The organism is Streptomyces hygroscopicus subsp. hygroscopicus (genome assembly GCF_030269125.1).
Lineage (GTDB): Bacteria > Actinomycetota > Actinomycetes > Streptomycetales > Streptomycetaceae > Streptomyces > Streptomyces hygroscopicus_C.
Genome location: NZ_BSSM01000015.1, coordinates 1 through 209,494, shown reverse-complemented (window position 1 = coordinate 209,494; position 209,494 = coordinate 1). Strand labels below are relative to the sequence as shown.

Annotated in this window: 204 protein-coding genes, 4 tRNA genes and 2 pseudogenes; 139 read left to right on the top strand and 71 right to left on the bottom strand. The window is 71.6% G+C overall.

Annotation, left to right across the window (positions count from 1 at the left end):
* The 4 genes from QSK45_RS29355 to QSK45_RS29340 form a co-directional block, all read right to left on the bottom strand.
* Positions 1–486: 2-oxoacid:ferredoxin oxidoreductase subunit gamma family protein (locus QSK45_RS29355; RefSeq protein WP_285561896.1), on the bottom strand; the 486-nt coding region annotated here is incomplete at its 3' end.
* Positions 487–758: 272 nt separating this feature from the next.
* A complete protein-coding gene (locus tag QSK45_RS29350; protein WP_285561909.1) occupies positions 759–1,418 on the bottom strand; it encodes a response regulator transcription factor in 660 nt (219 codons plus the stop codon).
* A gap of 255 nt (positions 1,419–1,673) precedes the next feature.
* Entirely contained in the window at positions 1,674–3,080 is a 1,407-nt protein-coding gene (locus QSK45_RS29345) for a sensor histidine kinase (RefSeq protein WP_285561895.1), read from the bottom strand.
* Between the two features lie 168 nt (positions 3,081–3,248).
* Positions 3,249–4,484, bottom strand: a complete 1,236-nt coding sequence (locus tag QSK45_RS29340; protein WP_285561894.1) for a sensor histidine kinase — start codon at positions 4,482–4,484, stop codon at positions 3,249–3,251.
* Between the two features lie 265 nt (positions 4,485–4,749).
* Between QSK45_RS29340 and QSK45_RS29335 the strand changes: the two genes are divergently transcribed.
* The 11 genes from QSK45_RS29335 to htpX all read left to right on the top strand — a co-directional run bounded on the left by QSK45_RS29335 (position 4,750) and on the right by htpX (position 16,628).
* Positions 4,750–5,172: an NADH-quinone oxidoreductase subunit A gene (locus QSK45_RS29335; RefSeq protein WP_285561893.1), complete on the top strand. Its 423-nt coding sequence runs from the start codon at positions 4,750–4,752 to the stop codon at positions 5,170–5,172.
* On the top strand, positions 5,163–5,765 hold the full coding sequence (locus QSK45_RS29330; protein ID WP_285561892.1) for an NADH-quinone oxidoreductase subunit B: 603 nt from the start codon (positions 5,163–5,165) through the stop codon (positions 5,763–5,765). The genes QSK45_RS29335 and QSK45_RS29330 overlap by 10 nt, the downstream gene beginning before the upstream one ends.
* Positions 5,762–7,669 carry an NADH-quinone oxidoreductase subunit C gene (locus QSK45_RS29325; RefSeq protein ID WP_285561891.1) on the top strand — a complete coding sequence of 636 codons (1,908 nt, stop codon included), beginning with the start codon at positions 5,762–5,764 and terminating at the stop codon, positions 7,667–7,669. The genes QSK45_RS29330 and QSK45_RS29325 overlap by 4 nt, the downstream gene beginning before the upstream one ends.
* Entirely contained in the window at positions 7,666–8,634 is a 969-nt protein-coding gene (locus QSK45_RS29320) for a complex I subunit 1/NuoH family protein (RefSeq protein WP_285561890.1), read from the top strand. The genes QSK45_RS29325 and QSK45_RS29320 overlap by 4 nt, the downstream gene beginning before the upstream one ends.
* Entirely contained in the window at positions 8,634–9,257 is a 624-nt protein-coding gene (locus tag QSK45_RS29315; RefSeq protein WP_285561889.1) for a NuoI/complex I 23 kDa subunit family protein, read from the top strand. The genes QSK45_RS29320 and QSK45_RS29315 overlap by 1 nt, the downstream gene beginning before the upstream one ends.
* The gene (locus tag QSK45_RS29310) at positions 9,254–9,892 is read left to right on the top strand and encodes an NADH-quinone oxidoreductase subunit J family protein (protein ID WP_285561888.1); all 639 of its coding nucleotides are present in this window, start codon (positions 9,254–9,256) and stop codon (positions 9,890–9,892) included. Before QSK45_RS29315 ends, QSK45_RS29310 begins: the two co-directional genes overlap by 4 nt.
* The gene (nuoK, locus tag QSK45_RS29305) at positions 9,892–10,266 is read left to right on the top strand and encodes an NADH-quinone oxidoreductase subunit NuoK (RefSeq protein ID WP_285561887.1); all 375 of its coding nucleotides are present in this window, start codon (positions 9,892–9,894) and stop codon (positions 10,264–10,266) included. Before QSK45_RS29310 ends, nuoK begins: the two co-directional genes overlap by 1 nt.
* Positions 10,263–12,257, top strand: a complete 1,995-nt coding sequence (locus tag QSK45_RS29300) for an NADH-quinone oxidoreductase subunit 5 family protein (protein ID WP_285561886.1) — start codon at positions 10,263–10,265, stop codon at positions 12,255–12,257. Before nuoK ends, QSK45_RS29300 begins: the two co-directional genes overlap by 4 nt.
* A gap of 6 nt (positions 12,258–12,263) precedes the next feature.
* Complete coding sequence (locus tag QSK45_RS29295; protein WP_285561885.1) at positions 12,264–13,892, top strand: NADH-quinone oxidoreductase subunit M; 1,629 nt, start codon at positions 12,264–12,266, stop codon at positions 13,890–13,892.
* Complete coding sequence (locus QSK45_RS29290; RefSeq protein ID WP_285561884.1) at positions 13,889–15,451, top strand: NADH-quinone oxidoreductase subunit N; 1,563 nt, start codon at positions 13,889–13,891, stop codon at positions 15,449–15,451. Before QSK45_RS29295 ends, QSK45_RS29290 begins: the two co-directional genes overlap by 4 nt.
* A gap of 313 nt (positions 15,452–15,764) precedes the next feature.
* Positions 15,765–16,628, top strand: coding sequence for a zinc metalloprotease HtpX (gene htpX / locus QSK45_RS29285; RefSeq protein WP_285561883.1), 864 nt, complete (start codon positions 15,765–15,767; stop codon positions 16,626–16,628).
* Positions 16,629–16,751: 123 nt separating this feature from the next.
* Here the strand turns inward: htpX and QSK45_RS29280 are convergent, their stop codons facing one another.
* Both QSK45_RS29280 and QSK45_RS29275 read right to left on the bottom strand, forming a co-directional pair.
* Entirely contained in the window at positions 16,752–17,309 is a 558-nt protein-coding gene (locus tag QSK45_RS29280) for a DoxX family protein (protein WP_285561882.1), read from the bottom strand.
* A 118-nt stretch (positions 17,310–17,427) separates the two neighbouring features.
* Entirely contained in the window at positions 17,428–17,829 is a 402-nt protein-coding gene (locus QSK45_RS29275; protein WP_285561881.1) for a YccF domain-containing protein, read from the bottom strand.
* Positions 17,830–18,102: 273 nt separating this feature from the next.
* On the opposite strand from QSK45_RS29275, the gene QSK45_RS29270 reads away from it, so the two are divergent.
* Positions 18,103–18,369, top strand: a complete 267-nt coding sequence (locus tag QSK45_RS29270; RefSeq protein ID WP_285561880.1) for a GlsB/YeaQ/YmgE family stress response membrane protein — start codon at positions 18,103–18,105, stop codon at positions 18,367–18,369.
* Positions 18,370–18,443: 74 nt separating this feature from the next.
* Here the strand turns inward: QSK45_RS29270 and QSK45_RS29265 are convergent, their stop codons facing one another.
* The gene (locus QSK45_RS29265) at positions 18,444–18,932 is read right to left on the bottom strand and encodes a YajQ family cyclic di-GMP-binding protein (protein WP_285561879.1); all 489 of its coding nucleotides are present in this window, start codon (positions 18,930–18,932) and stop codon (positions 18,444–18,446) included.
* Between the two features lie 224 nt (positions 18,933–19,156).
* On the opposite strand from QSK45_RS29265, the gene QSK45_RS29260 reads away from it, so the two are divergent.
* Positions 19,157–19,238 (top strand) — tRNA-Tyr (locus tag QSK45_RS29260).
* A 195-nt stretch (positions 19,239–19,433) separates the two neighbouring features.
* On the opposite strand, the gene QSK45_RS29255 is transcribed toward QSK45_RS29260, so the two are convergent.
* Together QSK45_RS29255 and QSK45_RS29250 are read right to left on the bottom strand one after the other, a co-directional pair.
* Positions 19,434–19,559, bottom strand: a complete 126-nt coding sequence (locus QSK45_RS29255) for a hypothetical protein (protein WP_285561878.1) — start codon at positions 19,557–19,559, stop codon at positions 19,434–19,436.
* A 49-nt stretch (positions 19,560–19,608) separates the two neighbouring features.
* Positions 19,609–19,935, bottom strand: coding sequence for an alpha/beta hydrolase (locus tag QSK45_RS29250; protein ID WP_285561877.1), 327 nt, complete (start codon positions 19,933–19,935; stop codon positions 19,609–19,611).
* A gap of 219 nt (positions 19,936–20,154) precedes the next feature.
* Between QSK45_RS29250 and QSK45_RS29245 the strand changes: the two genes are divergently transcribed.
* Both QSK45_RS29245 and QSK45_RS29240 read left to right on the top strand, forming a co-directional pair.
* Positions 20,155–20,379 carry a hypothetical protein gene (locus QSK45_RS29245; protein ID WP_285561908.1) on the top strand — a complete coding sequence of 75 codons (225 nt, stop codon included), beginning with the start codon at positions 20,155–20,157 and terminating at the stop codon, positions 20,377–20,379.
* An 18-nt stretch (positions 20,380–20,397) separates the two neighbouring features.
* Positions 20,398–20,610: a hypothetical protein gene (locus tag QSK45_RS29240; RefSeq protein WP_046419406.1), complete on the top strand. Its 213-nt coding sequence runs from the start codon at positions 20,398–20,400 to the stop codon at positions 20,608–20,610.
* 28 nt (positions 20,611–20,638) lie between these two features.
* On the opposite strand, the gene QSK45_RS29235 is transcribed toward QSK45_RS29240, so the two are convergent.
* Complete coding sequence (locus tag QSK45_RS29235) at positions 20,639–21,295, bottom strand: SDR family oxidoreductase (protein ID WP_285561876.1); 657 nt, start codon at positions 21,293–21,295, stop codon at positions 20,639–20,641.
* 74 nt (positions 21,296–21,369) lie between these two features.
* The gene (locus QSK45_RS29230) at positions 21,370–22,620 is read right to left on the bottom strand and encodes an amidohydrolase family protein (protein ID WP_285561875.1); all 1,251 of its coding nucleotides are present in this window, start codon (positions 22,618–22,620) and stop codon (positions 21,370–21,372) included.
* A gap of 1,195 nt (positions 22,621–23,815) precedes the next feature.
* Here QSK45_RS29230 and QSK45_RS29225 point away from each other — a divergent pair.
* From QSK45_RS29225 to QSK45_RS29190, 8 genes are all read left to right on the top strand, one after another.
* Positions 23,816–23,888 (top strand) — tRNA-Thr (locus QSK45_RS29225).
* 46 nt (positions 23,889–23,934) lie between these two features.
* A tRNA-Met gene (locus tag QSK45_RS29220) sits at positions 23,935–24,007 on the top strand.
* Positions 24,008–24,097: 90 nt separating this feature from the next.
* Entirely contained in the window at positions 24,098–24,262 is a 165-nt protein-coding gene (gene rpmG / locus QSK45_RS29215; RefSeq protein WP_003948671.1) for a 50S ribosomal protein L33, read from the top strand.
* Positions 24,263–24,375: 113 nt separating this feature from the next.
* Positions 24,376–24,828 (top strand): MaoC family dehydratase N-terminal domain-containing protein, encoded by a 453-nt coding sequence (locus QSK45_RS29210; RefSeq protein ID WP_285561874.1) that lies wholly within the window; start codon positions 24,376–24,378, stop codon positions 24,826–24,828.
* A gap of 7 nt (positions 24,829–24,835) precedes the next feature.
* Positions 24,836–25,264 carry a MaoC family dehydratase gene (locus QSK45_RS29205; RefSeq protein WP_285561873.1) on the top strand — a complete coding sequence of 143 codons (429 nt, stop codon included), beginning with the start codon at positions 24,836–24,838 and terminating at the stop codon, positions 25,262–25,264.
* A gap of 126 nt (positions 25,265–25,390) precedes the next feature.
* A complete protein-coding gene (locus tag QSK45_RS29200; RefSeq protein ID WP_285561872.1) occupies positions 25,391–25,975 on the top strand; it encodes a TetR/AcrR family transcriptional regulator in 585 nt (194 codons plus the stop codon).
* A gap of 127 nt (positions 25,976–26,102) precedes the next feature.
* Positions 26,103–27,605 carry a DHA2 family efflux MFS transporter permease subunit gene (locus QSK45_RS29195; RefSeq protein ID WP_285561871.1) on the top strand — a complete coding sequence of 501 codons (1,503 nt, stop codon included), beginning with the start codon at positions 26,103–26,105 and terminating at the stop codon, positions 27,603–27,605.
* A gap of 64 nt (positions 27,606–27,669) precedes the next feature.
* Positions 27,670–28,725 (top strand): UDP-N-acetylmuramate dehydrogenase, encoded by a 1,056-nt coding sequence (locus QSK45_RS29190; protein WP_285561870.1) that lies wholly within the window; start codon positions 27,670–27,672, stop codon positions 28,723–28,725.
* 32 nt (positions 28,726–28,757) lie between these two features.
* Here QSK45_RS29190 and QSK45_RS29185 read toward each other — a convergent pair whose 3' ends face one another.
* Together QSK45_RS29185 and QSK45_RS29180 are read right to left on the bottom strand one after the other, a co-directional pair.
* Complete coding sequence (locus QSK45_RS29185) at positions 28,758–29,789, bottom strand: adenosine deaminase (protein WP_285561869.1); 1,032 nt, start codon at positions 29,787–29,789, stop codon at positions 28,758–28,760.
* A 138-nt stretch (positions 29,790–29,927) separates the two neighbouring features.
* Entirely contained in the window at positions 29,928–31,154 is a 1,227-nt protein-coding gene (locus QSK45_RS29180) for a pyridoxal phosphate-dependent aminotransferase (protein ID WP_285561868.1), read from the bottom strand.
* Between the two features lie 262 nt (positions 31,155–31,416).
* On the opposite strand from QSK45_RS29180, the gene QSK45_RS29175 reads away from it, so the two are divergent.
* The 10 genes from QSK45_RS29175 (at position 31,417) to QSK45_RS29130 (ending at position 44,776) form a co-directional block, all read left to right on the top strand.
* Positions 31,417–31,489 (top strand) — tRNA-Trp (locus QSK45_RS29175).
* Between the two features lie 106 nt (positions 31,490–31,595).
* Positions 31,596–31,883, top strand: a complete 288-nt coding sequence (secE, locus tag QSK45_RS29170) for a preprotein translocase subunit SecE (RefSeq protein ID WP_285561867.1) — start codon at positions 31,596–31,598, stop codon at positions 31,881–31,883.
* Positions 31,884–31,963: 80 nt separating this feature from the next.
* Positions 31,964–32,842, top strand: a complete 879-nt coding sequence (gene nusG / locus QSK45_RS29165; protein ID WP_285561866.1) for a transcription termination/antitermination protein NusG — start codon at positions 31,964–31,966, stop codon at positions 32,840–32,842.
* Positions 32,843–33,011: 169 nt separating this feature from the next.
* A complete protein-coding gene (gene rplK / locus QSK45_RS29160) occupies positions 33,012–33,446 on the top strand; it encodes a 50S ribosomal protein L11 (RefSeq protein ID WP_046419431.1) in 435 nt (144 codons plus the stop codon).
* Positions 33,447–33,544: 98 nt separating this feature from the next.
* The gene (gene rplA, locus QSK45_RS29155) at positions 33,545–34,270 is read left to right on the top strand and encodes a 50S ribosomal protein L1 (protein ID WP_145482786.1); all 726 of its coding nucleotides are present in this window, start codon (positions 33,545–33,547) and stop codon (positions 34,268–34,270) included.
* 166 nt (positions 34,271–34,436) lie between these two features.
* On the top strand, positions 34,437–35,378 hold the full coding sequence (locus QSK45_RS29150; RefSeq protein WP_285561865.1) for an SCO4651 family lipoprotein: 942 nt from the start codon (positions 34,437–34,439) through the stop codon (positions 35,376–35,378).
* 318 nt (positions 35,379–35,696) lie between these two features.
* Positions 35,697–36,227 carry a 50S ribosomal protein L10 gene (gene rplJ, locus QSK45_RS29145; protein WP_285561864.1) on the top strand — a complete coding sequence of 177 codons (531 nt, stop codon included), beginning with the start codon at positions 35,697–35,699 and terminating at the stop codon, positions 36,225–36,227.
* A 111-nt stretch (positions 36,228–36,338) separates the two neighbouring features.
* The gene (gene rplL / locus QSK45_RS29140) at positions 36,339–36,728 is read left to right on the top strand and encodes a 50S ribosomal protein L7/L12 (RefSeq protein ID WP_285561863.1); all 390 of its coding nucleotides are present in this window, start codon (positions 36,339–36,341) and stop codon (positions 36,726–36,728) included.
* Positions 36,729–37,293: 565 nt separating this feature from the next.
* The gene (gene rpoB, locus QSK45_RS29135; RefSeq protein ID WP_285561862.1) at positions 37,294–40,779 is read left to right on the top strand and encodes a DNA-directed RNA polymerase subunit beta; all 3,486 of its coding nucleotides are present in this window, start codon (positions 37,294–37,296) and stop codon (positions 40,777–40,779) included.
* 97 nt (positions 40,780–40,876) lie between these two features.
* On the top strand, positions 40,877–44,776 hold the full coding sequence (locus QSK45_RS29130) for a DNA-directed RNA polymerase subunit beta' (protein WP_285561861.1): 3,900 nt from the start codon (positions 40,877–40,879) through the stop codon (positions 44,774–44,776).
* A 66-nt stretch (positions 44,777–44,842) separates the two neighbouring features.
* Here QSK45_RS29130 and QSK45_RS29125 read toward each other — a convergent pair whose 3' ends face one another.
* The 13 genes from QSK45_RS29125 to QSK45_RS29065 all read right to left on the bottom strand — a co-directional run bounded on the left by QSK45_RS29125 (position 44,843) and on the right by QSK45_RS29065 (position 56,355).
* A complete protein-coding gene (locus tag QSK45_RS29125; RefSeq protein ID WP_285561860.1) occupies positions 44,843–45,118 on the bottom strand; it encodes a hypothetical protein in 276 nt (91 codons plus the stop codon).
* Entirely contained in the window at positions 45,115–45,393 is a 279-nt protein-coding gene (locus tag QSK45_RS29120) for a hypothetical protein (protein WP_285561859.1), read from the bottom strand. The genes QSK45_RS29125 and QSK45_RS29120 overlap by 4 nt, the downstream gene beginning before the upstream one ends.
* A gap of 26 nt (positions 45,394–45,419) precedes the next feature.
* Positions 45,420–46,328, bottom strand: a complete 909-nt coding sequence (locus tag QSK45_RS29115; RefSeq protein WP_285561858.1) for a peptidoglycan-binding protein — start codon at positions 46,326–46,328, stop codon at positions 45,420–45,422.
* Positions 46,329–46,422: 94 nt separating this feature from the next.
* Positions 46,423–46,791 (bottom strand): ATP-binding protein, encoded by a 369-nt coding sequence (locus QSK45_RS29110; RefSeq protein WP_285561857.1) that lies wholly within the window; start codon positions 46,789–46,791, stop codon positions 46,423–46,425.
* A 16-nt stretch (positions 46,792–46,807) separates the two neighbouring features.
* Positions 46,808–47,536 carry a hypothetical protein gene (locus QSK45_RS29105; RefSeq protein ID WP_285561856.1) on the bottom strand — a complete coding sequence of 243 codons (729 nt, stop codon included), beginning with the start codon at positions 47,534–47,536 and terminating at the stop codon, positions 46,808–46,810.
* A complete protein-coding gene (locus QSK45_RS29100; protein ID WP_285561855.1) occupies positions 47,536–48,681 on the bottom strand; it encodes a hypothetical protein in 1,146 nt (381 codons plus the stop codon). The genes QSK45_RS29105 and QSK45_RS29100 overlap by 1 nt, the downstream gene beginning before the upstream one ends.
* Before the next feature lie 22 nt (positions 48,682–48,703).
* Entirely contained in the window at positions 48,704–49,723 is a 1,020-nt protein-coding gene (locus QSK45_RS29095; protein ID WP_285561854.1) for a hypothetical protein, read from the bottom strand.
* A gap of 23 nt (positions 49,724–49,746) precedes the next feature.
* Positions 49,747–50,814: a hypothetical protein gene (locus tag QSK45_RS29090; RefSeq protein ID WP_285561853.1), complete on the bottom strand. Its 1,068-nt coding sequence runs from the start codon at positions 50,812–50,814 to the stop codon at positions 49,747–49,749.
* A gap of 13 nt (positions 50,815–50,827) precedes the next feature.
* Positions 50,828–52,057 (bottom strand): hypothetical protein, encoded by a 1,230-nt coding sequence (locus QSK45_RS29085; RefSeq protein ID WP_285561852.1) that lies wholly within the window; start codon positions 52,055–52,057, stop codon positions 50,828–50,830.
* A gap of 49 nt (positions 52,058–52,106) precedes the next feature.
* Positions 52,107–53,027 (bottom strand): phage distal tail protein, encoded by a 921-nt coding sequence (locus tag QSK45_RS29080; protein WP_285561851.1) that lies wholly within the window; start codon positions 53,025–53,027, stop codon positions 52,107–52,109.
* A gap of 26 nt (positions 53,028–53,053) precedes the next feature.
* The gene (locus tag QSK45_RS29075) at positions 53,054–54,322 is read right to left on the bottom strand and encodes a phage tail family protein (protein WP_285561850.1); all 1,269 of its coding nucleotides are present in this window, start codon (positions 54,320–54,322) and stop codon (positions 53,054–53,056) included.
* Positions 54,319–55,515, bottom strand: coding sequence for a phage tail protein (locus QSK45_RS29070; RefSeq protein WP_285561849.1), 1,197 nt, complete (start codon positions 55,513–55,515; stop codon positions 54,319–54,321). Before QSK45_RS29070 ends, QSK45_RS29075 begins: the two co-directional genes overlap by 4 nt.
* A gap of 30 nt (positions 55,516–55,545) precedes the next feature.
* Positions 55,546–56,355 carry a hypothetical protein gene (locus QSK45_RS29065; protein ID WP_285561848.1) on the bottom strand — a complete coding sequence of 270 codons (810 nt, stop codon included), beginning with the start codon at positions 56,353–56,355 and terminating at the stop codon, positions 55,546–55,548.
* Positions 56,356–56,515: 160 nt separating this feature from the next.
* On the opposite strand from QSK45_RS29065, the gene QSK45_RS29060 reads away from it, so the two are divergent.
* Positions 56,516–56,893 (top strand): DUF3592 domain-containing protein, encoded by a 378-nt coding sequence (locus tag QSK45_RS29060; protein WP_285561847.1) that lies wholly within the window; start codon positions 56,516–56,518, stop codon positions 56,891–56,893.
* Positions 56,894–57,222: 329 nt separating this feature from the next.
* On the opposite strand, the gene QSK45_RS29055 is transcribed toward QSK45_RS29060, so the two are convergent.
* Complete coding sequence (locus QSK45_RS29055) at positions 57,223–57,426, bottom strand: hypothetical protein (protein WP_285561846.1); 204 nt, start codon at positions 57,424–57,426, stop codon at positions 57,223–57,225.
* Between the two features lie 396 nt (positions 57,427–57,822).
* Here QSK45_RS29055 and QSK45_RS29050 point away from each other — a divergent pair, with 396 nt between their 5' ends.
* Positions 57,823–58,650, top strand: a complete 828-nt coding sequence (locus QSK45_RS29050) for a hypothetical protein (RefSeq protein ID WP_285561845.1) — start codon at positions 57,823–57,825, stop codon at positions 58,648–58,650.
* A 28-nt stretch (positions 58,651–58,678) separates the two neighbouring features.
* On the opposite strand, the gene QSK45_RS29045 is transcribed toward QSK45_RS29050, so the two are convergent.
* From QSK45_RS29045 to QSK45_RS29025, 5 genes are all read right to left on the bottom strand, one after another.
* Entirely contained in the window at positions 58,679–59,053 is a 375-nt protein-coding gene (locus QSK45_RS29045) for a hypothetical protein (protein ID WP_285561907.1), read from the bottom strand.
* Positions 59,054–59,118: 65 nt separating this feature from the next.
* On the bottom strand, positions 59,119–59,409 hold the full coding sequence (locus QSK45_RS29040) for a hypothetical protein (RefSeq protein WP_285561844.1): 291 nt from the start codon (positions 59,407–59,409) through the stop codon (positions 59,119–59,121).
* A 100-nt stretch (positions 59,410–59,509) separates the two neighbouring features.
* Positions 59,510–60,109, bottom strand: a complete 600-nt coding sequence (locus tag QSK45_RS29035) for a phage tail tube protein (RefSeq protein ID WP_285561843.1) — start codon at positions 60,107–60,109, stop codon at positions 59,510–59,512.
* Between the two features lie 123 nt (positions 60,110–60,232).
* The gene (locus QSK45_RS29030) at positions 60,233–60,646 is read right to left on the bottom strand and encodes a phage tail termination protein (protein ID WP_285561842.1); all 414 of its coding nucleotides are present in this window, start codon (positions 60,644–60,646) and stop codon (positions 60,233–60,235) included.
* Between the two features lie 407 nt (positions 60,647–61,053).
* On the bottom strand, positions 61,054–61,530 hold the full coding sequence (locus tag QSK45_RS29025) for a helix-turn-helix domain-containing protein (protein ID WP_285561841.1): 477 nt from the start codon (positions 61,528–61,530) through the stop codon (positions 61,054–61,056).
* 255 nt (positions 61,531–61,785) lie between these two features.
* Here QSK45_RS29025 and QSK45_RS29020 point away from each other — a divergent pair, with 255 nt between their 5' ends.
* From QSK45_RS29020 to QSK45_RS28985, 8 genes are all read left to right on the top strand, one after another.
* Positions 61,786–62,121, top strand: a complete 336-nt coding sequence (locus QSK45_RS29020; RefSeq protein ID WP_285561840.1) for a WhiB family transcriptional regulator — start codon at positions 61,786–61,788, stop codon at positions 62,119–62,121.
* Positions 62,114–62,809: a hypothetical protein gene (locus tag QSK45_RS29015; RefSeq protein ID WP_490993630.1), complete on the top strand. Its 696-nt coding sequence runs from the start codon at positions 62,114–62,116 to the stop codon at positions 62,807–62,809. The genes QSK45_RS29020 and QSK45_RS29015 overlap by 8 nt, the downstream gene beginning before the upstream one ends.
* Positions 62,806–63,003 (top strand): MerR family transcriptional regulator, encoded by a 198-nt coding sequence (locus tag QSK45_RS29010; protein ID WP_285561839.1) that lies wholly within the window; start codon positions 62,806–62,808, stop codon positions 63,001–63,003. Before QSK45_RS29015 ends, QSK45_RS29010 begins: the two co-directional genes overlap by 4 nt.
* Positions 63,004–64,716: 1,713 nt before the next feature.
* Positions 64,717–65,088 (top strand): 30S ribosomal protein S12, encoded by a 372-nt coding sequence (rpsL, locus tag QSK45_RS29005; RefSeq protein WP_003948652.1) that lies wholly within the window; start codon positions 64,717–64,719, stop codon positions 65,086–65,088.
* A gap of 2 nt (positions 65,089–65,090) precedes the next feature.
* Positions 65,091–65,561, top strand: coding sequence for a 30S ribosomal protein S7 (gene rpsG / locus QSK45_RS29000; protein WP_003992340.1), 471 nt, complete (start codon positions 65,091–65,093; stop codon positions 65,559–65,561).
* Between the two features lie 39 nt (positions 65,562–65,600).
* Positions 65,601–67,727 carry an elongation factor G gene (fusA, locus tag QSK45_RS28995; RefSeq protein ID WP_285561838.1) on the top strand — a complete coding sequence of 709 codons (2,127 nt, stop codon included), beginning with the start codon at positions 65,601–65,603 and terminating at the stop codon, positions 67,725–67,727.
* Positions 67,728–67,883: 156 nt separating this feature from the next.
* Positions 67,884–69,077, top strand: coding sequence for an elongation factor Tu (gene tuf / locus QSK45_RS28990; RefSeq protein WP_285561837.1), 1,194 nt, complete (start codon positions 67,884–67,886; stop codon positions 69,075–69,077).
* Positions 69,078–69,205: 128 nt separating this feature from the next.
* On the top strand, positions 69,206–70,123 hold the full coding sequence (locus QSK45_RS28985) for a hypothetical protein (RefSeq protein ID WP_285561836.1): 918 nt from the start codon (positions 69,206–69,208) through the stop codon (positions 70,121–70,123).
* Positions 70,124–70,227: 104 nt separating this feature from the next.
* Here the strand turns inward: QSK45_RS28985 and QSK45_RS28980 are convergent, their stop codons facing one another.
* Positions 70,228–71,163: a hypothetical protein gene (locus QSK45_RS28980; protein ID WP_285561835.1), complete on the bottom strand. Its 936-nt coding sequence runs from the start codon at positions 71,161–71,163 to the stop codon at positions 70,228–70,230.
* Between the two features lie 559 nt (positions 71,164–71,722).
* Here QSK45_RS28980 and QSK45_RS28975 point away from each other — a divergent pair.
* On the top strand, positions 71,723–72,394 hold the full coding sequence (locus QSK45_RS28975) for a serine/arginine repetitive matrix protein 2 (protein WP_285561834.1): 672 nt from the start codon (positions 71,723–71,725) through the stop codon (positions 72,392–72,394).
* A 60-nt stretch (positions 72,395–72,454) separates the two neighbouring features.
* On the opposite strand, the gene QSK45_RS28970 is transcribed toward QSK45_RS28975, so the two are convergent.
* On the bottom strand, positions 72,455–72,898 hold the full coding sequence (locus QSK45_RS28970; protein WP_490993631.1) for an ATP-binding protein: 444 nt from the start codon (positions 72,896–72,898) through the stop codon (positions 72,455–72,457).
* A 129-nt stretch (positions 72,899–73,027) separates the two neighbouring features.
* On the opposite strand from QSK45_RS28970, the gene QSK45_RS28965 reads away from it, so the two are divergent.
* The 39 genes and pseudogenes from QSK45_RS28965 to truA all read left to right on the top strand — a co-directional run bounded on the left by QSK45_RS28965 (position 73,028) and on the right by truA (position 97,103).
* Positions 73,028–73,873 (top strand): helix-turn-helix domain-containing protein, encoded by an 846-nt coding sequence (locus tag QSK45_RS28965; protein WP_285561832.1) that lies wholly within the window; start codon positions 73,028–73,030, stop codon positions 73,871–73,873.
* Positions 73,870–74,049, top strand: coding sequence for a DUF397 domain-containing protein (locus QSK45_RS28960; protein ID WP_285561831.1), 180 nt, complete (start codon positions 73,870–73,872; stop codon positions 74,047–74,049). The genes QSK45_RS28965 and QSK45_RS28960 overlap by 4 nt, the downstream gene beginning before the upstream one ends.
* Positions 74,050–74,365: 316 nt before the next feature.
* Positions 74,366–74,827, top strand: a complete 462-nt coding sequence (locus tag QSK45_RS28955; protein WP_285561830.1) for a hypothetical protein — start codon at positions 74,366–74,368, stop codon at positions 74,825–74,827.
* 7 nt (positions 74,828–74,834) lie between these two features.
* A complete protein-coding gene (locus tag QSK45_RS28950) occupies positions 74,835–76,658 on the top strand; it encodes an alpha/beta hydrolase (RefSeq protein ID WP_285561829.1) in 1,824 nt (607 codons plus the stop codon).
* A gap of 25 nt (positions 76,659–76,683) precedes the next feature.
* Positions 76,684–77,214 carry a hypothetical protein gene (locus QSK45_RS28945; protein WP_285561828.1) on the top strand — a complete coding sequence of 177 codons (531 nt, stop codon included), beginning with the start codon at positions 76,684–76,686 and terminating at the stop codon, positions 77,212–77,214.
* 435 nt (positions 77,215–77,649) lie between these two features.
* Positions 77,650–77,835, top strand: a pseudogene (locus QSK45_RS38640) (DUF397 domain-containing protein); the annotation flags it as partial.
* 47 nt (positions 77,836–77,882) lie between these two features.
* On the top strand, positions 77,883–78,122 hold the full coding sequence (locus QSK45_RS28930; RefSeq protein ID WP_285561910.1) for a hypothetical protein: 240 nt from the start codon (positions 77,883–77,885) through the stop codon (positions 78,120–78,122).
* 31 nt (positions 78,123–78,153) lie between these two features.
* Positions 78,154–79,251 (top strand): hypothetical protein, encoded by a 1,098-nt coding sequence (locus QSK45_RS28925; protein WP_285561827.1) that lies wholly within the window; start codon positions 78,154–78,156, stop codon positions 79,249–79,251.
* Positions 79,252–79,898: 647 nt separating this feature from the next.
* Positions 79,899–80,207, top strand: coding sequence for a 30S ribosomal protein S10 (gene rpsJ, locus QSK45_RS28920; RefSeq protein ID WP_003948644.1), 309 nt, complete (start codon positions 79,899–79,901; stop codon positions 80,205–80,207).
* A gap of 16 nt (positions 80,208–80,223) precedes the next feature.
* Positions 80,224–80,868, top strand: a complete 645-nt coding sequence (gene rplC, locus QSK45_RS28915; RefSeq protein ID WP_285561826.1) for a 50S ribosomal protein L3 — start codon at positions 80,224–80,226, stop codon at positions 80,866–80,868.
* A gap of 8 nt (positions 80,869–80,876) precedes the next feature.
* Positions 80,877–81,536 (top strand): 50S ribosomal protein L4, encoded by a 660-nt coding sequence (rplD, locus tag QSK45_RS28910; RefSeq protein ID WP_285561825.1) that lies wholly within the window; start codon positions 80,877–80,879, stop codon positions 81,534–81,536.
* Entirely contained in the window at positions 81,536–81,955 is a 420-nt protein-coding gene (gene rplW / locus QSK45_RS28905; RefSeq protein ID WP_070026316.1) for a 50S ribosomal protein L23, read from the top strand. Before rplD ends, rplW begins: the two co-directional genes overlap by 1 nt.
* 40 nt (positions 81,956–81,995) lie before the next feature.
* The gene (gene rplB, locus QSK45_RS28900; RefSeq protein ID WP_285561824.1) at positions 81,996–82,832 is read left to right on the top strand and encodes a 50S ribosomal protein L2; all 837 of its coding nucleotides are present in this window, start codon (positions 81,996–81,998) and stop codon (positions 82,830–82,832) included.
* Positions 82,833–82,844: 12 nt separating this feature from the next.
* Positions 82,845–83,126 carry a 30S ribosomal protein S19 gene (rpsS, locus tag QSK45_RS28895; RefSeq protein WP_030641188.1) on the top strand — a complete coding sequence of 94 codons (282 nt, stop codon included), beginning with the start codon at positions 82,845–82,847 and terminating at the stop codon, positions 83,124–83,126.
* Positions 83,127–83,171: 45 nt separating this feature from the next.
* Positions 83,172–83,519, top strand: coding sequence for a 50S ribosomal protein L22 (gene rplV / locus QSK45_RS28890; RefSeq protein WP_019329637.1), 348 nt, complete (start codon positions 83,172–83,174; stop codon positions 83,517–83,519).
* Positions 83,519–84,340, top strand: a complete 822-nt coding sequence (rpsC, locus tag QSK45_RS28885; RefSeq protein ID WP_014674374.1) for a 30S ribosomal protein S3 — start codon at positions 83,519–83,521, stop codon at positions 84,338–84,340. Before rplV ends, rpsC begins: the two co-directional genes overlap by 1 nt.
* Positions 84,341–84,345: 5 nt before the next feature.
* Positions 84,346–84,765, top strand: coding sequence for a 50S ribosomal protein L16 (gene rplP / locus QSK45_RS28880; RefSeq protein WP_046418010.1), 420 nt, complete (start codon positions 84,346–84,348; stop codon positions 84,763–84,765).
* On the top strand, positions 84,765–84,989 hold the full coding sequence (gene rpmC / locus QSK45_RS28875) for a 50S ribosomal protein L29 (RefSeq protein WP_007494763.1): 225 nt from the start codon (positions 84,765–84,767) through the stop codon (positions 84,987–84,989). Before rplP ends, rpmC begins: the two co-directional genes overlap by 1 nt.
* The gene (rpsQ, locus tag QSK45_RS28870) at positions 84,989–85,273 is read left to right on the top strand and encodes a 30S ribosomal protein S17 (RefSeq protein WP_018543912.1); all 285 of its coding nucleotides are present in this window, start codon (positions 84,989–84,991) and stop codon (positions 85,271–85,273) included. Before rpmC ends, rpsQ begins: the two co-directional genes overlap by 1 nt.
* 134 nt (positions 85,274–85,407) lie before the next feature.
* Positions 85,408–85,776, top strand: a complete 369-nt coding sequence (gene rplN / locus QSK45_RS28865) for a 50S ribosomal protein L14 (protein ID WP_003998823.1) — start codon at positions 85,408–85,410, stop codon at positions 85,774–85,776.
* Between the two features lie 2 nt (positions 85,777–85,778).
* Positions 85,779–86,102, top strand: coding sequence for a 50S ribosomal protein L24 (gene rplX, locus QSK45_RS28860; protein ID WP_285561823.1), 324 nt, complete (start codon positions 85,779–85,781; stop codon positions 86,100–86,102).
* The gene (gene rplE, locus QSK45_RS28855) at positions 86,102–86,659 is read left to right on the top strand and encodes a 50S ribosomal protein L5 (protein WP_285561822.1); all 558 of its coding nucleotides are present in this window, start codon (positions 86,102–86,104) and stop codon (positions 86,657–86,659) included. The genes rplX and rplE overlap by 1 nt, the downstream gene beginning before the upstream one ends.
* A 5-nt stretch (positions 86,660–86,664) precedes the next feature.
* The gene (locus QSK45_RS28850) at positions 86,665–86,850 is read left to right on the top strand and encodes a type Z 30S ribosomal protein S14 (RefSeq protein WP_003948630.1); all 186 of its coding nucleotides are present in this window, start codon (positions 86,665–86,667) and stop codon (positions 86,848–86,850) included.
* 211 nt (positions 86,851–87,061) lie between these two features.
* Entirely contained in the window at positions 87,062–87,460 is a 399-nt protein-coding gene (rpsH, locus tag QSK45_RS28845; RefSeq protein WP_014674378.1) for a 30S ribosomal protein S8, read from the top strand.
* 24 nt (positions 87,461–87,484) lie between these two features.
* Positions 87,485–88,024: a 50S ribosomal protein L6 gene (gene rplF, locus QSK45_RS28840; protein ID WP_046418025.1), complete on the top strand. Its 540-nt coding sequence runs from the start codon at positions 87,485–87,487 to the stop codon at positions 88,022–88,024.
* A gap of 3 nt (positions 88,025–88,027) precedes the next feature.
* A complete protein-coding gene (rplR, locus tag QSK45_RS28835; protein ID WP_285561821.1) occupies positions 88,028–88,411 on the top strand; it encodes a 50S ribosomal protein L18 in 384 nt (127 codons plus the stop codon).
* A gap of 41 nt (positions 88,412–88,452) precedes the next feature.
* Positions 88,453–89,058: a 30S ribosomal protein S5 gene (gene rpsE / locus QSK45_RS28830; protein ID WP_285561820.1), complete on the top strand. Its 606-nt coding sequence runs from the start codon at positions 88,453–88,455 to the stop codon at positions 89,056–89,058.
* Positions 89,058–89,240, top strand: coding sequence for a 50S ribosomal protein L30 (gene rpmD, locus QSK45_RS28825; protein WP_003974250.1), 183 nt, complete (start codon positions 89,058–89,060; stop codon positions 89,238–89,240). The genes rpsE and rpmD overlap by 1 nt, the downstream gene beginning before the upstream one ends.
* 2 nt (positions 89,241–89,242) lie before the next feature.
* Entirely contained in the window at positions 89,243–89,698 is a 456-nt protein-coding gene (gene rplO, locus QSK45_RS28820) for a 50S ribosomal protein L15 (RefSeq protein ID WP_037657572.1), read from the top strand.
* Between the two features lie 189 nt (positions 89,699–89,887).
* Positions 89,888–91,201: a preprotein translocase subunit SecY gene (gene secY / locus QSK45_RS28815; RefSeq protein ID WP_285561819.1), complete on the top strand. Its 1,314-nt coding sequence runs from the start codon at positions 89,888–89,890 to the stop codon at positions 91,199–91,201.
* Entirely contained in the window at positions 91,201–91,866 is a 666-nt protein-coding gene (locus QSK45_RS28810) for an adenylate kinase (RefSeq protein ID WP_285561818.1), read from the top strand. Before secY ends, QSK45_RS28810 begins: the two co-directional genes overlap by 1 nt.
* Before the next feature lie 103 nt (positions 91,867–91,969).
* Positions 91,970–92,806: a type I methionyl aminopeptidase gene (gene map, locus QSK45_RS28805; RefSeq protein WP_285561905.1), complete on the top strand. Its 837-nt coding sequence runs from the start codon at positions 91,970–91,972 to the stop codon at positions 92,804–92,806.
* A 170-nt stretch (positions 92,807–92,976) separates the two neighbouring features.
* A complete protein-coding gene (gene infA / locus QSK45_RS28800; protein WP_003948620.1) occupies positions 92,977–93,198 on the top strand; it encodes a translation initiation factor IF-1 in 222 nt (73 codons plus the stop codon).
* A gap of 60 nt (positions 93,199–93,258) precedes the next feature.
* Positions 93,259–93,372 carry a 50S ribosomal protein L36 gene (gene rpmJ / locus QSK45_RS28795; RefSeq protein WP_003998809.1) on the top strand — a complete coding sequence of 38 codons (114 nt, stop codon included), beginning with the start codon at positions 93,259–93,261 and terminating at the stop codon, positions 93,370–93,372.
* A 192-nt stretch (positions 93,373–93,564) separates the two neighbouring features.
* Positions 93,565–93,945 (top strand): 30S ribosomal protein S13, encoded by a 381-nt coding sequence (gene rpsM, locus QSK45_RS28790; protein WP_009300593.1) that lies wholly within the window; start codon positions 93,565–93,567, stop codon positions 93,943–93,945.
* Positions 93,946–94,011: 66 nt separating this feature from the next.
* The gene (rpsK, locus tag QSK45_RS28785) at positions 94,012–94,416 is read left to right on the top strand and encodes a 30S ribosomal protein S11 (RefSeq protein ID WP_003956432.1); all 405 of its coding nucleotides are present in this window, start codon (positions 94,012–94,014) and stop codon (positions 94,414–94,416) included.
* Between the two features lie 129 nt (positions 94,417–94,545).
* Positions 94,546–95,568 carry a DNA-directed RNA polymerase subunit alpha gene (locus QSK45_RS28780; RefSeq protein ID WP_003966937.1) on the top strand — a complete coding sequence of 341 codons (1,023 nt, stop codon included), beginning with the start codon at positions 94,546–94,548 and terminating at the stop codon, positions 95,566–95,568.
* Positions 95,569–95,696: 128 nt separating this feature from the next.
* On the top strand, positions 95,697–96,167 hold the full coding sequence (gene rplQ, locus QSK45_RS28775) for a 50S ribosomal protein L17 (RefSeq protein WP_285561817.1): 471 nt from the start codon (positions 95,697–95,699) through the stop codon (positions 96,165–96,167).
* A gap of 81 nt (positions 96,168–96,248) precedes the next feature.
* Entirely contained in the window at positions 96,249–97,103 is an 855-nt protein-coding gene (truA, locus tag QSK45_RS28770; protein WP_285561816.1) for a tRNA pseudouridine(38-40) synthase TruA, read from the top strand.
* Position 97,104: 1 nt separating this feature from the next.
* Here the strand turns inward: truA and QSK45_RS28765 are convergent, their stop codons facing one another.
* Entirely contained in the window at positions 97,105–97,998 is an 894-nt protein-coding gene (locus QSK45_RS28765; RefSeq protein WP_285561815.1) for a hypothetical protein, read from the bottom strand.
* Positions 97,999–98,274: 276 nt separating this feature from the next.
* Between QSK45_RS28765 and rplM the strand changes: the two genes are divergently transcribed.
* From rplM to glmM, 3 genes are all read left to right on the top strand, one after another.
* Complete coding sequence (gene rplM / locus QSK45_RS28760) at positions 98,275–98,718, top strand: 50S ribosomal protein L13 (RefSeq protein WP_146463583.1); 444 nt, start codon at positions 98,275–98,277, stop codon at positions 98,716–98,718.
* 42 nt (positions 98,719–98,760) lie between these two features.
* Positions 98,761–99,273, top strand: coding sequence for a 30S ribosomal protein S9 (rpsI, locus tag QSK45_RS28755; RefSeq protein WP_010036632.1), 513 nt, complete (start codon positions 98,761–98,763; stop codon positions 99,271–99,273).
* A 197-nt stretch (positions 99,274–99,470) separates the two neighbouring features.
* Positions 99,471–100,829 carry a phosphoglucosamine mutase gene (gene glmM / locus QSK45_RS28750; protein WP_285561814.1) on the top strand — a complete coding sequence of 453 codons (1,359 nt, stop codon included), beginning with the start codon at positions 99,471–99,473 and terminating at the stop codon, positions 100,827–100,829.
* Between the two features lie 101 nt (positions 100,830–100,930).
* On the opposite strand, the gene QSK45_RS28745 is transcribed toward glmM, so the two are convergent.
* The 3 genes from QSK45_RS28745 to QSK45_RS28735 form a co-directional block, all read right to left on the bottom strand.
* Positions 100,931–101,860 carry a DUF389 domain-containing protein gene (locus QSK45_RS28745; RefSeq protein ID WP_285561813.1) on the bottom strand — a complete coding sequence of 310 codons (930 nt, stop codon included), beginning with the start codon at positions 101,858–101,860 and terminating at the stop codon, positions 100,931–100,933.
* A gap of 28 nt (positions 101,861–101,888) precedes the next feature.
* On the bottom strand, positions 101,889–102,857 hold the full coding sequence (gene coaA, locus QSK45_RS28740; RefSeq protein WP_285561904.1) for a type I pantothenate kinase: 969 nt from the start codon (positions 102,855–102,857) through the stop codon (positions 101,889–101,891).
* Positions 102,858–102,990: 133 nt separating this feature from the next.
* Positions 102,991–104,520: an FG-GAP-like repeat-containing protein gene (locus QSK45_RS28735; protein WP_285561812.1), complete on the bottom strand. Its 1,530-nt coding sequence runs from the start codon at positions 104,518–104,520 to the stop codon at positions 102,991–102,993.
* Between the two features lie 163 nt (positions 104,521–104,683).
* Here QSK45_RS28735 and glmS point away from each other — a divergent pair, with 163 nt between their 5' ends.
* Positions 104,684–106,531, top strand: coding sequence for a glutamine--fructose-6-phosphate transaminase (isomerizing) (glmS, locus tag QSK45_RS28730; protein ID WP_285561811.1), 1,848 nt, complete (start codon positions 104,684–104,686; stop codon positions 106,529–106,531).
* Between the two features lie 35 nt (positions 106,532–106,566).
* Here the strand turns inward: glmS and QSK45_RS28725 are convergent, their stop codons facing one another.
* The gene (locus QSK45_RS28725; protein ID WP_285561810.1) at positions 106,567–107,373 is read right to left on the bottom strand and encodes an SDR family NAD(P)-dependent oxidoreductase; all 807 of its coding nucleotides are present in this window, start codon (positions 107,371–107,373) and stop codon (positions 106,567–106,569) included.
* Between the two features lie 49 nt (positions 107,374–107,422).
* Here QSK45_RS28725 and QSK45_RS28720 point away from each other — a divergent pair, with 49 nt between their 5' ends.
* The 5 genes from QSK45_RS28720 to tsaE all read left to right on the top strand — a co-directional run bounded on the left by QSK45_RS28720 (position 107,423) and on the right by tsaE (position 112,721).
* Entirely contained in the window at positions 107,423–107,794 is a 372-nt protein-coding gene (locus tag QSK45_RS28720) for a holo-ACP synthase (RefSeq protein ID WP_285561809.1), read from the top strand.
* Between the two features lie 51 nt (positions 107,795–107,845).
* Entirely contained in the window at positions 107,846–109,276 is a 1,431-nt protein-coding gene (locus QSK45_RS28715; RefSeq protein ID WP_285561808.1) for an NAD(P)H-hydrate dehydratase, read from the top strand.
* Positions 109,277–109,683: 407 nt separating this feature from the next.
* Positions 109,684–110,853, top strand: coding sequence for an alanine racemase (alr, locus tag QSK45_RS28705; RefSeq protein WP_285561807.1), 1,170 nt, complete (start codon positions 109,684–109,686; stop codon positions 110,851–110,853).
* A 127-nt stretch (positions 110,854–110,980) separates the two neighbouring features.
* Complete coding sequence (locus QSK45_RS28700; protein WP_285561806.1) at positions 110,981–112,228, top strand: alpha/beta fold hydrolase; 1,248 nt, start codon at positions 110,981–110,983, stop codon at positions 112,226–112,228.
* A complete protein-coding gene (tsaE, locus tag QSK45_RS28695; RefSeq protein ID WP_285561805.1) occupies positions 112,191–112,721 on the top strand; it encodes a tRNA (adenosine(37)-N6)-threonylcarbamoyltransferase complex ATPase subunit type 1 TsaE in 531 nt (176 codons plus the stop codon). The genes QSK45_RS28700 and tsaE overlap by 38 nt, the downstream gene beginning before the upstream one ends.
* Positions 112,722–113,119: 398 nt before the next feature.
* Here the strand turns inward: tsaE and QSK45_RS28690 are convergent, their stop codons facing one another.
* The gene (locus QSK45_RS28690; RefSeq protein ID WP_285561804.1) at positions 113,120–113,680 is read right to left on the bottom strand and encodes a hypothetical protein; all 561 of its coding nucleotides are present in this window, start codon (positions 113,678–113,680) and stop codon (positions 113,120–113,122) included.
* Positions 113,681–113,793: 113 nt separating this feature from the next.
* On the opposite strand from QSK45_RS28690, the gene tsaB reads away from it, so the two are divergent.
* The 4 genes from tsaB to QSK45_RS28670 are packed head-to-tail and all read left to right on the top strand — an operon-like array spanning position 113,794 to position 116,279.
* Entirely contained in the window at positions 113,794–114,450 is a 657-nt protein-coding gene (gene tsaB / locus QSK45_RS28685) for a tRNA (adenosine(37)-N6)-threonylcarbamoyltransferase complex dimerization subunit type 1 TsaB (RefSeq protein ID WP_285561803.1), read from the top strand.
* A gap of 17 nt (positions 114,451–114,467) precedes the next feature.
* Positions 114,468–114,944, top strand: a complete 477-nt coding sequence (gene rimI, locus QSK45_RS28680; protein WP_285561903.1) for a ribosomal protein S18-alanine N-acetyltransferase — start codon at positions 114,468–114,470, stop codon at positions 114,942–114,944.
* Positions 114,937–116,025 carry a tRNA (adenosine(37)-N6)-threonylcarbamoyltransferase complex transferase subunit TsaD gene (tsaD, locus tag QSK45_RS28675; RefSeq protein ID WP_285561802.1) on the top strand — a complete coding sequence of 363 codons (1,089 nt, stop codon included), beginning with the start codon at positions 114,937–114,939 and terminating at the stop codon, positions 116,023–116,025. Before rimI ends, tsaD begins: the two co-directional genes overlap by 8 nt.
* Positions 116,022–116,279 carry a hypothetical protein gene (locus QSK45_RS28670; RefSeq protein ID WP_285561801.1) on the top strand — a complete coding sequence of 86 codons (258 nt, stop codon included), beginning with the start codon at positions 116,022–116,024 and terminating at the stop codon, positions 116,277–116,279. The genes tsaD and QSK45_RS28670 overlap by 4 nt, the downstream gene beginning before the upstream one ends.
* A gap of 178 nt (positions 116,280–116,457) precedes the next feature.
* Here QSK45_RS28670 and QSK45_RS28665 read toward each other — a convergent pair whose 3' ends face one another.
* From QSK45_RS28665 to QSK45_RS28655, 3 genes are all read right to left on the bottom strand, one after another.
* A complete protein-coding gene (locus tag QSK45_RS28665) occupies positions 116,458–118,515 on the bottom strand; it encodes a condensation domain-containing protein (RefSeq protein ID WP_285561800.1) in 2,058 nt (685 codons plus the stop codon).
* Between the two features lies 1 nt (position 118,516).
* Entirely contained in the window at positions 118,517–120,241 is a 1,725-nt protein-coding gene (locus QSK45_RS28660) for a class I adenylate-forming enzyme family protein (protein WP_285561799.1), read from the bottom strand.
* A gap of 63 nt (positions 120,242–120,304) precedes the next feature.
* The gene (locus tag QSK45_RS28655; RefSeq protein ID WP_285561798.1) at positions 120,305–120,481 is read right to left on the bottom strand and encodes a thiazolylpeptide-type bacteriocin; all 177 of its coding nucleotides are present in this window, start codon (positions 120,479–120,481) and stop codon (positions 120,305–120,307) included.
* A gap of 286 nt (positions 120,482–120,767) precedes the next feature.
* On the opposite strand from QSK45_RS28655, the gene QSK45_RS28650 reads away from it, so the two are divergent.
* Complete coding sequence (locus QSK45_RS28650; protein WP_285561797.1) at positions 120,768–121,397, top strand: hypothetical protein; 630 nt, start codon at positions 120,768–120,770, stop codon at positions 121,395–121,397.
* A 127-nt stretch (positions 121,398–121,524) separates the two neighbouring features.
* On the opposite strand, the gene QSK45_RS28645 is transcribed toward QSK45_RS28650, so the two are convergent.
* The 5 genes from QSK45_RS28645 to QSK45_RS28625 form a co-directional block, all read right to left on the bottom strand.
* Positions 121,525–122,304 carry a COG4705 family protein gene (locus tag QSK45_RS28645; protein ID WP_285561796.1) on the bottom strand — a complete coding sequence of 260 codons (780 nt, stop codon included), beginning with the start codon at positions 122,302–122,304 and terminating at the stop codon, positions 121,525–121,527.
* Positions 122,305–122,439: 135 nt separating this feature from the next.
* Entirely contained in the window at positions 122,440–124,743 is a 2,304-nt protein-coding gene (locus tag QSK45_RS28640; RefSeq protein ID WP_285561795.1) for a beta-xylosidase/alpha-l-arabinosidase, read from the bottom strand.
* Positions 124,744–124,777: 34 nt separating this feature from the next.
* Positions 124,778–125,677, bottom strand: coding sequence for a carbohydrate ABC transporter permease (locus QSK45_RS28635; protein WP_395483624.1), 900 nt, complete (start codon positions 125,675–125,677; stop codon positions 124,778–124,780).
* Between the two features lie 4 nt (positions 125,678–125,681).
* Positions 125,682–126,596, bottom strand: a complete 915-nt coding sequence (locus QSK45_RS28630) for a carbohydrate ABC transporter permease (RefSeq protein WP_285561794.1) — start codon at positions 126,594–126,596, stop codon at positions 125,682–125,684.
* Positions 126,593–127,930, bottom strand: a complete 1,338-nt coding sequence (locus QSK45_RS28625; protein ID WP_285561793.1) for an ABC transporter substrate-binding protein — start codon at positions 127,928–127,930, stop codon at positions 126,593–126,595. The genes QSK45_RS28630 and QSK45_RS28625 overlap by 4 nt, the downstream gene beginning before the upstream one ends.
* Positions 127,931–128,036: 106 nt before the next feature.
* On the opposite strand from QSK45_RS28625, the gene QSK45_RS28620 reads away from it, so the two are divergent.
* Both QSK45_RS28620 and QSK45_RS28615 read left to right on the top strand, forming a co-directional pair.
* Positions 128,037–129,074, top strand: a complete 1,038-nt coding sequence (locus QSK45_RS28620) for a LacI family DNA-binding transcriptional regulator (protein ID WP_285561792.1) — start codon at positions 128,037–128,039, stop codon at positions 129,072–129,074.
* Between the two features lie 114 nt (positions 129,075–129,188).
* Positions 129,189–130,226, top strand: coding sequence for an LCP family protein (locus QSK45_RS28615; RefSeq protein WP_490993629.1), 1,038 nt, complete (start codon positions 129,189–129,191; stop codon positions 130,224–130,226).
* Positions 130,227–130,252: 26 nt separating this feature from the next.
* On the opposite strand, the gene QSK45_RS28610 is transcribed toward QSK45_RS28615, so the two are convergent.
* The gene (locus tag QSK45_RS28610; protein ID WP_285561900.1) at positions 130,253–131,488 is read right to left on the bottom strand and encodes a class I SAM-dependent methyltransferase; all 1,236 of its coding nucleotides are present in this window, start codon (positions 131,486–131,488) and stop codon (positions 130,253–130,255) included.
* 91 nt (positions 131,489–131,579) lie between these two features.
* On the opposite strand from QSK45_RS28610, the gene QSK45_RS28605 reads away from it, so the two are divergent.
* The 4 genes from QSK45_RS28605 to groL all read left to right on the top strand — a co-directional run bounded on the left by QSK45_RS28605 (position 131,580) and on the right by groL (position 135,587).
* Entirely contained in the window at positions 131,580–132,482 is a 903-nt protein-coding gene (locus QSK45_RS28605; RefSeq protein ID WP_285561791.1) for a polysaccharide deacetylase family protein, read from the top strand.
* A gap of 122 nt (positions 132,483–132,604) precedes the next feature.
* Positions 132,605–133,198 (top strand): polysaccharide deacetylase family protein, encoded by a 594-nt coding sequence (locus tag QSK45_RS28600; RefSeq protein WP_285561790.1) that lies wholly within the window; start codon positions 132,605–132,607, stop codon positions 133,196–133,198.
* Positions 133,199–133,526: 328 nt separating this feature from the next.
* Complete coding sequence (gene groES, locus QSK45_RS28595) at positions 133,527–133,835, top strand: co-chaperone GroES (protein WP_070026284.1); 309 nt, start codon at positions 133,527–133,529, stop codon at positions 133,833–133,835.
* A 123-nt stretch (positions 133,836–133,958) separates the two neighbouring features.
* Positions 133,959–135,587 (top strand): chaperonin GroEL, encoded by a 1,629-nt coding sequence (gene groL / locus QSK45_RS28590; protein WP_285561789.1) that lies wholly within the window; start codon positions 133,959–133,961, stop codon positions 135,585–135,587.
* A 60-nt stretch (positions 135,588–135,647) separates the two neighbouring features.
* On the opposite strand, the gene QSK45_RS28585 is transcribed toward groL, so the two are convergent.
* The 3 genes from QSK45_RS28585 to QSK45_RS28575 form a co-directional block, all read right to left on the bottom strand.
* The gene (locus tag QSK45_RS28585) at positions 135,648–136,355 is read right to left on the bottom strand and encodes an ester cyclase (protein WP_285561788.1); all 708 of its coding nucleotides are present in this window, start codon (positions 136,353–136,355) and stop codon (positions 135,648–135,650) included.
* Positions 136,356–136,438: 83 nt separating this feature from the next.
* Positions 136,439–137,212 carry an SDR family NAD(P)-dependent oxidoreductase gene (locus QSK45_RS28580; protein WP_285561787.1) on the bottom strand — a complete coding sequence of 258 codons (774 nt, stop codon included), beginning with the start codon at positions 137,210–137,212 and terminating at the stop codon, positions 136,439–136,441.
* A gap of 63 nt (positions 137,213–137,275) precedes the next feature.
* Entirely contained in the window at positions 137,276–137,944 is a 669-nt protein-coding gene (locus QSK45_RS28575; protein WP_285561786.1) for an MOSC domain-containing protein, read from the bottom strand.
* An 80-nt stretch (positions 137,945–138,024) separates the two neighbouring features.
* Here QSK45_RS28575 and QSK45_RS28570 point away from each other — a divergent pair, with 80 nt between their 5' ends.
* The gene (locus tag QSK45_RS28570) at positions 138,025–138,927 is read left to right on the top strand and encodes a LysR family transcriptional regulator (RefSeq protein ID WP_285561785.1); all 903 of its coding nucleotides are present in this window, start codon (positions 138,025–138,027) and stop codon (positions 138,925–138,927) included.
* Positions 138,928–139,062: 135 nt separating this feature from the next.
* Here QSK45_RS28570 and QSK45_RS28565 read toward each other — a convergent pair whose 3' ends face one another.
* Positions 139,063–139,392 carry a WhiB family transcriptional regulator gene (locus tag QSK45_RS28565; RefSeq protein ID WP_285561784.1) on the bottom strand — a complete coding sequence of 110 codons (330 nt, stop codon included), beginning with the start codon at positions 139,390–139,392 and terminating at the stop codon, positions 139,063–139,065.
* A gap of 381 nt (positions 139,393–139,773) precedes the next feature.
* Here QSK45_RS28565 and QSK45_RS28560 point away from each other — a divergent pair, with 381 nt between their 5' ends.
* The 4 genes from QSK45_RS28560 (at position 139,774) to QSK45_RS28545 (ending at position 144,297) form a co-directional block, all read left to right on the top strand.
* On the top strand, positions 139,774–140,385 hold the full coding sequence (locus QSK45_RS28560; RefSeq protein ID WP_003948568.1) for a response regulator transcription factor: 612 nt from the start codon (positions 139,774–139,776) through the stop codon (positions 140,383–140,385).
* Between the two features lie 448 nt (positions 140,386–140,833).
* The gene (locus QSK45_RS28555; protein ID WP_037657637.1) at positions 140,834–141,421 is read left to right on the top strand and encodes a sigma-70 family RNA polymerase sigma factor; all 588 of its coding nucleotides are present in this window, start codon (positions 140,834–140,836) and stop codon (positions 141,419–141,421) included.
* Between the two features lie 129 nt (positions 141,422–141,550).
* The gene (gene guaB, locus QSK45_RS28550; RefSeq protein WP_285561783.1) at positions 141,551–143,056 is read left to right on the top strand and encodes an IMP dehydrogenase; all 1,506 of its coding nucleotides are present in this window, start codon (positions 141,551–141,553) and stop codon (positions 143,054–143,056) included.
* Positions 143,057–143,172: 116 nt separating this feature from the next.
* A complete protein-coding gene (locus QSK45_RS28545; protein WP_285561782.1) occupies positions 143,173–144,297 on the top strand; it encodes a GuaB3 family IMP dehydrogenase-related protein in 1,125 nt (374 codons plus the stop codon).
* A gap of 82 nt (positions 144,298–144,379) precedes the next feature.
* Here QSK45_RS28545 and QSK45_RS28540 read toward each other — a convergent pair whose 3' ends face one another.
* Positions 144,380–144,928 carry a hypothetical protein gene (locus QSK45_RS28540; protein WP_285561781.1) on the bottom strand — a complete coding sequence of 183 codons (549 nt, stop codon included), beginning with the start codon at positions 144,926–144,928 and terminating at the stop codon, positions 144,380–144,382.
* Positions 144,929–145,090: 162 nt separating this feature from the next.
* Positions 145,091–146,299: a nucleotide sugar dehydrogenase gene (locus tag QSK45_RS28535; RefSeq protein ID WP_285561780.1), complete on the bottom strand. Its 1,209-nt coding sequence runs from the start codon at positions 146,297–146,299 to the stop codon at positions 145,091–145,093.
* A 280-nt stretch (positions 146,300–146,579) separates the two neighbouring features.
* Here QSK45_RS28535 and QSK45_RS28530 point away from each other — a divergent pair, with 280 nt between their 5' ends.
* The 6 genes and pseudogenes from QSK45_RS28530 (at position 146,580) to QSK45_RS28505 (ending at position 158,027) form a co-directional block, all read left to right on the top strand.
* A complete protein-coding gene (locus QSK45_RS28530) occupies positions 146,580–148,289 on the top strand; it encodes a glycerol-3-phosphate dehydrogenase/oxidase (protein WP_285561779.1) in 1,710 nt (569 codons plus the stop codon).
* 494 nt (positions 148,290–148,783) lie between these two features.
* Positions 148,784–150,694: a serine/threonine-protein kinase gene (locus QSK45_RS28525; RefSeq protein WP_285561778.1), complete on the top strand. Its 1,911-nt coding sequence runs from the start codon at positions 148,784–148,786 to the stop codon at positions 150,692–150,694.
* Between the two features lie 170 nt (positions 150,695–150,864).
* Positions 150,865–153,432, top strand: a complete 2,568-nt coding sequence (locus tag QSK45_RS28520; protein WP_285561777.1) for a serine/threonine kinase C-terminal domain-containing protein — start codon at positions 150,865–150,867, stop codon at positions 153,430–153,432.
* Positions 153,433–153,595: 163 nt separating this feature from the next.
* The gene (locus QSK45_RS28515) at positions 153,596–155,257 is read left to right on the top strand and encodes a serine/threonine-protein kinase (protein ID WP_285561776.1); all 1,662 of its coding nucleotides are present in this window, start codon (positions 153,596–153,598) and stop codon (positions 155,255–155,257) included.
* A gap of 121 nt (positions 155,258–155,378) precedes the next feature.
* Positions 155,379–157,055 carry a serine/threonine-protein kinase gene (locus QSK45_RS28510; protein WP_285561775.1) on the top strand — a complete coding sequence of 559 codons (1,677 nt, stop codon included), beginning with the start codon at positions 155,379–155,381 and terminating at the stop codon, positions 157,053–157,055.
* A 97-nt stretch (positions 157,056–157,152) separates the two neighbouring features.
* Positions 157,153–158,027 (top strand): annotated as a pseudogene (locus QSK45_RS28505) (protein kinase domain-containing protein).
* A 33-nt stretch (positions 158,028–158,060) separates the two neighbouring features.
* Here the strand turns inward: QSK45_RS28505 and QSK45_RS28500 are convergent.
* Complete coding sequence (locus tag QSK45_RS28500) at positions 158,061–158,966, bottom strand: AraC family transcriptional regulator (RefSeq protein WP_285561899.1); 906 nt, start codon at positions 158,964–158,966, stop codon at positions 158,061–158,063.
* Between the two features lie 80 nt (positions 158,967–159,046).
* On the opposite strand from QSK45_RS28500, the gene QSK45_RS28495 reads away from it, so the two are divergent.
* The 4 genes from QSK45_RS28495 (at position 159,047) to QSK45_RS28480 (ending at position 164,731) form a co-directional block, all read left to right on the top strand.
* Positions 159,047–159,952 (top strand): MBL fold metallo-hydrolase, encoded by a 906-nt coding sequence (locus QSK45_RS28495; RefSeq protein WP_285561774.1) that lies wholly within the window; start codon positions 159,047–159,049, stop codon positions 159,950–159,952.
* A 46-nt stretch (positions 159,953–159,998) separates the two neighbouring features.
* Positions 159,999–161,120 carry a serine/threonine-protein kinase gene (locus tag QSK45_RS28490; RefSeq protein WP_285561773.1) on the top strand — a complete coding sequence of 374 codons (1,122 nt, stop codon included), beginning with the start codon at positions 159,999–160,001 and terminating at the stop codon, positions 161,118–161,120.
* Between the two features lie 136 nt (positions 161,121–161,256).
* A complete protein-coding gene (locus tag QSK45_RS28485) occupies positions 161,257–162,870 on the top strand; it encodes a succinic semialdehyde dehydrogenase (protein ID WP_285561772.1) in 1,614 nt (537 codons plus the stop codon).
* 28 nt (positions 162,871–162,898) lie between these two features.
* Positions 162,899–164,731: a GMC family oxidoreductase N-terminal domain-containing protein gene (locus tag QSK45_RS28480; RefSeq protein ID WP_285561771.1), complete on the top strand. Its 1,833-nt coding sequence runs from the start codon at positions 162,899–162,901 to the stop codon at positions 164,729–164,731.
* 571 nt (positions 164,732–165,302) lie between these two features.
* Here the strand turns inward: QSK45_RS28480 and QSK45_RS28475 are convergent.
* Complete coding sequence (locus QSK45_RS28475; protein WP_285561770.1) at positions 165,303–165,581, bottom strand: chorismate mutase; 279 nt, start codon at positions 165,579–165,581, stop codon at positions 165,303–165,305.
* A gap of 336 nt (positions 165,582–165,917) precedes the next feature.
* Between QSK45_RS28475 and guaA the strand changes: the two genes are divergently transcribed.
* On the top strand, positions 165,918–167,492 hold the full coding sequence (gene guaA / locus QSK45_RS28470) for a glutamine-hydrolyzing GMP synthase (RefSeq protein WP_285561769.1): 1,575 nt from the start codon (positions 165,918–165,920) through the stop codon (positions 167,490–167,492).
* Between the two features lie 13 nt (positions 167,493–167,505).
* On the opposite strand, the gene QSK45_RS28465 is transcribed toward guaA, so the two are convergent.
* Positions 167,506–167,973: a pyridoxamine 5'-phosphate oxidase family protein gene (locus QSK45_RS28465; RefSeq protein ID WP_285561768.1), complete on the bottom strand. Its 468-nt coding sequence runs from the start codon at positions 167,971–167,973 to the stop codon at positions 167,506–167,508.
* A 140-nt stretch (positions 167,974–168,113) separates the two neighbouring features.
* Between QSK45_RS28465 and QSK45_RS28460 the strand changes: the two genes are divergently transcribed.
* The 3 genes from QSK45_RS28460 to QSK45_RS28450 all read left to right on the top strand — a co-directional run bounded on the left by QSK45_RS28460 (position 168,114) and on the right by QSK45_RS28450 (position 171,139).
* Positions 168,114–168,908: a class II aldolase/adducin family protein gene (locus tag QSK45_RS28460; protein ID WP_285561767.1), complete on the top strand. Its 795-nt coding sequence runs from the start codon at positions 168,114–168,116 to the stop codon at positions 168,906–168,908.
* Between the two features lie 272 nt (positions 168,909–169,180).
* Positions 169,181–170,461 carry a hypothetical protein gene (locus QSK45_RS28455; RefSeq protein ID WP_285561766.1) on the top strand — a complete coding sequence of 427 codons (1,281 nt, stop codon included), beginning with the start codon at positions 169,181–169,183 and terminating at the stop codon, positions 170,459–170,461.
* Between the two features lie 165 nt (positions 170,462–170,626).
* Positions 170,627–171,139 carry a DoxX family membrane protein gene (locus QSK45_RS28450; protein ID WP_395484903.1) on the top strand — a complete coding sequence of 171 codons (513 nt, stop codon included), beginning with the start codon at positions 170,627–170,629 and terminating at the stop codon, positions 171,137–171,139.
* Positions 171,140–171,367: 228 nt separating this feature from the next.
* On the opposite strand, the gene QSK45_RS28445 is transcribed toward QSK45_RS28450, so the two are convergent.
* Together QSK45_RS28445 and QSK45_RS28440 are read right to left on the bottom strand one after the other, a co-directional pair.
* On the bottom strand, positions 171,368–171,577 hold the full coding sequence (locus QSK45_RS28445; RefSeq protein WP_285561764.1) for a hypothetical protein: 210 nt from the start codon (positions 171,575–171,577) through the stop codon (positions 171,368–171,370).
* Positions 171,564–173,183, bottom strand: a complete 1,620-nt coding sequence (locus tag QSK45_RS28440; RefSeq protein ID WP_285561763.1) for a PspC domain-containing protein — start codon at positions 173,181–173,183, stop codon at positions 171,564–171,566. Before QSK45_RS28440 ends, QSK45_RS28445 begins: the two co-directional genes overlap by 14 nt.
* A 221-nt stretch (positions 173,184–173,404) precedes the next feature.
* Here QSK45_RS28440 and QSK45_RS28435 point away from each other — a divergent pair, with 221 nt between their 5' ends.
* Entirely contained in the window at positions 173,405–174,694 is a 1,290-nt protein-coding gene (locus tag QSK45_RS28435; protein ID WP_285561762.1) for an ATP-binding protein, read from the top strand.
* Positions 174,691–175,437, top strand: a complete 747-nt coding sequence (locus tag QSK45_RS28430; protein WP_285561761.1) for a LuxR C-terminal-related transcriptional regulator — start codon at positions 174,691–174,693, stop codon at positions 175,435–175,437. The genes QSK45_RS28435 and QSK45_RS28430 overlap by 4 nt, the downstream gene beginning before the upstream one ends.
* 141 nt (positions 175,438–175,578) lie before the next feature.
* Here the strand turns inward: QSK45_RS28430 and QSK45_RS28425 are convergent, their stop codons facing one another.
* Entirely contained in the window at positions 175,579–176,643 is a 1,065-nt protein-coding gene (locus QSK45_RS28425; RefSeq protein WP_285561898.1) for a C40 family peptidase, read from the bottom strand.
* 328 nt (positions 176,644–176,971) lie between these two features.
* Between QSK45_RS28425 and QSK45_RS28420 the strand changes: the two genes are divergently transcribed.
* The gene (locus QSK45_RS28420; protein WP_285561760.1) at positions 176,972–177,325 is read left to right on the top strand and encodes a hypothetical protein; all 354 of its coding nucleotides are present in this window, start codon (positions 176,972–176,974) and stop codon (positions 177,323–177,325) included.
* Positions 177,326–177,405: 80 nt separating this feature from the next.
* Here QSK45_RS28420 and QSK45_RS28415 read toward each other — a convergent pair whose 3' ends face one another.
* Entirely contained in the window at positions 177,406–178,377 is a 972-nt protein-coding gene (locus QSK45_RS28415) for an SLAC1 family transporter (protein ID WP_285561759.1), read from the bottom strand.
* A 547-nt stretch (positions 178,378–178,924) separates the two neighbouring features.
* Between QSK45_RS28415 and pcrA the strand changes: the two genes are divergently transcribed.
* The gene (gene pcrA, locus QSK45_RS28410; RefSeq protein WP_285561758.1) at positions 178,925–181,429 is read left to right on the top strand and encodes a DNA helicase PcrA; all 2,505 of its coding nucleotides are present in this window, start codon (positions 178,925–178,927) and stop codon (positions 181,427–181,429) included.
* A gap of 79 nt (positions 181,430–181,508) precedes the next feature.
* Here the strand turns inward: pcrA and QSK45_RS28405 are convergent, their stop codons facing one another.
* A complete protein-coding gene (locus QSK45_RS28405; RefSeq protein WP_285561757.1) occupies positions 181,509–183,008 on the bottom strand; it encodes a M23 family metallopeptidase in 1,500 nt (499 codons plus the stop codon).
* A 229-nt stretch (positions 183,009–183,237) separates the two neighbouring features.
* Entirely contained in the window at positions 183,238–184,092 is an 855-nt protein-coding gene (locus tag QSK45_RS28400; RefSeq protein WP_285561756.1) for an esterase/lipase family protein, read from the bottom strand.
* A gap of 222 nt (positions 184,093–184,314) precedes the next feature.
* Here QSK45_RS28400 and icmB point away from each other — a divergent pair, with 222 nt between their 5' ends.
* Positions 184,315–184,737: a coenzyme B12-dependent isobutyryl CoA mutase small subunit gene (gene icmB / locus QSK45_RS28395; RefSeq protein ID WP_285561755.1), complete on the top strand. Its 423-nt coding sequence runs from the start codon at positions 184,315–184,317 to the stop codon at positions 184,735–184,737.
* A gap of 27 nt (positions 184,738–184,764) precedes the next feature.
* Here icmB and QSK45_RS28390 read toward each other — a convergent pair whose 3' ends face one another.
* Positions 184,765–186,456, bottom strand: coding sequence for a DUF5691 domain-containing protein (locus QSK45_RS28390; protein WP_285561754.1), 1,692 nt, complete (start codon positions 186,454–186,456; stop codon positions 184,765–184,767).
* Positions 186,457–186,518: 62 nt separating this feature from the next.
* Positions 186,519–187,859: an SWIM zinc finger family protein gene (locus QSK45_RS28385; protein WP_285561753.1), complete on the bottom strand. Its 1,341-nt coding sequence runs from the start codon at positions 187,857–187,859 to the stop codon at positions 186,519–186,521.
* A 132-nt stretch (positions 187,860–187,991) separates the two neighbouring features.
* On the opposite strand from QSK45_RS28385, the gene QSK45_RS28380 reads away from it, so the two are divergent.
* The 5 genes from QSK45_RS28380 (at position 187,992) to sucD (ending at position 195,784) form a co-directional block, all read left to right on the top strand.
* Entirely contained in the window at positions 187,992–189,134 is a 1,143-nt protein-coding gene (locus QSK45_RS28380) for an ATP-binding protein (RefSeq protein ID WP_285561752.1), read from the top strand.
* Positions 189,131–191,935: a DUF5682 family protein gene (locus QSK45_RS28375; RefSeq protein WP_285561751.1), complete on the top strand. Its 2,805-nt coding sequence runs from the start codon at positions 189,131–189,133 to the stop codon at positions 191,933–191,935. Before QSK45_RS28380 ends, QSK45_RS28375 begins: the two co-directional genes overlap by 4 nt.
* Complete coding sequence (locus QSK45_RS28370) at positions 191,932–193,107, top strand: VWA domain-containing protein (protein WP_285561750.1); 1,176 nt, start codon at positions 191,932–191,934, stop codon at positions 193,105–193,107. Before QSK45_RS28375 ends, QSK45_RS28370 begins: the two co-directional genes overlap by 4 nt.
* A 586-nt stretch (positions 193,108–193,693) precedes the next feature.
* Positions 193,694–194,872, top strand: coding sequence for an ADP-forming succinate--CoA ligase subunit beta (gene sucC, locus QSK45_RS28365; RefSeq protein WP_285561749.1), 1,179 nt, complete (start codon positions 193,694–193,696; stop codon positions 194,870–194,872).
* A 27-nt stretch (positions 194,873–194,899) separates the two neighbouring features.
* Entirely contained in the window at positions 194,900–195,784 is an 885-nt protein-coding gene (gene sucD / locus QSK45_RS28360; RefSeq protein ID WP_285561748.1) for a succinate--CoA ligase subunit alpha, read from the top strand.
* A gap of 91 nt (positions 195,785–195,875) precedes the next feature.
* Here the strand turns inward: sucD and QSK45_RS28355 are convergent, their stop codons facing one another.
* On the bottom strand, positions 195,876–196,934 hold the full coding sequence (locus QSK45_RS28355) for a sigma factor-like helix-turn-helix DNA-binding protein (RefSeq protein ID WP_285561747.1): 1,059 nt from the start codon (positions 196,932–196,934) through the stop codon (positions 195,876–195,878).
* A 113-nt stretch (positions 196,935–197,047) separates the two neighbouring features.
* Here QSK45_RS28355 and QSK45_RS28350 point away from each other — a divergent pair, with 113 nt between their 5' ends.
* Positions 197,048–198,649, top strand: coding sequence for a cell division protein PerM (locus QSK45_RS28350; RefSeq protein ID WP_285561897.1), 1,602 nt, complete (start codon positions 197,048–197,050; stop codon positions 198,647–198,649).
* 13 nt (positions 198,650–198,662) lie between these two features.
* Here QSK45_RS28350 and QSK45_RS28345 read toward each other — a convergent pair whose 3' ends face one another.
* Positions 198,663–199,502: a hypothetical protein gene (locus tag QSK45_RS28345; RefSeq protein ID WP_285561746.1), complete on the bottom strand. Its 840-nt coding sequence runs from the start codon at positions 199,500–199,502 to the stop codon at positions 198,663–198,665.
* Positions 199,503–199,782: 280 nt separating this feature from the next.
* Between QSK45_RS28345 and purN the strand changes: the two genes are divergently transcribed.
* Both purN and purH read left to right on the top strand, forming a co-directional pair.
* Positions 199,783–200,412, top strand: coding sequence for a phosphoribosylglycinamide formyltransferase (gene purN, locus QSK45_RS28340; RefSeq protein ID WP_285561745.1), 630 nt, complete (start codon positions 199,783–199,785; stop codon positions 200,410–200,412).
* Positions 200,409–201,971 carry a bifunctional phosphoribosylaminoimidazolecarboxamide formyltransferase/IMP cyclohydrolase gene (purH, locus tag QSK45_RS28335; RefSeq protein WP_285561744.1) on the top strand — a complete coding sequence of 521 codons (1,563 nt, stop codon included), beginning with the start codon at positions 200,409–200,411 and terminating at the stop codon, positions 201,969–201,971. The genes purN and purH overlap by 4 nt, the downstream gene beginning before the upstream one ends.
* A gap of 178 nt (positions 201,972–202,149) precedes the next feature.
* On the opposite strand, the gene QSK45_RS28330 is transcribed toward purH, so the two are convergent.
* The 3 genes from QSK45_RS28330 to QSK45_RS28320 form a co-directional block, all read right to left on the bottom strand.
* Positions 202,150–203,682, bottom strand: coding sequence for a protein kinase domain-containing protein (locus QSK45_RS28330; RefSeq protein WP_285561743.1), 1,533 nt, complete (start codon positions 203,680–203,682; stop codon positions 202,150–202,152).
* The gene (locus QSK45_RS28325) at positions 203,679–204,422 is read right to left on the bottom strand and encodes an FHA domain-containing protein (protein WP_285561742.1); all 744 of its coding nucleotides are present in this window, start codon (positions 204,420–204,422) and stop codon (positions 203,679–203,681) included. Before QSK45_RS28325 ends, QSK45_RS28330 begins: the two co-directional genes overlap by 4 nt.
* A gap of 129 nt (positions 204,423–204,551) precedes the next feature.
* Positions 204,552–205,076: a hypothetical protein gene (locus QSK45_RS28320; protein WP_285561741.1), complete on the bottom strand. Its 525-nt coding sequence runs from the start codon at positions 205,074–205,076 to the stop codon at positions 204,552–204,554.
* A 274-nt stretch (positions 205,077–205,350) separates the two neighbouring features.
* Here QSK45_RS28320 and QSK45_RS28315 point away from each other — a divergent pair, with 274 nt between their 5' ends.
* From QSK45_RS28315 to QSK45_RS28300, 4 genes are all read left to right on the top strand, one after another.
* Positions 205,351–206,205, top strand: coding sequence for a bifunctional methylenetetrahydrofolate dehydrogenase/methenyltetrahydrofolate cyclohydrolase (locus tag QSK45_RS28315; RefSeq protein ID WP_285561740.1), 855 nt, complete (start codon positions 205,351–205,353; stop codon positions 206,203–206,205).
* Positions 206,195–206,665 (top strand): DUF3017 domain-containing protein, encoded by a 471-nt coding sequence (locus tag QSK45_RS28310; protein WP_285561739.1) that lies wholly within the window; start codon positions 206,195–206,197, stop codon positions 206,663–206,665. Before QSK45_RS28315 ends, QSK45_RS28310 begins: the two co-directional genes overlap by 11 nt.
* Positions 206,666–206,840: 175 nt before the next feature.
* Positions 206,841–208,013, top strand: coding sequence for a DUF2690 domain-containing protein (locus QSK45_RS28305; RefSeq protein ID WP_285561738.1), 1,173 nt, complete (start codon positions 206,841–206,843; stop codon positions 208,011–208,013).
* Positions 208,014–208,320: 307 nt separating this feature from the next.
* The gene (locus tag QSK45_RS28300) at positions 208,321–209,310 is read left to right on the top strand and encodes a malate dehydrogenase (RefSeq protein WP_285561737.1); all 990 of its coding nucleotides are present in this window, start codon (positions 208,321–208,323) and stop codon (positions 209,308–209,310) included.
* Positions 209,311–209,494 lie beyond the last annotated feature (184 nt).

Below are 209,494 nucleotides of genomic sequence, written 5' to 3'. Positions count from 1 at the left end.
CGGGTGCAGGCCGTAGCCGTCCAGCGAGCCGTCCTCCAGCGGCGAGGCGTCGTAGCCCACCTTCTGCAGGGCCCGCTTGGTGAACTCGTCCGTGTTCACGATGATCTCGGCGCCCCGCGGCAGATCGTCGACGTTGGCCTTCAGCGCGGCCGGGTTCATCGCGACGAGGACGTTCGGCGCGTCGCCCGGCGTGAGGATGTCGTGGTCGGCGAAGTGGAGCTGGAACGAGGAGACGCCGGGCAGGGTGCCGGCGGGTGCGCGGATCTCGGCGGGGAAGTTCGGCAGGGTGGAGAGGTCGTTGCCGAAGGAAGCGGTCTCCGAGGTGAAACGGTCACCGGTGAGCTGCATGCCGTCACCCGAGTCCCCCGCGAACCGGATGATCACCCGGTCCAGGCGGCGCACATCCTTCGTGCCGCCCGGTTTGCGCTGCTCCCCGACGACGGATCCGTCGGTCTGCTCCGTTGGGCTGCTGACCTGGCTGGTCACTGAACTGGACCTCCTTCGAGGCGGCTGTCCGGGGCGTGGTCGTCCCACGGACCATCCCAGGATCAACCCTACGTCGGTTAGGGTCGCCTTCCCGAGGTCATCCGCAGATTGGGATGATGTTTCGAGACGACGGGTCGCGCTGACATGTCAGGGCTTCCTTCCCCGGTTCCACCCTCCGCTCTCCTGCCGGGTACCCCCTCTTTCCCACGGAAGCCGGATCCTCTGACACGACCCTGACGCCAGGACCCCCGACCCGGTGCCGGCGACGCCCGTCAGGAGTTCAGGTAGGTGAGCACCGCGAGCACCCGCCGGTGGTCCCCTTGGCTCGGCGCCAGCCCGAGCTTGAGGAAGATGTTGCTGACGTGCTTCTCGACCGCTCCGTCGCTGATGACCAGCTCCCGGGCGATCGCCGAGTTCGTGCGCCCCTCCGCCATCAGCGCCAGCACCTCGCGCTCGCGCGGGGTGAGCTTGGCCAGCACGTCCTGCTTGCGGCTGCGGCCCAGCAACTGCGTGACCACCTCCGGGTCGAGCGCCGTACCGCCCTCGGCGACCCGCACCACCGCGTCCACGAACTCCCGGACGTCCGCCACCCGGTCCTTGAGCAGATAGCCCACGCCCCGGGTGGAACCCGCCAGCAGTTCGGTCGCGTACCGCTCCTCCACGTACTGCGACAGCACCAGCACCCCGAGACCGGGATGCGTCCTGCGCAGGGACACGGCCGCCCGCACCCCCTCGTCGGTGTGCGTCGGCGGCATCCGCACGTCCGCCACCACCACATCCGGCAGCGCGCCCTCGCCGGCCAGGTCGGCGATGGTCTTCATCAGCCCCTCCGCGTCCCCGACCCCGGCCACCACCTCGTGTCCCCGGTCGGTCAGCAGCCGGGTCAAGCCCTCCCGGAGCAGCACCGAGTCCTCGGCGATGACCACCCGCACCCTGTCCTCCACGATCCTTCGCCCCCGTCCTGCCCGGTCCCACGGCGACGTCCGCCGGGGACGCGCCTTCGTACGAGGACCAAGCATTCCAGGAATCGGCACACAGCGTGCCACGCCCTGTGGATAACTGGTCGAGCGCCGGTGTATCCGCTGGTCAAAAGCTAGTTGGCCGTCAGGCGGCCGTTGGCCGGGACGCCGATCCTCCGCCGGTGGGGCTCTGGCCTGCCACTGCTCGGCCGCTGCTCGCGGCGCTGGTCAACCGCGCCAGGGCAGCTCCGCTATCACCCGGGTCGGCCCGCCCGCCGGGGAGTCCACCAGGAGGATGCCGTCCACCGCGTCCAGGCGGCCCCTGAGTCCCGCGAGGCCCGAGCCGGCGGCGGCGTCCGCGCCGCCCACGCCGTCGTCGGTCACCTGGAGCATCAGCCGGTCCTCCGAGCGCCACACATCGACCGTGGCGGAGCGCGCCCCGCTGTGCTTGGCGACGTTCTGCAACAGCTCGCAGACCGTGAAGTAGGCGATGCCCTCGATGGCCGGCGCGGGACGGGACGGCAGATCGACCTCCACCCGGACCGGCACCGTGCACCGGGACGCCACCGCCGACAGGGCCGCGTCCAGGCCCCGGTCGGTCAGCACGGCCGGATGGATCCCCCGGGCGAGGTCGCGCAGCTCCTGGAGTGCCGTCTTCACCTCACCGTGGGCCTCCTCCACCATGCGCGCCGCCGCCTGCGGGTCCTCCCGCATCTTCTCCTTCGCCAGCCCCAGGTCCATCGCGAGACCGACCAGCCGGGCCTGGGCGCCGTCGTGCAGGTCGCGCTCGATGCGGCGCAGGTCGGCGGCGGCCGTGTCCACCACGACGCCCCGGTCCGACTCCAGCTCCACCACCCGCTCCGACAGCAGCGACGGGCCGAGCAGCCCCCGCACCAGCAGCCCGTCCACCGTCGTCAGAGCACGCACCAGCCAGGGCATGGCCAGCGTGAACAGCAGCCCGACCAGCGTGGTCACGGTGATCTCGAAGGGGTTGTCGAGATAGATGCGGTGGTGATCGTCGCCGTACAGCTGGACACCGCCCTGGCCCACGTACGCCGGGAAGACCCAGAACCACAGCGGGTAGGTCAGCAGGCCCCAGCCCAGAGTCCAGAGGGTCACCGTGACCGTGAAGGTGAACACCGCCCAGGGGAACTGCACCAGCGTGTACAGCAGGCTCCGCCAGGAGGCGCCGCTCTTGAGGACCGCGCCCATCCAGGCCAGGGCGCCGGGCTTGCGCACCCGCAGCGGCTCCGGACCGGGCACGTCCAGGTCCAGCAGCGCCCGCGCCCGCGCCCGCTCCAGCGCGCCGAAGCCCCGGCAGCCGGCCAGGGCAGCGGCGAGGACGGGCACCCCGAGGAAGGTCACCAGCAGGCCCGCGCCCAGCGACACCATCGTCACCGTCCACGTGAACAGCACCACCGAGACCGGCAGGCTCAGCAGGACGTGACCCAGCTCCCGCCAGGCACGGGCCTCGAACGGCGCCCGCAGCGCGAGGGGGATCCGGGGACGGCGGCCGCGTCCGGGGATTCCAGGGGTCCCGGCGGGACGGCCGAGGTGCGGGCCGTATGCGTACCGGCCTTCGTCGCCGGGCTCGTACCCCCGGCCGTACCCGCCGTGTCCGTACTCCGTGGCCATCGATGTCGTCCCGTCTCCTCGTCCCAGCGGCGGTTTCAGCCGTACCTCAAGAGTCGTGCGCCGCGCCGTTCCGGACCATGGAGTCCGTCGGCGTCCTCGACCGGGGGTTTTCCCCACCCCCACCCGGTCCCAGGGGGCCGAAGGACGTCCGCGGAGCGCCCCTCGCCGCTACTTCTCCCGGTCCCGCCACGGCAGTTCGGCCGTGACCACCGTCGGGCCGCCGGCCGGGGACTCGACCGCGAACAGGCCGTCCACCGCGCCGAGCCGCTCCGCCAGGCCCCGCATTCCGCTGCCGCCGTCGAGACCAGCGCCGCCCCGGCCGTCGTCGTGGACCTGGATCAGCAGCCGGTCCCCGGCGCGCCACACGTCGACCGAGGCGGACCGGGCCGCGCTGTGCTTGCTGACGTTCTGCAGCAGCTCGGAGACGGTGAAGTAGGCGATGCCCTCGATGGCCGGCGCCGGACGGTCCGCGAGGTCCACGGTCACCTTGACCGGTACCGTGCAGCGGGAGGCGACCGAGGACAGGGCGGCGTCCAGGCCCCGGTCCGTGAGGACGGCGGGATGGATGCCGCGGGCCAGGTCGCGCAGCTCCTGGAGGGCCAGCTTCACCTCGCCGTGCGCCTCCGCCACCATCGCCGCGGCGGTGTCCGGGTCCTCGAGCAGCTTCTCCTTGGCCAGGCCCAGCCCCATGGCCAGGTTGACCAGCCGGGCTTGGGCGCCGTCGTGCAGGTCGCGCTCGATGCGGCGCAGGTCGGCGGCGGCCGTGTCCACCACGACGCCGCGGTCCGACTCCAGCTCCGCTATGCGGCGTTCCAGCTCGTCGGACGGGGACAGCAGGCCGCGCACCATCGCCCGGTCCACGCCGGCCAGGCCCCGGGCGACGTACGGCAGCACGGGCCACAGCACGAACAGCGAGATCAGCACGGTGCAGAAGGTGAGGATGCCCCAGGGAAGCCGGATCGCGTCGTACAGCAGCGTGCGCCAGCCCACCGGGTCCTTCAGCGCCATCCACGCCCGCTGGAACATGCTCCCGCCGCGGGCGAGGGGCAGCGGCGACGGCTCCTCCACCCGGACCCCGAGCAGCGCCCGCGCCCGCGCCCGCTCCAGCTTCCCCAGCTGCCGGGAACCCAGCAGCGACAGAGCGAGCAGGGGCAGGCCGACCACGGTGAGGGTGAGGGCGCCGCCGACGGACAGCACGGTGATCGCGTAGACGAAGCCGAACACCGCCATCGGCAGGTTCAGCAGGAGGTGCGCGATCTCCTTCCAGGTGTGCACCGGGTAGGCCGGCCTCGGGGGCGGGAAGCGGTCGGTGTCGTCGGGCCGGCCGGATATGCCGGGGCGGTCGGGGCCGTCGTACCGGTCGGGGCCGTCGTACCGGTCGGCGGCGGAGCTGGGAGCGGTCATACCGGACAGCCTGCCGAATGCGGCACCCTCCGCGCCATGCGGTACGCCGCCCTCCGCCCACGGGGGAAAACCCCACCCCAGGCCACGTCAGAGGCCCTCCGCACGGGGCCGTGCGCGCCGGCCCCGGGGAAGCGAGGCGCCGTACCCGCCGCCGTACCCGTGCCGCCCCGGCGTCTCCCGGCGTGACTGCCTGCTTACCGTCTCTTTATCAGGGCCTAGACTCCCGTGCGTACAGGTCACGAGGTCAGGGAGCGAGGGACGGACGGTGCGGGAGACGCTGGGGGACTCGACCATCGCCGCGACGCACGTCGTCACCGCGGCCGGATACTTCCGGTCCTACTCGGCCGTGGGGCTGCTCGCCGTCGTCGGCGTGCTGTTCGTCGCGGTCGCGTTCGGCGCCGGCCGCCTGCTGCGCCCCGTAGTGCCCACCCCTGAGAAACTCCTGACCTACGAGTGCGGCGTCGACCCCGTCGGCGAGGGCTGGGCCCACACCCAGGTCCGCTACTACGTCTACGCCTTCCTGTACGTGATCTTCGCGGTCGACTCGGTCTTCCTGTTCCCCTGGGCGACGGTCTTCGCCGCCCGCGGCTACGGTGCGACGACCCTCGTGGAGATGTTCACCTTCCTCGGCTTCCTCGCCGTGGGCCTGCTGTACGCATACAAGAAGGGCGTCCTGGCATGGACGTGACCCCGGACCCCGTTCACCTCCCGGAGCCCAAGCGGCTGGGGGCGCTGGCCCGGCTGGCCCCCGAGCCCATGAAGGTGGTCCTCAACTGGGGCCGCCGCTACTCGCTCTGGGTCTTCAACTTCGGCCTCGCCTGCTGCGCGATCGAGTTCATCGCCGCGTCGATGGCCCGGCACGACTTCATCCGGCTCGGAGTCATCCCCTTCGCGCCGGGGCCCCGCCAGGCCGACCTGATGGTGGTCTCGGGCACGGTCACGGACAAGATGGCCCCCGCCGTCAAGCGACTGTACGAACAGATGCCCGAGCCGAAGTACGTCATCTCCTTCGGAGCCTGCTCCAACTGCGGCGGCCCGTACTGGGACTCGTACTCCGTCACCAAGGGTGTCGACCAGATCATTCCCGTGGACGTGTACGTGCCCGGCTGCCCGCCGCGTCCCGAGGCGCTGCTCCAGGGCATCCTCAAGCTCCAGGAGAAGATCGCCGCCGAGTCGCTGGGGGAGCGGTACGGCCACGGGGCCGGCCGGCCGTCCGCGGCCGCGCTGCAGAGCGGCCTGGTACGGCCGGCCGCCCCGGCCGGCGAGGAGGGCGCGCGATGAGCACGGCCGGCTGGCTGCCCGCCCCCGCGGAGGAACTGTTCGGCGCGGAGGCGGTCGCCGAGGAGTCGTACGAGGTCCTCACGGTGGACGTTCCGCCGTCCGCCTGGCTCACCGCGCTGGAGACGGCCCGTACGACGCTGACCTGCACGTACTTCGACTGGCTCAGCGCGGTCGACGAACCGGGCACCGGCTTCCGCGTGTCCGCCCACGTCGTGGCCCTGAACCCGGTCCGCCGCCTCCTCCTGCGCACGACCGTGCCGCACTCGGTGCCCGTGCTGCCGTCCGCCGTCGGGGTGTACGCCGGGGCGGCCTGGCACGAACGCGAGACGCACGAGATGTTCGGCGTGACCTTCGAGGGCCACCCGGGGCTCGAACACCTTCTCCTCCCCGAGAACTTCGAGGGCCACCCCCTGCGCAAGGACTTCGTCCTCGCCGCCCGCGTCGCCAAGGCGTGGCCCGGCGCGAAGGAACCGGGCGAGTCCGAGCACGGCGGCCCCAAGCGCCGCCAGATGCTGCCGCCGGGCGTTCCCGACCCCAACGAGTGGGGGCCCCTGAAGGGTCAGCTCCCCGCCGCCCCGGCCCGCGCCGCCGGTGACCGCCCGGTACGACGCACCCGCACAGCGGCGGAGGGCTCGGCGGGCCGGCCGGCCGCGACGGAGGACGCCGCCCCGGCTCGCCCCCGGCGGACGCGGAGCGCGAGCGAGGGCTCGGCGAGCCAGGCGGCGGAGAGTGCCGCCGCCGGTGCTCCGGCCCGGCCGCGGCGGACACGGAGCGCGAGCGAGGGTTCGGCGAGTCAGGTGGCGGGGGAGCGTGGGGAACCGGCGGCCGAGGAGGGTGCGGCTGGTGCCGGGGCGGGCCCCGCTGCCGGTGCTCCGGCCCGGCCGCGGCGCTCACGGAGCGCGAGCGAGGGCTCGGTGAGCCAGGCGGCCGGGGGTGATGCCGCGCAGGCCCCGGTGGAGGGTCCCGCGGCCGAGGCTCCGACGGCGCACGAGCCGGCCCCGGCGCCGGCCCGTCCCCGTCGCGCCCGCAGCGCCTCGGAGGGCTCGGCCTCGCAGCGCGCCCCGAAGCCCCCGGCGACCGAGACGGGGGAGGAGCCCTCGGGTGCCGGCGGCGCCGAGCGCCCCGCCCGCCGTACGACGCCGCGCGGCTCGGACGCCCCGTGGCACCACGCCCGCCCCGCGTTCGACGAGCCCGCCGAGCCGGAGACGCGCGAGGTGGCCGAGCGAGGTGCCGTGGAACCGCACGGGGCCGCCGGGCGGCAGACCGTCTCCGAGGCGCCTGAGCAGGGTGCCTCGCCGTCCGCCGGGCAGCCGCGTACGGGCCCCGGGCAGCGCCGGTCGCCGGAGCCCGCCCGGGAGCCGGAGCCCGCAGATCCGGGTGAGGCGGCCGAGGCGCGGCCCGCGTCCGAGCCGCTGTCCGCCCCCGGGGCGTCGGAGCGGCGGGGAGCGTCGGACCGGCCCGGGGCGCCGGAGGCCGACCCGGCGTCGGAACCCATGGGTCCCCGCGATGCGGCCGAGGCGCGGCCCGCGCGCGAGCCGTCGGAATCGCCCGAGGCGCAGCCGGCGTCGGAGCGGTCCGAGGGCCCGCGGCCTGTCGAGCCCGCCGAGCCGGGACCTGTCGGGCCCTCCGAGCCGCGGCCTGGCGAGCCTGCCGAGCCGGGGCCCGCGCCCGAACCGTCGCGGTCGGCCGGGTCGTCGCGATCGCCCGAGCCCTCGGAGTCCCCCGAGCCCTCGGAGTCCCCCGAGCCCTCGGAGTCCCCCGAGCAATCGGAGTCCCCCGAGCCCTCGGAGTCCCCCGAGCCGTCCCGGCCGGCCGGGTCCGAGCCCGCCACCGGCCAACCGCCGACCGCCCCCGACCACCACCCCGAAGTCCCCCCGACCAATCCCCCAGGAGGCCCGCAGTGAACGGCGCACTCGACGTCGCCCTGCGGCTCGTGGCCGTGTTCGTCGTGTTCCTCGCCTTCCCGCTGATCGTGGGGCAGACCGAGCACAAGGTGATGGCCCATATGCAGGGGCGGCTCGGGCCGATGTACGCGGGCGGGTTCCACGGGTGGGCCCAGTTGGTCGCGGACGGGGTGAAGTTCGCGCAGAAGGAGGACGTGGTGCCGGCGGAGGCCGACCGCCGGGTCTTCCAGATCGCGCCGGCCGTGGCCCTGCTGCCGTACCTGCTCGTCCTGCTCGTCATCCCGATCGGCCCGGGTGAGGGCGCCGTCGGACAGGCCCTGGACGCGGGCGTGTTCTTCGCGCTCGCGGTGATGGGCGTCGGCGTGCTCGGCTCGCTCATGGCCGGGTGGGCGAGCGCCAACAAGTTCTCCCTGCTCGGCGGCCTGCGCACCGCCGCCCAGCTGCTGGCCTACGAACTGCCGATGCTGCTCGCCGCGGCCTCCGTCGCGATGGCCGCCGGCACCGTCTCCCTGCCGGGCATCCTGCACGCCTTCCACTGGTGGTGGCTGCCCTGGCAGCTCATCGGCGCGGTCGTCTTCTTCGTCGCCGGACTCGCGGAACTGCAACGCCCGCCGTTCGACATGCCCGTCGCCGACTCGGAGATCATCTTCGGCGCGTACACCGAGTACACCGGACTGCGCTTCGCCCTGTTCCTGCTCGCCGAGTACGCCGGCATCGTCGTCCTGTGCGGCCTGACCACCGTGCTCTTCCTGGGCGGCTGGCACGGCCCCTGGGGCGCCGACGGGCTCGGCTGGGTCTGGACGCTGCTGAAGGCCGCGATCCTCGCCTTCGTCGTCATCTGGCTCCGCGTCACCTATCCGCGGATGCGCGAGGACCAGCTCCAGAAGCTGTCCTGGACCCTCCTCGTCCCCCTCTCCCTCGTCCAGATCGCCCTCACCGGCATCGTCAAGGTGGTGATCTCCTGATGGCTGCGTCGCTCCCGCCCACCCGGCCCCGCATCCCCGGCTCCGGCCTCGCCAAGGGCCTGGCCGTCACCCTGCGCACGATGACGAGGAAGCACGGCACCGAGCAGTACCCGGACACCCTGCCCGAACTCCCGCCCCGCACCCGGGGGGTGATCGGCCTGTTCGAGGAGAACTGCACGGTCTGCATGCTGTGCGCCCGCGAGTGCCCCGACTGGTGCATCTACATCGACTCCCACAAGGAGACGGTCCCGCCCGCCGCCCCCGGCGGCCGCGAGCGCAGCCGCAACGTCCTCGACCGGTTCGCCATCGACTTCTCCCTGTGCATGTACTGCGGTATCTGCATCGAGGTCTGTCCCTTCGACGCGCTGTTCTGGTCCCCGGAGTTCGAGTACGCCGAGACCGACATCCACGAGCTCACCCACGAGCGCGACAAGCTCCGCGAGTGGATGTGGACCGTCCCGGCCCCGCCCGCGCTCGACCCGGGCGCGGAGGAGCCGAAGGAGATCGCCGCCGCCCGCAAGACCGCCGAGAAACTGGCCGCCGCGGCCCAGGCCGAAGCAGCCCAGGCCGAGGCCGCGCGGGCCGACGGCGCACCGGCAGGCCCCGAGGAGGGCGACGCATGACCCCCGCCCCCGCGCCGAGTCTCGCCGCGGCCCCGCACGGCTTCCTCTCGCCGACCGGTGTCGAGATCGCCTTCCTCCTCGTCGGCCTGGTCACCTTCGGCGCCGCGCTGATCACCGTCACCACCCGGCAGCTCGTGCACGCCGCGCTGTGGCTGGTCGTCGCGCTCGGTGGCCTCGCCGTGGAGTACCTGCTGCTCACGGCCGAGTTCATCGCCTGGGTGCAGGTCCTGATCTACGTCGGTTCCGTCGTCGTGCTCCTCCTGTTCGGGCTGATGCTCACCAGGGCCCCCATCGGCCGCTCCCCGGACGCCGACTCCGGCAACCGCTGGGCCGCGCTGGCCGTCGCGGTCGCCGCCGCCGTCGCCCTGGTGTGGGTGGTCGCCGACGCCTTCCGTACGACCTGGATCGACCTGACCGGACCGGCCGCGGGCAGCACCCGCGTCACCGGCGCGAGCCTGTTCCGGTACTGGGTGCTGCCCTTCGAGGCCCTGTCCGTACTGCTCCTCGCGGCCCTGGTCGGCGCGATCGTCCTGTCCCGCAAGGCCAAGGCCGGCACCGGGACGGAAGCGGACGGCACGGAAGCGGACGGCACGCCCCCGGCCGTCCCCTCCGCCCGGAAGGACGGCGCCCGCTGATGCACCTCGTCTACCCCGCCGTACTCTCGGCCCTCCTCTTCAGCACCGGCCTGTACGGCGTCCTCGCCCGTCGCAACGCGATCCTGGTCCTGATGTCGGTCGAGCTGATGCTCAACGCCGTCAACCTCAACCTGGTCGCCTTCGACGTCTGGCTCGCCCGCGCCGCCCGCGACACCCTGCACTCGGGCCAGGCACTGACCCTGTTCACCATCGCCGTCGCGGCCGCCGAGATCGGCATCGGCCTGGCGATCGTGCTCGCCGTGTACCGCAACCGCGGCACCTCCGACATCGACAAGCTCCGCGACACCGCCGAAGGCCCCGACGGCGCGGAACCGGGTGCCGTCGCGGCACAGAAGACCGAGGCCACCGCGTGACCACGACCACCCTCGCCGTACTCGTCCCCCTCCTGCCGTTCCTCGGCGCCGCGGCCGGGCTGCTGCTCGGCCGCACCGCGCCCGGGTTCGTGCGCCCGCTCGCCGTGCTGCCGCCGCTGGCCTCGCTGGTACTGGCCGCGCTGGTCGCCGTACACCAGGGCGGCGGACCGGTCCTGGACGCCCACACGGAGCTGACGCCCACCGGTTCGGTGCCCGTCGAACTCGCCCTGCACATCGACGGCTTCGCCGCGCTCGTCGCGGTCCTCGTCGCGTTCGTCGCCACCTGCGTGCAGATCTACTCCACGGGCTATCTGCGCGACGACCCGCGCTACCCCTCGTACGCCGCGCTCGTCTCCCTGTTCACCTCCGCGATGCTGCTCGTCGTCTACTCCGGCGACCTGATCGTGCTGCTGGTCGGCTGGGAGGTCATGGGCATCTGCTCCTACTTCCTGGTCGGCCACTACTGGGAGACCCCCGAGGCCCGCGCCGCCTCCCTCAAGGCGTTCCTGGTCACCAAGCTCGGCGACGTGCCGTTCCTGATCGGCCTGTTCGCGCTCGCCACCGACGCCGGCTCCTTCCGCGTCACCCGCGTCCTCGGCACCGTCGCGAGCGGCGGCCTGCACCACCCGACCCTCGTCGCGCTGCTGCTCCTCGCCGGCGTGGCCGGCAAGTCGGCGCAGTTCCCGCTGCACACCTGGCTCCCGGACGCCATGGCGGGCCCGACGCCGGTCTCGGCGCTGATCCACGCCGCCACGATGGTCGCCGCCGGTGTCTACTTCGTCGCCCGTCTCCTCCCGGTGTTCGAGGCGTCCCGGGCCGCGATGCTCGTGCTGGCCGTGATGGCCGCCGTCACCATGACCGGCTCCGGTCTCGCCGCGCTCGCCCAGGACGACATCAAGCGCGTCCTCGCCTACTCGACCGTCGGCCAGCTCGGTTACATGACCGGCGCCCTCGCCGTCGGAGACCGCGGTGCCGCCGTCTTCCACCTCCTCGCCCACGGCGCCTTCAAGGCGCTGCTGTTCCTCGCCGCCGGCGTGGTCATCCACGCCGCCGGCACCAACTCGCTGGCCGCCATGTCCCGCATGCGCGGCCTGCGCGAGCGCGTCCCGGACGCCTACTGGACGATGACCGTGGCCCTGCTCGCGCTCGCCGCGGTCCCGCCGTTCAGCGGCTTCTTCTCCAAGGAGTCCGTGCTCGGCGCCGCCGAACACGCGGCCCACGGGGACACCGCGCACGTGCCCGGCGCGGCGGGCCGGCTCGTCCTCGTCGCCGGCCTGGTCACCGCCGTACTCACCGCCGCCTACGCCACCCGGCTGTGGCTGCTGGCCTTCCGCGGCCGGGGCGCCGAGGTCCCCGACCACGGCCGCCAGCCGCTGACCATGACCGTGGTCCTGTGGGTCCTCGCGGTGCCCTCCCTGGCGTTCGGCGGGCTCGCCTACCGCGCGCTGCCCGGCTGGTTCGACGGCAACTCCCTGACCCCGACCCCGCTCACCTCCATCCTCGGCACGGGTCTCGCCGTGGTCGGCGTCCTCCTCACCTACGGCGTCTGGCAGCGCACCACCCGACGCCTCGTCAGCCCCCCGCTCGGCGCGGTCGCCGCCCACCCCGAGGCCGACGCCGCACTGGTCGAGGCCGAGGCCATCGCCACCCACACCCCGGCCTACGGCGACATCGCCTACGCCCCCGACCCGGCGGACCCCGGACGGGCGCTGCTCGGCCCGCTGCACCGGCACGCGGCCGTCGGCTTCCACCTCGACGCCGTCTACGCGGCGCTGTTCGTCCGCCCGGTACGGGCGGGAGCGAGCCTCGTCCGCTTCCTCGACCGGGAGGTCGTGGACACCTACGTCGGCGCCGCCGGCGCGCTGCCCCGGTTGCTGGGGGCCGCCGTACGCCGCGCCCAGACCGGCAATGTGCAGACCTATGTGAGCGCGCTGCTCGCCGGCACCGTCGTCCTGGCGGTCGCCGTCGTCCTCGTCGCCACGGGAGCGTGAGCAGGCGTGATCGATATCAACGAGTCCGTGATGCGGTTCCTTCTGGCATTCGTCGTCGTCGGCCCGCTCCTCGGCGCCGTCGCCGTCCTCCTCCCGGCCCCGCCCGGGTTGAAGGGGAAGTCCCCCGAGCAGTCCGTGCTGCGGCACGGCGTCACCGTGACCGGCGTGATCCTCGCCGCCGCGATCCTGCTCGCGCTCGGCTTCGACCACCACCATCCGTCGAGGATGCAGGCCACGACGGACATCAGCTGGATCCCCGCGCTCGACGTGCGGATCCACCTCGGCATCGACGGCATCTCCCTCCCCCTCGTCGTGCTGACCGCGCTGCTGACCTTCCTGTGCGCGCTGTACTCCTACTTCAAGCCGCCCACGGGCCCGTCCCCGAAGGCGTTCGTCGCCCTGCTGCTCCTGCTGGAGACCGGCACGCTCGCGACCTTCGCGGTGCTCGATCTCCTGCTGTTCTTCCTCGCCTTCGAGACCGTGCTGATCCCGATGTACTTCCTCATCGCCCGCTGGGGCGGCGAGGGGCGGACCCGGGCCGCGTGGAAGTTCATCCTGTTCACGCTGCTCGGCTCCGTCGTCATGCTGCTCGGCCTGCTCCTGATCGGAATCAAGGCGGGCACGTTCGACATGGTGGCACTCGCCACTGACAACGGCCGGTCCCTGACCGCCTCCGTGCAGGTCGTCGCCGTTCTCGCGATCGGACTCGGGCTCGCCGTCAAGACCCCGATGTGGCCGCTGCACAGCTGGCTGCCCGACGCCCACACCGCCGCCCCGACCACCGGCTCGGTGCTGCTCGCCGGCGTCCTGCTGAAGATGGGCACGTACGGGTTCGTACGGATCCTGCTGCCGGTCGCGCCGCACGGTTTCCGCACCTTCGCGCCGTACCTCGCCGCGTTCGCCGTCGTCGGGATCATCTACGGGTCCCTGGCCTGTCTGGCACTCGCCAAACAGGGCGCGAAGGGCGATCTGAAGCGGCTGATCGCCTACTCCTCCGTCGGCCACATGGGCTTCGTCCTCCTCGGCATCGCCACCATGACCCCGACCGGCGTGAACGGCGCCCTGTTCGCCAACATCGCCCACGGCCTCATCACCGGCCTGCTGTTCTTCCTGGTCGGCGCCCTGAAGGACCGCACCGGCAGCACCGACCTCGACACGCTCTCCCTCCCGTCGTCCGACCACCGCCCCTCGACCGGCGGCTCCGCCGCGCCGATTCGATCCGCGACCGGACTCGCCCTGTACGGCAAGGCCCCCCGCCTCGGCGGACTGCTCGCCTTCGGCGCCGTGGCCTCCCTCGGGCTGCCGGGACTCGCCGGGTTCTGGGGCGAGATGCTTTCCCTGTTCGGCGCGTTCGAGCCCGCCGCCGGCCTCAGTCGCCCCGCCTTCCTCACCTTCATGGCGATCGGCGCCTTCGGCACCCTGCTGACGGCCGCGTACATGTTGATCGTGGTCCGCCGGGTCTGCATGGGCGGCGCCGAGCGCGAGGTCCCGAAGCTCGCCGACGTCCAGGGCTACGAGTTCGCCGCCTGGAGCCCGCTCGTCGCCCTGACCGTCGTCGCCGGGCTGTGGCCGCGGACCCTGCTCGGCCTGACCGACCCGGCCGTGCACCAGCTGCTCGCAGGAGGCACCCGATGAGCGTCCAGCCCCTCGCGCAGTCCGCCGGGTCGCTGGCCCACCCCCTCGGACAGCCCCTCGCCGCCTCGCTCGTCCAGTCCGTCGACTGGCTCGCCGTCGCCCCGCCCCTGATCGCCGCCGTCGTGGCGCTCGGAGTGCTCGTCGCCGACCTCTTCCTGCCCGAGGCCCGCAAGGCCGTCCTCGGCTGGATCTCCGTCGCCGGACTCGTCGCCGCCGCGCTGATGCTGCTGCCCCTCCTGGACGGCGACCGCGCCACCTTCTGCCTGAACGGCACCCCGCGCGCGTGCAGCTACACGGCCGATCACTTCACCCTCGTCATCCAGTTCCTGGTCCTCGGCGGAGCACTGCTCGCGGCCCTGCTGTCGATCACCACCCTGGACGACGACCGGCGGCGCGTGCCGCCGGGGGAGTTCTGGTTCCTGCTGCTGTCCGCCACGGCCGGCGCCGCCCTGCTGCCCGCCTCCCGCGACCTGGCCACCCTGATCGTGGCCCTGGAGGTCGCCTCCCTGCCCGCGTTCGCCCTCGTCGGCATCCGGTACGGCGACCGACGGTCCTCCGAGGCCGCCCTGAAGTTCTTCCTGTCCTCGGTCACCGCCACCGCGGTCAGCCTGATGGGCGTCAGCTTCGTCTACGCCTCGACCGGAACCCTCTACCTCACCCAGGTGGCCCAACGTCTTCCGGACACGGCCGGCCAACTGCACACCCTCGCCCAGGCGGGCGTCGTCCTCACCCTGATCGGCTTCGCCTTCAAGACGGCCGCCGTGCCCTTCCACTTCTGGGTGCCCGACACCTACGTGGGCGCGCCGCTACCCGTCGCCGCCTACTTGTCGGTCGTCGGCAAGGCGGTCGGTTTCTCCGGCCTGATCCTCGTCACCGTCGTGGCCTTCCCGTCCTACGCCGACGTCTGGGGCCCCGCGCTCGCCGTCCTGGCCGCGCTCACCATGACCGTCGGCAACGTCGGCGCGCTGCGCCAGCAGGCCACGCGCGCCCACAGCGCCGTACGACTGCTCGCCTGGTCCTCCGTCGGCCAGGCCGGCTATCTCCTCGTACCGATCGCGGCGGCCGGGTACGCCGAGAACGCGCGGAAGGCGATCGGCTCGACCGTCGCGTACGCCCTGATGTACGCCGTCGTGAACCTGGGCGCGTTCGCGGTGGCCGCGGTCGTGGGCCGCGGCCGCGCCCGGAACCGGATCTCCGACTACCGGGGCCTGTACGCCACCAACCCGGTGACCGCCCTCCTCCTGGCCTTCTTCCTGCTCTGCCTGGCCGGGCTGCCGCCGGGGATCATCGGCCTGTTCGCCAAGGTCACCGTGTTCTCGGCGGCCGTCGACGCGGGCCTCGGCTGGCTCGCGGTCGTGATGGCCGTCAACGTGGTGATCGCCCTCTTCTACTACCTCCAGTGGACGGCCCTGCTGTTCCGCGCCCCCGAGGGCGAGGCCGCCCGGCACCGGGTCCCGGCCCCGCTCACGGCCGCGATCGCGCTCGCCGGGCTGGCCGGTGTGGCCCTGTCGGGGGCGCCCCAACTGGTGCTGCGGTTCGCGGCCACCGGGCTCTTCTGAGGGACGGGGACCATCGGGCTCCTCGTCGTCGGCGGCGCGCACCTGGCTCATCCGAGGCGGCGGACCGGATCTTCGCCGGCGGCGCGGACCGCGTTCCTCCGAGGAGGCCGGCCGCGCTCTTTCGGTAGGTCCGGCGGGCGCCTCCGGGCGGCCCGACACGTCCTCGCGAGGGGGCCCGGGAGCCCTTCACTCCTACGGCCGCCGTGTGCGCCCCCGCCCACCTGGGAACTTGTGACCCCCGCCTGGCGTTGACCAGTGCGGGAGGGTCCACTGGACCGAAGGGTTCCCTGCTGTACCACTTGGAGGGCGTACCGTGCACCGCCGGCACAACGGGCTCAGGACCGCAGTACTCCTCGGGGGACTGTCGGCGCTCATCATCGTCATCGGCAGCTTCTTCGGCCGCACCGGACTGATCGTGGCGCTGCTGGTCGCCCTCGGTACGAACGCGTACGCGTACTGGAACAGCGACAAGCTGGCCCTGCGCGCGATGCGGGCCCGCCCGGTGAGCGAGTTCGAGGCCCCGCAGCTGTACCGGATGGTCCGGGAGCTGTCCACGCAGGCCCGCCAGCCCATGCCCCGGCTCTACATCTCCCCGACCGAGGCCCCGAACGCCTTCGCCACGGGCCGCAATCCGCGCAACGCGGCGGTGTGCTGCACCGAGGGCATCATGCGCCTGCTGGACGAGCGCGAGCTGCGCGGGGTCATCGGGCATGAACTGAGCCATGTCTACAACCGGGACATCCTCATCTCCTCGGTGGCCGGCGCGCTCGCCTCGGTGATCATGTTCCTGGTGAACTTCGCCTGGCTGATCCCGATCGGCCGTTCGGACGACGACGAGGGCCCCGGTCTGCTCGGCATGCTCCTGATCATGATCCTGGGCCCACTCGCCGCCACGCTGATCCAGCTGGCCATCAGCCGCTCCCGGGAGTACGAGGCGGACGCCTCGGGCGCCCAGCTCACCGGCGACCCGCTCGCCCTCGCGAGCGCCCTGCGCAAGCTGGAGATCGGCACGCAGCAGCTGCCGCTGCCGCCCGAGCCGCGGATCGAGACCGCGAGCCACATGATGATCGCGAACCCGTTCCGTCCGGGTCAGGGGCTGTCCAAGATGTTCTCCACGCATCCGCCGATGGGGGAGCGGATCGCGCGCCTGGAGGGCATGGCGGGACGCAGGCTCTGAGAGGCCGCGGGGCGCGGGCTGCGAGAGGCCGCGGGGCGCGGGCTGCTGATCGTACGACCGGAATCCCGGGCCCCTCATCGAACCGGTCGACCAGGCATACGGCCGATCGGCGGGGCAGCTCGTCTACAAGGCCAGCGCGAGTGCGGCCCCCAGGCCCCCGAGACCGAGCACGAAGGCCGCCTCGGGCCACCCGCCCCCGCCCCACCGGAAGAACCGGTCCAGCGCGAGCCGCCCCGGTCCGACGGCCGCGACGGCGAGGGCGACGACGATGATGGCGATGTTGTACTCCACCCCGCCCCGGTCCACCCACAGACCGTGGGCGGCGGTCACGGTCACCATGGCGTTGATCATCACACCCACGATGGCGGCGGCGGCGAGCGGCGTGAACAGGCCCGCGGCGAGGCCGAGGCCGCCGAGGAACTCGGAGAGGCCGCCGAGGCACGCGAAGAGCCGCCCGGGGCGGTAGCCGAGCGACTCGAACCCCTTGGCGGTAGCGGTCAGCCCCTGGCCGCCGAACAGTCCGAAGAGCTTCTGGGAGCCGTGCCCCGCGAGGAACAGCCCGAAGGTCAGCCGGAGGAGCAGCAGCCCGCAGTCCCCGGCGCTCACCCCCGTACGGCCGGCTCCCTGCCGGGTGGCCGACGGCGCGGCGGCGGCGCTCGGGCCGGTGTGGTGCCTGGGCATCGGAGAACTCCGTACGGATTTTGGAAGGTGCGCTTCCCCCAAGCCTGGACAGGCGTCCGAACCCCCAAGACCGTCCCCGTACCGATGATTGCGGAGGCACTGCGCCCGCGCACATCGATCAGCGGCCGCCGAACGCCTGGTCCGTCCGGACGATCTCGCGGCCCAGCGGCATCAGCGAGATCGGGATGAGCTTGAGGTTCGCCCAGCCGAAGGGGATACCGATGATCGACAGGAACAACGGGATGCTGGTGATCAGGTGTTCGAGGGCGAGCCACCAGCCGGCGAAGATCACCCAGATGACATTGCCGATGGCCGAGCCGGTGCCGGCGCCCGGCTTCTCCACGGCGGTGCGCCCGAACGGCCACAGCACGAACCCGGCGATGCGCAGCGAGGCGATGCCGAACGGAATCGTGATGATCAGCACGAAACAGATCAGCGCGGCGACCAGGTACCCGATCGACAGCCAGATGCCGCAGAAGACCAGCCACAGGATGTTGAGCAGCAGGTTGAACACCTTCATGATCGGCACCTCTCAGGTCACTCCACCGGGGGTTTCCCTGCTGCCACAAGTATCAGTCGACCAGTCCTTCGAGCGGCTCCTCGGCGCCCCTGCGGCGTGATCGTGGGCGTTCCGGGACGAACGCCTGACCTGCGACGGCAACCGGGCGGAGGTTTGCCGGCGTCCTGTTCACCAAGACGGCACGAACGCGCGCACGGCGATCCGCTGGTCCTTCACCAAGATCTCACGGGCGCGGGGAGTGCGCACCGGGCGCGAAAGGGCAAGGTTCGCGGTATGGGCATCATCGCTTGGATCATCCTGGGGCTGGTGGCCGGGGCCATAGCCAAGTTCCTGCTGCCGGGACGCGACCCCGGCGGCCTCCTGGGGACGACCGTCATCGGCATCGTGGGCGCGTTCGTCGGCGGCTGGATCTCGTCCCGCTGGCTCGGCCACCCCGTCAGCAAGCACTTCTTCGACGGTGCCACCTGGGTCGCGGCCATCGGCGGCTCCCTGGTGCTGCTGATCGCCTACCGCCTGGTCTTCGGCAACTCCCGCGACTGAGCACCGCCCCGACGGCACGGAAGGGTGGGCGCCCGGGAGGGCCCCACCCTTGTCTCCGTTCTCCTCCCGGTTCCCTACCGGTAGTTCACGAACTGCAGCGCGAAGTCGAACTCCTTGCCCTTCAGGAGGGCGATCACGGCCTGGAGGTCGTCGCGGCTCTTGGAGCTGACGCGCAGCTCGTCGCCCTGGACCTGGGCCTTGACGCCCTTGGGGCCCTCGTCACGGATGATCTTCGCCACCTTCTTGGCGTTCTCCTGGGAGATGCCCTCCTCGATCGAGGCGAAGATCTTGTACTCCTTGCCGGACAGCTGGGGCTCGCCCGCGTCCAGCGACTTCAGGGAGATACCGCGCTTGATCAGCTTGGACTGGAAGACGTCGAGGACAGCCTTCACCCGGTCCTCGGAGTTCGCCTCCATGAGGATCTTCTCCCCGGACCACGAGATCGAGGCGCCGACGCCCTTGAAGTCGTAGCGCTGGGAGATCTCCTTGGCGGCCTGGTTGAGGGCGTTGTCGACCTCCTGCCGCTCGACCTTCGAGACGATGTCGAAACTGGAGTCGGCCATGTCCTGTGGCTCCTTGTATCGGGGTGCGTGTCGGTGCGTGCCGGCGTGCGCGGCGGCGGCCGCCGGGCCCGGCATCCTGCCGGGCCGCATCCGCACCAGCCTAGCCACCCCGGGACCCGACAGCGGGAGATCAACCAGGTGGCGAAGCACCCCCGTGCATCGGGTATTGTTTACGTCGTTGCCGGGGAACGCCGCCGAAAGCGGGTTCGATTGGCAGCAAACTTGGCGGTGTGCCCGAGCGGCCAAAGGGAGCAGACTGTAAATCTGCCGGCTCAGCCTTCCCAGGTTCGAATCCTGGCGCCGCCACAGTGAGGGAAACCCTCCGATCAGCCGATATGGCAGGTCGGAGGGTTTCTTCGTCTCTCGTGGAGCAGCAGTGGTGGCGCAGGGCCACTCGCGGCGTCGTGGGCGGGTCGAGGGCGAGCGCGCGGTCGTGCCGTCGTGGCCCCGGTCGTACGGGGGTGATGGCGAAGCGCCGGACGGCGAAGCACCTGGTGCCGGCTATCCCCGCAGTCCGCGCAGGGCGGCGCCGAGGGCGTCGGCCACGGCTTCGGCGCGGGCGATCAGCGGTTCCCCGGCGTACGTGCGGTACGGCTCCGGCGTGTCCTGCCAGGTCCCGCGGATCACCAGCGTCGGCCACGGCGCGGCCCGCAGCGGCCAGGGGCACTGCCGCTTCTCATGCCGGACGTTCGCGCATCGACGTGGCCACGGCGCGAAGGCGCTGCGGGGTGGCGTCCGGCGTGATCATTCCCAGACCCTCCGTGGAGGCGCGCGGATACTGTTCCGGCGTCACCGACTCCGGCACGCCGACGCTGTTCCGCGCCCGGTGCAGCATGGCCTCGACGGCCGGGTGACCGGCGGCCGCCAAGAACGCGGCGGGCTGAATCAGCGTCAGCGACCGCACGAGGTCGGGACGGCGTCCGGCGGCGAGCGTGGCCACCAGGCCGCCGTCGCCATGGCCGACCACATGAGCGCCTCGGCCCTGCCGCGCCAGCAGATCCACCAGGTCGTCGGCAATCGGTGCTCCCTCCCCTTCCGTGTCCTGCTCCCGAGCGTGCCCGTCCCGCCTGGCCGCTCGCCGCCGCACCGCCCGGTGCCGGCCGGCGCGCTCGCGCACTCACGGCGGCCCGCGCTCTCACGAGTCATTAGAATCGAACGCATGAACGAATATCGATCGACGGGTCCGGGTGCGGAGAGCGCCGGGCCGGACGATGCTGGAGGCATGTCCGGGAAGCGGCCCATCGTCGTCCAGCCGCCCTCGCCGAGCGGCGGGCGCCGCGTGCGGGTGGACGGGGAGATCCTGGGGCTCGCGCACAACGTGCGGGACCTGGTGGAGTTCCTGCGACGGGCCGGGCTGGAGATCGAGCCCGAGCAGGTCGCGGACTCGCCGCTGATCGACTGGCGCGGGATGGGGCCCGAGCGCTGGGAGGCGGAGTCGCGCGCCTGAAGCGGGCACACTGGCGGTATGTCCTCCCGCCGCAGAACCTGCCCCGTGTGCCACCGCGAGATCGCCGTCGTGGCGGGCCGCTTCGCGCGGCACGATCCGCCGGGAGCGCGGGAGGACGCACGGCTCGTGTCCTGCGAGGGGTCCCGAAGGCAGGCCCGACTCGGGGCCGCGCAGCCGACGTTGGACGGTTACGTCGTGCCGGAGTTCCCCGGTCAGCTGCCGCTGTTCTGAGGCGCGCCCAACCGCCCTCGCTACGGCCTCAGTTCCCCGCCACCGACTTCACCGCGACCGACACCGGCGTCGAACCACTCGTCAGTTCCAGCGTCAGACCGGCCGTCGCCGACGTGTCGACCAGCTCCGCGAGCACGGCGGCCACGTCGTCCCGCGGGATCATGCCGCGCCCGGTGTGCGCCTCCAGGCGGACCAGGCCCGTGCCCGCGTCGTCGGTGAGCGCGCCGGGGCGCAGGATCGTCCATTCCAGGTCCTGCTGACGGGTGACGTACGCGTCCGCCTCGCCCTTGGCGCGCAGGTAGACGTCGAAAACCTCGTCGCCCTGGTGCGCGGGGTCCGCGCCCATCGAGGACACCAACACGAACCGGCGCACGCCCGCGCGTACGGCCGCGTCCGCGAACAGCACCGCCGCGCCCCTGTCCACCGTCTCCTTGCGCGCCGTGCCGCTGCCCGGCCCCGCACCCGCCGCGAACACCGCCGCGTCCGCGCCCCGCAGCAGTTCCGCGACGTCCTCCACCGAGGCCGACTCCAGGTCGAGCACCACCGGTTCGGCCCCGGCCGCCCGCAGATCGCCGCCCTGTTCCGCCCTGCGGATGATCCCCGCGACCTCGTACCCACGCGCGGCGAGCAACCGCTCCAGCCGCAGTGCGATCTGACCGTGACCTCCAGCGATGACAATGCGCATGCTTTAGACCGTACGCCGGGGAACCCCCGCCCGCCGCACGGGTCGGGCCCCGGCACGCCGGGCCCAGGCCGCCCTCACGACACCTCACCCCGTCCCTGCCGCGGCAGGCCCGGCTCCGAGGCGGCCGCCGAGTCCCGGTACTCGCGGACCGAGCTGGTACGGGCCACCACCCGGGCGCGGTGGATCACGATCCGGCTGTACGCGAGGGAGAGGGCACCCGGCAGATGGTCGCCGCGCACGGCGAGGAGTTCGGCGGGGAACCCGGCCTCCACCCGGACCCGGGGCAGACCCAGCGTCGCGCGGGCCGTGGCGCCCACGGCGTCGTACGCGTCCTCGGGACGCAGTCCATGGGCGGAGACGAGGAGGTAGGCCGCCTCCAGGGGGTCGCCGCGGCCCACGGGGTTCGACACGTCCCGCAGGGCTCCGCTGCCGGCCGCGACCCGTACCCCGGCCGCGCGCAGCAGCCGTACCGGGGCCACGCCCCGCCGGTCGGTGCCTCCGCAGCCGCCCTGGGGCAGGCACACGACCGTCACCCCGGCCGCCGAGAGCTGGTCCGCGGCGCGGGACGCGACCTCGGCGGGCAGGCGCGTGAGGCCGGCGCACGGGCCGATCGTCACGCCGGGGCGCAGACCACCCGCCATCGCCGCGAGCCGGGACAACCGGGCCGGGTCGGCGGCGTCCGTGTGCAGGTCCACCGGCAGGCCGTGCTCCGCGGCCACCTCCAGGACCGCCTCCACGTACCCGGTGGGGTCCGGGTCCAGGTCCGGGCAGCCGCCCACCGCCGCCGCGCCCATCTTCGCCGCGTCCCGCAGCATCGCCAGCCCGTCCGCGCCGGCCACCCCCGTCAGCAGCCGGGGCATCGCCACCGCCGTCAGCTCCGCCAGCCCCCGCAGCGCCCGCCGCGCCCGGAGCACGGCGCCGAGCGCGCCGAGTCCCTGTACGTCGCCCACGCGCACGTGCGCGCGCACCGCCGTCGCCCCGTGCCCCAGCTGGAGCAGCGCCGCCTCCGTGGCCCGGCGCTGGACGTCCTCGGGGGCGTACGAGGCCGGGCCGGGCTGCTCGGCGGACAGCGCGGTGTCGCCGTGGGCGTGCGGCTCCGCCGGGGCGGGCAGCAGCAGGTAACCGGTCAGGTCCATGCGCTGAGCGCCCCCGCGCGCCGGCCCCTGCGCCAGGCTGCCCGCGGTGCCCACCGCCTCGATCCGCCCGCCGCCCAGCCGCACGTCCACGGTCCGGCCGTCGGTCAGCCGCGCCCCGCACAGCAGCAGGCCGCCCGACGGATTCGACGAGTTCGACGGCAGGTGCGGCTGCGGCTGGCTGTCGGGCATCGCGCTCCAGGGTCGGGGAGGGCATGAGGGTGCCTGTGCGCGCCGGAACCGGCGACCGGAGGCTCGGGGTGCCCCAAGATCACACAGGGCGTGTCGAGCCTAGGGTGACGGGCCGCGCAGGTCGTGCAGGAGCGCAATAGTCGTACCGGCGTGGCCTGTCGGTCTGTCGGGGGCCCGCCGGTCTGTGGCCCCGTTCGGCGGGTGGAGCGGGTCGGGGCGTCACCGGTGTGGCCTGCCGGCGCGGGCCGTGTGCCGACCCGGAGTGGCCCGCCGGGCGCCGGGGTGGGGTGCGGGGCCGTGAGGCGGGCCTCGATTTGCCAGTGCGATCTGTGAGGGCGCGGCAGCTCCGGCCTTCGGGTACCTCCGGGCGCGAGGCGGACGACCCTGTCGGCGCGCCCATCACGTATAAGTGAGGGCCTCAGTTGGCCGCGCCGGCGTGGGAAGTGTGGCCGGCCTGGCCCTGGACGGGCGCAGCGTGCTGATTTGCCAATGCGATCAGTGTGGTGGTGGCGGCGCCGGCCGTCGGCCTCCGGGTGCGGCACGCGTGGCCCGACCGGCGTGCCCGGCCGGGCACAGGTGTCGCTCCCGAGGCCCGGGGGCGTCCCTCGGAGCCGTCGTACGGTTCGGTCCGCCCAGGTCCGCCCGGCCCGTCGGCGTGCTCCGTGGGGCGGTGCGCGCCGTCCCTTCGGGAGGGCGGTTCGCGGAGCCGTTCCGACGTGGTCTGCCGCGACCGACCCACCGTGCGGGTCCACGAGCCGTCCCGGCGCCGACCCGACCCGACGTGTGATCCGCGCGGTCGCCCCGAGTGCGCCCGCCGGCCTCCGGCGCCCGGCGCGGCCCTCCTGGCGTGCTTGCGCCCGGCCTGCCGCCCCGCCCTGCCGACGTGCCGCGCGGGAGTGCCGCCGCCCCGCCCTCCCGGCGCGTCCCGGCGTGCGCCGACGCGCCGACCTGTCCGCCCCGCGCGCTCCGCGCGGCAGGACCGCCGCGCCCCGGCCCGTTCCGCCGACGTGGCCTCCCCGTACCCGCCCCGCCCCGCAGGACCCGGCCATCCCGCCCGCACGCCTCCGCGCCCACCCCAAGAGGCCCCACGGCCCCGCCCGTCGGGCCCGCCGTCAGCCGTCCCGCACACCGCCCCGGCCCCTCCGGATATGGATTTGGGCGAACGGCGGCGGACCGTGTAATGTCTTCATCGCTCGCCCCAATAGCTCAGTCGGCAGAGCGTCTCCATGGTAAGGAGAAGGTCAACGGTTCGATTCCGTTTTGGGGCTCTGGTGTGAGAGGTTCCCGTCGCGAGACGGGATCCGATCTCATCAAAGCGGTGTAGCTCAGTCGGTAGAGCAAGCGGCTCATAATCGCTGTGTCACCGGTTCAAGTCCGGTCACCGCTACTGACAGTAGCCGATTGTGGGGTCGGTCCTTCAATCGGCTACTCTTTCTTGCGTTGAACTAGCCCATCCGTTCGTCTTAGGAGCACTCACGTGGCTGCCACCGACGTCCGCCCGAAGATCACGCTGGCCTGCGTGGAGTGCAAGGAGCGGAACTACATCACCAAGAAGAACCGGCGTAACAACCCGGACCGTCTTGAGATGAAGAAGCACTGCCCGCGTTGCAACGCGCACACCGCGCACCGCGAAACGCGATAAAAAGGCTCGTCCGCGAGGCCGTCCCCTTCCGAGGGGGCGGCCTCGCGGCGTTTCGACGGTCGGGCCCCGGCTAGTTTGGGACCCTCACACCAGACATCAGGAGGTGCCGGGCCATGGCGCTCGACCAGTCCTTCGTGGGACGGACCTACCCGCCCACCGCGCCCTATGAAGTGGGCCGGGAGAAGATCCGCGAGTTCGCCGAGGCCGTGGGGGAGACCAACCCGGTGTTCACCGACCCGGAGGCCGCCAAGGCGTACGGGTACCCCGATGTGATCGCCCCCCCGACCTTCGTGTTCTCGATCACGTTCCGCGCCGCCGGCCAGGTGATCGAGGACCCGCAGCTGGGCCTGGACTACAGCCGGGTCGTGCACGGCGACCAGAAGTTCGCCTACCGCCGTCCCGTCCGCGCCGGCGACCGGCTCACGGTCACCTCCACCATCGAGGCGATCAAGTCCCTCGCGGGCAACGACATCCTGGACATCCGCGGTGAGGTGCACGACGAGGCGGGCGAGCACGTCGTGACCGCCTGGACGAAGCTCGTGGCCCGCGCGGCCGAGGAGGTTTGAGCAGCTGATGACGGCGAAGATCGGCTACGACGACGTCGAGGTCGGCACCGAGCTGCCGGCGCGGACCTTCCCGGTGACGCGCGCCACCCTCGTGCGCTACGCGGGCGCCTCCGGGGACTTCAACCCCATCCACTGGAACGAGAAGTTCGCCAAGGAGGTGGGTCTGCCGGACGTCATCGCGCACGGCATGTTCACCATGGCCGAAGCGATCCGCGTGGTCACCGACTGGCTCGGCGACCCGGGCGCGGTCCTGGAGTACGGCGTCCGCTTCACCAAGCCGGTCGTCGTGCCCAACGACGACCAGGGCGCCCTGATCGAGGTCAGCGCCAAGGTCGCGGCCAAGCTGGACGACAACACGGTCCGTGTGGACCTCACGGCGACCAGCGCCGGCCAGAAGGTGCTGGGCATGTCCCGGGCGGTCGTACGACTGGCCTGACAGCCGCGGGCTCCTGAGGGAGCGGCAGGAGTGAGGGGCGTCCGCCATGGCGGGGCGCCCCTTACGCGCGGTCGGGCTCATCCCCTCGCCTTGCCCGATGTAGTAATTGAGTACTAACTTACTTCCATGTCCAGGATGAGTGCGGAAGAGCGGCGCGAAAGCGTCGTCCGGGCGGCGATGGAGGAATTCGGCCGGGGTGGCTACTACGGCACCTCCACCGAGGCCATCGCCAAGCGGGTCGGCGTCTCGCAGCCGTACCTGTTCCGGCTCTTCCCGGGCAAGCGGGCGATCTTCCTCGCGGCGGCGGAACGCTGCGTGGAGGACACCATCCGCATGTTCGAGGAGGCGACCGAGGGCCTGGAGGGGGAGGCGGCCCTGCACGCCATGGCCGCGGCCTACACCAAGGCCCTCGTGGAGCAGCCCTCGCGGCTCATGATGCAGATGCAGATGTACCTGGCCGTCGCCGCCGCCGAGGAGGAGGGCGACCGGGAGTTCGGCGAGGCCGTACGGGCCGGCTGGACGCGGCTGTGGGACACGGTCCACCTGCCGCTCGGCGCGGACGTGGGCGGCACGACCGAGTTCATGGCCTACGGAATGCTCATCAACTGCCTGGTGGCCATGGGCTTCCCCCGCGATCACCGGGTGTGGGAGGGGCTGGCCACGGTTCCGGCCGAGCCCGGATCGGGCGCCAGGGGCGGACTGAAGGCGTAGGTCCAGGAGGGGCGCGAGCGGAAGGTCGTACGGCCTTTCGCCTCGTCATGCCTCGTCGTCTCCGCGAAAGTTAGTCATCAATAACTAACCGAACACGACGCTGGGAACTCATTTCCCCGGGGGAGCGATGTCACAGAAGACCCAGAAGACCCAGAAGACCCAGAAGACCCAGAAGACCCAGAAGGACCAGAAGACCCAGCAGACCCACCAGGCCCGCCGGAGCGCTGTCTGGGCCCTCCTCGTCACCAGCGTCGCGGGGTTCATGGCGGCCCTGGACAACCTCGTCGTCACCACCGCCCTGCCCGCCATCCGCCAGGACCTCGGTGGTGCGCTGGACGATCTGGAGTGGACGGTGAGCGCGTACACGCTCACGTTCGCCTGCCTGCTGATGTCCGGCGCCGCGCTCGGCGACCGGTTCGGGCGCAGGCGGCTGTTCATCGCCGGGCTCACGGTCTTCACCGGCGCCTCGGCCGCCGCGGCGATGGCCCCCGGCATCGGCTCCCTGATCGCGGCCCGCGCGGTGCAGGGCGTGGGTGCGGCCGTGATGACGCCGCTCACGCTGACCCTGCTGACCGCGGCCGTGCCCGCCGCCAGACGGGGGACGGTGTACGGCATCTGGGGCGCCGTCAACGGTCTCGCCGTCGCCTCGGGACCGCTCGTCGGCGGCAGCCTCACCGAACACGTGTCCTGGCACTGGATCTTCTGGCTGAACGTTCCGCTCGGCCTGGTCGCGCTGCCCCTCGCCCGCCTCCGCCTCGCCGAGTCGTACGGTGCCGGCACCCGCCTGGACATCCCCGGCACCCTGCTCGCCGGCGGCGGCCTCTTCGGGATCGTGTACGGCCTGGTCCGCGGCCCCTCCGACGGCTGGACGGACGCGGTGGTCCTCACCGCCCTGTCGGTCGGCGGCGCACTGCTGGCCGCCTTCACCGTCCACGGTTCCCGCGCCGCGAACCCCATGCTGCCGATGCGCCTGTTCCGCTCCCGGGCCTTCTCCGGGATCAACGCGGCGAGCCTTCTGATGTTCGTCGGCATGTTCGGCTCGATCTTCCTGCTCAGCCAGTACATGCAGGGCGTCCTCGGCTACTCGCCCACCGACGCGGGGCTGCGGATGCTGCCCTGGACCGGCATGCCCATGCTCGTCGCGCCGCTCGCCGGGTTCCTCTCCGACCGCGTCGGCGGCCGACCGGTCGTCGCCGCGGGCCTGCTCCTCCAGGCCGCCGGCCTCGGTTATCTGGCCTGCGTCGTCACCGCGCACGCCACCTATGCCGCCCAGCTGCCCGCGCTCGTCCTCAGCGGCGCCGGCATGGCCCTCTACTTCGCCCCCGCCGCCAGCCTCGTCATGGCCAGCGTCCGCCCCCACGAGCAGGGCATCGCCTCCGGCGCGAACAACGCCCTGCGCGAGGTCGGCGGCGCGCTCGGCATCGCGGTCATGTCCTCCATCTTCTCGGCCTGCGGCGGCTACACCTCCCCCCAGTCCTTCGTCGACGGCCTCCGCCCCGCCCTGGTCACAGGGGCCGCGGTGGTCGCCCTGGCGGCCCTGGCCGCCCTGGTCATCCCCTCCCGCCCCGCCGGCCCGAAACCCGTCACCGGGGCCTCGACCGCTCCGGCCCTGGAGACGATGCCCGGCTGACCGGTCGGCTGCCCTCCCGCCGCCAGCCGGCGGCGCCGTCGGAGCCGTCTCGTAGTCTTGGCCCGTGCACCTACTCCACGACGCCCCCCTTGCCCCGCTGACCACGTTCCGGCTCGGCGGGCCCGCGACGCGACTGGTGACCGCCGAGACGGACGCCGAGGTGATCGACGCCGTCCGGGAGGCGGACGACAGCGGGACACCGCTGCTGGTCGTCGGCGGGGGGTCGAACCTGGTCATCGGGGACAAGGGGTTCGAGGGGACCGCGCTGCGGATCGCCACCCGGGGGATGGAGCTGCGGGGGACCACCCTGGAGCTCGCGGCCGGTGAGGTGTGGAGCGACGCGGTCGCCCGCAGCGTGGCGGCCGGGCTGGCCGGGATCGAGTGCCTGGCGGGGATCCCCGGGTCGGCGGGCGCCACGCCGATCCAGAACGTGGGGGCGTACGGCCAGGAGGTCTCCGCGACGATCTCCGAGGTGATCGCCTACGACCGGCGCGCCGGCGAGACGGTCACGCTGTCCAACGGGGACTGTGCCTTCTCGTACCGCCACAGCCGCTTCAAGGCCGACCCCGAGCGCTACGTCGTCCTGCGCGTCCGCTTCGAACTGGAGGACGCCGACGGGCTGTCGGCGCCGATCAGGTACGCGGAGACGGCCCGTGTGCTCGGTGTCGAGCCCGGGGAGCGGGTGCCGCTGGCCCGAGCCCGGGAGACCGTGCTGAAGCTGCGGGCGGGCAAGGGCATGGTGCTCGACGCCGAGGACCACGACACCTGGTCGGCCGGTTCCTTCTTCACCAACCCGATCCTTGGCGAGGAGCAGTTCGCCGAGTTCCGCGCGCGGGTGCGCGAGCGGCTCGGCGACGGGGTCGAGCCGCCCGCCTACCCGGCCGGTGAGGGCCGCAGGAAGACCTCCGCGGCCTGGCTGATCGACAAGGCCGGCTACACCAAGGGGTACGGCACCGGACCCGCCCGGATCTCCACCAAGCACACCCTCGCCCTCACCAACCGCGGCAGCGCCACCACCGAGGACCTGCTCGCCCTCGCCCGCGAGGTCGTCGCCGGGGTGCGCGCGGCCTTCGGGATCACCCTGGTCAACGAGCCGGTGATGGTGGGCGTCAGCCTCTAGCGGGCGAGCCTCCACGACGTCATGGTGAGCCTCTACGACGTCAGCCAGTCGTCCACGCCCGCCAGCAGCCGCGCCTTGGTGTCCTCCGGGGCCGCCGAGCCGCGGATGGACTGGCGGGCCAGTTCGGCCAGTTCGGGGTCGGAGAAGCCGTGGGCGTGCCGGGCGATCTCGTACTGGGCGGCCAGCCGGGAGCCGAACAGCAGGGGATCGTCGGCGCCCAGGGCCAGCGGGACACCGGCGTCGAAGAAGGTGCGCAGGGGCACGTCCTCGGGCTTCTCGTAGACGCCGAGGGCCACATTGGACGCCGGGCACACCTCGCAGGTCACCTGGCGGTCGGCCAGCCGCTTCAGCAGCCGGGGGTCCTCCGCCGCGCGCACCCCGTGCCCGATCCGCGCCGCGTGCAGATCGTCCAGGCAGTCCCGCACCGAGGCCGGGCCGGTCAGCTCGCCGCCGTGCGGGGCCGACAGCAGGCCGCCTTCGCGCGCGATGTGGAAGGCCCGGTCGAAGTCCCGCGCCATGCCCCGCCGCTCGTCGTTCGAGAGGCCGAAGCCCACCACGCCCCGGTCCGCGTACCGCACCGCGAGCCGGGCCAGCGTGCGTGCGTCCAGGGGGTGCTTCATCCGGTTGGCGGCCACCAGGACCCGCATCCCCAGACCGGTCTCCCGGGAGGTGCTGTCCACCGCGTCCAGGATGATCTCCAGCGTCGGGATCAGACCGCCGAGCCGCGGCGCGTACGACGTCGGGTCCACCTGGATCTCCAGCCAGCCCGAGCCGTCCCGCAGATCCTCCTGCGCGGCCTCCCGCACCAGCCGCCGGATGTCCTCCGGCTCGCGCACGCAGGAGCGCGCCGCGTCGTACAGCCGCTGGAACCGGAACCAGCCCCGCTCGTCCGTGGCCCTGAGTTTCGGCGGCTCGCCGCTGGTCAGGGCCTCCGTCAGCGTCTCGGGCAGACGTACCCCGTGCTTGTCGGCCAGCTCCAGGACGGTGCTCGGCCGCATCGAGCCGGTGAAGTGCAGGTGCAGATGGGCTTTCGGCAGCTCAGAGAGATCACGTACACGCTCCATTCCCAGATCCTGCCGCACACCCCGGCTTTCCCGGTAGCCGTTTCCCCATTCGTGGTCTTGCTCGCACGAACGAACGGGAGGGCTTCGTCCCGGGAACGTTCCCGGGACGAAGCCCTCCCGCACGAAGAAGCGGACCGCTCAGTCCCTGGCCTCCGCCAGCAGCTTCTGGATCCGGCTCACGCCCTCCACCAGGTCCTCGTCACCGAGCGCGTACGACAGCCGCAGATAGCCCGGCGTGCCGAACGCCTCGCCCGGGACGACCGCGACCTCGGCCTCCTCCAGGATCAGCGCGGCCAGCTCGACCGAGTTCTGCGGGCGCTTGCCGCGGATCTCCTTGCCGAGCAGCGCCTTGACCGACGGGTAGGCGTAGAACGCGCCCTCGGGCTCCGGGCAGAACACGCCGTCGATCTCGTTCAGCATCCGCACGATCGTCCTGCGGCGCCGGTCGAATGCCTCGCGCATCTTCGCCACGGCCTCCAGGTCGCCGGAGACGGCGGCCAGGGCGGCGGCCTGTGCCACGTTCGACACGTTCGAGGTGGCGTGCGACTGGAGGTTGGTCGCGGCCTTGACGACGTCCTTGGGGCCGATGAGCCAGCCCACCCGCCAGCCGGTCATGGCGTACGTCTTCGCCACGCCGTTGACCACGATGCACTTGTCGCGCAGCTCCGGCAGCAGGGCGGGCAGGGACACGGAGACCGCGTCGCCGTAGACCAGGTGCTCGTAGATCTCGTCGGTGAGCACCCACAGGCCGTGCTCCAGGGCCCAGCGGCCGATCGCCTCGGTCTCGGCCTCGGAGTACACCGCGCCGGTCGGGTTCGACGGGGAGACGAAGAGGACGACCTTCGTCTTCTCGGTGCGCGCCGCCTCCAGCTGCTCGACGGAGACCCGGTAGCCGGTGGTCTCGTCGGCCACGACCTCCACCGGCACACCGCCCGCGAGCCGGATCGACTCCGGGTACGTGGTCCAGTACGGGGCCGGGACGATGACCTCGTCGCCCGGGTCGAGGATCGCGGCGAACGCCTCGTAGATGGCCTGCTTGCCGCCGTTGGTGACCAGCACCTGGGAGACGTCGGGCTCCCAGCCGGAGTCGCGCAGCGTCTTCGCGGCGATCGCGGCCTTCAGCTCGGGCAGTCCGCCGGCCGGCGTGTAGCGGTGGAACTTCGGGTTCTTGCAGGCCTCGATCGCGGCCTCGACGATGTAGTCCGGGGTGGGGAAGTCGGGCTCACCGGCGCCGAAGCCGATCACCGGTCGCCCGGCGGCCTTCAGGGCCTTGGCCTTGGCGTCCACGGCGAGGGTGGCGGACTCGGAGATCGCGCCGACTCGGGCGGAGACCCGGCGCTCGGTGGGAGGGATTGCAGCGCTCATGGAGTCCATCGTTCCAGACCGGAAATGTCCGGGGCACGCGGGTTTCACAGTCTGAACGGCATCGGGTCGAGGCGTGAACGCGTATCCGAATCCGGCCCCCGGCCTGGACGATCTTCGATCGGGGGACCACGGGCCGCCACTTTCTGTTCGACGCCGGGCCCCGGACCACGTACACTCTCACCTCGTTGGCCTTCAGCGGCCGCCGTCGAACCAGGTGCACACCGAGCACCCGGCCGGATGCGGTACGTTGGGGGACACACAAAGGGTCGTAGCTCAATTGGTAGAGCACCGGTCTCCAAAACCGGCGGTTGGGGGTTCAAGTCCCTCCGGCCCTGCTACACACACCGCCAGGATGTGTGCGCTTGTACGTACAGCAATGCACCGCCGTGCGGCTCAGTAACCGGGCGCGGCACGGCCACGACCCGGGATCAGGTGAGGATTATGACGGACGCCGTGGGCTCCATCGACACGCCTGATGCCCAGGACGAAGTGCCTGAGGCCAAGAAGAAGGCCCGCAAAGGCGGCAAGCGCGCCAAGAAGGGTCCGCTGAAGCGGCTGGCCACCTTCTACCGTCAGATCATCGCGGAACTGCGCAAGGTCGTCTGGCCTTCGCGCAACCAGCTGACGTCGTACACCACCGTGGTGATCTTCTTCGTCGCCATCATGATCGCGCTGGTGACCGTGATTGACTATGGGCTCAACCACGCGGCCAAGTACGTCTTCGGCTGAGCCAAGAGCGAAGGGCGCCGTGGCACCGGCGCCCGTTTTCGCATGTTCCACCCCTATGTAACCAGGAAGAAGCAGCCATCGTGTCTGACCCGAACCTGAACGACGACGCCACCGAGCCTCGCGGGAACGCTGCCGAGCTGGTGGACGACGAGCTCGACATCGTCGAGGGCGCGGACGAGCAGGACGAGTTCGAGGCTGCCGAGGCCGAGGCGGGCGAGCCGGCCGAGGAGGCCGCGCTGCACACCGAGGACGCGGACGAAGAGGCCGCCGAGGACGAGGACGCCGCGGAGGGCGACGAGGACGCCGCCGCCGAGGCCGTCGAGGAGGAGCCGGCCGCTCCGGTCGACCCCGTCCAGGCCCTGCGCGAGGAACTGCGCACCCTGCCCGGCGAGTGGTACGTCATCCACACGTACGCCGGTTACGAGAACCGTGTGAAGACCAACCTGGAGCAGCGCGCCGTCTCGCTGAACGTCGAGGACTACATCTTCCAGGCCGAGGTGCCGCAGGAAGAGGTCGTCCAGATCAAGAACGGCGACCGCAAGACGATCAAGCAGAACAAGCTGCCGGGTTACGTCCTGGTCCGCATGGACCTGACCAACGAGTCCTGGGGCGTCGTCCGCAACACGCCCGGCGTCACCGGCTTCGTGGGCAACGCTTACGACCCGTACCCGCTGACCCTGGACGAGATCGTCAAGATGCTCGCCCCGGAGGCCGAGGAGAAGGCCGCCCGCGAGGCCGCCGAGGCCGAGGGCAAGCCCGCCCCGCAGCGCAAGGTCGAGGTCCAGGTGCTGGACTTCGAGGTCGGCGACTCGGTCACCGTCACCGACGGCCCGTTCGCCACCCTCCAGGCGACCATCAACGAGATCAACGCCGACTCCAAGAAGGTCAAGGGCCTGGTGGAGATCTTCGGCCGCGAGACGCCGGTCGAGCTTTCCTTCGACCAGATCCAGAAGAACTAGTTCCTTCTGGACTCACCGCTTCCGAGCAGGTCAGGCGGGCTGACTGCAGCCCGTCTGACCTGCTCGGTTTTTGGCCGCGCATCTATACCCGTTATCGTTGTGCGGTATGCCTGCATCCGGGTGGTCCCCGGGGGCGGGCAGGACCCGAATCGAAAGGACCCGGAGAGCTATGCCTCCCAAGAAGAAGAAGGTCACGGGGCTCATCAAGCTCCAGATCCAGGCCGGCGCCGCCAACCCGGCTCCGCCGGTCGGCCCGGCGCTGGGTCAGCACGGCGTCAACATCATGGAGTTCTGCAAGGCCTACAACGCCGCGACCGAGTCGCAGCGTGGCTGGGTCATCCCGGTGGAGATCACGGTCTACGAGGACCGCTCCTTCACCTTCGTCACCAAGACGCCGCCGGCCGCGAAGATGATCCTCAAGGCCGCGGGCGTGGAGAAGGGCTCGGGCGAGCCGCACAAGACCAAGGTCGCCAAGATCACCGAGGCGCAGGTCCGCGAGATCGCCACGACCAAGATGCCCGACCTCAACGCGAACGACCTGGACGCCGCGGCGAAGATCATCGCCGGCACCGCGCGCTCCATGGGCGTCACGGTCGAGGGCTGACCACCACCAGCAGGTAACGCGACCGTCGCCGGTCGCACGTGGCAGGGCCTGCTCGGCCCAGGGACCACGACTCCTTTCAGAACACACAGGAGCAAGTTGTGAGCAAGCGCAGCAAGGCTCTCCGCGCTGCGGACGCCAAGATCGACCGGGAGAAGCTGTACGCCCCGCTCGAGGCCGTCCGTCTCGCCAAGGAGACCTCCACGACCAAGTTCGACGGCACCGTCGAGGTCGCCTTCCGTCTGGGCGTCGACCCGCGCAAGGCCGACCAGATGGTCCGTGGCACCGTGAACCTTCCGCACGGCACCGGTAAGACCGCCCGGGTCCTGGTCTTCGCGACCGGTGACCGTGCCGAGGCCGCGCGTGCCGCGGGCGCCGACATCGTCGGTGCCGACGAGCTGATCGACGAGGTCTCGAAGGGCCGCCTGGACTTCGACGCCGTCGTCGCCACCCCGGACCTCATGGGCAAGGTCGGCCGCCTCGGCCGCGTCCTCGGCCCCCGTGGTCTGATGCCGAACCCGAAGACCGGCACCGTCACCCCCGACGTGGCCAAGGCCGTCACCGACATCAAGGGCGGCAAGATCGAGTTCCGCGTCGACAAGCACTCGAACCTGCACTTCATCATCGGCAAGGTGTCCTTCGACGACACCAAGCTGGTGGAGAACTACGGCGCCGCGCTGGAGGAGATCCTCCGTCTGAAGCCGTCCGCCGCCAAGGGTCGCTACATCAAGAAGGCCGCCATCACCACCACGATGGGCCCCGGCATCCAGCTCGACCCGAACCGCACCCGCAACCTCCTCGTCGAGGAGGACCCGGCCGCCGTCTGAGCCCCGCGCTCACCGGTAGCCGCGTCGGGTACGCGTGACTGAAGGGCGGGCCCCGCAACCTTTCGAGGTGCGGGGCCCGTCCTTTCTGTGTACGACCTGTTCGTCGTACGACTGTCAGTGGCCGGGACTAGGCTGCGCGCAGACGATTCGCAGGGGGTAGGACGAAATGAAGAGCACGACAGCACGCCGGGTGACCCTTTCCGTGGCGGTGGTGGCGGCGCTGACCGGGGTGGCCGCGTGCGGCTCCTCGGGCTCCGGGAAGGGCGGCGGCAAGGCGGCCGGTGACGGCACGGTCCACCTGAGCCCCGTCGCCGCCGTGCTGCGCGATGTCGAGCAGAACACCGACAAGGCCGACTCGGCCAAGGTGCGTTCCACCACGTCCATGGGCGACATCATGGCGGTGAACGCCGACGGCGCCCTCACCTGGGGCCACGGCCTCAAGGGCACGCTGACCATCACGTACACCGGCGGCCAGATGGCCGAGGCGATGCGCAAGGCCGGCACCACACACATGGAGGCGCGCTACCTGTCGGACGCCTACTACGCGAAGATGAGCGACACCTTCGCCCAGCAGACCGGCGGCAAGCACTGGGTCAAGTACGACTACGACTACCTCGCCAAGGTCGGCGGCGCCTCGGGCACGTACATGAAGGACCAGCTCCAGACGTCCACGCCGAACCAGTCGGTGAAGATGCTGCTGGCCTCCGGGGACGTCAGGAAGATCGGCGAGGAGACGGTCGACGGCGCGCACACCACGCACTACGCGGGCACCGTGGACGTCGCCGACCTGGCGGGCAAGAGCAGCAACCTCAGCGCCGGCCAGCTCACCGCTCTGAAGCAGCAGCTGAAGCAGGCCGGCATCACCACCGACGCCATCGACATCTGGATCAACGACCAGAACCTCCTGGTCAAGAAGTCCGAGAAGGCGTCCACCAGCAACGGCACGCTGAGCAGCACCGCCTACTACAGCGACTACGGCGTGCAGGTCTCCACCCAGGCGCCGCCGGCCGCCGACACGATGGACATCGCCGACATGATGAAGTCCGGCGGGGGCCTCGACAGCCCGTCGGGCGGCAGCACCTCCAGCGGCAGTGGCATCAGTTCCTGAGCACCTCCTGATCCCTGCCGGACCGTGCGGGGGCCGGGGCCCGATTTGCTGCGTGGCGCCCCGGTCCCGTACGCTCTTCCCCGAAGCCAAAGACCGCTGGTCGTTGCCGCGCGCTTGCAGAGGGCGCGGTGGCCGAAGGATCCGCTGAAAAGTGGGCGACCCGCGCAGGTGTCAGTGGAAGAACTCCCGGAGTGCGCGCGCCGAGCGCGTGTGCGACCGGTCGAGTCCGCCCCGAGCGCCTGCGCCGGGGCGTTTGTTTTCCCCAGTCCTCCTTCGGGTCCGCGCGGTCCGAATCACCCGGAAGGAGGCCGAGGCTCTATGGCGAGGCCCGACAAGGCTGCCGCGGTTGCGGAGCTGACGGACAAGTTCCGCAGCTCCAACGCCGCCGTGCTGACCGAGTACCGCGGTCTCACCGTGGCGCAGCTCAAGACGCTGCGCCGGTCGCTCGGTGAGAACGCCCAGTACGCCGTGGTGAAGAACACGCTGACCAAGATTGCGGCCAACGAGGCCGGGATCACGCTGGACGACCAGCTCTTCGCTGGTCCGACGGCCGTCGCCTTCGTCACCGGTGACCCGGTGGAGTCGGCGAAGGGTCTCCGTGACTTCGCCAAGGACAACCCGAATCTCGTCATCAAGGGCGGTGTCCTTGACGGCAAGGCGATGTCCGCCGACGAGATCAAGAAGCTTGCGGACCTCGAGTCCCGCGAGGTTCTGCTCAGCAAGCTGGCCGGTGCCTTCAAGGGGAAGCAGTCCCAGGCTGCCTCTCTCTTCCAGGCGCTGCCGTCGAAGCTCGTCCGCACCGTGGACGCGCTGCGCGCCAAGCAGGCCGAGCAGGGCGGTGCCGAGTAATTCGGCTCGCTTTCTGACCCGCGCCAACCGGCGCGGGTCGCAGCGGGCCGACGTACGCCCGCCTTACCCAGTACATCCGGCACCTGCCGATTGAGTGGAAGGACCGCCATCATGGCGAAGCTCACCCAGGACGAGCTGCTTGCCCAGTTCGAGGAGATGACCCTCATCGAGCTCTCCGAGTTCGTGAAGGCCTTCGAGGAGAAGTTCGACGTCACCGCCGCCGCTGCCGCGCCGGTCGTCGTCGCCGGTGGTGCCGCTGGTGGCGCCGCCGCCGAGGCCCCCGAGGAGAAGGACGAGTTCGACGTCATCCTCACCGGCGCCGGCGAGAAGAAGATCCAGGTCATCAAGGTCGTGCGCGAGCTGACCTCCCTGGGTCTGAAGGAGGCCAAGGACCTCGTCGACGGCACCCCGAAGCCGGTCCTCGAGAAGGTCAACAAGGAGGCCGCCGACAAGGCCGCCGAGGCCCTCAAGGGCGCCGGTGCCTCCGTCGAGGTCAAGTAAGACCTCACGGGTCCACGGGACTCGAACGCGCGCTGACAACGGCCTGATTCGGCTGTAACGCGAACGCACCGAAGAGCGATCATCCATCCGGGTGGTCGCTCTTCGGCGTATCCGGAGGGTGACCGCGGTTGCCTTGCGCTCGCGGTGGCGAGAGGTATGGTGATCTTCGTCGTGTCTCCGGACGGCCCGGTTCCGGTGGGAGGCTCTTGACGAACCGCGAGCAGCGCGCAATTCTCAGGACGCGTCGTCACAAGGATCCGAATCCGAGGCATGGATCGACGGCGAACAGGGCAGTATCAACGTGCGTTGAGGGCAGCATGCCGAGGGCGTTGACAAGAGCGGTGAGGACAGCGAGGGTCTCGACAAACCCGCACTGGACATCAGTGTGCCAAGTGGCTACACTGACCCTTTGCGCTGCCTGTTAGCTGCCCCCTGCCCGTCACCAGGGGTCTGCCCTCACTCGAGCATCGATGGATGAGCCCCTTTGACCTGGGTTTCCGTCTCCGTGTTCGGGAGAGGGGCCGGCACGCGCGTAGTGAGTCCGAGCCCTCGGAAGGACCCCCTCTTGGCCGCCTCGCGCAACGCCTCGACCGCGAATACGAACAACGGCGCCAGCACCGCCCCGCTGCGCATTTCCTTTGCAAAGATCAAGGAGCCTCTCGAGGTTCCGAACCTGCTCGCGCTGCAGACCGAGAGCTTTGACTGGCTGCTCGGCAACACCGCCTGGCAGAGTCGGGTCGAGGAGGCTCTGGAGAACGGTCAGGACGTCCCCACCAAGTCCGGTCTGGAGGAGATCTTCGAGGAGATCTCCCCGATCGAGGACTTCTCCGGGTCGATGTCCCTGACGTTCCGGGACCACCGCTTCGAGCCGCCGAAGAACTCCATCGACGAGTGCAAGGAGCGCGACTTCACGTACGCCGCCCCGCTCTTCGTCACCGCCGAGTTCACCAACAACGAGACCGGTGAGATCAAGTCCCAGACGGTCTTCATGGGCGACTTCCCGCTCATGACGAACAAGGGCACCTTCGTCATCAACGGCACCGAGCGTGTCGTGGTGTCTCAGCTGGTCCGTTCCCCCGGTGTCTACTTCGACTCCTCCATCGACAAGACGTCCGACAAGGACATCTTCTCGGCCAAGATCATCCCGTCCCGGGGTGCCTGGCTGGAGATGGAGATCGACAAGCGCGACATGGTCGGTGTGCGTATCGACCGCAAGCGCAAGCAGTCGGTCACCGTCCTTCTGAAGGCGCTCGGCTGGACCACCGAGCAGATCCTCGAGGAGTTCGGCGACTACGAGTCGATGCGCGCCACCCTGGAGAAGGACCACACCCAGGGCCAGGACGACGCGCTGCTGGACATCTACCGCAAGCTGCGTCCGGGCGAGCCCCCCACGCGCGAGGCCGCGCAGACGCTGCTCGAGAACCTCTACTTCAACCCGAAGCGCTACGACCTCGCCAAGGTCGGCCGCTACAAGGTCAACAAGAAGCTGGGCGCCGACGCCCCGCTGGACGCGGGCATCCTGACCGTCGAGGACATCATCTCGACGATCAAGTACCTGGTGCAGCTGCACGCCGGCGAGACCGAGACGACGGCCGACAACGGCGAGACGATCGTCGTCGAGACCGACGACATCGACCACTTCGGCAACCGTCGTCTGCGCAGCGTCGGCGAGCTCATCCAGAACCAGGTCCGCACGGGTCTGGCCCGTATGGAGCGCGTCGTGCGCGAGCGCATGACGACCCAGGACGTCGAGGCGATCACGCCGCAGACCCTGATCAACATCCGGCCGGTCGTCGCCTCCATCAAGGAGTTCTTCGGCACCAGCCAGCTGTCGCAGTTCATGGACCAGAACAACCCGCTGTCGGGTCTGACCCACAAGCGTCGTCTCTCGGCGCTGGGTCCCGGTGGCCTCTCGCGTGAGCGGGCCGGGTTCGAGGTCCGAGACGTGCACCCCTCGCACTACGGCCGCATGTGCCCGATCGAGACGCCCGAAGGCCCGAACATCGGTCTGATCGGCTCGCTCGCCTCCTACGGCCGCGTCAACGCGTTCGGTTTCGTCGAGACCCCGTACCGCAAGGTCATCGACGGCCAGGTCACCGACGAGGTCGACTACCTGACCGCCGACGAGGAGGACCGCTTCGTCATCGCGCAGGCCAACGCCCCGCTGACGGACGACCTCCGCTTCGCCGAGGCCCGCGTGCTGGTCCGCCGCCGTGGCGGCGAGGTCGACTACGTCGGCGGCGAGGACGTGGACTACATGGACGTCTCGCCGCGCCAGATGGTGTCGGTCGCGACCGCCATGATCCCCTTCCTCGAGCACGACGACGCCAACCGTGCCCTCATGGGCGCGAACATGATGCGCCAGGCCGTTCCGCTGATTAAGTCGGAGGCCCCGCTCGTCGGTACCGGCATGGAGTACCGCTCCGCCGTCGACGCCGGCGACGTGGTCAAGGCCGAGAAGGCGGGTGTGGTCCAGGAGGTCTCCGCGGACTACATCACCACCGCCAACGACGACGGCACGTACATCACGTACCGCCTGCACAAGTTCTCCCGCTCCAACCAGGGCACCTCGGTCAACCAGAAGGTCATCGTCAACGAGGGCGACCGGATCGTCGAGGGCCAGGTCCTCGCCGACGGTCCGGCCACCGAGAACGGCGAGATGGCCCTCGGCAAGAACCTGCTCGTGGCGTTCATGCCGTGGGAGGGTCACAACTACGAGGACGCGATCATCCTGTCGCAGCGCCTCGTGCAGGACGACGTCCTCTCCTCGATCCACATCGAGGAGCACGAGGTCGACGCCCGTGACACCAAGCTCGGCCCCGAGGAGATCACCCGGGACATCCCGAACGTCTCCGAGGAGGTCCTCGCCGACCTCGACGAGCGCGGCATCATCCGCATCGGTGCCGAGGTCATCGCCGGCGACATCCTGGTCGGCAAGGTGACCCCGAAGGGCGAGACCGAGCTGACCCCCGAGGAGCGCCTGCTGCGCGCCATCTTCGGCGAGAAGGCCCGTGAGGTCCGCGACACCTCGCTGAAGGTGCCGCACGGCGAGACCGGCAAGGTCATCGGCGTGCGCGTCTTCGACCGCGAGGAGGGCGACGAGCTGCCGCCGGGCGTGAACCAGCTGGTCCGCGTCTACGTCGCGCAGAAGCGCAAGATCACCGACGGTGACAAGCTCGCCGGCCGTCACGGCAACAAGGGCGTCATCTCCAAGATCCTGCCGATCGAGGACATGCCGTTCCTGGACGACGGCACCCCGGTCGACATCATCCTGAACCCGCTGGGTGTGCCGTCCCGAATGAACCCGGGACAGGTCCTGGAGATCCACCTCGGCTGGCTCGCCAGCCGCGGCTGGGACGTCTCCGGCCTCGGCGACGAGTGGGCCAAGCGTCTGCAGGCCATCGGCGCCGACCAGGTCGCCCCGCGCACCAACGTCGCCACCCCGGTGTTCGACGGTGCCCGTGAGGACGAGCTGGCGGGTCTGCTCCAGCACACCATCCCGAACCGCGACGGCGAGCGCATGGTGCTCCCGTCCGGCAAGGCGCGGCTGTTCGACGGCCGCAGCGGTGAGCCGTTCCCGGACCCGATCTCGGTCGGCTACATGTACATCCTGAAGCTGCACCACCTGGTCGACGACAAGCTGCACGCCCGGTCGACCGGCCCGTACTCGATGATCACCCAGCAGCCGCTGGGTGGTAAGGCGCAGTTCGGTGGCCAGCGCTTCGGTGAGATGGAGGTGTGGGCCCTCGAGGCCTACGGCGCCGCGTACGCCCTCCAGGAGCTGCTGACCATCAAGTCCGACGACGTGACCGGCCGCGTGAAGGTCTACGAGGCCATCGTCAAGGGCGAGAACATTCCCGAGCCCGGCATCCCCGAGTCCTTCAAGGTGCTCATCAAGGAGATGCAGTCGCTCTGCCTGAACGTGGAGGTGCTGTCCAGCGACGGTATGTCCATCGAGATGCGTGACACCGACGAGGATGTCTTCCGCGCTGCGGAGGAGCTCGGCATCGACCTGTCCCGGCGCGAGCCGAGCAGCGTCGAAGAGGTCTGACGGGAGTCCGGCGGGGCCCTCACCCACAGGGCCCCGCCGACCCCCAGGCCCCCGTTTCAGACCACAGACTCACGACCCTGAGAGGGATTGACGCATAGTGCTCGACGTCAACTTCTTCGACGAGCTCCGGATCGGCCTGGCCACCGCTGACGACATCCGTCAGTGGAGCCACGGCGAGGTCAAGAAGCCCGAGACCATCAACTACCGCACCCTGAAGCCGGAAAAGGACGGACTCTTCTGCGAGAAGATCTTCGGTCCTACCCGGGACTGGGAGTGCTACTGCGGCAAGTACAAGCGTGTCCGCTTCAAGGGCATCATCTGCGAGCGCTGTGGCGTCGAGGTCACCCGCGCCAAGGTGCGCCGTGAGCGGATGGGCCACATCGAGCTGGCCGCTCCCGTCACCCACATCTGGTACTTCAAGGGCGTCCCGTCCCGCCTGGGGTACCTGCTGGACCTCGCCCCGAAGGACCTGGAGAAGGTCATCTACTTCGCGGCGTACATGATCACGTACGTCGACGAGGAGCGTCGTACCCGCGACCTGCCCTCCCTGGAGGCGCACGTCTCGGTCGAGCGCCAGCAGATCGAGAACCGCCGCGACGCCGACCTGGAGGCCCGCGCCAAGAAGCTCGAGAGCGACCTGGCCGAGCTGGAGGCCGAGGGCGCCAAGGCCGACGTGCGCCGCAAGGTGCGCGAGGGTGCCGAGCGTGAGATGAAGCAGCTGCGCGACCGCGCGCAGCGCGAGATCGACCGTCTCGACGAGGTGTGGAACCGGTTCAAGAACCTCAAGGTCCAGGACCTGGAGGGCGACGAGCTGCTCTACCGCGAGCTGCGCGACCGCTTCGGCACGTACTTCGACGGCTCGATGGGTGCCGCGGCGCTGCAGAAGCGCCTGGAGTCCTTCGACCTCGAGGAGGAGGCCGAGAAGCTCCGCGAGATCATCCGCACCGGCAAGGGCCAGAAGAAGACCCGTGCGCTCAAGCGCCTGAAGGTCGTCTCCGCGTTCCTGCAGACCTCGAACAGCCCCAAGGGCATGGTCCTGGACTGCGTCCCGGTCATCCCGCCGGACCTGCGTCCGATGGTGCAGCTGGACGGTGGCCGCTTCGCGACCTCCGACCTGAACGACCTGTACCGCCGTGTCATCAACCGCAACAACCGCCTGAAGCGGCTTCTCGACCTCGGTGCGCCCGAGATCATCGTGAACAACGAGAAGCGCATGCTCCAGGAGGCGGTCGACGCCCTCTTCGACAACGGCCGTCGCGGCCGCCCGGTGACGGGCCCCGGCAACCGTCCGCTGAAGTCCCTCAGCGACATGCTGAAGGGTAAGCAGGGTCGATTCCGTCAGAACCTGCTCGGCAAGCGTGTCGACTACTCGGCGCGTTCCGTCATCGTCGTCGGCCCGCAGCTCAAGCTGCACCAGTGCGGTCTGCCCAAGGCGATGGCGCTGGAGCTGTTCAAGCCGTTCGTGATGAAGCGCCTGGTCGACCTGAACCACGCGCAGAACATCAAGTCGGCCAAGCGCATGGTCGAGCGCGGCCGCACCGTGGTGTACGACGTCCTCGAAGAGGTCATCGCCGAGCACCCGGTGCTGCTGAACCGTGCGCCCACCCTGCACCGCCTCGGCATCCAGGCCTTCGAGCCGCAGCTGGTCGAGGGCAAGGCCATCCAGATCCACCCGCTCGTGTGCACCGCGTTCAACGCGGACTTCGACGGTGACCAGATGGCCGTGCACCTGCCGCTGTCCGCGGAGGCGCAGGCCGAGGCCCGCATCCTGATGCTGTCCTCGAACAACATCCTCAAGCCGGCCGACGGCCGCCCGGTGACGATGCCGACCCAGGACATGGTCCTCGGTCTGTTCTTCCTCACCACCGACGGCGAGCTGCGCGACACCAAGGGCGAGGGCCGCGCGTTCGGCTCCACGGCCGAGGCGATCATGGCGTTCGACGCCGGTGAGCTGGCACTCCAGTCGTCCGTGGACATCCGCTTCCCGGTGGGCACCATCCCGCCGCGCGGCTGGACCCCGCCGGCGCGCGAGGAGGGCGAGCCGGAGTGGCAGCAGGGTGACACCTTCCGCCTGCGGACGACCCTGGGCCGCGCGCTCTTCAACGAGCTGCTGCCCGAGGACTACCCGTTCGTCGACTACTCGGTGGGCAAGAAGCAGCTCGGCGAGATCGTCAACGACCTGGCCGAGCGCTACCCCAAGGTCATCGTCGCGGCGACGCTCGACAACCTGAAGGCGGCCGGCTTCTACTGGGGCACCCGCTCCGGTGTCACCGTGGCCATCTCCGACGTCGTCGTCCCCGAGGCGAAGAAGGCCATCGTCGCGGGCTACGAGGCGCAGGACGAGAAGGTCCAGAAGCAGTACGAGCGCGGTCTGATCACCAAGGAAGAGCGCACTCAGGAGCTCATCGCGATCTGGACCAAGGCGACCAACGAGGTCGCCGAGGCGATGAACGAGAACTTCCCCAAGACCAACCCCATCTTCATGATGGTCGACTCGGGTGCCCGAGGAAACATGATGCAGATGCGGCAGATCGCCGGTATGCGCGGTCTGGTGTCGAACGCGAAGAACGAGACCATCCCGCGTCCGATCAAGGCCTCGTTCCGTGAGGGTCTGTCCGTGCTGGAGTACTTCATCTCCACGCACGGTGCCCGTAAGGGTCTGGCGGACACCGCTCTGCGTACCGCCGACTCGGGTTACCTCACCCGTCGTCTGGTCGACGTCTCCCAGGACGTCATCATCCGCGAGGAGGACTGCGGCACCGAGCGCGGCCTCAAGCTGGCGATCGCCGAGCGTGGCGAGGACGGTGTCCTGCGCAAGACGGGCAACGTCGAGACGTCCGTGTACGCGCGCTGCCTCGCCGAGGACATCGTGGTCGACGGCAAGGTGCTGGCCCCGGCCGGTACCGACCTCGGCGACGTGCTCATCGACGAGCTGGTCAAGCACGGTGTGGAGACGGTCAAGACCCGCTCGGTCCTGACCTGCGAGTCCGCCGTCGGCACCTGCGCCATGTGCTACGGCCGTTCGCTGGCCACCGGCAAGCTGGTCGACATCGGTGAGGCGGTCGGCATCATCGCCGCCCAGTCCATCGGTGAGCCCGGTACCCAGCTGACGATGCGTACCTTCCACACCGGTGGTGTGGCCGGTGACGACATCACCCAGGGTCTGCCGCGTGTCGTCGAGCTCTTCGAGGCCCGTACCCCGAAGGGTGTCGCCCCGATCTCCGAGGCCTCCGGCCGCGTGCGGATCGAGGAGACCGAGAAGACGAAGAAGATCGTCGTCACCCCGGACGACGGCAGCGACGAGACGGCGTTCCCGATCTCGAAGCGTGCCAAGGTCCTGGTCCGCGAGGGCGATCACGTCGAGGTGGGCCAGCAGCTCACCGTGGGTGCCACCAACCCGCACGACGTGCTGCGCATCCTGGGTCAGCGTGCCGTCCAGGTCCACCTGGTCGGCGAGGTCCAGAAGGTCTACAACTCGCAGGGTGTGTCGATCCACGACAAGCACATCGAGATCATCATCCGGCAGATGCTGCGCCGTGTGACGATCATCGAGTCGGGCGACGCGGAGTTGCTGCCCGGCGAGCTGGTCGAGCGCTCGAAGTTCGAGACCGAGAACCGTCGCGTGGTCCAGGAGGGCGGTCACCCGGCCTCCGGTCGTCCGCAGCTGATGGGTATCACCAAGGCCTCGCTGGCGACGGAGTCCTGGCTGTCGGCCGCCTCCTTCCAGGAGACGACCCGAGTCCTGACGGACGCGGCGATCAACGCCAAGTCCGACAGCCTCATCGGCCTCAAGGAGAACGTCATCATCGGTAAGCTCATCCCGGCCGGTACGGGTCTGTCCCGCTACCGCAACATCCGGGTCGAGCCGACCGAGGAAGCCAAGGCCGCGATGTACTCGGCCGTCGGCTACGACGACATCGACTACTCGCCGTTCGGCACCGGCTCCGGCCAGGCCGTTCCGCTGGAGGACTACGACTACGGTCCGTACAACCAGTAAGCGGGCAGCTTGAAGGGCGGCCGCTCCCCTCGGGGGGTGGCCGCCCTTCGGCGTTGTCCGGCGCTGTCAGCGGGCCGTGAGCTGCCAGGCCGTGACGGCGACGGTGGCGAGGGCGGCCAGCGCGCCGACGCTGGCGAGCGGCCAGCGGCCACGCTCCAGGGCGTCCAGCCGCTGTTCGTGGTCGGCGAGCTGCTTGTCGGTCTGGTCGCTTCGCTGGACCAGCAGCGCGAGCGAGCCGTCGACCCGGGCGAAGCCGGCCTCGACGGTGCCGCGCAGCCGCTCCAGCTCCACGGCGACGGCGGTCGGATCGGAGAGGGAGGAGGGAGACGAGGGTTCGCTCACGCCTCACCCCGCTCCGTCGGCGCGGCGGCGCCCAGGGACCGCAGCTCGGCGTCCGTGTTCGGCCGGTGCTCGGTGCGCAGCCACGCGGGCAGCAGCACCTGGACTCCGGGTACGGCCATCACCCGGGTGACGCCCGCGGCGACGGCCAGCACTCCCGCGGCCCAGGGCAGGGTGCGGGGGACGCCGACGGCGTCGATCAGCGTGGGCAGCAGCACGCACAGGCCGACAGCGGTCTGCAGGGCGGTGCGAAGGGTGCGCTTGGCGGCCTCTGACATGGGGGACCTCGCTTTTCCGGTGCGCGTCAGGCGGTGTGGGGAACCTTCAGGGCCGCCCAGGATGCGGGGCCCGGCCAGCCGTCGGCGTCGGCGCCCTGGTAGCCGAGCTTGCGCTGCCAGGCGGCGTACGACTGCTGGTCCGCGGCCGACCACTGGGCGGACGGGCCCACCCGGTAGCGGCCGCAGCCCTCGGCGACCAGCCGGCGCCCCATCGCGGTGACGATGGGGGAGTCAGGCTCGTCCTTGAAGAACGAGACACCCGGGAAGGGCTGGTACCGCGGCGGGCGCGGGGGCTGCGGGGGCTCCTTCGGACCGGTGCCGGCGGACAGCCGCGTCTGGATCCGCCGGCGCATCCCGGACATCGAGAAGCCGCGCGGATCGCTCTTCCAGTCGGACCACTCCAGGTGCCCGATCACCGACTTGGCGCCCCAGCCGTGGGCCCGGCACAGCGCCGCCGAGACCCGCTCGATGGCCTCCAACTGGGCGTCGGGCCACGGGTCGTGTCCGTCGCCGAGGTTGACGCACTCGAAGCCGTAGAAGCGGGAGTTGCCGTCGACGGCACCGGCGCTGCCCTCGTGCTCGTGCGGCACCGGCGGCCGGTCGCCGTACGTCTCGCTGATCACGGCCCGCAGCACGGACGGGTCGCCGCCGCCGGCGTGGTTGGCGCGGCCGTTGCCGACGAGGTGGACGGTGCCGTCCTTGGCGATCACTCCGTGGCACAGCGGGCCGGGCAGCGCGGAGTCGCCGTTGAAGCACAGGTTGACGCTGGAGCTGGTGCCGGAGGAGACGGTGTGGTGGATGACCACGCCGTTCACCGGGCCCCAGCTGCCCTTCTGGTTGCGGTTGTGGGTACGCCAGCCGGGCTGCTCCACGACGGTGACGCCCTCGGCGCGCAGCGCGGCGACGAGGGCGTCGGCGGACAGGGGTGTGGCCATGAGGACTCCAGACAGGGAGAAGCCCCGGGCCGGGGGCCCGGGGCGGTGGTGCGGAGGGGAGGCGGAGAGGAGGCGGAGAGGAGGGGACAGCGGGTCAGCCGGTGGACGGCGGCCACTTGGCGCACAGGGCGGCGTAGGACGCCGTGTTCGCCTCGAAGTTGGCGAGCGCGGCGGCCACCGCCCGCTGGATCGCCGTCTGGTCGGGCACGACGGGGTCGGTGCCGACGGGCATGACGGTGACCTGCCCCCAGCCGCGCAGCTCGGTGAAGTCCGCCCCGGACTCGGTGAACTGGGCCATGACCGTGACCGGAGGGTAGGTGCCGGTGACCGGGTCCGGCCCGATGACGTAGCTCAGGCTGTTGTCGGTGACGTTGATGTGGATGGTGTGGCCGGCCTCGGTGATGGTGGCGCGGCCGGCGTAGTCGATCTCGTGGCCCCAGGGCTGGGTGGTGTCGATGTCCATGGGTGTGCCGCCTTTCTCAGGGGGTCTGGCAGCCGTGCATCAGCACGGGGTTGGCGTAGACGGTGCCGGAGGTGCCGGAGACGTAGGCCTGGATCTCGACCTTGACCTGGGCGCGGAAGACCGTGCCGAAGTCGGCGGCGACGGGGCCCGTGTAGTCGAAGTCCGCGGCGGAGGTGACCGTGAGCGGGCTGCCCCACGGGTTGCCGTTCACGAGCACCCGGACGTTGCCGGTCGCGCCGGAACTGACCCGGGTGTTGATCAGCAGCCGCATGTACGGCTGCCAGACCACGTTGTAGGACATCGCGATCGTCGTCCATGTGGTCGCGGTGGTCAGCGGCCAGGTCGAGATGGCGGTGTTCTGCGGGGGCAGCATGCCGAGCCAGGGCCGGGCGAGGCCGCCGGTCACGACGTCGTCGGAGAAGAGCTCCCTGCCGGCCTTGTCGAAGATCCGCAGCGGCTGCATCGCGGTGCTCGTGCCGTCGCCCTTGTTCAGTGTCAGGGCCGTCTCGCCGGTCTGGCGGCGCATCGCCAGGCCGTACTCGTCGCCGGACCACTTGCCGACCGCGAAGACGGCAGGTCCACCGGACGGCGGCCGGACGGCCAGGTAGCCGCCGCCCGTGATCTCCACGCCGCCGCCGGAGACCGTGTTCTGGGCAGGCCGGGTGTTGACGGCGGTGGACAGCTGCTGGATCCGGCGTTCCATCTGGGTCAGCCGGTCGATGATGTCCTCGGGCAGCTGGGGCATCAGACATCCTCCAGGTACAGGTCGGCGGTGTCGGGGCGGCCGCGCTGGGCCGGGCTGACCTTGACGCCGATGATCCGGTAGCGGGCGTCGAGGCCCTCGGTGAACCACTCGTCGGTGATCCGCAGCCGTGCGGTACGGCCGAGCAGCGCGGGCGGCACCAGGTCGTCGAGCCGGACGGTGATCTCCGGGATGACCACCGCACCGGTGGCGGCCCTCAGTTCGGTCCGGGCGACGGCGTCCAGGGTGGTGGAGTCGCTGATGTCGTTGTGGTCCGAGGTCAGGTCGATGCGCGGGTACCCGGCGTGGCCGGGCCCGGTCCCGATCAGCTGGTCCGCGACCGCGACCGTGGAGGCCAGCGGCCGGGACTCGCTGGCCTGGTCGGAGTTGGTGGAGGCGCCCCGGGCCCGCGCGGTGGTGCCGCCGCGGGTGGCGTCGCGCGGGAAGGAGTACGACAGGACCGTGCCCGGCCGGTCCAGGACCAGGTCGGAGCTGCCGGTCTCGATCTTCGGGTGGCCCAGCACCAGCCGGCGCACGCGCGCCCCGGTGACCGGGTCGGTGTAGACGGCGATGTGGTACTCGAAGCCGTCCTCCAGCGCGGCCAGCGAGTTCAGGGCGTCGAGGTAGGCGGTCTCCTCCCCGTCCCGGTAGCCGACCGTGCGCCGGACCCCGGAGGTCTCGGTGCCGTAGGTGACGAGGATGTTCCCGCCGTCCAGGGCGGTCTGCATGTCGGTCCACAGGCCCCGGGCGATGTCGAGCTGGTCCGCGTCGCTGAAGGGCAGCGTGTACGCGGGGTCGTACTTCGGGGACCCGGCCCGGATCAGCCGCCGTCCCGCGTACGACTCGAAGGTCGCCGCCTGGATCTCCAGCGTGAGGACGCCCTGGTCGTCGCTGTGCAGGGTGCTGGTCCAGATGATCCCGCCCCACCACAGGTCGTGGCCGCGCTGGAGGTAGACCGAGGTGCGGCCCTCCTCGATGCGGCGGACGCGGGCGGCGGTCTCCGCGTTGGGGACCGGGATGGTGCCGGTGAGCGAGCCGGCCTTGCCGATGTAGTCGTCGACGGTGACGTCGCGCAGCGGCAGGATGTCGATGGTGCGGTCGGTGAGCAGGTCGCAGAAGATCGCGCGGTAGGGAGTGTTGGTGGTCATACGGCGGTCGGCCCCTCGGTCGTCAGAGCACGTAGCAGGCGGAGATCCGCACGTTGTTGCCGGTCTGGATGACGCCGCTGGTCGCCCAGGTGATCAGCAGCACCGAGCCGTCGGCGAGGATGCGGACGGAGCCGTCGGCGTATCCGTCGGTGGCGATCGCGTAGCTGTCCTGGGCCGGCCGCCAGCCGGCCGGCAGGGTGGCGATCTGCGTGTCGTTGAGGTTGCCCGGGTTGGTGGTGCCGGCGGCGGTCGCGACGAGGTTGGCGCCCGTGCGGGCCAGGGCCAGGTTGAAGGAGCACACCCCGCGGGTGCGGCGGGCGCTGTAGCTCAGCACCGACCAGTCGGTGGTCGCGGTGGCCCCGGTGGTGGTGGTCTCCACGGCGACCGGCGGCTGGTAGTCGGCCCAGGCGGTGCCGGACCAGCGCTGCAGCACACTGCCGAGGTCCCGGTACTGGCCCGGGTAGGCGCCGTTGGTGGTGTCGCTGGTGACCGGCAGGATGCCGCCGAGGCCGACCGTGGCGGTACGGCGCCCGGTCAGGGCCGAACTCCAGTTCGGTGCGGTGCTCGCACTCGCCCCCTTCGGGATACGGACCTCGTACAGCGGGAGCGCGAGCGGCGGGGTGGGCGGGGCGGTGGGGGTGGCGGCCGCGGTGCCCGGGACGACCTCGATCACGGCCTCGGTGCGGCCGCTGCCGTCGTAGGCGTCGTCGTAGACGCGCAGCACGATCAGGTCGACCCGGTCGTACTGGGCGTCGCCGTCGGTGAAGGTGAGCGTCAGGTCCTCGGCGAGCGCGACCGGGTAGGCGCCCTGCGCGTCGGCGCCCTGGACCAGCGCCCGGCCCGGGTGGACCACGACGGTCATGGTCCCGGTGACGCCCTCCGCGGTGAAGCCGGACAGACGGGTCGTGCCGTCGGCCGAGCCCGGCAGGATGCCGGAGCGGGACGCGACGGGCGAGACGGGGGTCATCGTGCCGAGCGGCACGAGCCGGGTGTCCTCACGGGACTGCCCGTCGGGGGACAGCCAGACGGAGCGTACGGCCATGTCGGACTCCTCTCTGGGGAAGGTCAGTTGGCGGGTTCGACGCGCAGGAAGCGGTTGTCGAACCCGCAGGTGACGTTGGCGTCGTTGGAGCGGTGCATGGCGGTCATCGTGTAGACGGCGCCCGGTGTCAGGCCGTACAGCCGCCACATGGTCGCCACCGAGGCGCTCACCGGGCCGCCGTACATGCAGGAGGAGCCGTCGTTCGCGGTGTAGACGACGGTGCCGTTCTGGGAGAGCTGCGGGATCATGTAGGCGGAGCTGTTGGTGCTGTCGGTGGTCCACATGCGCGCGCCGAAGTGCAGCAGCACCGCGCCGGTGGGCGGGGCGGTGAAGCCGAGGCTCAGCGGGTTGACGGTCGTGTTCGCCAGAGTGGACGTGTACGTCGTCGAGTTGGTGGACCCCCAGTTCATGTCGCAGGCGAACGCCGACGTCACCACGGCCGAGGTCCATGCCGAGCCGTTCCACCGCTGGAGCACCCCGGTCGAGGACTCGCGGTACTGGCCCGGGTAGCTGCCGGGGGCCGTGTCGCCGGCCCGGGTCGGCAGGATGCCGCCGACCGAGACGGTGGCGGACCGCAGGTCGGTGAGCGCGGTGTTCCAGTCGATCCCCTGGGCGGCGCTGGCGCCCGCGGCCACCGTCACCGCGAACAGGGCCAGCGAGGCGTCCGGGGCGGTGGGGGCCGTGGGGGTGGCGGCCGGCGTGCCCCGGACGATCTCGGCCACGGCCTCGGTGCGCCCGCCGCCGTCGTAGGCGTCGTCGTGGATCCGCAGTACGACCAGGTCGATCCGGCCGTACTGGGCGTCGCCGTCGGCGAAGGTCAGCGGGACCGGCTCGGTGACGGTCACCGGGTAGGCGCCGCGGTCCGGCGAGGACTGGATCACCGCGCGGCCCGCGCCGAGCTGGGCGGTCATGGTGCCGGTCGTGCCGGTCAGCGACAGACCCCCGGTGAGGTACTGACCGCCCGCGGACCCCGGCAGCACGCCCGAGCGCCCCGTGCTCTCGGTGACCGGGGTGAGCGCCCCGGTCTGGGTGACCCGGGTGTCCGCCCGGGTCTGGCCGTCCGGGGACAGCCATGCGCAACTGATGGTCATGCCAGGCCCTTCGTCAGGAGGCGGACTCGTAGGTGCCGTAGACGGTCAGCACGTCGTTCGCGGCCCAGGTCATCGGCAGGCCCTTGTCCCAGATGCCGGCGCTGAGCGCGAAGCCGTCGCGCAGCGAGCGGACGATGCCGCCGTTGGTCGTCGCCAGCAGGGCGGTGCCCTGGTAGAAGAGCTGCGTCGACTGGTCGAACGCGACCGCGGTCAGCACCCGGCCGTCCAGCTTCCAGGTGGTGGAGGTCGGCGCGACGGGCAGCGAGAACGTCCAGTTGGCGTTGGTGGCCTGGGCGGAGAGGTTGGTCGTGGAGCCGATCTTGAGATAGATGCGGACCGTGACGACATTGCCCGTCTTCACGTACGACCCGGCCAGCGTGCCGTTGCCGACCGCCGGCTTGGTGCCGGTCTCGGTACCCCAGACCGGCGTGTAGTCCACCCACTTCGGCACCGGCTGGTACGACACCCACGCCGAGCCGTTCCAGCGCTGGAGCAGCCCGGCCGAGGAGTCCCGGTACTGCCCGGTGTAGCTCGCCGTGCCGACGGTGCCGGCCGGGGCGATGCCGCCCAGCGCGCTCGGGTACGACACCCACGCCGAGCCGTCCCAGCGCTGGAGCGCGCCGCCGGAGTCGCGGTACTGGCCAGGGTAGGCGCCGTTGCCGGTGTCGCCGACGGCGGGCAGGATGCCGCCGACCGCGACGGTGGGGGTGCGCAGGTCGGTGACGTCGGTGCTCCAGTTGATGCCGCCCTTGCCCGCGCTGATCCCGGCGCGGACCAGGACCTGGTAGAGCGGCAGCCCGATGGCCGGGGCGGCGGGCGGCTGCGGGTTGGCGTCTGGGGTGCCCTTGATGATCTCCAGGGTGGCCGTGGACGGCTGGGTCCCGCCGGCGGTGCCGGTGTCGTACAGCGCGTCGTAGATCTTCAGCACGACCAGGTCGATGCGGGGGTTGTCCCCGCCGTCGGCGAAGGTCAGGGGCGACGGTTCGGGCAGCGTGACCGGGTAGGCGCCCTGGGTGGCGCCGGCCGCGACGACGGCCCGGCCCTCGTGCACGACGGCCTGCATGGTGCCGGCCGTGCCGTCCAGCCAGAAGCCGGACAACCGGTTCAGACCGTCGTACGACCCGGGCAGGATGCCGGAGCGGACTTCGAGGGGGTTGGCCGGGGTGGTCGCCCCGATCTGGGTCAGTCGGGTGTCCTCGCGGGTCTGGCCGGTCTCGGCGACCCAGGAGCTGCGGAGGTTCATCTGGCGGTCTCCCGTGTTCTCGTGGCGGGGGTACTGGCGGTCGCGGGTCTCACCACTCCGCCGAGCGCCAGCGGACGGTGAGACGGGCGCCCGCGTCGTGGCTGTCGGGGCGGTACGCGAGGCGGGCGCGGCCCGGTTCGAAGGCGAACAGCTCCTCGGGGCTGCTGTCGGCGGCCGCGGTGTGCCGGCGGGAGGCGGTGGCGTTGAGCGTGACGGTGCCCTCCGCGGTGTCCACGACCAGCTCGTCACCGGCGGCCAGGGCGATCTCGTAGCGCAGCCGCAGGCCCGAGGTCCGGTCGGTGACGGTCGGGTTGACGCACGGACCGGTGAAGGTGAGCACCGGGTGGGTGGGGGCCGAGCCGTTGTTGTCGGCGTCCACGTCCCCGGTGGAGGTCGCCTGACCCCAGTACAGCGGCCAGGTCAGCGGCCAGGTCAGCCCGCTCTCCGGCTGCGGGGGACCGGTGACGGCGGTCTGCTCGTCCATGGTGTAGCGGCGCGGGTCCGTGGCGTACCACTGCACGGTCGCCTTGGAGACGCCCTGGGTGGTGTACGTCCGGTCGGCGGCCAGCACCCGCTGGCTGACCCGCGCCCGTACGGCCAGCGTCTCGCCGTGCAGTCGCACCGCGAGCCAGCGTTCGTCGTCGCCGAGCAGCAGCGCCTGGCGCAGGGCGCGCATGGCGGCGAGCGAGGAGGCGGTGTCGTCCTGGGGCGGCAGGGTCCACACGGTGGCGCCGACCTTGCGGGGCTTGGCGTAGCGGGCGCCCGGCCAGGCGCCGTGCGCGGTGGGGTGGTCGGCGTCGGTGGTGTCGTAGTCGGGCAGGTCCTCCCAGCCGGTGAGCCCGCCGCTGTCGATCTCGTACGGCGTGCCGGGGCCCATCAGCAGTCCGGCCCACTGCATCTGCCCGTCGAGGGTGATGAGTGAGCCGGGTGGGACGTCGTCGGTGTATGCGGTTGTGGTCAGGTCGGCCATCGGGCCTTCACCTCATTTGACGGTCGTCACGAGCGGGCGTGGGCGGAGGCCAGGAAGAGCAGGTCCTGCGCGGTGCCGTAGGCGCCGGCGCCGTGGCTCTCGTGGAACTCCTTGACGCGGTAGCGGGCTTGGGTGGTGGTCCGGTGCCGGGCGGCGAGCGCGCGCTGCCGGTCGAGGGCGGTCAGCGGCAGCACCCTTCCCGCGCGGGCCCGGGTGCCGGGGAGGACGACGCCGCCCTGCGCGAGCATCGGGATCTTGTCCAGGTGCACGCCGAACTTCTTGCCGAGGAAGCTGAAGCTGAGGTGGTTGAGCCCGTCGATGACCCAGTTGGCGAAGGCGACGAGCCCCTGGATCGGCCCCTTGACGACCCCGGCGACGGTCTGCGCCCCGGTGGTGACGAACTGCCCCATGCCGCGCAGGGTCCCGGAGACGGCGTCCTTGACCCGCTGGAACATCCGGGGGACGTCCTTGGTGAGCCAGCCCAGTACCGGCCGCACCGCGTCCCGGAGCCCGTGCCAGGCCGCCGACACCTTGCCGCCGAGGGCGCGGGTGTCGCCGGTGGTGAGGGCCTTCAGCACGGCGAAGGCGGTCCCGATCAGCGCCCCGAGGACGGTGAGCACGCCGCGGACGACGGTGAAGTACCCCTTCACGTACGTGCCCACCACCGTCGCGACGACCTTGAGCACCGGTGTGAGGACGGTCAGCACCGACTCCACGTATCCCAGTACCAGCGTGGCCAGTTGCTCGATCAGCTTCTGCCCGGTCTCGGAGTTCATCGCGAGGTCCAGGAGCCAGCCGGCGACGGGGAGGAGGATGCCGGTGAGGAAGCCGACGGGGTTGGCGCGGGTGATCAGGTTGACGGCGAGCATGATGCCGGAGCCGATGGTCATGGCCGTGCCGAACTTGTCCAGCAGCCCACCGAGCACACCGGAGGCGTCGAGCAGCGCTCCGACGACGGCGAAGACCCCGCCGAGCCCCGCGCCGAGCTTGCCCAGCGACTTCCCCGCGCTCTTCGCCCTGCCTCCCGCGGACTTGACGCGGGACCCGGCGGTGGTGGCGGTGCGGCCGGCCTTGGTGACGGAGCGGGCGGCGGTGTCCGCGCTCGACTTGATCCGCTGGACGGCGGTGGCGCTCTGCCGGGCCGGCGTCCCGACCCGGTCGAGGTCCGTGGCCGCCGCCTTGACGCGGTCGGTGAGGGCGCGCGCGCCGGCCCTGGCCTGGTCGGCCCTGCCATGGAAGGAACGCAGGACGGGCAGGGCCCCCTTGAACGGGTTCCGTACGACCGCGCTGCTCATCCGCGCGCCTTCGCCAGGAACATCAGCGCGTCCGCGGTCCGCTGCGGGCTGCTGTTCTCGGCGGCGTAGTAGTGCTCGATGTGCAGCGCCCCGCCGTCGGGCCCGGAGGCACCGCCGGGCGCCCGGCCCCGCGCGGCGGCCCGGCGCAGCAGCAGGTCGAGCTTGCTCAGCGGCAGCACGGCCTCCGCCTCACCGGCCTCGGCGAGGATCGCGGGCACGCCGCCGGAGACCGGCATGACGACACCGCCGGTGGCGAGGGCCGGGATGTGCGGGAGGCTGACGCCGAAGGTCTTGCCGCCGACCATCGGGACCCAGCCCGGGATGGACACGTGGATGCCGTTGAGGGCGCTGATGGCGCGGTTGATGATGCCGATGACACCGTTGATGGGGCCGGTGACCGCGCTCTTGATGCCGTTGAAGGCGCCGCTCGCGATGCCCTTGAGGCCGCCCCAGATGCTGGACAGCCGGTCCTTGACGGCCTTGAAGGCGCTCGGGATCGCGGACTTGATCCAGCCGACGACCGGCGAGATGACGGCTTTGATGCCGTTCCAGGCTCCGGAGACGACCGACTTGATCGCCTTCAGCGCGCCGCTGATGACCGACTTCCAGGTGTTGACCGCGGACCGGATGACGCCGGCGATGGCCTTGAAGATGGACGAGACCGTCGACTTGACGCCGGTCCAGACGGACTTGATCAGCTTGCCGGCACTCTTCATGATCGGCCCGATGGCCTTCATGACGCTGCTGATCACGGTCTTGATGACGGTGAAGGCCTGTTTCATGACCTTCTGCATCGTCTTCGAGTTGGTCACCATGTCGATGACCTTGTCGATGAGCGGCTGGAGCAGCTGCATGAGCAGGCCGAAGAAGTTGCCCTTCATCGACTTGTTCATCTTGTCCTGGCCCTTGGCCGCCTTGCTCGCCCCGGACTCGTACTTCCCGAGGTTCTTGCCGGCGCCGGACCCGGTCCTGCCCGCCTTGCCGAGGGACTTCTCGGCCGTGTCCGACGCGGACTTGAGGCCCTTCAGCTCCTTCTCGGCACTCTGCGAAGCCGACTTGAGGTCCTTGAGCTGACCGGCGCCTTTCTGGCCGGCGCTGCCGATTCCCTTGGCCGACGCAGCCGCGCCGGACGCCTTGGACTTGAAGTCCTCCAGAGACCCGGACGCCTTCTTCAACGAGCTGACGAGGCTCATGACGCACCTCCTTCGAAAAGGGTGAAACGGTCAGGCAATGGCGCTTGCGGCGTTGGTGGCGGAGGTCGCCAGGTCCCGGAACATCTTCCGTACGTTCTCCGCGTTCCGGTTGAGTTCCTTGGCGGCGTCGGATATGTCACGGAGAGTTCGGGGCTTGGGAAGCTTGTCGTGATCGAAGGGCGCCAGTTTCGTGTGGAGTTCCCCGATGGCCGTGGCCACTTCCCTGATGTCTTCCGCAGGGTTCGGTTCAAGTTTTTCCTTCAGTTTCCCGACCGCCGTGGTGATCTTGTTGATGGCGCTCGGGGATTTCATCTCCCGGATCTTCGTGTTGAAGGAATGGATTTTCGGGGGAAGTCCGTTGAGGGCCGTTTTGAGGTCATTCAGCTGCCGTGGCGTGGCGCCGTCCAGGTTGACGGAGAGGCTGTTGTTGGCTTCCGCCTCCGCGCGTGTCTGCTGCTGGGGCAGCCCATGGTCGCCGAGGGTCCAGATCTTGCCGGTGAACTTCTCCCACACCCAGTTGAGGATTTTCCCGATGTTGAACAACTTGTCCTTGAGGAAGGCGATGCCGGCGGCGACTCCTGCGATGGCCAGGGTCAGCGGGTTCAGCTGCTTGAAGGCATCGAAAAGATCCTTCAGTCCGATCGCCTCGGCGAAAGCCTCCCAGGGTTTCTTCTGCTCGTCGGGGCCGCCCTTGATCGCATTGATGATGTCTTGCTTGTCGGTCTTGGTGAGAGCGCCGGTGTTCTTTACGTGTGTGTTCAGCGTCGTGTTTACCGTACCGATGTCCTTCTTGAGGTCCGCAATTTTCTGCAGGACCTGGGGATCCGAATCACAGGCCATTTTTGCCTCGCTTCATGGATGCCGGGTATTGACGTCGCCGCTCGGCGGCCACTAGGTTGCCCATTCTGGTGCTCTTCGGTTTTTCAGGGGGGATTCACGAATGGGGAAGCCGGGCGGCGTGGTGGACCTTTTGGGGCTCTTGTTCATGATTTTGGGTTCCATGGGCGTGCTGATCCAATTGACCAGCTTTGCGACCTACCGGCGCCTGCGGATCCTGGAGCGTTCCGGTACCGAGGGCGAGGCCGTGGTCGTACGTCATGACCGCATGGACGGACTGCACCGCGTCTACTTGCGGGTCCGCCTGCCCGAGGGGGGCGAGGGGCGGGAATTCTACGAGCGGCATCGCGAGCTGATCGGCGGCCCCGGCACGGTCGTCCCCGTCGTCTACGACCGCAGGAAGCCCAGCCGGGCGAAGACCGGGAGCCGGGAGGACTACGACTATCGCGCCGAGCGTCTCGCCGTTTATCTGCTCGGCTGCGGCGGACTGGCCCTCTTCGTCGCGGGATTCGTGATGGTGTGCCTGGTCCGCCCCTGGTGACGGCCGGGTGACACCGCTTCGCCGCGGGATGAGCCGCCCCGGCCGGGGGGCGGGGTGGCTCGGAGCCGCGAGGGGCCACGCGGTCCCTTCGGCCGGCTGAGGGCCGAACGGTAGGGGGTGAGGACGGTGGGGCGGGCGACGGCGCCGGCCGGGAGAGCCGTGAGGGGGCCGTCGGCATGGATGCCGAGGCCCGGCCTGGAGCCGAGCCGGGAGACCGGGAACCGGACCGGGGTGTCCTGGAGGACGCCGACCGCGGTGACGGCCGGTAGCGGGCCGGCGGGCCGCCGGTTCCGTGGTCGTGCGGGCGTGGCGCCCGATGCCGCAGGGGGCTACGGCCGCCCCGGCAGCCCCCGGGTCTGGGCCAGCGCGTCCGACCAGCCGGCCGCGTACGCCCGGGACTCCCGCGCGAGCAACTCCTCGTAGAGCCGGTCCAGCAGCGCCTCCGGGTTCGGGGCGGGGGAGTGCAGCAGGGTGGCGAGGCGGGCGTAGGTGTCGCTCGGCTGCTCCGGGAGGTTGCTGGTGCCAGTCGCCATGTCGTCCTGCTTTCCGGTCTGTCCGCTGGGTCCTGCTGTGGTGCGTGGGGCGCTTCTCCGTGGCGTTCGAAGCGTGCTGTTCGAACTAGTGTACGAGTAATCCCCTTGCGTCGTTCGGTGTTTGGCCGGGACCTTGCGCCCGTCGCGTGGACCCGACCTGCGGTGACGCGGGGGGCCGGGCGGAATGTGCGGCAAAGCCGTGGAGTAGGATCCGGCCGTTCCTCCCATCGGTGAAGCGACAGTGAACGTTCCGGACCCGCAAGGGACCTGAGAGGCAATCAGGCGGCGGCGGACGGCGGAGGGGCAGCCGTTCTCGCGCGGGGGGCGCGATGGGGCAGGGACGAGAGCAGGGCCTACGGGGTGGACGGGGACGCGAGCGGTACGCGGCAACGGCACATGATCGATTGGCTGGAACAGGCCCCTGATCTGCCCCACCTCATCGCCCGGGTCTCCGAGCTGGTGCTCAGCCTCGGCCACGCGCCCGAGGACCTCGTGGTCATCCCCCGCGCCGAACTCGACCGGCGCGAACTGGCCGCGTACAGCGCCGGCTGGGCCGATGTCGTCGACGAGGAACTCCCCGCCGTACGGCAGGCGTACGAACAGCGGATCACCGCCGCCTACCTCCAGGGCCAGGAGGACGCCCGCACCGGCCGCCGTCCGCGCCGCGCCCGCCGGACCGAGGACGAGGCGGGCGGCGGAGAGGTCATCGCGCTGCCGTACGTCCGACTTCTCACCCCACCGGACGAGTTGACGCGCGTCGAACAGCGCGGCGAACGGGAGCGGACGGTCGCGGGCGGTACGCCGGCGCCCGGCACGCCGGGCGGGAACGCCGCGGACGACCCGGAGCCGGCCGCCGGGGGGAACGCCCCGGACGACCCGGAGCCGGCCGCCGGTGGGAACGACGCGGTCGAACCGGTGACCGACACCGGTTCCGCCGACATCCTGCTGTCCGCCCGCGAGCTGCGGGAGCGCAGGCCGGCCGGCTCCGAGCGCCGCCCGGTGCTCCGCCGCAACGGCCGCCCCAGCGTTCCCCCACTGGCCCGCCAGGCCGACGCCACCCGTGAAAAGTCCCGCCGTGGGGACCCGAAGGACCCGCCGCCCGGCCGCGACGAGGACCGTCCCCGCCTCTCCGACCGCGCCCGCGCCCTCGCCGACGAGCTGGAGGGAAGGGTCCCCCAGCCGCGCCGACGTGACGACCAGCAGGGGCCGCCGGTGAGGAAATGAGGCGGGTTCCAGCGGCCTCGCGGACCTCTCAACCGAAGAACTGCGCCAGTTGGGAGGGAGAGGGCGGCCGGCCGCCCGCGGTGGCCGAGGACGGTGACCTCGGCCCGGCCCCCGTCTCCTCCTCGTCCTCCGTACCGTCCTCGTCCGTGTCCCGGTACTCGGGTCGCGGCACTGGCGTCGGCGCGTCCGGCTGATCGCCCTCGTCGGAGTTGACGCAGGCGAACATCCAGTTGGCGGCGGCGAGATGGTCCACGGCCGCCGCCAGCAGATGGTCCGTCACCGACCAGTCCGCGGCCTCGCCGTGGAGTTCCCGGTTGAGGGCACTGTCCCTGGGGAGGTGCTTGACCAGCACCGCGAGCCGCCGGGCGGAGAGGCGGTCGCGGTGCCAGTCGAGCAGGTCGATGCCGTAGTAGCGGAGCAGATCCGCTTCGAGGGCCTCGGCGTGTTCGTCGACGAACCCGACGAGGCTCAGTCTTCCCCCAGGCCGAGCCCGGTCTCCTTGCCGTAGGCCTCCAGGATGGCGGCGATGTCCTGCATGGTGACCTCGTGCTGCTCGAAGCGGGCGAACTGCTTCTCGCCCATCAGCAGCCGCAGCAGCCCGTCGACGTCGTTGTCGTCGAGCTTGCGCAGCGCCTTCGCGGTGGCGCGGCTCAGCTCGGTGGGCAGGGTGTAGTTCTCGCCGTCCAGGTCGAACGACCAGGTACGGCCGAGGGCTTCGAGGCGCTGGGCGCGGGCGGCGTTGACGTCGAAACGGGCCATGGTGACGCGTACTCCTTGGATCCGTGGGACAGGGAAAAGAGGACAGGGGAGAGGGGAGCGGCGGGGCGGGCCGTGGCCCGCCCCGCCGGGTCCGGCCGGATCAGGCCGTGGCGTACGCCGAGTCCTTCATCACGAAGCTGGCCAGCGCGGAGCCGTCCGCCGCGGACATCGCGGTGAAGGTGATGCCGAGCTGGGAGGCGGCCTTGCGGGCCAGCTTGATGTCGTCCGCCGCCGTGACCTGGCCGCGCGGGATGCCGAAGCGGTAGGTCACGGTGGAGCCGTCGCTCGCCCGGACGTCGGTGAACTCCAGGCCGAGGGCGCGCACATCGGCGAACGGGCGCTCGGCGATGTCGTACTTGTAGACGCCGGTGGAACCGGTCACCGCGTCGACCTGGCCGCCGCCCATGAAGAACGGCAGCGTGTCCTCGTTGAACTGCAGCAGCGAGAACTTCAGCGTCAGGTCGCGGTCCGAGTACACGAAGTGCACCGGGCTGACGGCCTGCCACACGTCGATCGGCTCCAGCTTGTCCTTCTTGCTGAAGGTGACGCCGTCACCCGTGGTGAAGCCGAGGTTCTTCCAGCCGGTCCAGTCGGCCGAGCCGTCGGTGGAGAAGGTCGTCGGGACCTTGGTGTCGGGGCCGGCGACGTACAGACGGCCGACGCCGGCGACGCGGATCTCGGAGGTGTTGGTACCTGCCATGGTGGTGTCTCCTTCATGAGGGATGCCGCATCCGGCGGTTCCGGATACGGCGAAGGCCCCGCCGGGATGGCGGGGCCTTCGGTCAGGGGGCGCGGCGGCCGTCGGGGGACGGCCGGGTACGGATCAGTACACGTCGAGGTGGACCTTGTGCACGCTCACGTAGCGGTTGGCCGCGCGGTAGAGGTAGTCGGGCAGCCAGCGCGGGCCGTCCTGCTCCTCCACGTCGGTGACGAGGTTGGTGCCGTACTGGTGGCCGGCCGTGGCCAGCAGCGCGCGGCGGGCCTCGTTGGCGAGGACGTGCGCGTCCTGCTTGGTGGGGCCGTACACCTCCAGCTCGATGAGCGGCTGGTCGACGTGGAGTTCGCCGACCCAGGCGCCGCCGCGCCGGTTGACGAGCACGGCGGCGGTGGTGCCGTCGAAGGTCGAGGGGGGCTGCACGGTGACGAGCGCGGTGGCGAGCGCCGGGTCCTGCTTGAGGATGTCGACGACCAGGGCCTCGACGTCCGGGAACGTGCTCGGTGGAGTGGGTGTGGTCATGCCGGGTCACCTCGGGGCTGCGGGGGCGCGCGGGGCGCGGGGTGGGTGGCGGGCAGGGGCCTCGGCGCCTGGGCCTGTCATCGGGGCCTGCGGGCACAGCTCCGCCGCTGCGCCAACTGTGACAGACGATCGCGCGCGCACGCAACTAAAAAGGGAAAGCCGCGGGGAGAGGGCGGGGTGCGCGGGGGCCGACATGCCGATGCACCCGCGCGGGGCGGGTGCGTCCTCGGGTGGGGCGGGCGCCTCTTCGGGCAGGCGCGAGCGCTTCCCTGGGGGCGTTGGCGCCTCTCCGGGCGGGGACGGTTCCCCGCCGGGGCGTGAGCGGCCCCCTCGGGAGCGAGGCCGGGGCCTTCCACGGGAGCGGCCGGGGCGGCCGGCGGTCTCCGTCGGGCCGGTCCGCGTGAACGTCAGTCGCCCACCGCCGCCTCCGCCGGTCTCCGCGCCCCCTCGCGCCCCCGCGCGTCGGCCTCGTACTCCTGCGGCAGGAACTGTTCCACGACCCGTACGAACATCTCGCGCCGGTCGGCCGGGATCCCCAGCAACTCGGCGACCTCCTCCAGCGTGGGCCGGCGGTCGAACTCGGTGCCGGGCGCGGGGGAGGCCGGACGGTCGTGCGGGTCGGCCAGTTCCTCCGCGGTCAGCCGGCCGGAGCGGATCAGCATCTCGCGCACCGGGACGCCGAGGACCCGGGCGAGCCGGCGGGTGGTTTCGAGGTCCGGCATGCTCTGCCGCTGGAGGAGCCGGGTGACGGCGGCGCGGTGCACCCCGGCCTCGTCCGCGATCCGCGACTTCCCGCCCCCCCGCGGGCTGTCGATGTCGTATCCGCGTTCGCGCATCAGGTCTTCGACCCACGCGGCGAACGCGTCCAGGTCCTGGCTGGTCATCTGTGTGCTCGCTCTCCCTCTGGGGTTCCGAGTTTAGCTTGCTTGCGCGCGCGGTATTACGTGCTTTCGTGCAAGCACGGTGAAGAGGGTGTAAAAGGGGGCGGCCTGGAGGGGGTGTCGGGGGGCTGCGGGGGCCTGGGTAAATGTTTGTTGCGAGCGCGCGCGCAATCTGTAAGTCTGGACCGCGCTTCGGCCCGCCCCGTCCTGGGCCCCGGGCCGCTCGCGCTCGCCTGTTCCGCCCCCTCAGGAGGCTCCATGTCCGTCTCCGGCTCGTGCCCACCGCGTCTTCCGGACGCCCCCGGGGCCCGTGGTGACGCCCCGCCGCTCGAACCCCCGGGCTGGCGGTCCGCCGCGGCCTGCGCCGGGCTGCCGCCCAAGGTCGTCTTCTCCAAGAAGGTCAAGGAGGCCGCTCCCGCGCTGCGGGCGTGCGCCGGTTGCACGGTCCGCGGTCACTGCGAGCGGGTCGTCGCCCCGGCGGACAACTGGTTCGACGGCGTCTGCGCCGGCCGCCTGTGGCGCTCGGGCCGCCCGGTACCGCTACCGGCGGACCTCGCCGCGGTACCCGCCCAGAACGGAGGCCGAGTTGTCTGACGCGTGCACGATGCCCGACGACGACCGCCCGGTGACCCAGGCCGCCCTGTGGATCGGCCTGCTGCTCCAGCAGTTCCCGGAACTGTCCACCGAACTGGCCCCCGGCCGCGCCACTCCCTCCCCCCGCCCCGCGGCCCCGCCGCCCCCGGACCTCGCCGCCCGCCGCCACGAGGAGCGAACGGAGGCCCTGCTCCTCGAACAGCGGCACGGACTCGTCGCCCCCGGCTACAGCGCGGCGCCGCTGCGGCTGCACATCTCCGACACCATCCGTGATCTCACCGACGGGGTGGTCGAGCTGGAGGAGGCGGTCCGCGACCGGCTCGGCCTGCCGCGCGCCCGCCGGGCCCCGGTGCCCGAACGGCTGCGGCGCATCGCCGCGTTGCTCGACGACGTGGCGGGGGACGCCGTACTGTCCGCGCACGTACGGGACGAGACGCGCCGCATGGCCCGCCGGTGCGCCCGCGCGCTGGGCGACACGGAGACGGTGGTGCGGATGCCGGGCCGCTGCCCCTGGTGCGACTCCGTCTCCCTGCGCGCCTTTCCCGACCGCGGCGCGATCCTCTGCATCAACCCCGCGTGCCGCTGCGCCGACCCGCTCTGCGGCTGCCACGACGACCCGTCGTACCGGCACGCGTGGGAAGAAGGGGAGTGGGAACGCGCGAGCAGCCAGGAGGGCCGCACCCGATGAACGACTGCCCCCTCATCCCGGCCCCGCTGGCCGCCCGGGAGGTCGGCGTGGCCCCCGCGACGATCCGCAAGTGGGTCCAACTCGGCCACCTCCGGCCCGCGGGCAAGTCGGGCCGCGCCCACCTCTTCCGCCTGGCCGACGTGTTCCAGGCCGAACGCGCGACCCGCCGCACCGGCGAACGCCCGGCCCCCTGAACCCGGCCGGTCGTCGCGTCCGCCGATCCCCGGCCTGCGGAACTGCTCGGCGCGGCGGCGCCCGACGGCACGTCAGGCTGCGGCCCCGTCGGCCGACCGAGCGCGGGCGTGCCCGTCGTCGGGCGGTATCCCGCGGGTGGCCTGCTCCGCTGCCGCACGGCGGGCCGACGCGCGGCGCGGGTGGCCTGCTCCGGCCGGCCGGCCGACGTGGCGACGCGCGCCCGTCGATCGCCGGGGTGGCCGGTCCGCGCCGCGAGGAGCGGGTGACGGCTTCCGCGCTGGTCGCCGTGGCCGTGGCCGTGGCCGTGGCCGTCGCCCCCGCCGTTCGGTCGGTTGCCGTGCGACGTGGTGGCTCGTGGTGTCCCTGACCGCCGGGGTGGCGGGTGGTCGGGGTTCCCGCGCCCGCCGCCTCTGCCGTCGTGTGGCCGGCCGTCGTACGTCGTGCGGGGTGGTGGCTCCGTCGCCGCCGAGGTGGCCGGTCGTCATGGCGTTCCGCGTTCGTCGACGCCGCCGCCGTGCGGCCGGCCGCCGTGGATCGCGGCGGACCGCCGTATCCGCCGATGGCCGGGTGACCCCCGCCGCGGCGGTCCGCGGCCCCGTCGGCTTCCCGGCCTCCGGGGCGCCTGTCGGCGGCGGCGTCCCACCGGCCGCCCGCCGGGCGACGGCCACGGTGGCCGCACGCGGGTTCGTCCGTACCCGGAGGGTGGGTCCCCTCGTCTCCCTCGTCTCCGCGACGTAGGGGGCGCGGTCGGTCCCAGGGGCTCCGCCGGGTGCCGAACGCCTGACGAACCGCGCCTCGCGGCGTCCGCCCGGCCTGCGGCGCCGGATGCCGGACGCCGGGCCGCCAGGCGGGTCGGCCTGACAGCGGGGGCTCACCCCTCGCCTGCCAGGTCCCTGAGGCGTGCCGCGACGCCGGGACGGCCGCCCTCTCCCCGACCGCGACGCCGTGCGGACCCCCTCGGGTCTGCCGGCGTCGGGCTGTTTCTGTGGGCTGTGGGGCGCCTGCTTGTCGTGCGGGTCCGCGTCCGCCGGCCGTCACGCCGTTCGGTGGCTGCGCCTGCCGGGCCGTCTGTCTGGGTCTCAGGCGTCGGGTCGCCTGTTCGGCTCGGCCGCCGTTTTCTGTGGGCTATGGGGTGCTTAGTCGTCGTGCGGGTCCGCGTCCGCCGGCCGTCACGCCGGTCCCCGGCTGCGCCCGCCGAGCCGCCGCCGCGCTCCTCGGCCCGCCCGCCGACCCGCCTGTGACCACCGCGACGCCCCGCACCGCGCCCGCACCCGCGCCCGCACCCGCACCCGTCCCCGAGCCCCGCCCCGCCGCGCACACCCCGTCCCGAGCCCGTCTGTCATGCGCGCCTCGTCCCGGAGCCCCCACCCGTCACGCGCACTCCGTCCCGAGCCCCGCCCCGCCGCGCACACCCCTCCCGCTCCCGGCGTGCGCCACCCCCCGTCCTGTGATAGAGGACCCCCACCTGCGCCCCCGCCTCTTTCTGTTTTGACCGGAGTCTGTCGCCTAGGTACGCTCAGACCTTGTGCCTGGGGTGTGCCCTGGCTGCTGTGCGTGCCTTGAAACCGTATGGCGAGCCGCAACCGGCCACCGTAATTCGCGCCCTTTCCGCCTTGCGGCGGGAGTCTGGCGGATTCGACACACCCGACCGCGTGGGTCGGTGACGTTCCAGGTTAGCTGTACCTATTCGGCACACAGAAACCGGAGAAGTAGTGCCTACGATCCAGCAGCTGGTCCGCAAGGGCCGGCAGGACAAGGTCGAAAAGAACAAGACGCCCGCACTCGAGGGTTCCCCTCAGCGTCGCGGCGTCTGCACGCGTGTGTTCACGACCACCCCGAAGAAGCCGAACTCGGCCCTGCGTAAGGTCGCGCGTGTGCGTCTGACCAGCGGGATCGAGGTCACCGCTTACATTCCGGGTGAGGGCCACAACCTGCAGGAGCACTCCATCGTGCTCGTGCGCGGCGGCCGTGTGAAGGACCTGCCGGGTGTTCGCTACAAGATCATCCGCGGCTCCCTCGACACCCAGGGTGTCAAGAACCGCAAGCAGGCCCGCAGCCGCTACGGCGCCAAGAAGGAGAAGTAAGAATGCCTCGTAAGGGCCCCGCCCCGAAGCGCCCGGTCATCATCGACCCGGTGTACGGCTCTCCTCTGGTGACCTCCCTCATCAACAAGGTGCTGCTGAACGGCAAGCGCTCCACCGCCGAGCGCATCGTCTACGGCGCCATGGAGGGTCTGCGTGAGAAGACGGGCAACGACCCGATCATCACGCTGAAGCGCGCGCTTGAGAACATCAAGCCGACCCTCGAGGTCAAGTCCCGCCGTGTCGGTGGTGCGACGTACCAGGTTCCGATCGAGGTCAAGCCCGGTCGTGCCAACACGCTCGCGCTGCGCTGGCTGGTCGGTTACTCCCGCGCCCGTCGCGAGAAGACCATGACCGAGCGCCTGCTCAACGAGCTTCTCGACGCGTCCAACGGCCTCGGCGCCGCTGTGAAGAAGCGCGAGGACACCCACAAGATGGCCGAGTCCAACAAGGCCTTCGCGCACTACCGCTGGTAGTCGCTACCCACATCGAGACCGAGAGAAGACTGAAGCCTTATGGCTACCACTTCACTTGACCTGGCCAGGGTCCGCAACATCGGGATCATGGCCCACATCGACGCGGGCAAGACGACCACCACCGAGCGGATCCTGTTCTACACCGGTGTGTCCTACAAGATCGGTGAGGTCCACGACGGCGCTGCCACCATGGACTGGATGGAGCAGGAGCAGGAGCGTGGCATCACGATCACCTCTGCTGCCACCACCTGCCACTGGCCGCTGGACGACGTCGACCACACCATCAACATCATCGACACCCCGGGCCACGTCGACTTCACCGTCGAGGTGGAGCGCTCCCTGCGTGTGCTCGACGGTGCCGTGACGGTGTTCGACGGCGTCGCCGGCGTTGAGCCCCAGTCCGAGACGGTGTGGCGTCAGGCGGACCGCTACGGCGTTCCGCGTATCTGCTTCGTCAACAAGCTCGACCGCACCGGTGCCGAGTTCCACCGCTGTGTCGACATGATCGTCGACCGCCTGGGCGCGCAGCCGCTGGTCATGCAGCTGCCGATCGGTGCCGAGGCGGACTTCAAGGGCGTCGTCGACCTGGTGACGATGAAGGCCTTCGTGTGGTCCGCCGAGGCCACCAAGGGCGAGATGTACGACGTCGTCGACATCCCGGACACGCACACCGAGGCTGCCGAGGAGTACCGCGGCAAGCTGCTGGAGGCCGTGGCCGAGAACGACGAAGAGATCATGGAGCTGTACCTGGAGGGCGAGGAGCCTTCCGTGGAGCAGCTGTACGCCGCGATCCGTCGTATCACCATCGCGTCCGGCAAGAGCGACGGCACCACGGTCACCCCGGTGTTCTGTGGCACCGCGTTCAAGAACAAGGGCGTGCAGCCCCTGCTCGACGCGGTCGTGCGCTACCTGCCCTCCCCGGTCGACATCGAGGCCATCGAGGGCCACGACGTCAAGGACCCCGAGGTCGTCGTCAAGCGCAAGCCGTCCGACGACGAGCCGCTGTCCGCGCTGGCGTTCAAGATCATGAGCGACCCGCACCTCGGCAAGCTCACCTTCGTCCGGGTCTACTCGGGCCGCCTGGAGTCCGGCTCTTCGGTGCTGAACTCCGTCAAGGGCAAGAAGGAGCGCATCGGCAAGATCTACCGCATGCACGCCAACAAGCGTGAGGAGATCGAGTCGGTGGGCGCCGGTGACATCGTCGCCGTCATGGGCCTGAAGCAGACCACCACCGGTGAGACGCTGTCCGACGACAAGAACCCGGTCATCCTGGAGTCCATGGACTTCCCGGCGCCGGTCATCCAGGTCGCCATCGAGCCCAAGTCGAAGGGCGACCAGGAGAAGCTCGGCGTCGCGATCCAGCGCCTCGCCGAGGAGGACCCGTCGTTCCAGGTCCACTCGGACGAGGAGACCGGCCAGACCATCATCGGTGGTATGGGCGAGCTGCACCTTGAGGTGCTGGTCGACCGTATGCGCCGTGAGTTCAAGGTCGAGGCCAACGTCGGCAAGCCGCAGGTGGCGTACCGCGAGACGATCCGCAAGGCCGTCGAGCGCGTCGACTACACCCACAAGAAGCAGACCGGTGGTACCGGTCAGTTCGCGAAGGTGCAGATCGGCATCGAGCCGCTCGAGGGTGGCGACACCTCGTACGAGTTCGTGAACAAGGTGACCGGTGGTCGTATCCCGAAGGAGTACATCCCTTCGGTCGACGCCGGTGCGCAGGAGGCCATGCAGTTCGGCATCCTGGCCGGCTACGAGATGACCGGTGTCCGTGTCATCCTCCACGACGGTGCCTACCACGAGGTCGACTCCTCCGAGCTCGCCTTCAAGATCGCCGGTTCGCAGGCCTTCAAGGAGGCCGCGCGCAAGGCTTCGCCCGTGCTCCTCGAGCCGATGATGGCCGTTGAGGTCACCACGCCCGAGGACTACATGGGTGAGGTCATCGGCGACATCAACTCCCGCCGTGGCCAGATCCAGGCCATGGAGGAGCGGGCTGGTGCCCGCGTCGTGAAGGGCCTCGTGCCCCTGTCGGAGATGTTCGGCTACGTCGGCGACCTCCGCAGCAAGACGTCGGGTCGCGCAAGCTACTCGATGCAGTTCGACTCCTACGCCGAGGTTCCGCGGAACGTCGCCGAGGAGATCATCGCGAAGGCCAAGGGCGAGTAACGCACCGCGTTCCCACGCTTTAGGCTTGACTCCGGAGCCTCCAGGGGCAAACAACCGCAAACCCGGATGTTTGCCCCGGGCCCCGGGCATTAACAGCAAAGATCACCTGGCGCCGATGAAGTAAGGCGTACAGAACCACTCCACAGGAGGACCCCAGTGGCGAAGGCGAAGTTCGAGCGGACTAAGCCGCACGTCAACATCGGCACCATCGGTCACATCGACCACGGTAAGACGACCCTCACGGCCGCCATTACCAAGGTGCTGCACGACGCGTACCCGGAGCTGAACGAGGCCACCCCGTTCGACAACATCGACAAGGCGCCCGAGGAGCGTCAGCGCGGTATCACCATCTCCATCGCGCACGTCGAGTACCAGACCGAGGCGCGTCACTACGCCCACGTCGACTGCCCGGGTCACGCGGACTACATCAAGAACATGATCACCGGTGCCGCGCAGATGGACGGCGCGATCCTGGTGGTCGCCGCCACCGACGGCCCGATGCCGCAGACCAAGGAGCACGTGCTCCTGGCCCGCCAGGTCGGCGTTCCGTACATCGTGGTCGCCCTGAACAAGGCCGACATGGTGGACGACGAGGAGATCATGGAGCTCGTCGAGCTCGAGGTCCGCGAGCTCCTCTCCGAGTACGAGTTCCCGGGCGACGACCTTCCGGTCGTCCGTGTCTCCGCTCTGAAGGCGCTCGAGGGCGACCCGGAGTGGACCCAGTCGGTCCTGGACCTCATGAACGCCGTCGACACCTCCATCCCGGAGCCCGAGCGTGACGTCGACAAGCCGTTCCTGATGCCGATCGAGGACGTCTTCACCATCACCGGTCGCGGTACGGTCGTCACCGGCCGTATCGAGCGTGGTGTCCTCAAGGTCAACGAGACCGTGGACATCATCGGCATCAAGCCGGAGAAGACCTCCACCACGGTCACCGGCATCGAGATGTTCCGCAAGCTGCTCGACGAGGGCCAGGCCGGTGAGAACGTCGGTCTGCTGCTCCGCGGCATCAAGCGCGAGGACGTCGAGCGCGGCCAGGTCATCATCAAGCCGGGTTCGGTCACCCCGCACACCGAGTTCGAGGCGCAGGCCTACATCCTGTCCAAGGACGAGGGTGGCCGCCACACGCCGTTCTTCAACAACTACCGTCCGCAGTTCTACTTCCGTACGACGGACGTGACGGGCGTTGTGACCCTCCCCGAGGGCACCGAGATGGTCATGCCGGGCGACAACACCGAGATGTCCGTCCAGCTGATCCAGCCGGTCGCCATGGAGGAGGGCCTGAAGTTCGCCATCCGTGAGGGTGGTCGCACCGTGGGCGCCGGCCAGGTCACCAAGATCGTCAAGTAAGTTCCGCTTGCTTGAAGGTCGCTGACCGACCTTGGAGAGGCCCGTACGACTTCGGTCGTACGGGCCTCTTCGTCGTACCCTCGGTGCGTGTCACCGCTCCCGTACGGCCGTTCGACGAAAGTGAGCCCGTGAGCACCGTCCCGCCCGCCGAAGGCCCCGACGAGTCCCCGTCCGACGCGCAGTGGGAGGCGTTCCTGCGGGACGCGGCGGCCGGCGGTGCCGGCGCCCCGAAGGAACCGTCCGCACGGGCGCGGTCCCGTCTGCCAGGCGCCCGGATACGACGCCCGCGCCGGCCGGGTCGTATGAGGTCGGCGACCGCGTGGCTGGCGAGCGCGGCTCCCTGGCTGGCGGTCGGGGCCGTGGTCGTCTTCGGCGCCTTCCAGATGGGCCTGATCCCCCTGTCCTCCACGCCCACCTCGGGCCCGGCCAAGGCGGTGCCCCTGCCCGGCGGAGGCACCTCCGACGGCGACCGGTGCGGCGCCAAGGGCTACCACCGCTTCCCGCTCCCGAAGAGCGCGACCACCCCACCGAGGCCGTCCTCCGGCACCGATGAGCCCGGCCCGAAGCTGGTCCTGAGCCATTACGGCTACGAATGGAACCCCGACGACGGGGGCCGCCTGACCATCGGCCTGCTCTTCGCGACCCCCGGCTCGAAGAAGCCGTTCCACGTCTCGCGCGCGCTGGGTGGCGAGGGCGTGGCGGTGGAGATCGAGGGCCCGGAGGGCCTGGTGGCCGGCGCCCACGGCCTCCCCGTCACCTGGCCCTCCACCGAACAGGCGGGCGCCCTCGTCGATGTGAGCGACGGCGGCGGCGGCGAGGTCACCCTTCCCCTGGAGGCCGTGTGCCCCGGCCACGACGGCCGGTCCGTGGCGAAGTCCCTGCAGCCGCCCGTCGATTCCCACAACACCATCACCGGCCAGCCCCCCTACCGCATGGTCGTCTCCCTCCGCGACCCGGCCGTCGGCACCCTGCGCACCTCGCTCGGCCTCCCGGCGGGCGGGAACCTGCTCAGCGCGAACAACCTGGTCCTGCCCGTGGGTTCCTGACGGCCCCCGGGAACGCGGTGGGGCGGCGGGTGCCACCGCGGGGGGCGGTCGGCTCGACCGATCCCCCCGCGGCGTCACCCGCCGCCCCGGCGGCGCGTCCTGCCTCAGCCCACCGACGAGTCCTTGGCCAGGGACACCACGGCGGTCTGGGTCGCCGTCACGATTCCCCCGTAGTTCGGGTCGGTGGCGGTGGCCTGCGCGTCGACCTCCACGTCGCCCTTCTGGAACGGCGTCGTACCCGTCGGGTCGGCCGTGGCCGTCCAGGCGGCCGGGGCGTCCGGCGCGCAGGCGACCGTCGTGGCGTACGAGCCCTTGATCAGGACCTTCTTGGCGACCTGGGTGACCTGGCCGGAGAGGTTCACCTTGACCGGCGCGGTGCAGCTGACGGTGCCGCCGATGGTGGCCTTGCCGTTGAGCGTGCTCGCCGTGCCCTTGAGGTCCACGGAGACGCCGAGGTCGAGCGCGGCCGGCGGCGCCGGGTTGTCGATGTGCACCTCACCGCGGAGCGCGGCGGTGCCGCCCTCGCAGTGCTGCTCGTAGGTGGCGTCCAGCTTCTGCACGTACCCGTCGGGCCCGAAGGTCACGTCGGAGACGCTGAACTCACCGGTCAGGGTGTTGCAGCCGCGGCCGTTGCCGTCCAGCGAGAGGCCGGGCTCGGACGCGGAGTTGAACGGGTAGCGGGTGGCGCCGGTGTAGTCGCCGGGCGCGAGCTCCTGCCCGGCGGGGGCGGCGAGGTCCAGATACCACCAGTCGCCGTTCGCGCCGTTCACGTTGACCGATACGTGGTTGTGGTCGGTGGAGCCGTAGACGTCGAGGCTGTCCCCTGACGCGGGGTCGTACGCGTACGACTGGCCACCGCTGATGTAGTCACCCGCGTCGCCGCTGAACGAGAGCGATCCGGCGGAGACGGTCTGGGCCTGCGCCGCGGGGGCGCTCAGCAGACCGGTGGTGGCGCCGGCGCAGGCCAGCGTCAGGGCGAGGACGGTGGTGAGGCGGGCGAGGCTGGAGCCGCGGCGCGAAATGGCCGTCGAACGTGACATTCGGTACCCCCCGAAGATGGGTGTGCGGGCGTTGTCGATGTGGACAGCGTGATGCGGGTCGCAGACGTCACCGGCCGCGACCGACGTGGATGCTGTCACAGGCCACTGACAATGCCCACCGGTTTTGTTGAAACCGCTACTAGGGTCCGGGTGGCGGCGCGGGCACCGCGGGCAAGGCCCGCAGGGGGTTCAACTCGCTTAGCAGGGGCGGCGGTTGAGACGGGCCGGTGAGCCGGCCGGCCGTCGAGGAGGACGACCCGGCCCTGGTCGTCGTGCGTGCCGGAGGCCTCGTGGAAGGGGCGCCAGGGCAGCAGCCGGGACGGCGCCCCGCGCCCCTGCGGCCCGCGGCGCCGGACGCCTCTCGTGCGGCACGCGCGCGGGCGGGAAGTGCGCCGGGGCCCGTCGTGCGGTACGACGAGGACCGAGGCGAAGGGCCCGCGTGAGGCCGACCCGCGCAGCCCGCGCTCGCCGCGGCCGCGGTGTCCTCCCGGCCCGCCATGCGGCCCCCTCCCCTCGACTCGCCGGACACGCCACGATGGTTCCTCTACGATGCGGCGTCATGTCCATACCCAACGCCTGGGGCGCACCGTACGGCGGCTACGGCGGTCCGCCGCCCGTACCGCCCGTCATTCCGGCGAGGGACCTGCGCCCCCGGCGCTTCTGGTACGTGGTGGCGGCGCTGCTCGGCGTCGTCCTGGTCGGTGCCGGGGTCACCTTCATCGTGCTGACGGTCCGGAACACGATGCACGCGGTCGACACGGCGCACAGTTTCGCCAGCGGTGACCAGCGCACCTTCAGCTTCACGAGGGGCAGGACCCGGGCGATCTACGTCTCCCCGTACGGCAGGGGGCACGTCGACTGCCGGGTCCCGACGGCGCTGGCCGATTCGATGACCCGGCCGGCCGGCACCTTCCGCGTCGCCAACGGAGCCCGCTCCTGGGACCGCGTCTTCGAGTTCACCCCGAAGACCACCGGCGACTACCCGGTCACCTGCACCTCGGAACTGCCGGCCGAGTTCGCCCTCGGAGACAGGCCCGAGGTGGGCGGCATGGTCGGCGGCATCTTCGCCGCGATCGGCTGCTTCCTGACGGCGGCCGTCGCGGTCCCGGTCATCTGCGTCGTCACGGCGGTCCGCCGCGGCCGCTGTCGCCGCCGGCTCATCGCGGCGGCGGCGCCCGCGCCCCCGATGCCCCCGATGTGGGGCCCACCGCCCATGGGCCCGTCGGCCTGAGGACGCGCGCGGACGCGACGTCCCCGCTACCGGTGGGTGCCCGAGTCGCAGGCCGCCCTTCTAGGTGCCCGCCGGGACAGTGATCTCGGCCCACACGGTCTTGCGCGGCACGGTGTCCGACGACACGCCCCACCGGTCGGCCAGCGCCTCCACGATGACCAACCCTCGCCCCGACTCCTCGTCGGCGCACGGGCGTCGGGCCTCGGGCAGCCGTTCGCGGCGGGTGTCGGTCACCTCGATGCGCAGCGTGTCGCCGACGACGTGCAGCGTGAGCCGGAAGTTTCTGCCGGGCACCCGGCCGTGGGTCGCGGCGTTCGCCGCCAGCTCGGCGATCACGTGCGTGGCCGCGTCGGACAGGATCCCCCAGGTGCGCAACTGCTCCGTGGCGAGCAGCCGGGCGAGCCGGGCGCCGCGGCGGGTGGGGGACAGCAGGACCATGAAGGCGAGGGTGGGGTGGGCCAGTTCGGCCGGCGGCTCGACGGTTTCTCGATTCACGTCACTCAGCGTGGTCGCCCATGCTTCCCTAAGTAGGGGAAAGCGGCTGTACGTACGGTGACCGTCCCCCCTTTGTCTCGGCTGTCTCGGCTGTCTCGGGCGTTGTCACGAGTACGAGTACGCATCCGAGGAGGCGCGATGAACGAGGGCGTGGACGAGCCGGGCTGGGATGTCGAGCCGGGGGACGAGATCGAGCCGGTGGTGCAGGCGGTGGCGCGTCTGCTCAAGGTGTGCCGGGAGGCCGCCGAGCTGACCGTGGCCGAACTGGCCGAGGCCCTCGGGTACAGCGAGGACCTGATCCGCAAGATCGAGCGTGGGGCGCGGATTCCCCGGCCGGAACTGCTGGACAGGGCGGACCAGATCCTGAGGGCGCAGGGACATCTGCGGGCGTTCATGGAGGACATGAGGAGGGCGCGGTATCCGAAGAAGGTGCGCGACCTGGCGGACTTGGAGGGGCGGGCCGTGGAGATGCTGCTCTACGGCAGTCACAACCTCCACGGTCTGTTGCAGACGCCGGAGTACGCGCGATCGCTGTTCGAGATGAGGCAGCCCGCGCTCACCGAAGACCTCGTGGAGCGGGCGTTGGCCGCGCGCATGGCACGGAAGGTGGTCTTCGAGCGTGAGTCGGCTCCGACACTGAGTTTCGTCCAGGAGCAAGTCACACTCGAACGCCCCTACGGTGGGAAGATGGTGCTGCGTCGACAGCTCGAACACCTCTTGGAGGTGGCGCAGTTGCGCAACGTCACGTTTCAGGTGATGCCGACCGACCGGGAGGAACACGCCGGAGCCGGAGGCCTGATCGAGGTGCTGAAGTTCGCCGACGGCACAGCGATCGGACGTTCCAGTGGCGCGTTCAACCGCCGTCCGGTCGTGAGCCCCAAAGATCTCCGCATCCTTGAGTTGCGCTATGGCATGATCCGGGCGCAGGCCCTCACGCCGAGGGAGTCGCAGGCCTTCATCGAGCAAGCGCTGGGGAGACTATGAGCACCACGGAACTCCACTGGTTCAAGAGCAGCTACAGCAGCAGCAGCGAGCCCGACGACTGCGTCGAGATCGCCTCCACCCCCGCCACCATCCACGTCCGCGACTCCAAGAACGCCGACGGTCCCCGAATCGCCCTCGCGCCGGAGGCATGGTCGGAGTTCGTGCGCGGGCTCTGACGAGGGCGAGCCGGTCCTGGGGCACGCTCCTATCGCTTCGTTCCCCGTCGTCCCGCCGCGGCCTCGGTCATTCGGCGGCGTGAGGCTGCCGTCCGCCACCGCGGTGTCACCCCACCACCTGGCCCGCCTTCGGCCCGACTCGGCCCGGACGCGCATGAGTACAGGTACTCAACCGCCGTAGTCCCTGCAACGGAGCGGGCGGCGGTGACGTCCTGTTAACTTAAGAGACTCGTAAGGAATTCATACCCCGCGCGCAGGAACGCCGGTGTGAGTCGGCCGGGGAGCGGGCGACGGGGCACGGGGGAGGACGACGGGCATGTCCTGGGACGAATGGGAACAGCTGAAGGCCGATGCGGCCACGCGTTCCGGTTCCGCTCGAATGCGGTTGAACCACGTACCGGACGCCGGTAGCGGCGGTTCCTCCGGTGGCGGCCCGGACCCCCTGAAGTCGGACCGGAAGGTCTGGTCGACCGCCGGCGGCGACGTCACGGGCCTGCGGACCGATGTGAGCACGGCGCTGGGGAAGCTGGACCAGGGGCAGTCGGGGCTGGGGGACGGCGCCGGGTGCGAGTCGGCCGCGGCGCAGAAGGAGCTCTTCGAGTCCTGGAAGAAGTACGTCGGTGACGTGAGCGGCCGCTGCGGGAAGCTGGGCGGTCTGCTGGAGCGCGCGGGGCGCGATCTGTCGATGACCGACGGAGACGTCCGGGACGGGCTGAACAAGATCAAGACGGAGTACCAGGACACCGAGGCTGTCGGCGGCCAGGCGAAGGGCAAGTGAGCAGGTCATGGATCTTGCCGCGTTGAAGGCCATCAAGCCGTCCGAGTACCAGGAAGCCGCGGACGGCTACCGCGCCACGAGCGAGATGGCCGGCAAGGCCAGGGAAGCGATCGACAACCGGATCTCGGCGGGGATCCGCAACCAGCTCTCCGGGGAGACCGCGAAGGCTGCCCTGCGCGAGCTGAAGGAGTTGTCCAAGGACTTCCACTACGCCGAGACCGAGTGCGCGCTGGCCGGCACCGCGCTGAACGGCTTCGCCTTCGACATGGCCGCGGCCAAGCGGAAGCTGGAGGCGGCGATGGAGGACGCCAAGGCGGCCGGCTGCACGGTCGGCGCGGACGGATCGGTGACCTTCCCGGCCGGGGGTAAGGAAGTCGACGGCAAGGTGCCGGAGGGCGGCACGGTGCGGGTGAGCACCAGCCCGACGGACCCGACGGCGGCCGCTCTGGAGCGGCAGGCCGCCAACATCCACCCCAATCCGAACTTCGGCAAGGCCATCGGCTTCGCCGACCGCATCGGCGACGCCCTGAAGGAAGCCACGGACGCGGATGCCAAGTGGGCCCCGAAGCTGCGCGCCCTGAAGGCCGACGACGACCTGGTGGTCTCCGACAAGGACTGGACCGACGTCAAGTCGGACACGGACGGCGTGCGCGACGCGGGCAAGGGCTACCTCGACTCCTTGCCGCAGCCTCCCCGGCACGGCAGCCCGAAGGACAACGCCGCCTGGTGGAAGGGCCTCACCGACGAGCAGCGGTCGGACTACCTCTCCGTGCACCCCGACGCGGTCGGCGCGCTCGACGGGCTCCCCGCCACGGTGCGGGACCAGGCCAACCGAGTGGTGCTCGACGAGGCCCACGCGAAGGCCCAGCTGGATTACGGCGACTGGCTGAAGAAGCATCCGGAGCCCGAGCGGTTCCAGCCCTACATCGACCCGTACACCGGGGCCATGCCGAAGGGCCTCAACGTCGAGAGCCAGGCGTGGAAGGACTGGGACGAGGCACGGAAGAACGCGCGCAAGTCCCTCGACGGCATGGACGCGATCCAGACGCGCTTCGACGCGACGGGTCAGAACGGGCTGCCCGAGGCGTACCTCCTGGGATTCAGCACGGACGGGGACGGCCGGGCGATCATCGCCAACGGCAACCCGGACACCGCGGACCACCAGGCGGTCTATGTGCCGGGCACGACGTCGGAGCTGGGAAACATCGGCGGGAACATCGACCGGATGGTCAAGGTCTGGCACGCGGCCAACGACGAGGCCGACGGGAAATCCGTCTCCACGATCACCTGGCTCGGCTACGACGCGCCGGACAGCGTCTGGAAGGACGCGCCGTTCGAGCACTACGCGTACGACGGGGCCCCGGCGTTCAACAACTTCCTGGACGGGCTCGACGCCACCCACACCGGCGATACGCACCCGCACCGTACGGTCATCGCGCACTCGTACGGAACGACACTCGTCGGCGCCGCGGCCCAGACGGGCCATGTCAGCGCCGATGATCTCGTCTTCGCCGGCAGCCCCGGGGTCAAGGTCTCCGGTGCCGACGAGCTGGACGTCCCCAAGGGACACGTGTGGAACGAGGAGGCCGACGGAGACGTGGTCCCGGACATCGGTCGATGGGGCCACGGCGGGGACCGCTTCATCATCCCCAGCGATCCGGAATTCGGCGCCAACCAGATGACCACGGACACCGAAGGCCACAGCGGCTACTGGGACGAGACGCCTCACGGGCCCACGCAGAGCCTGGAGAACCAGGCCCTGGTCGTCGTCGGGAAGGGCGATGATGTGGCACTGAAGCCGCCGCCCGACCCGTGGGCGCATGTCAAGTAGCTGCGACGACGTAAGGCTCACCGACGTGAAGACCAGACTGGGCGCCTGTGCGCTCGCCCTGCCTCTTGTACTGACCACCATCACTGGATGCGGCATGACTGAGAAAGACTCCGACACGACCCCGTCCGCCGGCACGAGCACCACGCGTGACGCCTCCGACGCGATGGAAAGGCTGTCCAGCGGCATTTACGATCTCATCGGTGTCAGGGGGAAGACGTCCGACAGCCGTCCGTTCGTCGCGGAATGCACGGGAAAGGACACGAAGACCCACTTCCGGATCTTCCACTGGTGGAGTTTCTATCCGGCGTCGGCGAAAGACCTCGACGTGGCGATGGAGCGGCTCAAGACCGAGCTGCCCAAGCACGGATGGAAGATCGTCACGTACGGGCCGGACACCAGCAAGAACAGGAACATCAACCTGACCGCCGACAACGATCAGCACAAGGCCGGCGTCAACATCGTCCAGCGGGCCAAGAACGACCCGCCGAAGCTGAGCCTCCATGTCGTCTCCGGCTGCTACAAGGTCCCGGACGGCCAGGAGGTCGAACGTTTCTGAGCGGCCGTCGTGAACGAGCACCAGGCGACCGAGGGCGTCGGCAGGTCCCCCTCTCGTGGCAGCTTGGTGCGCCGGGCCAGAGGCGCCCACGTCGCGTTCCGGAGCTCGGACGCCGACTGGCGACCGCGTCCCCTCCGTCCGGCGGGCCACCGGTGCCGAGCTGGACTGGTCGCTGGATCTCGGCCCAACGCGAGCCGGAAGTTTCCGCCGGGCACCCGGCCGTGGGTCGCGGCGTGCGCCGCCAGCTCGGCGATCACATGCGTGGCCGCGTCCGTCAGGATCCCCCAGCCGCGCAAGTGTTCCGTGGCGAGCAGCCGGGCGAGCCGGGCGCCGCGTGAGGTGGTGGGGGACAGCAGCAGCCTGAAACTGCGGGCCGTGATCCGCGAGATCGAGCGGGGAGCGCGCATCCCCAGACCGGAGTCGGCGCTTCAGGTGATGCCGACCAAACCGCGCGGATCACCCCGGGACGGGCGGTCTGATCGAGGTCTTGAAGTTCGTGGACGGAACGGGAGTCGGTCCCTTCACCGAGCAAGCGCTGGGAGAACTATGGGCACCCCGGAACGCCGCTGGTTCAAGAGCAGCTACATCAGCAGCAACGGCAACGACTGCGTCGAGTTCGCCCCCGCCCCCACCACCATCCACGTCCGCGACTCCAAGAACCCCGACGGGTGTGGGCGTACGAGTCGAACAAGGAGCACGTGGCGGAGGCGAACCTCGCCGCGACTGAACAGAACGCCAAGACCTACGACGCCGGCCAGCACGACGTCGAGAAGCTGGTCAGGTCGTGGGCGGACAGCCGTGGGCACGCAGTCGACAGCGACTGGACGAAGTTCTACGTGCACGCGGGTCAGGACGAGTACGCGCACGGACGTGACCGGACCCTGAGCACGCTGCGCGCCGACCGCTGACCGGCGCGCGACGGCCTTCGACGGAATGAGCATGATGCAGACGAAATCCGGGGCCCGGCGGGTGCACGCCGGGTGGTACGCGGGGGCGTGCCTGTTGGTATTGGCACTGGTGGGAGCGGTGCTCTACGGCAGCGGTGCCTTCGGTTCCGGTGGCGGCGAGGAGTCGCTGGACCGGGCGTGCGGCGGCTCGCTGGCACAGGGCGGGTTGAGCGAGGCTTTGCATGCGTCGGACTTCAGGGCCGAGGAGGAGGGCGACGGCGACTACCTGGCCGCCTGCCTGGTCCGCACCCAGGAGTCCGGGCCGCAGGGCAGTGCCCTGGAGCTGAAGCTGCGCTGGAGCACCGCGAAGGCTCCGTCCGCCACGCTCACCTGGTACAACGCGGACTACGACGGAGTGCGGGAGCAGGCGGCGCCCCTCGGCCACGGCTGGTCCGGTGTCCTCAGGTACGAGGGCGGCACCTACCAGGTTATGGCCGCGCTGGACTGCGTCAACCAGAAGGACAAAGCCCTGGTCGCCTACGGTGACCTGCTCGGCACGTCGAACAGCACGACCCTGACCGGTCTCGGCCGGGTGACCACCGAGACCGCCGAGAAGGCGGCCGAGAAGCACGGCTGCCAGGTGAAGGCAGGCGAGCGGCTCACCGGCCTGTCCACCGCACGGCTGGGTGCGTCCGGAACGGCGAAGCCGCTGGCGCGGGCCCAGGGCTCCTGCGCCGCGCTGCGCGGAATGGACGCGGCGGCGGCAGACACGCCCGAGGTCATGGAGTACCCGGCGGACCCGGATGCCCCGCAGACCAACTGCTACCTGGTCACGGAGGCGAAGAAGCCCGGCTACGGCCTCTACGCCTATTACGGCGCCGCCGCCAAGGACTTCCTGACCAGCGAGGGCGACCAGCTGGAAAAGGGGTATGGCCCCGCGCACCGCGACCGTGACTACGCCTGGGCCACCGCGACCTGCCCGCACTCGGCGCAGCGGGCGGTGTTCGTGCTGTACCACCTGCACGACGGGGACACCGACACCTACCCGGTCCCGCACTACTCCGCTTCGTTCGCCCGCGACGCCCTGCGCGCCTTCGCCGACCACGAGGCGAAGCAGCGCGGCTGCACCGGCGTACGGCTGGCGGCTTGATTGCCCCCAGCAGCACGGCGGAAAGTCGCGTTCGCGGGGGTGCGCCTCGATCGGAAGCGACCACGCGGAGGTCCAGGTAGCCGAACCGCACCATCAGGTATGCGGGCGGCACGGAGCGCAGCAGGGTTCCGGTGTACGTCACTACCGTGTCCCGGGAACGAGTCCGGATGCCGTGGAACGCGCGTGCGGCGCCCCTGGTGTCACCCGGCGCGCCGCCGGGCCGACTCCGGTTTGACCTGCGTCACTCCGGGGGTAATCTCTACGGCTCGATTGGCGGAGCCCCCCGCCCGTATGGCAGACTGTCGGAGTTGCTCGGTCGAGTGTTGATGCTGCGCGCCTCCCGCCGGGAGGACCGGAAGCGAGTCCCACAGTACTCGTCGTCCTAACTGCCCACGGGCAGCACTGGGGCGGACGTACGGGAATCTTCCGGGAAGTGTGGGCGCGACACCGGCCAGGCGCCCGGTGGGCCCGAGGTCCCCGGTCCGCGGTTTCCGGAAGGGCCGTGCGCATTCCCCGCAGGGATGTTCGAACAAGGGACATTCATGTCAGCGGGAGCGCGACACGCCCGACCGCGTGGGTCGGAGGCGGCGGGTACCGGAAACCACCGGGTCCCAGAGCGTAAGAAGAGACAGGACTACTGAGTAGCCATGGCGGGACAGAAGATCCGCATCCGGCTCAAGGCCTACGACCACGAGGTCATCGACTCCTCGGCGAAGAAGATCGTCGAGACGGTGACCCGCACTGGTGCGTCGGTCGCGGGCCCGGTGCCGCTGCCCACTGAGAAGAACGTGTACTGCGTCATCAAGTCGCCGCACAAGTACAAGGACTCGCGCGAGCACTTCGAGATGCGCACGCACAAGCGCCTGATCGACATTCTCGACCCGACCCCCAAGACCGTTGACTCTCTGATGCGACTCGACCTCCCGGCCGGTGTCGACATCGAGATCAAGCTCTGAGGCTGGTGGGCTGAGAATGGCTAAGCAGATCAAGGGCATCCTGGGCGAGAAGCTCGGCATGACGCAGGTGTGGGACGAGAACAACCGTGTCGTCCCGGTCACCGTCGTCAAGGCCGGCCCCAACGTCGTGACCCAGGTTCGTACGAACGACGTCGACGGCTACGAGTCGGTCCAGATCGCCTTCGGCGAGATCGACCCGCGCAAGGTGAACAAGCCCCTCAAGGGCCACTTCGCCAAGGCCGACGTCACCCCGCGTCGTCACCTCGTCGAGATCCGCACCGCGGACGCCTCCGAGTACACGCTGGGCCAGGAGATCACCGCGCAGGTGTTCGAGGCCGGCGTGAAGGTCGACGTGACCGGCAAGAGCAAGGGCAAGGGCTTCGCCGGTGTCATGAAGCGTCACAACTTCAAGGGCCTCGGCGCCGGTCACGGCACCCAGCGCAAGCACCGCTCGCCCGGTTCCATCGGTGGCTGCGCCACCCCGGGCCGCGTGTTCAAGGGCCTCCGCATGGCGGGTCGCATGGGCAACGAGCGGGTCACCACCCAGAACCTGACCGTCCACGCCGTTGACGCGGAGAAGGGTCTGCTGCTCATCAAGGGCGCGGTTCCCGGTCCGAACGGCGGCCTCGTCCTGGTCCGCACCGCGGCCAAGGGGGCCTGAGGTAACCGATGAGCACTGTTGACATCCTTTCGCCGGCGGGCGAGAAGGCCGGTTCCGTCGAGCTCCCCGCGGAGATCTTCGACGCCAAGGTCAGCGTTCCGCTGATCCACCAGGTCGTCGTCGCGCAGCTGGCCGCGGCCCGTCAGGGCACGCACAAGACCAAGACGCGTGGCGAGGTCCGCGGTGGCGGCAAGAAGCCGTACCGCCAGAAGGGCACCGGTCGCGCCCGCCAGGGTTCGACCCGCGCGCCGCAGTTCGCCGGTGGTGGCGTCGTGCACGGTCCCGTGCCGCGTGACTACTCGCAGCGCACCCCGAAGAAGATGAAGGCCGCCGCCCTGCGCGGTGCCCTCACCGACCGGGCGCGTCACAACCGCATCCACGTCGTCTCCGGCGTGGTCGAGGGCCAGGTCTCCACCAAGGCCGCCAAGAGCCTGTTCGGCAAGATCTCGGAGCGCAAGAACCTGCTCCTGGTCGCCGACCGCTCCGACGAGGCCGCGTGGCTGTCCGCCCGCAACCTGCCCCAGGTCCACATCCTGGAGCCGGGCCAGCTGAACACGTACGACGTTCTCGTCTCCGACGACGTGGTCTTCACCCAGGCCGCTTTCGAGTCCTTCGTGTCCGGCGCGCCTGCGTCGTCGGCTGCTGACACCGAAGGGAGCGAGGCCTGATGGCTATCCGTCACCCCGCTATTGCCTCGAAGGCCGCCAAGGCCGCCAAGGCCGCGCGCGTCGCCAAGGCGCGTCGCCACGCCGCCGAGGGCAAGAACACCGTCGAGACGCCGCTGAGCAAGTCGTACACGGACCCCCGTGACGTCCTGCTGAAGCCGGTCGTCTCGGAGAAGAGCTACGCGCTCCTCGACGAGAACAAGTACACGTTCATCGTCGACCCGAACGCCAACAAGACCCAGATCAAGCAGGCCGTCCAGGCGGTCTTCGACGTCAAGGTCACCGGGGTCAACACGATCAACCGCCAGGGCAAGCGCAAGCGCACGAAGACCGGTTTCGGTCAGCGTGCCGGCAGCAAGCGCGCGATCGTGACCCTCGCCGAGGGCGACCGTATCGACATCTTCGGCGGTCCGACCGCCTAAGGGCGGTCCGGATCGTCCGATATCGGACGAGGACTGAGAAATGGGAATCCGCAAGTACAAGCCGACTACGCCGGGCCGTCGTGGCGCCAGCGTCGCCGACTTCGTCGAGGTCACGCGGTCCACGCCGGAGAAGTCGCTGGTCCGTCCCCTGCACAGCAAGGGCGGCCGTAACAACGCCGGTCGTGTGACCGTTCGCCACCAGGGTGGCGGACACAAGCGCGCCTACCGTCTGATCGACTTCCGTCGTCACGACAAGGACGGCGTGCCGGCGAAGGTCGCGCACATCGAGTACGACCCCAACCGCACCGCGCGCATCGCGCTGCTGCACTACGCCGACGGCGAGAAGCGCTACATCCTCGCCCCGCGCAACCTGCAGCAGGGCGACACCGTGGAGAACGGTCCCGGGGCCGACATCAAGCCGGGCAACAACCTGGCCCTCCGCAACATCCCGGTCGGTACCACGATCCACGCGATCGAGCTCCGTCCCGGTGGCGGTGCCAAGTTCGCCCGTTCCGCCGGTGCCTCCGTGCAGCTGCTCGCGAAGGAGGGCTCCATGGCCCACCTGCGCATGCCGTCCGGCGAGATCCGCCTGGTCGACGTCCGCTGCCGCGCCACCGTCGGCGAGGTCGGCAACGCCGAGCAGAGCAACATCAACTGGGGCAAGGCCGGCCGTAAGCGGTGGCTGGGCGTTCGCCCGACCGTCCGTGGTGTGGTCATGAACCCGGTTGACCACCCGCACGGTGGTGGTGAGGGCCGGACCTCCGGTGGTCGCCACCCTGTGTCCCCGTGGGGCAAGAAGGAAGGCCGTACTCGTTCGCCCAAGAAGGCGTCGAACAAGTACATCGTCCGCCGCCGCAAGACGAACAAGAAGCGCTAAGGACGGGTTGAGATGCCTCGTAGCTTGAAGAAGGGGCCCTTCGTCGACGACCACCTGATGAAGAAGGTGGACACGCAGAACGAAGCCGGCACCAAGAACGTCATCAAGACCTGGTCCCGTCGCTCGATGATCGTCCCGGCCATGCTCGGCCACACGATCGCGGTGCACAACGGCAAGACCCACATCCCGGTGTTCGTCACCGAGTCGATGGTCGGCCACAAGCTCGGCGAGTTCTCGCCGACCCGCACCTTCCGGGGCCACGTCAAGGAAGACCGGAAGTCGAAGCGCCGCTAACCGCGGATCGCATTCAGACACGTAAGTAACTCTGAAGGGACAACCATGGAAGCCAGGGCCCAGGCGCGGTACATCCGCGTCACGCCCATGAAGGCCCGCCGTGTGGTGGACCTCATCCGTGGCATGGACGCCACGGAGGCCCAGGCTGTTCTGCGATTCGCTCCGCAGGCAGCCTCGGTTCCGGTGGGCAAGGTGCTCGACAGCGCCATTGCCAACGCCGCGCACAACTACGACCACACCGACGCCGACAGCCTCTACATCTCCGAGGCGTACGTCGACGAGGGCCCGACCCTGAAGCGGTTCCGGCCGCGCGCCCAGGGCCGTGCCTACCGGATCCGCAAGCGGACCAGCCACATCACCGTGGTCGTCAGCAGCAAGGAAGGAACCCGGTAATGGGCCAGAAGGTTAACCCGCATGGGTTCCGGCTCGGTGTCACGACCGACTTCAAGTCGCGTTGGTACGCCGACAAGCTGTACAAGGACTACGTCAAGGAAGACGTCGCCATCCGTCGGATGATGACGTCCGGCATGGAGCGCGCCGGCATCTCGAAGGTGGAGATCGAGCGCACCCGTGACCGCGTCCGCGTGGACATCCACACCGCTCGTCCGGGCATCGTCATCGGCCGCCGCGGCGCCGAGGCCGACCGCATCCGCGGTGACCTGGAGAAGCTGACCGGCAAGCAGGTCCAGCTCAACATCCTCGAGGTCAAGAACCCGGAGACGGACGCTCAGCTGGTGGCCCAGGCCGTCGCCGAGCAGCTCTCCTCCCGCGTCTCCTTCCGCCGTGCCATGCGCAAGAGCATGCAGTCGGCGATGAAGGCCGGCGCCAAGGGCATCAAGATCCAGTGCGGCGGCCGCCTCGGTGGCGCCGAGATGTCCCGCTCGGAGTTCTACCGCGAGGGCCGTGTGCCCCTGCACACGCTCCGCGCGAACGTGGACTACGGCTTCTTCGAGGCCAAGACGACCTTCGGCCGCATCGGTGTGAAGGTCTGGATCTACAAGGGCGACGTCAAGAACATCGCCGAGGTCCGCGCCGAGAACGCTGCGGCCCGTGCGGGTAACCGCCCGGCCCGTGGTGGTGCCGACCGCCCGGCCCGTGGTGGCCGCGGTGGCGAGCGGCGCGGTCGCAAGCCGCAGCAGGCTGCCGGCGCCGAGGCCCCCAAGGCCGAGGCCCCCGCCGCCGCTCCGGCTGAGAGCACCGGAACGGAGGCCTGACCGAAATGCTGATCCCCCGTAGGGTCAAGCACCGCAAGCAGCACCACCCGAAGCGCGACGGTATGTCCAAGGGTGGCACGCAGGTTGCGTTCGGCGAGTACGGCATCCAGGCGCTGACTCCGGCCTACGTCACGAACCGCCAGATCGAGGCGGCTCGTATCGCGATGACCCGTCACATCAAGCGTGGCGGCAAGGTCTGGATCAACATCTACCCGGACCGTCCGCTCACCAAGAAGCCCGCCGAGACCCGCATGGGTTCCGGTAAGGGTTCTCCTGAGTGGTGGATCGCCAACGTCAAGCCCGGACGCGTCATGTTCGAGCTGTCGTACCCCAACGAGAAGATCGCCCGTGAGGCGCTGACCCGTGCGGCCCACAAGCTGCCGATGAAGTGCCGGATCGTCAAGCGCGAGGCAGGTGAAGCGTGATGTCGGCCGGTACCAAGGCGTCCGAGCTGCGCGAGCTGGGCAACGAGGAGCTTCTGGCGAAGCTCCGCGAGGCCAAGGAAGAGCTGTTCAACCTCCGCTTCCAGGCGGCGACGGGTCAGCTCGAGAACCACGGCCGTCTGAAGGCGGTCCGCAAGGACATCGCGCGGATCTACACCCTGATGCGCGAGCGTGAGCTGGGCATCGAAACGGTGGAGAACGCCTGATGAGCGAGAAGAACGTGACTGAGAACGCAGAGGCCCGTGGCTTCCGCAAGACCCGTGAGGGTCTCGTCGTCAGCGACAAGATGGACAAGACCGTCGTCGTCGCTGTCGAGGACCGCGTGAAGCACGCGCTGTACGGCAAGGTCATCCGCCGTACGAACAAGCTCAAGGCGCACGACGAGCAGAACGCCGCGGGTGTCGGCGACCGCGTCCTCCTCATGGAGACCCGGCCGCTGTCCGCGACGAAGCGCTGGCGCGTCGTCGAGATCCTCGAGAAGGCCAAGTAGCAGGTAATTCCCTCCAGGGAATTCCCGTAAGCACGCCTGCGGGGCAGCTGCCTCGCAGGACAGTTCCGCCAGGCTCGGCAGGGGTTCCGTGACGGAATCCCTGCCGGGAACCGGCAGACAAACAGGAGATAGACGTGATCCAGCAGGAGTCGCGACTGCGTGTCGCCGACAACACTGGTGCGAAGGAGATCCTTTGCATCCGTGTGCTCGGTGGCTCCGGTCGCCGCTACGCGGGCATCGGTGACGTCATCGTCGCCACCGTCAAGGACGCGATCCCCGGTGGCAACGTGAAGAAGGGTGACGTCGTCAAGGCGGTCATCGTTCGCACCGTCAAGGAGCGCCGCCGTCCGGACGGCTCGTACATCCGCTTCGACGAGAACGCCGCCGTCATTCTGAAGAACGACGGCGACCCTCGCGGCACCCGCATCTTCGGCCCGGTCGGCCGTGAGCTGCGCGAGAAGAAGTTCATGAAGATCATCTCGCTCGCGCCGGAGGTGCTGTAAGCATGAAGATCAAGAAGGGCGACCTGGTCCAGGTCATCACCGGCAAGGACAAGGGCAAGCAGGGCAAGGTCATTGCCGCTTACCCGCGCGAGGAGCGTGTCCTGGTCGAGGGTGTCAACCGGGTCAAGAAGCACACGAAGGCCGGTCCGACCGCCAGCGGTTCGCAGGCCGGCGGCATCGTGACCACCGAGGCGCCGATCCACGTCTCCAACGTCCAGCTGGTCGTGGAGAAGGACGGTCAGAAGGTCGTCACGCGTGTCGGTTACCGCTTCGACGAAGACGGCAACAAGATCCGCGTTGCCAAGCGGACGGGTGAGGACATCTGATGGCTACCACCACCACTCCGCGTCTGAAGACGAAGTACCGCGACGAGATCGCGGGCAAGCTGCGTGACGAGTTCAAGTACGAGAACGTCATGCAGGTTCCCGGCCTCGTCAAGATCGTGGTCAACATGGGTGTCGGCGACGCCGCCCGTGACTCGAAGCTGATCGAGGGCGCGATCCGCGACCTGACCACCATCACCGGTCAGAAGCCGGCCGTCACCAAGGCCCGCAAGTCCATCGCGCAGTTCAAGCTGCGTGAGGGCCAGCCGATCGGTGCCCACGTCACGCTCCGTGGCGACCGCATGTGGGAGTTCCTGGACCGCACCCTGTCGCTCGCGCTCCCGCGCATCCGCGACTTCCGCGGCCTGTCCCCCAAGCAGTTCGACGGCCGTGGCAACTACACCTTCGGTCTCACGGAGCAGGTCATGTTCCACGAGATCGACCAGGACAAGATCGACCGCGTCCGGGGTATGGACATCACCGTGGTCACCACGGCGACCAACGACGAAGAGGGCCGTTCCCTTCTCCGTCACCTCGGCTTCCCGTTCAAGGAGGCGTGAGCGAGATGGCGAAGAAGGCTCTCATCGCGAAGGCTGCTCGCAAGCCCAAGTTCGGTGTGCGTGGCTACACCCGCTGCCAGCGCTGCGGTCGCCCGCACTCCGTGTACCGCAAGTTCGGCCTGTGCCGCGTGTGCCTTCGTGAGATGGCTCACCGTGGCGAGCTGCCGGGCGTGACCAAGAGCTCCTGGTAATCCCGACTTTTAGGGATACCTGGACCTCTCGGTAAGCAACCGGGACGGTAGGGGCGCCGACTCTCATGGCTTAGGCTGGGAGGGTTGGGCCTCTGCCGCCCTGAACGACTTACTACGCCGTAGGTCCCCGCACCGCACCCGTCCCGTCCATGTACGGGGAGAGGGATGGCGCATATAGGAAACCCCGGCGAGAAAGGCCACAGGCCAATTCATGACCATGACTGATCCGATCGCAGACATGCTTACGCGTCTGCGGAACGCGAACTCGGCTTACCACGACTCGGTGTCGATGCCGCACTCCAAGATCAAGTCGCACATCGCGGAGATCCTCCAGCAGGAGGGCTTCATCACGGGCTGGAAGGTCGAGGACGCCGAGGTCGGCAAGAACCTCGTTCTCGAGCTGAAGTTCGGCCCGAACCGTGAGCGCTCCATCGCGGGCATCAAGCGGATCTCCAAGCCCGGTCTCCGGGTGTACGCGAAGTCCACCAACCTGCCCAAGGTGCTGGGCGGCCTCGGCGTGGCGATCATCTCCACGTCGCACGGGCTTCTCACCGACAAGCAGGCCGGCAAGAAGGGCGTGGGTGGGGAAGTCCTCGCCTACGTCTGGTAGCAGAAGGGAACGGAGGAAACAGCTATGTCGCGTATCGGCAAGCTCCCCATCGCGGTTCCCGCCGGCGTGGACGTCACCATCGACGGCCGCACGGTCAAGGTCAAGGGCCCCAAGGGCGAGCTGACCCACACCGTCGTGGCACCGATCGACATCGCCAAGGGCGAGGACGGCACCCTGCAGGTGACCCGCCCCAACGACGAGCGTCAGAACAAGGCCCTGCACGGCCTGTCCCGCACGCTGGTGGCGAACATGATCACCGGCGTGACCCAGGGTTACGTGAAGAAGCTCGAGATCAGCGGTGTCGGTTACCGAGTGACCGCCAAGGGTTCCAACCTGGAGTTCGCTCTCGGTTACAGCCACCCGATCCTGGTCGAGGCCCCTGAAGGCATCGCCTTCAAGGTGGAGACCCCGACCCGTTTCTCGGTCGAGGGCATCGACAAGCAGAAGGTCGGCGAGGTTGCGGCCAACATCCGCAAGCTGCGCAAGCCCGACCCGTACAAGGCCAAGGGCGTCAAGTACGAGGGCGAAGTCATCCGCCGCAAGGTCGGAAAGGCGGGTAAGTAAGCCATGGCATACGGGCAGAAGATCCTCAAGGGCGACGCCTACAAGCGCGCCGCGATCAAGCGCCGTCACATCCGGATCCGTAAGAGGGTGTCCGGTACGGCGGAGCGCCCCCGTCTGGTCGTGACCCGCTCCAACCGCCACATCGTGGCGCAGGTGATCGACGACCTCAAGGGCCACACCCTGGCGTCGGCGTCCACCCTGGACGCTTCGATCCGCGGTGCCGAGGGCGACAAGTCCGCTCAGGCCAAGCAGGTCGGCGCCCTGGTCGCCGAGCGCGCCAAGGCCGCCGGCGTCGAGGCTGTCGTGTTCGACCGTGGTGGTAACCAGTACGCCGGGCGCATCGCCGCCCTGGCGGACGCCGCCCGCGAGGCCGGGCTCAAGTTCTGAGCCGGTTCCGTAGCTAGCGGAAAAAGAGAGAGGTAATTCCAATGGCTGGACCCCAGCGCCGCGGTGGCGGTGCCGGTGGCGGCGAGCGGCGGGACCGGAAGGGCCGTGACGGCGGCGCTGCTGCCGCCGAGAAGACCGCGTACGTCGAGCGCGTCGTCGCGATCAACCGTGTCGCCAAGGTTGTGAAGGGTGGTCGTCGCTTCAGCTTCACCGCGCTGGTCGTGGTGGGCGACGGTGACGGCACCGTGGGTGTCGGTTACGGCAAGGCCAAGGAGGTGCCGGCCGCCATCGCCAAGGGCGTTGAGGAGGCCAAGAAGCACTTCTTCAAGGTCCCCCGTATCCAGGGCACCATCCCGCACCCGATCCAGGGTGAGAAGGCTGCCGGCGTCGTGCTGCTCAAGCCCGCGTCCCCCGGTACCGGTGTTATCGCCGGTGGTCCGGTGCGCGCCGTGCTCGAGTGCGCCGGTATCCACGACATCCTGTCGAAGTCGCTCGGCTCCGACAACGCGATCAACATCGTGCACGCGACCGTTGCGGCCCTGAAGGGCCTGCAGCGTCCGGAGGAGGTCGCGGCTCGCCGTGGTCTGCCTCTTGAGGACGTCGCTCCCGCGGCTCTGCTGCGTGCGCGTGCCGGGGTGGGTGCGTGATGGCACAGCTCAAGATCACGCAGGTCAAGTCCTACATCGGCAGCAAGCAGAACCACCGCGACACCCTGCGCTCCCTTGGTCTCAAGGGCATCAACACGCAGGTCGTCAAGGAGGACCGCCCCGAGTTCCGCGGCATGGTGCACACCGTCCGCCACCTCGTGACGGTCGAGGAGGTCGACTGATCATGGCGGAGCAGAACCCGCTCAAGATCCACAACCTCCGTCCCGCCCCGGGCGCCAAGACCGCCAAGACCCGTGTCGGTCGTGGTGAGGCGTCGAAGGGTAAGACGGCCGGTCGTGGTACCAAGGGCACCAAGGCCCGTTACCAGGTTCCGGAGCGCTTCGAGGGTGGCCAGATGCCCCTCCACATGCGCCTCCCGAAGCTGAAGGGCTTCAAGAACCCGTTCAAGACCGAGTACCAGGTCGTGAACCTGGACAAGCTGGCCGCGCTCTACCCGCAGGGTGGAGAGGTCACCGTCCAGGACCTCGTCGACAAGGGTGCCGTGCGCAAGAACAGCCTCGTCAAGGTCCTCGGCCAGGGCGAGATCTCCGTGGCGCTGCAGGTGACGGTCGACGCCGTCTCCGGCTCCGCCAAGGAGAAGATCACCGCCGCCGGCGGTACGGTCACCGAGCTCGTCTGAGTCCTTCGGACGACGCCTCGATGACGTAAACGGTCCCGACCGGGGGTACCTCACAATGAGGTATCCCCGGTTGGTCGTTCCAAGGCGGGCATGGTCGCCGGTAAGGTGGCCAGCACTGTTCTCACTCGTATTCGTCGAACCTCAGACCGTCACCCTTGACGCAGTTGCGCGGGGGTCGCAGGAGGCACCGTGCTCACCGCGTTCGCCCGGGCGTTCAAGACGCCCGACCTGCGCAAGAAGCTGCTCTTCACGCTGGGCATCATCGTGGTCTACCGGGTCGGTACCCACATCCCGATCCCCGGCGTCAACTACAAGGCCGTCCAGCAGTGCGTGAGCGAGGCGGGGGCCAACCAGGGCCTGTTCGGCCTCGTGAACATGTTCAGCGGCGGTGCGCTGCTGCAGATCACGGTCTTCGCGCTCGGCATCATGCCGTACATCACGGCCAGCATCATTCTCCAGCTGCTGACCGTGGTCATCCCGCGTCTGGAAGCCCTCAAGAAGGAGGGCCAGGCCGGCACCACGAAGATCACGCAGTACACGCGCTACCTGACCCTGGCCCTCGCGATCCTGCAGGGCACCGGCCTCGTCGCCACCGCCCGTAGCGGCGCGCTGTTCAGCGGCTGCTCGGTGGCCACCAGCATCGTCCCGGACCAGGCGATCTTCACCACGATCACGATGGTCATCTGCATGACGGCCGGCACCACGGTGGTCATGTGGCTCGGCGAGCTGATCACCGACCGCGGCATCGGCAACGGCATGTCGATCCTGATGTTCATCTCGATCGCCGCGACCTTCCCGTCCGCGCTGTGGGCGATCAAGAAGCAGGGCACCCTGGCCGGCGGCTGGATCGAGTTCGGCACGGTGATCCTGGTCGGTCTGGTCATGGTCGCGCTCGTGGTCTTCGTCGAGCAGGCCCAGCGCCGCATCCCGGTGCAGTACGCGAAGCGGATGATCGGCCGCCGGTCCTACGGCGGCACGTCGACCTACATCCCGCTCAAGGTGAACCAGGCGGGTGTGATCCCTGTCATCTTCGCCTCGTCCCTCCTGTACATCCCGGCCCTGGTCGCGCAGTTCGCGGGCGGCAACTCGGGCTGGAAGGAGTGGATCCAGCAGAACCTCACCAAGGGTGACCACCCGATTTACATCACCCTGTACTTCTTGCTCATCGTTTTCTTCGCGTTCTTCTACGTGGCGATCTCCTTCAACCCCGAGGAAGTCGCCGACAACATGAAGAAGTATGGTGGCTTCATCCCGGGCATCCGGGCTGGCCGACCGACCGCTGAGTACCTTTCGTACGTGCTCAACCGGATCACCTGGCCGGGTTCGCTGTACCTGGGTCTGATCGCTCTCGTACCGACAATGGCGTTGGTCGGCTTCGGAGCAAGCCAGAACTTCCCGTTCGGCGGTACCAGCATCCTCATCATCGTGGGTGTCGGTCTCGAGACGGTGAAGCAGATCGAGAGCCAGCTCCAGCAGCGCAATTACGAAGGGTTCCTCCGCTGATGCGTATCGTCCTCGTCGGGCCGCCCGGTGCCGGTAAGGGAACGCAGGCCGTCCGGCTCGCAGACAAGCTGGCAATCCCGCACATCTCCACCGGTGACCTGTTCCGGGCCAACATCAGCCGGCAGACCGAGCTGGGCAAGCTCGCGAAGTCCTACATGGACGCCGGCAACCTCGTCCCCGACGAGGTCACCATCGCCATGGCCAAGGACCGCATGGAGCAGCCCGACGCCGCGGGCGGCTTCCTGCTGGACGGCTTCCCGCGCAACGTGGCCCAGGCCGCGGCGCTGGACGAGCTGCTGCGCACCGAGAAGATGACGCTGGACGCGGTCCTGGACCTGGAGGCCCCCGAGGACGAGGTGGTCAAGCGCATCGCCGGCCGCCGGATCTGCCGCAAGGACTCCTCGCACGTCTTCCACGTGGCGTACAACGCGCCGCGGCAGGAGGGCGTCTGTGACGTCTGCGGCGGCGAGCTGTACCAGCGCGAGGACGACTCCGAGGACACCGTCCGCACGCGCCTGGAGGTCTACCACACGCAGACCGAGCCCATCATCGACTACTACAAGTCGCAGGGCCTGGTCCGCACGATCTCCGCGACGGGCCCGGTGGACGAGGTCACCGAGCGCGCGCTGGAGGCGCTGAAGAGCGAGCAGGCCGAGGACAAGTAGGTTCGGCCGCCTTCCGGCCGCGGTGCCCTGACGGGGGCGCCGCGGCCGTAGTGTTGTACAGGTACACCCAGCCGACGTGAGTGACGGAGAGCGCAGGCCCCCCATGGTGCAGATCAAGACGCCCGAGCAGATCGCCAAGATGCGAGCGGCGGGCCTGGTCGTCGCCGCGATCCACGCGGCCACCCGCGAGGCCGCGGTGCCCGGTGCCTCCACGAAGGACCTGGACGACGTCGCGCGCAAGGTGCTCGCCGAGCACGGCGCCAAGTCGAACTTCCTGGGCTACGGCGGCTTCCCCGCGACCATCTGCACCTCGGTGAACGACGTGGTGGTGCACGGCATCCCGTCCGACGACGTCGTCCTCAAGGACGGCGACATCATCTCCATCGACTGCGGCGCGATCGTGGACGGCTGGCACGGCGACGCGGCGTACACCGCCTTCGTCGGCTCCGGTCACGCCCCGGAGCTGGTCGAGCTGTCCCGGGTGACCGAGGGCTCGATGTGGGCCGGCATCGCGGCGATGAAGGCGGGCAACCGGCTGGTCGACATCTCCCGGGCGATCGAGACGTACATCCGCCGGCAGCCGAAGCCGGGCGGCGGGCGCTACGGGATCATCGAGGACTACGGCGGCCACGGCATCGGCACCGAGATGCACATGGACCCGCACCTGCTGAACTACGTCGAGCGGCGCCGGGGCAAGGGCCCGAAGCTGGTGCCGGGCTTCTGCCTCGCGATCGAGCCGATGGTCTCGCTCGGCACGCCCAGGACCGAGGTCCTGGAGGACGACTGGACGGTCATCACGACCGACGGTACGTGGTCCTCGCACTGGGAGCACTCGGTCGCGCTGACCGAGGAGGGCCCGCTGGTGCTGACGGCCGTCGACGGCGGCAAGGCGAAGCTGGCGGAGTTCGGCGTGACGGCCGCTCCCGACCCCCTCGCCTAGGTGAACAGAGCTCGCATAGTGGTCGCCTCCGGGGGGAAGACTCCCTCGATTCGCGTTTCGGGTCCGCCCGACGTAGACTGACTCGTCGGCTCTCGTGCACCCGCATGTCCGCATGCGCCCGTAAGGGAAGCGGGAGAGTCGATCAAGGTAGTCGATTCGAAGGGCGAAGCGTGGCCAAGAAGCAAGGTGCCATCGAGATCGAGGGCACTGTCGTCGAGTCTCTGCCGAACGCCATGTTCAAGGTCGAGCTCCAGAACGGCCACCAGGTCCTGGCACACATCAGCGGCAAGATGCGTATGCACTACATCCGCATCCTCCCTGACGACCGGGTCGTGGTGGAGCTGTCTCCGTACGACCTGACGCGTGGCCGGATCGTCTACCGGTACAAGTAGATCTTGCCCGCGCCCCGGGCCCGCCCGGTGCGATGGCACTGACCCGGAGAACCTCACCCCATGAAGGTCAAGCCGAGCGTCAAGAAGATCTGCGACAAGTGCAGGGTGATCCGCCGTCACGGCCGGGTCATGGTCATCTGCGAGAACCCGCGCCACAAGCAGCGCCAGGGCTGACGCACGACCACCCCTCTCTGCACCTCTATCGCAGAGTTTTCGCGCGACGCGAGCTGAATTGTTCATACGCAGGACCCGAGCCCACCAGCTCGACACCCCCGGTTCGGAGGCCGGGGACCCGGTTCGTACCTCGTACGGCGGCCGGGAGCCGGTTCTGCGGAAGACCTCCGAAGATTCACCAGGAGCCATTGAATGGCACGCGTTTCCGGTGTTGACATCCCGCGCGAAAAGCGCGTGGAGGTCGCCCTCACCTACGTGTTCGGCATCGGCCGGACCCTCTCGAAGGAGACGCTGGCCGCGACCGGCGTCGACCCGAACACCCGCGTTCGCGACCTCAGCGAAGAGCAGCTGGTCGCCATCCGCGAGTACGTCGACAACAACATCAAGACCGAGGGTGACCTCCGTCGCGAGATCCAGGCCGACATCCGCCGCAAGGTCGAGATCGGCTGCTACCAGGGTCTCCGTCACCGTCGCGGTCTGCCCGTCCGCGGTCAGCGCACCAGCACCAACGCCCGCACCCGCAAGGGCCCGCGTCGCGCCATCGCCGGCAAGAAGAAGCCGGGCAAGAAGTAGTCCGCAGCGGACCTCATTCCACGGTCTTCGCTGTAGGACCGACCACCTCCCTCTAGGAGTTTGTAGATGCCCCCCAAGGGTCGTCAGGGCGCTGCCAAGAAGGTGCGCCGCAAGGAAAAGAAGAACGTCGCTCACGGCCACGCGCACATCAAGAGCACGTTCAACAACACGATCGTCTCGATCACGGACCCCTCGGGCAACGTGATCTCCTGGGCCTCCGCCGGCCACGTCGGCTTCAAGGGCTCCCGGAAGTCCACGCCGTTCGCCGCGCAGATGGCCGCCGAGTCGGCTGCCCGCCGCGCCCAGGAGCACGGCATGCGCAAGGTCGACGTGTTCGTCAAGGGCCCGGGTTCCGGCCGTGAGACCGCGATCCGCTCCCTCCAGGCCACGGGCCTCGAGGTCGGCTCCATCCAGGACGTCACCCCGACCCCGCACAACGGCTGCCGCCCGCCGAAGCGCCGCCGCGTCTGACGCACAGCGCTCCACCGGTTTCGCGGTTCCGGGCGGTACGGCCTCTGTGAGGACGCCGTACCGCCCGTACCCTTGCAGTACAGAGTCGGGCGTCAAATAGCGGGCGCCCCTGACTGAAGGATTCATTCCATGCTGATCGCTCAGCGACCCTCGTTGACCGAAGAGGTCGTCGACGAGTTCCGCTCCCGGTTCGTGATCGAGCCGCTGGAGCCGGGCTTCGGCTACACCCTCGGCAACTCCCTCCGCCGCACCCTCCTGTCCTCGATCCCGGGTGCCGCTGTCACCAGCATCCGGATCGACGGCGTGCTGCACGAGTTCACCACCGTGCCGGGCGTCAAGGAGGACGTCACCGACCTGATCCTCAACATCAAGCAGCTGGTCGTCTCCTCGGAGCACGACGAGCCGGTCGTGATGTACCTGCGCAAGCAGGGCCCGGGTCTGGTCACCGCCGCCGACATCGCGCCCCCGGCCGGTGTCGAGGTGCACAACCCCGACCTCGTCCTCGCCACGCTCAACGGCAAGGGCAAGCTGGAGATGGAGCTGACCGTCGAGCGCGGTCGCGGCTACGTCTCCGCCGTGCAGAACAAGCAGGTGGGCCAGGAGATCGGCCGTATCCCGGTCGACTCCATCTACTCGCCGGTTCTCAAGGTCACGTACAAGGTCGAGGCCACGCGTGTGGAGCAGCGCACCGACTTCGACAAGCTGATCGTGGACGTCGAGACCAAGCAGGCGATGCGTCCGCGTGACGCCATGGCCTCCGCGGGCAAGACGCTGGTCGAGCTGTTCGGTCTCGCGCGCGAGCTGAACATCGACGCCGAGGGCATCGACATGGGTCCGTCCCCGACGGACGCCGCGCTCGCCGCCGACCTGGCGCTGCCGATCGAGGAGCTGGAGCTCACGGTCCGCTCCTACAACTGCCTCAAGCGCGAGGGCATCCACTCCGTGGGTGAGCTCGTGGCTCGCTCCGAGGCCGACCTCCTGGACATCCGCAACTTCGGTGCGAAGTCCATCGACGAGGTCAAGGCGAAGCTGGCCGGCATGGGCCTGGCCCTCAAGGACAGCCCGCCCGGATTCGACCCCACCGCCGCCGCCGACGCCTTCGGCGCCGACGACGACGCGGACGCGGGCTTCGTGGAGACCGAGCAGTACTGATCCGGTACTGGACGTGTTCCACCCTCCGGGGGTCCCACGGGACCCCCGGATCTCCGACAGACAACCGTCTGCTCGGATACTGACCCCGGTACCTGATACGGCCGGGGCAGACACACAGGAGAAGAACCATGCCGAAGCCCACCAAGGGTGCCCGTCTGGGCGGCAGCGCCGCGCACGAGAAGCTGCTCCTCGCGAACCTCGCGAAGAGCCTCTTCGAGCACGGCCGCATCACCACCACCGAGGCGAAGGCCCGCCGCCTGCGCCCGTACGCCGAGCGTCTGGTCACCAAGGCGAAGAAGGGCGACCTTCACAACCGCCGCCAGGTGCTCCAGGTCATCACGGACAAGAGCATCGTGCACACGCTCTTCACCGAGATCGGCCCGCGGTACGAGAACCGTCCCGGTGGCTACACCCGCATCACCAAGATCGGTAACCGCCGTGGCGACAACGCGCCCATGGCCGTGATCGAGCTGGTCGAGGCGCTGACGGTGCAGCAGAAGGCCGTGGGCGAGGCCGAGGCCGCGACCAAGCGCGCCGTCAAGGAGGCCGAGGAGGCCCCTGCCGCCGAGGCCGCCGCCGAGGAGTCGAAGGACGCGTAAGCGTTCTGCCCCTTCAGGGCGTCGCGGGCCCGCCCCTTTGCGGGGGCGGGCCCGCTTTTCTGTACCCGAGAGGATCTCTGTGTGAGTGACGAAGCACTGCCCGGCCATGTACGCGTCCGCCTCGACCTGTCGTACGACGGCGCCGGTTTCCACGGCTGGGCCAAGCAGGCCGGCGGCAAGCGGACCGTGCAGGGGGAGATCGAGGACGCCCTGCGGACGGTGACGCGGTCGAAGGAGACGTACGAGCTGACCGTGGCCGGGCGCACCGACGCCGGGGTGCACGCGCGCGGACAGGTGGCACATGTCGACCTGCCGGTGGAACTGTGGGCGGAGCACCGCGAGAAGCTGCTCAAGCGGCTCGCCGGGCGGCTGCCGAAGGACGTGCGGATCTGGCGGGTGGCCGAGGCGCCGGAGGGGTTCAACGCCCGGTTCTCGGCGATCTGGCGGCGGTACGCGTACCGGGTCACCGACAACCCCGGCGGTGTGGACCCGCTGCTGCGGGGCCATGTGCTGTGGCACGACTGGCCGCTCGACGTGGACGCCATGAACGAGGCCGCGCGGGCGCTGCTCGGCGAGCACGACTTCGCCGCGTACTGCAAGAAGCGCGAGGGCGCGACCACCATCCGCACGCTCCAGGACCTGAGCCTGGTGCGCGGCGCGGACGGGGTGATCACGGCGACGGTCCGGGCCGACGCGTTCTGCCACAACATGGTGCGCTCGCTGATCGGCGCCCTGCTGTTCGTCGGCGACGGGCACCGCGGCCCCGAGTGGCCCGGGAAGGTGCTGGCCGCCGGGGTGCGCGACTCCGCCGTGCACGTGGTGCGGCCGCACGGGCTGACCCTCGAAGAGGTCGGCTACCCCGCCGACGAGCTGCTGGCCGCCCGTAACAAGGAGGCCCGCAACAAGCGCTCGCTGCCGTCGGCGGGGTGCTGCTGAGCTACTGGTTCGCGGCCGCCGACGCCTGGGCCTGGCCGCGGCGGTGGATCTGCTGGAAGGTGAACTCCGCCACGTCGTCGCCGGCGCGGAAGACCAGGGTGTCCTTGGTGGTGACGTTCTTGCCGGTGGTGAAGCCGGCGAGGGTGAAATAGGCGTAGCGACCGTAGGCGTTGCGGGTCGAGCGGCAGGTGGCGCCGTCGCAGAAGGCCGCGACGCCCTTGCCGGGCAGCGCCCGCACGATGCTGTGGTCGTCGGTCTGCTTGCGGGCCTTCGCGGCCTGGGCCTCGGTGTCGAACAGGGCGACGCCGACGGTGACCGCGATGTCGCCGTTGGTGTACGTGGCGCGCATCACGCGGGTGCAGCCGTCGGCGGCGAGGATCTTGGGCAGGGAGCCGCCGGTCGCCGTGGCGCAGCTCGTGGTGTCGCCGGTGGCGCCCTTCTCGTACACCGTGCCGCCCATCGTCAGCCGGGTGCCCGGGAACAGGGTCGCGGGGCTCAGCGGGGCGGTGTCCTTCTCGGCGCTGGATATGAACTCCTTCGGGTCCAGCGGTGGCGGCGCGCTGGTGGGCGCGAAGGACGGCGCCGTCGGGGAGCTGTCGGGCAGGGAGACGCTGGGCGCCTGGGTGGGGTGCCCGGAGGCGTCGTTCCGGCCGTTCGCGGAGACGACGGCCAGGGCGACCGCCGCGCCGACGGCGACCGTGGCGAGCACGCCGCCGCCGATGAACAGCAGCTTGCGCCGCTTGCCGCGGGTCTCCGAGGCCTCCGCGAGCGCGGCCCAGTCGGGTGTCCCCTCGTCGCCGCCGCCGCTCCAGGGCTGCTGAGGCTGCTGGGGCTGCTGTGATTGCGGTTTCCAGGGATCCCACTGAGACTGGGGTCCCCCCTGCCCGTAACTCATGGGGCGCATCTTAGACGCGGGGGATCACGGGCGAGTACCGTGCGGCGGCCCGCCGGGGGTCCGCCTCGTTTTGACCCGTCCGGGGGCCGCCGGGTAACCTGCTTCTTCGTTGTGTATTGGCTTGCTCATTCTCACGGGACGGGCCCTTACACCGGTCCACCGGGCCGATGACCAGCGATCAGCACGCGGTTTGCGTCACCGCGGTGCGGTCGAGGCTGTCGTGATCGTTTCGGTGACCTGTTCAGGACCATTCACTCGAAGCGAAGGCTACGAACCGTGCGTACGTACAGCCCCAAGCCCGGCGATGTGACGCGCCAGTGGCACGTCATCGACGCTCAGGACGTTGTCCTGGGCCGTCTCGCCACCACCGCTGCGACCCTCCTCCGGGGCAAGCACAAGCCGATCTACGCGCCGCACGTCGACGCTGGTGACTTCGTCATCATCATCAACGCCGACAAGGTGCACCTGTCCGGCAACAAGCGGACCCAGAAGATGGCGTACCGCCACTCCGGCTACCCGGGTGGTCTGCGCTCCGTCCGCTACGACGACCTTCTGGCCAACAACCCCGAGAAGGCCGTCGAGAAGGCCGTCAAGGGCATGCTCCCCAAGAACTCCCTGGGCCGTCAGATGCTCTCGAAGCTGAAGGTCTACAAGGGTGACCAGCACCCGCACGCTGCCCAGCAGCCGGTGCCGTTCGAGATCACCCAGGTCGCGCAGTAAGTCCGGCCACCCCCTAAGACTGAAGAGAATCTGAGGAGAATCGTGGCCGAGACCACTGCCGAGCAGCCGCTCGAAGAGCTTGACATCGACAGCTACACCACCGAGTCCGAGGTCCCCGTCGAGGGCGAGTACACCTCCGAGTCGATGGCCTCCCGCTTCGGCGAGCCCCAGCCGGCCGCCGGCCTGGGCCGCCGCAAGAACGCCATTGCCCGCGTCCGGATCGTTCCGGGCACCGGCAAGTGGAAGATCAACGGCCGCACCCTCGAGGACTACTTCCCGAACAAGGTGCACCAGCAGGAGGTCAACGAGCCCTTCAAGGTGCTCGAGCTCGAGGGCCGTTACGACGTCATCGCCCGCATCGCCGGTGGCGGTGTCTCCGGCCAGGCCGGTGCGCTCCGTCTCGGTGTCGCCCGTGCGCTGAACGAGGCGGACGTCGACAACAACCGTGGTGCCCTGAAGAAGGCCGGCTTCCTGCGCCGCGACGACCGCGCGGTCGAGCGGAAGAAGGCCGGTCTGAAGAAGGCCCGCAAGGCTCCGCAGTACAGCAAGCGCTAAACAGCAGGAGCTGCCTGCTCGTACTCCGAACGCCCCGGCGGCACGCCACATGTGCCGTCGGGGCGTTCGTTTATCTCAGCCAAGGGCGTATAACGACACAAGACGCTCAAAGGCTTGTGTGACCGGATGGCGAGGCGCCCCCCCATCGACGCGGCGCCCGTCCGTTGTACGCCATCGACGCTTCCTCAGGAGGACAAGTGGGACGACTCTTCGGCACGGACGGCGTGCGCGGTGTCGCCAACGCGGATCTGACCGCGGAGATGGCCCTCGGCCTCTCCGTGGCCGCGGCGCATGTGCTGGCCGAGGCGGGGACCTTCGCGGGCCACCGGCCGAAGGCCGTGGTCGGGCGGGATCCGCGCGCGTCCGGGGAGTTCCTGGAGGCCGCCGTGGTCGCGGGCCTGGCGAGCGCGGGCGTGGACGTCCTGCGGGTCGGTGTGCTGCCGACGCCCGCGGTGGCCCACCTCACCGGCGCGCTCGGCGCGGACCTCGGCGTGATGCTGTCCGCGAGCCACAACGCCATGCCGGACAACGGCATCAAGTTCTTCGCCCGCGGCGGCCACAAGCTCGCCGACGACCTGGAGGACCGGATCGAGGCGGTCTACGAGTCCCACCGGCACGGCGAGCCGTGGGAGCGGCCGACGGGCGCCGGGGTGGGCCGCGTGCGGTCCTACGACGAGGGCTTCGAGCAGTACGTCGGCCATCTGATGTCGGTGCTGCCCAACCGGCTCGACGGGCTGAAGATCGTCCTGGACGAGGCGCACGGCGCGGCCTCGGGGGTCTCGCCGGAGGCGTTCACCCGGGCCGGCGCGCAGGTCGTCACGATCGGCGCGGAGCCGGACGGCCTGAACATCAACGACGGCTGCGGCTCGACGCATCTCGGTCAGCTGAAGGCGGCCGTGGTCGAGCACGGCGCGGATCTCGGCATCGCGCACGACGGTGACGCCGACCGGTGCCTCGCGGTGGACCACACCGGCGAGGAGGTCGACGGCGACCAGATCCTCTCCGTGCTGGCGCTGGCGATGCGGGAGCGTTCCGCGCTGCGGGCCGACACCGTGGTGGCGACCGTGATGTCCAACCTCGGCTTCAAGCTGGCGATGGAGAGGGCCGGGATCCGGCTGGTGCAGACGGCGGTCGGGGACCGGTACGTGCTGGAGGAGATGAAGCGGCACGGGTTCGCGCTCGGCGGCGAGCAGTCCGGGCACGTGATCATCCTCGACCACGCGACGACGGGTGACGGCACGCTGACCGGTCTGCTGCTGGCGGCGCGGGTCGCGCAGAGCGGGCGCAGTCTGCGGGAACTGGCGTCCGTGATGGAGCGGTTGCCGCAGGTCCTCGTCAACGTGCCGGACGTGGACAAGTCGCGGGTGCGCACGTCCGCCGACCTCGCCGCCGCGGTTTCCGAGGCCGAGCGTGAACTGGGTGGGACGGGGCGGGTGTTGCTGCGCCCGTCCGGTACCGAGCCACTGGTGCGGGTGATGGTCGAGGCCGCGGACATCGAGCAGGCGCGGTCGGTGGCGGGGCGTCTTGCCGATGCGGTGAAGGCGGCGCTGGGATAGTCCCTGGGCCCGGAGAGGGGGACTGTGCGCCGCGGACCGCGGAACCGTGGTTGTCCGCGCGGTTCCCCGTGCCCCCCGGGGGGCACGACGGTCCCGGGCGGCTAACCGCGCTGCCGCTGCCGCTGCCAGAAGTACTTCTGCGCCAGCAGCGTGAGCGTCCCCGCCAGGATGATGCCCAGCAGGTTGAGCAGGAGCTGGTCGGTCGAGCCCAGGGTCTGGGTCGTGTCGCCGTAGGCGAGGGCGACCGCCGCGTTGGCGGCGGCCGGGACCGTGGTGACCGAGATGGCCACGCCCACCAGGGCACCGGACTTCGCGGAGGTCAGGGAGAGGGTGCCGGCCACGCCCGCCAGCAGCGCCACGATGAACGAGAAGGCGTCCGGGGCGTAGACGAACGCGGTGTTGGGGCGCCTGCCCTCCAGGGCGGAGCGGTGGAACAGGCCGAGGGCGTCCATGAACAGGGTGAAGCCGACCGTCACCGCCATCGCCACCGCGAAGCCCACGAGCAGCGCGGTCAGCGAGCGCAGCGCCAGGCGCGGATGGCGCCGGACCACGGCCGTGGAGATGCCGGCCAGCGGGCCGAACTCGGGTCCCACGGCCATCGCGCCGACGATCAGGATGGCGTTGTCCAGCACCACACCGCAGGCCGCGATCATCGTGGCCAGCGTGATGAAGGCGACGTAGGTGACCGACAGGGTCGACTCCTCGTGGGTGGCCTCGGTCAGGCCCTCCCACAGCACCGCGTCCGCGCCCTCGCCCGGGGCCTCCTGCTCCGCCTCGTCGGCGCGCCGGGACAGCGACAGGTCGATGTTCTCCACGGCGATGGAGCCGCTGCTGTCCAGGCCCAGGCGCCGGAGCCCGGCGATGAGCGTGTCGCCCGCCTCGCGCGCGACGTCGCACATCACCAGGTCACCGGCCGGCTCGCGGGCGGCCCCCGGTATCACCGCGAGGTGGGTGGTGCCGATCGTTGCTTCGATCAGCCGCACCACCTCGTCGGTCTGGTCGGCCGGGGTGATCAGGCGCAGATGCAGCATGGCGCCTTTCTAGCAGGTGCGCTCCGCCCTACAGCTTGCGCAGGCGCAGCCGTTGCACCTTGTGGTCCGGGCCCTTCCTGAGGATCAGGGTGGCGCGGCCGCGGGTGGGGGCGATGTTCTCGGTGAGGTTGGGTTTGTTGATGGTGCGCCACAGGGTGCGGGCGTAGTCGAGGGCCTCGTCCTCGGAGACCTGGGTGTACTTGCGGAAGTACGAGTCGGGGTCCTGGAAGGCCGTCTGGCGCAGTTTGCGGAAGCGGTCGAGGTACCAGCGCTCGATGTCCTCGGCGCTCGCGTCGACGTACACGCTGAAGTCGAAGTAGTCGGCGAGGCCGACCCGGGTGCGGCCGTCCTTGCCGGGCAGGGCGGGCTGGAGGACGTTCAGGCCCTCCACGATCAGGATGTCGGGGCGGCGGACCGTGAGCTTCTGGTCCGGGACGATGTCGTAGATGAGGTGGGAGTAGACCGGCGCCGTCACCTCGCTCTTGCCGGCCTTGATGTCGGCGACGAAGCGGGTCAGCGCCCGGCGGTCGTAGGACTCGGGGAAGCCCTTGCGCGACATCAGGCCGCGGGCCTCCAACTCCTCGGTGGGCAGCAGGAAGCCGTCGGTGGTGACCAGCTCCACGTGCGGGTGCTCGGGCCAGCGGGACAGCAGGGCCTGAAGGAGACGGGCGACGGTGGACTTGCCGACGGCGACGGAGCCGGCGACGCCTATGACGAACGGCGTGCCGGACTGGGAGCCCTGCTCGCCGAGGAAGGTGTTCAGCGCGCCTCTGAGGGCGTCGGTCGCGCCGACGTAGAGGTTGAGCAGGCGCGACAGCGGGAGGTAGATGTCGCGCACCTCGTCCAGGTCGATCACATCGCCCAGACCGCGCAGCTTCTCCACCTCCTCGGCGGTGAGCGGCAGCGGCGTCTTGTCGCGCAGCGCGCTCCACTCGGCGCGGGTGAGGTCGACGTAGGGAGTCGCCTCCGGCCTGTGCCGGTGGGCGCTCCGGGGCATCGAGGGGACCGGTGAGATCACATTCCATTGTTAACGGAGTTTGAACGGGGTGGCGGGGTGGGGTACGTCACGCGTTCGGTGGCGTGCGTCACGCGGTCTCTCCCCACCCCGCCCGGGGTCCCTGGATGTCGCCTCAGGTGTTGATCAGCGACACCTGGCGGGAGTTCTGCAGGACGCTGCCGAACTGCGGGACGGCGTTGAGTATCTCCATCCCGACCTGGCCGGGCTTGAACAGCTGGGCGCCCGTCGTCCCGATCCGCCGCCGGCCGTCCGCCGCGGTGCCGGAGGGCAGCACGGTCACGGTGCCGTCGCCGTTGTCCGCCCACGGGGTGCCGGCGATCAGGTCGGCGCCGCCGTCGCGGTCGAGGTCGGTGAGCAGCACGGCCGTACCGAAGTTGCCGAACGGCTCGCCGGGGACGCCGTGGTTGCCCTGGTAGAAGTACTGCGGCGCGGCACTGGTGTCGACGCCCGACTTCGAGCCGTAGAGCACGGTGACGGTGCCCATGTTGTAGTACATGTGCCCCCACAGCCGCATGTTCTCCTGCGGGGCGCCGATGGCGAGGTCGAGCAGTCCGTCACCGTCGACGTCGCCGAGGGCCACCGACTGGCCGAACTTGTCCCAGCTCTCGGAGTCGCCGGGGACGGTGCCCGACTCCTGGGTGATGGTCTGGGTGCGGCTGGAGGGGCCCGAGGCGGAGCCGTAGGTGACGACGACCTTGCCGCCGATGGGGCCGTCGGCGGTGTTCCGGCCCCAGTAGACGCCGGTGACGATGTCGCCGCGGCCGTCGCCGTCGAGGTCGCCGATGGCGCCGGCGACGCCGCCGGGCATCTTCCTGGCGGTGGTGGTCGAGGGCCCGGTGGCGGTGCCCGGCACGTAGTAGTTGACGTTGTAGTACGTGCCGTCGGCGCCCTTGGTGGGGTTGAGGCCGTTGACCACCAGGTCGGCGCGGCCGTCGCCGTTGACGTCCCCGGCGGTGAGGTTGGTGATCCCGGCCTCCGGCGCGGCGCGCAGCGGCAGGGAGCGGGTGGCGACGGCTCCGGCCTTGCCGCCGCGGGAGATGCCCTTGCGGAAGGTGTAGAGGGTGTTCCCGTTGGTGCCGACGGCCAGGTCGGTGCGGCCGTCGCCGTCGAAGTCGCCGGCCGCGAGCGAGGCGCCGAAGCGGTCGTGGGCGGCCGGGGCCGGGTCGGGGACCGTGGAGGCCGAGGTCAGGCCCTTCGCGGAGCCCCACATGATCTGCACCAGGCCGCCGTTGACGTCCGTGCCCACGTCCTCCAGCGGGGTGCCGACGGCGAGGTCGGTGTAGCCGTCGTGGTCGAAGTCGCCCGCGGTGGTCGCGGCGCCGAACAGGTCCCCGTTCTCGGCCGAGTCCGGCACCCAGGACGTGTCCTGGGTGATGGTGGTGCGCCGGTCGGCGGAGACGCCCTGGGCGGACCCGTAGAGGACGGCGACCGCGCCCACCCGCCACTTGCCGTTCAGCCGGGCGGCCGGGGCGGTGACGGCGAAGTCGCCGTACCCGTCGCCGTTGAAGTCGGTCAAGGGCTGCTTCGTGGCCGTCACGCCCGACCCGGCCGCGGCGGCGGGCCCGGTCAGCCCGGCGGTGAGGCCCCCGGCCAGGGCCGCGGCGACGGCCGTGGCCAGGAGGGTGCGATGTCTACGCTTCACCTGTGTGTCTCCCGTTGTTCGCTTACGGCGTTCAGCCGGTAGACCTCCGACCGGGTCGCACGGTTGTGCGGGAGAGTGGATGTGCTCTGAACGGGCCCAGGATTTCCGAATTCGGGCACGCGGCGCCACTTTTGACGGGGGAACGGCCCGTAGGCTGCGGCTCATGTGCGGAATCGTGGGATACGTAGGGTCGCAGTCGGCGCTCGACGTCGTGATGGCCGGGCTGAAGCGGCTGGAGTACCGGGGGTACGACTCGGCGGGCGTCGCCCTGCTGGCGGACGGCGGTCTGGCCGCCGCGAAGAAGGCGGGAAAACTGGTCAACCTGGAGAAGGAACTGGTCGAACGGCCGCTGCCGGCCGGCTCGACGGGCATCGGACACACCCGCTGGGCCACCCATGGCGGCCCCACGGACGACAACGCGCACCCGCACCTGGACAACGCGGGCCGGGTCGCCGTCGTCCACAACGGCATCATCGAGAACTTCGCGGTGCTGCGGGCCGAGCTGGCCGAGCGCGGCCATGACCTGAACTCCGAGACGGACACCGAGGTCGTCGCCCATCTGCTGGCCGAGGAGTACTCGGCGACCGGCGACCTCGCCGAGTCGATGCGGCTGGTGTGCCGGCGTCTGGAGGGCGCGTTCACGCTGGTCGCGGTGCACGCGGACGCCCCGGACGTGGTGGTCGGCGCGCGTCGCAACTCCCCGCTGGTGGTCGGCGTCGGCGAGGGCGAGGCGTTCCTCGCCTCGGACGTCGCCGCGTTCATCGCCCACACCCGCTCGGCGATCGAGCTGGGCCAGGACGAGGTGGTGGAGCTGCGCCGCGACGGCGTGACCGTGACCGGCTTCGACGGCCGCCCCGCGGAGACGCGGTCCTACCACGTGGACTGGGACGCCTCGGCCGCCGAGAAGGACGGCTACGACTACTTCATGCTCAAGGAGATCGCCGAGCAGCCCAAGGCGGTCGCCGACACCCTGCTCGGCCGGATCGACCCGTCCGGCTCGCTCACCCTGGACGAGCTGCGGATCACCCCCTCCGACCTGCGTGAGATCGACAAGGTCGTGATCGTGGCGTGCGGTACGGCCTTCCACGCGGGCCTGATCGCCAAGTACGCCATCGAACACTGGACGCGCATCCCCTGCGAGGTGGAGCTGGCCAGCGAGTTCCGTTACCGGGACCCGATCCTGGGCGGCCGCTCCCTGGTGATCGCGATCTCCCAGTCCGGCGAGACGATGGACACCCTGATGGCGCTGCGGCACGCCCGTGAACAGGGCTCCAAGGTGCTCGCCATCTGCAACACCAACGGCTCCACCATTCCGCGCGAGTCCGACGCGGTGCTGTACACGCACGCGGGTCCCGAGGTCGCGGTCGCCTCCACCAAGGCGTTCCTGACCCAGCTGGTCGCCTGCTACCTGGTCGCCCTGTACCTGGGCCAGGTGCGCGGCACCAAGTGGGGCGACGAGATCCACTCGGTGATCAGGGACCTGTCGCGGATCTCGGTCGAGGTCGAGCGCGTCCTGGAGACCATGGAGCCGGTACGGGCGCTGGCCCGCACGCTGGCCACCAAGGACACGGTGCTCTTCCTGGGCCGGCACGTGGGCTACCCGGTCGCCCTCGAAGGCGCGCTCAAGCTCAAGGAACTCGCCTACATGCACGCCGAGGGCTTCGCGGCGGGCGAGCTGAAGCACGGGCCGATCGCGCTGATCGAGGAGGACATGCCGGTGGTGGTCGTCGTACCGTCGCCGCGCGGCCGCTCGGTGCTGCACGACAAGATCGTCTCCAACATCCAGGAGATCCGGGCGCGCGGGGCGCGCACCATCGTGATCGCCGAGGAGGGGGACGAGGCGGTCGTCCCGTACGCCGACCACCTCATCCGCATCCCGGTCACGCCGACCCTGCTCCAGCCGGTGGTGGCCACGGTGCCGCTCCAGGTCTTCGCCTGCGAGCTGGCCGCCGCGCGGGGCAACGAGGTGGACCAGCCCCGGAACCTGGCGAAGTCGGTGACCGTGGAGTAACGCACCCGGCCGGGCGCGCTGTCCGCACAGCGCGCCTAGTGGACCGAGAAGCCTCCGTCGACGCGGATCGACTGGCCCGTGACGTAGGCGGAGGCACGGCTCGCGAGGAAGACGGCGGCGCCCGCGAAGTCCTCGGCGAGGCCGTTGCGCCCGGTCATGGTGCGCGCGGCCAGCGCCGCGACCTTCTCCGGATCGGCGGACAGGCGGGCGTTGAGCGGGGTCATCACGAAGCCCGGCACCAGGGTGTTGCAGGTGACGCCGTACGGCGACCACGCCTCCGCCTGCGAGCGGGCGAGCGACTCCAGCGCGCCCTTGGAGACGCCGTACGCGCCGCTGCCCACGAAGGCGCGGTGCGCCTGCTGGGAGCTGATGTGGATGATCCGGCCGAAGCCGCGCTCGGCCATCCCGGGCCCGAACCGCTGTCCCAGCAGGAACGGCGCCTCCAGGTTCACGGCCATGGTGGCGTCCCAGACGTCCTCGTCCAGCTCGTCCATCGGGGGCCGCAGGTTGATCCCGGCCGAGTTCACGAGGATGTCCGGCTCCCCGAACACGCCCGCCGCCTCCTCGGCCGCGGCGCGCACGCCCCGCCGGCTGCCGAGGTCCCCGGCGACCCAGGCCACCCGGCATCCGTCCGCCGTCAGTTCGGCGGCGGTGGCCGCGAGTTGCTCCTCGCCCCGGGCCACGGCCACCACGCTCGCCCCGGCCCGCGCCAGTGCCCCCGCGATGCCCCGGCCGATGCCGGAACTGCCCCCGGTGACCACGGCGACGCGGCCGTCGAGCGAGAACAGGTCGGTGAGGTAGGTCTGCTGGGGCGTGGTCTGCGGGGACGCGGCGCTGTTCATGGCCGCAGCGTAGAGGGCGCCCGGGGACCGGATGTCTAGGGTGCTGCCCATGAGCATCATCGGAGTCGGGATCGACGTGGCGGAGATCGACCGCTTCCGGGCGTCCCTGGAGCGGACCCCCCAGCTGGCCGACCGGCTTTTCGTGGCGGGGGAGTTGCTGCTGCCCAGCGGGGAGCGGCGCGGGATCGCGTCGCTGGCGGTGCGGTTCGCGGCGAAGGAGGCGCTGGCCAAGGCGCTCGGGGCACCGCCGGGGCTGCTGTGGACGGACGCCGAGGTGTACGTCGAGGACAGCGGGCGGCCGCGGCTGCGGGTGCGCGGCACGGTCGCCGCGCGCGCCGCCGAACTGGGGGTGCGCTCCTGGCACGTGTCCCTCAGTCATGACGCGGGCGTGGCCTCCGCCGTGGTGGTCGCCGAGGGCTGAGCGGCCCGGCCCGGGTGTGGGCGGTGGGGGTTACGGGGCAGACTCGGTGCCATGCGGAATGCGTACAGCGTGGAGACGGTGCGGGCGGCCGAGCGGGCCCTGATGGCGCGGCTGCCCGAGGGAGCGCTGATGCAGCGGGCGGCGGCCGGCCTGAGCGCCGCCTGCGCCGACCTGCTGGGCCGGGTGTACGGCAGCCGGGTGGTCCTGCTGATCGGCAGCGGCGACAACGGCGGGGACGCCCTGTACGCGGGCGCCCGGCTGGCGCGACGGGGGGCCGGAGTGACGGCCGTCCTCCTCGCACCGGACCGCGCGCACGGCGGGGGACTGGCCGCGCTGCGGCGGGCCGGGGGCGTGAGCGTCGTGCCCGGTTCGGCGGACGGGGCGATCGCGCGGGCCGACCTCGTGGTGGACGGCATCGTCGGTATCGGCGGGCAGGGCGGGCTGCGGCCCGATGCCGCGCGGCTGGTGGAGGCCGTCGAGCGGTCCCGGGCCGCGGTGGTGGCGGTGGACCTGCCCAGCGGCGTCGAGGCGGACACCGGAGAGGTCCGGGGCGCGGCCGTACGGGCGGACCTCACCGTCACGTTCGGCACGCACAAGCCCGGACTCCTGGTCGATCCGGCGCGGGAGTACGCCGGGGTCGTACGGCTCGTGAACATCGGCCTGGAACTGCCTGCCGAGGCCGAGCTGGAGGCGTTGCAGCACGCCGACGTGGCACGGCTGCTGCCGCACCCCGCCGCCGAGAGCGACAAGTACCGGCGGGGCGTGGTCGGCATCGCCGCCGGGTCCGCGCGCTATCCGGGCGCCGCGGTGCTCGCCGTCTCCGGGGCGCTACGCGGTGGCGCCGGGGCCGTGCGCTACGTCGGCCCGGCCGCGGACGCGGTCATCGCCCGCTTCCCCGAGACCCTGGTCTCCGACCGGGGCCCGGCCAAGGCGGGCCGGGTGCAGGCGTGGGTCACCGGACCCGGCGCGGGTGACGACGCGGCGACCGTCGCGGAGGTGCTGGCCGCCGAGGTCCCGGTGCTGCTGGACGCGGACGGGCTGCGGCTCGCCGAACGGGACGCCGTACGAGGGCGGCCGGCGCCCACCCTGATGACGCCGCACGCGGGCGAGGCCGCCGCGCTCCTCGGCGTCCCGCGGGAGGAGGTCGAGGGCGCCCGGCTCGCCGCGGTACGCGAACTGGCCGCGGTCTACCGGGCGACGGTGCTGCTCAAGGGCTCCACCACGCTGGTCGCCGACGCGGCGGGCGGCGCCACCCGGGTGAACGCCACCGGCACCCCGTGGCTGGCCACCGCCGGCAGCGGCGACGTCCTCTCCGGCCTCGGCGGCTCTCTGCTGGCCGCGGGCCTGTCAGCGCTGGACGCGGGCAGTGTGGCCGCGTATCTGCACGGACTGGCGGGGCGGTTCGCGGCGCGGGGGGCCCCGGCGGGTGCGCACGACGTGGCGGAGTGCGTGCCGGAGGCGTGGCGGGACGTGTGGGACTGAGGCGTGGGCGGGGGAGGCCGGGAGCTACCGGTGCGACCTGTCCATCCCGCCGGGCTTCCGTGTCGGCGGCTTCGCCTCCTGGCACACCACCGACCCCTCCCCGGTGAACTGCCCTGCCCGCACGGCCCCGACGCGGCTGCTGGCCACCGTCGACAGCTCCGAGTGGGACGGCGGCAGCCGGCAGCCGGCGGCCGGTGGAGGAGCGGGGGCCGCCCGCCCGCTCGCACACCACCCCGACCGAGGTCACCGTGGGCCGCTCCGGCGAACTACACGTCTTCGCCCGCCCGGTGGACCCCGCCATCCGCACCGCGGAGCATCCAGTGACCACGGCCGCGTCACCCGCGCGGTGGGCCGCTTCCGGCACCGCACCGGGAGCCGGCGGCGCCCTCTGAGAGACTGGGGGCGCCATGACTGAGACTGCACCTGTGCCGACCGCCCCCCTGCGTGCCCGTGCCGAGATCGATCTGGGTGCCCTGCGGGCCAATGTGCGGACCCTGCGCGCCCGTGTGGGGGACGCGGCCGTGATGGCCGTCGTCAAGGCCGACGGATACGGCCACGGCGCGCTCCCCTGTGCCCGCGCGGCCGTCGAGGCCGGGGCCACCTGGCTCGGCACCGCCACGCCCGAGGAGGCCCTCGCGCTGCGCGCGGCCGGGCTGACCCAGCGCGTGCTGTGCTGGCTGTGGGTGCCCGGCGGGCCCTGGCGGCAGGCGATCGAGGCCGACATCGACGTGTCGGTCAGCGGGATGTGGGCGCTGGACGAGGTCACCGCGGCCGCCCGCGCCGCCGGGCGGCCCGCGCGCGTCCAGCTCAAGGCCGACACCGGGCTCGGCCGCAACGGCTGCCAGCCCGGCGCCGACTGGGCGGAGCTGGTCGCCGCCGCGCTGCGCGCCGAGGGCGACGGCCTGGTCCGGGTCACCGGCCTGTGGTCGCACTTCGCCTGCGCCGACGAGCCCGGCCATCCCTCCATCACCGCCCAGCTCACCCGCTTCCGGGAGATGGTGGCGTACGCCGAGGAGCAGGGGGTGCGCCCCGAGGTGCGGCACATCGCCAACTCGCCGGCCACGCTCACCCTGCCCGAGACCCACTTCGACCTGGTCCGTCCCGGTATCGCCATGTACGGCCTGTCGCCCAGCCCCGAACTCGGCACCCCGGCGGACTTCGGCCTGCGCCCGGTGATGACGCTCAGCGCCTCGCTCGCGCTGGTCAAGCACGTGCCGGGCGGGCACGGCGTCAGTTACGGCCACCACTACGTCACCCCCGGCGCCACCACTCTCGGCCTCGTCCCGCTCGGCTACGGCGACGGCATCCCGCGGCACGCCTCCGGCGCCGGGCCGGTCCTGGTCGACGGCAAGTGGCGGACGGCCGCCGGACGGGTCGCCATGGACCAGTTCGTGGTGGACCTCAGCGGCGACGAACCCCCGGTCGGCGCCGAGGCCGTGCTCTTCGGACCCGGCGACCGGGGCGAGCCCACCGCCGAGGACTGGGCGGCGGCCTGCGGCACGATCGCCTACGAGATCGTCACCCGCATCGGGACCCGGGTGCCGCGCGTCTACGTCAACGAGGAGGAGCGCGGGTAACTCGTCCGAGTCCCTCCGAAATCACGTGTAACAACGGTCACATCCGCGCCCCCGGTTCACCCGTCTCGGCGAACATCGGTACGGCGAGCCGGCAACGGGTCGGCACGACGGCGAGGAGGAGCGGCACGTGAGCGACAGCAGGGCGGCGGACGCCGTGACGGACGCCGCCGCCTCCGCCGCGGGGGCGGCCGGGAGCTGGCGCAGGGCGACCGGCATCGCCGGTGCCGCGATAGGCGTCCTCGCCGCGGGGGCGGCGGCCGGCGTCGCCGTGGAGCGGATGACGGTGGGCCGCGCGGTGCGCCGCAAGGCACGCCTGGCGCTGGACTCCGCGGGGCCCTACGGCACCCTGCGCGGCACCCCGGGCAAGGCGTACGCCGACGACGGCACCGAGCTGTACTACGAGGTCGACGAGGTCGAGCCGGACACGGGCGCGCCGCCCTCCCCGCGCAGGCGCAGGCTCTTCGGCCGCAAGGCGCCCGTCCCGGCCACCGTCGTCTTCTGCCACGGCTACTGCCTCAACCAGGACTCCTGGCACTTCCAGCGGGCGGCCCTGCGGGGGGTCGTGCGCACCGTGCACTGGGACCAGCGCAGCCACGGCCGCTCCGCGCGGGGCGTGGCGCAGCGGGACGGGGAGCCGCTCACCATCGACCAGCTCGGCCGCGACCTGAAGGCGGTCATCGACGCCGCCGTGCCCGAGGGGCCGATCGTGCTGGTCGGCCACTCCATGGGCGGGATGACCATCATGGCGCTCGCCGCCGAGTACCCGGAGCTGATCGAGGAGCGGGTGGTCGCCACCGCGTTCGTCGGCACCTCCTCGGGGCGGCTCGGCGAGGTGAACTTCGGGCTGCCGGTGGCCGGCGTCAACGCGATACGCCGGATCCTGCCCGGCGTGCTTAGGGCGCTCGGGCAGCAGGCGGAACTGGTGGAGAAGGGGCGCCGGGCCACGGCGGAGCTGTTCGCCGGGATCATCAAGCGGTACTCGTTCGGCGGGCGGGACGTCGACCCGGCGGTGGAGCGGTTCGCCGAGCGGATGATCGAGTCCACGCCGATCGACGTGGTCGCCGAGTTCTACCCGGCCTTCACCGACCACGACAAGACGGCCGCGCTGGCCCGCTTCCGGCACATGCCGGTGCTGGTGCTGGCGGGTGTGCGGGACCTGGTGACGCCGAGCGCGCACAGCGAGGCGATAGCCGACGAGCTGCCCGACGCCGAGCTGGTGCTGGTACCGGACGCGGGGCATCTGGTGATGCTGGAGCACCCGGAAGTGGTCACCGACCGGCTCGCCGACCTGCTGACCCGCGCGGGCGCCGTGCCCGCAGGGGCTACGGTTAGTGCCTATGGAACGTCCAGCAGCAGCACCGTACGACCCCGCTGAGCACGACCCCGCCGAGACCCGGCTGACGATCACCTCGCCCGAGCAGATGCGCGAGCTGGGCCGGCGCCTCGCCAAGCTGCTGCGCGCCGGTGACCTGGTGATGCTCTCCGGGGAACTGGGCGCCGGCAAGACCACGCTGACCCGGGGGCTCGGGGAGGGGCTCGGGGTGCGCGGCGCGGTCACCTCGCCGACCTTCGTGATCGCCCGGGTGCACCCCTCCCTCGGTGACGGCCCGCCGCTCGTGCACGTGGACGCGTACCGGCTCGGGGGCGGCCTCGACGAGATGGAGGACCTGGACCTCGACGTCTCGCTGTCCGACTCGGTGGTCGTCGTGGAGTGGGGCGAGGGCAAGGTCGAGGAGTTGACCGAGGACCGGCTCCAGCTCGTCATCCACCGCGCCGTCGGCGACACCACGGACGAGGTGCGGCACGTGACCGTCACCGGGCTCGGCGAGCGCTGGGCCGAGGCGGGCCTGGAGACCCTCACGGCCTGAACCGCCGGTTCCCGACAGGCCGTCGGCACGATGTTGCGCGGTCTCCCGGGGCGTGGTGCCATGGTGTCCAGCCCGTAGTCCAGGTGAGTCCGGGTATGTCTCACTACGTCGCCCCCGCACCCGAGGAGGCGTCCATGACCGCTTCTCGTCCTCCGGAGCGGCCCCGGCCGTCCGGCCCGGTGCCCATGCGCGACCTCCTGGCGGCGTGCGCCGCCGCGGCGGCGATCTCCCGCCCGCCCCGGCCCCCGGAGCCCCGTGCCCCCCGGCGGAACGAGGGCCCGCGACAGGCCGCCTGACGCCTTCGGCGGTGTCGGGAAGCCCGGAAACCGGGAAGAACTCCGCGGCGGGGCGGACCCCGGCCGGAGCGGTCCCGCGGCCGTTCCTCCCGGGCGGAACCCTCAGCGGATCACGATCACCCGCTCGCCGATGGTCGCGAACTTCCACATCGCGTCGCCGTCGGGGCGGGTCTCGCGGATGCCGCCGGTCCTGGCGCCCGCGTCGGCGTCCGGGACGGCGTCGCTGGTCACCGGGGCGCTGAAGCCGATGGTGACGCCGTCCACCGTGGTGAAGCGGACCACGTGCTCGATCGGGATGCCGTCGGTGCCGGTGACCGCGTGGGAGCGGGAGGTGACCCAGTACGTGCCGGTGGGCGGGTCCACGGTGCCGGGCCGGACCGTGAAGGTGCGCAGGACCCGGTCGCCGGCGCCGACCAGCCAGACCCGGTCGTCGTCCACCGAGTACACGACCCGTTCACCCTTGCCGGAGCCGCTCGGCAGCGCGGTCGGGTGACGCCGGTCGCGGGGCGCCTTGGTGGCCTGTCCGCCGGGCGATCCGTTCACCCCGGGGCGGCCGCCGAGGTCCGCCGGTGCGGTCGCGTGCGCCTCGTAGGCCAGGAAGCCGACCACGCCGACGGCCGCCGCGGTGAGGCCGGCCACGACTCCCGAGCTGGTCCCTGTCACCCGCGCCCTCCTCCGTCATGCGTCATATGTCGTACTTCGTACAGACCGTAGCAGCCGGTGACCGTCGGCCCCGGGCGGCCGTGCACGAGGCGCGGGCGCCGTAGGCTGTTCGCGTGCTCTTGCTCGCTCTGGATACCGCAACACCCGCCGTCACCGTCGCGCTGCACGACGGCACGGACGTCATCGCCTCGTCGAAACAGGTGGACGCGCGCCGGCACGGGGAGCTGCTGCTGCCGGCCGTCGACCGGGTCCTGACCGAGGCCGGCCTGAAGCTGGAGGCGGTCACCGGGATCGTCGTCGGCACCGGGCCCGGCCCCTACACCGGGCTGCGGGTCGGTCTGATGACCGCCGACACCTTCGGCCTGGCGCTCGGCGTCCCCGTGTACGGCGTGTGCACCCTGGACGGCCTCGCCTACGCCGCCGACATCGAGAAGGGCCCCTTCGTCGTGGCGACCGACGCCCGGCGCAAGGAGGTCTACTGGGCGACGTACGCCGACTCCCGCACCCGGCTGACCGGCCCGGCCGTCGACCGGCCGGCCGAGATCGCCGAGAAGGTCGCCGGGCTCCCGGCGGTCGGCGCGGGCGCCCTGCTCTACCCGGACACGTTCCCGCGCGCCCACGAGCCCGAGCACGTGTCCGCCGCCGCGCTGGCCGCGCTCGCCGCGGAGCGGCTCGCCGCGGGCGAGGAACTGCCCGCGCCCCGGCCGCTGTACCTGCGCCGCCCGGACGCCCAGGTCCCCAAGAACTACAAGGTGGTCACCCCGAAGTGACCGTGGAACTGCGCGAGATGCGCTGGTGGGACATCGATCCGGTCCTGGAGCTGGAGAAGGACCTGTTCCCGGAGGACGCCTGGTCCCGGGGCATGTTCTGGTCCGAGCTGGCCCACTCCCGGGGCCCCGCGGCCACCCGCCGCTATGTCGTGGCCGAGGACGGCACCGGCCGGATCGCCGGCTACGCGGGCCTCGCCGCCTCCGGCGACCTGGCCGACGTCCAGACCATCGCCGTCGCCCGCGACCAGCAGGGTTCGGGCCTCGGCGGACGGTTGCTGACCGACCTGCTGCGGGCCGCCACCGCGTTCGAGTGCCGCGAGGTGATGCTCGAATGCCGGGTGGACAACGTGCGCGCGCAGAAGCTCTACGAGCGTTTCGGCTTCGCCCCCATCGGGTTCAGACGCGGCTACTACCAGCCGGGGAACGTGGATGCCCTGGTGATGCGCCTGACCGACCCTTCCGCATCTGTTCAAGGAACCGAGATCAATGGCTGACGAACCCCTCGTCCTCGGCATCGAGACCTCCTGCGACGAGACCGGCGTCGGCATCGTGCGCGGCACCACCCTGCTGGCCGACGCCGTCGCCTCCAGCGTGGACGAGCACGCCCGCTTCGGCGGCGTCGTCCCCGAGGTGGCGTCCCGGGCCCATCTGGAAGCGATGGTCCCGACCATCGAGCGCGCCCTGAAGGAGGCCGGGGTCGGCGCCAAGGACCTCGACGGCATCTCGGTGACCGCCGGTCCCGGCCTCGCGGGCGCCCTGCTCGTCGGCGTCTCCGCCGCCAAGGCCTACGCCTACGCGCTGGGCAAGCCCCTCTACGGCGTCAACCACCTCGCCTCCCACATCTGCGTGGACCAGCTGGAGCACGGCCCGCTGCCCGAGCCGACGATGGCGCTGCTGGTCTCCGGCGGCCACTCCTCGCTGCTGCTGTCCTCGGACATCACCGCCGACGTGCGGCCGATGGGCGCGACCATCGACGACGCGGCCGGCGAGGCCTTCGACAAGATCGCCCGGGTGCTGAACCTGGGCTTCCCCGGCGGTCCGGTCATCGACCGGTACGCGAAGGAGGGCGACCCGGAGGCGATCAGCTTCCCGCGCGGTCTGACCGGCCCGCGCGACCCGGCGTACGACTTCTCCTTCTCCGGCCTGAAGACCGCCGTGGCCCGCTGGATCGAGGCCAAGCGCGCGGCCGGCGAGGAGGTCCCGGTGCGCGACGTGGCCGCGTCCTTCCAGGAGGCCGTGGTGGACGTGCTCACCCGCAAGGCCGTGCGCGCCTGCAAGGACGAGGGCGTCGACCACCTGATGATCGGCGGCGGTGTCGCGGCGAACTCCCGGCTGCGCGCCCTCGCCCAGGAGCGCTGCGAGGCGGCCGGCATCCGGCTGCGGGTGCCGCGCCCCAAGCTGTGCACGGACAACGGCGCGATGGTGGCCGCGCTCGGCGCCGAGATGGTCGCGCGGGGCCGGGCCGCCTCCGGCTGGGACCTGTCGGCCGACTCCTCCCTGCCGGTCACCGACCCGCATGTGCCGGGTGACCACGACCATGTGCACGAGGTCGGCGAGGGGAACCTGTACCCGTGAGCCTCGCGCTGATGTGGGAGGCGCGCGCCGCGGAGGGCCGGGGCGAGGAGCTGCTCGCCTGGGCCCGCGCACAGCGGCTGGACCCGGCGCCGTCGCGGCGCGAGACCTTCCGCGCGCCGCAGGACCGGGTGCTGGTCATCACGTGGTGGGAGGCGCCGTACGACGCGGCGGTGCCGGAACTGCCGGAGCCTGAACCAGGGTTGGTCACCCGGGCCGTGCACCGCTGGCGCTTCGAGGCGGTCGCGTCCGAGTAGGGGTTGCCTCGGTCCCCCTCGTTCCGGCGGAGTTTGCGGTCGCCGCCCGCGGCGGTCTATGATCATCACACAGCGAACGGCCGGAAACCCGGTACGAACGCAGTGCGTTGGTGGTCCAAGGAAAGACGTCCCGCTTCCTGCGGGGAGATGCAGGTGCAAGGCCTGCCCGGCGCTCCACTCACACCCCGCCTCCGGTGTTCCGGAGGCGGGGTGTGCGCGTTGCGTGCTGATGTGCCATCAGTCCGAACAGCACCATGAGCAGCACCGCCGAGGAACCGGCCGTGCCCAGGTCGAGCCCGCCCTTGGCGACCGGCTTGGTCAACAGGTCGCCGGCCGTGGCGCCCAGCGGGCGGGTCAGCACGAAGGCGGTCCAGAACAGCAGCACGTTCGGCACGGCCGGCACCCTCGTCAGCGCGACCAGGACCAGCAGCGCCCCGGTCACCAGGGCGGCGCCGCCCGCATAGCCGAGGCCCGAGCTGTCGGAGAGGAAGTCGCCCATCGAGGTGCCGAGCGTGTTGGAGACGAGGATCGCCGTCCAGAACAGGGCCTCGCCCCGGAAGGAGACGATCTCGGTGATCCGGAAGGTCGTCCCGCTGAGCTTCCAGCCGAGGAAGACCAGCAGCAGGACCGAGAGCAGGATCGCGGCGCCCTCCGGGTAGCCGAGACCGAGTCCCTGCGGGCCCCGGCCGAGGCTCGTCTCCCCGGCCGGCAGGTACGCCGGCAGCACGAGCGCGACGACGTCGTCCTGTCCGGCCCCGGCCTGGACGAGGCGCCGTGCGAGCTGTTCCACAGCGGCATCCAACTCCCCGTAGGTCAGGTCGCCTTCGGGTGCGCTGACCGCGATGGCTGAAGGACGGGCGGCGGCGAGCCGGGCGACTTGACCGGAGAGCGTGAACGTCTCAGAGGTGATGGGCAGGGTGTCTGTGCCAGAGGCCGTGTCGGCGTCGGAGAGGCTCAACAGGCCGACCGAACGGTCGGGTTGGTCAGCGATCTCTTCCAGGGTCCGGTGGAGCGCGTCCAGGAGCCGCTCGGGCGACACCATGCCCAGAGCGCCGGAGCGGTGGTCCAGGCGCAGGATGAGTCGGTTGCCGGGCACCACCGAGAAGCTTGCGGCGTAATGGTTGGTATCGTACCCCTGTGCCGAGTCCAGACGCAGGTTCGGTACGAGTGGGGCGATGTCCTCGGGAGTGACCGGTGGGTGCTCCACGACGGCCGCAGTGTCGAAGAGCGGGCCCGCGCCGGTGAGCTGCTGGATGTCGGCGGCCCCGAGTGTGGCAGAGGTCGGTGCGAGCGTGTCGAGCCGCTGCTGTATGCCGGTCAGCAGGTCCCTCCAGCTCCGGTCCGCCCGTATGTGAACGGGCAGCGGCTGGAGTGTGGCCAGGGCGCCGATCCGCCCGTCCGTGTCCGCCGTGCTGGACCCCCACGGTGTTGCCAGGCCCCCGGCGATGATGGTGTCCCGGCCGGTCAGCTGGGCGAGTTGCACTGCCCATGCGCCCTGCACGACGGCGTCGAGCGTGACGCCCAACTCGCCCATGCACACGGTCAGACGCTGGGCGAGGCCCTCACCGGCGTCCTTCATCAGCCGTACCGGGACGGGCAGTTCACCGGCCGATGCGCCAGTTGGGCTCAGCAGCAGCGGGGACGCGTCGGCGAGCACAGTGCGCCAGATCTTCTCGTGTTCAGGGTCTCGAAGCGGCCGATCTCGCTGATCTCGTGTGGCGTTCGGGGACGTGCTCGGGGCGGCGGACCCGGCGTAGTCCTTGAACAGCTCGCGGACCAAGGCGTGCTGGGACCAGCCGTCGCAGACCAGGTGGTGGTGGGTGAGGACCAGGATGTGCCGGTTGTCTCCGGTGCGTACGAGCAGCATGCGCAGCAGCGGGGGCCGGTCCAGGCAGAAGGGCGTCGTGCGCTCGGAGAGGGTCAGGCGTTCGGTCGCGTCGTCCCGCTTGTCGGCGGGCAGGTCCTGCAGGTCGGCCTCCTGCCAGGGAAGGAGTGCCTGCTCCGGCCCGGTGACGCGGGCAACCGGTCCCTGTGAGTCCGCGTGGGCGAAGCCGGTGCGCAGGGTGGGAGTGCGGCGCAGCAGCGCCTCGGCTGCGGAGCGCAGCCTCGCCGCGTCGAGGCGTCCGGTGAGGCGCAGCACCAGCTGCAAGTGGTAGAGCTCCGGCGCGACCGGGCCCCCGCCGTAGAGAAGGGAGACAAGAAGCCCTCGCTGGGCGGGAGTGAGCGGCGATGGCATGTCAGTGCCCTCCGGGTATCTCGGCCGGCTCGTTCGTGTCGGCTGCCTCGGATTCGGCCGGATCGGCCATGTCGGTTGCCTCGGTGATCGTGAGCACGTCCGGGTCGCCGTGCGGAGCGGTGATACGGCCCATGTCCGGCTTGCCGTTGTCGGTGAGGGGCAGCTCCCGCCAGCACACGAGGTGGCTTGGGGCGTGCTGGGGCGACAGCAGGTTTGCGGCCTGGCGGGCGAGCGCGGTGAGCAGGGCTTGAGCGTCGTGGCGGCCGGGGTGCGGCGCAACGGCGGCAGCAACGTGTTCCATCGCGTCACTGTCCCGGACCCCGTACACCACGGCGTCGCGAACGTCTGGGTGTGCGGCCAGGACGCGGGCTACCTCTTCAGACCGCACGCGGACTCCAGCGGTCTTGATGACGCCGTCGCGTCGCCCGGTCAGATGCAGATAGCCGTACACGTCCCAATGCCCGAGGTCGCCGGTGCGCAGCCAGCCGTCGTGCAGTGTACGGCCGGTGAGCGCGGGGTCAGCGGGGTAGTCGCTCATCATGTACGGGGAGCGCACCCACACCTCGCCCGTGCTTCCGTCCGGTAGGGGCGTGGTGCCGTCCGGAGGGCACACGCGAACGTCGATGCCTGGGAATGGACGGCCGACGGAAGGCAGCAGGTCGGGCTCTGCGTGGTCGAGCGGGTCCAGGGCGGTGATGCGTCCGGCCTCGGTGGTCCCGTAGCACTGCACGAGGCAGTGGCCGAATGTCCGCCGGGCCTCATCCAGGCGTGCGGGGACGGCGGGGGAGCCGCTGTAGATGAGGGCCCGTAGTGAACTGACATCGGTGTGCGACAGCCTGGGGTGCTCGAGCAGTGCGTACAGATGCGGGACAGCCAGGTAGGTCCGGGTGACGCGGTGCGTGCCGATGGCGTCCAGGACGGCATCGGCGGTGAAGCGCTCGTGCAGGAGCAGGGATCCGCCTGCGGCGAGTACGGCGTCTGCCATGGCGCCGACGGCGTGGCTGAGCGGAGTCACCACGAGCATGACGGGGTGTTCGGCTTCGAGGTCGGAGGCGTCCTGCTGCACCAGGGCGTTCCACGCGGCCCACCGCTGTCGAACGGCTTTGGGCCGCCCGGTACTCCCACTGGTGTACGTGATCAGGTCGGGGCTCATGCGCGCGTCGGGTTCCACGATCAAGTCGGACGCCATTCCCGTGGCGGAGGGGGCCTCGCCCGGCATCGGGCCGACGGTGAGAATCCGCAGGGCCCCGCCAAGGCTTCGGCCGATGGCATCGGCCTGGTTCCTGTGCGCCTCGTCGACAACGAGCAGCCGGGCTCCCCACGCCCCGAGGATCTCCGCCTGCCCCGCGGTGTCGATCAACGCGCCGTCGGGGCCGGGGTTCGTCGAGCGTAGGTGGACGACGGAGTGGCCCAGCAGATGGGCGGCATACCGGTACGTCAGCAGAGCCGGGTGGTTCGGCTCGGTGAGCAGCCCCACCGTGCTGGGGCCGGCGAGGTGACCCTCCTGGGCGGTGAGGAGCGCCGTGTGAGCCTGCGCCACACACACGGCGAAGTCCCTGCCGGTGAGAGACAGTTCCCTCCAGCGCAGCACGGTCCGGGCGGGCTCGGCGCGGCATGCGGCGAGGATCCGTGTGAGATAAGGGGGTGGCGCGTCGCACTGCTGCGTGTCCCGCGTGTACGGCCGATTGGACGCCCGCACCGTCACTCTGGCCTCCTGCTCGATCATGACTGCCCCGGGTCCGTCCGGCGGCAGAGCCGCCGGACGGACCTCACCTTCCTTGCCGTCCGCTCAGCAGCAGGACGACGAGGAGGACGACGACGAGGAGCAGCACACGGCATTGCCCGAGGAGGCGCCCATCTCCGGCAGCGCAACGCCGTCGGCGACGTCGAGCACCTCGAGCTCCTCGATGTCGAAGGAGCCGAACAGCTCGTCGAAGTCGGCGGTAACTGCAGTGTTAGCAGACACGGCGATTCCTTTCGTCCTTTTAAATTCCCGGCCAGGCGGACGGGCATGCTGATGGTGCATGAACTCGCGTCGATGCAGGGACGGTTGGTCGGAGAACGCTGACATCACTCATGAAGCCGATGACAAACGTCATCGGTGAGCACCGATGAACGGGTTTCGGATCCCTGGTGGGGTAACGCGCGGGAGAATGGACAGGATTCGGGGCGATCCGCATGCCGCGTTCCCCGTCCGGACGTGCATGCCCAGACCACCGCCTCCGCCCGCGCCGCATACAGGAGATCAGCCCATGGACAGCCTGGACAACGGGTCACACACTGCAGAGGACCTCGCCCCCGCCCGGACCGGCGGCAGAGGGGCTCTGATCGGAGCGCTGTTCGGCGGGATCTGGTACCTCATCGGAGTCACCGGTCTGCGCGGCGAGGCGCGACAGACCACGGCGGCGGCCGGCGCCGTCCTGATCGTCGCCGTGGTCTTCGCTGTCATGCGGCTGCGCAAGGTGCACCGCGTGGCCCCGATGCGCTCTGGAGCGCCCCTGCCGCGTCGCGGCCGGGCCTTCACCCGCCTCCTGGTGGTGCAGGCCGTCCTCATCGGAGTGGGAGGCGGGCTGATCAGTACCCGTTTCCACCAGCCGCACGCGGTGTTCGCCTGGGCGGCCCTGGTCGTTGGTGCGCACTTCTTCCCCCTGGCCAGGGTGCTCGGGGCGCCGGTCCTCAAGGTCCTCGGCACGGCGATGGTCGCGGTCGCCGCCGCCGCGTTGATCGTCGCCGCCTCGCTGGGCGGTAGCCAGGCGGTCTGGCAGGGGCTGCCCGGGCTGGGCTGCGCCGCGGCGCTGTGGGGTGCCGTACTGGTGTCGGCAGTGCGGGCGTCGCGGAGCACGAGTGACTCTGCCGGTCGCCGGATGCCTGCCCGTCGCTGACGGATCCCTACTCCTCGGGTACGGATGCCCGCATGTGGGTGTCTGCCGAGTGCCCCACATGGATCACCAGCGGCGCGTGGCTGGAAGAGGTACCGAATGACGGATGTCACGCGTGCCGTGATATCCGTCATCGAAATTCTGCGCGGCCGCTTTTCTCGTCCATGCGGCAGGCATGATTCCGGCCGTGACAGACGCAAGCCGGACAACGGAAGAGAAGGTTCCCGTCGGGAAGAGCCCCGTAGGGATAAGAATCTTCAGCAGAGTCCCGATATCGCCCCGGTGGACGGCGGAAGAAGTCGTGCCGCTGATACGAGACCTGCGATCCGTGTACCGCGCACCCGTGGTGTGTCTGGAGCGCGGCTGGCTGCACGGCCCCCACGTCGACGTCATCGCGCGGCCCGGCCCGTCGGGTGCCATTCCCTGGCGCGACCTGGCCGGCCGCCCTAACCCGCCTGCGACGGTGGGACGGCAACCACTGACGGAGCGCGGCTACCTGGCGCAGGCCCGCAAGTTCGGGCGTCTCGAAGGGGTCGAGCCGCCCTACTTGCCGCTCGCCGCGCACGGCTCCGTGGACCTCATCGACCCGGCCGAGACCTCCGCGCGCGGCTGGCACGGCCCAGTCGGCCTCGCGGTTCATGAAGTCGGACAGGGTGGTGCCGGCCATGGAGGTCGAAAGGATCACCGTCCAGTAGCAGAACGGCTGGTAGTGCGCCGAGCGCAGTTGGATCACCAGCGTCACCACGAAGACCAGGAACAGGGCGAGGGTGGTGGGGAAGTAGCCCAGTCGCAGGGTCTGGGAGAACAGGTCGCCCGCGATCTCCCCCAGGGTCGTCGCCGCGATCTTCATGATCCAGAACGCGAGGGTGACCTCGGGCAGTTTCCTTGTGGCGGACCGCGTGATCGTCAAGGTGTCACTCCTGTGGGGTGTCGGGTGAGCGACGACCCTTCCAGGAATCACCCGGACGCCGGCCGAAGGCGCGGCGCGCGGGGCCCGGTCTTTGCCGGGGGTTCGAGCCCCCGGCGACGACCGGGCCCCGGCCGGTCAGACCTCCGCGACCTCCGCCTCGCAGCGCAGCTCCCGCCCGGCACCCAGCGTCCGCGCCGGTCCCGTCAGCCGCAGCCGCGCCCGGTGCCGTACGTCCGTGCTCGACGCGGCGAGACGCAGTTCCAGGTCGCCCGGCTCCACGATCCGCGTGCCCGTGCGGTCGGGGAAGGAGGACAGGTCGGTGTGGAAGCGGAAGGTGAGGCGCCGGGACTCGCCGGGGGCCAGTTCCACCCGCTGGTAGCCGATCAGCCGGACGTCCGGGCGGGTCACCGAGGCCACCGGGTCGTGCAGGTACAGCTGGACGACCTCGGCACCCGCGCGGTCGCCGGTGTTGCGGACGGTGAGCGAGAGGTCGTACGACCCGTCCGTCGGGATCTCGGCCTCGGGGCCGTCGAAGTCCTCCCAGGCGAAGGTGGTGTACGAGCGGCCGTACCCGAACGGGTAGAGCGGGGTCGGGTCCAGGTTGCTGACCTCGCCGGCCAGACCGAGCGGCGGCTGGAGGTAGGTCCAGGGCTGGCCGCCGGGCCGGTTCGGCACGCTCACCGGGAGCCGTCCGGAGGGGTTCACCCGGCCGGACAGCACCCCGGCCAGCGCCGGACCGCCCTCCTCGCCCGGGAAGAACGCCTGGACGACCGCGGCGAGCCGGCCCTGCCAGCGGCCCAGCGCGTACGGGCGGCCGGTCAGCAGCACGAGCACCACCGGGACCCCGGTCGCGACCAGCGCGTCCAGGAACTCCGCCTGCGCGCCCGGCAGCCGCAGGTCCTCCGCGTCGCACCCCTCGCCGGAGGTGCCACGCCCGAACAGTCCGGCCCGGTCGCCGAGGACGGCCACGCACACGTCCGCCTCGGACGCCCGCGCCACCGCCTCCGTGAAACCGGAGGTGTCCGGGTCCGACACCCCGCAGCCCTCGGCGAAGGTGACCTTGGCGTCGGGAAGTTCGGCCTTCACGGCGTCCAGCACCGTCGGGATGTCGATGCCCAGCGGCACCTCGGGGTGGTGGGTGAGCACATGGGACGGGAAGGAGTAGCAGCCCAGCATCGCCAGCGCGTCCGCCGCGCGCGGCCCGACGACCGCGATCCGCGCGTCCGGCGCCAGCGGCAGCACCCCGTCCGGGTTGTCCAGCAGCACCACCGATTCCTCGGCGAGCTGCCGGGCCAGCGAGCGGTTCGCGGCCGAGTCCAGGTCGATCTCCTCGCCGGTCTCCGGTGACCAGTCCGGGTCCAGCAGGCCCAGCTCGCACTTCTGCAGGAGCACCCGGCGCACCGCCCGGTCCACCAGCGCCTCGGGTATCCGCCCGTCGCGCACGGCGGCCACGAGCGGTTTGCCGTAGCAGCTCACCGTGGGCAGTTCGACGTCGATGCCCGCCTCCAGCGCGACGCGCGCGGCCTCGGCGGGGTCGGCGGCCACCCGGTGCAGGGACTGGAGGAAGCTGATGCCGAAGTAGTCGGCGACGACCGTGCCGGTGAACCCCCAGTCCTCGCGCAGCAGGTCGGTCAGCAGCCGGGGGTCGGCCGAGGCCGGGACACCGTCCGTCTCGGTGTAGGCCGCCATCACCGAGCGGGCGCCGCCCTCGCGCAGCGCCATCTCGAACGGCGGCAGCGTCACCTCCGCCAGCTCCCGCCCGCCCGCCCGGACCGGCGCGAGGTTGCGCGCGCCCGCGGAGGACGCGTACCCGGCGAAGTGCTTGAGCGTGGCGACGATCCCGGCCGACTCCAGGCCCCGGACGTACGCCGTGCCGATGGTGCCGACGAGGTACGGGTCCTCGCCGATCGTCTCCTCCACCCGGCCCCAGCGCAGATCCCGGACCACGTCCAGGACGGGCGCGAGGCCCTGGTGGACGCCGGCCGCGCGCAGATCGCGGCCGATGCGCCCGCCCAGCTCCTCGACGAGCGCGGGGTCGAAGGTCGCGCCCCAGGCCAGCGGCACCGGGTACGCGGTCGCCTGCCACGCGGTGAAGCCCGCCAGGCACTCCTCGTGGGCGACGGCCGGGATGCCGAAGCGGCTCGCCTCGGTGATCCGGCGCTGGGCGTGGGCCAGCGCCTGCGCGCCGAGCGCCGGCTCCACCGGGGCGGTGCCGAAGGAGCGGGTCAGCTGGCCGAGTCCGAGGGTGATCAGCTCGTCCCAGTCGTAGTCCGCGGACATCTCGCTCTGCAACGGCGCGACCCCGTCGCCGTCCGTGGCCGCGCCCACCCACACGCCGTACAGCTGGGCCGTCTTCTCCTCCAGGGTCATCCGCGCCATGAGGTCGTCGACACGGACAGCGGCGGGCAGGGCGGGGTCGCGCCAGGGGGCGGTGCTCATGAAACTCCTGTCAAGAAGGGGGGCCGGGCGGTGGTCACTTGCCGCCCACGCCCATCAGGCCGCCCACCAGGGCGCGACGGGCCACCAGGTACACGGCGAAGATCGGGACGCCGGAGAGGACGACCGAGGCGAGCAGGGCGGGGATGTTGACGCCGAACTGGCTCACGTAGTTGAACAGGCCGAGGGTCAGCACGCGCGGCCCCTCGGACTGGGTGAAGATCAGCGGGAAGAGGAAGCCGTTCCACGCCTGGAGGGCCGAGTAGATCCCGACGGTGCTGATGCCGCCCTTGGACATCGGGATGACCAGCTGGAACAGCATCCGCAGGGGCGAGGCGCCGTCCAGCGCCATCGCCTCGTACACCTCCTCGGAGATGTCCCGGAGGGTGCCGGTGAGAACCAGGATGGCCACCGGCATGGCGAACGCGGCCGTCGGCAGGATGATCGCGAGCAGGCTGTCGTAGAGGTTCAGCTTGGCGATCATCAGATACAGCGGTACGACGACCGCCTGCGCCGGGATGGCGACGCCCAGCAGGAACAGCCGGAAGGCCGCCCCGGACCAGAAGCCCCGGGTGCGCACGGCCACGTACGCGAGCGGCACGCACAGCACGAGCACGATCGCGACGACGGCCACCGCCGCCAGCACGGTGTTCCACAGGTAGTGGAAGAACCCGTTGTGCAGGACGGTGCTGTAGTTGGCCAGCGTCGGATGGGACGGCGGCTTCAGGGCGTTGTGGCCCAGCGCCTCGTCGCGCGGGGTGAGCGAGGCCGTGATCATCGCGTAGACCGGGACGATGACGACGACCAGCCAGACGATCGAGCCGAGGCCGGCCAGCGGGTTGGGCCGCTGGGTCCAGTGCCGGCGGCGGCGCCCGGCCGGCCGGGCCACCGGGGCGGCGCCGGTCTTCACGGGGTGGGGCAGCGTGTCGTGTGACACCTCGTCACATTCCTTCCCGGGTACTGCGCATCGTGCCGAAGCCGGACAGCCGCACCAGCAGCAGCGACAGCGCGGTCGCGGCCACCACCAGGAAGGAGGCGATGGCGCTGGCGTAGCCGAAGTCGTAGCTCTTGAAACCGGCCTCGTACATCAGGTACGGCAGGATCGCCGTGTCGGTGCCGGGGCCGCCCTGGGTGAGGATCAGGACGGTCTCGAAGTAGGTGAGCGAGCCGACGACCATCAGCACGCCGGAGGTGGTCGCGGTGTTGCGCAGCTGGGGCAGCGTGATGGAGAAGAACTGGCGGTAGCGGCCCGCGCCGTCGATGGCCGCCGCCTGGTAGAGGACCTCGGGGATCTGCCGGGCCCCGCCCTGGTAGATCAGGGTGTGGAAGGGGATGAACTGCCAGCCGCCGACGAACACGATCGCGAGGAAGGCGCCGTTGGTGGAGCCGAGGGTGTCGCCGTGGATGATCCCGAAGTTGGGGTCGAGCAGGGCGTAGAACAGCAGCGAGATCGCCGTCGAGGACAGCAGGAACGGTACGAAGAAGATCGCCGACAGGATCGCGCGGTTGCGCTGCCGGCCCGCCGCCCACACTCCGAGCAGTATCGAGACGACCGTCTGGAAGGCCCAGCTGACCACCGTGAGCAGCACGGTGACCGTGAGGGACTGGGTGAGGCGGCCGTCGTCGAACAGCTTGCGCCAGTTGGCGAGGCCGACCGGCTGGGGGTTGCCGAGGCCGTTCCACTGGGTGAAGGAGAGGCAGAAGGCCAGCACCATCGGGACGGCGGCGAAGAACAGGAAGAACAGGACGCCGGGCAGGGCCAGGGCGGCGTGCGGGCGGCCCGTGTTCGCCCCGGTACCCCGGCGGGGGCGGCCCGCGCCGGTGCGCGGGCCGCCCTTGGTCACACTGGTGCTCACTTCAGCCCCTGAAGCGCCGAGACGAACTGGCTCGGCGTGGACTTGCCGACGAACAGCTTGTTGACCTCGGTGAGCATCGGCGTCGACACGTTCGGGTCGACGGCCTGGTCCCAGCTCAGCGTGAACGCGGGGGCCTGCTGCACCATCTGGTACTGGAACTTGGCGAACGCCGGGTTCGGCGAGGCGTCGAGGAGCTTCTCGGCGTTGGTCGTGGTCGGGATGTCGCCGTTGGCGATCAGGGCCTTGGCGTACGTCTCCGAGGCGCAGTCGCGCAGGAAGGCGAGAGCGGCGTCCTTGTTGGACGTGCGGGCGTTGATCGACCAGTAGTTGGTGGGGTTGCCGACGACGTTGCGGATGTCGCCCGCGCCGCCCTCGATGGTCGGGAACGCGGTCCAGCCGAGGTCCTTGCGGGCGAAGTCCGGGAACTTGCCGAGCTGGGTGGAGTACTCCCACGAGCCCATCAGGTGCATCGCGGCCTTGCCCTTGGCGAACACGGCCGGGGCGCCGCCGTTGGTGTAGGCGACCGAGTTGAAGCCCTTGCCGAAGGCGCCGTCGTCGATGAGCTGCTTGACCGTCTGGGCGGCCTTGAGGACGGCCGGGTCGCCCCAGCCGGAGGCGTCGCCGTTCTTGATGCGGTCGAAGACCTGGGGGCCGCCGATCCGGTCGACCAGGTACTCCAGCCACATCAGCTCGGGCCAGATGTCCGCGCCGCCCAGCGCGAAGGGGGTGATCCCGGCCTTCTTCAGCTTGCTGTTGATGTCCAGCAGCTGGTCCCAGGTGGTGGGCGGCTGGAGCTTCCGCTCGGCGAAGAGCGTCTTGTTGTAGAAGAGGATCACGGGCTGCATGCCGCGCATGGGTATGCCGTAGTTGTGCCCGCCGAGACCGCCGGCCGTGATCACCGAGGGCAGGAAGCCGCTCTTGAGGACCGGGTCGGACGTGATGGTGTCCGTGAGGTCCACCAGCTGCTTGGCGTCCCGGTAGGCCTTGATCGAGCCGCCGCCCCAGTTGAAGAAGATGTCGGGAGCGTTGGGCGAGCCCATCGCGGTGCGCAGCTTCGCCGGGTACTCGGAGCCGGGCACCTTCTCCAGCTTGATCTTGCCCTTGGTCTTCTTCGCGGCGGTCGAGGAGTTGAACCGGTCGATGGCCGCGACCTGGATCTTGGCCGCGTCGTCGCCGTATACGAACGCGGTGAGGGCGCCACCGCCTCCGGACCCCCCGGAGGAGCCGCAGGCCGTGAGTCCGGCGGTGCCGGCGGCGACAAGTGTGGTGGCACCGGCGCCGAGCACCCAGCGCCTGCTGAACGCGCGCCCGCCGTTGGACGTGGTGGACTCCATGACCCTGGCCTCTCGCAATGTTTCGAGTGAGATTCCGAATGTTCCGGGAACGTATGGCGGAACAGGGGCTTCGTCAAGGGGTCGCGCAGGGATTACGATCGCGGGCATGAAGCCAGGGAAGTCCGTGGAAACGCAGACCGCGACGCTCGCGGAGATCGCCCGCGAGGCCGGGGTGTCCGCTCCGACTGTTTCGAAGGTGCTCAATGGCAGAGCCGATGTGGCACCCTCGACCCGTACCCGCGTCGAGGAACTGCTGCGCGCCCACGGCTACCGGCGCAGGCGCGCCGAGGCATCCCGCTCCCCGCTGATCGACCTGGTCTTCCACGAACTGGAGAGCGCCTGGGCGATGGAGGTCATCCGGGGCGTGGAGAACGTGGCGCAGTCGGCGGGGCTCAGCGTGGTGCTGTCCGAGTCCGCCGGGCGGCTCACCCCCGGCCGTTCCTGGGCCGACCAGGTCGCCGCCCGCCGCCCGCACGGGGTGGTCCTCGTCCTGTCCGAACTGGACGGCGCCCAGCAGGCGCTGCTGACCAGCCGGTCCATCCCGTTCGTGGTGGTGGACCCGGCCGGCGACCCGGGTCCGGACGTGCCGTCGATAGGGGCCACCAACTGGCAGGGCGGGCTCGCGGCCACCCGGCATCTGGTGGAGCTGGGCCACACCCGGATCGGCGCGATCAGCGGCCCGTCCCGGATGATGTGCAGCCGCGCCCGCATCGACGGCTACCGCGCGGCCCTGGAGACGGCGGGGCTGCCCGTCGACCCCTCGCTCGTCGTGGCCGGCGACTTCCACCACGACGCCGGGTACCGCCTGGGCATGGAGCTGCTGCGCCGCCCCGACCGGCCCACCGCGGTCTTCGCGGGCAACGACCTCCAGGCCGTGGGCCTGTACGAGGCCGCGCGCGAGCTGGGGCTGCGCATCCCCGAGGACCTCAGCGTGGTCGGCTTCGACGACCTGCCGGTGGCCCGCTGGGTGGGCCCGCCGCTGACGACCGTACGGCAGCCGCTGACCGAGATGGCCGAGGCCGCGGCCCGTCTGGTGCTGGAACTGGGCAGCGCGCCCGAGGAACGGGCGGCCACCCGGCTGGAGTTGGCGACCAGTCTGGTGGTGCGGTCGAGCACGGCGGAGCCATGCACGCCAACCGCGTGACCGAAACTTTCGAAAGGGCGTCAACCGTCCGCCGCCGGTGAGAATTTCCGAAGAAAACCCCTCCGGGCGGCTTCCGCTAACAGTCCCCTAATAATTCGGACTTACGTTCCTGCCGTGACGCGACACGAGGTACACGGGCGGCGTTCGAGAGTGCTGCGGTTCGCCGGTCTCACCCTGGCGGGCGCGCTGGTCGTGGGCGTGGCCACGGCCGGCTACGCGTACTGGCACCTGGACCACAACATCAAGGGCGTCGACATCGACACCGCGCTCGGCGACGACCGTCCCGCGCACGCGATGATCGCACCGTCCCCGAGCACCGCCACGGCCGCGGCGGCCCCGCTCCCGGCCGGCTCCCTCAACATCCTGGTGCTCGGTTCGGACTCGCGCAGCGGCGAGGCCGACCGGGAGCTGGGCGGCGGCGACAGTTCGGGCGCCCGGTCGGACACCGCGATGGTGGTGCACCTCGACGCGGGCCGCACCCGCGCCACCGTGGTCAGCATCCCGCGCGACACCCTCGTCACCCGCCCCTCCTGCCCGCTGCCCTCCGGGGGTTCGACGGCTCCGGTGTACGGCTCGATGTTCAACAGCGCCTTCGCCGTGGGTGGTCCGGTGTGCGCGGTCAAGACGGTCGAGTCGATCACCGGCGTGCGCGTGGACCACTTCATCGAGATCGACTTCTCCGGCTTCGCCAAGCTGGTCGACGCGCTGGGCGGGGTCGACGTCACGACGAGCCGGGACATAGCCGACGACAAGAGCCACCTGCACCTGAAGGCGGGGTCCCATCACCTCGACGGCAAGCAGGCGCTGGCCCTCGCCCGCACCCGGCACGGGATAGGCGACGGCAGCGACCTCGGCCGGATAGGTCTCCAGCAGCTGCTGGTGAAGGCCCTGCTGGAGCGGGTCTCCGGCACGGACCTGCTCACCGACCCCGCCAGGCTGTACCGGGTCGCCGACGCGGTCACCAGGAGCCTCACCACCGACACCGGCCTCGACTCCCTGGACGAGCTGACCGAGTTGGGCAAGAGCCTGAAGGGGCTCGGCGCGGACCGGGTGAGGACCGTGATGATGCCGGTGGTCACGGCGCCCTCGGACCCCAACCGGGTGATCGCGAAGGAGCCCGACGCGCGGAACCTGTGGGCGTCCTTGCGCTGACCACCGCTGACGGCCGCCGACGCCGGTCACGGCCCCGCCGGCGGCCGGGCGGGCCCGCCGACCAGCATCGTCGGCGCCCCCGCCACCCGGGTGAGGAACACGGTCGCCGCGTTCGGCCCCTGCGGCTTCACCTTGCGCCGCAGTTCCTCCGGCTCGACGGCCGAGCCGCGCTTCTTCACGGTCAGCGTCCCGACCTCGCGCTCGCGCAGCAGGGCCTTCAGCCTCTTGACGTTGAAGGGGAGCCGGTCGGTGATCTCGTAGGGGGTGGCGTACGGCGTCGGGTGCAACTCGTCGGCGGTGACGTACGCGATGGTCGCGTCGATCAGCCCGCCGCCGACCTCCTCGGCCACCTCGGCGACCAGGTGCGCGCGGATCACGGCGCCGTCCGGCTCGTACAGGTAACGCCCCACCGGCCGCACCCCGGGGTCCGGCAGCCCCCGCCCGAGCAGGGTGCGCGGGCCGGGCAGCAGGGTGGCGCGCACCGCGCCCGGCGCCCCGGTCCCGAACCAGAGCACCGCCTCCTTCACGTCGCCGCCGTCCGAGATCCACTCGGCCTCGGCCTCGGCGGGCACCGCCTCGTGCGGGATGCCGGGGGCGACCTTCAGCGCGGCGTGCGGCGCGGTGCGGGCGGCGGCCACGGCCCAGGACAGCGGCGGCGAGTACGCCTCCGGGTCGAAGATCCGCCCGCCGGTCGCCCGACCGCCACCCCCCGTCGACCCGCTTCGGGTGCCGCCTCCCGATCGCGCGCCCCGCCGTGCCGGGTCCACGAACACGGCGTCGTACCCGGCGGTGTCCACCTCCATGACATCGGCCTCCCGCACCTCGATCAGGTCCCCGAGCCCCAGGGCCTCGGCGTTCGCCCGCGCCACGGCCGCCGTCAGCGGGTCCCGGTCCACGGCGAGCACCCGGATCCCGGCCCGCGCCAGCGCGATGGCGTCCCCGCCGATCCCGCAGCACAGGTCCGCCACCGAGGTGACCCCGAGATCGGTCAGCCGCCGCGCCCGGTACGCCGCCACGCTCGCGCGCGTCGACTGCTCGACCCCGTTGGGCGTGAAGAACATCCGCTCCGCGTCCGCCGCCGCGAACTTGGCCGCCGCCCGCTGCCGCAGCCGGGCCTGGCCGAGCGCGGCCGACACCAGGTCGGCGGGGTGGTCGCGGCGCAGCCGGGTGGCGACGGCGAGTTCGTCGGCCGGCGCGGTGCCGCGGACCTCTTCGAGGAGGGCCCGGCCTTCGGGGGTGAGGAGAGGAGCGAGGTCGTTCACCGGCTCATTGTGGGCCAGTCGGTGGATGGTGTGCGCGCGGGCGGCGCTGTCGCCGGGGGAGCGGGGGCGGTGACTGCGAAGATCCAGCACCATGCGACTAGTCGTACAAAATGACAAAAGTCGGGCGCGGATCGCCCTCGGCTGCGGTGCCGCCGTCCTCGCCTCGACCGCCCTCGTGACCGGCTGCTCCGGGTCCGGCCCGCACGCGCCGCGCCCGGCGGCCGGCCAGGGCGCGGCCGCCCACCCCGCCCCGGACCTCCGTGCCGCCGAACACGCCCGCATGGTCGCCGCGGCGAAGCGCTGGGGCCTGGACGAGGTCCCCATCGCGCCCCCGCGGCCACCCGCCGTGAAGCCGCGCATCACCGCGCGCGCGGGGTTCGAGGTGGACCACCAGGACGACTGGGACCTGCCGCCGGTCTTCACCACGGTCCCGACCAAGGACAAGGTCGTCTTCCTCACCATCGACGACGGTTCGGAGAAGGACCCCCGGTTCCTGCAGATGATGCGGGACCTGAAGATCCCCTATACCGCGTTCCTCAGCAACTACCTGGTCAAGGACGACTACGGCTACTTCCGCAAGGCCCAGTCCTACGGCAACACCCTCAACAACCACACCCTCACCCACCCCTACCTGCCGGGGCTTTCCTACGAGGAGCAGAAGCACGAGATCTGCGACATGCAGGACATCATGCGGAAGCAGTACGGCAGACGCCCGACCGTCTTCCGCCCGCCCTACGGCAACTACAACCAGGACACGCTGGTCGCCGCCAAGTCCTGCGGCATCAAGTACGCCCCCATCTGGAACGAGGAGGTGTACGTCGACCACTGGGAGTACCGCGAGGACGACCAGCGACTGCGCCGCGGCGACATCGTCCTCACCCACTTCCGGGGCCGCAGCGACTGGGACGGCACGATGGTCGACGACATGCGCCGCTTCCTGAACAAGGTGACGAGCGAGGGATACGCGGTCGCACGGCTGGAGGACTACCTGTGAGGCGCCCGGAGGGACGGCGGTGAGGCGGTCGGAGGGCGGCTCGTGAAGGCGCGTCCGCGGGGCCGTCGTCCGAGGCCCGCGAGGGGGCGCCGGTGAGGCGGTGGACGCCGGGAGGGAGCGTCGTGCTCGCCGGGGCGCTCGCCTCGACCCTGTTCCTCGCGGGCTGCGCCCAGCCCGTCGTCCCCATCGAGCGCCTGGGCAAGAAGGCCGCCGAGGGGGTACGCCCGCACGCCCGGTCCCTCGCGGCGGCCCCGTCCGGCCGCGCCCTGCCCCCGGTCGTGGACCACGTCCCCACCCGCGACCGGGTCGTCTTCCTCACCTACGACGCCCCCGGCCGGGACCCCGGCCTCACCGCCGCGGTGCGCGAACTCCGCCTTCCGGTGAGCCGGTTCGCCCCCGACCGCGCGCCCCTGGCGGGAGCGCCGTACGCCACCCAGCGCGCCACCCTCTGCGCGCACCGCGCCCGCCTGCTGCGCCCACCCGGCGGCGCGTACGACCCCGCGACCCTGCGCGCCGCCGCCGACTGCGGCGTCACCGCCGTCGTCCTCTGGCGCGCCACCCTGACCCCGGCGGGCCTCACCTACCCCCGGGGCCCCCGCCACCTCCGCCGCGGCGACATCGTCCGACTGGTGCCGGGCGCCGCCACGGACTCCCTCCTGCGTGCCCTGCGGAAGCGGGACCTGACGGTGGCCAGGCTGGAGGACTACCTCGGCTGACCGGCGCGGGCCGGTCGCAGCGGGCCGTCCGGCGTTCGAGGGCGAGGCCGCCGACCGAGGGCGGGGACGGGCGCGTGACCTCCAAGGACGGCGGGGCGGACCCCGGTGCGAAACCCCCTCCGGTCACCCGGGATCGGCCGACGCGCCGCACGGGATTGGCACTCCGCTTGACCGAGTGCTAATCCCGGTCATAGTCTCGGCTCTGGCACTCCCCCCTGGAGAGTGCCAACAACGCGACGGGCAGGTCCGGCACCCGCGACGACGGATCGACCTGGTCGCCACCTCAGACAGTTAACCCCGTGAGATCTCCGAAGGGGGAGGTCGGATCGTGACGACCGCCAGCTCCAAGGTTGCCATCAAGCCGCTCGAGGACCGCATCGTGGTCCAGCCGCTGGACGCCGAGCAGACCACGGCCTCTGGCCTGGTCATCCCGGACACCGCGAAGGAGAAGCCCCAGGAGGGCGCCGTCCTCGCCGTCGGTCCGGGCCGTTTCGAGAACGGCGAGCGCCTGCCGCTCGACGTCAAGGTCGGCGACGTCGTCCTGTACAGCAAGTACGGCGGCACCGAGGTGAAGTACAGCGGCGAGGAGTACCTCGTCCTCTCGGCTCGCGACGTCCTCGCGATCATCGAGAAGTAATTCACCCCGAGCGAACCTTTGCTCTGAACTGCGCCCCTGGCCCCCGCGACCGATAACGAAGCCGGGCGCCCGGGGCGCAGTTCGTCTTTTTCACCCACAGATTTCGAGAGGGCTCCCGCTGTCATGGCGAAGATCCTGAAGTTCGACGAGGACGCCCGTCGCGCCCTCGAGCGCGGCGTCAACAAGCTGGCCGACACGGTGAAGGTGACGATCGGCCCCAAGGGTCGCAACGTCGTCATCGACAAGAAGTTCGGCGCCCCCACCATCACCAACGACGGTGTCACGATCGCCCGCGAGGTCGAGATCGAGGACCCGTACGAGAACCTCGGCGCGCAGCTGGTGAAGGAGGTGGCGACCAAGACCAACGACATCGCGGGTGACGGCACCACCACCGCCACCGTGCTCGCCCAGGCGCTGGTGCGCGAGGGCCTGAGGAACGTCGCCGCCGGCGCCTCCCCGGCCGCCCTGAAGAAGGGCATCGACGCCGCCGTCAAGGCCGTCTCCGACGACCTGCTCGCCACGGCCCGCCCGATCGACGAGAAGTCCGACATCGCCGCCGTGGCCGCGCTGTCCGCCCAGGACCAGCAGGTCGGCGAGCTGATCGCCGAGGCGATGGACAAGGTCGGCAAGGACGGTGTCATCACCGTCGAGGAGTCCAACACCTTCGGCCTCGAGCTGGACTTCACCGAGGGCATGGCCTTCGACAAGGGCTACCTGTCGCCGTACTTCGTCACGGACCAGGAGCGCATGGAGGCCGTCCTCGACGACCCGTACATCCTGATCCACCAGGGCAAGATCGCCTCCATCGCGGACCTGCTGCCGCTGCTGGAGAAGGTCATCCAGGCCGGCTCCAAGCCGCTGCTGATCATCGCCGAGGACGTTGAGGGCGAGGCCCTGTCGACCCTGGTCGTCAACAAGATCCGCGGCACCTTCAACGCCGTCGCCGTGAAGGCCCCCGGCTTCGGCGACCGCCGCAAGGCGATGCTCCAGGACATGGCCGTCCTCACCGGCGCCACCGTCATCTCCGAGGAGGTCGGCCTCAAGCTCGACCAGGTCGGTCTCGACGTCCTCGGCTCCGCCCGCCGCGTCACCGTCACCAAGGACGACACCACGATCGTCGAGGGTGCCGGCAAGGCCGAGGACCTGACCGGCCGCGTCGCGCAGATCAAGGCCGAGATCGAGAACACCGACTCCGACTGGGACCGCGAGAAGCTCCAGGAGCGCCTCGCGAAGCTGGCCGGCGGCGTGTGCGTGATCAAGGTCGGCGCCGCCACCGAGGTGGAGCTGAAGGAGAAGAAGCACCGTCTGGAGGACGCCATCTCCGCGACCCGCGCCGCGGTCGAGGAGGGCATCGTCTCCGGTGGTGGCTCCGCCCTGGTGCACGCCTCCAAGGTCCTCGAGGGCAACCTCGACAAGACCGGCGACGAGGCCACCGGTGTCGCCGTGGTCCGCAACGCGGTCGTCGAGCCGCTGCGCTGGATCGGCGAGAACGCCGGCCAGGAGGGCTACGTCATCGTCTCCAAGGTCAAGGACCTGGAGAAGGGCCAGGGCTACAACGCCGCCACCGGCGAGTACGGCGACCTGGTCAAGGCCGGCGTCATCGACCCGGTCAAGGTGACCCGCTCCGCCCTGGAGAACGCCGCCTCCATCGCCTCCCTGCTGCTCACGACCGAGACCCTGGTCGTGGAGAAGAAGGAAGAGGAGCCGGAGGCCGCCGCGGGCCACGGCCACAGCCACGGCCACGCCCACTGAGCCGCACCGCTCCGACCGACGGCCCGGCACCCTTCGCGGGGTGCCGGGCCGTCGGCCTGTCTACTGCTCCAACTCGTCCAGGGCGCCCAGCTGCTGCATCAGGCCCAGCTGGTCGTGCTGCCACCAGGTCTCGGCGATCTTTCCGTCGGGGGCGAAGCGGAAGAGGGTCATGCCGGTCATGGTGACGCGGCGGCCGGTGGGGGCGATGCCGAGGAAGTCGCCGGTGTGGGTGGCCCGCCAGGTCCAGCGGGCGCAGGCGCGGTCCTCCTGGGCGAGGACGTCCTCGACGGTGAAGTCGGAGTCGAAGGCGGCCCGCCACATGCGGTACTCGGCGCGGGCGTTGTCCAGGCCGATGGTGTCCTGCGGGTTCACCGGGTCGTGGCTGTGCACGTCCTCGTCCAGCAGGTCGTTGAGCGGGGGCAGCTCGCCCGGGGCGGCGAGAGTGGTGAAGAACCGCCGTACGGTGCCCTCGGCCGACAGGCCTTCCCGTACGACGTCGAGGTCCATGAAGACGGGCGACTCGTCGCACAGGGCGGCCATGTCCCGGAAGACCTTCTCGGTCTCCGGAAGGCCGGCGTTGCGCATCGCGTCCTCGTACGAGGGGAACTCCACGACCTCCACGAGGTGCGCGGCGTCCGAGCGGTCCCGGCCGACCAGCGCGTGGGTCGCCGTCCGCCGTCCCCTGGTCCGCGCGATCCAGTCGTCCATGAGCCGGTTCATCTCGTCCGGCCGGCTCGTCCTGCACTCGATGAGCTGTACGAAGGTCATAGCGCCGCCTCCGGCCCCCCTGGTCCGGTCCTCCCTCCCATTTTCGCACCGGACCGCCGATGGCACCCGCCTCGCGCGGAAGGCTACTGCGGGCCGTACTTGCGCCCGGTGCGGGCGCTGACCCCGCCGAGGAGCCCGCGCGGTGCGACCTTCACCAGGCCCATCAGCGCCTTGTAACGGGGGTCCGGGACGGACAGCGACTTGCCGCGCGCCAGGTCGGCGAGGGCCGCCGCGACCAGCTTGTCGGCGTCCAGCCACATCCAGCCGGGGATGTTGTCCGTGCCCATTCCGGCCCGCTGGTGGAACTCGGTGCGCACGAAGCCGGGGCACAGGGCCATCAGCCGGACGCCGCTGCCGGCCAGGTCCCGCGCCGCGCCCTGGGTGAACTGCACGACCCACGCCTTGGACGCGCCGTAGGTGCCCCGGGGCACGAAGGCCGCCACCGAGGCGACATTGACCACCCCGCCCCGGCCGCGCTCGCGCATCGCCTCCGCCGCCGCCGAGGTCAGCCGCAGCACCGCCTCGCAGTGCACCTTGAGCATCGTCAGCTCGTCGGCCATGGAGACCTCCAGATAGCGGCCCTTGTTGCCGAAACCGGCGTTGTTGACCAGCAGGTCGACCGGGTTCTTGCGGTCGCCGAGCCGGGCGGCGACGGTCTCGATGCCCTTGTCCCCGGAGAGGTCGGCGGTCAGCACCTCCGCCTCGATGCCGTGCCGGTCGTGCAGCTCGGTCGCCTGTTCGTGCAGCCGGGCGGTGTTCCGCGCCACCAGGACGAGGTCGTGCCCGTCAGCCGCCAGGCGCCGCGCGAAGGCGGCACCGATCCCCGCGGTCGATCCCGTAATCAGAGCCGTTGTCATGGCCCAAGGGTAGTGATCGCGGGGGATACCGGCAGGTGGTGTCCGCCATGCGGTGACGGGGCCTCAGCGGCTCTGCGCGGCGACGTACTTGCGGGCCGCGGCCAGCGCCTCCGGGTGCAGGTGCTCGGCGGCGGGGAGAAGCAGGGGCAGCAGGTCCCGCTCGGTGGTGGTCGCCCGGAACTCCATCGCCGCGGTCACCTCGTGGGCGGGCCGGTGGACGATCTCGACGGGGTCGCCCGCGCGTATCTCGCCCGGTTCGATCACCCGGAGGTAGGCGCCCGTTGCGCCCCTTCGGGTGAACCTGCGGACCCAGCCCTGTTCGCCCAGGTGGCCCTGGAAGGTGCGGCACGGGATACGGCCCGAGGACACCTCCAGGACCACGGTCGGGCCGATCCGCCAGCGCTCGCCGATCAGCGCCCCGGAGACGTCGAGCCCGTCGGTCGTGATGTTCTCCCCGAAGCAGCCGTTGGCCAGGGTGCGGCCCAGCTCGCGCTCCCACCGGTCCAGGTCCTCGCGCGCGAACGCGTACACCGCCTGGTCGTTTCCGCCGTGATGCTTCAGGTCGCACACCGCGTCCCCGGCGAGCCCGCTCCCGGCGGTCCCCTTCGGGCCCGGCGCGAACACCCTCACCGGGCCGTCGACCGGCCTCTTGTCGATGCCCGTCAGGCCGTCGGGCTGACTGGTGTACGGCACCGGGCGGGCCTGCCCGATGTTGACCGAGAGAAGCTTCATGCCCGCACCGTACGCGACCACCCCTCAAAGCGTCGATCGAATTCCGGGCACCGACCCCAAGAAGGGCTTATGCTTCAGGGGTGATCGAGGCCCGTCATCTCCGTGTCCTGCGCGCCGTCGCCGCCACCGGCTCCTTCTCGGCGGCGGGACGCGAACTGGGCTGCACCCAGCCCGCCGTCAGCCAGCAGATGAAGGCCCTGGAGAACTCCGTCGGCACTCCGCTGCTGGTGCGCGCGGGCCGCGAGATGCGGCTGACCCAGGCCGGGGAGGCCCTGGTCAGGCATGCCTCCGGCATTCTCGCGGGGCTCACCGCCGCCGAGGAGGAGGTCGCCGCCATCGCGGGTCTGCGGGCCGGCCGGGTCCGCCTGGTCTCCTTCCCGAGCGGCAGCTCCACCCTGGTCCCCACCGCGCTCGCCGCCCTGCGCGCCGCCCACCCCGGCACCCGGGTCTCCCTGGAAGAGGCCGAGCCCCCGCGCTCCGTCGAACTGCTGCGCGAGGGCGACTGCGATCTCGCCCTGGCCTTCCGCTACGAGGGCGCGGCGGTCGCCGAGGACTGGGACGACCTGGTCGTACGACCCCTGCTGACCGACCGCCTGGTGGCCCTGGTGCCCGAGCGGCACCGGCTCGCGCGCGCCGAGTCCATCGCCATCGGGGAACTGGCGGAGGAGCCCTGGATCGCGGGTTGCCCGCGCTGCCGGGGCCAGCTGGTGGAGGTCTGCGAGGGTGCCGGGTTCGCGCCGCGCATCGACTTCGCCACCGACGACTATCCGGCGGTCGCCGGCCTGGTGGGCGCGGGCCTGGGCGTGGCCGTCCTGCCGCAGCTGGCGGTGGAGTCGGTACGGCCGCGTGGTGTGCGCGCGGTGCGGCTGGAGCCGGCGGTGCGGCGTGAGATCGTCGCGCTCACCCTGCCCGATCTGGCGCAGGTGCCGGCGGTCGCGGCGACGCTGGGACAGCTGGCGCGGGCGGCCGGGCGTGCTGCGTAACGCGCCGTAGCGAATCCACCGCGACGGTGCGGGGGCGCGGAGCGGGGCAGAGTCGCGGGCACGCGCTCGGCGTGCCCGGAGGGGTGGGGGTATCAGGCACCCGATGGGTCGCGGGTGCGTTGCAGAAACGTTCCTTCAGTGGTTCTGGGCGGTGTCGCCGCTGGTGGTCGAGGCCGCCACCAGGCGGTTGCGCGCCCGCCCCATCAACTCCTCGCGCTCGTCCTCGGTCAGGCCGCCCCAGACGCCGTACGGTTCGCGCACGGCCAGCGCGTGCGCCGCGCACTCCGCACGGACCGGGCACCTCATGCAGACCTCCTTGGCCGAGTTCTCGCGAGCGCTCCGAGCCGCCCCGCGCTCGCCCTCCGGGTGGAAGAAGAGCGAGCTGTCCACCCCGCGGCAAGCAGCCAGCAGCTGCCAGTCCCACAGGTCCGCGTTCGGTCCGGGAAGGCGGGAGAAATCTGCCATTACGTGACCCCTTGTAGCCGTTCTGGGCGGATACGGTGCCAACGACCGTACATCTCCGGTCTAAGGAGATGTAAATATGACTCATTGCGAATCTAGCCCCGAACACTACGAAACGGGAAGAAAAGCAGCTGAATGGGGCATAGGTTGTGATGAAAAGTTGAGGGTCCGTTGGCCATGTCTGCACCGTGTCGGTGCCCTCACGTAGAGTGCCGATGACGGCGTGCAGCCCCGTAACTCTTTCGAGTGACCGTCGTTGAGAGTGCGGAGGCGGTTGAAAAAACAAGCGCTCGGGCAGGCGTCCGAGACGGTCGACCGCACAGGTGACGATTCCGTACCAGCCTGGAGGCTCAAGGTGACGCGCATCAGCTGCGGAGGGCGGTCATGACATCCGTCCTCGTCTGCGACGACTCCCCGCTTGCCCGAGAAGCGCTCCGCCGCGCGGTCGCGACCGTGCCCGGTGTCGAGCGTGTGACGACGGCGGCCAACGGCGAGGAAGTCCTCCGCCGCTGGGGCGCCGACCGCTCCGACCTCATCCTGATGGATGTCCGCATGCCCGGCCTGGGCGGCGTGGAGACCGTGCGCCGGCTGCTTTCCGCCGACCCCGGCGCGCGCATCATCATGCTGACCGTCGCCGAGGACCTGGACGGCGTGGCCCTCGCGGTCGCCGCCGGCGCCCGGGGCTACCTGCACAAGGACGCCTCGCGCGCCGAACTGCGGGCCACGGTGACGCAGGCCCTCGCCGACCCGACCTGGCGGCTGGCCCCGCGTCGGCTGCGCTCGGCCGAGATGGGCGCCGCGCCCACGCTCACCGCGCGCGAGATCCAGGTCCTGGAGGGCATGAGCCACGGCCGCTCGAACGCCGAGATCGGCCGTGAGCTGTTCCTCTCCGAGGACACCGTCAAGACCCACGCCCGGCGCCTGTTCAAGAAGCTCGGCGCCTCGGACCGCGCCCACGCGGTGGCCCTCGGCTTCCGCTGGGGCCTGGTCAGGTAGGACCCGGCGGGCCCCGCGCGACGTGCCGCGCGGGGCCGGGCCTTCCTCCGGGGTGCCGCGCATGCCCGTGCCGCCGTTCGGCCGCGCGGGCGAATCCGCGGTGGGCCCCCAGGGTCGCTGCGGCGTGCCCCCGGCGGCGCCGCCGTGCGCGTCGCCACGCCCCACCGGGTCACGGCCAGCCGGTGTCCGTCACGGTCGGCCGGCGGCACCGCGTACGCTCCGCCAGGACGCGCCGTACGGCGGCGCGCAAGGCGGCCCACCGGACGGGCGCTGCTCGTTTCGGCGCGGATGCCGCATCCTTGAGGGTGTGGAGTCTCTCGGGGACGAGTCGGTCGAGCGGAAGGGGAGGGCGCAGGGGATGAGTGCCGGCGCACCTGCTCATAACGCTTCGGTGCACAACCAACAGCACGATGCGACGGACCGGACGGCCACAGGGCACCATGGACCGATGCGCGACGACGAGGCGGGCACGGCCCAGGGGGCGATCGGCGCTCTCGTGCTTCGTGCCGTCGACGGGGACGAGCAGGCCACGCACGACCTGCTCGCGCACGTCCACCCGCTGGCGCTGCGCTACTGCCGCACCCGGCTGTCCAGGCTGCCCGGCGACGCCCGCCACTTCGTGGAGGACCTCGCCCAGGAGGTCTGTGTCGCGGTCCTGCTCGCGCTGCCCCGCTATCGCGACACCGGGCGTCCCTTCGAGGCGTTCGTCTTCGCGATCGCCTCCCACAAGGTCGCCGACCTCCAGCGCGCCGCGATGCGCCACCCGGGTTCGACCGCCGTGCCCTCCGACGAGATGCCCGAGCGCCCCGACGACTCGCTTGGACCCGAGGAGCGCGCCCTGCTCAGCAGCGACGCCGAGTGGGCCAAGAAGCTGCTGGCCAACCTGCCCGAGAACCAGCGCGAACTGCTGCTGCTGCGCATCGCGGTGGGCCTCACCGCGGAGGAAACGGGACAGATGTTGGGAATGTCACCCGGCGCGGTCCGGGTCGCCCAGCACCGGGCCCTGAGCCGCCTGAGGGCATTGGCCGAGCAGTAGCGGCGACCTCCCGCGGAACACCGTATGAACATACGAAGCCGAAGGTGATCTTCCGCCGTGGAATTTGCTGGCCACGCTTCCCGTTAGCATGGACATCCGCACCGATCAAGGCCATTTGGGGAAGGTGTCATGACTGCCAACGTCGACGGAGTGCCCGGAAAATTCGCGACACTCGGGCTGACCTACGACGACGTGCTGCTGCTGCCGGGCGCGTCCGAAGTGCTCCCCAACGCGGCCGACACCTCGTCCCGCATCTCCCGCAACGTCCGGGTCAACATCCCGCTCCTGTCGGCGGCGATGGACAAGGTGACCGAGTCCCGGATGGCGATCTCGATGGCCCGCCTGGGCGGCGTCGGCGTGCTGCACCGCAATCTCTCCATCGAGGACCAGGTCAACCAGGTCGACCTCGTGAAGCGGTCGGAGTCGGGCATGGTCACCGACCCGATCACCGTGCACCCGGAGGCCACGCTCGCCGAGGCGGACGCGCTGTGCGCCAAGTTCCGCATCAGCGGGGTCCCGGTCACCGACCCGGCCGGCAAGCTCCTCGGCATCGTGACCAACCGCGACATGGCCTTCGAGAGCGACCGCAGCCGTCGCGTGCACGAGGTCATGACCCCGATGCCGCTGGTCACCGGCAAGGTCGGCACCTCCGGTCCGGAGGCCATGGAGCTGCTGCGCAAGCACAAGATCGAGAAGCTGCCGCTGGTGGACGACGAGGGCGTCCTCAAGGGCCTGATCACGGTCAAGGACTTCGTCAAGGCCGAGCAGTACCCCAACGCCGCCAAGGACGCCGAGGGCCGGCTGCTCGTCGGTGCCGCGGTCGGTGCCAGCCCGGAGGCGCTGGAGCGCGCCCAGGCCCTCGCCGAGGCCGGTGTGGACTTCCTGGTCGTCGACACCTCGCACGGCCACAACAGCAACGCGCTGAGCTGGATGGCGAAGATCAAGTCGAGCGTGAACGTCGACGTGGTCGGCGGCAACGTCGCCACCCGCGACGGCGCCCAGGCGCTGATCGACGCCGGTGTGGACGGCATCAAGGTGGGCGTGGGGCCGGGCTCCATCTGCACCACCCGTGTCGTCGCCGGCATCGGTGTCCCGCAGGTCACCGCCATCTACGAGGCGTCCCTCGCGGCCGGTCCCGCCGGCATCCCGCTGATCGGCGACGGCGGCCTCCAGTACTCCGGTGACATCGGCAAGGCGCTGGCCGCCGGCGCGGACACGGTGATGCTGGGCAGCCTCCTGGCCGGCTGCGAGGAGTCCCCGGGCGAGCTGCTCTTCATCAACGGCAAGCAGTTCAAGTCGTACCGGGGCATGGGCTCGCTGGGTGCCATGCAGTCCCGCGGCCAGGCCAAGTCCTACTCGAAGGACCGCTACTTCCAGGCCGACGTGACCACCGACGAGAAGCTCGTGCCCGAGGGCGTCGAGGGCCAGGTGCCCTACCGCGGTCCGCTCGCCAACGTGCTGCACCAGCTCGTCGGCGGTCTGCGCCAGACCATGGGCTACGTCGGCGCGGCCACCATCGCGGAGATGGCGACCAAGGGCCGCTTCGTCCGGATCACCTCCGCGGGCCTCAAGGAGAGCCACCCGCACGACATCCAGATGACGGTCGAGGCGCCGAACTACAGCAACAAGAAGTGACGCGCCGGCGCGCGTGACGTCGTACGGAGGCGGTCCCGGGACATCCGGGGCCGCCTTTGCCGTGCCCGTCGGCGATACTGGAAGGCGCTGAAACGCAACAGGGAAAGGCCACAGACGTGACTGAGATCGAGATCGGGCGCGGCAAGCGCGGCCGCCGGGCGTACGCCTTCGACGACATCGCCGTCGTCCCCAGCCGCCGTACGCGGGACCCGAAGGAGGTCTCGATCGCCTGGCAGATCGACGCCTACCGCTTCGAGCTGCCCTTCCTGGCGGCCCCCATGGACTCCGTGGTCTCGCCGGCCACCGCGATCCGCATCGGCGAGCTGGGCGGCCTCGGCGTCCTCAACCTCGAGGGCCTGTGGACGCGGTACGAGGACCCGCAGCCGCTGCTGGACGAGATCACCGAGCTGCCGGCCGAGCGCGCCACCCGCCGCCTCCAGGAGATCTACGCGGCGCCCATCAAGGAGGAGCTGATCGGCGCGCGCATCAAGGAGGTGCGCGACTCCGGCGTGGTCACGGCCGCCGCGCTCTCCCCGCAGCGCACCGCCCAGTTCTCCAAGGCGGTCGTGGACGCGGGCGTGGACATCTTCGTCATCCGCGGCACCACCGTCTCGGCGGAGCACGTCTCGTCCTCGCACGAGCCGCTGAACCTGAAGCAGTTCATCTACGAGCTGGACGTCCCGGTGATCGTGGGCGGCTGCGCCACCTACACCGCCGCGCTGCACCTGATGCGCACCGGTGCGGCCGGCGTCCTGGTCGGCTTCGGCGGCGGCGCCGCGCACACCACGCGCAACGTGCTGGGCATCCAGGTTCCCATGGCCACCGCCGTCGCCGACGTGGCCGCGGCCCGCCGCGACTACATGGACGAGTCCGGCGGCCGCTACGTGCACGTGATCGCGGACGGCGGCGTCGGCTGGTCCGGAGACCTGCCGAAGGCGATCGCCTGCGGCGCCGACGCGGTGATGATGGGCTCCCCGCTGGCCCGCGCCACGGACGCGCCCGGCAAGGGCCACCACTGGGGCATGGAGGCGGTCAACGAGGAGCTGCCGCGCGGCAAGAAGGTCGACCTCGGCACCGTCGGCACCCTGGAGGAGGTCCTCACCGGCCCGTCCCACACCCCGGACGGCTCGATGAACCTCTTCGGCGCCCTGCGCCGCGCCATGTCCACCACCGGCTACAGCGAGCTGAAGGAGTTCCAGCGGGTCGAGGTGACGATCGCGGACAGCCAGCACAAGCGCTGACCCGCCGCCACGGCGGTTCCGTACGACGCGAGGGGCCCGGCCACCGATGCGGTGACCGGGCCCCTGCGCGTGTGTACGCCCCTTACCGGGCGGCCTTCTTGGCGGCCGAGAACGCGGCGAAACCGGCGATCCCGAAGAACAGGAAGGTCAGCGGGTCGGCGTCCGCCTTCCAGGCATCCTGCACCAGGCCGAAGTGGCCGAAGAAGACGTCGGTGAAGTTCACGCCGAGCGCCTTGGCGCCGATCATGGCCTCGCCCACCAGCTGGCCGAAGTACACCGAGACCAGCGCCAGCACCACGGAGGCGACCGGCAGGACGGCGTTGCGGCCGCCCGCCTTGCCCGCCGCGAGGCCGACGACGAAGCCGACGCCCACGGCCGCGTAGCCGATCTCGTGCTTGGTGGCGCCGATGATGAGGCCGTAGAGACCGGCGGCGACCACGGCGGCCACCACCGCGGCGAGCAGGCCGAGGGCCGGGTTGCCGCGGACCGGCGCGGGCGCGGCGGGGGCCATCGGCCCGGTGGCGCCGAGGCCCGGCTGCGGCGGGTACGGTGCCTGCGCCTGCTGGGCGTACGGGTTGGCGCCGACCGGGCCGGACTGCGGCGGCTGCGGCGGTGGTGCTGACTGGCTCATGACAGAAATCCCCCCGTGCTGTGGCACAACTGGATGAGGTGGAACGGAAGACCAGCTCGTACTTGTGTGCGGCAGGTCCGGGGGAGACTAACAGGCAGGGCCGACAACGCCCGGGTCGTTTTTCCTATCGTGATCTCGTGCGAGGTTTCGGCGTCCCGCTCCTCAGAGCCGGTGCGCCGATCCCGTGGGGGTGGCTCCCCGGGTGTCCAGGAGCAGTTGGGCCTTCACCGACAGACCCTGGAGGTCGTAGGTGCGGTGCTGCTGGAGCAGGATCGTCAGGTCGGCGGCCGCGGCGGCCTCGTAGAGCGAGTCCACGCGCGGGACCGGGCGGTCCAGGACACTCCACGCGGGCACGTAGGGGTCGTGGTAGCTCACGGACGCGCCCAGTTCCATCAGGCGGACGGCGATCTCCCGGGCCGGGGCGCCCTGCTGGTCGGCGAGGTCCGCCTTGTAGGTCACGCCGAGCAGCAGCACGCGCGCGCCCCGGGCGGACTTGCCGTGCTCGTTGAGGAGGGTCGCGGCGCGCTGCACGACGTACCCGGGCATCCGGCTGTTGACCTGCTGGGCCAGTTCCACCATGCGCAGGGCGCGGCTCGTCTGCCCGGTGAGGTCCTGCGGGACGGCGTGGCCGCCGACCCCGGGGCCCGGCCGGAACGCCTGGAAGCCGAACGGCTTGGTCTCGGCGCAGCGGATGACGTCCCACAGGTCGACGCCGAGTTCGTGGCAGAGCACGGCCATCTCGTTCACCAGCGCGATGTTGACGTGCCGGAAGTTGGTCTCCAGGAGCTGCACCGCCTCCGCCTCGCGCAGCCCCCGCGCGCGGACCACCTTGTCGGTGAGCCGGCCGTAGAAGGCGGCGGCCGACTCGGTGCAGGCGGGGGTGAGGCCGCCGATGACCTTGGGGGTGCCGGCGGGAGTGTGCGCGCGGTTGCCGGGGTCGACGCGACTGGGGGAGTAGGCGAGGTGGAAGTCGCGGCCCGCGCGCATGCCGGAGCCCTCCTCCAGCAGGGGGCGCAGGAAGTCCTCGGTCGTCCCCGGCGGCACGGGCGACTCCAGGATGACGGTGGTGTGCGGGCGCAGCCGTCCGGCGAGGGCGCGGGCGGCGGCCTCGACCTGGCCGAGGTCCGGGCCGCCGTCGGCGCCGCGCGGGGTGGGCGCGCAGATCACCGCGGTGCGCACCCGGCCGAGCTGGGCGGGGTCGGTGGCGCGCCGGAACCCGGACGCGTGCATCCGGCGCAGCTCGGCGGGGCTCAGCGGCCCCGCCTCGGGTCCGGTGGCATAGCCGAGTGTGGGGATGCCGGCGGCCACCGCGGCCTGGGCGAGCGGCAAACCGTAGGGGCCGAGTCCGATGACGGCGAGGTCTGCGGGCATGGCGTGGGCCGTCCTTCCCAGTAACCGAAGTGGAACGGGTGCGCAACCGCTGTGGACAGGATGAGCGAGCGCACTGTCACACTAGGAGTAAATATGACCGTTATGTGGGATTCTTCTCGTGTGTCTCCCGGGGGATGTGCGCTGGTTATCCACAGGTCGCGGGTGCGTGGTGGCTGAAGTCGGGCAAGCCGGTCAGAATCTGGGCATGAGGTGGTGGTGACCGGGCCTCGCCCTCCGGGTGCGGCCGACGCGAGCGAGTCAGCGACAGCGGGAGGCAGCGGTGAGGACAGCGACTCTGGGACCGGTGCAGCGCGCCGAGGCACTGGCGGCGATGGCCGAGCACGAACTGGACGTACTGGTGATCGGCGCCGGGGTGGTCGGGGCGGGCACCGCGCTGGACGCCGTCACCCGCGGGCTGACCACCGGCCTGGTCGAGGCCCGGGACTGGGCCTCCGGCACCTCCAGCCGCTCCAGCAAGCTCGTCCACGGCGGCCTGCGCTATCTGGAGATGCTCGACTTCGCGCTCGTCCGCGAGGCGCTGAAGGAGCGCGGCCTGCTCCTGGAGCGGCTCGCCCCCCACCTGGTCAAACCGGTGCCGTTCCTCTACCCGTTGCGGCACCGCGGCTGGGAGCGGCTGTACGCGGGGTCCGGTGTCGCGCTCTACGACGCGATGTCCATGGCCCGCGGCCACGGCCGGGGCCTGCCCGTGCACCGGCACCTGAGCCGCGGTCAGGCCCTGCGCGTGGCGCCCTGTCTGCGCAAGGACGCCCTCGTCGGCGCCCTCCAGTACTACGACGCCCAGGTGGACGACGCCCGCTTCGTGGCCACCCTGGTGCGCACGGCGGCGTCGTACGGCGCGAAGGTGGCCAACCGGGCGCGCGTCACCGGCTTCATACGGGAGGGCGAGCGGGTCGTCGGCGCCCGGGTGCAGGACGTCGAGGGCGGCGGGGAGTACGAGGTGCGCGCCCAGCAGATCGTCAACGCCACGGGAGTGTGGACCGACGACACCCAGGCCATGGTGGGCGAGCGCGGCCAGTTCCACGTCCGTGCCTCCAAGGGCATCCACCTGGTCGTGCCCAGGGACCGCATCCACTCCACCACCGGACTGATCCTGCGCACCGAGAAGTCCGTCCTGTTCGTCATCCCCTGGGGCCGGCACTGGATCGTCGGCACCACCGACACCGACTGGGACCTCGACAAGGCCCATCCGGCCGCGTCCAGCGCCGACATCGACTACCTGCTGGAACACGTCAACTCGGTGCTGGGCGTGCCGCTCGGGCGCGACGACGTCCAGGGGGTGTACGCGGGACTGCGGCCGCTGCTGGCCGGCGAGTCCGACGCCACCAGCAAGCTGTCCCGGGAGCACACGGTGGCCCATCCGGCGCCCGGCCTGGTGGTCGTGGCGGGCGGCAAGTACACCACCTACCGGGTGATGGCGAAGGACGCCGTCGACGAGGCGGTGCACGGCCTCGACCGACGCGTCGCCGACTGCGTGACCGAGGAGACCCCGCTGCTCGGCGCGGAGGGCTACCAGGCGCTGTGGAACGCGCGGGCCCGCATAGCCGCCCGCACCGGGCTGCACACCGTCCGGGTGGAGCACCTGCTGAACCGGTACGGCTCGATGGCCGAGGAGATCTTCGACCTCGTGGAGGGGGACCCCGCGCTCGGCCAACCGCTGGGCGCCGCCGACGACTATCTGCGCGCCGAGGTCGTCTACGCCGCCTCGCACGAGGGCGCCCGGCACCTGGACGACGTCCTCACCCGGCGCACCCGCATCTCCATCGAGACCTTCGACCGCGGCACCCGCAGTGCCCGCGAGGCCGCCGAGCTGATGGCACCGGTCCTCGGCTGGGACAAGGACCGGATCGAACGCGAGGTCGCGCACTACGAGAAGCGCGTGGAAGCCGAACGCGAGTCCCAACTCCAGCCCGACGACCAGACGGCGGACGCGGCGCGGCTGGGGGCGCCGGACATCGTGCCGCTGAGTTGAGGGTGGGGGTGGGGCGGGAGGTTGTGGGCGGGGGTTGTGGTGGCTGCTGTCGCTGTCGCTGTCGCTGTCGCTGTCGCTGTCGCTGGCCGTTGGCCGTTGGCCGTTGGCCGTTGGCCGTTGGCCGTTGGCCGCTGGCCGCTGGCCGGGTGTCGGGTGTCGGGGACGGGGGACGGGGGACCGGATCGGCGTGGCGAGGGGGCGTCGGGCGGCAGGTGGCTCGGTGGAGGAGGGGGTGGGGCGGGAGGGGGAGGGGGAGGGGGGAGGGCCCCCCGAGGGGTGAGCCGGTTTCGGGGTGGTGTCCGGCCCCCGGCGCAGTGGTTTGGGTGGGTGTGACCGGAGGGTCGGCACCAGGGGTCGCCGGGTTCTCACGGGCCGTCATGCCGGGCGGGGGAAGGGCGGCTTCGGGGAGGTCCGGGGAGGGCCCCACGGCGTGGAGCACTTGTCGGGTGAGAGACAATGGAGGCTCTGTCAGGGCGGGTTGCATGAGGGGACGCATGTCGGAGGCGGATCGGGCGGGGACACCTCGTCAGGAGACTCGGCAGGGCAAGAGCGGACGGCGTCTCCTCGCCGGGCGGTACCGGCTGGGAGACGTGCTGGGCCGCGGCGGCATGGGCACGGTCTGGCGCGCCGAGGACGAGACCCTCGGCCGCACGGTCGCCGTCAAGGAACTGCGGTTCCCGACGAACATCGACGAGGAGGAGAAGCGGCGCCTGATCACGCGCACGCTGCGCGAGGCCAAGGCGATCGCCCGGATCCGCAACAACAGCGCGGTGACGGTCTTCGACGTGGTCGACGAGGACGACCGGCCCTGGATCGTCATGGAGCTGGTGGAGGGCAAGTCCCTCGCCGAGGTCATCCGCGAGGACGGCGTGCTGGAGCCCAGGCGGGCCGCCGAGGTGGGCCTCGCCGTGCTCGACGTGCTGCGCTCCGCCCACCGCGAGGGCATCCTGCACCGGGACGTGAAGCCGTCCAACGTGCTCATCGCCGACGACGGCCGCGTCGTCCTCACCGACTTCGGCATCGCGCAGGTCGAGGGCGACCCGTCCATCACCTCCACCGGCATGCTCGTCGGCGCCCCCTCCTACATCTCCCCGGAGCGCGCCCGCGGCCACAAGCCGGGCCCCGCGGCCGACCTGTGGTCGCTCGGCGGGCTGCTGTACGCGGCGGTCGAGGGCGTGCCGCCGTACGACAAGGGCTCCGCGATCGCCACGCTCACCGCGGTGATGACCGAGCCGTTGGAGGAGCCCAAGAACGCGGGCCCGCTGCGGGACGTCATCTACGGCCTGCTCACCAAGGACCCGGCCGAACGGCTCGACGACGCCGGGGCGCGGGTGCTGCTCGACAAGGTGATCCACGCGCCCGAACCGGAGCCGCTGGACGCCACCCGGGTCGTACCGCTGCCGGTGCAGCCGGGCAACGGCGAGGGAAAGCGGAGCGAGGAGGCCGCCGAGAAGCTGCGCGGCGCGCTGCGGTCGGTGCGCAAGGCGGCGGGGGCGGCCGGGGCCGCGTCCGGTGCCGGTACCGCTTCCGCGGCGGCCCCCGAAGCCGCCGCCGTGCCGAGCTCCGCCGGGAACCCGCCCGGCGACAAGGGCAACGCCGGAGCGGCCAAGCCCAGTTCGGGCTGGCCGGTCATGCCGCCGCCGGATCTGGACCTGCCGCCGCGGCCGGTGCCGCGCGCCTCGCTCACCGATGTGGTGCCCAGACGCACGCTGGTGATCGTCGCCGTGGTGGTGGCGCTCGCGGTGATCGGCACCGTGCTGGCCGTCGCCCTCGGCGGTGGCGACGACAAGAACGGCAAGGGCGCCGCCCGGTCCACGGCCGGTGCGAGCGCGTCCGCCGAGGGCGGCCACGGCACGTCACCGGGCAGCGGTACCCGTACGGACGGCGGGAGTTCGGCGCCCACCGGGTCCGGGACGGGAACGGGTTCCGCGACGGACCCCGGCGCGAGCGCGTCCGCCTCCGCCGGGAGCGCGCCGGTCGTCTCCACCCGCAAGGGCGGGCAGGGCTACTCGATCGGGCTGCCCAAAGGGTGGTCGTACCAGTCCAACGGATCGGCCGGTGACCGTTACACCGGTCCCGACGGGCAGAAGCTGCTCGTCGCCTGGACCGGCACGCCGAAGGACGACCCGGTGGCGGACTGGAAGAGCCAGGAGCACTACATGGTGCGCTCGCAGTACCACCGGATCCGGATCGAGAAGGTGGACTACCGCAGCTGGAACACGGCCGACTGGGAGTTCACCTACGTCGACGGAGGCACCGGGTACCGCACCATCGACCGTGGCTTCGTGGTCAACGGACACCTCGGCTACGCGCTGATGTACACCGCGAAGGCCGATGACTGGCACGGCGACCTGCGCAAGGACACCTGGCGGACGCTCACCGCGTCCTTCCAGCCCAAGTCCTAGGCTCCGCCCGCCGGTTCATGGCGCCGGAATCGGGCATCCGCGCGGTGCGGGATGCCTCCGGCACGTATCGTGAATGGTTGAGGACCGTACGGAGCCGGATGCCGACGCGAAACGGGCCGTGACGCGAACGGATGTGACAGAACCGGGCGGCCGGGGGAGGAGGAGGCGGAATGGAGGACTACGCGGGCCGGGTACTGGCCGACCGCTACCGCCTGCCGCTGCCGCCGTCCGACGCGTACGAGCTGACCGAGACCCGTGCCTTCGACACCTACAGCGGCCAGGAGGTGCTGGTCCGTCAGGTGCCGTTGCCCGAGGTCGTCGAGGCGGAGGTGCTCGACGCGGAGGGGCTGCCCGAGGGGTTCATCGCGCGCGGGCGCGGGGCGCGTCCGGCGCCGGCCGCGAGGGGTGCGACGCGGCAGCCGACCGAACCCGCGGTGCGGCGCGCCGTCGAGGCCGCGCAGGCGGCGGCCCGTATCCCCGACCATCCGCGTCTCGACCAGGTGTTCGACGTCTTCGCCGAGGGCGGCTCGCTGTGGATCGTCAGCGAGTGGGTCGCCGCCCGCCCGTTGTCCGCGCTCCTCGCCGAGCGCCCTCTCACGCCGTACCGCGCCGCCGAGGTCGCCTCCGACGTCCTCATGGCCCTGCGGGTCCTGCACGCCCACGGCTGGGTCCACCGCAACGTCACCGCCCGCACGGTCCTCGTCTGCGACGACGGCCGTGTGATGCTGACCGGCCTCGCGTCCGGCGCCGCGGAGGAGGCGCTGTGCGGGTACGACCCGGTGCCGGGGACGGAGCAGGACGAGGGCCCCGGCGAACACCCGGCCGGGGCCGTGCCGAGCGCCGTGCCGAGCGCTGGCGTCGTCGCGTCCGGTGCCGCCGACCCCGAGGCCGCGCGGCGGGCTGCCATCCAGGCGCGGGCGGCCGGCGGGCCGGCGGCGCCGGGGGCGGACGGGGCGGCCGGCGGCCCCGAGGCGTCCGGTACGGCGGGGCAGCGGGTGCCGGACAGCGGTGCCGACATCCGTGCCGCGCGCGCCGGGGCGATCGCCGCCTACCGGGCGGGAGCCCGTGCGGCGGCCCGGGTGCAGGAGGCCCGGCAGGGTGAACGCGCCGCGCTGCCCGGGGCCCGGCGGACCCCCGAGGGTGACGGGAGCGCCGACCTGCCGGCCGGGAGCGAGGGGGCGTCGTCGTACCCCCGGGCGCCCCACCCCGGAGGATCCGCCAGGCCCGTCGAGGACGCCGACGCGGCGCGGTCGCCGTACCCGACGGGGCGCGCGCCGTACTCCCCGGGACCCTCGCCGCACGACCCGCGGCCGTTGCCCCACCGCCCCTCCTCGGACCCGGCCGCCCGGTCGCCGTACCCCTCCGTGCCCGCCCCCCGCCCCGACGCCCCGGGCCGCTCCGTCGATCCCTACGGGGTGCACGGTGCCCGGACCCCCGCCCCGCACGGCCTCGAACCAGCCCGGCACGACGCCCCGGCCCCCGCCGTACCGCCGCAGACGCACGCACGCTGGGACGAGGCCGGGCCCGGTGCCCGGCGGCCCGGCGGGGCGCTCGCGGCGGAGCGGGCGCGGCAGGCGCGGATGGCCGTGGTGGGGCCGGTGACCGAGCGGTGGGCGCCGGAGCAGGCCGGGCCGGTGCACGAGAACTGGCAGCTGGCGGCACCGGTCGGCCCCGCCACCGATCTGTGGGCACTGGGCGCGCTGTTGTTCCGCGCGGTGCAGGGGCATGCGCCGTATCCCGAGGAGTCCACCGCGGAACTGGTGCAGTTGGTGTGCGCCGAGCCGCCCGCCTACGCCGAGGAGTGCGGGCCGCTGCGGCCGGTGGTGGAGTCGCTGCTGCGCCAGGACCCCACCGAGCGGCCGGACTTCGAGGAACTGGGCGGCTGGCTGCGCTCGCTGGTGCGGTCCGCGCCCGAGCCGGAGGCCGGTGCGCGCGTGGTGCCCGTACCGCCCGCCGATCCGCGCCGGCTGCCGATCATCCGGCGCCGGGGCGAGCTGGTGCGCCGGCGGCGCCCCGGGCTGCCCGAGTCGCACGCCCGGCACAAGCGGGGCCAGGAAAACGGCAGTTCACCGAACCGCCTGGGCCGGGTCCTGCTCGTGCTGATCCTGCTTCTGCTGGCCGGCGCGGTCGCGTACGCGATGCTGTTCATGCCCCGGCAGCACGCGCGGCACGGGCAGAGCGGGGCCGGCGCGAGCCGTTCCACCGGCCAGGCGAGCCCCGCGCCCTCCCGCTCGCGGCACAGCCCCACCGCCTCCGAGACCCAGACCGGCACCACCTCCTCCGTGCCCGACGGCTTCGCCCTGCGCAAGGACCCCGAGGGCTTCGAGATCGCCGTCGCGAAGGGCTGGACGCGCGTCCCGAAGAACGGCAGCGGCGAAGTCGTCTACGCACACGGCGACTTCGAGCTGATGGTCGTACCCGGGCGGGACGGCGTGTCGACGTACGGCGGCGATCCGATGGCCTACCAGCGGGACAAGGAGCGCGAACTCCAGCCGTACCGCGACTCCAGCTGGGCCACCGCCACCGGGCTGCGCACCATCGAGGTGGGCGGACGGACCATGGCCGAGGGACAGTTCACCTGGACCGACGGTCAGGGCCGTGATCGGTACGTGCGCAACATGGCGATCCTGCTGAACGGGCGGTACCACATCCTCCAGGTCCGCGGCCCGGACGCCGACCGGGACGAGGTGACACGGCTGTACGAGGAAGCTACCGCGACGTACCGCTACACCGGTTGAGCACGGCGTACCCAACCGGCCCGGCCCGGCGCGCCGGTTCCCGTTTCCGCGCGGAAATGACCATCGTCACAGTGCGGTTTCCTTGGGACCCCGCTTGTTCCCTGAGAACGGGCCGGTCCTTAGTCTGACCCTGACAAGAGCATTGCGGGGCAACGTGAATCAGATGCAGGGCCTGCTCATAGCGGGCCGCTACCGGCTTGCCGACTCCATCGGCAGCGGTGGCATGGGCCGGGTGTGGCGTGCCCACGACGAGGTGCTGCACCGGACGGTCGCCGTCAAGGAGTTGACCGCCGCGCTCTACGTCTCCGACAGCGACCAGGCGGTCCTGCTCGCCCGCACCCGGGCCGAGGCGCGGGCCGCGGCGCGCATCAACCACTCCGCCGTCGTCACCGTGCACGACGTGCTCGAACACGACGGCCGGCCCTGGATCGTGATGGAGCTGGTCGAGGGCAACTCGCTGGCCGACGCGGTCAAGGAGCAGGGGCGCATCGATCCGCGCGAGGCCGCGCGGATCGGGCTGTGGGTGCTGCGGGCGCTGCGCGCCGCGCATTCCGCCGGCGTCCTGCACCGGGACGTCAAGCCTGGCAACGTTCTCCTCGGCCGCGACGGCCGGGTGCTGCTCACCGACTTCGGCATCGCCCAGATCGAGGGCGACTCCACCATCACCCGCACCGGAGAGGTCGTCGGCTCGGTCGACTACCTCGCGCCCGAACGGGTGCGCGGCCACGACCCGGGCCCCGCCTCCGACCTGTGGGCGCTCGGGGCGACGCTGTACACGGCGGTGGAGGGGCGTTCGCCGTTCCGCCGTACCTCGCCGCTGAGCACCATGCAGGCGGTCGTCGAGGAGGAGGCCGAACAGCCGCGCAACGCCGGGCCGCTCGGACCGGTCATCTCCGCGCTGCTGCGCAAGGAACCGGAGCGGCGGCCGGGCGCGGAGGAGGCCGAGCAGATGCTCGCCGAGGCCGCGGAGGGGCGGCGGCCCCAGGCCGCCCAGGCGTTCGTGCCGACCCAGAGCACGGGCCTGCACGGCCGCGGGGACACCGGCGGCTACGGCGCCCCGGCCGCGGCGGGTCCGCCTCCGGTCGGCCCGTCGGCCGTCGGGCCGACCGCCGTGGGCCCCGTGCCGGGACACGGCGTGGGAGTGCCCGCGCGCCCCCGGCGCAGGCTGCGCACGCTCGCGCTCGTCGTCGCCGTCGCGGCCGTGCTCGGCGGCGGCGCGGCGGTGGGCTTCCAGGAGTGGAACAGCACCCGCAATGACACGGCGGCGGGCGGCGGCACGGACCCCGGCCCGACCCCCTCGGCGAGCCCCGACGGCGGCCACCGCCAGGAGGGCACCGGCACCGTCCCGGACAGCTGGGAGACCCACCACGACCCGCTGGGCTTCAGCGTCTCCCTGCCCAAGGGCTGGAAGCGCCAGGTCTACAGCATCGACGGTCCCCTGAAGCAGATCGACTACACCCCCGACGGCGGCAAGCACTTCGTGCGCATCTCCATCGACAGCTCGCCGGACTTCGTCGACGCCTACGAACACCAGAAGGACCTCGAACAGCAGCTCCAACGACTCGTCAACTACCAGCGCGTGACGCTGGAGCAGAACGTCTACCGCGACCGGAACGCCTCGCTGTGGGAGTACACCTGGACCGCGCTGAAGAAGGACCCGCCGTACGTGGCGGGCCCGCGGCACGCCGTCGAGGAGACGTACTTCTCGCGCGAGGGCACCGAGTACGCCATCTACATGTCCGGGCCCGCCGCCGACTGGCCGCGGATCGGCAAACAGTTCAAGTGGGTGCTCCAGAGCTGGCAGCAGCCGGCCGCGACGCGCTGAGGGGCCTTGAGCCGAACGGGTGCGCTTTGCGACTGAAACGGCTGAAAACGAGTCACTGAACAGCGTGGCTTGGCCGATCGAGGCCCCGGAGCGGATGGGTCCGTTGCGGCATGATGGGCGCATGGGGACCGAGGGCGCCGACTTCCGGGTGATCGCCGGCCGTTACCGCCTCCAGGCGCGGATCGGACGCGGCGGCATGGGCGTCGTATGGCGGGCGAGCGACGAGTTGCTGGGCCGGCTCGTCGCGGTCAAGGAGATCCTCGCGGACGACTCCCTCCCGGAGGACGACGCACGGCGGCGCCGCGACCGTACGTTCCGGGAGGCGCGCGCGGTCGCGCAGCTGCGGCACCCGCACATCATCGTCGTGCACGACGTGGTCGAGCAGGACGAACGGCCGTACCTGGTCATGGAGCTGATCGACGGCTGCTCGCTCGCCGACCGGATCGCCCGGCACGGCCCGGTGACCCCGGCCGAGGCCGCGCGGATCGGCATCGCCCTGCTCAGCGCCCTGGACACCGCGCACGAGGCCGGGGTGCTGCACCGGGACATCAAGCCCGCGAACGTCCTGGTCGAGTCGGGCACCGACCGGGTCGTGCTCACCGACTTCGGCATCGCGCAGGTCGAGGGTGCCACCACGCTCACCGAGACCGGCTCCTTCGTCGGCTCGCCCGAGTACACCGCGCCCGAGCGGATGTCCGGGGTGCGCACCGGCCCGGAGTCCGACCTGTGGTCGCTGGGCGCGCTGCTGTGCACGGTGCTCAGCGGCGAGTCGCCGTTCCGGCGCGACTCGCTCGGCGGCATCCTGCACGCCGTGGTCGCGGCCGAGATCCGGCCGCCCGTCGAGGCCGAGCCGCTGCTGCCCGTCGTACGGGGGCTGCTGGAGCGCGACCCGGACCGCCGGCTCGGCGCGGCCGAGGCCGAGTGGATGCTCCGCGTCTATCTGGAGACCGGGCGGACCCCGCGGGCGCCGGAGGCGCCGGGTGCGCCGGGTGCGCCGCGCGGGCACCGGCTCGGGATGGGGCGCCCGTCGAAGCCCGTGCCGCACCCGTCCGCCCAGCCGGGCGTGTCGGCCCCGCTGTCCGGCGCGCCCGGGGGCACGGCGGAGGCGGCGTCCGGTCGTTCCTCGACGCGCGCGGTGCTGGTGGTGGCGCTGCTCGTCGCGGCGCTCGCGGCGGCCGGCGGGTCGGCGGCGACGCTGTTCCTCAACCGCGACGAGAGCGGGGGCGGCGGGAGCCCGGGGGGCACGGCGACGACGCCCTCGACCGGGACCGGCACGCGTCCCGCGCCGCCGTCCTCGACCCCGGCCCCGTCCCGTTCCGGCTCCCCGACGCCGAGCCGGGGCCCCGGCACCGCGCCCTCCGGTTACCGCACCGCCCGCGACCCCGCAGGGTTCTCGCTCGCCGTGCCCGACGACTTCACCCGCAGCCCGCAGGGCGAGCGGGTCTTCTACCTCTCGCCGGAGGGGACGTACCGCCTCGGCGTCAAGGTCGGCACGCCCGAGCCCGGCGGCCCGCAGGCGGTGATGCGGGGGCAGGCGGCCGACGGACAGGTCGCCAATCCCGGTTACCGCGACGGCCGGGTCACCCCCACCACGCACGCCGGACGCCCCGCCGCGCTCTGGGAGTTCACCTGGAACGGGTACAGCGCGACGGAGGGCCCCCGGCACACGTACGACCTGTGCTGGGAGGAGTCCGGACGGCTGTACGACGTGTGGGTGTCGGCGCCGGTCGGGAAGGTGCGCGAGGCGCGGGAGTACTTCGACGTCGCGCTGGACACGTTCGCCGCGACCCCCTCCTGACCGCGTGCGGCGGTGCGCCGCGTCACGGGTTCGTGACCGGTGCCGCCTGCCGGTGGCTCGGCGGCGCGACGGCGCGACGGCGCGATAAGGATGGTGCATGAGCAGTGACGGGGGAGCGGGCCGGACGGCCGACGACACGACGAGCTTCGTCCTTCGGCCGCCGAGGCCGCGCACACAGCGGGAGGCGGTACCGGTGCCGGGCCCGGCCGCCGGGGCCGGACCCCTGATCGCGGGGCGTTACCGGCTGACGGCCAGGCTGGGCCGGGGCGGGATGGGCACGGTGTGGCGGGCCCGGGACGAGACCGTGGACCGCGAGGTCGCCGTCAAGGAGCCCCGGGTACCGGACCACCTTCCCGAACGGGAACGCGCCAACGCCTTCGAGCGGTGCGCCGCGAGGCCCGCGCCGCGGCCCGCCTCGACCATCCGGCCGTGGTGCACGTGTACGACGTCGCGGTGGTCGACGGCCGCCCCTGGCGCGTGATGGAGCTGGTGCACGGCCGCACGCTGGGCGAGGTGCTCGACGAGGGCACCCTGGACGCGCGCGAGGCGGCCCGGGTCGGCCTGGAGGTGCTCGGCGCGCCGGAGGCGGCGCACGCTGCGGGCGTCCCGCACCGGGACGTGAAGCCCGACAACGGCGAGATCAGGAACTCGGCGCGGTCCCAGATGTACGCGGACGACGAGGAGTTCCGCGCCCGGGGCGAGTACTCCCTGGACATGCCCGAGGGCGCGAACACGCACCCGGACGACACCACCACCTACAAGGGCCGGGAGGCCGCGCGCGACACGGTCACCTGCACGACCGACGACAGCCGGGACCCGCGCCCCCGCGAACTCCAGGTCTTCTACTACCGCACCCGCTCCGGCGACATGTACAAGCTGGTCGTCGGCTACCCGGGCAAGGGAGACTTCACCGGGCGGGGCCGCGAGGTGGCGAGGACGGCGATCGCGAATCCGGAGGTCCGGAAGCTCTGAGGGACGGGGGCGCCGGGGGCTCGGTCCGGCGGGTCAGGGGCTCGGGGCGCCGGGAGCCGGGGCCGCGTGGACCAGGGGCACCGAAGTCCGGTCGGGCGCCGGGGTGCCGCGGTCCCGGTACCGCCCCGGTGTGACCCCGAACTCCCGGCTGAAGGCGTGCGAGAGGGCGTACGGGCTGCCGTACCCCGTCTCGCGCGCCACCGTCGCGAGCGGCGCGTCGGACTCCCGCAGCCGGGCCGCGGCCAGCGTCAGCCGCCACCAGGTGAGGTAGGCCATCGGCGACCGGCCGACCAGGGCGGTGAAGCGGCGCGCGAGGGTGGCCCGCGAGACCCCGGCCTCGGCGGCCAGCCGCTCGGCCGTCCAGGGGGCCGCCGGATCGGAGTGCAGGGCCCGCAGCGCGGCCGTCGTCACCGGGTCGTTCAGCACCACCGGCCACGCGCCGGTGCGCGCCCGGCCCATCCAGGCGCGCACCATGTAGACGAGGAGCAGGTCCAGCAGGCTCGGCAGCGCGAGACAGCCGCCCGGCCGCTGCTCCTCCAGTTCCCGGGCCAACAGGTCGACGGCGGACCGCAGTTCGGGATGTTCGCCGACCCGGTGCGGCAGATGCACCACCTGCGGCAGCTCCGCCATCAGCGGATGCGTACGGCTGCGGTCGAGCCGGTACTTGCCGCACAGCAGCTCGACCTCGCCGCCGTCCCCGGCGCTCGTCAGCGCGTGCCCCGTCCCGTGCGGCAGAAGTGTCACGTCCCCGGGGCCCAGGGTCACCGGATCGCCGTCGTCACCGTCCCGCAGCAGCCGGCAGCTGCCGCCGAGGACGACATGGAAGCCCGCCCCCTCGTACGGCGGCAGCCGCACCCGCCACTCGCCGCTCACCCGGAGCCGGTCCGAGGAGGGGCTGCCCACCCGCACCGCGGAGATCGCGTCGCTCACCACATCCATGCCGCCCATGAGACGACGGCGTATCCGGATGAGCAAGAAGAGCATGGGGATGCTCACGCCGGGTTCCTAGAGTCGGGGACATGAAGGACGAGCAGGATGTACGGGCATTCGTGGTCGGCGACGTCGAGGTGCTGCAGATCGTGGAACGGCAGGGGCCCCTCGTGCCGGCACGGCGGCTGGTCCCGGACTGCGGGGCGCAGGTGTGGCGGGAGCACGCGGGGGAACTGGTGCCCCGGTACTGGGAGCCGGACCGGGACATGGCCATGCTGGCGGTCCAGACCTGGGTGGTGCGCAGCGGCGGCCGGACGGTGCTGGTCGACACCGGGGTCGGACGGGACCGGGAGCGGCCCGGCAGTCCGCTGTTCCACCGGCAGCCGGGCGATCTCCCGGGACGGCTGCGCCGGGCCGGGGTGGACCCGGCGGAGGTCGACGTCGTCGTGAACACCCACATCCACGGCGACCACGTCGGCTGGAACACCCGCGACGAGAACGGGGAATGGGTGCCCGCCTTCCCGCGCGCCACCTATCTGCTCCCGGCCCCCGACGACCGCTACTTCGGCCCCGAGGGCGGCTACGCGGGCGGTACGCGGGTGGACGACCGGCTGCTGTACGAGGACAGCATCGCCCCCGTGCACCGGGCCGGGCAGGCCGTCGTATGGGAGGACGGGTACCGCGTCGACGAGCATCTCCGCCTGGAGCCCGCCCCCGGGCACACCCCGGGATCGTCCGTGCTGAGGGTCTCCTCCCGGGGCGAACACGCGGTGTTCGTCGGCGACGTGCTGCACAGCCCGGTACAGGTCCTGCGGCCCGGGTGCAACAGCTGCTTCTGCCTCGATCCGCGGCAGGCGGCGTCGACCCGGCGGCGGGTTCTGCAACAGGCGGCGGACGAGCGCGCATTGGTGATCCCCGCGCACTTCCCGGGTACCGGTGTCGTCGAAGTGGGCGAGGGGCGCGGCGGGTTCACGATGCGGCGGTGGGCCGTCTGACCGTCCCGCTTCGACAACGGTGTGGTGCGCGCGGTACTCATGGGACATGGCTGAAGACGGCGAACACCCGCTCGGCACACGTGTGATCGGCGGGCGTTACCGGCTGACCGACCGCCTCGGCACCGGACCCGCCGGAACCGTCTGGCGCGCCTGGGACGAGGGCGACGGGGGGCACGGCCGCGTCGCCGTCAAGGAGCCTTGGCTGCCCGGCGACCCGGCCGGGGACGAGGAGAGCCGACGGCTCGCCCACCGGCTCCACCACGAGGCCCGCGCGGCCACCCGGGTGCGGCATCCGTCCGCCGTCACCGTGTACGACGTCGTCACCGAGGCCGGCGTGCCCTGGATCGTGATGGAGCTGGTGGAGGGCGAGTCCCTGGGCGAGGCGCTGCGCCGCGGCCCCCTGCCGCCCGCCGAGACCGCCCGCATCGGGCTCGCCGTGCTCGGCGCCCTGCGCGCCGCGCATGCCGTGGGCATCGTGCACCGCGATCTGAAACCGGCCAACGTGCTGCTGGAGTCCGGCACCGGGCGGGTCGTGCTCACCGACTTCGGCATCGGGGACGGGGCCGGCGGGGGAGTGCTCGGCGGCGGGGCGGGGGGAGACGGGCCCGGCGGAAGCGGGTCCGGTGCGGGTGTGCTCGGCGGGGGTGGGTCCGGCGGGGGCGTACCCGGCCGGGGTGGGTCCGGCGGCGTACCGGGCAGGAGCGGGTCCGGTGGGGACCGGACCGGTGGGGGCCGGTCCGATGAAGGCGTCTCCTTCGTCGCTCCCGAGCACGCGGCCGGTCCCGGTGCGGGGCCCGCCTCCGACCTGTGGTCGCTGGGCGCCCTGCTGCGCGCCGCTCTCGGCGGCACCGACCCCGGCGCGCTCGGCCCCCTCCTGGACCGGCTGCACGAGGAGCGGCCAGAGGCCCGGCCGGGTGCGGAGCAGGTGGCGGCGGAGCTGCGGGAGTACCTGGGAGTGACGGAGGCGCCGGAACCGGCCGAGGTGCGGGGCGGGCCGGACCCCGGCGCCGTACCGGGGGCGCGGCCGCGGCCGGCCTCCGGGCCGGGGGCGGACCCCGGGCCGCGGTCCGACCCCGGCCCGAGACCGGACCCCCGGCCCGCGCCCCGCCGCCGCACCCCCTTCAGCACCCTCACGCTCTTCCTCGCGAAAAAACCCGCGGGCGACTGATCGGGCGGTTGTTCGACTCGGCAACCCCCTGATCAGGCCGTTTGTTGCCAGCGATCACTGGCAACATGTGAGTGCTCCGTGAATCGTCGTTACCGACGGGTACACAAAGTGTTCGCCGCGGCATACCCTGCGCCTCATGACGGACACGCAGGCCCCGGACATCGCCGGTACCAACCCCCTCGCGCCCTCCCCCGAGGGTGCCCGCACCGCCGCCGACGTGGTCACCCCGGAGCTGGTGGCCCGGCTGACCAAGGGCGTCGCAGGTTCCGGCCGGACCGCCAACCACATGCCGTTCACCGGCGAGAAGCTGGCCGACCTGCCCGAGTCCACCCCCGAGGACGTGCGCAGAGCCTTCGAGGCGGCCCGCGCCGCGCAGGTCGTGTGGGAACGGACCCCGGTGCGGCGGCGGGCCGCCGTCCTGCTCCGCTTCCACGACCTCCTCCTGGAGCGCCAGGCCGAGGTCCTCGACCTCGTCCAGCTGGAGACCGGCAAGGCCCGGCTGCACGCGCACGAGGAGGTGCTGGCCGTCGCCGTCGCGGCCCGCCACTACGGCCGCAAGGCCCCCGCCTATCTGCGCCCCAAGCGGCACACGGGCGCCGTGCCGACCCTGACGAAGGTCACCGAACTGCGCCACCCGCGCGGGGTGGTGGGCCAGATCGCGCCCTGGAACTACCCGCTGGAGCTGTCCGTCGGCGACGCCCTGCCCGCCTTCGTCGCGGGCAACGCCGTCGTGATGAAGCCCGACACCGAGACGTGCCTCACCGCCCTGTGGGCCCGTGACCTGCTGATCGAGGCCGGGCTGCCCGAGGGCGTCTTCCAGGTCGTCATCGGCGAAGGGCCGGTCGTCGGGCCCGAGTTGGTCAAGCACGCCGACTACGTCTCCTTCACCGGCTCCACCCGCACCGGCCGCGAGGTGGCCCAGGGCGCCGCCGCCCGGCTGATCGGCGTCTCCCTCGAACTCGGCGGCAAGAACGCCATGCTGGTCCTGGACGACGCCGACGTCGAGAAGGCCGCCGCCGGCGCCGTGCGCGCCTGCTTCTCCTCCGCCGGCCAACTCTGCATCTCCATCGAGCGGCTGTACGTCCACGAGTCGATCGCCGACGCCTTCCTGGAGCGCTTCGCCGCCCGCACCAAGGCGATGCGGCTCGGCAACTCCCTCGCCTACGGAGCCGAGATGGGTTCCCTGGTCGGCGAGCGCCAGCTGAAGACCGTCGAACGGCACGTGCGCGAGGCCGTCGACAAGGGCGCGAAGGTGCTCGCGGGCGGCGTGGCCCGGCCCGACATCGGCCCCTACTTCTTCGAGCCCACCATCCTCGACGGCGTCGAGGGCTCCATGGCGGTCTGCGAGGAGGAGACCTTCGGCCCGGTCGTCTCGGTCTACCGCTTCTCGGACGTGGACGAGGCCGTCGAGCGCGCCAACGCCACGCCGTACGGTCTCAACGCCTCCGTCTGGACCAAGGACGCCCGCCGCGGCCGCGACGTCGCCGCCCGGCTGCGCACCGGCACGGTCAACGTCAACGAGGGCTACGCCCCCGCCTACGGCAGCGTCCAGTCCCCGATGGGCGGCATGAAGGACTCCGGCCTCGGCCGCCGCCACGGCTCCGAGGGCATCCTCAAGTACACCGAGGCCCAGACGGTCGCCCAGCAGCGGCTGCTGCCGATGGCGCCCTCCCTGGGCATGACGGACGAGGGCTACGCCCGCCTCATGACCACGAGTCTCCGGCTGCTGAAGGCATTCCGGTTCCGTTAGAAACCCCCGTTCTCGACGAGGAGAGCACGTGTCGCAGGAGAAGTCTGTCCAGACCCGGGACGAGAACGGGCACGACGGGGACGGCGCGCATGACGGGTACGACTACGACGTCATCGTGGTCGGCTCCGGCTTCGGCGGGTCCGTGTCGGCCCTGCGCCTGACCGAGAAGGGCTACCGGGTGGGCGTGCTCGAGGCCGGGCGCCGCTTCACCCGGGAGTCGCTGCCGAAGAACTCCTGGGACCTGAAGAACTACCTGTGGGCCCCGAAGCTCGGCATGTACGGCATCCAGCGCATCCATCTGCTGGGCAATGTGATGGTGCTGGCCGGCGCGGGTGTCGGCGGCGGTTCGCTCAACTACGCCAACACCCTGTACGTGCCGCCGAAGGCGTTCTTCGACGACCCCCAGTGGAAGGACATCACCGACTGGCAGGAGGAGTTGAAGCCGTACTACGACCAGGCCAAGCGGATGCTCGGCGTGCGGCTCAACCCGACGACGACCCCCTCGGACGTCCATCTGAAGGCGGCGGCCGAGCGGATGGGTGTCGGCGACTCCTTCCACTTCGCGCCGGTGGGCGTCTTCTTCGGCGACGGCAAGGACGCGGACGGCAGCGCGAAGGCGTCGCCGGGGCAGCGGGTGCCCGACCCGTACTTCGGCGGGGCGGGCCCGGAGCGCAACGCCTGCACCGAGTGCGGCGAGTGCATGACCGGCTGCCGCCACGGCGCCAAGAACACGCTGAACGAGAACTACCTCCACCTCGCCGAGAAGGCGGGCGCGGTGGTCCATCCGATGACCACGGTGGTGTCCGTCACCGACGACTCGCGCGGCGGGTACGCGGTGGCCACCCTGCCGACGGACCGCAGGAAGAAGGGCGCGGGCCGGCTCTTCACCGCGCGCCGGGTCGTGATCGCCGCCGGTACGTACGGCACCCAGACCCTGCTGCACCGGATGAAGGCGAACGGGCAACTGCCCCATGTGTCGGCCAGGTTGGGCGATCTGACCCGCACCAACTCCGAAGCGCTGGTCGGCGCGCAGACCGACGACCGCCGCTACCGCAAGGCGCACGGCACCCCGCGGGCCGACTTCACCCGGGGCGTCGCGATCACCTCGTCGATCCACCCGGACGAGAACACCCACATCGAGCCGGTCCGCTACGGCAAGGGCTCCAACGCGATGGGCGGGCTGTCCATCCTCCAGGTGCCGTACACCGAGGGTTCCTCGCGGGTGCTGGCCTGGCTGGCGAACGCGGCCCGGCATCCCACGCTCGTCCTGCGCTCCCTGTCCAACCGGCGCTGGTCGGAGCGGAGCATCATCGGCCTGGTCATGCAGTCCCTGGACAACTCGCTGACGACGTACCTGAAGCCGGGTGGCGTCGGAAAGGGCCTGCTCACCGCGCGGCAGGGCCACGGCGCGCCCAATCCCAAGCAGATCAGGGCCGCCACCGAGGCCGCCTCCGCGCTCGCCGCCGAGATCAACGGTTTCCCCGGCAGCAACGTCGGCGAGCTGATGGGCACCCCGCTCACCGCGCACTTCCTCGGCGGCTGCCCGATCGGCGACTCGGCCGACACCGGGGTGATCGACCCGTACCACCGGCTGTACGGCCACCCCGGCATCTCGGTCGTGGACGGCGCAGCGGTCTCCGCGAACCTGGGCGTCAACCCCTCGCTGACGATCACCGCGCAGGCCGAGCGGGCCATGTCCTTCTGGCCGAACAAGGGCGAGGAGGACCCGCGGCCGGCGCCGGGAGCGGCGTACGAGCGGCTGAAGCCGGTGGAGCCGCGGTCCCCCGCGGTTCCGGCGGAGGCGTTCGGCGCGCTGCGGCTGCCGTTCCTGGGGATGCCGACGGTGCGGCCGAAGGAGTAGCGGGCGAGGAGGGCCCCCACCGGTGCTCGTGGGCTCCTCTGGTGCGGGCAGGCCGCTTCGGTGTGACCCGGATCACGGAGAATTCTCGGGTGCGGGCACAACCCTCCTCCGTCGTCGCAGATCAAACCTGCTGCCGGATCAAGAGGACGGTGAGGGGACCTGCCTTCGGAGGGGGATGCAGGTCCCTTCTTCCTGTCCGTGAGAGCGCGGTGCACAGGACGGTGCACGTGCGGGTTCCGCCGGCCGGCTCCGGGCGTCCCCGGAGCCGGCCGTTCTCTTGGTGACCGGGCTGCTGTCCCCTGCCGTCCGGTCACTTCCCTGGAGCGAGGTCCCACGGCGTACGGCACGACCCGTACGCCTCATCGCCCCAGCGAGCCACGCGTGGTTCTGTCGGGCCCGCCCCTGGCTGGCACGGACACCCCGCTAACGAAGCCGTGCGCGAGGCGGTCACGCGCCGTACGGGTGAGACGGCGGCCGAACTCACGTCGGATAATCAGCCGGGCTCCTGACCGCTGGGCCGCCGGGCCCGCGGCGGGCTTGGACGGGACCGGGCGCACGGGCGCGGGCGGGGTCAGACGCGCCCCCGGCACAGCTCCAGCAGCGTCATGGCGAGCGTGGTGCCGGGCTTGCCCAGCGCTTCGCGGTAGTGGCCGAGGATCTCCATCTCGCGGGAGAGGCTGACCCGCCGGCCGCCGGAGGAGATGCGGGTCTGCTGCACCACGGCGGAGACGGCCGTCCGCTCCTGGATGAGGCCGATGATCCGGTCGTCGATCGCGTCGATGCGCTCCCGGGCGGCGGCGATGGTCGCCTCGGGCGTCGCGGCCGTCTCTTCGGGGGAGGTGGTGGTCATGTCGGGGGCTCCTGATCGTGAGTGTGGATGCCCCGGAACGGCGGGACCCGGAAAACGACAGGCGCCCCGGGCCTTGTCGGCCCGGGGCGCCTGGTGAAGTCGCTCAAGCGTTTCGCTGAGCAGCACGACCATGGCAACCGGCGGGCCGGATGCCATAGGTAAAGACCAAGGTCGCGTGCTGAAGCATGCGGCCAGTATGCCACGGCCGGTACTGCGGCCGGGCCTCCCGCTCCCCGCGGCCCCCGCCGAGGCCCTCCCGGCTCGGCGGAGGGCTTCGCGCCCGCACCGTTAGACTCGTAGTACAGACCCCCCGCCCGGACCACCAGAAGGCACCCCGTGTCATCAGCGACTCCCACTGCCCCCGACACCGTCCTGGTCGTCGACTTCGGTGCGCAGTACGCCCAGCTCATCGCCCGACGCGTCCGCGAGGCGCGGGTCTACAGCGAGATCGTGCCGAGCACCATGCCGGTCAAGGAGATGCTCGCCAAGAAGCCCGCGGCGATCATCCTCTCCGGCGGCCCCTCGTCGGTCTACGAGGAGGGCGCGCCCAGCCTCGACCGTGAGATCTTCGAGGCCGGCGTCCCCGTCTTCGGCATGTGCTACGGCTTCCAGCTGATGGCGCGGGCCCTCGGCGGCACCGTCGACAACACCGGCGCCCGCGAGTACGGCCGTACCGACCTGCACGTCTCCCGGACGTCCTCCACCCTCTTCGAGGGCACCCCGGCCGAGCAGCAGGTCTGGATGTCGCACGGCGACGCCTGCTCCGCCGCCCCCGAGGGCTTCACGGTCACCGCGTCCACCGACCTGGTCCCGGTCGCCGCGTTCGAGAACGACGAGAAGAAGCTCTACGGCGTCCAGCACCACCCCGAGGTCATGCACTCCACGCACGGCCAGCAGGTGCTGGAGCACTTCCTGTACCGCGGCGCGGGCCTGGAGCCGACCTGGACCACGGGCAATGTGATCGAGGAGCAGGTCGAGGCCATCCGCGAGCTGGTGGGCGACAGGCGCGCGATCTGCGGTCTGTCCGGCGGCGTGGACTCCGCCGTGGCCGCCGCCCTGGTGCAGAAGGCCATCGGCTCCCAGCTGACCTGCGTCTACGTCGACCACGGCCTGATGCGCAAGGGTGAGACCGAGCAGGTCGAGAAGGACTTCGTCGCGGCCACCGGCGTCCAGCTGAAGGTCGTCGACGCCGAGGAGCGCTTCCTGAACGCGCTCGCCGGGGTCAGCGACCCCGAGGAGAAGCGCAAGATCATCGGTCGCGAGTTCATCCGCGTCTTCGAGCAGGCGCAGGCCGAGATCATCGCCGACGAGGGCCCGGCCGTGGAGTTCCTGGTCCAGGGCACCCTGTACCCGGACGTGGTCGAGTCCGGCGGCGGCACCGGCACCGCCAACATCAAGTCGCACCACAACGTCGGCGGCCTGCCCGAGGACCTCGAGTTCAAGCTGATCGAGCCGCTGCGCAAGCTGTTCAAGGACGAGGTCCGGATGGTCGGCCAGGAGCTGGGCCTGCCGGACGAGATCGTCCAGCGCCAGCCGTTCCCGGGTCCGGGCCTCGGCATCCGCATCGTCGGCGAGGTGACCAGGGAGCGCCTGGACCTCCTGCGCGACGCCGACGCCATCGCCCGCGAGGAGCTGACCGCGGCCGGTCTCGACCGCGACATCTGGCAGTGCCCGGTGGTCCTGCTCGCCGACGTCCGCAGCGTGGGCGTCCAGGGCGACGGCCGCACCTACGGTCACCCGATCGTGCTGCGCCCCGTCTCCTCCGAGGACGCCATGACCGCCGACTGGTCCCGGCTGCCCTACGACGTGCTCGCCCGCATCTCGACCCGCATCACCAACGAGGTCCGGGACGTCAACCGTGTCGTCCTCGACGTCACCTCGAAGCCGCCGGGCACCATCGAGTGGGAGTGAGCCTCCCCGAGGCTCAGGTCCGCCTGAGGGTCCGCACCGGCTCTCCCGGCTTCCAGACCTGGACGACCAGATAGCGGTCGTCCTCGACAAAGGTCCTCACGACCTCCGTCAACTCGGTGCGGAAGAGGTGGAACGGCTCCGGCGGTTCCACCTCTTTCACGTACCCGGCCTTCGTCTCCCCGTCCCCCACCTCGTACGCCCGCCCGCCGATCCGCACGTCCCCGCCGGCCATCCCGGTCCCCTCGCCCGGATTGGCCTGGAGCGCGAAGCGCGGATCGCGCAGCAGGTCGCGGGCCTTCAGCGAGCCCGGCATCATGCCGAGCCACAGTTCGCCGGCCCGGAAGTCCGCCTCCAGAGCCGAGGTGCGCGGGGAGCCGTCCCGGCGGAGGGTGGCGAGGACGTGGTGCCGGAAGGCGCCGAAGCGCTCCTCGACGGCCGCGGCGAAATCCGGTTCGGACGTGATGAGGTCTGCCCAGTTCATACCGGCCGAGTGTGCTGCCCGATCCCGACATCCTCTGTCGCCTTTCCCGTCTGCGCGCCATCTTCACGGAACAGCCCTGCCTTTCTGCGCCGACCGGCGGTAACTTCCGGCCGTACAGCCCTACCAGCGCTGGAGGACCTATGGCCGGGCCCACCCCGCCGCTGCCGCTGCCCACCGACCAGCTGCGGTTCGCCATGCCGCCGATGCACGACTCGGTCGAGGACGAGCGACGGCACCGCAAGGAACGGCTCGCCGCAGCCCTGCGGATCTTCGGTCGGAACGGGTTCGAGGACGGCGTCTCCGGCCACATCACCGCCCGCGACCCGGAGTTCGGCGACTGCTTCTGGGTCAACCCCTTCGGCATGCCCTTCAAGCACGTCACCGTCAGCGACCTCGTCCTCGTCAACCAGGACGGACAGGTCGTCGAGGGCCGCTACCACGTCAACCAGGCCGCCTTCGTGGTGCATGCCCAGATCCACGCCGCCCGCCCGGACGTCGTCGCCGTCGCTCACTGCCACTCCGTGCACGGCCGTGCCCTCGCCGCCCTCGGCGAACCGATCGACCCCCTCACCCAGGAGAGCTGCGCCTTCTACGAGGACGCCGCCCTGTACGACGACTACACCGGAGTCACCGTCGACGCCGAGGAGGGCCGCCGCATCGCCTCCGTGCTCGGCTCCCGCAAGGCGCTCGTGCTGCGCAACCACGGGCTGCTCACCGTCGGCGGCTCCGTGGACGCCGCCGCCTGGTGGTTCCTGTCCATGGACCGCTCCTGCCAGGTGCAGCTGCTGGCCCGCGCGGCCGGCCGCCCGGTCCTCATCGACCACGAACTCGCCGTCGCCACCCGCGAACAACTCGGCGGCGACCTCGTCGCCTGGATCAACTACCAGCCCCTGTGGCAGGAAGTCACCCGCAGCGAACCCGATCTGCTGAGCTGAGCCCCGGGGCGGAGCGGTCGGGGGATGACGTCCGAGAGATGACGTCCGGGGGCGGTGACGTCCGGGGGGTGACGTCCGGGGGGTGACGTCCGGGGGCGGACGTGTCAACGCGCTGCTCGACAGTTCACCCGTCAGGATCATGTCGGCGGCTCCCGGGCGATCCCGGTAGGGCACAATTCGCTCTTGAGGCAGGGGAGTTGCACGGCGTCGGGACGGCTCACCGAGGGGCCGGCGGCCGTGCCGCGAGGTCGCGGGGAAGGCGGGCGTCGGACGTGGCGGTGCAGGAGGCGAGAGGGGGCGCGGATGCCGAGGGCGTCCACGAGGGCGGCTGCGGCTGCGGTGACTGTCCGCACGGCGCCCGGGAGGGACACCGGCGGGCCGTCGCCGCGTTCCTGCGGCGCCGCGACGAGTTCGCCGCCGGACAGGGCCTGCCCGCCGCCGTGGCCTACTCGCCCTCGGCCTCGCGTCAGTGGGTCTCCGAGGAACTGACCCAGCGCGCCGAGGCCGTCGCCGAACGCGGCCGCGCCGAGGGCGAGATGTGGCTCACCCGGCTGTGGCTGCGCACCCTGTGCACGGTGTGGGGCGCGGTCGTCGCCCTGCTGCTCGGCGAGGCGCTGACCGCGATCGGCGCGGGCTGGACCACCGCCCGCACCGCCGCCCTGCTCGCCGCCCTCGTCGTGGCCGGTGCGCTGACCGCCGCCTGCTGGTTCCACCGGGCGCGCGGCGGCGCTCTCGCCCCGGTGATCGGCGAGGACCATCGCATGTCCACCTCCCGTTCCGTCGCCGTCTGCTGGGTCCTGTTCATCGGCTACGCCGTCCTGCTGCTCGCCGCCCGGCTGGCCGCCGCCTCCGACCACGCCGAGCGCGACGCGCTCATCTCGGGCCTCGACCTCGCCCGCGGCGCCGGCGTGGCGACCGTCCTCGCCGTGGTGTGCGGCATCGCCGTCCTGGTCCGCCGGGTGGTGGGCCTGCGCATCCTCGCCCAGCGGCTGCAGAAGGTGCCGGCCCACCGCCCGCGCGCCGCCGACCTGCTCACCGACGACTCCGGGCGGGGCGCCTTCACCGACATCCAGTACGTCGCCATCAGCGCCGTCGCCCTGGTCTTCGCCGCCGTACGGCTCGCCCGCCGCCCCGACCAACTGCCCGACCTGCCCTGGGGGCTCGCCGTCGTCGTGCTGATCTCGGCCGCCACCTATCTGGCGGGCAAGTACGCGGAGGGCGGCCGCGCGGTCATCCTCTCCGTGGTCCGCGCCCGCGAACCCGGTGACCTGGACGGGCCGATCCGCACCGGCGACGACATCGAGATCCGCGGCACCGGCTTCGTCCCGCCCGGCGCGGGGGCCGCCGAACGCCTCTCCCGCATGGTCGTCCGCATCGGCGCCGTCGATGTCCACGTCCCGCTGGTCCCGGTCACCGGCGGCTTCCGCAACCCCACGGACACCGTCCTGACCGTCCCCGTCCCGGCCGACGTCGAACCCGGTTCGGTGGAGGTGCAGGTGGTCACCGCGGCCGGCGTGCCGACCAACCGCTACACGGTCCAGATCGCCGAATGAGCGTCCCCCGCCCGCGATCCTCCTCTCATACGAACGCCTGAAATCCGGAAAAATCCTCGGGAGATGATTGAGCGTCTCCTCCTCGTCATACATATGGTCGTGAAAGCGGGAGGGCACGGCAGGGACGGCGGGCGAGAGGCGGCAGGCAGCATGACCGGTATTCGGATGGAGACGCGCACCACCCGGCTGAACGGCCGGAGCGGCTGGCGGGACACCGCCGCCCACTACGCCCTGCTGCCCCTGCGCGTCTTCCTCGGCGTCACCTTCCTCTACGCCGCACTCGACAAACTCACCGACAGCGGCTTCATGAAGGCCACCGGCGCCGGTTCGATCGGCGAGACCATGCGCGCGGCCCGTGGCACCGCCGCCCTCCCCGCCCTGATCGACCTCGCGCTGAAGAGCCCGGTCGGCTTCGGCTACGCCATCGCCCTCGGCGAACTGGCCGTCGGCATCGCCACCCTCCTCGGCCTCCTCGGCCGCCTGGCCGCCCTGGGCGGCGCGCTGATCTCCCTCAGCCTGTGGCTGACCATGAGCTGGGCGACGACCCCCTACTACTACGGCAACGACCTCGCCTACCTGATGGCCTGGCTTCCCCTGGTCCTCGCCGGTGCCCCCTACCTCTCCCTGGACGCCGCCTGGCGCGCCCGCGGCCGACAGCGGTCCCTCGGATACATCTAGGCCCCGGGACGGCTGCCGGAGGGATGTCTTCGGCACATCTCCGAAGCGCCTCCCGCGGCGGGCGACCGTAATGCTGACGGCCGGTCGGGACCCCGGAGGGTCATCGGGTCCCCGGAGGCTCGCCAGGCCCAGCGGTTCACCGGCGCGGCGGCTGCTCGCCGGCGAACCGCCGCTCATCCGGCGACCCCGGGACCGCCGGCCACCGGCGGGGCTTGAGGCTGTCGGTCGCTAGCCCCTCTCGGTCCTGTCCCGCCCGCGTATCGCCCGGTCGAGGGCCGCCGTGGCCCCGGCCAGGCATAGGCCGCCCACCACCAGCGGGACGACCGCGAACCACGGTGTCTCCCACAGGCCCTTGGCGTCCCCGGCGAACATCACGCCGGTGGCGGCGAGGAACAGCCCGGCGACCAGCTTCCCGGGCCGGAACTCATGACGCAGCACGATCCACCTCCACCTCGCCCGCCCCGACCCCGAGCGTGAGGTCCAGGGTGCCGCCGGCCTTGCCGTCCCTGCCGTCCCTGGCCGGTGCCAGCGTCACGTCCCTGTGCTGTCGCGGCCGTACGTCCACGTCCATCCCGTTCTCTCCCGGCAACTTGATGTCGCCCACTCCCACGTCGATGTTCATCCGCACGATCGCGTCGGCCGGCACGATCACCTTCAACTGGCCCGCGCCGATGTGCGCGTCCGTGGCGACGGTCCGCCCCTCGGCCGGGTGCACCCGCGTCAGGTCGAGGACGCCCCGGCCCGTCCCCAGCTCGTACGCCGGCCGGACCTGCGCCGCCGCGCCCGGTATCCAGGACTTCTCCCGCCAGTGCGTGCTGATGTCCCGGGGCATCGCCGCCGTCCCGCCGAGCAGCGCCGCCGTGACGATCGCCAGGAACACCGTGCCGGCGCCGGTGCGCCCCAGGAAGGAGCTGACCGCGATGCCCAGGCCGAAGACGGCCAGCGCGCAGGCGAGTCCGGTCTGGAGGCTGGCGCCCAGCGCGTGGTCGTGCCACGTCAGCCCGGTGCCCAGGCCGCCCGCCAGCAGCGCCAGCAGGAACACCGGGCCGCCTATCCAGCGCGGTCCGCGCGGCCTCGGGGGCGCGGGGCGCGGCTGCCGCTGGGCGGCACCGGAGTGGGTCCAGGGGGTGGCGAGGCGGACGTCGACGACCGAGAGCAGGTCCTTCTCCCGGATGCGCGCGTCACCGGGGCCCCACAGATAGCCGGTGCCGCCGACATGGGTGCCGTCCTTGACGATCGGGTCCCGCCACCAGGAGGGGTAGACGGCGACGACCGGCGGTGCCTGCGCCTCGGGCGGGGCGTCCGCGGCGGCCTGCGCGGCGAGCGGGTCGGGATCGGGGGCACCACGGCGCCGCGACCAGTACGCGGCACCGGCGAGCAGGAGCGAGAGCACCGCGGCGAAGGCCAGCGTCCCGCCGTTTCTCAGCATGGTCAGGAAGACCCCGCAGCCGACCAGGGCGAACAGCACGGCGGCCAGCGCCTGGCCGTCGACCCGGCCGGTCAGCAGCTTGCGCAGTTCGTTCTCCTCCTCGTCCTCGTACGGCACCAGCAGCCATACGAAGCCGTAGAAGATGAGGCCGATGCCACCGGTCGCGGACAGGACGGCCAAGGTGATGCGGAATATCACCGGGTCCATGTCGGCCTGCCGGCCGAGCCCCGCGCACACGCCCGCGATCATCTTGTACCGGCGCCCGCGCCGGTACCGGCCGGGAACGGCCTCGGCCGGGCCCGGCTGCTGTGCGGGCTCCTGCGGCTGTCCCTCTTTCCGCCCCTGCCCCTGCCCCTGCTGTCCCTGCTGTCCCAGCTGTTCCTGCTCCCGCCCGTCGGCGTGGGTACGGGGGCCCGCGCCCACGCGCTCCGTCCTGTCCGTCTTCTCTGCCTTCTCTGCCTTCTCTGTGCCTCCCGCGCGAGGGGCGGAGCCGCTGTCGGCCGCGCCCGTCCCTCCCGTCGCGGCGGGCGCGGCATCCGTCGGCCCGGTGCCCGGGGCCGGGCGCGGGCCGGGGCCGGGTCCCGGACCCGTCGCGGCGTGCTCGTGATCCGTCATGGGTCCATGGTGACGGCCGGGGCGGCGCGGCGGCAGTCGGGACAACCCTGGGCGGACCCTGAAATCGGCCCTGAGACGGGCCGGGGAAGCGTTCGAGCGGCGCGCACCGGCCGGAACCGGAGCGTGCGCGAGATCCCCGACCCGCATTCGGGGAAGATCAGGGGCGTCTCGGGGACCGACCCTGATGCCCCGTCCCGGCGGGCCGTGTGACCATCGATGCCATGCCGGAAGCCGCAAGCCTGCCACTCGACGACCCGCGGCCGCCGCGCAAGCTCTACCGCAGCGGCGACGGACGCTGGCTCGGCGGAGTGGCGCGGGGCCTCGCCGGGCATCTCGGGCTGCCCGTCATCTGGGTCCGGCTCGCCTTCGTCGGCCTGTTCATGGCCAACGGACTGGGCGCGCTGCTGTACGCGGCGTTCTGGTTCTTCGTCCCGCTCGGCGTCGGTGGCGTCGGGGGGCACAAGCCGTCCCCGCCCGCCGCAGAGACCGCGCCCGGCGGCCGCAGAAGACTCGTGGCCCGCAAGCCGGACCGCGGGCAGATGGTCGCGCTGCTCCTCATGGTCATCGTGTCCATGGTCTTCGTGGGCAGCGTCAACCTGACCGGTGCGGCCAAGGCCTACCTGGTGCCGGCCGTGCTCGTCGCGGCCGGTGTCGCCCTCGTCTGGCGCCAGGCGGACAACGCGCGCCGGGCCCGCTGGGTCGAGGTCGGCGGGCGCCGCCGCACCCTGACGCTGGTGCGCGCGGCCGCCGGCGTCCTGCTGGTCACCGCAGGCGTCTCGGCGATCTTCGTCCTCCAGGGTTCGGCCGCCCACCTCGGCGCCGTACTCCAGGCCGCGCTCGCCGTTCTCGTCGGCATCACCCTGCTCGCCGGCCCGTATCTGGTCCGGATGACCCAGGACCTGTCCGAGGAGCGGCTGATGCGCATCCGCGCCCAGGAGCGCGCCGAGGTCGCCGCGCACGTCCACGACTCCGTTCTGCACACCCTGACCCTGATCCAGCGCAACGCCGACAACGCGGGCGAGGTCCGCCGCCTCGCCCGCGCCCAGGAGCGAGACCTGCGTACCTGGCTGTACAAACCCGAGGGCACCGGCAAGGAGGAGGCCGACGAACCGGACACGGTCGCCGAGGCGGTGCGGCGCAACGCGGCCGAGGTCGAGGACAAGCACGGGGTGCCGATAGAGGTGGTCGTCGTCGGAGACTGCCCGTTGGACGAGCGGACCGCCGCGCAGATGCAGGCCGCGCGCGAAGCGATGGTGAACGCCGCCAAGTACGGTGGCGAGGGCGGCGCCGTACAGGTCTATGCCGAGGTCGAGGGCAGGACGGTGTTCGTGTCCGTGCGCGACCGCGGACCGGGCTTCGATCCCGACTCGATACCCGCCGACCGCATGGGCGTCAGAGAATCGATCATCGGGCGTATGGAGCGCAACGGAGGCACGGCCCGGCTGCGGGCGGTCCCGGGCGGTGGCACGGAGGTCGAGCTGGAGATGGAGAGGGCGGAGAAGACGGCATGAGCGACGCGACCGAGGCGAGCGGCACGGCGGAGACGGCTGGGGCGGCCGGGAGCGGCGGCCCCGCGGACGGCGGCGTGACCGGGCGGCACGTGCGGGTGGTGCTGGTGGACGACCACCGGATGTTCCGCACCGGCGTTCAGGCGGAGATCGGCCGGACCACCGAGACCGGTGTCGAGGTGGTGGGCGAGGCCGCGGACGTCGACCAGGCGGTCACCGTCATCACCGCGACCCGGCCCGAGGTGGTCCTCCTCGACGTCCATCTGCCGGGCGGCGGCGGGGTCGAGGTGCTGCGCCGGTGCGCGGCTTTGATGGCGGACGCCGAGCAGCCGGTGCGCTTCCTCGCGCTGTCCGTGTCGGACGCGGCGGAGGATGTGATCGGGGTGATCCGCGGCGGTGCCCGCGGCTATGTCACCAAGACCATCACCGGCACCGACCTGGTGGACTCGATCTTCCGGGTCCAGGAGGGGGACGCGGTCTTCTCCCCGCGGCTGGCCGGGTTCGTCCTGGACGCCTTCGCCTCCACCGACGCCCCTCCCGTGGACGAGGACCTGGACCGTCTCACCCAGCGCGAACGGGAGGTGCTGCGCCTGATCGCCCGTGGTTACGCCTACAAGGAGATCGCCAAGCAGCTGTTCATCTCGGTGAAGACGGTCGAGTCCCACGTCTCGGCGGTCCTGCGCAAGCTCCAGCTGTCCAACCGCCACGAGCTCACCCGCTGGGCGACCGCGCGCCGCCTGGTGTGATTCCTGAGGCACGGGGCCCGGGGGACGGCCGGCTCAGGGACGGCGGCCCTTGCCGGGGGGCTCGGGAGCGGGGGCCGTGGCGTGCCGGTCCCTCGAGGGTGTCGGGGATGTCCTTCGGGCCGGTGCTCACGCCATCCGCGCTCACACCACCCGCGTCGCACCGGCGAACGGCATCTGATCGATGGGGGCCACGCGGACCGGGGCCGAGGGGTTCGGGGCGTGGATCATGCGGCCGTTGCCGATGTAGAGGCCGACGTGGCTGACACCGGAGTAGAAGAACACCAGGTCGCCTGGGCGTAGTTCGGAGCGGGGCACGCGTTGGCCCGCGTCGATCTGGGCGTAGGTGGTGCGGGGGAGGGAGACCCCGGCGGAGCGGTAGGCGGCCTGGACCAGGCCCGAGCAGTCGAAGGCGTCAGGGCCGGTCGCGCCCCACACATAGGGGCTGCCGAGTTTGGCGTAGGCGTAGGCGACGGCCGCCGCGGCGCGGGAGTCGGGGGCCGCGACGGCGCCGGCCTCCAGCGACTGCCGGGTGTCGTCGGCGGCCCGGGACGCGTGCCCTGGAGAGGTGTCGTCGGTGCCGGTCACCCGGCCGCGCTGCGGCGGGGTCAGCTCGGCCAGGAGCCGCCGGGCCTCCGCCAGTTTGCCGGTGACGGTCTTCTTCTGCCGTCGCAGCTCGGCCTGGTGGGACCGCAGCGACTTCAGCTCCATGCGGGCGGCGCCGCGCAACCGCTCGATGTCCTGGAGCTGCCGGCGTACCTGGGACACGGCGACGGACTGCCGGTCACCGGCGCGTTCGGCGAGCGCGGCGGTTTCCAGGTAGCGGTCCGGGTCGCTGGACAGAGCGAGTTGCCAGGCGGGGGCGATGGCACCGGAGCGGTACTGGGCGGCGGCGAACGAACCGAGCGCGTTCCGGGCGGAGTCGAGCTTCTGGGTCCTGCGGGCGGCCTCGTCGCGCAGCGAGTTCAGCCGGCGTTCGCCCGCGTCCGCCTCCTCCTTCGCGCCGTCGTACTTCTGCGTGGCGGTCTCCGCCTCCCGGTACAAGGTGTCCACCCTGGTCCTCACTTGGGCCGGTGTCGGCCGGGGCCCGGCCTGTCCGGTGCCGTCGAAGCCCGCCACGGTGGCCGCCCCCGTCAGGGCGACGATGGCGGCCGTCCGGGCGGTATGACTCCCGAACGGGTGTTGCCGTGGCCTGCGGTGCGCTGCCACCTGTGCCGTCACGTCCTTTCCTACGACGTGTATGACCGATACGACCGATGCGCACCCGGCGGCGAGGGCCGGGTGCCTGGGGGAGGACGCTAGGCCGGACGGTGACGAGTCGGTAACGCACTGTGCGGAACTGTCTTCGGTGGGTCGTTATGGGACCGCGTGCGACCGAGTCGAGGGGCCGGAGACGCCGCCTTCACGCAGCGTGTTGATCGAAGCGTGGAAAGTGAGACTGGCGGGAAAGGCTGGGTGCTATGGGGCGCATCTGCCCAGGACGCGTGGCCGGGGGCGGTGACGGGTGGCTGCGGGGCGCTGGTTAGGCTCCGGCTCCATGGACGTACTCATCCATCTCTTCGTCGGCCTGCACATCATCGGCATCGCCGCGCTGCTCGGCGGTTTCCTCACCCAGATGAAGGCGATGGGCCAGGGCACGGCCCGGTTCGTCCCCGGGATGCTGCACGGCGCGCTGACCATGCTGGTCACCGGCGTGGCCCTGGTCGGTCTCAACCAGGCCCAGGGCGCCCACATCAACACGGTCAAGATCGGCATCAAGCTGGCGCTGCTGATCGTGATCCTCGGCCTGGTCTACGTCAAGCGTGACGAGGAGCGGGTCGACAAGGCACAGTTCGGGCTGGTCGGCGCGCTGACCGCGACGAACATCTTCATCGCGGTGCTCTGGACCTGACGGTCGTCGGGGCACCTCGGACCTGACACGGTCGTCGTGCCTCGGACCCGACCGGCGGCGCTGTGCCCCGCACCCGACGGTCAGTGCGGTGCGGCCGCCCCCGCGCGGGTCGCGCGCACCGCGTCGGCGACCATGGCGGCCGCCACCCAGAGCCACGCCGCCACCGCCACCCACACCAGCACGCGCCCCGGCACCCTGAGCCACGGGACGCTCATGGCGGACGCGACGGACAGGGTGGCCGCGGCCGTCATCCCCATGGGGAAGACCGTCGCCCACCGGCGGTGGTCGTAACCGGGACGCGGTCGGACGGCCTCGGCCACCAGCAGGGTCAGATACACCGCCAGGCTCACGGCGAGCAGGACGGCCGTCGTGATGCGCAGGGTGGCGCGGTCGTCGTCGTTCCACAGGTAGAGGCCGCCGTTTCCGGCCGCGAGCAGGCCCGCCCCGGCCAGCGTCGAGAGGGCGAGCGCGCCGCCGGCGACCCACTGGTCGCCGGGCCCCTCCAGCACCTGCCGCAGGTCGAAGCGGGGCAGGGCGAAGGCGTAGATCACCAGTCCCAGCCAGAACAGCACCAGCGCGGCGCGCGCGAGCCAGGCCGTGTGCTCCGCCGCCGCGAGCGCCGCCGCCGGCGCGGCCAGCGCCTCGGTGGCCACGCAGGCCAGGAACACCGAGCCGGGCATGCGCGGGCGCCAGTGCCCTACGACGACCGGCAGCAGTACCGCCCAGAGCAGCGTCGCGAGCGCCAGCAGTGCCGCGGCCGGGGCCTGACGGCCCGACGCGGACAGCCGGGAGCCGAGCACGGCGGTCGCGGCGACGGCCGTGAGCGCCCCGGGGCTGCGGGCCTCGGCCGCCCAGCGGTCCCGGTCGACGACCAGCCGCCGCACGAAACCGGCGCCCAGCGCGACCCAGAGGACCGCGGCCAGTACCAGCGCGACCCGGGACGCCGTCTCGGCCCCGATCAGCAGCAGGGCCGTCGACACGATTCCGGTCGCCATCACGGCGGCCCCGGCGGCCGGCGACCGGCCCGCCCACCACGCACGCAGACCGGACATGCGCCCGATGCTAGGCAGTGCCGTCGGCCGGACGACCGGGGCACGCGCGCGGGGGCGCGAAAACACCCGGACGGTACGTTCCGGGGGCTCCTGGAGCCCGTACGGAGGAGCCTTCGGACGTACCAGACGGCCGGAGGCGCGGCCTCCGCTCCGGAAGGCCACCTGAGGCGCGTCCCCGGGGCAGGGCCTTCGCGAGGGACGGACCCGTGAGGCACGGCCTTCTGGGGGCCGGCGCCGTGCGGCACGGCCCCCGTGAAGCAGGGCCCCTGGGACACGGCCCCCTGAGGGCCTCGTTCCGGAGGCATGTCCCCTGGAGTCCGCCCGACCTGGAGTCCGCCCGACCCCGGAGAGCCGGCGCGAGCCCGCCGTTCCACGGCCCGGACGTACGGCTCCCCGAGCGGCCCCGGAGGGCGAGCCCGGCCCCACGGCTCCCGGGCCACCCTTACGTGCCGGCCCGTCCGGGAATCCGCCGACCGCCCCCGGCTTTACCCTCGGGTTTCGGGGAGCGGGACCGGTTGTCGGTGGGGCGCCCTAGACTCGGAAGGCGATGAGCAGCCTCTTTGACGACAGCTTCCTGGCGGATCTCCAGGCCCCGCGTGGGCACGAGGAGGAGCACCCGCCACCGCCCGAGGACGATCCCGCTCCGGAGCCGATTCCGGAGGATCTGTTCGGCGGGAAGTTCGACGTGCCGCCGGAGCGGGACACCCACTACCGCGACGGCGCCCCGCGGCCCCCGATCGACGCGGCGGCCCTGCTGGAGGGGTTGAACGACAACCAGCGCGCCGCGGTCGTGCACGCGGGCTCCCCGCTGCTCATCGTGGCCGGGGCCGGCTCCGGCAAGACCCGGGTGCTCACCCACCGCATCGCCCACCTGCTGGCCGAGCGTCACGTGCACCCGGGCCAGATCCTCGCGATCACCTTCACCAACAAGGCCGCGGGCGAGATGAAGGAGCGCGTCGAGCAGCTCGTCGGCCCGCGCGCGAACGCGATGTGGGTGATGACCTTCCACAGCGCGTGCGTGCGCATCCTGCGCCGCGAGAGCAAGAAGCTCGGCTTCACCTCGTCGTTCTCGATCTACGACGCCGCCGACAGCAAGCGCCTGATGGCCCTGGTCTGCCGGGACCTGGACCTCGACCCCAAGCGCTTCCCGCCCAAGTCCTTCAGCGCCAAGATCAGCAATCTGAAGAACGAGCTGATCGATGAGGAGGACTTCGCCGCCCAGGCTGCCGACGGGTTCGAGAAGACCCTCGCCCAGGCCTACGCGCTCTACCAGTCGCGGCTGCGCGAGGCCAACGCGCTCGACTTCGACGACCTGATCATGACGACGGTCAACCTGCTGCGCGCCTTCCCGGACGTCGCCGAGCACTACCGCCGCCGCTTCCGGCACGTCCTGGTGGACGAGTACCAGGACACCAACCACGCCCAGTACGCGCTGGTCCGCGAACTGGTCGGCACCGGCGGGCACGACGAGGACGTCCCGCCCGGCGAGTACGACGTCCCGCCCGCCGAACTGTGCGTCGTCGGTGACGCGGACCAGTCGATCTACGCCTTCCGCGGCGCGACGATCCGCAACATCCTCCAGTTCGAGGAGGACTACCCGGACGCGACGACGATCCTGCTGGAGCAGAACTACCGCTCCACCCAGACCATCCTGTCCGCCGCCAACGCGGTCATCGAGCGCAACGAGTCCCGCCGCCCGAAGAACCTGTGGACCAACGCCGGCCAGGGCGCCCGGATCACCGGCTACGTCGCCGACACCGAGCACGACGAGGCCCAGTTCGTCGCGGACGAGATAGACCGCCTCACGGACGCGGGCGAGGCGCGCGCCGGTGACGTCGCCGTCTTCTACCGGACCAACGCGCAGTCCCGCGTCTTCGAAGAGGTCTTCATCCGCGTCGGCCTGCCCTACAAGGTCGTCGGCGGCGTCCGCTTCTACGAGCGCAAGGAGGTCCGGGACGTCCTCGCCTACCTGCGCGTGCTCGCCAACCCCGAGGACTCGGTGCCGCTGCGCCGCATCCTCAATGTGCCCAAGCGCGGCATCGGCGAGCGTGCCGAGGCGATGATCGACGCCCTCGCGCAGCGCGAGAAGATCAGCTTCCCGCAGGCACTCAAGCGGGTGGACGAGGCGTACGGCATGGCCGCGCGCTCCACCAACGCGGTCAAGCGGTTCAACACGCTGATGGAGGACCTGCGCACCATCGTGGAGTCCGGCGCCGGACCGGCCACCGTGCTGGAGGCCATACTCGAACGCACCGGCTACCTGGCCGAGTTGCAGAACTCCACCGACCCGCAGGACGAGACCCGCATCGAGAACCTCCAGGAACTCGCCGCCGTCGCGCTGGAGTTCGAGCAGGAGCGCGGCGAGGGAGGAGCGGCGCCGGGAGCCCCCGCGCCGGGCGGCACGCTGGCCGACTTCCTCGAGCAGGTCGCCCTGGTCGCCGACTCGGACCAGATCCCCGACGAGGAGGACGGCGACGGCGTCATCACCCTGATGACCCTGCACACCGCCAAGGGCCTGGAGTTCCCCGTCGTCTTCCTGACCGGCATGGAGGACGGCGTCTTCCCGCACATGCGCGCCCTCGGTCAGGTCAAGGAGTTGGAGGAGGAGCGGCGCCTGGCGTACGTCGGCATCACCCGCGCGCGGGAGCGGCTGTACCTCACGCGCTCCACGATGCGCAGCGCCTGGGGGCAGCCCTCGTACAACCCGCCCTCCCGTTTCCTGGAGGAGATCCCGGCCACGCATGTGGACTGGAAGCGCACGGGTGCCACGGCGCCGGTGTCCTCCGGGCCCGCGTCCGGGATCGCGGCCTCGCTGTCCTCGTCCCGTTCACGCTCCTCGGCCTCCGGCGCCTCCGGCTTCGCCACGCGGCGCACCGCGGAGCAGCCGGTGGTCGCGCTGTCCGTCGGGGACCGGGTCACCCACGACCAGTTCGGGCTCGGCACGGTCGTCGGTGTCAAGGGCACGGGCGCGAACGCGGAGGCGACGATCGACTTCGGCGACACCAAACCGAAGCGGCTGCTGCTGCGGTACGCGCCGGTGGAGAAGCTGTAAGCAGGCCGGGAAGAGGGAGCAGCTCCGGAAAAGGGGGTCCCGCCGACCGGCGGGGCCCCCTTTCGGGCGTTCGAGGGTGTTACGTGGGGTCGAGCCCGTGACTCCGCAGCCACGGCAGCGGGTCGATCGCCGCCCCGCCCCCGGGCCGCACCTCGAAGTGCAGGTGGGGGCCGGTGGAGTTGCCGGAGTTGCCGGAGTAGGCGATCGGCTCGCCGGCCTTGACGGTCGTACCGGGGGCGACGCGGTAGCTGGAGAGGTGGCAGTACCAGGTCTCCGTGCCGTCCTTCGCGGTCAGGATCAGCATGTTGCCGTAGGCGCTGTTCCACTTGGTGGCGACGGTGCCGTCGGTCGCGGCCATCACCGTGGTGCCGTAGGCGACGGGGAAGTCGATGCCGGTGTGCACGGACATCCAGTTGACGCCCGCCTGCCCGAAGTAGGCGCTGAGCCCCCTCTGGAGGACCGGCAGCACGAACTTCGGGCGCAGCCGCTCCTTCAGCGCGGCCTCCGCGGCCGCCTTCTTCTTCTCCTGCGCCTGCTGTTGCTTGAGGTCGATCCGCTCCTGGGTGCGGCTCGCCCGGTCGGCGAAGTCGTCGGCGCCGGCCGACAACCCCCTGAGCTGGGTGTCCAGCTTGCTGTTCGCGACCGAGGGCTGGACCGCGTGCGCGTCCGAGGCGGCGGCGGTGGTCTCGGTGGAGCCGTCGTCGTGCAGGGCGCCGACGGAGGCCGCGGCGATACCGGCGACCCCCACGACACAGACCGAGGGAACGGCGACGGTCAGCAGCGCGGAGCGCTTCGCGGGCGTACGGCGCCGGGAACGCGCCCCGGCACGTGAGCCCGCGCGGCCCCCCGGGGCCGGCGCCGGGGTCGGCGGGGCCTCCTGCTGTTCCTCCAACAGGTGGGGGGCGGCGGCGAGTTCGCCGTTCCCGTCCAGGTCGGCGAGACCCTCGAAGGTCGCGGTCTCCTGCTGGTCGAACGGCACGGCGTCCTGGCCGAACGCCATGGCGCCCCGGTCCAGCGGTACGGCGTCCTGCTCGTACGGCATGGCGTCCTGCTCGTACGACCCGGCGTCCTGCTCGGCGCCCGCGGTTGCGGCCGGTGCGCCGGTGTTCCACTGCGTGGCGTCGTACGCGCCCGTGTCGAAGGCCTGGGTGCCCCACTCCCACTGCTGGGTGGCGTCGGCGCCGCCCGACTGGTCGGGGTGCAGCCAGGCGCCCGCGTCCCACTGCCCGCTCACCTCGTTGCCGGTGGCCTGCGCGGGGACCGTCCAGGCGGTGGTGTCGTAGGCACCGGTGTCGTACCCCGCCTGGTACCGGGGTGGGTAGATCTCGTAGGCGGGCGTCTGCGCGGTGCCGGAATGCCATTGGCCGGTGGCATATTCACCCGTGTCGTGGGTGCTGCCGTAGTGGGGGTCGAAGCCCGGGGCGGAACCACTGGTGAAACCGGTGGCGTCGTAGCCGCCGTACGTGGTGAAGTCGTCGTAGGGGGCTTCCGGGGTGCCGTACGACGCCGTGGGCGCCGCGGAGGCGTCGGAAGCCGGGGCCGGGGTGGTCAAGGTCCCCGACGGGTGACGGTCGTTCACCAACTTCTCTTTCGCCTCGACAACAGGGGCTGGCAGAGCAGTGCGGCGACTGTACCCGGCGGTATGCGGGCGCGACAATCTTCGGCCGGTTTCGCGCGGGCCGGAAACGGGCATTCGGCGCCGTTTCGGGGGACGTCAGACCCGGGTTTGGCTTTCTGTTCGATGTGCGTTCGATGTCAGACGGCTGTGCGGCGGCCTCGTGCGCCCCGCACGGCGCGGCCGGCCGACCTCATGCCACGGTCAGGCCCTTCGCGAGCTGCTCCCTGGCGTCGGCGGAGTCCAGCGCCTCGCGTATCCCGGCCGCGACGGCGGGGTGCACCGGCAGGGCGAGATGGCCGATGCCGGTCACCCGGATGTTGTGCGCGTCGAGGTCGGGGTGGTCCAGACAGGCCGTCTCCAGTGGGTCCATCAGCGGGTCGAGGTCGCTCCAGAAGCTGACGAACCGCGTACGGCAGCCCGGCGCGGAGCGGCCCAGCTCCTCGATCACCTGCGAACCGGGACGCATCTGGCGCACGATCGGATGGGCGTCGGCCAGGGGCGCGACCCGGGTGCCGGAGTGCGGGGTGCCGAGCGTGACCAAGGTGCGTACCCGCAGGTCACCGCCCAGACACTGTACGTAGTACCGCGCGATCAGACCGCCGAGGCTGTGTCCCACGATGTCCACCCGGTCGCTGCCGGTGCGCGCGCAGATCTTCTCCACGTGCCGGCCGAACAGCTCGGCGGCGGTGCGGATGTCGCAGGTCAGGGGGGAGTAGTTGAGCGACTCCACGCGCTGCCCGCCGTGCTGGGCCAGATTGCGGCGCAGCAGCACGAACACCGAGCGGTTGTCGATGAAGCCGTGCAGCAGGACGACCGGGGGGCCGGGGCGCACCGGGAGCCGGGCGGTGCCGTCGTCCACCGGCGCGGGCGCGGGGGCGCAGCGCTCCTGGAACAGGCCGGTCGGATACAGCAGGACGTGTCCGGCGAGGATCGCGGCGTCCAGGGCGGTCGCCTTCAGCAGCGTCATCGACAGCCCGGCCAGCCTGCCGGGCCACAGGCGACGGCAGTACGGGAAGAAGAGTGGCACTACTCCGGTGACCTTCATGGCCGACCTCCCGTCGGCACACCGGAGGACGGCTCCCTCCCCCGTGTGCCTTCATGTCCCACTCAATGAATTCCCCGTCACCGCGCTCCGTAAAACCGTCGGGCGCGGGATGCTGGGGACAACGCCCGTTCACCTCGCGACGGGTGGCGGAGCGTGCCGAAGATGCGGTACTTGTCGGAAGGCGGAGGCGAGCGCCTCCGCGGTCGTGCGAGGGAGGCAGTGATGGGTGAGGCAGCCGGTCCGATCCGCGTGGTGGTCGCCAAGCCGGGCCTCGACGGCCACGACCGCGGGGCCAAGGTCATCGCGCGCGCCCTGCGCGACGCCGGGATGGAGGTCATCTACACCGGCCTCCACCAGACGCCCGAGCAGATCGTGGACACCGCGCTCCAGGAGGACGCCGACGCGATCGGCCTGTCCATCCTCTCCGGCGCGCACAACACCCTGTTCGCCGCGGTCATCGACCTGCTCAGGGAGCGCGACGCCCAGGACATCCTCGTCTTCGGCGGCGGCATCATCCCGGAGGAGGACATCCCGCCGCTGAAGGAGAAGGGCGTCGCGGAGATCTTCACCCCGGGGGCGACGACCGCGTCGATCGTGGAGTGGGTCAGGCAGAACGTGCGCCAGCCGGCGGCGTCCGGGGGCTGAGCCGAGGGTGCGGCGGGCCCGGGGCCGTCATGGTGCCGGGTGAGCCGGCCGGTCCTGGCGGCCCCGCCGAGTCCCGGCGGAGCCCGGTGGCAGGTTCGCCCCGGAGTCGTCCGGTCTCAGTTCGTCGGCCATCGCCGCCCGCAGCCGCAGCGTGGTGACGAGGCGCTGGAAGGCCTCCGCCCAGTAGCCCCCCGCGCCCGGTGCCGCGTCCTCCCGCTCGTCGGGTATCGCCAGCAGCCCCTCCAGCCGGGCGGCCTCGGCCGGGTCCAGGCAGCGTTCCGCGAGGCCCATCACCCCGCTGAAGCTCCAGGGGTAACTCCCCGCGTCGCGCGCGATGTTGAGGGCGTCCACGACGGCCCGGCCCAGCGGCGCGGCCCAGGGCACCGCGCACACGCCGAGCAACTGGAACGCCTCCGACAGCCCGTGCGTCGCGATGAACCCGGCGACCCACTCGGCCCGTTCCTCCGCCTCCAGCGCGGCCAGCAGCTTGGCGCGCTCCGCCAGGGAGACCGCACCCGGACCACCCGCCTCCGGGGCCGACGGGGAGCCCAGCAGCGCCCGCGACCACACCGCGTCCCGCTGCCGCACCGCCGCCCGGCACCAGGCCGCGTGCAGCTCGCCCTGCCAGCCGTCCGCCACCGCCAGCGCCACGATTTCCCGCGCGCCCCGGCCGCCGAGCCGGTCCGGCCAGGTGCCGAGGGGCGCCGCCTCCACCAACTGCCCGAGCCACCAGGACCGTTCGCCCCGGCCGGCGGGCGGGGTGGCCACCACACCGTCGCGCTCCATGCCGGGATCGCACTCGTGCGGCGCCTCCACCACGATCACCGGCGGGTCTCCCGTACGGTCCAGCGCCACACACGCCGTGGCCCGGACGGCCATCCGCGCGGCCAGCGCCGAACCCGGCAGCGCGGAGAGCAGTTCGGCCGCAGTGGCCCGGACATTGCGGCTGCGGTCGCCCAGCGCCTTCTCCAGGAACGGCTCGTCCGCCGCGGACAGGCCCGAGCGCAGCGAGTCCAGGAACAGCAGCCGGTCCTCCGCCCGCTCGGTCGGCCAGGTCCCGGCCAGCAGCTCCCGGGCGAGCGCGGGGGTACGGGCCCGCAGCGCGCCCAGCAGGGCCACCCGCTCGGCGAACAGCCCCTCCTCCCACAGCCGTCGTATCCCCTTCTCGTCCCCGGGATCCGGCAGCGCCGCGCCGCCGCCGGGGGCCGAGCGCAGGGCGAACCGCCAGTCCGGGTTGAACCGGGCCAGCCACAGTGCCCGGGGCCCCGCGAACGCCAGCGCCGCCGGCCGCAGGTCCGTACGTCCCCGGGCCGCGTCCAGCAGCGCGGGGAGCGCCTGCGCCGGGGCCGCGTACCCGTGCGCGTTGGCCGCCGCGAGCCACTGCGGGAGCAGCTCCATCAGGTCCGGGGAACTGCCCCGGCGCCCGCCGCTCGCCCCGCCGGAACGGTCGGCCAGCAGCGCGGTCAGCCGGCCGGCCGCCGCCGCGGGCAGCGGCGGGCGCGGATCCTCGGGCGCCCTGTCCGGCCGCCGTGCGGCCCGTGCGGCCCGCAGCCCCGCCCGTCGCCGTACGGTCGCCCCGGCGGCCGCGTCCAGCAGGGCGACGGGGGCGGGGCGGCCGGGGGCGAGTCGCGCGGGAGGGCGCCGGTCGGTGCCGAGGAGGGCGGTGGTGACCAGGTCCTCCCAGGTCACGGTGTCCGGTCGGGGTGCGCTGCCGTGCATCGCGTCGCCTTCCGTTCGGGTAGGTCGCGCAGGGCGCGTGGAGCGGGAGGGGGCCCGGTCGGTCAGCACAGCGGCACCGCCTCCCCGTCGCCCTCCCGCCAGGCCGTGAGCGGGGTGAAGCCCCGGTGGCCGCACTCGCCGAAGACCGTGACCGGGGCGCCGCCGGACAGGGCGAGCAGGCGCCACAGGCCCGGCCGGGAGCGAGCGGCGCGGGTCAGGGGCAGGGCGGCGTCCTCCTCGGCGTCGGCCAGTTGCCACTGCTCGCCGTCCGGCACGGGGACCACCTGCTCCAGGGTCACCGGGACCGACTCCAGCCAGGGGTCCTCGCGCAGCGCCGTGCCGTACCGGGCAAGCGCCTCGGCCGTGCTCGTGCCCGGCGGACGGAGACCGGCCGGGACCGGCGCGCCGAACCGTTCGCCCAGCGCGGCCCGGAGCTGACCGGCACCCGGGTACGCGGACAACTCGGCGTCCAGGGCGAGGCCCACCGGCAGGGACAGCTCCGGGGCCCGGCCGGCCGGCCCGTAGGAGAGCAGCAGCCGGGTGCGGTGCGACGCGGTGCCGTACAGCCATATCCGGCGGGTCGTCAGTTTCGTGTCCGCCGTGTCGTACTGGGCGAGGACCAGCCAGCGGTCGCGCTCGGGTGGGCCATCCGCCGATGCGGGCAGGCCGAGCCGGGAGCGGACCGTGGCCGCGAGGGGTTCCGGCAGCGCCTCGCGGCGCAGCCAGCCCTGGTCGAGCAGGTGCAGCAGCGCGCACTCCTCCAGCAGCCGCGCCGGCCAGCCCGCGCCGGACGCCGGTATCGCCCCCAAGTCCCGCACCCGTGCGGCCAGTCCGGGGGCCTGGGCGTCGACCATGCGGGCCGCGGTCTCCTCCCACAGTCCGTACCCCGCCTGCTCGGCCGCGGCGAGGCCGCCGCGCAGCAGGTCGGCCAGGCGCTGCTCCAGCTCGGTCGCGCCCGCGGTGACCCGCTCGGCCCGGCGCTCGGCGCGGCGCCGGGCCGCCTCCGGGTCGGCGGCCGGAGCGCTCCCGCCGCCCTCCGTCCGCTTGTCCTCCGCGCGGTCGCGCCGGCCCGTGAGCCACTGCTCGGCCCACTCCGGCGGCTCGGCGCGCACCGGCACCGAGCCGTCGTCGGCCGCCCACAGCAGAAGCAGCCCGAGCGCGTGCTTGCACGGGAACTTACGGCTCGGACAACTGCACCTGTACGCGGGCCCGGTGAGGTCGATCACCGTCTGGTACGGCTTGCTGCCGCTGCCCTTGCACAGTCCCCACACCGACTCCTTCCCGCTCCCCGACCCGGACCACGGACCGGCCGTGCCGAGCCTGCCGCCCGCCTTGCGTGACGCGGCGTCAGGCGCCAGCGCCAGCACCTGGTCCGCGGTCCAGCGCACCCCCTGCTCAGTCATGTCCCCGACGGTAGATCCCGCCACTGACAATGCGCCCTGCGCGTGTGTTTTCGCTGGTCAGAGCGATTGTCAGTGGTGTGGTGCACCGTTGGTGGCAGATCCGAACCGGCCGAGCTGGAGGGGGCCTCAGCCATGTCAGCCAACCTTGCGTCCACGCGACCGAAGACCGCCGCCGCGCAGCACCCGGGGGAGAACGCGGCGGCTCTGCGACCGCACGCCGAGCAGGCGTTCGCGGACGAACTCGCCGCGCTGGCCGCGCAGGACGACCGGCCCCGCCCGGCCCGCTGGAGACTGTCGCCGTGGGCGGTGGCCACGTACCTGCTCGGCGGCACCCTGCCGGACGGCACGGTGATCTCGCCGAAGTACGTGGGCCCGCGCCGGATCGTCGAGGTCGCCGTCACCACGCTCGCCACCGACCGCGCCCTGCTCCTGCTCGGCGTGCCCGGCACCGCCAAGACCTGGGTGTCGGAGCATCTGGCCGCCGCCGTCAGCGGCGACTCGACGCTGCTGGTCCAGGGCACCGCGGGCACCCCCGAGGAGGCCATCCGCTACGGCTGGGACTACGCGCGGCTGCTCGCCCACGGTCCCAGCCGCGACGCCCTCGTGCCTAGCCCGGTCATGCGCGCCATGGCCGAGGGCATGACCGCCCGGGTCGAGGAGCTGACCCGGATCCCGGCCGATGTGCAGGACTCGCTGATCACCATCCTGTCCGAGAAGACGCTGCCCGTCCCGGAGCTGGGCGAGGAGGTCCAGGCGGTGCGCGGCTTCAACCTCATCGCCACCGCCAACGACCGCGACCGCGGCGTCAACGAACTCTCCAGCGCGCTGCGCCGCCGCTTCAACACCGTCGTGCTGCCGCTGCCCGAGAGCGCCGAGGCCGAGGTCGACATCGTCACCCGCCGCGTCGAACAGCTCGGCCGCTCCCTCGATCTGCCGGCCGTGCCCGACGGCATGGCGGAGATCCGCCGCGTCGTGACCGTCTTCCGCGAGCTGCGCGACGGACTGACCGACGACGGCCGTACGAAGGTGAAGTCGCCCAGCGGCACCTTGTCCACGGCAGAGGCGATCTCCGTCGTCACGAACGGCCTCGCGCTCGCCGCCCACTTCGGCGACGGCGTGCTGCGCCCGGCGGACGTCGCCGCCGGCATCCTCGGCGCCGTCGTCCGCGACCCGGCGGCCGACCGGGTCGTCTGGCAGGAGTACCTGGAGACGGTCGTGCGCGAGCGGGAGGGCTGGACGGACTTCTACCGCGCCTGCCGGGAGGTGAGCGCATGACCGGCACGGCCGGGACCGGGTCCCGCCGCACCGGTCCGCTGCTGCTCGGCGTACGGCACCACGGGCCCGGTTCCGCCCGCGCGGTGCGCGCCGCGCTGGACGCCGCCCGGCCCGCGGCCGTCCTGATCGAGGGACCGCCCGAGGCCGACGCGCTGGTCCCGCTGGCCGCCGACCCGGCCCTGCGGCCGCCCGTCGCCCTGCTCGCCCATGCCGTGGACGAGCCCGGCCGCTCGGCGTTCTGGCCGTTCGCCGGGTTCAGCCCGGAGTGGGTGGCCCTGCGCTGGGCGCTGGACCACGGCGTCCCGGTCCGCTTCATCGACCTGCCGGCCGCGCACACCCTCGCGTGGGAGACGGAGACCGGGCTCCCGTCCGCAGAACCCGCAGAACCCGCAGAACCCGCAGAACCCGCAGAACCCGCAGAACCCGGAGAACCCGAGGAAGGGGAGGCGGCTCCGGCCGCCGACGAGCGGGCCCGCCTCGACCCGCTCGGCGCCCTCGCCGAGGCCGCCGGGTACGACGATCCCGAGCGCTGGTGGGAGGACGTCGTGGAGCACCGGGGGCCCGGGGAGCGCGACCCCTTTGCCCCGTTCGAGGCGCTGGCGGAGGCCATGGGCGCGCTGCGCGAGCGGTACGGCACGGGCGGGCACCCCCGGGACCTGGTGCGCGAGGCGCAGATGCGGCTCCGGCTGCGCGCCGCCCGAAAGGAGTTCGGCGACGCGGTGGCCGTGGTGTGCGGGGCCTGGCACGTCCCCGCGCTGCGCGAGAAGGCCACCGTGACCGCCGACCGGGCGCTGCTCAAGGGGCTGCCCAAGGTCAAGGCCGACCTGACCTGGGTGCCCTGGACGCACCGCAGGCTGGCCCGGTCGAGCGGCTACGGCGCGGGCATCGACTCGCCCGGCTGGTACGGCCATCTCTTCCACGTCCCCGACCGGCCGGTGGAGCGCTGGCTGACCAAGGTGGCGGGCCTGCTGCGGGAGGAGGACCGGATCGTGTCCTCCGCGCACGTCATCGAGGCCGTACGGCTCGCTCAGACCCTCGCGGCGATGCGCGGCCGTCCGCTGCCGGGGCTGGGGGAGACCACCGACGCGGTGCGCGCGGTGATGTGCGACGGCTCGGACGTGCCGCTGGCGCTGGTGTACGACCGGCTGGTGGTCGGGGACGTCCTGGGCGAGGTGCCGGACTCGGCGCCCGCGGTGCCGTTGCAGCGTGACCTGGCGCGACAGCAGCGCGCGCTGCGGCTCAAGCCGGAGGCGCCGGAGCGCGAGCTGGAGCTGGACCTGCGGAGGGACACGGACGCGGGCCGCAGCAGACTGCTGCACCGGCTGCGGCTGCTGGGGATCGGCTGGGGGGAGCCGGGCGCCTCGCGGGGGAGCACGGGCACGTTCAGGGAGACCTGGCGGCTGCGCTGGGAGCCGGAGCTGTCGGTGCGGGTCGCGGAGGCGGGGGTGTGGGGGACGACCGTGGCCGCGGCGGCACGGGCCAGGGCGGAGTCGGACGCGGCGAACGCGGCGGCCCTCGCCGAGGTCACCGCGCTCGCCGAACGGTGCCTGCTCGCCGGTCTCCCGGACGCCCTGCCGGTGGTCATGCGGGCGCTCGCCGACCGCGCGGCCCTGGACACGGACGTCGGCCACCTCGCCCAGGCCCTGCCCGCCCTGGTCCGCACCCTGCGCTACGGCGACGTCCGCGGCACCGACACCCGCGCGCTGGCCGGCGTCGCCGCCGGTCTCGCCGAGCGCGTCTTCGTCGGCCTGCCCCCGGCCTGTGCCGCGCTCGACACCGACGCGGCGGAGCGGATGCGGGGCCATGTGGACGCGGTGCACGCGGCGGTGGGTCTGCTGGGGGAGGCGTTGGCCGGCGCGGCGGCGGGCGCGGCTGAGGCCGGTGGCGTGGGCGTCGGCGGGGGTCCGGACGACGCCGCGGGGCCCGGTCGGGCCGCGACGGCCGCCGCGGGTGCCGGTCCCGGTGGGGCAGGTGGTCCCGGCAGCCCCGGGGGTGCCGCTGAGAAAGAGGGGGGCGGCGCGACCTCGGGCGCCCCTGACGACCCAGGTATGGCGGCTCCCTCGATCGACGGCGCGGATCAAGATACGGCGGCTGTCCCGGTCCTCGGTGCGGGGCAAGGTGCGGGGGTCCCCTCGGTCTTCGGCGCGGATCAAGACACGGCGGTCCCCTCGGTCCTCGGCGCAGGCGAAGGCGCGGCCGCGGCCCCGGGCCCCGGCGTCGGCGCGGGCGCCGGGAGCGTCGGCGGCCCCGGGGGGTTGCGCCGGCGCTGGCGGGGTGTGCTCCGCGCCCTCGCCCTGCGGGACACCGTCGCGGGGGTGATCCGGGGGCGGGCGGTGCGGTTGCTGCTGGACGAGGGAGAGCTGGCTGCCGGGGAGGCGGCGCGGCTCATGGGGCTCGTGCTGTCGCCGGGGACGCCGCCCGGCGACGCGGCCGCCTGGATCGAGGGCTTCGTCGGCGGCGGGGGCGGCCTGCTGCTGGTGCACGACGAGCGGCTGCTCGGTCTGGTCGACGCCTGGCTGACCGGGGTGCCGGCGGAGGCGTTCACGGACGTACTACCGCTGCTGCGGCGCACCTTCGCGGCGTACGACCCGGGGGTGCGCAGAACCCTCGGCGAACTGGTGCGGCGCGGACCGGGGAAGTGGACGGGCTCGGCGGCCCCGGGGCTCACCGCACCCGGCTTCGCCGCCGAGCCGGACGCCGAACGCGCCGACGCCGTGCTCCCGGTGCTGCGGCTCCTCCTCGGCCCGGACGGGCGACAGACGACGACCCACGAGAAAAGCCTCACGGGGGTGGGCACATGACAACCCAGACGCCGACGGACCGCGACGACCCCTCCCGCGAACGCCTGCGGCGCTGGCGGCTCGTGCTCGGTGGGGAGCAGGCCGACGGCACCGGATGCGCGCTGTCCGGGCGGGACGCCGGGATGGACGGGACGCTGGCCGCGCTCTACGGCAAGGGGGACAAGCCGCAGCCGGGGCGGGACCGCGCGGCGGGACTCGGCGCCTCGGCGCCCTCCGTGGCGCGCTGGCTCGGGGACATCCGCACGTATTTCCCGTCCTCCGTCGTCCAGGTCATGCAGCGCGACGCCATCGACCGGCTCGGGCTCGCCGCCCTGCTCCTCGAGCCGGAGATGCTGGAGGCGGTGGAGGCCGACGTGCACCTGGTCGGCACGTTGCTGTCGCTCAACAAGGCGATGCCGGAGACGACGAAGGAGACGGCGCGAGCGGTCGTGCGCAAGGTGGTGGAGGACCTGGAGAAGCGGCTCGCCACCCGCACCCGGGCCACCCTGACCGGCGCCCTGGACCGCAGCGCCCGCGTCAGCCGGCCGCGCCACCACGACATCGACTGGAACCGCACCATCGCGGCCAACCTCAAGCACTACCTGCCCGAGTACCGCACCGTCGTACCGGAGCGGCTGATCGGCTACGGGCGGGCCGCGCGCTCGGTGAAGAAGGAGGTGATCCTCTGCGTCGACCAGTCCGGGTCGATGGCGGCGTCCGTGGTCTACGCGTCCGTCTTCGGCGCGGTCCTCGCCTCCATGCGGTCGATCAGCACCCGCCTCGTCGTCTTCGACACGGCGGTGGTCGACCTCACCGAGCAGCTCGACGACCCGGTGGACGTCCTCTTCGGCACCCAGCTCGGCGGCGGCACGGACATCAACCGGGCGCTCGCCTACTGCCAGGCGCACATCACCCGGCCCGCCGAGACCGTGGTGGTGCTGATCAGCGACCTGTACGAGGGCGGCATACGGGACGAGATGCTCAAGCGGGTGGCGGCCATGAAGGCGTCCGGGGTGCAGTTCGTGACGCTGCTCGCGCTGTCGGACGAGGGCGCGCCCGCCTACGACCGGGAGCACGCGGCCGCGCTCGCCGCGCTCGGCGCCCCCGCCTTCGCCTGCACGCCCGACCTGTTCCCCGAGGTGATGGCCGCGGCACTGGAGAAGCGGCCGCTGCCGATACCCGGGACGGCCTGACGCCGGGATGGCGTGACCCCGGGGGAACGTGCTCCGGAAGAAGAACGTGACCCCGGGGGAACGTGCTCCGGAAGAAGAAGGGGAGAAACCGGGAACCCGCGCGGCGTACGGGGCGTCGGAGGGGGCACCGGAGAGTCGGTACATCCGCTCGCCGCCCGGCCACCTCGCTCCGTGGGGCGGCCGCACCCGGTCGGCCGAACGCCGTCGGTTCCTCCGGGCGGAGCCTCGCGGATGGGGCGGATGGTCCCCATTGGGGTGGGGACCGACCGTTCCGGCCCCGGTCACCGGGGCCGCGCGGAGGCCTCATCGGGTCGACCCCAGCCCGGTGAGGCCTCGTACCAGCCGGTAGGGCCGAGGGGGGCGGCACGGCGTGCCAGAGAACCCGGCATCATGTGACAGGTATCACCGCTCGCGTGTGACCCTCGATTTAGGGAGCCCCCGCAAGCGGCGATAACCTGCGAGACGGACATGCCGCGCGCTCGGACACCGTGTGCGCCCCCCTAGTGACAAGCGGACGTCACGTTGCCCTTCGCGGCACGCCCACGCATCCAACGAACCGCGAGATCACTGATAGGGACGGAAGCGCGTGGACCTGTTCGAGTACCAGGCGAGGGACCTCTTCGCCAAGCACGATGTACCGGTGCTGGCCGGTGAAGTCATCGACACGCCTGAGGCGGCGCGCGAGATCACCGAGCGTCTGGGCGGCAAGTCCGTCGTCAAGGCGCAGGTGAAGGTCGGTGGTCGCGGCAAGGCCGGTGGCGTCAAGCTGGCCGCCACTCCGGACGAGGCCGTCGCGCGCGCGACGGACATCCTCGGCATGGACATCAAGGGCCACACGGTCCACAAGGTGATGATCGCCGAGACCGCTCCGGAGATCGTCGAGGAGTACTACGTCTCCTTCCTCCTCGACCGTGCGAACCGCACCTTCCTCTCCATCGCGTCCGTCGAGGGCGGCATGGAGATCGAGGAGGTGGCGGCCACCCGCCCCGAGGCCGTCGCCAAGACGCCGATCGACGCGATCGACGGTGTGACCCCCGAGAAGGCCCGCGAGATCGTCGCGGCCGCCAAGTTCCCGGCCGAGGTCGCCGACAAGGTCGCCGACGTGCTGGTCAAGCTGTGGGACACCTTCATCAAGGAGGACGCCCTCCTGGTCGAGGTGAACCCGCTGGCCAAGGTCGCCTCCGGTGACGTCATCGCCCTCGACGGCAAGGTGTCCCTGGACGACAACGCCGAGTTCCGTCACCCGGACTTCGAGGCGCTGCACGACAAGGCCGCGGCCAACCCGCTGGAGGCCGCCGCCAAGGAGAAGAACCTCAACTACGTCAAGCTCGACGGTGAGGTCGGCATCATCGGCAACGGCGCGGGTCTCGTCATGAGCACCCTGGACGTCGTGGCGTACGCCGGTGAGAACCACGGTGGCGTCAAGCCCGCCAACTTCCTGGACATCGGTGGCGGCGCCTCCGCCCAGGTGATGGCGAACGGCCTGGAGATCATCCTCGGCGACCCGGACGTCAAGTCCGTCTTCGTGAACGTCTTCGGTGGCATCACCGCCTGTGACGAGGTCGCCAACGGCATCGTGCAGGCCCTGAAGCTCCTGGAGGACCGCGGCGAGAAGGTCGAGAAGCCGCTCGTCGTCCGCCTCGACGGCAACAACGCCGAGCTGGGCCGGAAGATCCTCACGGACGCCAACCACCCGCTGGTGCAGCGCGTCGACACCATGGACGGCGCGGCCGCGAAGGCCGCCGAGCTGGCCGCCGCCAAGTAAGCACGAGGACGAGGACACCGACACACCATGGCTATCTGGCTCAACAAGGACAGCAAGGTCATCGTCCAGGGCATGACCGGCGCCACCGGCATGAAGCACACCAAGCTCATGCTCGGTGACGGCACGAACGTCGTGGGCGGCGTGAACCCGCGCAAGGCGGGTCAGACCGTGGACTTCGACGGCACCGAGGTACCCGTCTTCGGCACCGTCAAGGAGGCCATCGAGAAGACCGGCGCCAACGTCTCCGTCATCTTCGTGCCGGAGAAGTTCACCAAGGACGCGGTCGTCGAGGCCATCGACGCCGAGATCCCGCTGGCCGTCGTGATCACCGAGGGCATCGCCGTGCACGACTCGGCGGCGTTCTGGGCGTACGCCGGCAAGAAGGGCAACAAGACCCGGATCATCGGCCCGAACTGCCCCGGCATCATCACCCCGGGTCAGTCGAACGTCGGCATCATCCCGGGCGACATCACCAAGCCGGGCCGCATCGGTCTGGTGTCGAAGTCCGGCACGCTGACGTACCAGATGATGTACGAGCTGCGGGACATCGGCTTCTCCACCGCCGTCGGCATCGGTGGCGACCCGATCATCGGCACGACGCACATCGACGCGCTCGCGGCGTTCCAGGAGGACCCCGAGACCGAGCTCATCGTGATGATCGGTGAGATCGGTGGTGACGCCGAGGAGCGTGCCGCCGCGTTCATCAAGGAGAACGTGACGAAGCCGGTCGTCGGCTACGTCGCGGGCTTCACCGCGCCCGAGGGCAAGACCATGGGTCACGCCGGCGCGATCGTCTCCGGCTCCTCCGGCACCGCACAGGCCAAGAAGGAGGCTCTGGAGGCCGCCGGCGTCAAGGTCGGCAAGACCCCGACCGAGACGGCGAAGCTCGCCCGCGAGATCCTGGGCGCGTGACCTTCTCGGCAGAGCCGAGGCTCTGACCCGCACACCGGCAGGCCCGTCCCGTTCCCCGGGGCGGGCCTGCCGGCGTTTCGCCCGGGGGACGTCACCGGGGCGTCGGCTCGATCCTCTCCGGGCCCGAGCCCGAGGCCGCGTCCTGGCGGAGTTTCGTCCGCAGGGCCAGTTCGTCGCGGGACAAGGGGCCCATCGGGACCGCGCGGGGGACGCCCTGGACGGCCTGGGCGGGCGCGACCGGGGGCTCGTAGTGGGTCGGGGCCGTCCGCAGCGTGAGCGTCGTCGCGCCGATGATGGTCACCGTGAAGGCGATGGCCGCGCGGGTCCAGAAGACGTTGCGGCGTTCGCCGAGGGTGCGGACCGTCGGGGGGCGGGAGGCGCGCAGGCGTTCGCGGGAGGCGAGTTCGGTCAGCCGGCGGTGCAGGAGCGCGGCGTCGGCCAGCTCGGGCAACTGCGCGGCGACCGCCTCCCGCGCGTGCGTCAGCCGGTTCGCCGCCGCCGGGGTGCTCGCCTCCGTCTCCGCCGCCGTCTCCGGGAGGTCGAGCCCGACACCGTCGTACAGCACGAGCGTGCGCCGGTACGAGGGCGGCAGCTTGAGCAGGGCGCCGAGCAGGTCCCGGTCGGCCGGGTCGGCGGGCGGCGGCTCCGGGTGCCGGTAGCACGGACGGAACCGGTGCCAGGGGGAGAGCGCGCAGTCGTACGCCACCGCCCGTACCCACCCCGCCGGGTCCCGGTCCCTGGCCACCTCGGGCCAGCGCTGCCAGGCCAGCTGGAACGCGCGCTCCACCGCCTCGCGGGCCAGTTCGCGGCGCCCGCACAGCAGATAGGTCTGGCGTACGAGGGCCGGGGCGCAGAAGGCGTAGAGCGCGTCGAACGCCTCGGCGGGCGTCAACGGCTCCGGGCGGGCGGCCGGTTCGCCGGGACCCTGCGGCCCGGACGGCCGATCGTCCGTCGGCCGGGTGAGGAACTCGGTGTACGCGCGGCCCTCGGCGCCGGCCGGCTCCTTGCGGCCGGACTCCCACGCGCGCACCGTGGCGCGGGCCACGCCGAGGCGTCTGGCGAGCTGAGCCTGGGTCAGGGACCCGGACTGGCGCAGGCGTCGGCGTTCCTTCGGTGGTGGCAACGGGCTGGCGGGGATCTGCGTGGTCACCGTGCACCCTTTCGTACGATAAGTGACATAAACATATATTGAGCGACACTACGGTGCTTCCCCTGTTACGCCGGGAAAGCGCGTGTCGTTGGGACCATGGCCGCGTGATCCAGATGACCGCGCGCCGACCGTCGCTCGCCCCCCTGTCCGCCCGACTGCGCGACCGTCCGCCCGGCCTGTCCGCGAGCCTGCTGGACGGCGTGGTCGCGGCCGGACTCGGCCTCGGCGCGCTCGCCGTGCTGGTCCTGGGTCTGTGGATCAGCTCGCCCTACCCCGACAGCGGGCCGGGTGGCGCGCTGCACATCGCCGCCGCGCTGTGGCTGCTGGCGCACGGCGTCGAACTGGTCCGCACCGACACCCTCTCGGGCGCGCACCTCCCGGTGGGCGTCACCCCGCTGCTGCTGCTCGCCCTGCCGGGTTGGCTGCTGTACCGGGCCGGACGGTACGCCACGGACGCCCCCGCCGGCCCCGACGGACCGCCGCCGGTGCCGGTGCGCACGGCGTGGCTGGGTGTGGTCGTCGGCTACCTCGCCGTCGGCGCCGCAGCCGCCGTGTACTGCTCCGGCGGTGAACTGCGGCCCTCCTGGGTCTGGCTGACGGTCTCTCTGCCGCTGGTCGCGGCGGCCGGGGCGGGGGCCGGGGTCTGGTCGGCGCACGGGTGCCCGCCCGAGCCGCTGCTGGTCGTGCTGAAGGCGGTGCCGGCTCCGGTGCGGCGGGTGGTGTTCGGCGCGGACGCGCGGGCGCGGGTGGACACGGCCGTACGGGCATCGGGTGCGGCGGCGGCCGTGCTGGTCGGGGCCGGGGCCCTGCTCGTCGCCGTGTCGACGGTGTGGCACGGGGGCGCGGCGCGGGCGTCGTTCCTCCAGCTGACGGAGGGCTGGACGGGGCGGTTCGCGGTGCTGCTGCTCGGCCTGGCGCTGGTCCCCAACGCCTCGGTCTGGGCCGCGTCCTACGCCCTCGGCCCCGGGTTCGTCCTCGGCGCCGGGCATCCGGTGCACCCGCTCGCCTCCGACCCGGCCCCGCTGCTCCCGCCGTTCCCGCTGCTGGCGGCGGTCCCGGACGCGGGCCCCGGCACCCGGCTGAACTGGGCGGCCGCGCTGGTGCCGGTGGCGGCGGGGGTGGTGGCGGGATGGTTCGTGGCCCGAGCGGCGGTACGACGCCCGGGGCGGGGGGAGCCGCCCCGGGCGCGCTGGTCGATGTCCCGTACCACCGGCGTGACCCTGCTGACGGCCACGGTCTGCGCCCTCCTGCTGGCCCTCCTCGCCGCCCTCTCCGGCGGCCCCCTGGGCAACGCCGCCCTGGCCGACTTCGGCCCCGTGTGGTGGTGGACGGGCCCGGCGGCCGGCGCCTGGACCGCGCTGCTGGGCATGCCGACGGCCCTGGTCGTACGGGCCTGGCGGCTTCGCGGCGCGGCGCCCCCGGCGCAGGCGCACGACTCGGGGAAGGCGAAGGACCCGGGGAAGTCGAAGGACTCGGGGAAGCCGAAGCCGTGGAAGACGGCGGACGGCGGGAAGGGTGAGGAGAGGACGAGGGGCCAGGACAGGGCGAGTGACGAGGTCAGGGACCTGTTCGCCCCGTCCGGGCCCGTCCCCGGCCCGACCGACCCCACCGACGAGGAGCCCTACGACATCCTCCCCGCCGAGGCCCCGCCCTGGCCGGCCCTCCCCGAGGTCACGCCGAAGCCCCCCGGTCCCCCGGCCGGGGAAGGGCCCTGAAGCCGAACCCGGACTACTGGTTCGCCGTCCCCAGGACGCCCCTCAGCTGCTCCGGCAGCAGCGTCTGGCACGACTGCTTCGCCTCATGAGTGAGCGCGTCGTCGACGCACGTGAAGTAGTCCCGGTAGACGAACTGGACCGTGAAGGTCGAGGCGACCAGGACGAGGGCCAGGGACGCCGTGACCAGGCCGCCGACGGCCGCCGTGGTCTGGGGGCGGCCGGGGCCCGGGGCCGGCTTGCCGGGGTCCGCGGCGCGCGGTTCGGCGCGCAGGGAGCTGACACCCCAGTACAGGGCCAGCGCGCCCAGCAGCAGCGACACGTACGGCCAGCTGAAGAGCACGAAGAAGATGGCCCACATCCCGGACAGCAGCGCGTACCGCGCCCGGCGCTGGACCGGGTCCGTGGGATCCCAGCGCATGCCCCCGGGGCCGCCCCGACCGCCCTGGCCACCGGGGCCCTGCGGACCCGCGCCGGGGCGCTCGCCGAAGCCGCCGGGGGAACGTCCGGGCTGCCGGTCGCTCCACTGGCTGCCCCAGGAACCACCCCCGTGACCGCTCCCCCGACCGCCTCCGTGACCACCATCGGAACCGGAGGCGCCGCCGGGGTGCCGGGGCTGCCAGGGCCGGTCCGGAGCGCCCTCCGGCGGCGGCGCGAACGGATTGTCCTGCTTGCCGTCACCGCCGCGGCCACCGCGCCCGGTCGCGCCGCCCTGCCCCTCACCGGAGCCCTCCGCCCCGCCCCGAGGAGCGTCCGGCGGCGTCGAAGGCCGCTCGCGCAGCAGCATTCCGCCGCGCTCCCCTCCCTGGGCCGGGTCTGGCGGGAACGTGAGGAGTCGCAGGCTGCGGACGGGCATCAAAAGAGCGTCTTCCCCTAGATCAACACGGCTGTCGTCGTGAGCTTCCACCCCGTCAACGCGTCGCACGACGACCGCGTTCCCGGGGCTGCTCCTGTCGATTCCCTGCGAACGCTACCTCCCGGCCACGCACCCGTCCCGTGGGGGCCGCCCGCAGTGCCGGTATCGTTGCTGGCGGTCGGCCGCTTCGTAGACTTCCCCGTATCCCGGGACGCGAAGCATCCGTACGAACGTACAAACCGCCGACAGCAGAGACCGCTTTTCGAGAAAGGGCCCCATCGTGGCCGCCAACCCCGTGGCCAAGCGCCTCGTCGTGCTGGTCTCCGGATCCGGCACCAATCTGCAGGCGCTCCTGGACGAGATCGAGCGCACCGGAGCCGAGGAGTACGGCGCGCGGATCGTCGCCGTCGGGGCGGACCGCGACGGCATCGAGGGTCTCGCCCGTGCCGAGCGGGCCGGGCTGCCGACCTTCGTGTGCCGGGTCAAGGACCACACGAGCCGCGAGGAGTGGGACGCCGCCCTCGCCGCCGCGGTCGCGGCGCACGAGCCCGACCTCGTGATCTCCGCCGGCTTCATGAAGATCGTGGGCAAGGAGTTCCTCGCGCGCTTCGGCGGGCGGTTCGTCAACACCCACCCGGCCCTGCTGCCGAGTTTTCCCGGCGCCCACGGCGTCCGCGACGCGCTCGCGTACGGCGCCAAGGTCACCGGCTGCACCGTCCACTTCGTCGACGACGGCGTCGACACCGGGCCGATCATCGCGCAGGGCGTGGTGGAGATCCGGGACGAGGACGACGAGAGCGCGCTGCACGAGCGCATCAAGGAAGTCGAGCGAAGCCTGCTCGTCGAGGTCGTGGGCCGGCTCGCCCGCCACGGCTATCGCATTGAGGGACGAAAGGTAGTTATCCAGTGACCGCCGAGAGCAACAAGCGGCCCCTTCGCCGGGCGCTCGTCAGCGTCTACGACAAGACCGGCCTGGAAGAGCTGGCGCGCGGGCTGCACGAGGCCGGCGTCGAGCTGGTGTCGACCGGTTCCACCGCCTCCCGCATCGCCGCCGCCGGTGTGCCCGTCACCAAGGTCGAGGAGCTGACCGGCTTCCCCGAGTGCCTGGACGGCCGGGTCAAGACCCTGCACCCGAAGGTGCACGCGGGCATCCTCGCCGACCTGCGCCTGGACAGCCACCGCGAGCAGCTCGCCGAGCTGGGCGTGGCGCCGTTCGACCTCGTGGTGGTGAACCTGTACCCGTTCCGCGAGACCGTCGCCTCCGGCGCGTCGGCCGACGAGTGCGTGGAGCAGATCGACATCGGCGGTCCCTCGATGGTGCGGGCCGCCGCCAAGAACCACCCCTCGGTCGCCGTGGTCACCAGCCCCGAGCGGTACGCCGACGTGCTCGCGGCCGTCAAGGACGGCGGCTTCGACCTGGCCGCCCGCAAGCGGCTGGCCGCCGAGGCGTTCAAGCACACCGCCGCCTACGACGTGGCCGTGGCCTCCTGGTTCGCCGACGACTACGCCCCCGTGGACGACTCGGCCTTCCCGGACTTCGTCGGCGCCGCCTACGCGCGCAAGAACACCCTGCGCTACGGCGAGAACCCGCACCAGGGCGCCGCGCTGTACGTCGACGGCACGGGCGGTCTGGCCGAGGCGGAGCAGCTGCACGGCAAGGAGATGTCGTACAACAACTACACGGACACGGACGCCGCGCGCCGTGCCGCGTACGACCACGCCGAGCCCTGCGTCGCGATCATCAAGCACGCCAACCCCTGCGGCATCGCGGTCGGCGCGGACGTCGCCGAGGCGCACCGCAAGGCGCACGCCTGCGACCCGGTGTCCGCGTACGGCGGCGTGATCGCCGTGAACCGCCCGGTCAGCAAGGAGATGGCCGAGCAGGTCGCGGAGATCTTCACCGAGGTCATCGTGGCCCCGGACTACGAGGAGGGGGCCCTGGAGGCCCTCGCCAGGAAGAAGAACATCCGCGTGCTGAGGGCGGCGGGCGCGCCGGCCAACCCGGTCGAGGCCAAGCAGGTCGACGGCGGTCTGCTGCTCCAGGTCACCGACCGGCTCCAGGCCGAGGGCGACGACCCGGCCAACTGGACGCTCGCCAGCGGCGAGGCGCTGTCCGCCGAGGAGCTGAAGGACCTCGCCTTCGCCTGGAAGGCGTGCCGCGCGGTGAAGTCCAACGCGATCCTGCTCGCCAAGGACGGCGCCTCGGTCGGCGTCGGCATGGGCCAGGTCAACCGCGTCGACTCCTGCAAGCTGGCGGTCGAGCGGGCCGGCGAGGAGCGCGCCCGGGGTTCCTACGCGGCCTCCGACGCCTTCTTCCCCTTCCCCGACGGCCCGGAGATCCTGATCGGCGCCGGTGTCCGGGCGATCGTCCAGCCGGGCGGCTCGATCCGTGACGAGCAGGTGGTGGAGGCCGCCCGGAAGGCGGGCGTGACCATGTACTTCACGGGCACGCGCCACTTCTTCCACTGAGCCGCGGCACCGACGACGGCGGCCTCCGGCCCTCCCCGAGGGAGCCGGAGGCCGCCGCGCTCTCCGCCCGAACCCGGCCGATTCGCTGTTCCCCCGTGTGAACGAGCGAGGCGGTCGCCCCCCCCGCGGGGCGGTTCCACCGTCCCGGCGGGGCCCGGCCGCCGGCACCCCGGAGGTCTCAGGGCGTGTACTCCGCGAGATAGCGGGCGACCCGGTCGCAGTAGCCGCGGTACGCCGCGGGGACCCCGCCCGCGGCGTTCACCTTCTTGTACGACGTCCGGTACGCGGCCGCGTCCAGCACCCGCCTGTCGCCGGGCAGCCCCGCCGCCACGTGGGCGTCGATGAAGCACAGATAGCGGCCCATGGCCGGGATGGACACGGCCGGGGTCAGCGGCGGCGTGGGGGTCGCCGAGGCGGGAACGCCGTCGTCCCGCATCCACCAGCGCAGCACGGACGGGGTCCAGCGGGCGATGCCGTACTCATGGCTGCCCGGGTCGGCGAGGTCCGGGTCGAAACCGCTCTCGGCCTTCAGCATGGCCGCGATCAGCGCCGGGCTGACGTCCGGGCGGGGGCAGCCGTGCGCGGCGTCCACGATCAGCCGCCGGTAGCGCACCGGAACACCCCGGTCGGTGCGGAGTTCGGAGCTGCCGTAGGCGGCCGACGCCTTGTCGTCGGCACCGTGCCAGTGGTCGAGGCCGTACCCGAGGAGGGCGACGGCGGCGGCCGTGACGGCCAGGATCGTCGTACGACGGCGGCGGCCGGAGGGTGAGAGGCGGGGGAGGCGGGGTGCGCGGCCCGTGCCCGCGGCGGCGGTGACGCGGCGCAGCAGGGCCCCGGTGCCGATCCGGTCGGCGTGCGTACGGGCCAGGCAGTCCCGCACGATCTCCCGCCAGGCGTCCGGGAGTTCGGCCGCCAGGCGCAGCTCCTCGGTACCGCGCGCGTAGGCGACGGCAGCGTCCCGGCGGGCCGAGGGGGTGCCGCCGGGCAGCGGGAAGGAGCCGGTGAGCAGGAGGTGGGCGAGCACGCCGAAGGCCCAGACGTCGGCGGACGGGCGGATCCGGCGGCCGCGTTCGCCGATCTCCGCCCACAGCAGCTCGGGCGGGGTGTAGTCGGGGGTCGAGAAGGCGGGGGTGTAGCCGTGGGTGCCCTCCAGTTCCGCCGCCATGTTGAAGTCCGCGAGCCGCGCCGAACCGTCCGCCATCAGCAGCACGTTGGCCGGCTTCAGATCACCGTGCACCCAGCCCGCCCGGTGCAACTGCGCGAGGCCCTCGCAGACCTGCGCCAGCAGCGCGGGCCCGGCGGCGGGCCGCGGCTCGGCGGCGAGCAGCGCGGACAGGGAACCCTCCGCGCGTTCCAGTACGAGGACGGTGGCGCCGTCGAGGGCGGGACGCCCGGGGTCGTCGACGACGAGGGTCTCGTACATCCGGATCAGGCGCGGTTGCCGCAGCCTCCGTAACAACTCCACCTCGCGCTCGACGAGTTCGCGCAGATGGGTGAGCTGGCGGGGGGTGCCGGTGCCGGTGGGCAGGAACTTCAGGGCTGCGGTGCGCGGGAGCGGGCCGTCGGCTCCGCCGCGCGACGCCGCCTCGTCGTCGCCGGTGCGCCGCGCCGCGTACACGCTGCCGAAGGCGCCCGTCGCGAGCGGCTCGCGGACCTCCCAGCCGCCGACCCGGTAACCCCTCGGCACCGGTACGGCGTACGGCTCGGTCACCGGGCGGCCGGGCGCGCGGAGCCGGACAGCACGACCAGGTCGTCCTCGCGCACCAGGTCGAAGCGGAGCGCCAGCGAGACCAGGGACTCCTTCTTGCCGTTCAGGCGCGGGCCCGGCTCCGCCGTGTCCGGGCCCGGCTTGAGGCGCAGCTTCACCGCGAGGTAGTCGATGTTCCACTGCACCGAGGTGCGCGAGGCGGCCGGCCAGGAGGGGCGCAGCCGGGCGACGACCTGGTCGACGGTGGGCAGGGGGGCGTGCGGGTCGCCGCGCAGCCGGGGTTCGCACAGGGCCGCCAGCACGGCGAAGTAGCGTTTGGTGGGGTCCACGGAGAAGGCCGGTGCGGTGGTGTCGCCGTCCGCTCCGCAGCCGTCGCGCAGATAGTCGTGGCGCGGCGCCCACACCTCGATGGTGAGCAGGTCGCCGGCGGCGGGCAGCACGATCCGCGAGAACTCGAAGGGGACCGGCGCCTCCAGCCGGCCCGGCCCGACCTTGATGTGCTCGCCCGCGCCCTCCGGGTTCTCCACGACGTACGTCTGGTGCGCGGACAGGTTGCTCAGTATCCAGAACGCGCCCTGGGCGCCGAGTTCTCCGGCCCGGCGCGAGACGCCCTCGTGCGGGATCGGCAGATCGTTCCCCGGCGCCCGGCCGAAGCGGAGGCGTTCGCCGGGGGCGAGGCGGATCTGGCTGTGGTGCTGTCGGTCCTCCGTGGTCGGCGGAGGTACGACGATGATGCTGTACAAGGTGCGTCTCCCCGTGCCTGACGGCTTCTCCCAGAGTAGGGCGACGCACCGGGGCCGTGTCCCCCCTGGAAGGGTGAGACACGGCCCCGGATGTCGAATGGCGCGAAGTGTTCCTTGCGCGCGGGCGGCTCAGTAGCGGGCGCGGTTGAACCAGGCCTTGCCGTCGGCGCCGCCGACGAAGGTGGCGATCAGGATGCCGAGCACGATGTGGAAGATGCCCACGACGACGAGGAACGGGTAGACGCCGAGCACCGCGGTCAGGATGCCGAAGACCAGCGTCGTGACCCGCAGGTTGTTGCCGCCGCTGGAGAACTTCGTGGCCAGCACGATCGCCCACACCAGCCAGGCGAGCGCGAGCACCATGAACGCCCACAGCACGCCCACCGGGTAGTCGGCGAGGCCCGGCACGGAGTTGTCGTTCTTGGCCTTGTTGACGGCCACGGCGGAGAAGGCGAACAGGCCCACGCCGATGACCTGGAGGGCGACGATCACCCACAGCATCACGCGGGCCGCGTTGACCTTGCCCGGCATGGTGGTCATCGGGGCGGCGGCGTAGGACTGCTGGACCGGCGGCGCGGCGGGGTAGCCGTACCCGGGCTGCTGCGGCTGCCCCTGCGGGTTGCCGTAAGGGTTGTTCGGGTCGCCGTAGCTCATGGTTGGTCTTCCTCCGTTGTTCCGAGTGCGGGGACGAGGCGCGGCACTGCACGGAGGAGAGTTTCTACAGATGCGGTCCGTCCCCCCGATGAGCTGCCCGCTGCACTGTGCTGTTCATCGTTCTTGACCGGATAGTGGCTTGTCCAGCCGTAATCCCCGGGTGTTGTGCAAGTGCAACATCCGTGATCACCCGGTCCCGGGCACGGGCCCTGGTGGGAGCCCTGATCGGAACCCGGATTGGAACCACGGGGCGGTCATCCTGGAGGATGGGGGTATGACCGCCCAGATTCTCGATGGCAAGGCCACCGCAGCCGCGATCAAGTCCGATCTGACCGTCCGCGTGGCGGCGCTGAAGGAGAAGGGCGTCACGCCCGGCCTCGGCACGATCCTGGTCGGGGACGACCCCGGCAGCCGCAAGTACGTCGCCGGCAAGCACCGCGACTGCGCCGAGGTGGGCCTCGCCTCCATCCAGCGGGAGCTGCCGGCCACGGCCACCCAGGAGGAGATCGAGGCGGTCGTCCGCGAACTCAACGAGGACCCGGCCTGCACCGGCTACATCGTCCAGCTGCCGCTGCCCAAGGGCATCGACGAGAACCGCATTCTGGAGCTGATGGACCCGGCGAAGGACGCGGACGGCCTGCACCCGATGAACCTCGGGCGCCTGGTTCTCAACGAGCCCGCCCCGCTGCCCTGCACCCCCAACGGCATCCTCACCCTGCTGCGCCGCTACGGCGTGGAGACCAAGGGCGCCGAGGTCGTGGTCGTCGGCCGGGGCGTCACCATCGGGCGCCCGATGCCGCTGCTGCTCACCCGCCGCAGCGAGAACGCCACCGTGACCCAGTGCCACACCGGCACCCGCGACCTGTCCGCCCACCTCAAGCGGGCCGACATCGTCATCGCCGCGGCCGGCTCCCCGCACCTGATCCGCGCCGAGGACATCAAGCCCGGCGCGGCCGTCCTCGACGTCGGCGTCTCCCGCAACGCGGAGGGCCGGATCGTCGGCGATGTGCACCCGGACGTCACCGAGGTGGCCGGCTTCATCTCCCCGAACCCCGGCGGCGTCGGCCCGATGACCCGGGCCCAGCTGCTGGTCAACGTGGTCGAGGCGGCGGAGCGCAGTGCCGGCTGAGGACACGCGGGACGGCGAGGAGACCGTCCGCGACGCGATCAGCGCCCCCGACGCCGAGGGGCGCCCGCGGCGGGTCACCCGCCGCTTCCCGTTGTTCACCAGGGACACCGCGCGGCCGGAGGGCGGCGGCCGGGCCGCGTCCGGCGGCGCGCCCGCGCCCGCCCGGCAGTGGCCCCTGCTGGTGGTGCTCGGCACGACCGCGCTCGGCCTGCTGCTGACCGCGTTCGACGCGTTCCGCGTCGGCACCCTGCTGATCGGCGCCGCGCTGCTGGCCGGCGCCGTGCTGCGCTGGATGCTGCCCGGCGTGGGCATGCTCGCGGTCCGCTCCCGCTTCACCGACATCAGCACCTACGGCGTCCTCGGTCTGGCGATCGTCCTGCTGGCCCTGATGGCGCAGCCGCATCCCTTGCTGGAGATCCCGTTCCTGAGTAACACGCTGCACTTCACGATGACCAAATAAGGCCGGTGGCACGGCGGTTCGTCCCCACCCCCGAGGAGGGACGAACCGCCGCCCGACACACCCTGGCCGGTGGCGAACGGCCTGATCAACGGCTGTCTTCGCGCTGTGGCACGGAAGTGACCGTTCCGCTGAACGGTGACCGTTCGGTACGAAAGTGGGGATGAGGGGGGAGACGATGCCTCGTTGGAAGACCTTGCCGAACGAACTCGACCCGGAGATCAAGGAGTTCGTCAGCCAGCTGCGGTGGCTCGTGGACCTCGGTGGCCTGAACGGCGCGACCCTGGCCGACCGTACGGGCTACGGCAGGGCGTCCTGGGACGATTACCTCGACGGCCGGCTGCTCGCCCCCAAGGGCGCGGCCGTGGCGCTCGCCGAGGCGGCGGGGACCAGTCCGGGCCCGATCGTCACGATGTGGGAACTGGCGGAACGGGCGTGGAGCCGAGCGGAGCTGGGGTACGAGCACACGGGGCCGGCGCGCCGGACCTGCGGTGGTCCGGCCGTGCGGGCCGTGAACGGGACCGAGGGCGGCACGCTCGCCGTCCCGAGGGTTCCGGCTCAGCCGACGGCAGCGGAGGCGGGGGAGCGCGGGAGGACGGCGTCCGGCGGCAACTCGTGGGGGCTGGCGGGGTATCAGGGGCCGTCGCGGGCGAGCGCCGAGCCCGGAGCCCGGCCGGACCCGGTCGCCGACGCTCCGGGACCTGGCAGCACCCAGAGCGCCCAGAGCCCCCAGAGCGGCCGGAACCGCCAGGACTCCCAGGACTCCCGGGGCCCCCATGGCCCCCGCGGTCCTCAGGAACCCCGGGGTCCTCAGGACCCCGACGCGGTGCGCCCCTCCGGGACCCGGCGCGGGTACCGGCAGCCGGTGCTGATGTTCCTGGCCGGGTTCGTCACCGTGCTGCTGGTCATCCTGGGCGTCGTCCACTTCACCGGAGCCCGTGACGGCGGCAGGCACGAGGCCGCGCCGAAGCGGCCCGCCCCGAGCGCGAGCCCGAAGGCGAGCCTCCCGCCCGGCGTGGAGTGCGCCGGCGCGGACTGCGTGGGCAAGGACGCCGAGTCCATGGGGTGCAGCGGCGACCAGGTGACCACCGCCCAGGCCGTCACCCTCGGCGCCACCACCCTCGAAGTCCGCTACAGCAAGGTCTGCGGCACGGCGTGGGGCCGGATCACCGGTGCCGTGCCCGGCGACAAGGTCGAGGTCACCGGGGCGCGGGCCAGGGTCCGGGAGGCGGGCGAGGTCACCCAGGTGGGCGACACGATCGCGTACACGCCGATGATCGCCGTACGGGACCCGGGCGAGGCGAGGGCGTGCGCCACGCTCGCGTCGGGCCGTACCGGCTGCACGCGCTGAGACCGATCGGATGAATTCTGGATCGGTACGCATGCCCGGCCGAAACCTGGGCACGCGACCGGTACCCCCCACGGGAGACCGGCGAGCCGGTACCCCCACCGGCGGCCGTCTCCGTCCACCCTCTCCGGACGGACGGCCGCCTTTTCCGTCCCCCTCACGATCTTCTGTGGGGTGAGCCACAGGGCCCCGCACGTCTCGCATGCCGGATGCGCGATAGCCTGATCGCTGGATCTCTCTTGATACCAAGAGATCGATCATCCGCCCGGGGCAGGGACGCCCCACCGCCAGCTGTCATACGGAGAACGCCATGACCCGCACTCCCGTGAACGTCACCGTCACCGGCGCGGCCGGCCAGATCGGTTACGCCCTGCTCTTCCGCATCGCCTCCGGCCAGCTGCTCGGGGCGGACGTTCCGGTCCGCCTGCGCCTCCTGGAGATCACCCCGGCGCTCAAGGCCGCCGAGGGTACGGCCATGGAGCTGGACGACTGCGCCTTCCCGCTGCTCCAGGGCATCGACATCAGCGACGACCCGAACGTCGCCTTCGACGGCGCCAACGTCGCGCTGCTGGTCGGCGCCCGCCCCCGCACCAAGGGCATGGAGCGCGGTGACCTGCTGGAGGCCAACGGCGGCATCTTCAAGCCGCAGGGCAAGGCCATCAACGACCACGCCGCGGACGACATCAAGGTCCTCGTCGTCGGCAACCCGGCCAACACGAACGCGCTGATCGCGCAGGCCGCGGCGCCGGACGTACCGGCCGACCGGTTCACCGCGATGACCCGTCTGGACCACAACCGGGCGCTGACGCAGCTGGCGAAGAAGACGGGCTCCACCGTCGCCGACATCAAGCGGCTGACGATCTGGGGCAACCACTCCGCCACGCAGTACCCGGACATCTTCCACGCCACGGTCGGCGGCAAGAACGCGGCCGAGGTCGTGAGCGACGAGAAGTGGCTGGCCGAGGACTTCATCCCGACCGTCGCGAAGCGCGGCGCGGCGATCATCGAGGCCCGTGGCGCGTCGTCGGCCGCGTCCGCCGCGAACGCCGCGATCGACCACGTCCACACCTGGGTCAACGGCACGGCCGAGGGCGACTGGACGTCCATGGGCATCCCGTCCGACGGCTCGTACGGCGTCCCCGAGGGCCTGATCTCCTCCTTCCCGGTCACCACCAAGGACGGCAAGTACGAGATCGTCCAGGGCCTGGAGATCAACGAGTTCTCCCGTTCGCGCATCGACGCGTCGGTGCAGGAGCTGTCCGAGGAGCGCGAGGCGGTTCGCGCGCTCGGTCTGATCTGACCTTCGCCTCCGGCGGTTCGGCAGCAAGAACTCACGTGGGCCCCGCTCCGGTTTCTCCGGACGCTGTTGGTTAATTCGGGGTCCTGATCACTTCGCCCCGTCGATCGTTTGGTCGGCGGGGCGAAGTGCTGCGAAGTGGCTGGTGCGGGTGCGGGCTCGGGGTGTGCCGGTGAGGTGGGCGTCA

Excerpts from the sequence above, each read along its gene's own strand:
- groL (WP_285561789.1), top strand. The coding sequence starts at position 133,959 with ATGGCGAAGATCCTGAAGTTCGACGAGGACGCCCGTCGCGCCCTCGAG.
- QSK45_RS29200 (WP_285561872.1), top strand. The coding sequence starts at position 25,391 with ATGTCCAGGATGAGTGCGGAAGAGCGGCGCGAAAGCGTCGTCCGGGCG.
- icmB (WP_285561755.1), top strand. The coding sequence starts at position 184,315 with ATGGGTGAGGCAGCCGGTCCGATCCGCGTGGTGGTCGCCAAGCCGGGC.
- QSK45_RS29195 (WP_285561871.1), top strand. The coding sequence starts at position 26,103 with ATGTCACAGAAGACCCAGAAGACCCAGAAGACCCAGAAGACCCAGAAG.
- QSK45_RS28575 (WP_285561786.1), bottom strand. The coding sequence starts at position 137,944 with ATGAAGCTTCTCTCGGTCAACATCGGGCAGGCCCGCCCGGTGCCGTAC.
- QSK45_RS28460 (WP_285561767.1), top strand. The coding sequence starts at position 168,114 with ATGGCCGGGCCCACCCCGCCGCTGCCGCTGCCCACCGACCAGCTGCGG.
- QSK45_RS28555 (WP_037657637.1), top strand. The coding sequence starts at position 140,834 with ATGCGCGACGACGAGGCGGGCACGGCCCAGGGGGCGATCGGCGCTCTC.
- QSK45_RS28715 (WP_285561808.1), top strand. The coding sequence starts at position 107,846 with ATGCGGAATGCGTACAGCGTGGAGACGGTGCGGGCGGCCGAGCGGGCC.
- QSK45_RS29150 (WP_285561865.1), top strand. The coding sequence starts at position 34,437 with ATGAAGAGCACGACAGCACGCCGGGTGACCCTTTCCGTGGCGGTGGTG.
- QSK45_RS28950 (WP_285561829.1), top strand. The coding sequence starts at position 74,835 with ATGGATCTTGCCGCGTTGAAGGCCATCAAGCCGTCCGAGTACCAGGAA.
- rplD (WP_285561825.1), top strand. The coding sequence starts at position 80,877 with ATGAGCACTGTTGACATCCTTTCGCCGGCGGGCGAGAAGGCCGGTTCC.
- QSK45_RS29085 (WP_285561852.1), bottom strand. The coding sequence starts at position 52,057 with ATGAACCTCCGCAGCTCCTGGGTCGCCGAGACCGGCCAGACCCGCGAG.
- map (WP_285561905.1), top strand. The coding sequence starts at position 91,970 with ATGGTGCAGATCAAGACGCCCGAGCAGATCGCCAAGATGCGAGCGGCG.
- rpsS (WP_030641188.1), top strand. The coding sequence starts at position 82,845 with ATGCCTCGTAGCTTGAAGAAGGGGCCCTTCGTCGACGACCACCTGATG.
- QSK45_RS29040 (WP_285561844.1), bottom strand. The coding sequence starts at position 59,409 with ATGGCCCGTTTCGACGTCAACGCCGCCCGCGCCCAGCGCCTCGAAGCC.
- QSK45_RS28580 (WP_285561787.1), bottom strand. The coding sequence starts at position 137,212 with ATGACAACGGCTCTGATTACGGGATCGACCGCGGGGATCGGTGCCGCC.
- QSK45_RS29055 (WP_285561846.1), bottom strand. The coding sequence starts at position 57,426 with ATGGCGACTGGCACCAGCAACCTCCCGGAGCAGCCGAGCGACACCTAC.
- QSK45_RS28605 (WP_285561791.1), top strand. The coding sequence starts at position 131,580 with ATGCGACTAGTCGTACAAAATGACAAAAGTCGGGCGCGGATCGCCCTC.
- rplC (WP_285561826.1), top strand. The coding sequence starts at position 80,224 with ATGGCTAAGCAGATCAAGGGCATCCTGGGCGAGAAGCTCGGCATGACG.
- QSK45_RS28500 (WP_285561899.1), bottom strand. The coding sequence starts at position 158,966 with ATGGATGTGGTGAGCGACGCGATCTCCGCGGTGCGGGTGGGCAGCCCC.
- QSK45_RS29020 (WP_285561840.1), top strand. The coding sequence starts at position 61,786 with ATGTCCGTCTCCGGCTCGTGCCCACCGCGTCTTCCGGACGCCCCCGGG.
- QSK45_RS28320 (WP_285561741.1), bottom strand. The coding sequence starts at position 205,076 with ATGAGCTACGGCGACCCGAACAACCCTTACGGCAACCCGCAGGGGCAG.
- QSK45_RS29265 (WP_285561879.1), bottom strand. The coding sequence starts at position 18,932 with ATGGCCGACTCCAGTTTCGACATCGTCTCGAAGGTCGAGCGGCAGGAG.
- rplO (WP_037657572.1), top strand. The coding sequence starts at position 89,243 with ATGGCGGAGCAGAACCCGCTCAAGATCCACAACCTCCGTCCCGCCCCG.
- QSK45_RS28490 (WP_285561773.1), top strand. The coding sequence starts at position 159,999 with ATGGCTGAAGACGGCGAACACCCGCTCGGCACACGTGTGATCGGCGGG.
- QSK45_RS29240 (WP_046419406.1), top strand. The coding sequence starts at position 20,398 with ATGTCCTCCCGCCGCAGAACCTGCCCCGTGTGCCACCGCGAGATCGCC.
- QSK45_RS29095 (WP_285561854.1), bottom strand. The coding sequence starts at position 49,723 with ATGGCCGTACGCTCCGTCTGGCTGTCCCCCGACGGGCAGTCCCGTGAG.
- rpmJ (WP_003998809.1), top strand. The coding sequence starts at position 93,259 with ATGAAGGTCAAGCCGAGCGTCAAGAAGATCTGCGACAAGTGCAGGGTG.
- rplE (WP_285561822.1), top strand. The coding sequence starts at position 86,102 with ATGGCTACCACCACCACTCCGCGTCTGAAGACGAAGTACCGCGACGAG.
- QSK45_RS29340 (WP_285561894.1), bottom strand. The coding sequence starts at position 4,484 with ATGACCGCTCCCAGCTCCGCCGCCGACCGGTACGACGGCCCCGACCGG.
- QSK45_RS28965 (WP_285561832.1), top strand. The coding sequence starts at position 73,028 with ATGAACGAGGGCGTGGACGAGCCGGGCTGGGATGTCGAGCCGGGGGAC.
- QSK45_RS28385 (WP_285561753.1), bottom strand. The coding sequence starts at position 187,859 with ATGACTGAGCAGGGGGTGCGCTGGACCGCGGACCAGGTGCTGGCGCTG.
- rplB (WP_285561824.1), top strand. The coding sequence starts at position 81,996 with ATGGGAATCCGCAAGTACAAGCCGACTACGCCGGGCCGTCGTGGCGCC.
- QSK45_RS29205 (WP_285561873.1), top strand. The coding sequence starts at position 24,836 with ATGACGGCGAAGATCGGCTACGACGACGTCGAGGTCGGCACCGAGCTG.
- QSK45_RS29315 (WP_285561889.1), top strand. The coding sequence starts at position 8,634 with ATGGCTGCGTCGCTCCCGCCCACCCGGCCCCGCATCCCCGGCTCCGGC.
- QSK45_RS28390 (WP_285561754.1), bottom strand. The coding sequence starts at position 186,456 with ATGCACGGCAGCGCACCCCGACCGGACACCGTGACCTGGGAGGACCTG.
- QSK45_RS29330 (WP_285561892.1), top strand. The coding sequence starts at position 5,163 with ATGGACGTGACCCCGGACCCCGTTCACCTCCCGGAGCCCAAGCGGCTG.
- nuoK (WP_285561887.1), top strand. The coding sequence starts at position 9,892 with ATGCACCTCGTCTACCCCGCCGTACTCTCGGCCCTCCTCTTCAGCACC.
- QSK45_RS28850 (WP_003948630.1), top strand. The coding sequence starts at position 86,665 with ATGGCGAAGAAGGCTCTCATCGCGAAGGCTGCTCGCAAGCCCAAGTTC.
- QSK45_RS29090 (WP_285561853.1), bottom strand. The coding sequence starts at position 50,814 with ATGACCATCAGTTGCGCATGGCTGTCCCCGGACGGCCAGACCCGGGCG.
- QSK45_RS28525 (WP_285561778.1), top strand. The coding sequence starts at position 148,784 with ATGTCGGAGGCGGATCGGGCGGGGACACCTCGTCAGGAGACTCGGCAG.
- QSK45_RS28495 (WP_285561774.1), top strand. The coding sequence starts at position 159,047 with ATGAAGGACGAGCAGGATGTACGGGCATTCGTGGTCGGCGACGTCGAG.
- QSK45_RS29270 (WP_285561880.1), top strand. The coding sequence starts at position 18,103 with ATGGGCATCATCGCTTGGATCATCCTGGGGCTGGTGGCCGGGGCCATA.
- QSK45_RS29235 (WP_285561876.1), bottom strand. The coding sequence starts at position 21,295 with ATGCGCATTGTCATCGCTGGAGGTCACGGTCAGATCGCACTGCGGCTG.
- QSK45_RS29050 (WP_285561845.1), top strand. The coding sequence starts at position 57,823 with ATGATCGATTGGCTGGAACAGGCCCCTGATCTGCCCCACCTCATCGCC.
- rimI (WP_285561903.1), top strand. The coding sequence starts at position 114,468 with ATGCGCTGGTGGGACATCGATCCGGTCCTGGAGCTGGAGAAGGACCTG.
- QSK45_RS28420 (WP_285561760.1), top strand. The coding sequence starts at position 176,972 with ATGGACGTACTCATCCATCTCTTCGTCGGCCTGCACATCATCGGCATC.
- rpsC (WP_014674374.1), top strand. The coding sequence starts at position 83,519 with ATGGGCCAGAAGGTTAACCCGCATGGGTTCCGGCTCGGTGTCACGACC.
- QSK45_RS28620 (WP_285561792.1), top strand. The coding sequence starts at position 128,037 with ATGAAGCCAGGGAAGTCCGTGGAAACGCAGACCGCGACGCTCGCGGAG.
- QSK45_RS28370 (WP_285561750.1), top strand. The coding sequence starts at position 191,932 with ATGACAACCCAGACGCCGACGGACCGCGACGACCCCTCCCGCGAACGC.
- QSK45_RS28975 (WP_285561834.1), top strand. The coding sequence starts at position 71,723 with ATGTCCATACCCAACGCCTGGGGCGCACCGTACGGCGGCTACGGCGGT.
- QSK45_RS29210 (WP_285561874.1), top strand. The coding sequence starts at position 24,376 with ATGGCGCTCGACCAGTCCTTCGTGGGACGGACCTACCCGCCCACCGCG.
- QSK45_RS29345 (WP_285561895.1), bottom strand. The coding sequence starts at position 3,080 with ATGGCCACGGAGTACGGACACGGCGGGTACGGCCGGGGGTACGAGCCC.
- QSK45_RS28315 (WP_285561740.1), top strand. The coding sequence starts at position 205,351 with ATGACCGCCCAGATTCTCGATGGCAAGGCCACCGCAGCCGCGATCAAG.
- QSK45_RS29310 (WP_285561888.1), top strand. The coding sequence starts at position 9,254 with ATGACCCCCGCCCCCGCGCCGAGTCTCGCCGCGGCCCCGCACGGCTTC.
- QSK45_RS29025 (WP_285561841.1), bottom strand. The coding sequence starts at position 61,530 with ATGACCAGCCAGGACCTGGACGCGTTCGCCGCGTGGGTCGAAGACCTG.
- QSK45_RS29180 (WP_285561868.1), bottom strand. The coding sequence starts at position 31,154 with ATGAGCGCTGCAATCCCTCCCACCGAGCGCCGGGTCTCCGCCCGAGTC.
- rplJ (WP_285561864.1), top strand. The coding sequence starts at position 35,697 with ATGGCGAGGCCCGACAAGGCTGCCGCGGTTGCGGAGCTGACGGACAAG.
- QSK45_RS29010 (WP_285561839.1), top strand. The coding sequence starts at position 62,806 with ATGAACGACTGCCCCCTCATCCCGGCCCCGCTGGCCGCCCGGGAGGTC.
- rplX (WP_285561823.1), top strand. The coding sequence starts at position 85,779 with ATGAAGATCAAGAAGGGCGACCTGGTCCAGGTCATCACCGGCAAGGAC.
- QSK45_RS28980 (WP_285561835.1), bottom strand. The coding sequence starts at position 71,163 with ATGTCACGTTCGACGGCCATTTCGCGCCGCGGCTCCAGCCTCGCCCGC.
- QSK45_RS29230 (WP_285561875.1), bottom strand. The coding sequence starts at position 22,620 with ATGCCCGACAGCCAGCCGCAGCCGCACCTGCCGTCGAACTCGTCGAAT.
- QSK45_RS28305 (WP_285561738.1), top strand. The coding sequence starts at position 206,841 with ATGCCTCGTTGGAAGACCTTGCCGAACGAACTCGACCCGGAGATCAAG.
- QSK45_RS28475 (WP_285561770.1), bottom strand. The coding sequence starts at position 165,581 with ATGACCACCACCTCCCCCGAAGAGACGGCCGCGACGCCCGAGGCGACC.
- QSK45_RS28515 (WP_285561776.1), top strand. The coding sequence starts at position 153,596 with ATGCAGGGCCTGCTCATAGCGGGCCGCTACCGGCTTGCCGACTCCATC.
- alr (WP_285561807.1), top strand. The coding sequence starts at position 109,684 with ATGACTGAGACTGCACCTGTGCCGACCGCCCCCCTGCGTGCCCGTGCC.
- QSK45_RS28510 (WP_285561775.1), top strand. The coding sequence starts at position 155,379 with ATGGGGACCGAGGGCGCCGACTTCCGGGTGATCGCCGGCCGTTACCGC.
- QSK45_RS28440 (WP_285561763.1), bottom strand. The coding sequence starts at position 173,183 with ATGACGGATCACGAGCACGCCGCGACGGGTCCGGGACCCGGCCCCGGC.
- sucD (WP_285561748.1), top strand. The coding sequence starts at position 194,900 with ATGGCTATCTGGCTCAACAAGGACAGCAAGGTCATCGTCCAGGGCATG.
- rpmC (WP_007494763.1), top strand. The coding sequence starts at position 84,765 with ATGTCGGCCGGTACCAAGGCGTCCGAGCTGCGCGAGCTGGGCAACGAG.
- QSK45_RS28345 (WP_285561746.1), bottom strand. The coding sequence starts at position 199,502 with ATGCCCGTCCGCAGCCTGCGACTCCTCACGTTCCCGCCAGACCCGGCC.
- QSK45_RS28375 (WP_285561751.1), top strand. The coding sequence starts at position 189,131 with ATGACCGGCACGGCCGGGACCGGGTCCCGCCGCACCGGTCCGCTGCTG.
- QSK45_RS28565 (WP_285561784.1), bottom strand. The coding sequence starts at position 139,392 with ATGGCAGATTTCTCCCGCCTTCCCGGACCGAACGCGGACCTGTGGGAC.
- QSK45_RS28955 (WP_285561830.1), top strand. The coding sequence starts at position 74,366 with ATGTCCTGGGACGAATGGGAACAGCTGAAGGCCGATGCGGCCACGCGT.
- QSK45_RS28660 (WP_285561799.1), bottom strand. The coding sequence starts at position 120,241 with ATGATCGAGCAGGAGGCCAGAGTGACGGTGCGGGCGTCCAATCGGCCG.
- rplW (WP_070026316.1), top strand. The coding sequence starts at position 81,536 with ATGGCTATCCGTCACCCCGCTATTGCCTCGAAGGCCGCCAAGGCCGCC.
- rpmD (WP_003974250.1), top strand. The coding sequence starts at position 89,058 with ATGGCACAGCTCAAGATCACGCAGGTCAAGTCCTACATCGGCAGCAAG.
- rpsK (WP_003956432.1), top strand. The coding sequence starts at position 94,012 with ATGCCCCCCAAGGGTCGTCAGGGCGCTGCCAAGAAGGTGCGCCGCAAG.
- QSK45_RS29105 (WP_285561856.1), bottom strand. The coding sequence starts at position 47,536 with ATGCCCCAGCTGCCCGAGGACATCATCGACCGGCTGACCCAGATGGAA.
- QSK45_RS29290 (WP_285561884.1), top strand. The coding sequence starts at position 13,889 with ATGAGCGTCCAGCCCCTCGCGCAGTCCGCCGGGTCGCTGGCCCACCCC.
- rpsJ (WP_003948644.1), top strand. The coding sequence starts at position 79,899 with ATGGCGGGACAGAAGATCCGCATCCGGCTCAAGGCCTACGACCACGAG.
- rplL (WP_285561863.1), top strand. The coding sequence starts at position 36,339 with ATGGCGAAGCTCACCCAGGACGAGCTGCTTGCCCAGTTCGAGGAGATG.
- QSK45_RS29070 (WP_285561849.1), bottom strand. The coding sequence starts at position 55,515 with ATGAGCCTCGTCAGCTCGTTGAAGAAGGCGTCCGGGTCTCTGGAGGAC.
- QSK45_RS28725 (WP_285561810.1), bottom strand. The coding sequence starts at position 107,373 with ATGAACAGCGCCGCGTCCCCGCAGACCACGCCCCAGCAGACCTACCTC.
- QSK45_RS28810 (WP_285561818.1), top strand. The coding sequence starts at position 91,201 with ATGCGTATCGTCCTCGTCGGGCCGCCCGGTGCCGGTAAGGGAACGCAG.
- QSK45_RS29115 (WP_285561858.1), bottom strand. The coding sequence starts at position 46,328 with ATGGCCACACCCCTGTCCGCCGACGCCCTCGTCGCCGCGCTGCGCGCC.
- QSK45_RS29325 (WP_285561891.1), top strand. The coding sequence starts at position 5,762 with ATGAGCACGGCCGGCTGGCTGCCCGCCCCCGCGGAGGAACTGTTCGGC.
- rpsM (WP_009300593.1), top strand. The coding sequence starts at position 93,565 with ATGGCACGCGTTTCCGGTGTTGACATCCCGCGCGAAAAGCGCGTGGAG.
- QSK45_RS28465 (WP_285561768.1), bottom strand. The coding sequence starts at position 167,973 with ATGAACTGGGCAGACCTCATCACGTCCGAACCGGATTTCGCCGCGGCC.
- QSK45_RS28585 (WP_285561788.1), bottom strand. The coding sequence starts at position 136,355 with ATGACCTTCGTACAGCTCATCGAGTGCAGGACGAGCCGGCCGGACGAG.
- QSK45_RS29110 (WP_285561857.1), bottom strand. The coding sequence starts at position 46,791 with ATGGACATCGACACCACCCAGCCCTGGGGCCACGAGATCGACTACGCC.
- QSK45_RS28300 (WP_285561737.1), top strand. The coding sequence starts at position 208,321 with ATGACCCGCACTCCCGTGAACGTCACCGTCACCGGCGCGGCCGGCCAG.
- QSK45_RS29060 (WP_285561847.1), top strand. The coding sequence starts at position 56,516 with ATGGGCGTGCTGATCCAATTGACCAGCTTTGCGACCTACCGGCGCCTG.
- QSK45_RS29080 (WP_285561851.1), bottom strand. The coding sequence starts at position 53,027 with ATGGCCGACCTGACCACAACCGCATACACCGACGACGTCCCACCCGGC.
- secE (WP_285561867.1), top strand. The coding sequence starts at position 31,596 with ATGACGGACGCCGTGGGCTCCATCGACACGCCTGATGCCCAGGACGAA.
- rpsQ (WP_018543912.1), top strand. The coding sequence starts at position 84,989 with ATGAGCGAGAAGAACGTGACTGAGAACGCAGAGGCCCGTGGCTTCCGC.
- pcrA (WP_285561758.1), top strand. The coding sequence starts at position 178,925 with ATGAGCAGCCTCTTTGACGACAGCTTCCTGGCGGATCTCCAGGCCCCG.
- QSK45_RS29120 (WP_285561859.1), bottom strand. The coding sequence starts at position 45,393 with ATGTCAGAGGCCGCCAAGCGCACCCTTCGCACCGCCCTGCAGACCGCT.
- QSK45_RS28650 (WP_285561797.1), top strand. The coding sequence starts at position 120,768 with ATGGACAGCCTGGACAACGGGTCACACACTGCAGAGGACCTCGCCCCC.
- rpsH (WP_014674378.1), top strand. The coding sequence starts at position 87,062 with ATGACCATGACTGATCCGATCGCAGACATGCTTACGCGTCTGCGGAAC.
- QSK45_RS28430 (WP_285561761.1), top strand. The coding sequence starts at position 174,691 with ATGAGCGACGCGACCGAGGCGAGCGGCACGGCGGAGACGGCTGGGGCG.
- rplR (WP_285561821.1), top strand. The coding sequence starts at position 88,028 with ATGGCATACGGGCAGAAGATCCTCAAGGGCGACGCCTACAAGCGCGCC.
- rplV (WP_019329637.1), top strand. The coding sequence starts at position 83,172 with ATGGAAGCCAGGGCCCAGGCGCGGTACATCCGCGTCACGCCCATGAAG.
- fusA (WP_285561838.1), top strand. The coding sequence starts at position 65,601 with ATGGCTACCACTTCACTTGACCTGGCCAGGGTCCGCAACATCGGGATC.
- QSK45_RS28350 (WP_285561897.1), top strand. The coding sequence starts at position 197,048 with ATGACCGCGCGCCGACCGTCGCTCGCCCCCCTGTCCGCCCGACTGCGC.
- QSK45_RS28380 (WP_285561752.1), top strand. The coding sequence starts at position 187,992 with ATGTCAGCCAACCTTGCGTCCACGCGACCGAAGACCGCCGCCGCGCAG.
- QSK45_RS29100 (WP_285561855.1), bottom strand. The coding sequence starts at position 48,681 with ATGACCACCAACACTCCCTACCGCGCGATCTTCTGCGACCTGCTCACC.
- rpsE (WP_285561820.1), top strand. The coding sequence starts at position 88,453 with ATGGCTGGACCCCAGCGCCGCGGTGGCGGTGCCGGTGGCGGCGAGCGG.
- QSK45_RS28625 (WP_285561793.1), bottom strand. The coding sequence starts at position 127,930 with ATGGAGTCCACCACGTCCAACGGCGGGCGCGCGTTCAGCAGGCGCTGG.
- QSK45_RS28485 (WP_285561772.1), top strand. The coding sequence starts at position 161,257 with ATGACGGACACGCAGGCCCCGGACATCGCCGGTACCAACCCCCTCGCG.
- QSK45_RS29075 (WP_285561850.1), bottom strand. The coding sequence starts at position 54,322 with ATGAGCAGCGCGGTCGTACGGAACCCGTTCAAGGGGGCCCTGCCCGTC.
- QSK45_RS28720 (WP_285561809.1), top strand. The coding sequence starts at position 107,423 with ATGAGCATCATCGGAGTCGGGATCGACGTGGCGGAGATCGACCGCTTC.
- QSK45_RS28450 (WP_395484903.1), top strand. The coding sequence starts at position 170,627 with ATGGAGACGCGCACCACCCGGCTGAACGGCCGGAGCGGCTGGCGGGAC.
- QSK45_RS28665 (WP_285561800.1), bottom strand. The coding sequence starts at position 118,515 with ATGCCATCGCCGCTCACTCCCGCCCAGCGAGGGCTTCTTGTCTCCCTT.
- QSK45_RS28745 (WP_285561813.1), bottom strand. The coding sequence starts at position 101,860 with ATGCTGCATCTGCGCCTGATCACCCCGGCCGACCAGACCGACGAGGTG.
- QSK45_RS29245 (WP_285561908.1), top strand. The coding sequence starts at position 20,155 with ATGTCCGGGAAGCGGCCCATCGTCGTCCAGCCGCCCTCGCCGAGCGGC.
- rplF (WP_046418025.1), top strand. The coding sequence starts at position 87,485 with ATGTCGCGTATCGGCAAGCTCCCCATCGCGGTTCCCGCCGGCGTGGAC.
- QSK45_RS28925 (WP_285561827.1), top strand. The coding sequence starts at position 78,154 with ATGATGCAGACGAAATCCGGGGCCCGGCGGGTGCACGCCGGGTGGTAC.
- QSK45_RS29035 (WP_285561843.1), bottom strand. The coding sequence starts at position 60,109 with ATGGCAGGTACCAACACCTCCGAGATCCGCGTCGCCGGCGTCGGCCGT.
- tsaE (WP_285561805.1), top strand. The coding sequence starts at position 112,191 with ATGGAACGTCCAGCAGCAGCACCGTACGACCCCGCTGAGCACGACCCC.
- tsaD (WP_285561802.1), top strand. The coding sequence starts at position 114,937 with ATGGCTGACGAACCCCTCGTCCTCGGCATCGAGACCTCCTGCGACGAG.
- QSK45_RS28535 (WP_285561780.1), bottom strand. The coding sequence starts at position 146,299 with ATGCCCGCAGACCTCGCCGTCATCGGACTCGGCCCCTACGGTTTGCCG.
- QSK45_RS29280 (WP_285561882.1), bottom strand. The coding sequence starts at position 17,309 with ATGCCCAGGCACCACACCGGCCCGAGCGCCGCCGCCGCGCCGTCGGCC.
- QSK45_RS28435 (WP_285561762.1), top strand. The coding sequence starts at position 173,405 with ATGCCGGAAGCCGCAAGCCTGCCACTCGACGACCCGCGGCCGCCGCGC.
- QSK45_RS28765 (WP_285561815.1), bottom strand. The coding sequence starts at position 97,998 with ATGAGTTACGGGCAGGGGGGACCCCAGTCTCAGTGGGATCCCTGGAAA.
- QSK45_RS29185 (WP_285561869.1), bottom strand. The coding sequence starts at position 29,789 with ATGGAGCGTGTACGTGATCTCTCTGAGCTGCCGAAAGCCCATCTGCAC.
- coaA (WP_285561904.1), bottom strand. The coding sequence starts at position 102,857 with ATGCCCCGGAGCGCCCACCGGCACAGGCCGGAGGCGACTCCCTACGTC.
- QSK45_RS29275 (WP_285561881.1), bottom strand. The coding sequence starts at position 17,829 with ATGAAGGTGTTCAACCTGCTGCTCAACATCCTGTGGCTGGTCTTCTGC.
- rpsG (WP_003992340.1), top strand. The coding sequence starts at position 65,091 with ATGCCTCGTAAGGGCCCCGCCCCGAAGCGCCCGGTCATCATCGACCCG.
- guaB (WP_285561783.1), top strand. The coding sequence starts at position 141,551 with ATGACTGCCAACGTCGACGGAGTGCCCGGAAAATTCGCGACACTCGGG.
- QSK45_RS28400 (WP_285561756.1), bottom strand. The coding sequence starts at position 184,092 with ATGAAGGTCACCGGAGTAGTGCCACTCTTCTTCCCGTACTGCCGTCGC.
- rplK (WP_046419431.1), top strand. The coding sequence starts at position 33,012 with ATGCCTCCCAAGAAGAAGAAGGTCACGGGGCTCATCAAGCTCCAGATC.
- QSK45_RS28540 (WP_285561781.1), bottom strand. The coding sequence starts at position 144,928 with ATGAGCCAGTCAGCACCACCGCCGCAGCCGCCGCAGTCCGGCCCGGTC.
- rplQ (WP_285561817.1), top strand. The coding sequence starts at position 95,697 with ATGCCGAAGCCCACCAAGGGTGCCCGTCTGGGCGGCAGCGCCGCGCAC.
- QSK45_RS29030 (WP_285561842.1), bottom strand. The coding sequence starts at position 60,646 with ATGACCACACCCACTCCACCGAGCACGTTCCCGGACGTCGAGGCCCTG.
- QSK45_RS28640 (WP_285561795.1), bottom strand. The coding sequence starts at position 124,743 with ATGAGCACCGCCCCCTGGCGCGACCCCGCCCTGCCCGCCGCTGTCCGT.
- QSK45_RS28560 (WP_003948568.1), top strand. The coding sequence starts at position 139,774 with ATGACATCCGTCCTCGTCTGCGACGACTCCCCGCTTGCCCGAGAAGCG.
- QSK45_RS29065 (WP_285561848.1), bottom strand. The coding sequence starts at position 56,355 with ATGGCCTGTGATTCGGATCCCCAGGTCCTGCAGAAAATTGCGGACCTC.
- QSK45_RS28960 (WP_285561831.1), top strand. The coding sequence starts at position 73,870 with ATGAGCACCACGGAACTCCACTGGTTCAAGAGCAGCTACAGCAGCAGC.
- QSK45_RS28520 (WP_285561777.1), top strand. The coding sequence starts at position 150,865 with ATGGAGGACTACGCGGGCCGGGTACTGGCCGACCGCTACCGCCTGCCG.
- QSK45_RS28780 (WP_003966937.1), top strand. The coding sequence starts at position 94,546 with ATGCTGATCGCTCAGCGACCCTCGTTGACCGAAGAGGTCGTCGACGAG.
- QSK45_RS28415 (WP_285561759.1), bottom strand. The coding sequence starts at position 178,377 with ATGTCCGGTCTGCGTGCGTGGTGGGCGGGCCGGTCGCCGGCCGCCGGG.
- glmS (WP_285561811.1), top strand. The coding sequence starts at position 104,684 with ATGTGCGGAATCGTGGGATACGTAGGGTCGCAGTCGGCGCTCGACGTC.
- rplP (WP_046418010.1), top strand. The coding sequence starts at position 84,346 with ATGCTGATCCCCCGTAGGGTCAAGCACCGCAAGCAGCACCACCCGAAG.